General features: G+C 71.7%; 225 protein-coding genes, 4 tRNA genes, 1 other RNA gene, 1 pseudogene and 1 riboswitch (2 of these 232 only partly in view). Of the genes and pseudogenes, 118 read left to right on the top strand and 113 right to left on the bottom strand.

Annotation, left to right across the window (positions count from 1 at the left end; translation table 11 throughout):
* Together G7063_RS02100 and G7063_RS02095 are read left to right on the top strand one after the other, a co-directional pair.
* Positions 1-300, top strand: the 3' portion of a protein-coding gene (locus G7063_RS02100; RefSeq protein ID WP_166412873.1) for a phosphoenolpyruvate carboxykinase (GTP). Its footprint begins 1,605 nt before the window's first position; only the last 300 of its 1,905 coding nucleotides appear in the window; its start codon lies off the left edge, out of view; its stop codon occupies positions 298-300.
* A gap of 235 nt (positions 301-535) precedes the next feature.
* The gene (locus tag G7063_RS02095; protein WP_166412872.1) at positions 536-1,906 is read left to right on the top strand and encodes a helix-turn-helix domain-containing protein; all 1,371 of its coding nucleotides are present in this window, start codon (positions 536-538) and stop codon (positions 1,904-1,906) included.
* Positions 1,907-1,952: 46 nt separating this feature from the next.
* Here the strand turns inward: G7063_RS02095 and G7063_RS02090 are convergent, their stop codons facing one another.
* Together G7063_RS02090 and G7063_RS02085 are read right to left on the bottom strand one after the other, a co-directional pair.
* Positions 1,953-3,209, bottom strand: coding sequence for a hypothetical protein (locus G7063_RS02090; protein WP_166412871.1), 1,257 nt, complete (start codon positions 3,207-3,209; stop codon positions 1,953-1,955).
* Positions 3,209-4,561: a hypothetical protein gene (locus G7063_RS02085; RefSeq protein ID WP_166412870.1), complete on the bottom strand. Its 1,353-nt coding sequence runs from the start codon at positions 4,559-4,561 to the stop codon at positions 3,209-3,211. The genes G7063_RS02090 and G7063_RS02085 overlap by 1 nt, the downstream gene beginning before the upstream one ends.
* Positions 4,562-4,760: 199 nt before the next feature.
* Here G7063_RS02085 and G7063_RS02080 point away from each other — a divergent pair, with 199 nt between their 5' ends.
* The 4 genes from G7063_RS02080 to surE all read left to right on the top strand — a co-directional run bounded on the left by G7063_RS02080 (position 4,761) and on the right by surE (position 8,755).
* The gene (locus G7063_RS02080; RefSeq protein WP_166412869.1) at positions 4,761-6,284 is read left to right on the top strand and encodes an aldehyde dehydrogenase family protein; all 1,524 of its coding nucleotides are present in this window, start codon (positions 4,761-4,763) and stop codon (positions 6,282-6,284) included.
* A 165-nt stretch (positions 6,285-6,449) separates the two neighbouring features.
* Positions 6,450-6,857 (top strand): DUF779 domain-containing protein, encoded by a 408-nt coding sequence (locus G7063_RS02075; protein ID WP_166412868.1) that lies wholly within the window; start codon positions 6,450-6,452, stop codon positions 6,855-6,857.
* 36 nt (positions 6,858-6,893) lie between these two features.
* Complete coding sequence (locus G7063_RS02070; protein WP_166412867.1) at positions 6,894-7,826, top strand: PfkB family carbohydrate kinase; 933 nt, start codon at positions 6,894-6,896, stop codon at positions 7,824-7,826.
* Between the two features lie 95 nt (positions 7,827-7,921).
* Complete coding sequence (gene surE, locus G7063_RS02065; RefSeq protein WP_166412866.1) at positions 7,922-8,755, top strand: 5'/3'-nucleotidase SurE; 834 nt, start codon at positions 7,922-7,924, stop codon at positions 8,753-8,755.
* Between the two features lie 120 nt (positions 8,756-8,875).
* Here the strand turns inward: surE and G7063_RS02060 are convergent, their stop codons facing one another.
* The 4 genes from G7063_RS02060 to trpS form a co-directional block, all read right to left on the bottom strand.
* On the bottom strand, positions 8,876-10,138 hold the full coding sequence (locus G7063_RS02060; RefSeq protein WP_166412865.1) for a hypothetical protein: 1,263 nt from the start codon (positions 10,136-10,138) through the stop codon (positions 8,876-8,878).
* Positions 10,139-10,224: 86 nt separating this feature from the next.
* Positions 10,225-10,347 carry a hypothetical protein gene (locus tag G7063_RS15390; RefSeq protein ID WP_255454228.1) on the bottom strand — a complete coding sequence of 41 codons (123 nt, stop codon included), beginning with the start codon at positions 10,345-10,347 and terminating at the stop codon, positions 10,225-10,227.
* A 19-nt stretch (positions 10,348-10,366) separates the two neighbouring features.
* Entirely contained in the window at positions 10,367-10,981 is a 615-nt protein-coding gene (locus G7063_RS02055; protein WP_166412864.1) for a hypothetical protein, read from the bottom strand.
* Positions 10,981-12,042: a tryptophan--tRNA ligase gene (trpS, locus tag G7063_RS02050; RefSeq protein WP_166412863.1), complete on the bottom strand. Its 1,062-nt coding sequence runs from the start codon at positions 12,040-12,042 to the stop codon at positions 10,981-10,983. Before trpS ends, G7063_RS02055 begins: the two co-directional genes overlap by 1 nt.
* Before the next feature lie 182 nt (positions 12,043-12,224).
* Here trpS and G7063_RS02045 point away from each other — a divergent pair, with 182 nt between their 5' ends.
* Positions 12,225-14,156, top strand: coding sequence for a bifunctional 3'-5' exonuclease/DNA polymerase (locus G7063_RS02045; RefSeq protein WP_166412862.1), 1,932 nt, complete (start codon positions 12,225-12,227; stop codon positions 14,154-14,156).
* 306 nt (positions 14,157-14,462) lie between these two features.
* On the opposite strand, the gene G7063_RS02040 is transcribed toward G7063_RS02045, so the two are convergent.
* Together G7063_RS02040 and G7063_RS02035 are read right to left on the bottom strand one after the other, a co-directional pair.
* On the bottom strand, positions 14,463-15,104 hold the full coding sequence (locus G7063_RS02040; RefSeq protein ID WP_166412861.1) for an NAD(P)H-dependent oxidoreductase: 642 nt from the start codon (positions 15,102-15,104) through the stop codon (positions 14,463-14,465).
* An 8-nt stretch (positions 15,105-15,112) separates the two neighbouring features.
* Positions 15,113-15,607 carry a MarR family winged helix-turn-helix transcriptional regulator gene (locus G7063_RS02035; protein WP_166412860.1) on the bottom strand — a complete coding sequence of 165 codons (495 nt, stop codon included), beginning with the start codon at positions 15,605-15,607 and terminating at the stop codon, positions 15,113-15,115.
* A gap of 207 nt (positions 15,608-15,814) precedes the next feature.
* On the opposite strand from G7063_RS02035, the gene glsA reads away from it, so the two are divergent.
* Entirely contained in the window at positions 15,815-16,834 is a 1,020-nt protein-coding gene (glsA, locus tag G7063_RS02030; protein WP_166412859.1) for a glutaminase A, read from the top strand.
* A complete protein-coding gene (locus G7063_RS02025; protein WP_240916157.1) occupies positions 16,831-18,480 on the top strand; it encodes an MFS transporter in 1,650 nt (549 codons plus the stop codon). The genes glsA and G7063_RS02025 overlap by 4 nt, the downstream gene beginning before the upstream one ends.
* Before the next feature lie 231 nt (positions 18,481-18,711).
* On the opposite strand, the gene G7063_RS02020 is transcribed toward G7063_RS02025, so the two are convergent.
* Positions 18,712-19,794, bottom strand: coding sequence for an aldo/keto reductase (locus G7063_RS02020; protein WP_166412858.1), 1,083 nt, complete (start codon positions 19,792-19,794; stop codon positions 18,712-18,714).
* A 56-nt stretch (positions 19,795-19,850) separates the two neighbouring features.
* Here G7063_RS02020 and G7063_RS02015 point away from each other — a divergent pair, with 56 nt between their 5' ends.
* Together G7063_RS02015 and G7063_RS02010 are read left to right on the top strand one after the other, a co-directional pair.
* Positions 19,851-20,315, top strand: a complete 465-nt coding sequence (locus G7063_RS02015; RefSeq protein WP_166412857.1) for a tRNA (cytidine(34)-2'-O)-methyltransferase — start codon at positions 19,851-19,853, stop codon at positions 20,313-20,315.
* The gene (locus G7063_RS02010) at positions 20,315-20,935 is read left to right on the top strand and encodes a histidine phosphatase family protein (protein ID WP_166412856.1); all 621 of its coding nucleotides are present in this window, start codon (positions 20,315-20,317) and stop codon (positions 20,933-20,935) included. Before G7063_RS02015 ends, G7063_RS02010 begins: the two co-directional genes overlap by 1 nt.
* 112 nt (positions 20,936-21,047) lie before the next feature.
* Here the strand turns inward: G7063_RS02010 and G7063_RS02005 are convergent, their stop codons facing one another.
* From G7063_RS02005 to G7063_RS01975, 7 genes are all read right to left on the bottom strand, one after another.
* A complete protein-coding gene (locus G7063_RS02005) occupies positions 21,048-22,169 on the bottom strand; it encodes a VanZ family protein (protein WP_166412855.1) in 1,122 nt (373 codons plus the stop codon).
* Between the two features lie 96 nt (positions 22,170-22,265).
* Positions 22,266-23,048 carry an SDR family NAD(P)-dependent oxidoreductase gene (locus G7063_RS02000; RefSeq protein WP_166412854.1) on the bottom strand — a complete coding sequence of 261 codons (783 nt, stop codon included), beginning with the start codon at positions 23,046-23,048 and terminating at the stop codon, positions 22,266-22,268.
* 288 nt (positions 23,049-23,336) lie between these two features.
* Positions 23,337-24,461, bottom strand: a complete 1,125-nt coding sequence (locus tag G7063_RS01995; protein ID WP_166412853.1) for a sugar kinase — start codon at positions 24,459-24,461, stop codon at positions 23,337-23,339.
* Positions 24,462-24,502: 41 nt separating this feature from the next.
* Entirely contained in the window at positions 24,503-25,144 is a 642-nt protein-coding gene (gene eda / locus G7063_RS01990; protein WP_166412852.1) for a bifunctional 4-hydroxy-2-oxoglutarate aldolase/2-dehydro-3-deoxy-phosphogluconate aldolase, read from the bottom strand.
* A 148-nt stretch (positions 25,145-25,292) separates the two neighbouring features.
* Positions 25,293-26,774 (bottom strand): hypothetical protein, encoded by a 1,482-nt coding sequence (locus tag G7063_RS01985; RefSeq protein ID WP_166412851.1) that lies wholly within the window; start codon positions 26,772-26,774, stop codon positions 25,293-25,295.
* A 72-nt stretch (positions 26,775-26,846) separates the two neighbouring features.
* Entirely contained in the window at positions 26,847-27,608 is a 762-nt protein-coding gene (locus G7063_RS01980) for an IclR family transcriptional regulator (protein ID WP_166412850.1), read from the bottom strand.
* A 70-nt stretch (positions 27,609-27,678) separates the two neighbouring features.
* On the bottom strand, positions 27,679-28,710 hold the full coding sequence (locus G7063_RS01975; protein ID WP_166412849.1) for a 2-hydroxyacid dehydrogenase: 1,032 nt from the start codon (positions 28,708-28,710) through the stop codon (positions 27,679-27,681).
* Between the two features lie 195 nt (positions 28,711-28,905).
* On the opposite strand from G7063_RS01975, the gene G7063_RS01970 reads away from it, so the two are divergent.
* The 3 genes from G7063_RS01970 to G7063_RS01960 all read left to right on the top strand — a co-directional run bounded on the left by G7063_RS01970 (position 28,906) and on the right by G7063_RS01960 (position 32,688).
* Positions 28,906-30,291 carry an enolase C-terminal domain-like protein gene (locus G7063_RS01970; protein WP_166412848.1) on the top strand — a complete coding sequence of 462 codons (1,386 nt, stop codon included), beginning with the start codon at positions 28,906-28,908 and terminating at the stop codon, positions 30,289-30,291.
* A 174-nt stretch (positions 30,292-30,465) separates the two neighbouring features.
* Positions 30,466-31,173 (top strand): FadR/GntR family transcriptional regulator, encoded by a 708-nt coding sequence (locus G7063_RS01965; RefSeq protein WP_166412847.1) that lies wholly within the window; start codon positions 30,466-30,468, stop codon positions 31,171-31,173.
* 399 nt (positions 31,174-31,572) lie between these two features.
* Positions 31,573-32,688 (top strand): hypothetical protein, encoded by a 1,116-nt coding sequence (locus G7063_RS01960; protein WP_166412846.1) that lies wholly within the window; start codon positions 31,573-31,575, stop codon positions 32,686-32,688.
* A 15-nt stretch (positions 32,689-32,703) separates the two neighbouring features.
* Here G7063_RS01960 and G7063_RS01955 read toward each other — a convergent pair whose 3' ends face one another.
* The 10 genes from G7063_RS01955 to dctP all read right to left on the bottom strand — a co-directional run bounded on the left by G7063_RS01955 (position 32,704) and on the right by dctP (position 41,523).
* Complete coding sequence (locus tag G7063_RS01955; RefSeq protein ID WP_166412845.1) at positions 32,704-33,111, bottom strand: hypothetical protein; 408 nt, start codon at positions 33,109-33,111, stop codon at positions 32,704-32,706.
* 191 nt (positions 33,112-33,302) lie between these two features.
* Positions 33,303-34,058 (bottom strand): SDR family oxidoreductase, encoded by a 756-nt coding sequence (locus tag G7063_RS01950; protein ID WP_166412844.1) that lies wholly within the window; start codon positions 34,056-34,058, stop codon positions 33,303-33,305.
* The gene (locus tag G7063_RS01945) at positions 34,055-35,089 is read right to left on the bottom strand and encodes a zinc-binding dehydrogenase (RefSeq protein ID WP_166412843.1); all 1,035 of its coding nucleotides are present in this window, start codon (positions 35,087-35,089) and stop codon (positions 34,055-34,057) included. Before G7063_RS01945 ends, G7063_RS01950 begins: the two co-directional genes overlap by 4 nt.
* On the bottom strand, positions 35,086-36,099 hold the full coding sequence (locus G7063_RS01940; protein WP_166412842.1) for a C-terminal binding protein: 1,014 nt from the start codon (positions 36,097-36,099) through the stop codon (positions 35,086-35,088). Before G7063_RS01940 ends, G7063_RS01945 begins: the two co-directional genes overlap by 4 nt.
* A gap of 20 nt (positions 36,100-36,119) precedes the next feature.
* Positions 36,120-36,908: a 2-dehydro-3-deoxy-D-gluconate 5-dehydrogenase KduD gene (kduD, locus tag G7063_RS01935; RefSeq protein ID WP_166412841.1), complete on the bottom strand. Its 789-nt coding sequence runs from the start codon at positions 36,906-36,908 to the stop codon at positions 36,120-36,122.
* A 43-nt stretch (positions 36,909-36,951) separates the two neighbouring features.
* Complete coding sequence (locus G7063_RS01930) at positions 36,952-37,722, bottom strand: IclR family transcriptional regulator (RefSeq protein ID WP_166412840.1); 771 nt, start codon at positions 37,720-37,722, stop codon at positions 36,952-36,954.
* Between the two features lie 29 nt (positions 37,723-37,751).
* Positions 37,752-38,591, bottom strand: a complete 840-nt coding sequence (gene kduI, locus G7063_RS01925; RefSeq protein ID WP_166412839.1) for a 5-dehydro-4-deoxy-D-glucuronate isomerase — start codon at positions 38,589-38,591, stop codon at positions 37,752-37,754.
* A gap of 31 nt (positions 38,592-38,622) precedes the next feature.
* Positions 38,623-39,933 carry a TRAP transporter large permease gene (locus G7063_RS01920; RefSeq protein ID WP_240916156.1) on the bottom strand — a complete coding sequence of 437 codons (1,311 nt, stop codon included), beginning with the start codon at positions 39,931-39,933 and terminating at the stop codon, positions 38,623-38,625.
* Positions 39,930-40,442, bottom strand: coding sequence for a TRAP transporter small permease (locus G7063_RS01915; RefSeq protein ID WP_166412838.1), 513 nt, complete (start codon positions 40,440-40,442; stop codon positions 39,930-39,932). The genes G7063_RS01920 and G7063_RS01915 overlap by 4 nt, the downstream gene beginning before the upstream one ends.
* 70 nt (positions 40,443-40,512) lie before the next feature.
* Entirely contained in the window at positions 40,513-41,523 is a 1,011-nt protein-coding gene (dctP, locus tag G7063_RS01910; RefSeq protein ID WP_166412837.1) for a TRAP transporter substrate-binding protein, read from the bottom strand.
* A gap of 300 nt (positions 41,524-41,823) precedes the next feature.
* Here dctP and G7063_RS01905 point away from each other — a divergent pair, with 300 nt between their 5' ends.
* From G7063_RS01905 to nhaA, 3 genes are all read left to right on the top strand, one after another.
* Positions 41,824-42,807 (top strand): DUF4862 family protein, encoded by a 984-nt coding sequence (locus G7063_RS01905; RefSeq protein WP_166412836.1) that lies wholly within the window; start codon positions 41,824-41,826, stop codon positions 42,805-42,807.
* Positions 42,804-43,694: an NAD(P)-dependent oxidoreductase gene (locus tag G7063_RS01900; protein ID WP_166412835.1), complete on the top strand. Its 891-nt coding sequence runs from the start codon at positions 42,804-42,806 to the stop codon at positions 43,692-43,694. The genes G7063_RS01905 and G7063_RS01900 overlap by 4 nt, the downstream gene beginning before the upstream one ends.
* Before the next feature lie 130 nt (positions 43,695-43,824).
* Positions 43,825-45,123 (top strand): Na+/H+ antiporter NhaA, encoded by a 1,299-nt coding sequence (gene nhaA / locus G7063_RS01895; protein WP_166412834.1) that lies wholly within the window; start codon positions 43,825-43,827, stop codon positions 45,121-45,123.
* Between the two features lie 244 nt (positions 45,124-45,367).
* On the opposite strand, the gene galK is transcribed toward nhaA, so the two are convergent.
* From galK to G7063_RS01880, 3 genes are read right to left on the bottom strand one after another with little or no spacing between them, the layout of a single operon-like run.
* Positions 45,368-46,579: a galactokinase gene (gene galK / locus G7063_RS01890; RefSeq protein WP_166412833.1), complete on the bottom strand. Its 1,212-nt coding sequence runs from the start codon at positions 46,577-46,579 to the stop codon at positions 45,368-45,370.
* Positions 46,576-47,781: a galactose-1-phosphate uridylyltransferase gene (gene galT / locus G7063_RS01885; RefSeq protein ID WP_166412832.1), complete on the bottom strand. Its 1,206-nt coding sequence runs from the start codon at positions 47,779-47,781 to the stop codon at positions 46,576-46,578. The genes galK and galT overlap by 4 nt, the downstream gene beginning before the upstream one ends.
* The gene (locus G7063_RS01880) at positions 47,778-48,566 is read right to left on the bottom strand and encodes a DeoR/GlpR family DNA-binding transcription regulator (RefSeq protein ID WP_166412831.1); all 789 of its coding nucleotides are present in this window, start codon (positions 48,564-48,566) and stop codon (positions 47,778-47,780) included. Before G7063_RS01880 ends, galT begins: the two co-directional genes overlap by 4 nt.
* A gap of 120 nt (positions 48,567-48,686) precedes the next feature.
* On the opposite strand from G7063_RS01880, the gene G7063_RS01875 reads away from it, so the two are divergent.
* Positions 48,687-49,520 (top strand): alpha/beta fold hydrolase, encoded by an 834-nt coding sequence (locus tag G7063_RS01875; protein ID WP_166412830.1) that lies wholly within the window; start codon positions 48,687-48,689, stop codon positions 49,518-49,520.
* A 79-nt stretch (positions 49,521-49,599) separates the two neighbouring features.
* On the opposite strand, the gene G7063_RS01870 is transcribed toward G7063_RS01875, so the two are convergent.
* The 5 genes from G7063_RS01870 to G7063_RS01850 form a co-directional block, all read right to left on the bottom strand.
* Positions 49,600-52,167, bottom strand: coding sequence for an ATP-dependent Clp protease ATP-binding subunit (locus G7063_RS01870; protein ID WP_240916155.1), 2,568 nt, complete (start codon positions 52,165-52,167; stop codon positions 49,600-49,602).
* A 179-nt stretch (positions 52,168-52,346) separates the two neighbouring features.
* Positions 52,347-54,470: a beta-galactosidase gene (locus G7063_RS01865; RefSeq protein ID WP_166412829.1), complete on the bottom strand. Its 2,124-nt coding sequence runs from the start codon at positions 54,468-54,470 to the stop codon at positions 52,347-52,349.
* A gap of 113 nt (positions 54,471-54,583) precedes the next feature.
* Positions 54,584-55,912, bottom strand: a complete 1,329-nt coding sequence (locus G7063_RS01860; protein WP_206188189.1) for an ABC transporter substrate-binding protein — start codon at positions 55,910-55,912, stop codon at positions 54,584-54,586.
* Positions 55,913-55,980: 68 nt separating this feature from the next.
* Positions 55,981-56,898, bottom strand: a complete 918-nt coding sequence (locus tag G7063_RS01855) for a carbohydrate ABC transporter permease (protein ID WP_166412827.1) — start codon at positions 56,896-56,898, stop codon at positions 55,981-55,983.
* 2 nt (positions 56,899-56,900) lie between these two features.
* Positions 56,901-57,821 carry a carbohydrate ABC transporter permease gene (locus G7063_RS01850; protein WP_166412826.1) on the bottom strand — a complete coding sequence of 307 codons (921 nt, stop codon included), beginning with the start codon at positions 57,819-57,821 and terminating at the stop codon, positions 56,901-56,903.
* Between the two features lie 287 nt (positions 57,822-58,108).
* Here G7063_RS01850 and G7063_RS01845 point away from each other — a divergent pair, with 287 nt between their 5' ends.
* A complete protein-coding gene (locus G7063_RS01845) occupies positions 58,109-59,146 on the top strand; it encodes a LacI family DNA-binding transcriptional regulator (protein WP_240916154.1) in 1,038 nt (345 codons plus the stop codon).
* A 58-nt stretch (positions 59,147-59,204) separates the two neighbouring features.
* On the opposite strand, the gene G7063_RS01840 is transcribed toward G7063_RS01845, so the two are convergent.
* Together G7063_RS01840 and G7063_RS01835 are read right to left on the bottom strand one after the other, a co-directional pair.
* Positions 59,205-59,969, bottom strand: a complete 765-nt coding sequence (locus G7063_RS01840; protein ID WP_166412825.1) for an ABC transporter permease — start codon at positions 59,967-59,969, stop codon at positions 59,205-59,207.
* Complete coding sequence (locus tag G7063_RS01835) at positions 59,966-60,928, bottom strand: ABC transporter ATP-binding protein (RefSeq protein ID WP_166412824.1); 963 nt, start codon at positions 60,926-60,928, stop codon at positions 59,966-59,968. The genes G7063_RS01840 and G7063_RS01835 overlap by 4 nt, the downstream gene beginning before the upstream one ends.
* A gap of 112 nt (positions 60,929-61,040) precedes the next feature.
* Here G7063_RS01835 and G7063_RS01830 point away from each other — a divergent pair, with 112 nt between their 5' ends.
* From G7063_RS01830 to G7063_RS01820, 3 genes are all read left to right on the top strand, one after another.
* Positions 61,041-61,823, top strand: a complete 783-nt coding sequence (locus G7063_RS01830) for a TetR/AcrR family transcriptional regulator (RefSeq protein ID WP_166412823.1) — start codon at positions 61,041-61,043, stop codon at positions 61,821-61,823.
* A gap of 69 nt (positions 61,824-61,892) precedes the next feature.
* The gene (locus G7063_RS01825; protein ID WP_166412822.1) at positions 61,893-62,477 is read left to right on the top strand and encodes a hypothetical protein; all 585 of its coding nucleotides are present in this window, start codon (positions 61,893-61,895) and stop codon (positions 62,475-62,477) included.
* Positions 62,478-62,659: 182 nt separating this feature from the next.
* Entirely contained in the window at positions 62,660-64,795 is a 2,136-nt protein-coding gene (locus G7063_RS01820) for an alpha-galactosidase (protein WP_166412821.1), read from the top strand.
* A gap of 202 nt (positions 64,796-64,997) precedes the next feature.
* Here G7063_RS01820 and G7063_RS01815 read toward each other — a convergent pair whose 3' ends face one another.
* A complete protein-coding gene (locus G7063_RS01815; protein WP_166412820.1) occupies positions 64,998-66,158 on the bottom strand; it encodes a hypothetical protein in 1,161 nt (386 codons plus the stop codon).
* A 195-nt stretch (positions 66,159-66,353) separates the two neighbouring features.
* Here G7063_RS01815 and G7063_RS01810 point away from each other — a divergent pair, with 195 nt between their 5' ends.
* The 3 genes from G7063_RS01810 to dtd are packed head-to-tail and all read left to right on the top strand — an operon-like array spanning position 66,354 to position 67,923.
* Complete coding sequence (locus G7063_RS01810) at positions 66,354-67,124, top strand: ABC transporter ATP-binding protein (RefSeq protein ID WP_166412819.1); 771 nt, start codon at positions 66,354-66,356, stop codon at positions 67,122-67,124.
* Positions 67,125-67,148: 24 nt separating this feature from the next.
* The gene (locus tag G7063_RS01805; RefSeq protein ID WP_166412818.1) at positions 67,149-67,472 is read left to right on the top strand and encodes a DUF2516 family protein; all 324 of its coding nucleotides are present in this window, start codon (positions 67,149-67,151) and stop codon (positions 67,470-67,472) included.
* Position 67,473: 1 nt separating this feature from the next.
* Positions 67,474-67,923 carry a D-aminoacyl-tRNA deacylase gene (gene dtd / locus G7063_RS01800; RefSeq protein WP_166412817.1) on the top strand — a complete coding sequence of 150 codons (450 nt, stop codon included), beginning with the start codon at positions 67,474-67,476 and terminating at the stop codon, positions 67,921-67,923.
* A gap of 10 nt (positions 67,924-67,933) precedes the next feature.
* Here dtd and G7063_RS01795 read toward each other — a convergent pair whose 3' ends face one another.
* The 4 genes from G7063_RS01795 to G7063_RS01780 all read right to left on the bottom strand — a co-directional run bounded on the left by G7063_RS01795 (position 67,934) and on the right by G7063_RS01780 (position 71,711).
* Positions 67,934-69,025, bottom strand: coding sequence for an aromatic acid exporter family protein (locus G7063_RS01795; RefSeq protein ID WP_166412816.1), 1,092 nt, complete (start codon positions 69,023-69,025; stop codon positions 67,934-67,936).
* A complete protein-coding gene (locus G7063_RS01790) occupies positions 69,025-70,167 on the bottom strand; it encodes a folate-binding protein (RefSeq protein WP_240916153.1) in 1,143 nt (380 codons plus the stop codon). The genes G7063_RS01795 and G7063_RS01790 overlap by 1 nt, the downstream gene beginning before the upstream one ends.
* A gap of 4 nt (positions 70,168-70,171) precedes the next feature.
* The gene (locus G7063_RS01785) at positions 70,172-70,702 is read right to left on the bottom strand and encodes an FABP family protein (protein WP_166412815.1); all 531 of its coding nucleotides are present in this window, start codon (positions 70,700-70,702) and stop codon (positions 70,172-70,174) included.
* A gap of 274 nt (positions 70,703-70,976) precedes the next feature.
* Positions 70,977-71,711, bottom strand: coding sequence for a hypothetical protein (locus G7063_RS01780; protein WP_166412814.1), 735 nt, complete (start codon positions 71,709-71,711; stop codon positions 70,977-70,979).
* Between the two features lie 185 nt (positions 71,712-71,896).
* Here G7063_RS01780 and G7063_RS01775 point away from each other — a divergent pair, with 185 nt between their 5' ends.
* Both G7063_RS01775 and G7063_RS01770 read left to right on the top strand, forming a co-directional pair.
* Positions 71,897-72,619 (top strand): response regulator transcription factor, encoded by a 723-nt coding sequence (locus G7063_RS01775; protein WP_166412813.1) that lies wholly within the window; start codon positions 71,897-71,899, stop codon positions 72,617-72,619.
* Complete coding sequence (locus G7063_RS01770) at positions 72,616-73,512, top strand: alpha/beta fold hydrolase (RefSeq protein WP_166412812.1); 897 nt, start codon at positions 72,616-72,618, stop codon at positions 73,510-73,512. The genes G7063_RS01775 and G7063_RS01770 overlap by 4 nt, the downstream gene beginning before the upstream one ends.
* 40 nt (positions 73,513-73,552) lie before the next feature.
* Here the strand turns inward: G7063_RS01770 and nth are convergent, their stop codons facing one another.
* The gene (gene nth, locus G7063_RS01765; protein WP_166412811.1) at positions 73,553-74,281 is read right to left on the bottom strand and encodes an endonuclease III; all 729 of its coding nucleotides are present in this window, start codon (positions 74,279-74,281) and stop codon (positions 73,553-73,555) included.
* A 104-nt stretch (positions 74,282-74,385) separates the two neighbouring features.
* Here nth and G7063_RS01760 point away from each other — a divergent pair, with 104 nt between their 5' ends.
* Complete coding sequence (locus G7063_RS01760) at positions 74,386-74,787, top strand: hypothetical protein (protein WP_166412810.1); 402 nt, start codon at positions 74,386-74,388, stop codon at positions 74,785-74,787.
* Between the two features lie 52 nt (positions 74,788-74,839).
* Positions 74,840-75,517, top strand: coding sequence for a Crp/Fnr family transcriptional regulator (locus G7063_RS01755; RefSeq protein WP_166412809.1), 678 nt, complete (start codon positions 74,840-74,842; stop codon positions 75,515-75,517).
* Between the two features lie 180 nt (positions 75,518-75,697).
* Here the strand turns inward: G7063_RS01755 and G7063_RS01750 are convergent, their stop codons facing one another.
* Together G7063_RS01750 and G7063_RS01745 are read right to left on the bottom strand one after the other, a co-directional pair.
* Positions 75,698-76,171 (bottom strand): RidA family protein, encoded by a 474-nt coding sequence (locus G7063_RS01750; protein ID WP_166412808.1) that lies wholly within the window; start codon positions 76,169-76,171, stop codon positions 75,698-75,700.
* On the bottom strand, positions 76,168-76,335 hold the full coding sequence (locus G7063_RS01745) for a DUF4177 domain-containing protein (protein ID WP_166412807.1): 168 nt from the start codon (positions 76,333-76,335) through the stop codon (positions 76,168-76,170). Before G7063_RS01745 ends, G7063_RS01750 begins: the two co-directional genes overlap by 4 nt.
* A 132-nt stretch (positions 76,336-76,467) precedes the next feature.
* Between G7063_RS01745 and G7063_RS01740 the strand changes: the two genes are divergently transcribed.
* The 3 genes from G7063_RS01740 to G7063_RS01730 all read left to right on the top strand — a co-directional run bounded on the left by G7063_RS01740 (position 76,468) and on the right by G7063_RS01730 (position 80,018).
* Positions 76,468-78,930 (top strand): penicillin-binding protein, encoded by a 2,463-nt coding sequence (locus tag G7063_RS01740; protein ID WP_166412806.1) that lies wholly within the window; start codon positions 76,468-76,470, stop codon positions 78,928-78,930.
* The gene (locus G7063_RS01735) at positions 78,923-79,849 is read left to right on the top strand and encodes a metallophosphoesterase (RefSeq protein ID WP_166412805.1); all 927 of its coding nucleotides are present in this window, start codon (positions 78,923-78,925) and stop codon (positions 79,847-79,849) included. The genes G7063_RS01740 and G7063_RS01735 overlap by 8 nt, the downstream gene beginning before the upstream one ends.
* Positions 79,850-79,944: 95 nt before the next feature.
* Positions 79,945-80,018, top strand: a tRNA-Pro gene (locus G7063_RS01730).
* A gap of 213 nt (positions 80,019-80,231) precedes the next feature.
* Here the strand turns inward: G7063_RS01730 and G7063_RS01725 are convergent.
* The 6 genes from G7063_RS01725 to G7063_RS01700 all read right to left on the bottom strand — a co-directional run bounded on the left by G7063_RS01725 (position 80,232) and on the right by G7063_RS01700 (position 87,913).
* The gene (locus tag G7063_RS01725; protein WP_166415145.1) at positions 80,232-82,460 is read right to left on the bottom strand and encodes a glycoside hydrolase family 3 N-terminal domain-containing protein; all 2,229 of its coding nucleotides are present in this window, start codon (positions 82,458-82,460) and stop codon (positions 80,232-80,234) included.
* 2 nt (positions 82,461-82,462) lie between these two features.
* Positions 82,463-83,437, bottom strand: a complete 975-nt coding sequence (locus tag G7063_RS01720) for an ABC transporter permease (protein ID WP_166412804.1) — start codon at positions 83,435-83,437, stop codon at positions 82,463-82,465.
* A 3-nt stretch (positions 83,438-83,440) separates the two neighbouring features.
* Entirely contained in the window at positions 83,441-84,502 is a 1,062-nt protein-coding gene (locus G7063_RS01715; protein WP_166412803.1) for an ABC transporter permease, read from the bottom strand.
* Positions 84,499-85,299, bottom strand: a complete 801-nt coding sequence (locus G7063_RS01710) for an ABC transporter ATP-binding protein (RefSeq protein ID WP_166412802.1) — start codon at positions 85,297-85,299, stop codon at positions 84,499-84,501. The genes G7063_RS01715 and G7063_RS01710 overlap by 4 nt, the downstream gene beginning before the upstream one ends.
* On the bottom strand, positions 85,299-86,117 hold the full coding sequence (locus tag G7063_RS01705) for an ABC transporter ATP-binding protein (RefSeq protein ID WP_166412801.1): 819 nt from the start codon (positions 86,115-86,117) through the stop codon (positions 85,299-85,301). Before G7063_RS01705 ends, G7063_RS01710 begins: the two co-directional genes overlap by 1 nt.
* A 92-nt stretch (positions 86,118-86,209) precedes the next feature.
* Positions 86,210-87,913 (bottom strand): ABC transporter substrate-binding protein, encoded by a 1,704-nt coding sequence (locus G7063_RS01700; protein ID WP_166412800.1) that lies wholly within the window; start codon positions 87,911-87,913, stop codon positions 86,210-86,212.
* 193 nt (positions 87,914-88,106) lie between these two features.
* On the opposite strand from G7063_RS01700, the gene G7063_RS01695 reads away from it, so the two are divergent.
* Both G7063_RS01695 and G7063_RS01690 read left to right on the top strand, forming a co-directional pair.
* Positions 88,107-88,769: a TetR/AcrR family transcriptional regulator gene (locus tag G7063_RS01695; RefSeq protein WP_166412799.1), complete on the top strand. Its 663-nt coding sequence runs from the start codon at positions 88,107-88,109 to the stop codon at positions 88,767-88,769.
* A 111-nt stretch (positions 88,770-88,880) separates the two neighbouring features.
* Positions 88,881-90,539, top strand: coding sequence for a SulP family inorganic anion transporter (locus G7063_RS01690; protein WP_166412798.1), 1,659 nt, complete (start codon positions 88,881-88,883; stop codon positions 90,537-90,539).
* Between the two features lie 283 nt (positions 90,540-90,822).
* Here G7063_RS01690 and G7063_RS01685 read toward each other — a convergent pair whose 3' ends face one another.
* From G7063_RS01685 to G7063_RS01655, 7 genes are all read right to left on the bottom strand, one after another.
* Positions 90,823-91,896 (bottom strand): 3-deoxy-7-phosphoheptulonate synthase, encoded by a 1,074-nt coding sequence (locus G7063_RS01685; protein ID WP_166412797.1) that lies wholly within the window; start codon positions 91,894-91,896, stop codon positions 90,823-90,825.
* A 303-nt stretch (positions 91,897-92,199) separates the two neighbouring features.
* A complete protein-coding gene (locus G7063_RS01680; RefSeq protein ID WP_166412796.1) occupies positions 92,200-92,859 on the bottom strand; it encodes a hypothetical protein in 660 nt (219 codons plus the stop codon).
* A 117-nt stretch (positions 92,860-92,976) separates the two neighbouring features.
* Positions 92,977-93,714, bottom strand: coding sequence for a hypothetical protein (locus tag G7063_RS01675; protein ID WP_166412795.1), 738 nt, complete (start codon positions 93,712-93,714; stop codon positions 92,977-92,979).
* A complete protein-coding gene (locus G7063_RS01670) occupies positions 93,711-94,640 on the bottom strand; it encodes an ABC transporter ATP-binding protein (protein ID WP_166412794.1) in 930 nt (309 codons plus the stop codon). The genes G7063_RS01675 and G7063_RS01670 overlap by 4 nt, the downstream gene beginning before the upstream one ends.
* Positions 94,637-95,005, bottom strand: coding sequence for a GntR family transcriptional regulator (locus G7063_RS01665; RefSeq protein WP_166412793.1), 369 nt, complete (start codon positions 95,003-95,005; stop codon positions 94,637-94,639). The genes G7063_RS01670 and G7063_RS01665 overlap by 4 nt, the downstream gene beginning before the upstream one ends.
* A gap of 72 nt (positions 95,006-95,077) precedes the next feature.
* The gene (locus G7063_RS01660) at positions 95,078-95,737 is read right to left on the bottom strand and encodes a hypothetical protein (RefSeq protein ID WP_166412792.1); all 660 of its coding nucleotides are present in this window, start codon (positions 95,735-95,737) and stop codon (positions 95,078-95,080) included.
* A gap of 45 nt (positions 95,738-95,782) precedes the next feature.
* The gene (locus G7063_RS01655; protein WP_166412791.1) at positions 95,783-96,352 is read right to left on the bottom strand and encodes a hypothetical protein; all 570 of its coding nucleotides are present in this window, start codon (positions 96,350-96,352) and stop codon (positions 95,783-95,785) included.
* Positions 96,353-96,559: 207 nt separating this feature from the next.
* On the opposite strand from G7063_RS01655, the gene nrdD reads away from it, so the two are divergent.
* Entirely contained in the window at positions 96,560-98,788 is a 2,229-nt protein-coding gene (gene nrdD, locus G7063_RS01650; protein WP_166412790.1) for an anaerobic ribonucleoside-triphosphate reductase, read from the top strand.
* Between the two features lie 5 nt (positions 98,789-98,793).
* Positions 98,794-99,408 (top strand): anaerobic ribonucleoside-triphosphate reductase activating protein, encoded by a 615-nt coding sequence (nrdG, locus tag G7063_RS01645; RefSeq protein ID WP_166412789.1) that lies wholly within the window; start codon positions 98,794-98,796, stop codon positions 99,406-99,408.
* Positions 99,409-99,424: 16 nt separating this feature from the next.
* Here the strand turns inward: nrdG and G7063_RS01640 are convergent, their stop codons facing one another.
* Positions 99,425-100,576: a Fic family protein gene (locus G7063_RS01640; protein ID WP_166412788.1), complete on the bottom strand. Its 1,152-nt coding sequence runs from the start codon at positions 100,574-100,576 to the stop codon at positions 99,425-99,427.
* 637 nt (positions 100,577-101,213) lie between these two features.
* Between G7063_RS01640 and G7063_RS01635 the strand changes: the two genes are divergently transcribed.
* From G7063_RS01635 to G7063_RS01595, 9 genes are all read left to right on the top strand, one after another.
* Positions 101,214-101,636 carry a M15 family metallopeptidase gene (locus G7063_RS01635; protein WP_240916152.1) on the top strand — a complete coding sequence of 141 codons (423 nt, stop codon included), beginning with the start codon at positions 101,214-101,216 and terminating at the stop codon, positions 101,634-101,636.
* Positions 101,637-101,755: 119 nt separating this feature from the next.
* Positions 101,756-102,637 carry a hypothetical protein gene (locus G7063_RS01630; protein ID WP_166412787.1) on the top strand — a complete coding sequence of 294 codons (882 nt, stop codon included), beginning with the start codon at positions 101,756-101,758 and terminating at the stop codon, positions 102,635-102,637.
* Between the two features lie 254 nt (positions 102,638-102,891).
* Positions 102,892-103,293: a hypothetical protein gene (locus G7063_RS01625; protein ID WP_166412786.1), complete on the top strand. Its 402-nt coding sequence runs from the start codon at positions 102,892-102,894 to the stop codon at positions 103,291-103,293.
* 22 nt (positions 103,294-103,315) lie between these two features.
* Positions 103,316-104,539, top strand: a complete 1,224-nt coding sequence (locus G7063_RS01620; protein WP_166412785.1) for an AI-2E family transporter — start codon at positions 103,316-103,318, stop codon at positions 104,537-104,539.
* The gene (locus tag G7063_RS01615) at positions 104,536-106,191 is read left to right on the top strand and encodes an AbgT family transporter (RefSeq protein WP_166412784.1); all 1,656 of its coding nucleotides are present in this window, start codon (positions 104,536-104,538) and stop codon (positions 106,189-106,191) included. The genes G7063_RS01620 and G7063_RS01615 overlap by 4 nt, the downstream gene beginning before the upstream one ends.
* A gap of 74 nt (positions 106,192-106,265) precedes the next feature.
* On the top strand, positions 106,266-107,771 hold the full coding sequence (locus tag G7063_RS01610) for a M17 family metallopeptidase (RefSeq protein ID WP_166412783.1): 1,506 nt from the start codon (positions 106,266-106,268) through the stop codon (positions 107,769-107,771).
* Positions 107,772-107,802: 31 nt separating this feature from the next.
* Positions 107,803-108,213, top strand: coding sequence for a hypothetical protein (locus tag G7063_RS01605; protein ID WP_166412782.1), 411 nt, complete (start codon positions 107,803-107,805; stop codon positions 108,211-108,213).
* Positions 108,210-108,515 carry an SHOCT domain-containing protein gene (locus tag G7063_RS01600; protein ID WP_166412781.1) on the top strand — a complete coding sequence of 102 codons (306 nt, stop codon included), beginning with the start codon at positions 108,210-108,212 and terminating at the stop codon, positions 108,513-108,515. Before G7063_RS01605 ends, G7063_RS01600 begins: the two co-directional genes overlap by 4 nt.
* 14 nt (positions 108,516-108,529) lie before the next feature.
* A complete protein-coding gene (locus G7063_RS01595; protein ID WP_166412780.1) occupies positions 108,530-110,092 on the top strand; it encodes an SLC13 family permease in 1,563 nt (520 codons plus the stop codon).
* Here the strand turns inward: G7063_RS01595 and G7063_RS01590 are convergent.
* From G7063_RS01590 to G7063_RS01580, 3 genes are all read right to left on the bottom strand, one after another.
* Positions 110,065-111,105 (bottom strand): hypothetical protein, encoded by a 1,041-nt coding sequence (locus G7063_RS01590; RefSeq protein WP_166412779.1) that lies wholly within the window; start codon positions 111,103-111,105, stop codon positions 110,065-110,067. The genes G7063_RS01595 and G7063_RS01590 overlap by 28 nt on opposite strands.
* An 8-nt stretch (positions 111,106-111,113) precedes the next feature.
* Positions 111,114-112,052, bottom strand: coding sequence for a hypothetical protein (locus tag G7063_RS01585; RefSeq protein WP_166412778.1), 939 nt, complete (start codon positions 112,050-112,052; stop codon positions 111,114-111,116).
* 248 nt (positions 112,053-112,300) lie between these two features.
* Positions 112,301-112,942 (bottom strand): LuxR C-terminal-related transcriptional regulator, encoded by a 642-nt coding sequence (locus tag G7063_RS01580; protein ID WP_206188188.1) that lies wholly within the window; start codon positions 112,940-112,942, stop codon positions 112,301-112,303.
* Between the two features lie 291 nt (positions 112,943-113,233).
* On the opposite strand from G7063_RS01580, the gene G7063_RS01575 reads away from it, so the two are divergent.
* A complete protein-coding gene (locus G7063_RS01575) occupies positions 113,234-113,638 on the top strand; it encodes an SHOCT domain-containing protein (protein ID WP_166412776.1) in 405 nt (134 codons plus the stop codon).
* Between the two features lie 96 nt (positions 113,639-113,734).
* On the opposite strand, the gene G7063_RS01570 is transcribed toward G7063_RS01575, so the two are convergent.
* The 11 genes from G7063_RS01570 to ffs form a co-directional block, all read right to left on the bottom strand.
* The gene (locus G7063_RS01570; RefSeq protein WP_166412775.1) at positions 113,735-114,811 is read right to left on the bottom strand and encodes an aspartate-semialdehyde dehydrogenase; all 1,077 of its coding nucleotides are present in this window, start codon (positions 114,809-114,811) and stop codon (positions 113,735-113,737) included.
* A 2-nt stretch (positions 114,812-114,813) separates the two neighbouring features.
* Positions 114,814-116,097 (bottom strand): aspartate kinase, encoded by a 1,284-nt coding sequence (locus tag G7063_RS01565; RefSeq protein WP_166412774.1) that lies wholly within the window; start codon positions 116,095-116,097, stop codon positions 114,814-114,816.
* Between the two features lie 244 nt (positions 116,098-116,341).
* Positions 116,342-116,527 carry an antitoxin gene (locus tag G7063_RS01560; RefSeq protein ID WP_166412773.1) on the bottom strand — a complete coding sequence of 62 codons (186 nt, stop codon included), beginning with the start codon at positions 116,525-116,527 and terminating at the stop codon, positions 116,342-116,344.
* A 146-nt stretch (positions 116,528-116,673) separates the two neighbouring features.
* Positions 116,674-117,459, bottom strand: coding sequence for a TSUP family transporter (locus tag G7063_RS01555; protein ID WP_166412772.1), 786 nt, complete (start codon positions 117,457-117,459; stop codon positions 116,674-116,676).
* Complete coding sequence (locus G7063_RS01550; RefSeq protein WP_240916151.1) at positions 117,456-118,046, bottom strand: DUF5063 domain-containing protein; 591 nt, start codon at positions 118,044-118,046, stop codon at positions 117,456-117,458. Before G7063_RS01550 ends, G7063_RS01555 begins: the two co-directional genes overlap by 4 nt.
* The gene (recR, locus tag G7063_RS01545) at positions 118,039-118,638 is read right to left on the bottom strand and encodes a recombination mediator RecR (RefSeq protein WP_166412771.1); all 600 of its coding nucleotides are present in this window, start codon (positions 118,636-118,638) and stop codon (positions 118,039-118,041) included. The genes G7063_RS01550 and recR overlap by 8 nt, the downstream gene beginning before the upstream one ends.
* A 56-nt stretch (positions 118,639-118,694) precedes the next feature.
* Positions 118,695-121,886: a DNA polymerase III subunit gamma and tau gene (locus G7063_RS01540; RefSeq protein ID WP_166412770.1), complete on the bottom strand. Its 3,192-nt coding sequence runs from the start codon at positions 121,884-121,886 to the stop codon at positions 118,695-118,697.
* A gap of 89 nt (positions 121,887-121,975) precedes the next feature.
* On the bottom strand, positions 121,976-122,659 hold the full coding sequence (locus G7063_RS01535; protein WP_166412769.1) for a methionine ABC transporter permease: 684 nt from the start codon (positions 122,657-122,659) through the stop codon (positions 121,976-121,978).
* A complete protein-coding gene (locus tag G7063_RS01530) occupies positions 122,656-123,753 on the bottom strand; it encodes a methionine ABC transporter ATP-binding protein (RefSeq protein ID WP_166412768.1) in 1,098 nt (365 codons plus the stop codon). Before G7063_RS01530 ends, G7063_RS01535 begins: the two co-directional genes overlap by 4 nt.
* 137 nt (positions 123,754-123,890) lie before the next feature.
* Entirely contained in the window at positions 123,891-124,790 is a 900-nt protein-coding gene (locus tag G7063_RS01525) for a MetQ/NlpA family ABC transporter substrate-binding protein (RefSeq protein ID WP_166412767.1), read from the bottom strand.
* A gap of 512 nt (positions 124,791-125,302) precedes the next feature.
* An RNA gene (ffs, locus tag G7063_RS01520) (signal recognition particle sRNA small type) lies at positions 125,303-125,399 on the bottom strand.
* A gap of 123 nt (positions 125,400-125,522) precedes the next feature.
* Between ffs and G7063_RS01515 the strand changes: the two genes are divergently transcribed.
* A tRNA-Ser gene (locus G7063_RS01515) sits at positions 125,523-125,607 on the top strand.
* Between the two features lie 152 nt (positions 125,608-125,759).
* Here the strand turns inward: G7063_RS01515 and G7063_RS01510 are convergent.
* Positions 125,760-126,158: an ImmA/IrrE family metallo-endopeptidase gene (locus tag G7063_RS01510; RefSeq protein WP_166412766.1), complete on the bottom strand. Its 399-nt coding sequence runs from the start codon at positions 126,156-126,158 to the stop codon at positions 125,760-125,762.
* Positions 126,155-126,556: a helix-turn-helix transcriptional regulator gene (locus G7063_RS01505; protein ID WP_166412765.1), complete on the bottom strand. Its 402-nt coding sequence runs from the start codon at positions 126,554-126,556 to the stop codon at positions 126,155-126,157. The genes G7063_RS01510 and G7063_RS01505 overlap by 4 nt, the downstream gene beginning before the upstream one ends.
* Before the next feature lie 96 nt (positions 126,557-126,652).
* Between G7063_RS01505 and G7063_RS01500 the strand changes: the two genes are divergently transcribed.
* The 28 genes from G7063_RS01500 to G7063_RS01370 all read left to right on the top strand — a co-directional run bounded on the left by G7063_RS01500 (position 126,653) and on the right by G7063_RS01370 (position 140,062).
* Complete coding sequence (locus G7063_RS01500) at positions 126,653-126,907, top strand: helix-turn-helix transcriptional regulator (RefSeq protein WP_166412764.1); 255 nt, start codon at positions 126,653-126,655, stop codon at positions 126,905-126,907.
* Between the two features lie 2 nt (positions 126,908-126,909).
* Complete coding sequence (locus G7063_RS01495; protein WP_166412763.1) at positions 126,910-127,143, top strand: helix-turn-helix domain-containing protein; 234 nt, start codon at positions 126,910-126,912, stop codon at positions 127,141-127,143.
* A 97-nt stretch (positions 127,144-127,240) separates the two neighbouring features.
* Positions 127,241-127,483, top strand: a complete 243-nt coding sequence (locus G7063_RS01490; protein WP_166412762.1) for a hypothetical protein — start codon at positions 127,241-127,243, stop codon at positions 127,481-127,483.
* A gap of 112 nt (positions 127,484-127,595) precedes the next feature.
* On the top strand, positions 127,596-127,757 hold the full coding sequence (locus G7063_RS01485; protein WP_166412761.1) for a hypothetical protein: 162 nt from the start codon (positions 127,596-127,598) through the stop codon (positions 127,755-127,757).
* 163 nt (positions 127,758-127,920) lie between these two features.
* Entirely contained in the window at positions 127,921-128,676 is a 756-nt protein-coding gene (locus G7063_RS01480) for a phage antirepressor KilAC domain-containing protein (RefSeq protein WP_166412760.1), read from the top strand.
* Positions 128,673-128,855 (top strand): helix-turn-helix domain-containing protein, encoded by a 183-nt coding sequence (locus G7063_RS01475; protein WP_102508180.1) that lies wholly within the window; start codon positions 128,673-128,675, stop codon positions 128,853-128,855. The genes G7063_RS01480 and G7063_RS01475 overlap by 4 nt, the downstream gene beginning before the upstream one ends.
* Before the next feature lie 3 nt (positions 128,856-128,858).
* Positions 128,859-129,149, top strand: a complete 291-nt coding sequence (locus G7063_RS01470; RefSeq protein ID WP_166412759.1) for a hypothetical protein — start codon at positions 128,859-128,861, stop codon at positions 129,147-129,149.
* The gene (locus G7063_RS01465; RefSeq protein WP_166412758.1) at positions 129,146-129,985 is read left to right on the top strand and encodes an LPXTG cell wall anchor domain-containing protein; all 840 of its coding nucleotides are present in this window, start codon (positions 129,146-129,148) and stop codon (positions 129,983-129,985) included. Before G7063_RS01470 ends, G7063_RS01465 begins: the two co-directional genes overlap by 4 nt.
* Positions 129,982-130,239, top strand: a complete 258-nt coding sequence (locus G7063_RS01460; protein ID WP_166412757.1) for a hypothetical protein — start codon at positions 129,982-129,984, stop codon at positions 130,237-130,239. Before G7063_RS01465 ends, G7063_RS01460 begins: the two co-directional genes overlap by 4 nt.
* 100 nt (positions 130,240-130,339) lie before the next feature.
* A complete protein-coding gene (locus G7063_RS01455) occupies positions 130,340-131,179 on the top strand; it encodes a PD-(D/E)XK nuclease-like domain-containing protein (RefSeq protein WP_166412756.1) in 840 nt (279 codons plus the stop codon).
* Position 131,180: 1 nt separating this feature from the next.
* Complete coding sequence (locus G7063_RS01450; protein WP_166412755.1) at positions 131,181-131,720, top strand: hypothetical protein; 540 nt, start codon at positions 131,181-131,183, stop codon at positions 131,718-131,720.
* A gap of 2 nt (positions 131,721-131,722) precedes the next feature.
* Positions 131,723-132,265 (top strand): hypothetical protein, encoded by a 543-nt coding sequence (locus tag G7063_RS01445; protein ID WP_166415142.1) that lies wholly within the window; start codon positions 131,723-131,725, stop codon positions 132,263-132,265.
* The gene (locus tag G7063_RS15385) at positions 132,262-132,390 is read left to right on the top strand and encodes a hypothetical protein (protein ID WP_255454227.1); all 129 of its coding nucleotides are present in this window, start codon (positions 132,262-132,264) and stop codon (positions 132,388-132,390) included. Before G7063_RS01445 ends, G7063_RS15385 begins: the two co-directional genes overlap by 4 nt.
* Before the next feature lie 61 nt (positions 132,391-132,451).
* Positions 132,452-133,303, top strand: a complete 852-nt coding sequence (locus G7063_RS01440; protein ID WP_166412754.1) for a hypothetical protein — start codon at positions 132,452-132,454, stop codon at positions 133,301-133,303.
* Between the two features lie 72 nt (positions 133,304-133,375).
* Complete coding sequence (locus tag G7063_RS01435) at positions 133,376-133,708, top strand: restriction endonuclease (protein ID WP_166412753.1); 333 nt, start codon at positions 133,376-133,378, stop codon at positions 133,706-133,708.
* Positions 133,709-134,421: 713 nt separating this feature from the next.
* Positions 134,422-134,832 (top strand): hypothetical protein, encoded by a 411-nt coding sequence (locus G7063_RS01430; protein WP_166412752.1) that lies wholly within the window; start codon positions 134,422-134,424, stop codon positions 134,830-134,832.
* Complete coding sequence (locus tag G7063_RS01425) at positions 134,829-135,374, top strand: hypothetical protein (RefSeq protein WP_166412751.1); 546 nt, start codon at positions 134,829-134,831, stop codon at positions 135,372-135,374. The genes G7063_RS01430 and G7063_RS01425 overlap by 4 nt, the downstream gene beginning before the upstream one ends.
* Entirely contained in the window at positions 135,371-135,556 is a 186-nt protein-coding gene (locus G7063_RS01420; RefSeq protein WP_166412750.1) for a hypothetical protein, read from the top strand. Before G7063_RS01425 ends, G7063_RS01420 begins: the two co-directional genes overlap by 4 nt.
* On the top strand, positions 135,553-135,966 hold the full coding sequence (locus tag G7063_RS01415) for a hypothetical protein (RefSeq protein ID WP_166412749.1): 414 nt from the start codon (positions 135,553-135,555) through the stop codon (positions 135,964-135,966). The genes G7063_RS01420 and G7063_RS01415 overlap by 4 nt, the downstream gene beginning before the upstream one ends.
* Entirely contained in the window at positions 135,963-136,415 is a 453-nt protein-coding gene (locus G7063_RS01410; protein ID WP_166412748.1) for a DUF4326 domain-containing protein, read from the top strand. Before G7063_RS01415 ends, G7063_RS01410 begins: the two co-directional genes overlap by 4 nt.
* A complete protein-coding gene (locus tag G7063_RS01405) occupies positions 136,412-136,600 on the top strand; it encodes a hypothetical protein (protein WP_166412747.1) in 189 nt (62 codons plus the stop codon). Before G7063_RS01410 ends, G7063_RS01405 begins: the two co-directional genes overlap by 4 nt.
* A complete protein-coding gene (locus G7063_RS01400; RefSeq protein ID WP_166412746.1) occupies positions 136,597-136,881 on the top strand; it encodes a hypothetical protein in 285 nt (94 codons plus the stop codon). The genes G7063_RS01405 and G7063_RS01400 overlap by 4 nt, the downstream gene beginning before the upstream one ends.
* Positions 136,878-137,270: a hypothetical protein gene (locus G7063_RS01395; protein ID WP_166412745.1), complete on the top strand. Its 393-nt coding sequence runs from the start codon at positions 136,878-136,880 to the stop codon at positions 137,268-137,270. Before G7063_RS01400 ends, G7063_RS01395 begins: the two co-directional genes overlap by 4 nt.
* Positions 137,271-137,390: 120 nt before the next feature.
* Positions 137,391-138,278, top strand: a complete 888-nt coding sequence (locus tag G7063_RS01390) for a hypothetical protein (RefSeq protein WP_166412744.1) — start codon at positions 137,391-137,393, stop codon at positions 138,276-138,278.
* A complete protein-coding gene (locus G7063_RS01385) occupies positions 138,271-138,429 on the top strand; it encodes a hypothetical protein (RefSeq protein ID WP_166412743.1) in 159 nt (52 codons plus the stop codon). Before G7063_RS01390 ends, G7063_RS01385 begins: the two co-directional genes overlap by 8 nt.
* Positions 138,422-138,814: a hypothetical protein gene (locus G7063_RS01380; RefSeq protein ID WP_166412742.1), complete on the top strand. Its 393-nt coding sequence runs from the start codon at positions 138,422-138,424 to the stop codon at positions 138,812-138,814. Before G7063_RS01385 ends, G7063_RS01380 begins: the two co-directional genes overlap by 8 nt.
* Before the next feature lie 194 nt (positions 138,815-139,008).
* Positions 139,009-139,722: an IBR domain-containing protein gene (locus G7063_RS01375; protein WP_166412741.1), complete on the top strand. Its 714-nt coding sequence runs from the start codon at positions 139,009-139,011 to the stop codon at positions 139,720-139,722.
* A 267-nt stretch (positions 139,723-139,989) separates the two neighbouring features.
* Positions 139,990-140,062, top strand: a tRNA-Met gene (locus G7063_RS01370).
* A 119-nt stretch (positions 140,063-140,181) separates the two neighbouring features.
* On the opposite strand, the gene G7063_RS01365 is transcribed toward G7063_RS01370, so the two are convergent.
* Complete coding sequence (locus tag G7063_RS01365) at positions 140,182-140,508, bottom strand: hypothetical protein (RefSeq protein ID WP_166412740.1); 327 nt, start codon at positions 140,506-140,508, stop codon at positions 140,182-140,184.
* Between the two features lie 592 nt (positions 140,509-141,100).
* Here G7063_RS01365 and G7063_RS01360 point away from each other — a divergent pair.
* The 17 genes from G7063_RS01360 to G7063_RS01280 all read left to right on the top strand — a co-directional run bounded on the left by G7063_RS01360 (position 141,101) and on the right by G7063_RS01280 (position 152,136).
* Positions 141,101-141,640, top strand: coding sequence for a hypothetical protein (locus tag G7063_RS01360; RefSeq protein WP_166412739.1), 540 nt, complete (start codon positions 141,101-141,103; stop codon positions 141,638-141,640).
* Positions 141,640-143,301, top strand: coding sequence for a large terminase (locus G7063_RS01355; RefSeq protein ID WP_166412738.1), 1,662 nt, complete (start codon positions 141,640-141,642; stop codon positions 143,299-143,301). The genes G7063_RS01360 and G7063_RS01355 overlap by 1 nt, the downstream gene beginning before the upstream one ends.
* A 13-nt stretch (positions 143,302-143,314) precedes the next feature.
* Positions 143,315-144,733, top strand: a complete 1,419-nt coding sequence (locus G7063_RS01350) for a phage portal protein (RefSeq protein ID WP_166412737.1) — start codon at positions 143,315-143,317, stop codon at positions 144,731-144,733.
* Positions 144,730-145,740 carry a hypothetical protein gene (locus G7063_RS01345; RefSeq protein ID WP_166412736.1) on the top strand — a complete coding sequence of 337 codons (1,011 nt, stop codon included), beginning with the start codon at positions 144,730-144,732 and terminating at the stop codon, positions 145,738-145,740. The genes G7063_RS01350 and G7063_RS01345 overlap by 4 nt, the downstream gene beginning before the upstream one ends.
* Before the next feature lie 57 nt (positions 145,741-145,797).
* On the top strand, positions 145,798-146,499 hold the full coding sequence (locus G7063_RS01340; RefSeq protein WP_166412735.1) for a hypothetical protein: 702 nt from the start codon (positions 145,798-145,800) through the stop codon (positions 146,497-146,499).
* Positions 146,500-146,532: 33 nt separating this feature from the next.
* Positions 146,533-146,919, top strand: a complete 387-nt coding sequence (locus tag G7063_RS01335) for a potassium transporter (RefSeq protein WP_166412734.1) — start codon at positions 146,533-146,535, stop codon at positions 146,917-146,919.
* An 11-nt stretch (positions 146,920-146,930) separates the two neighbouring features.
* A complete protein-coding gene (locus G7063_RS01330; RefSeq protein WP_166412733.1) occupies positions 146,931-147,950 on the top strand; it encodes a major capsid protein in 1,020 nt (339 codons plus the stop codon).
* A 63-nt stretch (positions 147,951-148,013) separates the two neighbouring features.
* The gene (locus G7063_RS01325; RefSeq protein WP_166412732.1) at positions 148,014-148,310 is read left to right on the top strand and encodes a hypothetical protein; all 297 of its coding nucleotides are present in this window, start codon (positions 148,014-148,016) and stop codon (positions 148,308-148,310) included.
* A 14-nt stretch (positions 148,311-148,324) separates the two neighbouring features.
* Positions 148,325-148,729 (top strand): hypothetical protein, encoded by a 405-nt coding sequence (locus G7063_RS01320; protein ID WP_166412731.1) that lies wholly within the window; start codon positions 148,325-148,327, stop codon positions 148,727-148,729.
* Complete coding sequence (locus G7063_RS01315; protein ID WP_166412730.1) at positions 148,722-149,111, top strand: DUF6093 family protein; 390 nt, start codon at positions 148,722-148,724, stop codon at positions 149,109-149,111. The genes G7063_RS01320 and G7063_RS01315 overlap by 8 nt, the downstream gene beginning before the upstream one ends.
* Complete coding sequence (locus tag G7063_RS01310) at positions 149,108-149,503, top strand: hypothetical protein (protein ID WP_166412729.1); 396 nt, start codon at positions 149,108-149,110, stop codon at positions 149,501-149,503. Before G7063_RS01315 ends, G7063_RS01310 begins: the two co-directional genes overlap by 4 nt.
* Positions 149,503-149,919: a hypothetical protein gene (locus G7063_RS01305; protein WP_166412728.1), complete on the top strand. Its 417-nt coding sequence runs from the start codon at positions 149,503-149,505 to the stop codon at positions 149,917-149,919. The genes G7063_RS01310 and G7063_RS01305 overlap by 1 nt, the downstream gene beginning before the upstream one ends.
* Positions 149,920-149,988: 69 nt before the next feature.
* Complete coding sequence (locus tag G7063_RS01300; protein ID WP_166412727.1) at positions 149,989-150,177, top strand: hypothetical protein; 189 nt, start codon at positions 149,989-149,991, stop codon at positions 150,175-150,177.
* Positions 150,174-150,695, top strand: a complete 522-nt coding sequence (locus tag G7063_RS01295) for a hypothetical protein (protein WP_166412726.1) — start codon at positions 150,174-150,176, stop codon at positions 150,693-150,695. The genes G7063_RS01300 and G7063_RS01295 overlap by 4 nt, the downstream gene beginning before the upstream one ends.
* A gap of 110 nt (positions 150,696-150,805) precedes the next feature.
* Positions 150,806-151,075 carry a hypothetical protein gene (locus G7063_RS01290; protein ID WP_166412725.1) on the top strand — a complete coding sequence of 90 codons (270 nt, stop codon included), beginning with the start codon at positions 150,806-150,808 and terminating at the stop codon, positions 151,073-151,075.
* A 15-nt stretch (positions 151,076-151,090) separates the two neighbouring features.
* Entirely contained in the window at positions 151,091-151,816 is a 726-nt protein-coding gene (locus tag G7063_RS01285; protein WP_166412724.1) for a hypothetical protein, read from the top strand.
* An 80-nt stretch (positions 151,817-151,896) separates the two neighbouring features.
* Positions 151,897-152,136, top strand: a complete 240-nt coding sequence (locus G7063_RS01280; protein ID WP_166412723.1) for a hypothetical protein — start codon at positions 151,897-151,899, stop codon at positions 152,134-152,136.
* Here G7063_RS01280 and G7063_RS01275 read toward each other — a convergent pair.
* Complete coding sequence (locus G7063_RS01275) at positions 152,133-152,423, bottom strand: hypothetical protein (RefSeq protein WP_166412722.1); 291 nt, start codon at positions 152,421-152,423, stop codon at positions 152,133-152,135. The genes G7063_RS01280 and G7063_RS01275 overlap by 4 nt on opposite strands.
* A gap of 40 nt (positions 152,424-152,463) precedes the next feature.
* Between G7063_RS01275 and G7063_RS01270 the strand changes: the two genes are divergently transcribed.
* The 9 genes from G7063_RS01270 to G7063_RS01230 all read left to right on the top strand — a co-directional run bounded on the left by G7063_RS01270 (position 152,464) and on the right by G7063_RS01230 (position 161,864).
* Positions 152,464-156,648 (top strand): tape measure protein, encoded by a 4,185-nt coding sequence (locus tag G7063_RS01270; protein ID WP_166412721.1) that lies wholly within the window; start codon positions 152,464-152,466, stop codon positions 156,646-156,648.
* Between the two features lies 1 nt (position 156,649).
* Positions 156,650-157,456, top strand: coding sequence for a hypothetical protein (locus G7063_RS01265; protein ID WP_166412720.1), 807 nt, complete (start codon positions 156,650-156,652; stop codon positions 157,454-157,456).
* Positions 157,457-157,578: 122 nt separating this feature from the next.
* Positions 157,579-158,601: a DUF5047 domain-containing protein gene (locus G7063_RS01260; protein ID WP_166412719.1), complete on the top strand. Its 1,023-nt coding sequence runs from the start codon at positions 157,579-157,581 to the stop codon at positions 158,599-158,601.
* Entirely contained in the window at positions 158,601-159,413 is an 813-nt protein-coding gene (locus tag G7063_RS01255) for a hypothetical protein (protein WP_166412718.1), read from the top strand. Before G7063_RS01260 ends, G7063_RS01255 begins: the two co-directional genes overlap by 1 nt.
* Positions 159,414-159,424: 11 nt before the next feature.
* Complete coding sequence (locus G7063_RS01250) at positions 159,425-159,631, top strand: hypothetical protein (protein WP_166412717.1); 207 nt, start codon at positions 159,425-159,427, stop codon at positions 159,629-159,631.
* 2 nt (positions 159,632-159,633) lie between these two features.
* Positions 159,634-160,209 carry a hypothetical protein gene (locus tag G7063_RS01245; RefSeq protein WP_166412716.1) on the top strand — a complete coding sequence of 192 codons (576 nt, stop codon included), beginning with the start codon at positions 159,634-159,636 and terminating at the stop codon, positions 160,207-160,209.
* A gap of 70 nt (positions 160,210-160,279) precedes the next feature.
* Positions 160,280-160,645 (top strand): hypothetical protein, encoded by a 366-nt coding sequence (locus G7063_RS01240; protein WP_166412715.1) that lies wholly within the window; start codon positions 160,280-160,282, stop codon positions 160,643-160,645.
* Positions 160,646-160,724: 79 nt separating this feature from the next.
* Positions 160,725-161,576, top strand: coding sequence for a M15 family metallopeptidase (locus tag G7063_RS01235; RefSeq protein ID WP_166412714.1), 852 nt, complete (start codon positions 160,725-160,727; stop codon positions 161,574-161,576).
* Positions 161,577-161,588: 12 nt separating this feature from the next.
* Entirely contained in the window at positions 161,589-161,864 is a 276-nt protein-coding gene (locus G7063_RS01230; protein ID WP_166412713.1) for a holin, read from the top strand.
* Positions 161,865-162,083: 219 nt separating this feature from the next.
* Here the strand turns inward: G7063_RS01230 and G7063_RS01225 are convergent, their stop codons facing one another.
* The 11 genes from G7063_RS01225 to G7063_RS01175 all read right to left on the bottom strand — a co-directional run bounded on the left by G7063_RS01225 (position 162,084) and on the right by G7063_RS01175 (position 177,548).
* Complete coding sequence (locus tag G7063_RS01225) at positions 162,084-162,455, bottom strand: hypothetical protein (protein ID WP_166412712.1); 372 nt, start codon at positions 162,453-162,455, stop codon at positions 162,084-162,086.
* 13 nt (positions 162,456-162,468) lie between these two features.
* Positions 162,469-162,813, bottom strand: a complete 345-nt coding sequence (locus G7063_RS01220) for a hypothetical protein (protein ID WP_166412711.1) — start codon at positions 162,811-162,813, stop codon at positions 162,469-162,471.
* 102 nt (positions 162,814-162,915) lie between these two features.
* Positions 162,916-164,133 carry a tyrosine-type recombinase/integrase gene (locus tag G7063_RS01215; RefSeq protein WP_166412710.1) on the bottom strand — a complete coding sequence of 406 codons (1,218 nt, stop codon included), beginning with the start codon at positions 164,131-164,133 and terminating at the stop codon, positions 162,916-162,918.
* A gap of 757 nt (positions 164,134-164,890) precedes the next feature.
* Positions 164,891-165,913: a glycosyltransferase family 2 protein gene (locus G7063_RS01210; protein ID WP_166412709.1), complete on the bottom strand. Its 1,023-nt coding sequence runs from the start codon at positions 165,911-165,913 to the stop codon at positions 164,891-164,893.
* Positions 165,910-166,533, bottom strand: coding sequence for a hypothetical protein (locus G7063_RS01205; protein WP_166412708.1), 624 nt, complete (start codon positions 166,531-166,533; stop codon positions 165,910-165,912). The genes G7063_RS01210 and G7063_RS01205 overlap by 4 nt, the downstream gene beginning before the upstream one ends.
* Before the next feature lie 29 nt (positions 166,534-166,562).
* Positions 166,563-168,962: a glycoside hydrolase family 3 C-terminal domain-containing protein gene (locus G7063_RS01200; protein ID WP_166412707.1), complete on the bottom strand. Its 2,400-nt coding sequence runs from the start codon at positions 168,960-168,962 to the stop codon at positions 166,563-166,565.
* A 188-nt stretch (positions 168,963-169,150) separates the two neighbouring features.
* Positions 169,151-172,099, bottom strand: coding sequence for a glycoside hydrolase family 3 protein (locus tag G7063_RS01195; protein WP_240916150.1), 2,949 nt, complete (start codon positions 172,097-172,099; stop codon positions 169,151-169,153).
* Between the two features lie 79 nt (positions 172,100-172,178).
* Positions 172,179-172,592, bottom strand: a complete 414-nt coding sequence (locus G7063_RS01190) for a hypothetical protein (RefSeq protein WP_166412706.1) — start codon at positions 172,590-172,592, stop codon at positions 172,179-172,181.
* 139 nt (positions 172,593-172,731) lie between these two features.
* A complete protein-coding gene (locus tag G7063_RS01185) occupies positions 172,732-175,131 on the bottom strand; it encodes a glycoside hydrolase family 3 N-terminal domain-containing protein (RefSeq protein ID WP_166412705.1) in 2,400 nt (799 codons plus the stop codon).
* Between the two features lie 324 nt (positions 175,132-175,455).
* Entirely contained in the window at positions 175,456-176,838 is a 1,383-nt protein-coding gene (locus tag G7063_RS01180) for an ATP-binding protein (RefSeq protein WP_166412704.1), read from the bottom strand.
* A complete protein-coding gene (locus G7063_RS01175; protein ID WP_206188187.1) occupies positions 176,835-177,548 on the bottom strand; it encodes a LytTR family DNA-binding domain-containing protein in 714 nt (237 codons plus the stop codon). Before G7063_RS01175 ends, G7063_RS01180 begins: the two co-directional genes overlap by 4 nt.
* 174 nt (positions 177,549-177,722) lie before the next feature.
* Here G7063_RS01175 and G7063_RS01170 point away from each other — a divergent pair, with 174 nt between their 5' ends.
* The 4 genes and pseudogenes from G7063_RS01170 to G7063_RS01155 all read left to right on the top strand — a co-directional run bounded on the left by G7063_RS01170 (position 177,723) and on the right by G7063_RS01155 (position 180,268).
* Positions 177,723-178,316: a copper resistance CopC family protein gene (locus G7063_RS01170; protein WP_166412703.1), complete on the top strand. Its 594-nt coding sequence runs from the start codon at positions 177,723-177,725 to the stop codon at positions 178,314-178,316.
* A 134-nt stretch (positions 178,317-178,450) separates the two neighbouring features.
* A pseudogene (locus tag G7063_RS01165) lies at positions 178,451-178,741 on the top strand (type II toxin-antitoxin system VapB family antitoxin); the annotation flags it as partial.
* Positions 178,742-178,926: 185 nt separating this feature from the next.
* Positions 178,927-179,661: a LytR C-terminal domain-containing protein gene (locus G7063_RS01160; protein WP_166412702.1), complete on the top strand. Its 735-nt coding sequence runs from the start codon at positions 178,927-178,929 to the stop codon at positions 179,659-179,661.
* Position 179,662: 1 nt separating this feature from the next.
* Complete coding sequence (locus G7063_RS01155; RefSeq protein ID WP_240916149.1) at positions 179,663-180,268, top strand: GNAT family N-acetyltransferase; 606 nt, start codon at positions 179,663-179,665, stop codon at positions 180,266-180,268.
* Between the two features lie 72 nt (positions 180,269-180,340).
* Here G7063_RS01155 and G7063_RS01150 read toward each other — a convergent pair whose 3' ends face one another.
* Positions 180,341-181,651, bottom strand: coding sequence for a uracil-xanthine permease family protein (locus tag G7063_RS01150; RefSeq protein ID WP_166412701.1), 1,311 nt, complete (start codon positions 181,649-181,651; stop codon positions 180,341-180,343).
* Between the two features lie 161 nt (positions 181,652-181,812).
* On the opposite strand from G7063_RS01150, the gene G7063_RS01145 reads away from it, so the two are divergent.
* Both G7063_RS01145 and G7063_RS01140 read left to right on the top strand, forming a co-directional pair.
* Complete coding sequence (locus tag G7063_RS01145) at positions 181,813-183,231, top strand: MFS transporter (RefSeq protein WP_166412700.1); 1,419 nt, start codon at positions 181,813-181,815, stop codon at positions 183,229-183,231.
* Positions 183,228-185,045 carry a glycoside hydrolase family 2 protein gene (locus tag G7063_RS01140; RefSeq protein WP_166412699.1) on the top strand — a complete coding sequence of 606 codons (1,818 nt, stop codon included), beginning with the start codon at positions 183,228-183,230 and terminating at the stop codon, positions 185,043-185,045. Before G7063_RS01145 ends, G7063_RS01140 begins: the two co-directional genes overlap by 4 nt.
* Positions 185,046-185,084: 39 nt before the next feature.
* Here G7063_RS01140 and G7063_RS01135 read toward each other — a convergent pair whose 3' ends face one another.
* Positions 185,085-185,885: a tetratricopeptide repeat protein gene (locus G7063_RS01135; protein WP_166412698.1), complete on the bottom strand. Its 801-nt coding sequence runs from the start codon at positions 185,883-185,885 to the stop codon at positions 185,085-185,087.
* 220 nt (positions 185,886-186,105) lie between these two features.
* The gene (locus G7063_RS01130) at positions 186,106-187,770 is read right to left on the bottom strand and encodes a glycoside hydrolase family 13 protein (RefSeq protein WP_166412697.1); all 1,665 of its coding nucleotides are present in this window, start codon (positions 187,768-187,770) and stop codon (positions 186,106-186,108) included.
* Positions 187,771-187,897: 127 nt separating this feature from the next.
* Between G7063_RS01130 and G7063_RS01125 the strand changes: the two genes are divergently transcribed.
* Positions 187,898-188,512, top strand: coding sequence for a CueP family metal-binding protein (locus tag G7063_RS01125; protein WP_166412696.1), 615 nt, complete (start codon positions 187,898-187,900; stop codon positions 188,510-188,512).
* 169 nt (positions 188,513-188,681) lie between these two features.
* A complete protein-coding gene (locus tag G7063_RS01120; RefSeq protein WP_166412695.1) occupies positions 188,682-190,016 on the top strand; it encodes a hypothetical protein in 1,335 nt (444 codons plus the stop codon).
* A gap of 81 nt (positions 190,017-190,097) precedes the next feature.
* Here the strand turns inward: G7063_RS01120 and G7063_RS01115 are convergent.
* Both G7063_RS01115 and G7063_RS01110 read right to left on the bottom strand, forming a co-directional pair.
* Positions 190,098-190,186 (bottom strand) — tRNA-Ser (locus tag G7063_RS01115).
* A gap of 52 nt (positions 190,187-190,238) precedes the next feature.
* Positions 190,239-191,792 carry a peptide MFS transporter gene (locus tag G7063_RS01110; protein WP_166412694.1) on the bottom strand — a complete coding sequence of 518 codons (1,554 nt, stop codon included), beginning with the start codon at positions 191,790-191,792 and terminating at the stop codon, positions 190,239-190,241.
* A 186-nt stretch (positions 191,793-191,978) separates the two neighbouring features.
* Between G7063_RS01110 and G7063_RS01105 the strand changes: the two genes are divergently transcribed.
* A complete protein-coding gene (locus G7063_RS01105; RefSeq protein ID WP_166415138.1) occupies positions 191,979-192,824 on the top strand; it encodes an NAD-dependent protein deacetylase in 846 nt (281 codons plus the stop codon).
* A complete protein-coding gene (locus G7063_RS01100; protein WP_166412693.1) occupies positions 192,821-193,621 on the top strand; it encodes a tyrosine-protein phosphatase in 801 nt (266 codons plus the stop codon). The genes G7063_RS01105 and G7063_RS01100 overlap by 4 nt, the downstream gene beginning before the upstream one ends.
* Before the next feature lie 81 nt (positions 193,622-193,702).
* Here G7063_RS01100 and G7063_RS01095 read toward each other — a convergent pair whose 3' ends face one another.
* Positions 193,703-194,134, bottom strand: a complete 432-nt coding sequence (locus tag G7063_RS01095; RefSeq protein WP_166415137.1) for a nucleoside deaminase — start codon at positions 194,132-194,134, stop codon at positions 193,703-193,705.
* A gap of 182 nt (positions 194,135-194,316) precedes the next feature.
* On the opposite strand from G7063_RS01095, the gene upp reads away from it, so the two are divergent.
* Positions 194,317-194,955: a uracil phosphoribosyltransferase gene (gene upp / locus G7063_RS01090; protein WP_166412692.1), complete on the top strand. Its 639-nt coding sequence runs from the start codon at positions 194,317-194,319 to the stop codon at positions 194,953-194,955.
* Between the two features lie 67 nt (positions 194,956-195,022).
* On the opposite strand, the gene G7063_RS01085 is transcribed toward upp, so the two are convergent.
* Positions 195,023-198,445 (bottom strand): sigma-70 family RNA polymerase sigma factor, encoded by a 3,423-nt coding sequence (locus G7063_RS01085; protein ID WP_166412691.1) that lies wholly within the window; start codon positions 198,443-198,445, stop codon positions 195,023-195,025.
* An 87-nt stretch (positions 198,446-198,532) separates the two neighbouring features.
* Here G7063_RS01085 and G7063_RS01080 point away from each other — a divergent pair, with 87 nt between their 5' ends.
* Positions 198,533-199,300, top strand: a complete 768-nt coding sequence (locus G7063_RS01080; RefSeq protein WP_166412690.1) for a hypothetical protein — start codon at positions 198,533-198,535, stop codon at positions 199,298-199,300.
* Positions 199,301-199,478: 178 nt separating this feature from the next.
* On the opposite strand, the gene G7063_RS01075 is transcribed toward G7063_RS01080, so the two are convergent.
* The 16 genes from G7063_RS01075 to G7063_RS01000 all read right to left on the bottom strand — a co-directional run bounded on the left by G7063_RS01075 (position 199,479) and on the right by G7063_RS01000 (position 215,552).
* Positions 199,479-199,778 carry a DUF1540 domain-containing protein gene (locus G7063_RS01075; protein ID WP_166412689.1) on the bottom strand — a complete coding sequence of 100 codons (300 nt, stop codon included), beginning with the start codon at positions 199,776-199,778 and terminating at the stop codon, positions 199,479-199,481.
* A gap of 153 nt (positions 199,779-199,931) precedes the next feature.
* On the bottom strand, positions 199,932-200,336 hold the full coding sequence (locus G7063_RS01070; RefSeq protein WP_166412688.1) for a heat shock protein transcriptional repressor HspR: 405 nt from the start codon (positions 200,334-200,336) through the stop codon (positions 199,932-199,934).
* A 6-nt stretch (positions 200,337-200,342) separates the two neighbouring features.
* Positions 200,343-201,326: a DnaJ C-terminal domain-containing protein gene (locus G7063_RS01065; protein ID WP_166412687.1), complete on the bottom strand. Its 984-nt coding sequence runs from the start codon at positions 201,324-201,326 to the stop codon at positions 200,343-200,345.
* A gap of 74 nt (positions 201,327-201,400) precedes the next feature.
* Positions 201,401-201,997, bottom strand: coding sequence for a nucleotide exchange factor GrpE (gene grpE, locus G7063_RS01060; protein WP_166412686.1), 597 nt, complete (start codon positions 201,995-201,997; stop codon positions 201,401-201,403).
* Positions 201,994-203,841: a molecular chaperone DnaK gene (dnaK, locus tag G7063_RS01055; RefSeq protein ID WP_166412685.1), complete on the bottom strand. Its 1,848-nt coding sequence runs from the start codon at positions 203,839-203,841 to the stop codon at positions 201,994-201,996. The genes grpE and dnaK overlap by 4 nt, the downstream gene beginning before the upstream one ends.
* A 392-nt stretch (positions 203,842-204,233) precedes the next feature.
* Positions 204,234-205,229: a cold-shock protein gene (locus G7063_RS01050; RefSeq protein ID WP_166412684.1), complete on the bottom strand. Its 996-nt coding sequence runs from the start codon at positions 205,227-205,229 to the stop codon at positions 204,234-204,236.
* Positions 205,230-205,486: 257 nt separating this feature from the next.
* Positions 205,487-205,951 carry an ATP-binding protein gene (locus G7063_RS01045; protein WP_166412683.1) on the bottom strand — a complete coding sequence of 155 codons (465 nt, stop codon included), beginning with the start codon at positions 205,949-205,951 and terminating at the stop codon, positions 205,487-205,489.
* 242 nt (positions 205,952-206,193) lie between these two features.
* Positions 206,194-207,435, bottom strand: a complete 1,242-nt coding sequence (locus tag G7063_RS01040; protein ID WP_166412682.1) for an MFS transporter — start codon at positions 207,433-207,435, stop codon at positions 206,194-206,196.
* Positions 207,432-208,424: a MerR family transcriptional regulator gene (locus G7063_RS01035; RefSeq protein ID WP_166412681.1), complete on the bottom strand. Its 993-nt coding sequence runs from the start codon at positions 208,422-208,424 to the stop codon at positions 207,432-207,434. Before G7063_RS01035 ends, G7063_RS01040 begins: the two co-directional genes overlap by 4 nt.
* A gap of 61 nt (positions 208,425-208,485) precedes the next feature.
* Positions 208,486-208,854 (bottom strand): CrcB family protein, encoded by a 369-nt coding sequence (locus tag G7063_RS01030; protein ID WP_166412680.1) that lies wholly within the window; start codon positions 208,852-208,854, stop codon positions 208,486-208,488.
* Positions 208,851-209,291: a CrcB family protein gene (locus G7063_RS01025; RefSeq protein WP_240916148.1), complete on the bottom strand. Its 441-nt coding sequence runs from the start codon at positions 209,289-209,291 to the stop codon at positions 208,851-208,853. The genes G7063_RS01030 and G7063_RS01025 overlap by 4 nt, the downstream gene beginning before the upstream one ends.
* A gap of 31 nt (positions 209,292-209,322) precedes the next feature.
* Positions 209,323-210,294: an HtaA domain-containing protein gene (locus G7063_RS01020; RefSeq protein WP_166412678.1), complete on the bottom strand. Its 972-nt coding sequence runs from the start codon at positions 210,292-210,294 to the stop codon at positions 209,323-209,325.
* 193 nt (positions 210,295-210,487) lie between these two features.
* Complete coding sequence (locus G7063_RS01015; protein ID WP_166412677.1) at positions 210,488-211,396, bottom strand: hypothetical protein; 909 nt, start codon at positions 211,394-211,396, stop codon at positions 210,488-210,490.
* Between the two features lie 131 nt (positions 211,397-211,527).
* Positions 211,528-212,625 carry an ABC transporter ATP-binding protein gene (locus G7063_RS01010; protein WP_166412676.1) on the bottom strand — a complete coding sequence of 366 codons (1,098 nt, stop codon included), beginning with the start codon at positions 212,623-212,625 and terminating at the stop codon, positions 211,528-211,530.
* Between the two features lie 26 nt (positions 212,626-212,651).
* The gene (locus tag G7063_RS01005; protein ID WP_166412675.1) at positions 212,652-214,436 is read right to left on the bottom strand and encodes an iron ABC transporter permease; all 1,785 of its coding nucleotides are present in this window, start codon (positions 214,434-214,436) and stop codon (positions 212,652-212,654) included.
* Positions 214,437-214,442: 6 nt separating this feature from the next.
* Positions 214,443-215,552, bottom strand: a complete 1,110-nt coding sequence (locus tag G7063_RS01000) for a thiamine ABC transporter substrate-binding protein (protein WP_240916147.1) — start codon at positions 215,550-215,552, stop codon at positions 214,443-214,445.
* 67 nt (positions 215,553-215,619) lie between these two features.
* Positions 215,620-215,733: riboswitch (TPP riboswitch) on the bottom strand.
* Positions 215,734-215,822: 89 nt separating this feature from the next.
* Between G7063_RS01000 and G7063_RS00995 the strand changes: the two genes are divergently transcribed.
* Positions 215,823-216,116 (top strand): DUF4235 domain-containing protein, encoded by a 294-nt coding sequence (locus tag G7063_RS00995; protein WP_166412674.1) that lies wholly within the window; start codon positions 215,823-215,825, stop codon positions 216,114-216,116.
* Positions 216,117-216,429: 313 nt separating this feature from the next.
* Here G7063_RS00995 and G7063_RS00990 read toward each other — a convergent pair whose 3' ends face one another.
* The 3 genes from G7063_RS00990 to G7063_RS00980 all read right to left on the bottom strand — a co-directional run bounded on the left by G7063_RS00990 (position 216,430) and on the right by G7063_RS00980 (position 218,595).
* Entirely contained in the window at positions 216,430-217,383 is a 954-nt protein-coding gene (locus G7063_RS00990) for a VOC family protein (protein ID WP_370520728.1), read from the bottom strand.
* Positions 217,384-217,644: 261 nt separating this feature from the next.
* Positions 217,645-217,875, bottom strand: coding sequence for a hypothetical protein (locus G7063_RS00985; RefSeq protein ID WP_166412673.1), 231 nt, complete (start codon positions 217,873-217,875; stop codon positions 217,645-217,647).
* 30 nt (positions 217,876-217,905) lie between these two features.
* Positions 217,906-218,595 (bottom strand): DsbA family protein, encoded by a 690-nt coding sequence (locus G7063_RS00980; RefSeq protein ID WP_166412672.1) that lies wholly within the window; start codon positions 218,593-218,595, stop codon positions 217,906-217,908.
* A gap of 105 nt (positions 218,596-218,700) precedes the next feature.
* Between G7063_RS00980 and G7063_RS00975 the strand changes: the two genes are divergently transcribed.
* The 4 genes from G7063_RS00975 to G7063_RS00960 all read left to right on the top strand — a co-directional run.
* Positions 218,701-219,663: a hypothetical protein gene (locus G7063_RS00975; RefSeq protein ID WP_166412671.1), complete on the top strand. Its 963-nt coding sequence runs from the start codon at positions 218,701-218,703 to the stop codon at positions 219,661-219,663.
* Between the two features lie 132 nt (positions 219,664-219,795).
* The gene (locus tag G7063_RS00970) at positions 219,796-220,596 is read left to right on the top strand and encodes an ATP-binding cassette domain-containing protein (protein ID WP_166412670.1); all 801 of its coding nucleotides are present in this window, start codon (positions 219,796-219,798) and stop codon (positions 220,594-220,596) included.
* Positions 220,593-222,926: a YhgE/Pip domain-containing protein gene (locus G7063_RS00965; protein WP_166412669.1), complete on the top strand. Its 2,334-nt coding sequence runs from the start codon at positions 220,593-220,595 to the stop codon at positions 222,924-222,926. Before G7063_RS00970 ends, G7063_RS00965 begins: the two co-directional genes overlap by 4 nt.
* Positions 222,927-223,113: 187 nt before the next feature.
* Positions 223,114-223,345, top strand: partial view of a TetR/AcrR family transcriptional regulator gene (locus G7063_RS00960; RefSeq protein WP_166412668.1) — the 5' portion only. 368 nt of this gene lie beyond the right edge of the window; 232 of the gene's 600 nt are visible here — the first part of the coding sequence; it begins with the start codon at positions 223,114-223,116; its stop codon lies off the right edge, out of view.

Here is a 223,345-nt window from a genome sequence, read left to right as displayed (position 1 = left end):
TCGCGGCCCGAGGGGGCGAGCGCGGAGCGTCCCGGCGTCGAGGACGACGTCCGCCCGTGGGGCGGCCCCGTGCCGGGTGCGCGGGACACTGCCGTCGGGCGGGTCCCGGCGGACGGGTCGCTCGACGTCACTGGTCTTGACCTCGCCGCGGGTGCGCTCGACGAGCTGTTCCGCGTCGACCGTGACGCGTGGCTGCACGAGGCGACGCTCACGGAGGAGTTCTTCGCGCAGTTCGGCGACCGCGTCCCCACCGCGCTCCGCACGGAGCTGTCGACGCTTCGCGCCCGCCTGACCCGCTGACGACGACCGGTTCTCCCTCGGGCAGCCGGAGAGCGTCGCAGCGCGTCGGCCACCTAGTCCTCCTGGTGCGACCTAGGACGTCTCCCGTTCTAGGTCGCACCAGGAGGACTAGGTCGCGCGGTCCCGGAGGGCACGGACGGGAGGGCGCGAACGGGGCGGTGTGCTCTGGTTGGGACCTTCGTCCCAGGGTAGGTTGGGGACGCGCGGGGGTGCGACCACGACGGAGGGGTGTGCGATGCGCGGGTCTGCGCCCGGTCAGCCACGGCGGCTCGTCGCCGAGTCGTGGCGCCGCTCCGCCGCGCTCGACCCCGACGCCGTGCCCGGCATGCTCGACGTGCCCGACGACCTCCTGCGCGCCTACCGCGCCGAGCACCCCCTGTCGCTCGCCTGGCCCGTCGTCGAGCGGCTGCTCGTGCGGTACGCGACCGACGCAGGCCTCGTCGTCGCGCTCGGCGACCGCGCCGGCCGCCTCCTCTGGGTCGACGGTGACCGCACGGCACGCCGCCGCGCCGAGAACATGGCCTTCCTCGAGGGCGCGGACTGGTCCGAGGCCGTCGCCGGCACGAGCGCACCGGGCACCGCCCTCGCGCTCGGCCGCGCCGTGCAGATCCGCCGCGACGAGCACTTCGCGCGGATGGTCCACCCGTGGTCGTGCAGCGCTGTCCCCCTGCGCGACCGCGCGACCGGCACGCTCCTCGGTGTCCTCGACGTCACGGGAGGTGACGCCGCCGTCGCTGCGGGCGTCCTGCCGCTCCTCGAGGCCACGGCCGCCGCCGCGGAGGCCGAGCTCGCCCTCGCGTCGCCCGGCGACCGCCCGACGTCGCTCCCCCCACCGACGGCGCTCGCGTCCGTCGGGCACGGGCAGGCACCCCTCCCGGACGCGCCCCATGCGCCCGGCCACCGACCGCACGACGCGGAGCTCGGCGTGGCCGTCCCCCACGCCGAGCCCGCGGGTGCGCCCTCCCGCCCCGTCGTCGTCGCGTCCAGGAGTCAGGGCCCCGCGTCGGCGCGTCCGGCCCTGTGCGTGCTCGGCCGCGACGACGCCGCCCTGCGCACGCCCGACGGCACGACGACGCTCTCCGCACGCCACGCCGAGATCCTCACCGTGCTCGCCGACCGGCCCGCGGGCCTCAGCGCCGCAGAGCTCGCCGAGGCCGTCTACGGCCGCGACGATGCCGTCGTCACGCTCCGCGCCGAGATGGTGCGCCTGCGCAAGATCCTCGAGGATGCAGCCCCGGACCTCGTCCCGCTCGCGCGCCCCTACCGCCTGCCCGCACCGCTCGACCTCGACGCGCACCGCGTCCTCGCGTTCCTCGAGCGGGGCGCTCACCGCGTCGCGCTCGCCGCCTACCCCGGCCCGGTCCTGCCGTCGTCGACCGCGCCGAGCGTCGTCGTGCTCCGCGACCTCGTCCGCGAGCGCCTGCGGGAGGCGCTCGTCACCGACGGCTCGGTCGAGGCGCTCCTCGAGTTCGCGCGCACGCCCGACGGAACTGACGACGTCGACGTGTGGCGCACCGCCCTGCGCCTCCTGCCGGCGCGCTCACCGCGCCGGGCGGGCGTCGTCCTCCACCTCGAGCGGCTCGAGGCCGAGCTCGTCGCGGACTGAGCCCGGGGCGCTCGCGGCCGTCCTGCGGCGTGCGGCCCCCGACACGTCAGCCCGCGAGGAGCTTTGCCGGGAGGTCGACGACGACACCGTGGGTCACGGGGTCCTCCTGCGACTCCCCGACGAGGGTCCACGCGAGGTGCGTCCCACGAGCGAACACCTGGTAGGCCGGGGCCTGCAGCGGGATGCGCACGAGGGCACCGGTGGCGAGGTCGAGCACATGGACGTCGCTGGCCCGCCCCCCGCCCTCGCCGGAGTTCCACACGAGCGGGTCGATGCCCGACCACGCGAGCCTGCCATCGTCGAAGTCCGCGACCCCGACGTGGGCGACCGTCCTCGCGGTCCGTGCGGCGACGTCGAGGATCACGAGCCTCCACCCGACCTCGTCAGCCACGTAGTAGTGCAGGACGACGGTGTCCCCGTCGGCCCCGATGAGCAGGGCGTTCGCGGGGATGTGCGCGACGACCTCGGCGGAGCCGTCGACGGTCCGCACGAGCGCACCCGACTGCTCGAACGCCTCGACCGACTCGTCATAGCGGGTGCTCCAGAAGCAGTCGCCCGTGCTGCACTCCGTGGCGAAGACGTCGGCGGTATCGGGAGTGGTCGTGAACCCCGTCGGGCGCTCCTTCCCGTCCCACGTCGTGAGGGAGCCGTCCACGCCGAGCACCCCCGCGTCGAGGACTCGCCCGCCCTGAAGGTCAATGCGCTCGGACCGGTTCTCACCGGCGCGGAAGTGAAGGACATCGCCGTCGAAGTTCCCCTCCGAGCTGTAGCGGAACCCGAGCGCGCCACCGTCATCGAGGACGCGCCCGCCGTAGAACAGGCCGTCACCAGGCCGCGGGTCGAGCTCGCGCGCGCCACCCGGTCCTTCGAACCGCAGCCGCGTCGTGCGGGATTCCGCCTCGTCGATGTTCGTGGCCTGCGTCGCGTCGGCGACGAGCGCGGAACCGTCGTCACCGAGGCCGAGCAGCACGAGCTCGTTTCCGTCCGCGGCCTGCGGTCGAGCGACGGTCCGGAGGCTCGCCGCGTCGAGCCGCCGGGCGAGGCCCGGGTCGAGGGGCACGAGGTCGACGAGCGTTCCGTCGGCCCACGTCATCGGTTGCGCCCCCACGGTCGCGAGGTCGTCCGGCACCGTCGGGTCCGGGTCGGACGGCGGTTCGGGCGTCGTGGTCGACGACGGCGCGGGCGTCACGGTCGGCGGCGACGTCGGCGGCGGAGTCGGGTCGGTGCTCGACGGCGTGCAGGCCGCGAGCGCGAGCAGCGCCGCGGCAGCGACTCCCGCGCACAGGGCGCGCAGGGCGCGCATCACGGGACGTCCTTGCCGAAGCGCGCGACGGCGCCGGTGCGGCCCAGGCTGCCATCCGCAGCCTGGCGGGTCCATGCGACGATGTCGCCGGCGACTCTCGGCCAGCCCACGGCCTCGTCGACGACGATGCGCGCGAGGTCCCCGGTCCGCACGTCGAGCACGTGGACGTCACCCCCCTCGTCGTCGAGCTCACCGTTGTACTGGTACGTCCCCCACACGAGTCGTGGGCCCGCGAGCGCGAAGCTCGGCAGGTCGGCGAGGTAGCGGGCCGTGCGGTTCGACGTGTCGAGTATCCACGTCCGGTGGCCCGACTCGGGGCTGAAGTTCGCGACGACGATCCACTGCTCGTACGCGCCGACGACCGAGCCACCGCCCCCGTACGTCAGCACAGGGGTCGACGCACCGTCCTCGAGGAACGACACCGTCGTGTGCGCGGGGCGCAGGTACCCCGTCGCGTCGCCTTCGGCGGCGTCGTCGTCGAACGTCACGTCCTCCCGGATGAGCGGGCACTCCTCGCGCGCGCACCCGGCGCGCTGGACGCCGGAGCCCTCGCCGAGCGGATCGATGAACGTGCGCGTCGTGCCGTCCCAGGCGCGGAGCCTGCCGTCGCGCAGCACGATGCCGTCGTCGAGGTAGCCCGCGAAGCCGTCGGGCCCGTCATCCTTGCCTCCGGTGACCTCGGCGCCCTTCGTGCTCCCCGCCGGCGCGCGGTACACGTGGTTCTCGGCGCTCTCCTCGAGCAGGGAACCGAACCACACGGCCGAGCCGTCAGGCAGGAGGAGACCCGAGTAGGTCTCCTCGGGCTCCTTCGACGGCGAGGTGAGGACCTTCTCACCCCTGGGCCCGACGACCCTCACGACTGAGCCCTCGGTGGCCTCGACGGTGACGCTGCCGTCCTCGCGCTCGACGTAGCGCTGCTCGCCGACGTCCGAGACGAGGACCGTGCCGTCGACGGCGACGTCCAGGAGGTTGAGGCTGAGCCCCTCGGGGGACTCGAGCTCCCGCAGGACGGTGAGGGCGTCCGGGCCGAGGCGCCGGGCAGTACCCGTGTCGAGGAGGGTTCCTTCGATCTCGGAGCCGTCGGCCCACCGGAGCGGCTCCTCCGGCTCGACGGTGGGCTCGTCGGTCGGAAACCCCGGGAAGACGCCCCCGGGGATCTCTGTCTCGGGATCGGTCGAGGGCTCGTCCGTCGTCACCGTCGGTGCGGGCGTCGTCGAGACGGGCGTCGGAGCCGTGGGCGTCGGAGCCGGCGTGCACGCGGCGAGGCCACCCGCGGCGAGCGCGAGCAACGCCGCGGCGCCGACGGCACGGCTGCGCGCACCCGTCGTGCCCCTGCGTCCGACGTTCCGCACCTCGCCCCCTCCCCGCCTGCCATGTCACCGACCTCGTCGCCGGTGACGGCTCGACGCTAGCGGACCCGCGGCGCCGGCGTCGACGGCGGCCGCATGGCGTCCCGACCTGCGGTGCAACGTCGTGCAACCCCTACCGCTCTAGCGTGTGTGACGTGGCTCACACGAGCCAGACCGCCGACAACGACGTCGAAGGAGCACCATGACCGTCTACGCGCCGCCCGGGACCGCCGGCTCGCTCGTCACCTTCAAGCCCCGCTACGAGCACTGGATCGGCGGCGAGTGGGTCGCCCCCGTCCAGGGCCGCTACTTCGAGGACATCTCCCCCGTCAACGGCAAGCCGTTCGCCGAGGTCGGCCGCGGCACCGCCGAAGACATCGAGGCGGCCCTCGACGCCGCCCACAAGGCCGCACCCGCCTGGGGCCGCACGACCGCGACCGAGCGCGCCGCAGTTCTCAACGCGATCGCCGACCGCATCGACGCCAACCGCGAGATGCTCGCCATCGCCGAGACCTGGGACAACGGCAAGCCCGTCCGCGAGACCCTCGGCGCCGACATCCCCCTCGCCGCCGACCACTTCCGCTACTTCGCCTCTCTCATCCGCGCCCAGGAGGGTGAGTTCACCGAGCTCAACGGCGACACCGTCGCCTACCACTACGCCGAGCCCCTCGGCGTCGTCGGGCAGATCATCCCCTGGAACTTCCCGATCCTCATGGCCACGTGGAAGCTCGCGCCCGCGCTCGCCGGCGGCAACGCGATCGTCCTCAAGCCCGCCGAGCAGACCCCCGTCTCGATCCTCGTCCTCATGGAGCTGCTCGCCGACATCCTGCCGCCCGGCGTCGTCAACGTCGTCAACGGCTTCGGCCTCGAGGCCGGCAAGCCCCTCGCGAGCTCGACCCGCATCCGCAAGATCGCGTTCACGGGCGAGACCACTACCGGCCGCCTCATCCTCCAGTACGCGTCCGCGAACCTCATCCCGTCGACCGTCGAGCTCGGCGGCAAGAGCCCCAACATCTTCTTCGAGGACGTCTCCCAGCAGCGCGACGCCTACTACGACAAGGCGCAGGAAGGCTTCGTGCTCTTCGCGTTCAACCAGGGCGAGGTCTGCACCTGCCCGTCACGCTCGCTCATCCAGGCGTCGATCTACGACGACTTCCTCGGCGACGCCGTCATCCGCACGCAGAAGATCGTCCAGGGCAACCCGCTCGACACCGGGACGCAGGTCGGCGCGCAGGCGTCGAACGACCAGCTCGAGAAGATCCTCAGCTATATCGACATCGGCCAGAAGGAGGGCGCCAAGCTCCTCACGGGCGGCGAGCGCGTCGACCTCGGCGGCGACCTCACCGACGGGTACTACGTCGCGCCGACGATCTTCGAGGGCCAGAACTCCATGCGGATCTTCCAGGAGGAGATCTTCGGCCCCGTCGTCGCCGTGACGAGCTTCTCCGACTACGACGACGCGATCGCCCTCGCCAACGACACCCTCTACGGGCTCGGCGCGGGCGTGTGGACCCGCAACGGCACGCTCGCCTACCGGGCCGGGCGCGCCATCCAGGCCGGACGTGTCTGGGTGAACAACTACCACGCCTACCCCGCAGGCGCGGCGTTCGGCGGCTACAAGTCCTCCGGCATCGGCCGCGAGAACTCCAAGCTCGCCCTCTCGCACTACCAGCAGACGAAGAACCTGCTCGTGTCGTTCTCCGACGACGCGCTCGGCTTCTTCTAGACCCGGCCCGGCCGCGACCCGGCACGGCACCGCCCCACCTGCCCACCCCTCAGACCGACTCGTAGCGTCTGTGCACACTCCCCCGGTGTGCACAGGCGCTACGGGTCGGGGTCGAGGGAGCGGGAGGGGACGCCGGACGCCCTGCCCCCACACGAAGGACACCTCATGCTCGACGCCGACGTGACGATCCCCGGCGAGACCCGCTCACGCGTCGCGCTCGCCGACGACTCCCTCGACCTGCTGCGCCGCCTGTGGGTCCAGCACGGGCCGCTCATGTTTCACCAGTCCGGCGGCTGCTGCGACGGGTCGAGCCCCATGTGCTTCCCCGCGGGGGAGCTCCTCACGACTGAGCGCGACGTGCTGCTCGGCCGCTTCGACCTCGCCCCGGACGGGGACGAGGCACAGCCCCTCGAGTTCTGGATGTCGTCCGAGCAGTTCGCCTACTGGTCCCACACCCACCTCACGGTCGACGTCGTGCCCGGCCGCGGCGCCGGCTTCTCCGTTGAGGCTCCCGAGGGCGTGCGCTTCGTCATCCGCTCCCGCCTCATGGACGAGTCGGAGCCGTTCGCCTAGGGAGCGCGGCGCACCGACCCGTGCCTATGCTCGGGGATGGAAACCACCTCGCCCCACGTCGTCGTCCTCGCTCCCGACCCGCTGCTCACCGTGACCGTCGAGGTCTCGACCGAGCTCGACTCGCCCGAGATCCACGTCCACGCCGGCGGGCAGGGGCTGTGGCTCGCGCGCATGGCGCGCTCCCTCGGGGCGACCGTCACGGCGTGCGCCTCCGTCGGCGGGGAGACCGGGACCGTCGTCGCGCACCTCGCCCGCGAGGAGGGCATCGACCTGCGCACGACTCCCGGCCCACCGACCGGCGCGTACGTCCACGACCGACGGGGCGGCGAGCGGCTCGAGCTCGCTCGGCAGCCGTCGCGGACGCTCGACCGCCACGTCGTCGACGACCTCTACGGGACGTTCCTCGTCGCGTCGCTCGACTCCGACGCGTGCGTGCTCACGGGCACGCGGGACCCGACGCTCGCCCCCGACGTCCTCGGACGCCTAGCCCGCGACCTGCGGGCCGCGGACCGCACGGTCGTCGCGGACCTCTCCGGCACGCAGGCCCGCGCCGTGGCCGACGTCGAGGGCATCGTCCTCAAGATGAGCCACGAGGAGCTCGTCGACGGCGGGTTCGCCGCAGACCCGAGCCTTCCCGCGCTCGCCGCCGCCGCACGGGGGCTCGTCGCCGACGGCCTCGGAGCGCTCGTCGTCTCACGGGCGGGCGAGCCCGCGCTCCTCGTCGCCGCCGACACGTCGTTCCTCGTGACGACGCCTCCTATGACGACCGTCGACCACCGGGGCGCAGGCGACTCGATGACGGCCGGGATCGCCGTCGGCCTCGCGCGCGGCGAGCCGCTCGTCGAGGCCGTGCGGCTCGGCGCGGCCGCGGGCGCGCTCAACGTCACCCGCCACGGCCTCGGCACGGGTCGCCGCGAGCAGGTCGAGCGGTGGGCGAGCGAGATCCGCATCGACCCCCTCACCGACTGAACCGGGCATCCGGGCCGACGAACCGGGAGCTGCCACCCTGCGGGATCAGGCCGTCCGGTGCAGGGTGGAGGAAGGACGAGACGAGGAGGTCTCACGTGCGCACGCTCATCACGAACGACGACGGCATCGACTCCCCCGGGCTCACGGTGCTCGCACGCGTCGCGCTCGCCGCCGGTCACGACGTCGTCGTCGCGGCACCGCGACGCGAGTCCTCGGGCGCGAGCGCGTCCCTCATGGGGGCGGAGGACGACGGGCGGCTCGTCGTCGAACGTCGCTCCCCACCGGGGCTCCCCGACGGCGTCGAGTCGTTCGGCGTCCGGGCGACGCCCGCGCTCATCACGATGGTCGCCGCCCACGGCGGCTTCGGGCCCGCGCCCGACCTCGTGCTCTCGGGCGTCAACCGCGGCGCCAACACAGGGCACGCGACCCTGCACTCGGGGACGGTCGGCGCCGCGCACGCCGCGAGCACCCACAAGATCCTCGGCATGGCGGTGTCGCTCAACTCCGCGGACCCGCAGCACTGGGACACCGCCGAGCACTTCACGGCCCGTGTGCTCGCGTGGCTGCTCGAGCACCCCGACCCGAGCGGCGTCGTCAACCTCAACGTGCCCGACCGGCCGCTCGCCGACGTCATCGGGCTGCGTCGTGCACCGCTCGCGAGCTTCGGCATGGTCCACGCTCGCATCCGCGAGCTCGACCAGGGTCACCTCACGCTCACGTACACGGGCACGGACGCGTCGAGCGAGCCCCGCTCGGACGCGGGGCTGCTCTCGCGCGGGTGGGCGACGGTGTCGCTGCTGCGTGCGCCCGTCGCCGACGACGACGCTCCGTTGCCGTCCGACGAGCCCGGGCCGACGCGCAAGGACGCGCCCGTCGACCTCGTCGACGCAGGCGTGCTCACCGGACAGGACCTCCCGGTCGACAGGTGACCGCCCTGGCTGGTCAGCCAAGGCCTGGCGACCTCGGTCCCGCGGTCGCTCCCGGCCGGGCGCGAAAGCTCCTCGGCGCACCGAGCCCCGTCGCATCGAACGTCGTCGACGCGAGCGCCCCTACCGTGCAGGATCCGCCGCTCGACGCGCGGCCCCGTGCGGCCAGCGCAGCACGTCTCCGCCGTCGCCGTCGGCCCCCGCTCCCTCGCTGTAGCCGGTCGTCACCGCGATGAGGTCGCCCGCGATCTCATAGCCATGGGCCCCGGTCTCGACGCGGAGCTGCTCGACAGTCCCGGCCGCCAGATCGACGACGACAACGCGGGCGTCCGGGTCGTCGAACGCGAGGATCCGCCCCTCGCTCATGGCGCTGCCCCACAGCTCGCCGACGATGCGCACCGCCGTGCGTTCGCGGGTGTCGACACCCCAGGTCGTCGACGTCCCGTCCTCACGATCGACGACGGCAACGACGTAGCGGCCGTCCGCGACCAAGACCCACATCCCGAGCGGGCCGCGCAGCAGCGGCTCCCGTCGACCGCCCTCGGTGATGAGCACGATCTCGCACGCCTCGAGGTCGCACCGCGTCTCGACGACGTCGTCGCCGGCCTCGACGTGACGCAGCCCAAGCGCCGGCTCCGCCGGCTCCCCCGTCACCGTGCCGTCCCAGGCGAGGACGCGACCGTCAAGGAGCACCGCTCCCCAGCGTGCGAGCGCAGCCGGCGCATCACCGTCGCTCGCAGCCTTCCGGACCGCCCTTCCCTGCGAGGACCCGTCCGGCGCGAGCACGAGCCGTCGCGGCGCGCCGCCGTCGAGCACCTCGATCCACGCGATGCCACCGTCGACGCGTCGCATCGAGGCGATCGACGTGAGCCGGTCGAGGTCGGTGTCGGGCGGCGGCCGCAGCGTGCGTTCGCCCGTCGCCGTCACCTCGCGCAGCGCGCCGATCGCGGTCCCGCCACCGGTCCCGCCCGCGTCCGCGGCGAGCGTGAGGAACGAGCCGTCCGGGCGCAGGTCGTCGAGCAGGGAGAAGCGGCCGGGCTCCGCGGGGACGTCCCGCACGTGCGTGACGTCCGTGCCGAGCCGCACGCGGGAGGCGGCACCGAGATCGAGCTGCGCACCCTCGACGGGTGTGCCGTCGGCCCATCGGAGCATCGCCTCTGCCGGGGTGCCGCTCGGGGTTGCGCTCGGGCCGTCGCCCGTGGCGCCGGGGGTCGTCGCGCCGTCGCCTGTCGGTCCGGGCGTGCCCGACGGATCTGTCGCGCGGTCCACCGTCGACGACGGCGCGTCCGCGGTCGGCGGCGACGCCGGGTCTGCGGGGCCCTGCCCCGTGCACGCAGCGAGCACGACGCAGGCCGCCGCACCCCACAACACCGTTGTCCGTCGCACAGCGCCCCCGCTCCCTGGCCACCCTCTCTAGAAGGAGAGTAGCGCGCCCTGTCCGCCCAGGAAGCGACTTTCGTCCGGGACGGTCCTCAGCAGAGAACCTGGAGCCCGTGCTCCCAGATCGCGTCGACGATGCGCGCGAGACTGCGCTCCTCGAGCTGGGCCGACGGCGCGAACACCCAGCCGCGCAGGCGGTGCGCCAGATCGCTCACCGACGCGCGAACGCCCAGGTCAGCCCAGCAGGTGCGGCGCGTGCTCCCTCACCGCGGACAGCACCTCCGCGTACGCGCCGTCCTCGACCTGCGCCTCGGGCGCGAACGCCCAGCCGCGCCGTCGCGCCGCCGGATCCGTGGCAACCTGCCGTGCCCAGCGGGCCGGCGCACGCGACGCGAGCGCCGCGACGTCGTCGACGTACACGTGGAGGATCCGCACCGACCGCACGCCGAGCCACGCCTGGAAGCGCGGCACGACGCCGGACGCCTCGTCGTCGACGACTCGCACGCCCGTCACCTGCTCCCACGGCACGAACCCGAAGCGCGGAAGCACGAGCCCGTCGGCCCGCACCGCGAGCGCGAACCCCTCGTCGAGTCCCCACACGTCCCCGGCGCGCACGACGACCGCGGCAGCCGCGACCGCAGCCGGCGCAAGCAGCACGACCGTGAGGACCGCCGGCACCCGCAGCTGCTCGACAACGAGCCCGACGACCAGCACGGCCAGGACGACCCCGACGACGAGCAGGGCCCGCGCGCGGAACCGCAGCACGGACCGCTCGCGGTACCAGACGTGCACCGCGCCCTCGAGGAGCGCGAGGTCGACGGCCGCCGAGTGACGAGGATGATCAGGCATCAGTAGTCGGTCCCCATGAGTCGTCGGACGTCGGCGAGCGTCGCGTCCGCGAGCTCGTTCGCGCGCGCGTTGCCGCGGCGCAGGATCTCGAGCACGTCGTCGCCCGACGACGCCGCGGCGGCACGCCGCTCCCGCAGGGGGCGGAGGTGCTCGACGAGCGCCTCCGTGAGCTCACGCTTGAGGACGCCCGCGCCGCCGTCGCCGATGCGCTCGGCGGCCGCGGCCGCGTCCTCGCCCGTCGCGAGCGCCAGCAGGTCGAGGAGGTTCGCGACCTCCGGACGCCTCGCGGGGTCGTACGTGATGCGTCGCTCCGTGTCGGTCTTCGCACGCTTGACCCAGCGCGCCGTCTCGTCCTCCGTCGCCGAGAGCATGAGCGCGTTGCCGCGCGACTTGCTCATCTTCGTGCCGTCCGTGCCGAGCACGGTCGGCGACGGGGCGAGCAGCGCGGCGGGCTCGGGGAAGTACGGCGCGTCCGGCGAGTACCGCTGGTTGAAGCGGCGGGCGACGACGCGCGTCATCTCGAGGTGCGGCAGTTGGTCCTGCCCGACGGGCACGACGTTGCCGTGGCAGAAGAGGATGTCCGCCGCCTGGTGCACGGGGTACGTGAGCATGAGGCCGCTCATCGCACGGCCGCCCGTCGCGGCCGTCTCCGCCTTGACCGTCGGGTTGCGGTCGAGCTCCGCGACGGAGACGAGCGAGAGGAACGGCAGGAGCAGCTGGTTGAGCGCGGGGACCGACGAGTGCGTGAAGATCGTCGCCTTCTCGACGTCGATGCCGACGGCGACGTAGTCGAGGAGGATCTCGCGGATCGTCGCGCGCAGGTCGCCGATCTCGTCACGGTCCGTGATGACCTGGTAGTCCGCGAGGATGAGCATGAGCTCGACCCCCGCCTCCTGCAGACGCACCCGGTTGGCGAGCGTGCCGACGAGGTGGCCGAGGTGCAGCGGCCCCGTCGGGCGCTCACCCGTGAGGACGCGGAACTGGCCGGGGTTCTGGGCGATCTGCTGCTCGAGGCGGGCGCTGCGGGCGCGCGCAGCGTCGAGGGTCGCGGTCTCGGACATGGTGCATCTCCAGGATTCTCGAGGGAGCGTCCCGTCGCACCGGTCGTCTGCCGAGGCTGCACGGGGCAGCTCGGTGGACACGTCGGGTCACGGCTGCAGCTGCAGCCACCACCACGCGTGCGAAGTCATGGGGCAAGGCTACCCCTGCGCCGGATGTCGGTGGCTCGTCGGAGAATGACGGCATGTACGTCGTCGTCGTCCCCATGCCCGGGGGCCGCACCGCGCTCACGACCGTGAGCGCGGACGGTCCGCCGCGCATCCTGCGCACGGTCGACGACGACGCGCTCGCAGCGAGCGTCGTCGAGCTCGAGCGCACGCTCCACCCACGATGGACCTGGGCGGACACCGAGCACGCCTACCCGCCGCTGCTCGCGGCCGGCGTGCGCGTCGACCGCTGCCACGACCTGCGCCTGTGCAGAGCCATCCTCCGGCACAGCCTGTGGACAGCCATGTCGGTGCTCGGCCGCAGCGCCCCCGACGCGTGGGACGCACCACGCCGCCCTGCCCCCGCACCGGGCGCCCCCGCGACCGCCGAGCCGCTCTTCGAGCTCGGCCGCGCAGCCCCTCCGCCCGACCCTGTCGTCGAGCTCCGTGCCCAGCTCATGGCGCTGCAGACCGCGGGACGTCACGCCGCACGACTCGGTACGTTGCTCGCCGCCGAGTCCGTCGGCGCGCTCGTCGCCGCCGAGATGCACGCCGCCGGCCTGCCCTGGCGCGCCGACGTCCACGACCAGATCCTCGCGCGCGAGCTCGGCGCCCGCGTGCCCGACGGCTACCGGCCCGCCCTCATGGAGGCCAAGGCCGCCGAGGTCCGCGACGCGCTCGGCGTCGGCCCCGTCAACCCCGACTCCCCCGTCGACCTCCTCGCCGCGCTGCGCCGCGCGGGCCTGCCCGTCACCTCGACGTCGAAGTGGGAGCTGCAGGCGGTCGCGCATCCCGTCGTCGCGCCCCTGCTCGAGTACAAGACGATGTCACGCCTGTTCACCGCGAACGGCTGGACGTGGCTCGACACCTGGGTGCACGACGGCCGGTTCCGACCCGTCTACGTCGTCGGCGGCGTCGTCACGGGCCGCTGGGCGTCCGACGGCGGCGGCGCCCTCCAGCTCCCGCACGTCGTGCGCGACGCGGTGCGCGCCGACGACGGGTGGCGTTTCGTCGTCGCCGACGCGGCCCAGCTCGAGCCCCGCGTGCTCGCCGCGATGAGCGGCGACGGCGCGATGGCGCGTGCGGGCCGCGCGACGGACATGTACGAGGGCATCGTCGCCTCGGGCGCCGTCGTCGACCGGCAGCACGCGAAGTACGGGATGCTCGGCGCGATGTACGGCGGCACGCAGGGTGTCTCCGGGCAGGTGCTGCCGCAGCTCCGACGCGCGTTCCCCGCCGCGATCGGCCTCGTCGAGCGCGCCGCGGAGGCCGGGGAGCGCGGCGAGCAGGTCATGACGTGGCTCGGGCGGACGTCGCCGCTGCCGGAGTCCGGTGGCGTCAGCCCTGGTGGCGGCGCGTGGGGACGTCCCGGGACCGGATCACAGGACGACGGCGGCGGGGCCGGTGCGGGGCTCGCGGGGCCGCCCGGCGAGGGCGGCGGTGAGGGCCCCTCCGACGAACGCGCGGTCGAGCGCGCCGAACGGTCCTCGGCCTCCGCGAGCCAGTCGCGCGCCCGAGCCTGGGGACGGTTCACCCGGAACTTCATCGTTCAGGGGACCGCCGCCGAGTGGGCCCTGTGCTGGATGGCCGTGCTCCGGCAACGGCTCCACGCGCTCGCGGTCGCGGACACCGAGTCGTCCGACGCAGGGTCGTCCGACGCAGGACCGTCGGACGCAGGACCGTCGGACGCAGGACCATTGGGCGCGGGATCGCCCGACACGGGATCGCCCGACACGGGCGACGACGCCTCCCGAGGCATCCTCGGGGCGACCGCCGGGCCGCACCTCGTCTTCTTCCTCCACGACGAGGTCGTCATCCACACGCCCGCGCATCTCGCGGACGAGGTCGTACGGATCGTCGAGGAGTCGGCGGTCGAGGCTGGGCGCATCCTCTTCGGCCCCGCGGGCGAGAACGGCGTGGAGTTCCGCCTCAGCGTCGCCGCGGTGACGAGCTACGCGGACGCGAAGTAGCCCCCGCGGGACCCGCCCGCGACGGGGCCCAGCGTGCCGTCACCTAGTCCCGTGTGCCGTCACCTAGTCCTGTCGACGCGAGGTAGTCGCTGCGGCGCACTATCTCGCGTCGAGAGGACTAGGTCGGCGCGACGGGCCGTCCGGCTGCCGTCGAGAGGACCAGGTCGGCGCGACGGGCCGACGGTGGGACACGACCGCAGACGTCACCGCGGACGCACCGCGCTTCGGAGCCGCTGCAGCGGGTGCCCGCCCGCGAACGTCGTCAGCTACGGGGACGCGAAGTAGCCTCCGTGCGCAGGGTGGGCGTCAGCGACGCGCGAGATCGAGGACCGGACCCGGAGCGACGCCCCGCGTCGCGTCGCGTCGTCCGCGCGACGCGACGCGCGCGAGCCAGGCCTCGCGCCGTGCGGGCGTCGAGGTCTTGACGACGGTGAGCCGGTCGACGCCGACGGTCCGGACGCCCGTGTACCAGAAGGTCGCGCGGCTCAGCTGGGTGACGGCCGAGTCGCGGTAGACGAGCTGGTTCCACCAGCGCGGGGAGTCCATCGTCATGACGATCCGCGCGGTGCGGCCGCGCAGAAGCTTCTCGGGGAGCGCGGCGCCGCCTCCCCGGTAGGCCACGCCGGAGAGCACGACGCGGTCGGCCCACGCCTTGAGGACGGCGGGCGGCCCGCCCCACCACATCGGGAAGAGGACCACGACGTGCTCGGCCTCCTCGAGCGCGTCGACCATCGCGGCGACGCCCGGCTCGAGATGGTCGGTCGCGCCGTCGGGCGCACGGAGCGCGGCGCGTGCGGGTGGATCGTGGGGCAGGTCCGCCGTCGCGAGCTCGAGCACCGTGACGCGGTCCTCACCCCCGGCCCGCAGACCGGCGACGTAGGCGTCGGCGAGGGCGCGGGTGAACGAGCCGGGCAGGGGGTGTCCGACGACGACGAGCGTGCGGGGCATCAGGGCTCCTAGGGGGCGAGCGCGGCGATGGCCGCGGTGAGTGCGGCGTGGAGGGCGGGGAGGTCGAGGCGGCCGGCGAGGTCGCCGGCGAGCCAGGCGTCGAGCCTCGCGGTCGCGTCGGCGACGACCGCGGCGCCCGTGACGGTGAGCGCGAGCCGGACGCGGCGCGCGTGGCGGGGGTCGGCGGAGGTGAGGACGAGGCCCTGCTCGACGAGCGTGGGCACGCGCTTGGAGACGGCTGCGCGGGTGACGCCGAGGCAGTCGGCGAGGGTCGTGAGGTCGCGGACCCACGGGCCCGTCGGGGCGAGGTCCGTGGGATCGGTGGCGCCGTCGAGGGCTGCGGTCCGCTGCGCGTCGGCCAGGATCGAGAGGAAGGTCACAGTGGCGAGGGAGTGCCCGGAGGAGGCGCGCAGAAGCCGCTCGGAGCCGGCGTCGACGGCCGCGAGGAGCTCGTGGAGGGCGACGACGACCCGGCCGGACTCGGTCATGGAGGGGCTGGTCACAGCAGATATCGGACCATCCGTGCACGCAAGTTGTCAACTGGTTGACACACTGTCGCCTCGACGGCCATCGGCGGCGCGCGGCGACCCGGGGACACGGGGACACGGGGGTGGTGAAACATCCCAGGACTTCTGGCCCAGGTCAAGGAAAACGATATCGATTTTCCTAGTAGAGCCACAAGCACCCCGCACAACAGTCAAGGAACCACCATGACCTTGCTCGCCACGCCACCGCTCCACGCCCCGCCTACCCCCGTCTCGACCGGTCACCTCCCCGACCACGGGACCGTTGCCGCCGTCCTCGCCGACGCGTATCAGCGTCACGTCGACACGACGGCCGGCACCGTCGCCGACTACATCCCCGCCCTCGCCACCGCCGACCCCGACGCCTTCGGGCTCGCGCTCGCAGGCGTCGACGGCCACGTCACCGCCGTCGGCCACGCCTACGAGACCTTCTCCATCCAGTCCGTCTCCAAGGCCTTCGTCTACGCCCTCGCCTGCGAGACCCACGGGCACCGCGCCGTCCGCGACCTCATCGGCGTCAACGCCACCGGCCTCGGCTTCTCCTCCGTCATGGCCATCGAGCTCCACGACGGCCACCCGATGAACCCGCTCGTCAACGCGGGCGCCCTCGCCACCACCGCGCTCATGCCCGGCGCGAGCCCCGTCGCCCGCTGGCTCGCCCTGCAGAACGGCCTCGCCGCCTTCGCCGGGCGCCCCCTCGCCCTCGACATCGACGTGTACGAGTCCGAGGCCGCGACCAACCAGCGCAACCGCGCGCTCGCCCACCTCCTCGCCTCCTACGGCCACCTCGACGCCGACCCCGAGGAGACCCTCGACCTCTACACCAAGCAGTGCTCGATCCTCGTCACCGCCCGCGACCTCGCCGTCATGGGCGCAACCCTCGCCGACGGCGGCGTCAACCCCGTGACCGGCCAGCAGGTCGTCCACCCCGCCGTCGCCCGCGACACCCTTGCCGTCCTCGCCTCTGCAGGCATGTACGAGCACTCGGGCGAGTGGCTCTTCGAGATCGGCCTGCCCGCCAAGTCCGGCGTCTCCGGCGCCGTCCTGTCCGTCGCGCCCGGCAAGGGCGCCCTCGCCGCCTGGTCACCACCCCTCGACCATGTCGGCACGTCCGTCCGCGCGCGCCGCGCGACCGAGCACGTCACCCGCCCCCTCGGCCTCGACATCTTCGCGTCCGCCCCCTGCACCCCGGAGGCCCACCGATGAGCACGACCACCCCCACCGTGCCCACACCCACGGTCCCAGCACCGCCCGACGAACGACGCTCGTGGCGCCCCATGATCGCCCTGGCCCTCGGCCAGGTCCTCATGTCCTTCAACGTCGCCGCCCTGCCCGTCTCCCTCGGCGGCATGGTCTCCGAGTTCGGCGCACCGCCGACGACCGTCGCGATGGGCGTCGTCATGTATGGCCTCGCTGTCGCCGCGCTCGTCATGGCCGGCGCCAAGATCGGCCAGCGCGTCGGCTGGCTGCGCATGTTCCGCATCGCCGTCGCCGTGTTTGCCGTCGCCCAGGCTGCGATGCTCCTCGCGCCGACGATCACCTGGGTCATCGCCGCCCAGACCCTTGCCGGCGCGACCGCCGCGATCATCGTCCCGGCCCTCGTCGCGCTCATCGCCGAGAACTACCGCGGCCGCCAGCAGGCCACCGCGATCGGCTCGCTCGGTTCCGCCCGCGCCGCCTCCGGCGTCACCGCGTTCTTCGTCGGAGGCCTGCTCGGCACGCTCGTCGGCTGGCGTCCCGTCTTCGGGATCCTCCTCGTCCTCGCCGTCGTCGTCCTCGTCATGTCGAAGGACTTGCGCGCCGACCGCGGCGACCGCACCGTGAAGATCGATCTCGTCGGCGCCGTCCTCGTCGGGTCCGCCGTCGTGGGTCTCACGCTCGGCGTCAACAACCTCAACGCCTGGGGCATCCTCAAGGTCGCCGAGAGCGCCCCCTTCAGCATCGTCGGGCTCTCCCCCGCGATCGGTCTCGTCGTCGTCGGCGTCGTCCTCCTGCAGGCCTTCGTCGTCTGGACCCGGCGCCGCACCGCCCGGGGCGAGGTTCCCCTCCTCGACCTGCACGTCCTGCGCTCGGGCCGCGAGCGCGCAGCCATGTACGCGATGTTCGTCATCGTCGCGCTCGAGGCCGCGCTGAACTTCACCGTGCCGCTCTACACGCAGATCGTCCAGGGACGCACACCGTTCGACACCGCGCTCGCGATGATGCCGTTCAACCTCACGGTCTTCGTCGCCGCGCTCCTCGTCGTGAAGTTCTACACGCGCCACAACCCGCGCCAGATCGCCGTGTTCGGCTTCACGCTCTCGACCGTCGCGCTCGTGTGGCTCTCGGTCGTCGTGACGAACAACTGGGAGACCTTCCCGACGATCCTCGGCCTCGTCGTCTTCGGCATCGGGCAGGGAGCACTCGTCACGCTCGTCTTCAACGTCCTCGTCACGGCCTCGCCCAAGGAGCTCGCGGGCGACGTCGGCTCGCTGCGCGGCACGACGCAGAACCTCGCGTCCGCCGTCGGCACCGCGCTCGCCAGCGCGATCCTCGTCGCGCTCCTCGGCATGGGCGTCACCCGGGCGGTCGCCGACCACCCCGTCCTGCCCGACTCGATCGTCGCGGAGGCAGGGCTCGACTCGCTCGACTTCGTCTCGAACGCCGAGCTCGAGCAGGTCCTCACGGACGCCGGGCTCGACCCCGACCAGGTCGTCGTGACGGTCGACACCGTCGCCGACGCACGCCTCGGAGCGCTGCGCTCAGGCCTGCTCGTCCTCGCCGGGTTCTCGGCCCTCGCGATCTTCCCGGCCTCGCGGCTGCCGCGCTACCGCCCGCACGAGATCCCCGACCCCTGCCCGAGCGAGGGCTGAGGTCGCACGACGCCCGGCCGACGCGGGGGCGAACGCCCCCGCGGACCGTCCGGGACCACCTCCGACCGTCGTCACGGCAGTCGGAACCCGGTCCGCGCCACGGCGCAGGACCGTCCGCCCGACATGCGTGGACCACGCCGGGTGGACGCCGGACGCGGCGTGGCAGGCCGCGACGGCACCGCGCGGTGCCGGGCAAGGGGGCCCGGCACCGTGCGTCACAGACCTTCCGGCTCAGAACGCGCCGTGCTCCGCGAGCGCGTCGATGGCCGCGAGCTCCTCGGACGTGAGCGGAGGTGCCGCGAGCGCCCCGACGTTGTCCTCGAGCTGCGCGACCGAGCTCGCGCCGATGATCGCCGACGTCACCCGTCGGTCCCGCAGCACCCACGCGAGCGCGAGCTGCGCGACCGACTGCCCGCGCGCCTCGGCGATCTCCGCAAGGCCGCGGATCCGGCGCACGTAGTCGTCCGTCAGGCGCTCCGGCCGCAGGAAGTGGGCGACCGCCGCGCGCGACCCCTCGGGCACGCCCTCGAGGTACCGCCCCGTGAGCAGGCCCTGGTGCAGCGGCGAGAAGACAACGGTGCCCATGCCGAGCTCGTCGACGACGTCGAGCAGGCTGCGACCCACGGGGGCGGGCGCGAAGAGCGCACCGTCGCGCACCGCGTCGGCGTCCTGCGTCGAGCCCGCGTCAGGGAGCTCGACGTGACGGTTGACGATCGAGTAGCTCGGCTGGTGGACGAGCAGCGGCGTGCCCATCTCCGCGAGCACGCGATGTGCCTCGAGGGTCTGCGCCGGGGTGTAGTTCGAGAGGCCGACGTAGGTCGCACGCCCCGAGGTCACGGCGGTGTGGAGCGCGCTCATGGTCTCGGCGACGGGCACCGACGGGTCGGGGCGGTGGGAGTAGAAGATGTCGACGTGGTCGAGGCCCATGCGGGCGAGCGAGCGGTCGAGGCTGCCGAGCAGGTACTTGCGCGACCCACCGTCGCCGTACGGCCCCGGCCACATGTCGTAGCCGGCCTTCGTCGTCACGACGATCTCGTCCCGGTACGGCGTGAGGTCCTTCGCATAGATGCGCCCGAAGTTCTCCTCCGCGGAGCCGTACGGCGGGCCGTAGTTGTTCGCGAGGTCGAAGTGCGTGATGCCGAGGTCGAACGCGCGCCGCACGACCGCGCGCTGCTCGTCGAACGGCTTGGTGTCACCGAAGTTGTGCCACAGTCCGAGCGAGAGCGCGGGGAGGTCGAGGCCCGAGCGGCCGCAGCGGCGGTAGGTGGCGTGCTCGTAACGGGTGGGGTCAGCGATCCAGGACGACGTCGTCATGACCCTGACACTAGCCCCGGCCACCGACACTCCCGCGACGCGTGGGACGATAGGGCGTGCCCGTCATCGCCTTCTTCGAGCCCCGCATCCCCCAGAACACCGGCAACGCGATCCGCCTCGCGGCCGTGACCGGCGCCGAGCTCCACCTCGTCGAGCCCCTCGGCTTCGACCTCTCCGAGCCCAAGCTGCGCCGCGCCGGCCTCGACTACCACGACCTCGCGCTCGTCACGGTCCACCAGGACCTCGAGACCGCGATCGCCGCCTGGGGCGACGCCCGGATCCTCGCGTTCACGACGCACACGACCGACCGGTACAGCGACGTCGCCTACCGCGACGACGACGTCCTGCTCTTCGGCCCCGAGCCGACCGGGCTGCCGCCCGAGGTCCTCGCGCACCCCCGCATCAGCGCGCAGGTCCGCATCCCCATGCTGCCGCAACGCCGCTCGCTCAACATCACGAGCTCCGCGTCCATCGCGATCTACGAGGCGTGGCGCCAGCTCGGCTTCCCGGGAGGCGAGTGATGACGACGCTCCTGCTCGTCCGCCACGGCCAGACCGTATGGCACGAGGGTCCGCGCTACGCGGGCTCCTCCGACGTCGCGCTCACCGACCTCGGCCGCGCCCAGGCGCAGCAGCTCGCGGCGTGGGCGCCGTCGGCCGGGCTCGACGCGATCGTGTCGTCGCAGCTCACGCGTGCCGTCGAGACCGCCCGGCCCGCGGCCGACGCGTGCGGGCTCGACCTGCGCGTCGACGCGCGGCTCGCCGAGGTCGACTTCGGTGTCGCCGAGGGGCGCACCCGCGCGGAGATGGCGGTCGACATGCAGGCCGAGCTCGCCGCGCACCTCGCCGACCCCATGCAGCGCGGGTTCCCGGGCGGGGAGAGCGGGCTCGAGGTCGTCGGGCGCGCGGCCGCCGCGTTCCGTGACGTCTGCGCGGCGCACCCGGACGGACGCGTGCTCGTCGTCGGGCACTCAACGACGACGCGGCTCGTGCTGTGCGTCCTGCTCGGCATCGACCCGGCGACGTTCCGGACGGTCATGCCGTACCTCGGCAACGGCACTGTGACGACGCTCGACCTGGCCGACGACGGCACCGCGGCGCTGCACGGCTACAACGTCCCGCTGGGCGCGCTCCCGATCTGACCACCTCGCGCGACTCGTAGGTGTGGAGCACCGTCGGACGGTGCTCAGGACCTACGAGTCGACGACGCGACGCTTCGAGCCGGAAGGACGGCGTCGGCGGCTGGGCGTCCGCTCAACGGGAGCGGGCGTCGACGTAGGTGACTCCCGCGATCGAGCCCGAGAGACTCCGGTGGTCCTTCGTCGTCAGCACGCCGAGGACCGACACGATCGCGAGCAGCGCCGCGACGAGCTCGAAGGGCGCGGTCGCGACCCAGCCGGGCAGGTGGGGATCGTCGGGCAGCGCAGGCAGCACGAGGAGCACACCCCACAGCCCGCCCGGCAGGAACGACCGCACCGCACGACGTCCGAACGAGGGCCTCGCACCGTCGCGCACCGGCACGAGCCACAGCGCACGCTGCCCGAGCGACGCACCCGAGCCGAGCACCGGCAGGACGAAGACGAGAAGGAACGGCACTGCCGAACCTGCGAGCCACTCGCCCCACGTCGGGTCGCCGAGTTCCCGGCCCGTCACCGCCAGACCCAGCCGCCACGCGAGCGACCCGAGCGCCGCGAGCCCCGAGAACAGCAGCGCATCGAGCAGCATCGAGCCCCACCGCCGCCGCGCACGTACCGGCCGCGGCAGACCGCGCTCACGCGCGAGATCGCGCGACTGCGGCATCCAGTGGAGCAGCAGCGGCGCGAGGACTGCGCCGAGGAACGCGCCGACGGTGTTCGTCAGCAGGTCGTCGACGTCCCCGACGCGGTACGAGCAGCCGACGAGCCCGAAGATGCCCGTGTACTGGGTCGTCTCGATCGCGAGCGACACGAGCAGGCCCGAGAGTGTCGCCGTGAGGATGCCGCGCCCGAGGAACCGGCGCCACAGCACGCCCCACGGCACGAAGAGCGCGACGTTGAGGACCACCTGGAGGACGGTCGTGTGCAGGACCGTCGCACGCAGTCCGAGGCCCGCCGTGTCGCGGCGGATGTCGTCGACGAACTGGAGGAGGTGCGTCTGCGCGCCGTCGACGCCGTACTCCGCGCACCACCTCGCGAGGTCGCCCGACGGGATCGGCAGCAGCGTGTACGCGGCGAGGCTCACGCCGTAGACGGCGACGGCCGCGGCGCCGAGGAAGCGGCGCACGCTGAGGCGTCCGTAGCGGCGCGACTGCCAGATCGTGAGCGGGATGAGCAGCCCGGCGAAGAGCAAGGTGCCGAAGAGCACTCCGATGTATGCCGGCCAGGTCCACGCTCCCATGCGTCGATCCTCGCACCCGACGGGCGGCGTCCGCGTCGGCCCGCCGGACCACGGACGTCGGCCGGCTGTCCGACCCCGGTCGGACCGCGCTCCGGGTCAGAACCAGGCGCCGCCGTTGACGTGGGTCATCGTGCCCGTGACGAACGACGCCGCGGGCGAGACGAGCCAGCGCACGGCTGCCGCGACGTCGTCGGGGTGCCCGGCGCGGCCGAGCGGGATACCCTCGACGGTCGCGGCCCGCTTGGCGGGCGTCGAGAACGTCTCGTGGAACGGCGTGTCCGTGATGTACCCGGGCGCGACGAGGTTGACGGTCGTGCCGCGCGGTGCGAGCTCCCGCGCGAGTCCGCGCGTGAGGCCCTCGAGCGCGGTCTTCGACGCTGCGTACGCCGCCGAGCCCGTCGAGCCGCCGGTCTCCCCCGCGATCGAGCCGAGCATGACGATCCGCCCGCCGTCGGGCATCGTCGTCATGATCTCGCGCGTCACGAGGAACGCCGAGGTGACGTTGGCGTCGAGGACGGTGCGCCAGTGCTCGAGGCTCATGTCGCCGATCGCGACGCGGCCGACGAGCCCGCCCGCGTTGTTGACGAGCGTGTCGACGGGCCCGTCGAGGGCGTCGGCCGCGCGGGCGACGACGTCGCGCACCGCGTCCTCGTCGGTCGCGTCGAGCGCGAACGCGGCGGACCTGCGGCCCAGCTCCCGGATCTCGTCGGCGACGACCTCGCCGTCGTGCGTCCGGAACGTCACGGCGACGTCCGCGCCCGCGCGGGCGAGCGCCAGCGCGACGGTCCGGCCGATGCCGGTGCCGCCGCCCGTGACGAGGGCGCGCCGCCCGCCGAGCTCGAAGGAGAGGTGGCCGTCGGATCCGGGCGTCGTCGTCATGCCTCCACGCTAGCCAGTGTGCAGGGGTGCTACGAGCCGGGGAGGAGGGGTGCGGGAACGACGACGGCGCCCCCGCGCGTACTCGGGGGGCGCCGTCCGGGCCGAACGGTCTCGGGTCCGTCGGCCACGGGAGGGGCCGTGTCAGCGGCCCGACGTTCCGGCCTCGCCATGACCACCACAGCGAGGCCGCTCCTCCTGCCGGGTGCGCGCCCGGCAGGAGGGGTCCTGCCGGGCGTGAGACCGCCGTCGGCAGGGGTGCCGTCCCGGCGGGGCCGGGACGAGGTCGTGTCAGCGGTCGACGCGCGCGGATCCGCCGCCTGCGAGCTTGAGGATCTCGGCCTTGGTGACCATGGTCGTGTCGCCCGGGGTCGTCATGGCGAGGGCGCCGTGCGCGGCACCGTACTCGACGGCCGTCTGCAGCGGCTGGCCGTCGAGCATGCCGTAGACGAGGCCCGACGCGAACGAGTCGCCGCCGCCGACGCGGTCGAAGATCTCGAGGTGCTCGCGCATCGTCGCGTGGACGATGCCCGTGTCGCGGGACCAGGCGAGCGCGCCCCAGTCGTTGTCGGACGCGGAGTGGACGGTGCGCAGCGTGTTGCCGACGACCTTGAAGTTCGGGAACGCCGCGGCCGCGGTCTCGACCATCTTCGCGAAGGAGTCGACCTCGATCTCGGAGATGTTCTCGTCGACGCCCTCGATCTCGAAGCCGAGGGAGGCGGTGAAGTCCTCCTCGTTGCCGATCATCACGTCGACGTGCTTGGCGATCTCGCGGTTGACCTCGCGCGCCTTGTCGATGCCGCCGATGGACTTCCACAGCGACGGGCGGTAGTTGAGGTCGTAGGAGATGACCGTGCCGTGCTTCTTCGCGGCCGTGACGGCGGCGATGACGGTCTGCGCGGACGTCTCGGAGAGCGCGGCGTAGATACCGCCCGTGTGGAGCCAGCGAACACCGAGCTCACCGAAGAGGTGGTCCCAGTCGACGTCGTCGGGGCCGAGCTGGCTCGCGGCGGTGAGGCCGCGGTCGGAGACGCCGACGGCGCCGCGGACGCCGAAGCCGCGCTCGGTGAAGTTCAGGCCGTTGCGGACGGTGCGGCCGATGCCGTCATAGTCGCGCCACTGGATGAACTGCGTGTCGACGCCGCCCTGGAGGATGAGGTCCTCGACGAGCCGGCCGACCTCGTTGTCCGCGAGCGCGGTGACGACCGCGGTGCGCAGGCCGAAGGCGCGGCGCAGGCCACGGGTGACGTTGTACTCGCCGCCGCCCTCCCAGGCGGCGAACTGGCGGGTCGTGCGGATGCGGCCGGCGCCGGGGTCGAGGCGGAGCATGACCTCGCCGAGGGAGACGGCGTCGTAGCGGCACTCGGACGCCGGGCGGATGTTCAGCGCGGCGATCTCGGGGGGAAGGGTGGACATCGGTGTCACTCTTTCGTCGGGTGCGTGCGTGTGGGTGGGCGTCAGGCGGCGGCGAGGGCGACGGCCTCGGCCGTGAGGCGCGCGACCTCGTCGAACTTGCCGGCGCGGACGAGGTCGGCGGGGACCATCCACGAGCCGCCGACGGCGGCGACGGCGGGGATCGAGAGGTAGTCGGCGAGGTTCGCGGGACCGATGCCGCCCGTGGGGACGAAGCGCACGCCGCCGAAGGGCGCGGCGAGCGCCTTGATGGCGGGGGCGCCGCCCGAGGTGCCGGCGGGGAAGAACTTCACGGTGGTGAGGCCGAGCTCGAGGGCGGCCTGGATCTCGGTCGCGGTGACGGCGCCGGGCAGGGCGAGGATGCCGTGCTCCTGGCAGCGCTCGACGACGGCGCGGGAGAGGCCGGGGCTCACGACGTACGAGGCGCCGGCGGCGACGGCGGTGTCGACCTGCGCGGGGGTGAGGACGGTTCCCGCGCCGAGGACGATGTCGCCGCGGTCGGCCATCGCGCGGATCGAGTCCGCGGCGGCGGCGGTGCGGAAGGTGACCTCGGCGACCGGGAGGCCGCCGGCGACGAGCGCTGCGGCGAGCGGGTCGGCGTGGGCTGCGTCGTCGAGGACGACGACGGGCACGAGGCGGCCGGCGCTCAGGGTGTCGAGAACCTGCTGGGGCGTGGGGGAGGTCATGTCCCGTCCTTCCGGCAACGGCTTCGTTGCCATTTCGCTCTCCGAAACGGAGGTGTCGCTGAATGAAACAAGGGTGACATGGAACGACCCCGGGAGCAAGCCCTCCCGGGGTCGTCCACGTCACCCTGTCAGTCAGGGGATCGGTCGTTCACGCCGTCGGCGCCACCAGACGCGCGATGGTCGTCAGCGCCCCGAGGCCGAAGTCCTCCTCGACGACCTCGTCGTCGCCCTCGACCGGCTCGCCGTCCTCGACGACGTCGACGTCGCCGTCGACGACCTCGATCCCGTCGTCGGTCGCGCCGTCGGTCGCGTCGTCAGCGGTCTCACCGTCGGCGGCGACGTCGCCGCCCCCGGCCTCGCCGCCGGTGACGTCCGACGCCTCGCCATCGGGGACGACCGGAGTCTCGACCGCGCCGCCGAACGCGATGACACCCGGACGCAGGAGCAGCAGCTGGGACTCGGACGCGCCGAGCGAGAAGACCTTGCCCGTCGGGCGGTGGACGACGAGCTGCTCGCCGAGCGCGCTGTCGAGGTCGCCGACCCACACGGCCGCCCACTCCTTCGTCAGCGCGACGACCTGGAGGTCGGCCACGCCGTCGGACTGCAGCACGATGTCACGGCCCTCGCCACGCAGGACGGCCTGGGCGACCACCGCACCGTCGGCGGAGAGCGTCTCGACGACGCCGCCCGCGCCGCAGAACAGCCACGCGTCCTCACCGTCGGTCGTAGCGACCGGCGCGAGCACCGCGCCGAGCGCCCCCTCGGCCGTCACGGTGCGTCGCTCGAAGTTCTCCTCGACGAGGACCTGCACCGTCGCGGGCGAGCCCTCGAGGCAGTCGTCTCGCGTGAGCCCGCCGGCCTCGGTCGCGACGGCCAGGACGTCCGTGCTCGCGTCGAGCGCGCGGGCGAACACCGACGACGTCGCGAGCGGCCCCTCCTCGCCGGCGAGCGGAAGCTCCTCCCCTTCGAGCGGGAGCTCCTCGCCGTCGTCCGTCGCCGTCCCGCCGCCTGTGCCACCCTCCGTGCCGGCGGGCGCGTCCTCGACCGGGACGGCCCCCTCCCACACTGCGAGGTCGCCGACGATGAGCACCCGGCCGCCGTTCGTGCCGGGGGCGAAGCCGCCACCGTCCTTGCCGTCGGCAAGGACGTGGGTCTTCTTCGACGCGCGGTCGAACGCGAAGACGTACGGGACAGCGTCGTCCGGGCCGACGCCCTCCTCGGTCTCGATGCTCCAGGTCACCCACTTCTCGGTGACGTCGCCGGGCAGGACGAAGGAGCCGTCCTCGACGTCCGCGGTGACGACCCAGTCGATCTCGCCAGTCGTCGGGTCGAGCACGCCGACCGAGTCGTCGACGCGGCCGTCGCTCGAACCGGCCATGAGAATCGACCCGTCGTCGAGCATGACCGGCGAGTACGCCGTGTCGAGGTCCTCGCCGAGGATCTCGAGGATGCCGGCCTCACGGGCGTCGGGGAACGAGCCCTTCGCGACGTCGATCGTCAGCGGCTCGGGCGCCTCCTGCTTGCTCGACGTGCAGCCCACGAGCGCAAGGGCTGCGACCGTCGCACCCGCGCCGAGGGCGAGCAGGCGCACGCGCCGGGCAGGGACTGTGGGGCGGTGTGCGGCGGGCATGCGGGCTCCGAGGTCGAGGCGTCGGCGGATCGCGCCGAACATACCAGCCGCGCCTGGGAGAATGCGGGCAGCTCAGCCCGCGAGCGCGACCCCCGCGGGCAGAAGCGGCGGGAGGACCCGGGACATCTCTGCGAAGAGCTCGGCAGCACGCTCGTCGCCCATGCGGGCGGCGGGTGCGGTGACGCTCACGGCCGCGACGGGCGTGCCCGCGCGGACGAGCGCGACGGCGACGCACGCGATGTCTGGCTCGTTCTCGCGGTCCTCGACCGCGTAGCCCCGGGCGCGTGCGCCGCGCACCTCGGACCAGGCGCGCTCGGCGACGCTCTCGTGCCCGACGGCGTACGCGCCGAACGCGTCGCGGTCGACGCCGCGGGCGGCGAGCAGCGCACGCCCGAGCGCGGTCGTCACGGCGGGGTTGCGGCGACCGATCGCGGAGACGACGCGGACGGAGCGCTCGGGCTCGACCTTGTCGAGGTAGACGATGCTCGTCCCGACGAGCACCCCGAGGTGGACGAGCTCGCCCGCTGCGCGGGACAGCGCGAGCAGCGCGGGGTGAAGGAGGCCGGGCAGGTTGTCCTCGCGGAGGAAGGCGTCGCCGAGGCCGACGGCCGCGGCGCCGAGCGCGTAGGTGCCCGACGACGGGTCCTGGTCGGCGAAGCCGCGGTGGCGCAGCGCGGCGAGCGCGCGGTGCGCGGTCGTCTTGTTGAGGCCCGTGCCCGCGGCGAGGTCTGCGAGGGTGAGCCCGCCCGGGCCGGCGCTCGCGAGCGTCTCGAGGAGGACGAGGGCGCGGTCGATGGCCTCGACGGGCGGGGCGGCCGCGGGGGTGTCGGGCACGGTCTCTCCAGGGGTGTCGGGCTGCTGACGGGCGGGCGCCCCCACGATACGCGGGGACGCCCGTGCGGGGTCAGCGGCCCGTGCCGAACGCCTGCCGCGGCGCGAGGTCGTAGACGTCGGGGTTGACGGTCGTGGCGGGGCGGCGACCGTGGGCGACGTCGATGATCGCCTCGATCGCGGAGGTGGCGACGCCGTCGACGAAGTCGCGCGTCCAGAACAGCGCGTGCGGGGTGACGAGGACGTTCTCCATGGTGAGCAGGGGGTCGTCGGCGGCGGGCGGCTCGGGGTCGAGGACGTCGAGGCCGGCGGCGGAGACGTGTCCGGTGGCGAGGGCGGCGCGCAGGGCGTCGTGGTCGACGAGGCCGCCGCGGGAGACGTTGGTGAGGGTGACACCGGGCTTCGTGCGGGCGAGGAGACTCGCGTCGACCATGCGGTGCGAGCCCTCGGTGAGGGCGGCGAGGAGGACGAGGTGGTCGGCCTCGGCGAGCAGGTCGTCGAGCTCGACGAGCTCGGCGTCGAGCACGCTCGCGGCGTCCGCGAGCGCAGGCACGTCGTGGACGAGGAGTCGTGCGCCGAAGGGCGCGAGGAGGCGCGCGAGCTCCTGCCCGGCGCGTCCGAAGCCGACGATGCCGACAGTCGCGCCGTCGAGGCCGCGGCCGATGTAGCGGCCACGCTCGTCCCAGCGTCCGCCGCGGGCGGCGAAGAGGTTCTGCGGGAGGTTGTGGGCGACGGCGAGGAGCATGGTCATCGCGGAGGCGGCCAGGGGCTTGGTCGTCGCGCCCGGCGTCGTCGTGAGGACGACGCCCTCGGCGGCGACGGCGGCGGGGTCGATGCCGTCGAAGCCTGCGCCGAAGCGGGCGAGGTGCTTGAGGCGGGGGCTTGCGGCGAGGAGCTCGCGGGGCCAGCCCCAGTGTCCGAAGGAGAGGACGGCGTCGAGGCCGTCGAGGTGGGCGGGCGTGGCCTCGTGCCCGTCGACCGGGGGCATGGTGCGCCAGGTGAGGCCTGCGGCCTCGAGCCGTTCGAGGCCGACGTCGCCGAAGATCGTGCGTCCGTCCGCGTCGGCGTTGTCCGACGTGAGTCCGACGACGTAGTCCTGTGCCATCCCGTGCCTCCTCGCGCGGTCCGCTGCCCGGAACGTCCAGGGCGGTGAGCGGAACATGGGCGAGCCTACGCGAGAAGTCATCAGATCTATAGACCCTCTCCACGCCGGAACGCCGCATCACGGCGAGCCTCTTCCCTTAATCATCAGATGATTGCTACGCTCGCCTCAGCCCACTTCACCGACGAAGGACACCCCATGGCTCGCATCACCGACGTCGAGGTCCACGACGTCCGCTTCCCCACCTCCCTCACCGCCGACGGCTCCGACGCCATGAACAAGGACGGCGACTACTCCGCCGCCTACGTCGTCCTGCGCACCGACGGCACCGACGCCGCCGGCAACCCCCTCGCCGGCTACGGCCTCACCTTCACGACCGGCCGCGGCAACGACATCGTCGCCTCCGCCGCACGACAGCAGGCCGCGCACCTCCTCGGCCGCGACGTCGCCGAGATGGTCGCCGACATGGGCGGCACCTACCGCTACCTCACGTCCGACGCCCAGATGCGCTGGCTCGGCCCGGAGAAGGGCGTCGTCCACCTCTCCCTCTCCGCCGTCATGAACGCCGCATGGGACCTCGCCGGCCGCCTCGCCGGCAAGCCCGTCTGGCGCCTCCTCGCCGACATGACCCCCGAGCAGCTCGTCGACATCGCCGACATGCGCTACCTCTCCGACGCCCTCACGCGCGAGGAGGCCATCGAGCTCCTCCGCGCCCAGGAGTCCGGCAAGGCCGAGCGCATCGCCCACCTCGAGGAGGTCGGCTACCCCTGCTACACGACGTCCGCGGGCTGGCTCGGCTACTCCGACGAGAAGATGGCCCGCCTCGCCCAGGAGGCCGTCGACGAGGGCTACCAGCACGTCAAGCTCAAGTGCGGCCTCGACCTCGAGCACGACATCCGCCGCGCCCGCATCGCCCGCGAGATCCTCGGCCCCGACCGCCACCTCATGATCGACGCCAACCAGGTGTGGGACGTCCAGCAGTCGATCGACTGGGTCAACGCCATGCAGGAGCTCGACCTCCTGTGGATCGAGGAGCCCACGAGCCCCGACGACGTCCTCGGCCACGCCGCCATCAAGAAGGGCGTCGGCCCCGTCGGCGTCGCCACCGGCGAGCACTGCCACAACCGCGTGATGTTCAAGCAGTTCTTCCAGGCCGACGCGATCGACTTCGTCCAGCTCGACGCAGGCCGCCTCGCCTCGATGAACGAGATCGTCGCCGTCATGCTCCTCGCCGCGAAGTTCGGCAAGCCCGTCTGCCCGCACGCGGGCGGGGTCGGCCTGTGCGAGATGGTCCAGCACGCCTCGATGCTCGACTACGTCGCGATCTCCGGCTCCATGGAGGGGCGCGTCACCGAGTTCGTCGACCACCTGCACGAGCACTTCACCGACCCCGTCGTCGTCGAGCGGGCCCGCTACCGCCTGCCGTCGAAGCCCGGCTACTCGACCGAGATGTACCCCGCGTCGGTCGCCGACTACAGCTACCCCGACGGCACGTACTGGAGCGAGCGTCACGCCGACGCCGCGCGCGCCGCGGTCGCGGCGGGCACCGCCGCAGAGTCCGTCGCGGCGACGCTCGTCGACTGACCCGCACGACCCGCCGACGGATCCCTGCCGTCGGCTCCCCCGCCGCCGTCCCTGCGCACGGTGGCCCCGCGCCGTCGGCCACGGTCCGTCCACCGTGGCCGGCGGCGCACCCGTTCCCGTGCCCGTGCCCGGACGGCCCACCCCGGAGAGGAGCCCGTCGTGGATGATCGACCCATGTCACGCACCGACCGCGTCGTCGACTCGATCACGCGCATGATCCTCGACGGCGAGCTCTCCGCGGGTGACCGCCTGCCCGTCGAGGCCGAGCTCGCCGATCGCCTCGAGGTCTCGCGCGGGTCGCTGCGCGAGGGCGTGCGCGCGCTCGCGGTCCTCGGCGTGCTTGACGTCCGGCAGGGCGACGGCACCTACGTCTCGAGCCTCGCACCCGAGCGGCTGCTCGGACCCGTCGGGCTGCTCGTCGCGCTCCAGGGCGCGGGGCACGCGCGCGACACCCACGCGGTGCGGCGCCTGCTCGAGGGTGAGGCCGCCGCAGCGGCCGCGCGCAGGTCCGACGACGACGCCGCGGCGGCCGCGCAGGCGGCGCTCTCACGCGCCGCCGAGGCCCTGGCCGACGACGACCACGAGGCGTTCCTCGACGCCGACATGGCGTTCCACGGGGCGCTCGCACGCTGGTCGGGCAACCCCGTGCTCTCTGCCCTGCTCGACGCCCTCGCGGGCCGCACGACGCGCCACCGCAGGTGGCGCGGCCAGGCGGTGCCGGATGCCGACGCGCGGGCGCACGCGTGGCACGGGTCGGTCTTCGACGCGGTGTCGCGAGGGAACCAGGACGAGGCCCGCACCCTCACCCAGGCCCACCTCCTGGAGACGGAGCGCGAGCTCCCCGCGCACCCCGACACTGCGCCGACGCGCTGCGACGACTGACGAAGCCCGGCGCCGGGGAGAGCCGGAGCGGACCACAGGACCATCAGCCCGTGGTCGACGAGCACGGTGCACCACTACTCTGAAGCCACTTCAGCACAAAGGAGTGGCAATGCATCACTCTGCGCGAATGATCGCTCGCGGCACTCGCCGCCCGCTCGTCACGACGAAGGGATCCGTCTCGTGACCTGTGGGCGAGACGCACGCCCCTCGCGGGCGGCGGCGGTCGTCGCTCTCGCGCTCGGTGCCCTCGCCGCGTGCACAGGCACTCCGCCAGACGTCACCCCCGGGCATGGTCCGACCACCGTCGAACCGTCACGCACCCTGTCCTCGCCGCCGACGACCCCCGCGCCCGAGGTATCTGGTTCAGCGCAGGGGATCCTGCGTCCCGACGGAACTCCCGTGACACTCAAGAGGGTCGACGTCGCCGACGCCCGGACGCCGACCATCGGCGAGGTCGAGCTCGTCGAGACGATGGAAAGAGACGGCACGTACGTCGACCTCAAGTCCCTCGGCAGCGACGGGACGCATGTCGTCGCGCTGCATGACGCACGCGCTGCGGGAAGCGCGGCCACCACACTCGCGCGGTGGACCCGCGGGACCGTCACCCCCCTCGACAACGCGCTGAGCACTGGCGGAGCGTGGACGTCGGCCACGGCACACACCGAGGGCGACATCGTCTGGGCCGAGGACACCGCCGAGGACTACTTCGCCAATGCATGGCGGATCTTCGCATCGCCCTTCCCGAAGGGCTGGTCCCCACGACTCCTCGCAGACTCCGCGGGGGTCGTTCCTGAGGGCGCACCCGCTGCCGTCGGGACCGCGGTCCCCGTGATCTCCGCAGAGCGGGTCTGGTGGCACGCCGCGTACGAGCGCGAGGACGGGCAGCTCCGGACTCGCGTCGTCTCCGTCCCTCTCGCGGGAGGTGACCTCCGTGAGGAGCTCGTCCAGGCAGCGCTCCCGACCGCTGTCGACGGCGGTGTCGTCGTTGCTGTCATGGCAGATGTCACGGCGGACGACGGATCGCGTCAGCATCCACGCGCCGTGACGGGGCTCGCCAAGATCGACGCCTCCGGCGGCGTCTCCGAGATCGTGCGTTTCGATCCCGTCGGCGGTGACGACAGGCTCATCCATCCCGTGCTCGGCGCGGCGCAGTCGCTCGTCGTCGGGCTCGCGGACCGGCTGACAGTGATTCCTGTCGACGGCACCGGCCCCGGTCTCGAGATCCAGGGCCCCGAGGGCACGACGCTCGCGGGAGTTGCGGCGTGCGGCAACGTCGCGACGTGGACCTACACCACGGACGCATCGTCGGTGAGCACGGACCAGTACCTTCTCGATCTCGTGACGCACGACCTCGTCCGTGTGCCCGTCGAGCACGGCAACTCGCGCTCCCACTGCGCCGGAGACCTTGTCGCGTGGGACGAGTTCCCACGCGGCGCGGATCTCGACGACGTCGACACGCGGACCGTGACGAAGGTGTTCCGTTGGACACCATCACCGTCCGCCCGCGCCCGCTGAGCGGGCGCGGGCCGCTCAGCGGCTCGTGAGCCTCCGGTACGCCTCGCCGAGGGTCTCGGACGCGTAGGTCGAGCGGGCCTCCTGGAGGCCCACGCGGACCGACGGGCATGCGCCGCGGTCGGCGCAGTAGACGTCGATCGACTCCGGGCTGTGCTCCGTGACCGGCAGCGGCTCCTTGAGCTCGGCCGGCGCCTCGGGCCGCAGCGCGACGACGTCGACGAGGTCGGGCTCGGCCTCGACGAGCTCGACGAGGACGTCGCGCGGGACGTCGTCGTTCTCGGCGAGCACGTGGCGGACGAGGGCGGAGCGGTCGTGGGCGAGCTCCTCGTAGACGTGCGCGTCGAGGGCGGGGGCGGAGGCGAGTGCGATGCGGTCGTCGAGCAGGCCGGAGGTCGTCCGGCGGTTCAGTGTCGTGAGGTCCACGTCTCCACACCATCATCGCGACAGCCTCGATGCATGGGACCTCCGGGCACGGTCTCGCCGTGCCCCGGCGACCTGTGCCCCAGGATGCCGGTGGCGCGTTCGCTGACCTAGTCCCCCTGGCGCGAGATAGTCGCTGTGCGGTCCTATCTCGCGTCGGGAGGACTAGGTGAGCGGGGTCGTGCCGGGTCCGCTCAGCGGGCTAGCCAGCCGCCGTCGACCGCCAGGGTCTGGCCGTGGATGTAGTCCGACGCGCGCGACGACAGGAAGACGACAGCGCCGCCCATGTCCTCGGGCGTGCCCCAGCGGCCCGCGGGGATGCGCACCGAGAGCTGCTCGAGGCGGACGGGGTCCGCGAGGAGCGCCTCGTTCATGTCCGTGGCCATGTAGCCCGGCGCGACCGCGTTGACGTTGACGCCCTTGCCCGACCACTCGTTGCACAGGGCCTTCGTGATCTGACCGACGGCACCCTTCGACGCCGCGTACGCGACGACGTTGAGCCCGCCCTGGAAGGTGAGCAGCGACGCGGCGTTGACGATCTTGCCATAGCCGCGCTCGAGCATCGGCCGGCCGAAGAGCTGGCAGAGGCGGAAGACAGCGCGCATGTTGACGTCGAGCACCGCGTCGAAGGCGTCGATCGGGAAGTCGACCGCCGGGTAGCGGTCCTGCGTGCCGGCGTTGTTGACGAGGATGTCGACCTGGTGGTCCGCGAGGACGGCCGCCGCGACGGACTCGATCGCGGACATGTCGCCGAGGTCGACCGCGTAGTGGTGGACCGCGCGACCCACGGACGCCGCGTGCGCCGCGAGCTCGTCGGGCACTGCCCCGCGCGACAGGACGACGACGTCGGCCCCCGCGTCGAGCAGCGCCTTCGAGATGCCGAGGCCCAGGCCCCGGCCGCCGCCCGTGACGACCGCGGTGCGGCCCTCGAGGGAGAAGATGCTGGTCATCGGTCGGCTCCGTCCTGCAGCGGGGTGACGAGCACCTTGAGCGCGTCCGCGCCCGAGGTCGCGGCGTCGAACGCCGCCGAGACGTCCGCGAGGTCGTACGCGGCCGTCGGGAACTTCTCGAGGCCGAGGACGCCCGACGCGAGCAGCTCGATCGCCCGCGTGATGTCGGGCGTCGTGTAGACGCGCACGCCCACCATCGACTGCTCCTTGAAGCACACGTCGCGCAGGTTGATCGCCGTCGGCTCCTTGTAGACGCCGACGATGACGATGCGACCCAGGACGCGCGTCGCGTCCGTGAGCTCGGCAGCGACCGACGGGTGCGCCGCGGAGTCGAACGTCGTGTCCGCCCCCTCGCCGCCCGTGAGCGCGTGGAGCGTCTCGGTCATCGTCGCGCCCTCGGGCACGACGTCGAGGCCGAACGACTCCGCGACGGAGCGGCGCCACGGCGACGGCTCCGTGATGACGACGCGGCCCGCGCCCTCGGCGCGCGCGACGAGCGCCGTGAGGACGCCGATCGGGCCCGCGCCGAACACGGCGACCGTGTCGCCCTGCTCCATGCCGGACAGCGCGACCGCGTGGACGGCGACCGCGAGCGGCTCGACGAGCGCCGCGAGGCGCGCGTCGACGCCCTCGGGAACCGCGTGGAGCGTGTGGGCCGGCAGCGCGACGTACTCCGCCATGCCACCGGGGGTGTCGATGCCGTAGAGGCCCAGCCGGTTGCAGACGTGCGCGGCGCCCGAGCGGCACGCGCGGCACTCGCCGCACGTGATGAGCGGCTCGACGACGACGAGCGTGCCCTCCGCGAGGCCCGACGCGCCCGGCTCGACGATCCAGCCCGACATCTCGTGGCCCGGTACGAGCCCGTGCTGCGCGCGCGGGTGCTTGCCGTGGTAGATCGCGAGGTCGGTGCCGCAGATGCCGTTGTAGGCCATCTTCACGAGGGCCCAGCCCTCGGGGACCTCGGGCAGCGGGATCTCGCGGACCTCGGCGGTGTCGGTGGCCGTCCACACGGCCGCCCTCATGGTGCTCATCGAACTGCTCCTTCAGGGGTCGTGCCGAACGCGGCGTTGCGGCCCGGGGCCCCGAGGACCTCGGGGTTGAGGATGTCGCGCGGGTACGTGCCCGCGACGACGTCCGCGACGTTGGCGATGGTGCGGCGCTTGAGCTCCTCGTAGGACTCCTCGGAGTACCAGGCGAGGTGCGGGGTGAGGACGACGTTGTCGAACGTCGTCAGCGGGTCCTCCGCCGGGATCGGCTCGGTCGTGTGGCAGTCGATGCCCGCACCCGCGAGGCGTCCCTCGCGGAGCGCCGCGACGAGCGCGTCGTTGTCGACGATGCCGCCGCGCGCGGTGTTGACGATGATCGCGTCGGCCCGCATGGTCGCGATCTCGGCCTCGCCGACAAGACCACGGGTCTCCTCGGTGAGCGGCGTGTGCACGGAGAGCACCTGCGAGCGGCGGAGCAGCTCGTCGAGGCTCACGACGCGCACGCCGTGGTGCTCGGTCGCGCCGGCGGGCACGGCCGAGTCGTAGCCGATGACCTCGTAGCCGAGGCCGGCCGCCTTGCGGGCGGTCGCGGAACCGATGCGGCCGAGGCCGAGGACGCCGAAGACGCGCTCGCGCGTCTGGTAGAGCGGGCGGACGGCGACGAGGTCGAACGACCCCGCACGCACGCCGCGGTCGAGACGCGGGATGCCCCGGGCGACGGACAGCGCCATCGCGATCGCGTGGTCGGAGACGGCTTCCGTGCCGTAGTCGGGCACGTTGCAGACGGCGATGCCCCGCTCGGTCGCGGCGGCGACGTCGACCGAGTCGACGCCCACGCCGTACCGGCCGATCGCCTTGAGACGCGGCAGGCGGTCCATGACCTCGCCCGTGATCTGCGCGTACTGGACGAGGATCGCGTCGGCGTCGAGGCAGTTGGCGACGAGCGTGTCGTCGTCGAAGGCCTGGGCGACGACGAGCTCGGCACCCGCGGCGTCGGCGACGGCCTGCTCGGCGTCGAACGTGTCGTGGTCGCACTCGGTCGTGATGATGCGCATGACGGAGGTTCCTGCCGGGCTCAGCGGGCGAGCCAGCCGCCGTCCACGGGCACGATCGCGCCGTGGACGTAGGAGGCGGCGCCGGAGCACAGGTAGTGGATCGCGCCCGCGATGTCCTCGGGGGTCGCCCAGCGGCCCGCCGGGATGCGGTCGAGGATCGCGGCCGAACGGTCCGCGTCGGCGCGCAGCTGCGCCGTGTTGTCCGTCGCGACGTAGCCGGGGGCGACGGCGTTGACGTTGACGCCGCGGCCGGCCCACTCGTTCGCGAGGGCCTTCGTGAGGCCGGCGACGGCCGACTTCGCCGACGTGTAGCCGGGGACGTTGATGCCGCCCTGGAAGGAGAGCATCGAGGCGATGTTGACGATGCGGCCCGAGCCGCGCTCGAGCATCGACGCGCCGACCTCGCGGCACAGGACCCACGTCGCGCGCAGGTTGATGTCCATGACGTCGTCGAAGTCGGCGTCGGAGTGCTCGGCGGCGGGCGTGCGCTTGATGATGCCCGCGTTGTTGACGAGGATGTCGACCCCGCGTGCGCGCAGGTCGGCGGCGAGGGCCGTGAGCGCCTCGCGGTCGCCCAGGTCGCACTCGATCGGCGTGAACGTGCGCCCCGCCGCCTCGACGGCCGTGCGGGCGTCGGACTCCCCGTCGGGCATCTCGACCGAGACGCCGACGATGTCGGCGCCGGCCTGCGCGAGCGCGGTCGCGATGCCGAGGCCGATGCCGCGGTTCGCGCCCGTGACGACGGCCGTGCGGCCCTCGAGCGAGAAGAGGTCGGCGAGGTGGGACGAGAGTGCGGGGGAGGTGCTCATGCTGGGGTGCTTCTTCCTGTGGGTGCGCGCTCGACGCGCAGGGCTACCGGCCCTGGAAGCCCAGTGCCGCGGAGATCGCGTCCGCGGTCGCGATGGCCTGCGGGGCCATCGCGGTGATCTGGGCGTCGGAGTGCTCGAGCGCGAGGGTGGAGATGGACAGTCCGTAGCGGACCGTCCCGGTGTGGTCACGGATGGGTGCGGCGACGCAGGAGACGCCGGGGACGTTCTCCTCACGGTCGCGGGCGTACCCGAGGGCGCGGACGTCGGCGATCTCGGCACGCAGGCCCTCGAGCGTCGTGATCGAGTGCTCCGTGCGACGGGCGAGCCCCGCACGGGCGACGAAACGCTCGAGCTCCTCGTCGGAGTGGTCGGCGAGGATGACCTTGCCGATGCCCGAGGAGTGCATGGGGATGGCGTGCCCGACGCGCGAGGGCATCTGGTACGGCTTGTCGGAGTCCGAACGGATGAGGTAGACGACCTCGTCGCCGGCTGCGACGCCGACGTGCACCGTGCAGTGCACGTCGGCGACGAGCCGCTCGACGTGGGGTCGTGCGATGGCCGAGATGTCGAGGTTCTCCAGGGCCCTGCCCGCGAGGGAGAGGATCGTGGGACCGGGTTGGAAGCGCCCGTCACCGTCGACGAGGATGAACTGCCGCCCCTGCAGCGTGCCGAGGATGCGGTGGACGGTGGCCTTGGCCAGCCCGGTCGCCTCGACGACGTCCGTGAACCGGGAGTGCGAGAGCGCAGCCTCGAGAACGAGGAGGGTCTTCTCGCTCGCGCTCGCAGCGACCGTCGTGCTCGTCTGCTCGGTCATGGTCGTCTCCTGAAGGGTGTCGGGGCAGGTCAGCGCATCTCGGTGACGGGGAACCCGTCCATGTCGTCGAACGACTGATTCTCCCCGGCCATCGCCCACACGAACGAGTACGCGGAGGTCCCGACCCCGGAGTGCACCGACCAGCTCGGCGCGATCGTCGCCTGCTTGTCGGCGACGACGAGGTGACGGGTCTCGTCAGGACGACCCATGAGGTGGATGACGCGCGCGTCCGCCGGGACGTCGAAGTAGAGGTACGCCTCCATGCGACGGTCGTGGGTGTGCGCGGGCATCGTGTTCCACATCGAGCCCGGGTGCAGCTGCGTGACACCCATGACGATCTGGCAGGACTTCACGCCGTTCTCGTGGATGTACTGGTTGAGCGTGCGACGGTTGCTCGTCAGCTGGTCGCCCAGCTCACGCACCGTGCCCTGGCCGGGCTCGACGAGCGTCGTCGGGTAGGCCGTGTGGGCCGGTGCCGAGACGACGTAGAACGCGGCGGGGCCCGCCTCGCCCTGGGCGTCGACGGACGCGAACGTCACGTTCTCGACGCCACGACCGAGGTAGAGGCACGCGCCCTTGGCGAGCGTGTACGTCTCGCCGTCGGCCGTCACGGTGCCCGCGCCCCCGACGTTGACGACCCCCGCCTCGCGGTGCTCGAGGAAGTACGTCGATCGGATCTCGTCGTACGTCGGCAGGTCGATCTCCCGGGTGACCGGCGTGATGCCGAGCAGGACGACACGGTCGTGGTGGGTGTAGACCGACCCGACCTCGTCGTCGCGGAAGAGGTCCTCGACGAGGTAGCGCGAGCGCAGCTCGTCGGTGTCCATGCCCGGGACGTGCTCGGGGCTCGTGGCGTACCGCTGTTCCATGGGGTTCTCCTTGTAGGTCTTGGCGGCTGTTCTAGATCATCCCGGTGAGCCGCGGCAGCCACAGCGACAGCTCGGGGACGAACACGATGATGAAGAGCATCGCGATGAGCGTGAGGAAGAAGGGCATGAGTCGCACGATGACCGCCTCGAGCTTCGCCCCCGCGACCTGCGACCCGACGAAGAGCACAGGCGCTGATGGTGGTGATATCACCGCGATCGAGAGGTTGAAGACGAGCATGATGCCGAAGTGCACGGGGTGGATGCCGTAGCTCATGGCGATCGGCAGGAAGATCGGCGTGAAGATGAGGATCGCCGGCGTGGGGTCGAGCGGGATGCCGATGATGAGCAGGAGCACCATCATGATGAGCAGGACGATGACCTTGGAGTCCGTCCAGCCGAAGAGCGACTCGGCCATGAGCTGCGGGATCTTCGTGAAGCTCATGATCCAGCCCATGATCGAGCTGACGCCGATGAGGAAGATGACGACGGAGCTCGTGCGGCAGGCCGAGTAGAGGATGCCGGCCAGGTCCTTGATCTTCACCGCGCGGTAGCAGAACGCGAGGAAGAGGGAGTAGACGACGGCGATGGCCGCGCCCTCGGTCGGAGTGAACTTGCCCCAGACGATGCCGCCGATGACGACGATGACGAGGGTGAGCGACGGCAGCGCCTGGACGAAGGCGACGAGGATCTCCTTCGGGCGGGGCCAGCGTGCCGCGCGCAGCCCGGGGTGCTTGCGGGCGTAGAACGCGACGACGACCGCACAGGCGAGGCCCCAGAGGATGCCGGGCACGTAGCCGGCCATAAAGAGCGCGCCGATCGACGTCCCGCCGGAGGCGAGCGCGTAGATGATGAGCGTGTTCGACGGCGGGATGAGCATGCCGGCGGGTGCGGAGGCGACGTTGGCAGCGGCGGAGAACGCCTTGTCGTAGCCCTCCTTCTTCTGCATGGGGGCCATGGTCGTGCCGACGGCGGCGGCGGCCGCGACCGCGGAGCCGGAGATCGCGCCGAAGAGCATGTTGGCGACGACGTTGGTCTGCGTGAGGGGCGCGGGGGTGCGCCCGACGAGGACCTTGGCGAAGTTGATGAGTCTCACGGCGATGCCGCCGTTGTTCATGATCTGCCCGGCCAGCACGAAGAAGGGGATCGCGAGCAACGGGAAGGAGTCGACGCCCTTGAACATGCGCTGGGCGGACGTGAGGACGCCGTTCTCCCAGCCGAGCACGAGGATCATGCAGATCGCGGACGGCAGTGCGATCGAGATGGAGACGGGCGCGCCGATGGCGAGCAGGAGGATCATGCCGCCGAGCAGCACGAGTCCGATGAGTGCGGGGTCGACGTTCACAGCTCCACCTCGTCGTCGGGGTCGATCTCTTCGACACCTGCGTAGCTCGGCGAGAGCGTGCGGACCAGGTGGTAGATGAGGTACAGGGAGAGCAGCACCCCGGAGACGGGCACCGCGAGGTAGAGGACGCCGGCGTTGACGGGGAGGACCGGGTTGAGCTGGTCCCACGTCATCATCGCGTTGGTCCAGCCGCCCCAGATCATGATGATGACGGCGAAGGAGAGCGTGGAGAGGTACGCGAGGACCTCGATCCAGCGCTGGGCGGCGACCGGGAACTTCCTCACGAGGAAGTCGATCGCGACGTCGGCCTTCTCGCCGGTGGCGATGGAGATGCCGATGAGGCTCAGCCAGATGAACACGTAGCGGGCTGCCTCCTCGGTCCAGATGCTCGGGGAGTTGAGCACGAGGCGGGTGATGACCTGCCACGTGACGAGGAGGACGAGGATCGCGAAGAGCGCGACGCAGATGGTCCTCAGGACCGTGTCGAGCACGGCTTTCGTACGGGTCATGGGGTGCCTTCTTCCGGGCGGGTCGGCCGTCGACGTCCTGCGTCGACGGCCGACCGCTGGGTCCGACGCGTCAGCGAGCGGCCTGGATCTGCTCGTAGATCTTCTTGGTGACGTCCGTCGTCAGACGCTCCTGGTGGAGCGGGAGGACGGCGTTGCGGAACGCATCGAAGTCGACGTCGTTGAACTTCGCGCCGGCGGCCTCGGCCTTGGCCTTGCGGTCGGTGACGGCCTCGGCGAAGAGCTTGACCTCGGTGTCGACGGACGCGTTGACGAGCTCGAGGAGCTTCGCGCGGGAGGTCTCGTCCATGTCGGCGAGCACCTTGGGGTTGATGACGAGGGTGTCGGGCATCATGAGGTGCTTGGTGTACGCGTAGTACGGGGCGATCTCGGCGTGGGCGAGGTCGGAGTAGATGAGCTCGTTGTTCTCGCCGCCGTCGAGGACGCCGGACTGGATCGCGGTGTAGACCTCGCCCTGGGCCATCGGGGTGCCGACGCCGCCCATGAGCTCCATCATGCGGACGTTGGTGTCGGAGCCGATGACGCGGATCTTCATGCCCTTGAGGTCCTCGGGCTTCGTGATCGGGCCGGTCTTGGTGTAGACGTTACGGACACCCGCGTGGTACGAGACGAGGACCTTGATGCCCTTGTCCTCGATGGAGCTGTAGAGCTCGCCGGTGATGGCGGGGTCGTTGAGGACCTTCATCTGGTGCTCGATCGAGTCGAACAGGTAGGGAAGGTTGACGACCGAGAAGTCGGGGTTGAAGTTCTCGAGGAGGGACCCGCCGACGATGGCCATCTGGACCGTGCCGGTCTGGACCATCTCGAGGGTCTCGGCCTGGGAGCCGAGGAGCTCGTCGTGGAAGACCTCGAGGGCGTACTTGCCGTCCGTGGCCTCCTTGAGCTTGTCGCTGATCTCGGCGAGCGCCTTGGCCTGGGGGTGGGCGGCGTTCTGGTTGAAGGCCACCTTGAAGGTGGTGGTGCCGGCGCCGCCGTCCGCGGCCTTGTCGTCAGAGGAGCAGGCGGCGAGGCCGAGCGCGAGTGCGCCGACCGCGAAGAGCGAAACGACCTTGTTCCGTCGCATGAGGGGTGTCTCCTTGCTGGGCCCGCCGGGGCGGGCGCGGGGTGCGGGTGACGAGGCCTGCCCGTGGACGGGGTGGGCCGTCGTCGTCTCGTGTGGGACGAACGTCGATGTTCTGGTGCGCCGGCGTCCCTGCCGGTGCCACACTGTTGTCTATATGGAACTGAGTTCCGGGTGACGGAACCAAGTAAGTCAGACGGTCCGCAGTCCGTCAACACAGAACCCGGGCACGCGCCAAGTCGTGACCGGAACGAGACACCACCGCACACCCCCGTCGAAGCCGACGGACAGAAGGAGACGACGATGTCCATGCAGCCCGCACGCCCCGCCCTCACGCTCGGCGCCTACGCGCTCACGCCCGCGGACCCCGACGACGCCGTGACCTTCGTCACGGCGCTCGACAGCCTGGGCATCGATGCCGTCGAGCACCCTCTCGCCGCCCCGGGCGACCCCGCGTGCGACCCCGCGCACGTCGCCGCGACCCTTCCGCCCGCCATCGACCTCGTCGTCACCTGCATCCCCCGGACCATGCAGCGGCTCGCCGTCGACGGCCGCTACGGGCTCTCCTCCTCCGACCCCGAGGGCCGCGCCGCAGCCCTCGCCGACCTCGCCGAGGTCGCGGAGTTCGCGCGCCGCCTCGCCGACCTCTCGGGCCGGCGCCGCGTCCGCGGTGTCGAGATCCACACCGCCCCCGCGCCGGCCCAGGCCTCCGCACGCGGCACGACCGGCTCGCTCGACGCGATGCGCGCCTCGCTCGCGACCCTCGCCGACCTCGACCTCGCGGGCGCGACGCTCACCCTCGAGCACAGCGACGCGCTCGTCGCCGGCCAGGCCCCCGCGAAGGGCTTCTGGTCGATCGACGACGAGATCGCCCTCGCCGCCGAGGCCGGCATCGGCATCACCCTCAACTGGGGCCGCTCGGCGATCGAGGCGCGCGACGCCGCCGCCCCCGCCCGCCACGCGGCGGCGGCCGCCGCGGCCGGCGTCCTGCGCGGCCTCATCTTCTCGGGCGCCACCGACGTGGCGAGCCCGTGGGGAGAGCCCTGGGACGACTCCCACATCGCCCCGCGCGGCTCGGACCCCGCGCTGGCCGCGAGCGCCGCGAGCCTGCTCGACGGCGACCAGGTCCTCGCGACGCTGCGCGCCGCCGGGGACGGCCTCGAGCACGTGGGCGCCAAGGTCACCGCTGCGCCCGGGACGGACGTCGCCGGCCGGCTCGCGGTCGCCCGCGCAAGCCTCGCCCTCGTGCGCGCCTCCCTCGACACCGTCGCGGCGGAGCGGGCATGACCGCACCGGTCGTCGGGGTCCTCGGCCTCGGCGTCATGGGCGCGCCGATGGCGCACCACCTGCTCGCCGCTCGCGGCGCCCTCCACGTCTGGGCACGTCGGCCCGCGTCCGCCACCGAGCTCGTCGCGGCGGGCGCCACCTGGCACGGGTCCCCGCGCGAGCTGGCCGCCGCGGTCGACGTCCTCGTCGTCGTGCTGCCGGACCTCCCCGACCTCGAGGCGCTCCTCGACGGCGAGGACGGCGTGCTCGCCGGCGTCACGGGGCGGCTGCTCGTCGTCGTGTGCTCGACCGTCTCCCCCGACGGCATACGCAACCTCGACGCGCGCCTGCGCGCGAGCACCGACGATGCCGTCCGCGTCGTGGACGCTCCCGTCTCGGGAGGCGAGGAGGGAGCCGTCGCCGGGACGCTGTCGATCATGGTCGGCGGGTCGACCGACGACGCCCGGACCGCCCTCGACGTCCTCGCGGCGTGCGGTCGCGCGGAGCATCTCGGGCCGCTCGGCGCCGGCCAGGTCGCCAAGGCGTGCAACCAGATGATCGTCGCCGCGACGGTCCAGGCCCTCGGCGAGGCCTCGGTCCTCGCGGAGCGGTCGGGCCTCGACGTCGGTCGGCTCCTCGACCTGCTCGGGGCCGGATACGCGGGCAGCCGCGTGCTCGACGTCAAGGCGCACCGCTTCGCGACGCACGACCACTCCCCCTCGGGCGCGGCGCGTTTCATGGTGAAGGATCTCGGGTTCGCGGCGGCCGAGGCCGAGCGCACGGGCACGTCCACGCCCCAGCTCGACGTCCTGCGCGCGACGTTCACCGCCCTCACCGACGCCGGGCTGGGCGACGCCGACACCTCGGTCGTCCAGCGCTATCTCGCCGAGCTGCCACGCACGGTGTGATCCTGGTCACACGGAAGGGTCGAGTTGGATGCCGCGCGCCCGTGCGCGCGATACACCGTCCCGCCCCTCCCGTCGAGCCCCGTCACCGCGCTAGCGTTCCGACGCACACCCCACCACCGAACGAGGACGCATGACCGACCACCGCCCCGTCGTGCTCGACGAGCCCGTCCCGGGCAGCCGACGCAACCTTGCCGACACCCTCCGCGACGAGAGCACCGGTGCGGTCCTGCTCCTCGCCGGGGCGGTCGTCGCTCTCGTGTGGGCGAACTCCCCCTGGCGCGAGAGCTATGCCGCGCTGTCCGGTGTCCGCGTCGGGCCCGCCGCGCTCCACCTCGACCTCACGCTCGCCGGGTGGGCGACCGACGGGCTGCTCGCGATCTTCTTCCTCGTCGTCGGTCTCGAGCTCAAGCGGGAGATCGTCACGGGCCAGCTCCGCCGCCCCGCGACCGCGATCGTCCCCATCCTCGCCGCCGTCGGCGGCATGGCCGTGCCCGCGCTCGTCTACGCCCTCACGAACCTCCAGCCGGGCGGCGAGGCGCACGGCTGGGCGATCCCGGCCGCGACCGACATCGCGTTCGCCGTCGCCGTCCTCACGGTGTGCGGCCGCGGCCTGCCCGCCGCGCTGCGCGTCTTCCTCCTCACCCTCGCGGTGGTCGACGACCTGCTCGGCATCGTCGTCATCGCGATCTTCTACGCCGGCGATCTCTCGCTGCCGAAGCTCGGTGCGGCGCTCGCGGCGGTCGTCGTGTTCGGCGTCCTCGTCCGACGACGGGGTGGCGCCCCGTGGTGGCTGCTCGTCCCTCTGGGCGTCGCGGCCTGGGCGCTCATGCACGCCTCGGGCGTCCACGCGACCATCGCGGGCGTCCTGCTCGGACTCACCGTCCCCGCGGTCGCGCGCACCGGGGACGGGACAGGCCAACGACGGCCGCGCGCCGACGACGCCCCGGTCGAGGACGTCTCCCTTGCCGAGCGGTACGAGCACCGGTGGCGTCCCGTCTCAGCGGGCTTCGCCGTGCCGGTGTTCGCACTGTTCGCGGCGGGGGTCGCCGTCGACCCCGCGGCCATCGCGTCGGCGGCGTCGACGCCCGCCGCGCAGGGAGTGTTCCTCGGGCTCGTCGTCGGCAAGCCACTCGGCATCGTCGCCGCGACGTGGCTGCTCGTCACGCTCACCCGTGCGCGGCTGGACGAGTCGCTGCGCTGGGCCGACGTCATTGCCGTGGCGTGCGTCGGCGGCATCGGCTTCACGGTCGCCCTGCTCATCGCCGAGCTCTCGTTCCCTGCGGGCTCGGCGTCGACGGACGCGGCGAAGGCCGCGGTGCTCCTCGGCTCGCTCACGGCGGCCGTGATCGGCGGCCTGCTGCTGTGGTTCCGCAGCCGCGCCCACGCCCGCCGCCCCTCCCCGGCCACCCCGTCCACCCCCGCGGCCTGACCCGCGCACCCGCGCACCCGCAAGTCTGTGCGCTACCCGCAAGTCTGAACCTGCGGGTAGCGCACAAACTTGCGGGTAGACGGGCACCCCCGGGGCCCGACCTGACGGCCGACGCGGCACGACGGCCCGCGCGGTACGACGGCCGGCCCGCCTCACAGCGAGAGCGCGCATCTGCGCCGAGGTCGCGCGTCTGACGACGCGGTCTCGGCGCGGATGCGCGCTCTCGCAGACTCCTGGTTGGCGCTCAGCCTGCCGGGGCGCTCGGCGGCGCCGTGAGGAACGCCGGGGCGGCGAAGCCTCGGAGCGCGAACGCGTCGGCGATCGCCTGCGCGACCGCGTCGGCCTCGTCCGCGCGGACGAGCGCGATCGCCGAGCCGCCGAAGCCGCCACCGGTCATGCGCGCGCCGAGCGCGCCCGCGGCGAGTGCGGCGTCGACGGCTGTGTCGAGCTCGGGCACGGTGACCTCGAAGTCGTCACGCAGCGACACGTGCGACGCCGTCATGAGCGGCCCGAGCCCCGCGACGTCACCCCCGTCGAGCACGGCGACGGCCTCACGGACCCGCTCGATCTCGGTGACGCAGTGACGCGCCCGGCGCCGGATGACGCGGTCGCCGATGCGGGCGAGCGCGGCGTCCAGCTCGTCGAACGGGACGGCGCGCAGGTCGGGCACGCCGAGGAGCTCGGCGGCCGTCTCGGTCGCCACCCGACGCGCGGAGTACTCACCGTCGACGTGGGAGTGCGGCGCGCGCGTGTCGATGACGAGCAGGTCGAGGCCGACGGCGAGCGGGTCGAACGGCACAGGGCGGACGGCGCCGTCGCGGCAGTCGAGGAGGATCGCGGCGCCCTCGACGCAGCGCAGCGACGACGCCTGGTCGAGCCCGCCCGTGTTGGCGCCGGCGATCTCGTTCTCGGCGCGCACGCACGCGGTCGCGAGGATCGCGCGCGCCGCGTCGTCGAGGTTCCGGACGCCCGGTCCGGAGCCGAGGTCGAGGTCGAACGCGTCGACGAGCGCGACGGCCGTCGCGGCCTCGAGCGCGGCCGAGCTCGACAGGCCCGCCCCGAAGGGCACGCACGAGTCGACCGCGGCGTCGAAGCCGCCGACCGTGAAACCGGCCTGGCGCAGCGCCCAGGCGACGCCGGCGACGTAGACGCCCCAGCCGCTGAGAGCGCCGGGCGCGAGGTCACCGAGCTCCGCCGTCCAGGTCTCGTCGGTCTGCGCGGAGACGAGGCGGACGACGTCGTCGTCCCGGCGTCGCAGCGCGACGTGCGTACGGTGCGGGAGCGCGGTCGGCAGGCAGAGCCCGCCCGTGTAGTCGACGTGCTCGCCGATGACGTTGACGCGGCCGGGCGCGGAACGGACGACGTCCGCGGCGACGCCGAGCCTGTCGGTGAGGACGGCGACCGCGCGGGCGTCGCCATCCTCGCGGGTCCAGGAGCCGAGGCGCTCGACGCTCATCGGTGGTCCCCCGGGTTCTCGAGGCCTGCGGGGACGTAGCCGGTCGCGACCTCGCGGAGGCGGTCGGCGACCTTCTCGGGGGTCGTGTCGGAGATCCACGCGGCCATGCCGGACTCGGAGCCGGCGAGGTACTTGAGCTTGCCGGGCGCGCGACGGATCGAGAAGAGCTCGAGGTGCAGGCGCAGGTCCTCGCGACCGTCGCCGACGGGAGCCTGGTGCCAGCCGGCGATGTACGGCAGGCGCGTCGGGGTGCCGTCGTCGTCGGGGAAGAACATGTCGCAGCGCGCGAGGATCTCGAGGTAGAAGCCTGCGAGGTCGTCCTTCTCGGCGTCCGTGAGCGCGGCGAGGTCGGGGATGGCGCGGCTCGTGTCGAGCGGCGCGACGTGGATCTCGACGGGCCAGCGGCCGGCCGCGGGCACGTAGGCGACCCAGTGCTCGGACTGCGCGATGACGCGGCGGCCCGAGCGGATCTCGGCGTTCATGACGTCGGCGAGAAGGTTGCCGCCCGTCGCGGCGCGGTGCTCGCGGGCGCGCTCGAGCATCACCGTGGTCTTCGGCGTGAGGTACGGGTAGGCGTAGATCTGTCCGTGCGGGTGGTGGAGCGTCACCCCGATCTCCTCGCCGCGGTTCTCGAACGCGAAGACCTGCTGGATGCCGTCGATCTGCGAGAGGGCCTCGGTGCGCTGCGCCCAGGCCTCGATGATCGTGCGCATGCGGCGCGGGCCGACCTCGCGCAGCGAGCGGGTCGAGTCGGGCGAGAAGCAGATGACCTCGCAGCGGCCGTCGGCGGGACGCACCTCCCACAGGGGCTCGCCCTCGAGCTCGCCCGGGCCGGGCGTGCCGTCGACGCGCGCGAGCGACGGGAAGCGGTTCTCGAAGACGACGACGTCGTAGTCGGTGTCGGGGATCTCACCGTCGGAGTAGGCGGCGCCGGGGCGGGCGGGCGCGAGCGGGTTGGCGTCGGCCGGCGGCAGGAACGTGCGGTTCATGCGGTGCGTGGCCATGGGGATCCAGTCCCCCGTGAGCGGGTCGCGACGCATCTGCGGGCCCTGGGCGCCGTCGGCGAACTGGGGCGGCAGGGGGCGCGGGTCGTCGAGGCGCCGGGTCGCAGCGCCCGAGACGTACGGCTCGGAGTCGTCGTAGTAGAAGAGCTCGCGGCCGTCCGCGAGATGGGTGGCGGTGAGCCGGACGTCGGTCATCATGACTCCTGGGTCGTGGGGACGAGCGTGAGGTGGACGCCCGCGTCGTGGACGGCGGCGCGGGCTGCTGCGGGGAGGGACTCGTCGGTGACGAGGACGTCGATGTCGTCGAGGCCGCCGAAGCGTCCGAGGCCGACGGTCCCCCAGGAGGAGGAGTCGGTGACGACGACGACGCGGCCGGCGGACCTCAGGAGCGCGCGGTTGGTCTCGGCCTCGAGGAGGTTGGGGGTCGTGAGGCCTGCGTCGGCGTCGAGGCCGTGGACGCCGAGGAGGAGGACGTCGACGCGGAGCGTCGCGAGGGCGGCGACGGCGAGCGGGCCGACGAGCGCGCGGGAGGGGGTGAGGCTGCCTCCCGTGAGGACGACCTCGGGGCGCTCGCCGGGGGCGCTGCCGAAGGCCTCGGCGACGGGGGCGGAGTTCGTGACGACGGTGAGGTCGGTGCGGTGACGGGCGACGAGCTCGAGGGCGCAGAGGTGGGTCGTCGTGCCGGCGGAGAGTGCGACGGAGGCGCCGGGGCCGACGATGTCGGCGGCGGCGCGGGCGATCGCGGTCTTGGCCTCGCGGGCGAGCTCGGTCTTCGCGGTGAAGGTGGGCTCGAGGGCCGTCGGGCGGGCGAGGACGGCCCCGCCGTGGACGCGGCGCAGAAGACCGGTCTCGGCGAGCGCAGCGATGTCGCGCCGGACGGTCATCTCGGAGACGTCGAGCTCGGCGGCGACGTCGGCGACCCGGACGGCTCCGTCGGCCGTGACGCGGCTCAGCAGGTGCTCCTGCCTCTGGTGCGCAAGCATGCACTCAGAATCTCACAGAAGCGAACATCAAACAACACCCCCGCGCGGGCCTCCCCGCACCCGCGAGCCGATAGGCTGGCCTGGGCCCGAGGACGGGTCCCAAGACATGCAGAGGCACAGGTGGCAGCACTCAACTACGGCGTCGTCGAGGCCGGCTCGGGGCACCTCGGGCACGTGACCTGGGCCGCCTACGGACCCCCGACGTCCCCCCTCACCCCCGTCGTCCTCCTCCACGGCCTCGCCGACTCGGCCGCCTGCTGGCCCGGAGTCGTCGAGCACCTCGCCACCGACCGCCTGACGATCGTCACGGACCTCCGCGGCCACGGCGAGTCCCCCCTGCCCGACGCCCTCTTCACGATCAAGGCCGCGGCCGACGACCTCGCCGTCGTCGTCCGCCAGGTCGCGCAGCGCCCCACGCTCGTCGTCGGGCACTCCCTCGGCGGGCTCGTCGCGCAGGACCTCGCCGTCCGCGCCCCCGCCCTCCTGCGCGGCCTCGTCCTCGAGGACCCCGCGTGGGCCATCGAGGCCGGCACGCACGGCGAGCTCGCCGCCTGGGTCCGCACGCTGCGGTCGAGCTCCTACGCACAGCTCGTCCGCCAGGCGCTCACGGAGAACCCCGGCTGGCCCGCCGACGAGGTCGCACCCTGGGCCGAGTCGAAGCTCCAGGTCGACCCGCGCGTCATCGACCTCGCCCAGGGCTGGGACGAGGGCGACCGCGTCGCCGAGCTCGCCCACCTCGCCCCCACGGGCGAGTTCACGACGACCGTCGTGCTCGGCACCCCCGAGCACGGCTCGGTCGTGCCTGCCGAGCTCGCCGAGCGCGCCGAGGAGACGATCGCCGGCCGCGGCGAGGTCCTCGTCGTCGAGGGCGCAGGCCACTGCGTGCGCCGCGATCGTCGAGCGCAGTTCCTCGCGATCCTCGACGAGGCCCTCGCGGTGGCCGACGCGCGCTGACGACGCACCCGCACGCACGAACGGCTGAGGCCTCCCACCCCGCGGGGTGGGAGGCCTCAGCCGTTGCTGTGCGGTGGCGTCAGGCGCCGGCCTGCCGCAGGCCGCCATCGCCGCCGCCCGTCGACGACGGGAGCGTCGTCGCGCGCGACGTGAGCGGCTCGATCGTCACCACGGCGTCGACCGCCGGGAGCGAACCGCGGTCCGTGCCCGTGAACGTGAACTCCCCGAGCGGCCCCTCGCCCGCGGCGTCGACGAGGATCGTCTGACCCGCGTGCACGTCGCCGAAGAGGATCTTCTCGGACAGGACGTCCTCGATGTCGCGCTGGATCGCGCGGCGCAGCGGACGCGCACCGAGCACCGGGTCGTAGCCGCGCTCCGCGAGGAGCGCCTTGGCCGCGTCGGTGAGCTCGATCGACATGTCCTTGGCACGCAGGCGCTTGTCGAGACGGGCGACCATGAGGTCGACGATCCTGACGATCTCCTCCTGCGAGAGCTGCGGGAACACGACGATGTCGTCGACGCGGTTGAGGAACTCGGGACGGAAGTGCTGCTTGAGCTCGTCGTTGACCTTGCTCTTCATGCGCTCGTAGTCGGTCGAGAGCGCACCGGTCGCGGAGAAGCCCGTGAGGACGCCCTTCGCGATGTCCCGCGTGCCGAGGTTGGTCGTCATGATGATGATCGTGTTCTTGAAGTCGACCACGCGACCCTGGGAGTCGGTGAGGCGACCGTCCTCGAGGATCTGCAGCAGCGAGTTGAAGATGTCGGCGTGCGCCTTCTCGACCTCGTCGAAGAGGACGACGGAGAACGGACGGCGACGGACCTTCTCGGTGAGCTGGCCGCCCTCGTCGTAGCCGACGTACCCGGGGGGCGAACCGAAGAGGCGCGAGACGGTGTGCTTCTCGCTGAACTCCGACATGTCGAGCTGGATGAGCGCGTCCTCGTCGCCGAAGAGGAACTCGGCGAGCGCCTTGGCGAGCTCGGTCTTGCCGACGCCCGTGGGCCCGGCGAAGATGAACGACCCGCCGGGACGCTTGGGGTCCTTGAGGCCGGCACGCGTGCGGCGGATGGCCTGCGAGATCGCCTTGATGGCGGTGTTCTGGCCGACGACGCGCTTGTGGAGCTCGTCCTCCATGTTGAGGAGGCGCGCGGACTCGGTCTCGGTGAGCTTGAACACCGGGATGCCGGTGGACTGCGCGAGCACCTCGGCGATGAGGTCCTCGTCCACCTCAGCAACGGTGTCGAGGTCGCCCGACTTCCACTGCTTCTCGCGCTCGACGCGGCGTCCCTGGAGCTGCTTCTCGGTGTCGCGCAGGGCGGCGGCCTTCTCGAAGTCCTGCTCGTCGATCGCGGACTCCTTGTCGCGACGCGCCTGGGCGATCTCCTCGTCCAGCTCACGCAGCTCCGGCGGCGCCGTCATGCGACGGATGCGCAGGCGCGCGCCGGCCTCGTCGACGAGGTCGATGGCCTTGTCCGGGAGGAAGCGGTCGTTGACGTAGCGGTCCGCGAGGGTCGCGGCGGCGACCAGCGCGCCGTCCGTGATGGACACGCGGTGGTGCGCCTCGTAGCGGTCGCGCAGGCCCTTGAGGATCTCGATCGCGTGCTCGAGCGTCGGCTCGGCGACCTGGATCGGCTGGAAGCGGCGCTCGAGCGCGGCGTCCTTCTCGATGTGCTTGCGGTACTCGTCGAGGGTCGTCGCGCCGATCGTCTGGAGCTCGCCGCGGGCGAGCATCGGCTTGAGGATCGAGGCCGCGTCGATCGCACCCTCGGCGGCACCCGCGCCGACGAGCGTGTGGATCTCGTCGATGAAGAGAATGATGTCGCCGCGCGTGCGGATCTCCTTGAGGACCTTCTTGAGGCGCTCCTCGAAGTCGCCGCGGTAGCGCGAGCCGGCGACGAGCGCGCCGAGGTCGAGCGTGTAGAGCTGCTTGTCCTTGAGCGTCTCGGGGACGTCGCCACGGACGATGTCCTGCGAGAGGCCCTCGACGACGGCGGTCTTGCCGACGCCGGGCTCGCCGATGAGGACGGGGTTGTTCTTGGTGCGGCGCGACAGGACCTGCATGACGCGCTCGATCTCCTTCGAGCGGCCGATGACGGGGTCGAGCTTGCCCTCGCGGGCCGCCTGCGTGAGGTTGCGGCCGAACTGGTCGAGCACGGCCGAGCCGGCAGGGGTGGCCTCGGCGGGGGCGCCGGACGCGACGGGCTCCTTGCCCTGGTAGCCCGAGAGCAGCTGGATGACCTGCTGGCGCACGCGGTTGAGGTCCGCGCCGAGCTTCGTGAGGACCTGGGCGGCGACGCCCTCGCCCTCGCGGATGAGGCCGAGCAGGATGTGCTCGGTGCCGATGTAGTTGTGGCCGAGCTGGAGGGCCTCGCGCAGCGAGAGCTCGAGGACCTTCTTGGCGCGGGGGGTGAACGGGATGTGCCCGCTCGGCGCCTGCTGGCCCTCGCCGATGATCTCGGTGACCTGGGAGCGCACCGCATCGAGCGAGATGTTGAGGGACTCGAGCGCCTTCGCGGCGACACCCTCACCCTCGTGGATGAGCCCGAGCAGGATGTGCTCGGTCCCGATGTAGTTGTGGTTGAGCATCCGCGCCTCTTCCTGGGCGAGGACGACCACCCGGCGGGCCCGGTCGGTAAATCTCTCGAACATCAGCTGCTCCTCACGAGCGGCGTACACCCGCGCCGGGTTCGGCGCGCAGGTCTGACCGCTTCGACTCTAACCAGCCGGGCGGCCCCCGGATGCCCGTGTTCGCCACAGGCGTGACGTGCGTGCGTCCCCTCGGACGCGAGGTCGCTGCCGGGTCCCCGGCAGCGACCTCGCGCGGAGCCTCAGCTTCGGCGGGGGCGGCGCAGGACCGTCACCGCGCGCGGCGCGAGGTGCGTCGGTCGGGCTCCGGTCGTCGGGTCGCTCGAGCCGTCGAGCAGGTGCTCCCCCTCGACCAGCGGCGAACCGTCGGCGTCGAGCGCGACGTCGTCGTCGGTGAGGTTGACGAGGAACCACAGCTCGACGTCGTCGTGCGCACGGACCACGAGCTCGACACGGCCACGCAGGGACGCAGGGAGCTCGCTCGTCACGTCGAGGAGCGGCAGCAGCCGCCCGAGCAGGCTGACGACGCCCGCCTGGCCGAGCCGCGTCGAGACGTACGTCGCAGAGCCGCCCCCCGCGTGGGTGCGCCGCGTGACCGCGGGCCCTCCCGCGACGTCGCCCGACGTGTAGGTGACGAGAACGTCGACGTCCGGGCCGACGACGTCGACCGGCTCGGACCACAGCGTGCCCGTGCCGCCGTCGGAGAGCGTCACCACGCTGCCGTCGAGCAGGGGCGAGAACTCCTCGACGCGCACGCCGAGCAGGTCCCGCAGGGCGCCCGGGTAGCCGCCCGCGAGCACGTGGTCGTCGGCGTCGACGATGCCCGAGAAGTAGGTCGCGACGAGGTGACCGCCGCGCGCGACGACCGCCTCGAGCCGGGTGCGCAGGGCGTCCGGCACGACGTGGAGGACGGGTGCGACGACGACGTCGTAGGGGTCGAGGTCGGTCCCGGCGGGCACGACGTCGGCGCGGACCCCGAGGTCACGCAGCGCGGCGAACCAGTCGAGCGCCTCCTGCCGGTAGCGCAGGAGCTGCGTCGGGTGGGAGTCGAGCTCGCTCGTCCACCACGAGTCGTGGTCCTGGAGGATCGCGACGCGCGCCGGCAGCTGCGTGCTGCCCGCGACGGGCGCGAGCGCCTCGAGCGTGCGCCCGAGCCGCACGACCTCGCGGAAGAGCCGGGAGTCGCGTCCCGCGTGCGGCACCATGCCCGAGTGGTACTTCTCGGCGCCCGCGACGGACTGCCGCCACTGGAAGTAGCAGACGGCGTCGGCGCCGTGGGCGACGTGCGTGAGGGAGTCCCGGACCATCTCGCCCGCACGCTTGGCGACGTTGACGGGCTGCCAGTTGACGGCGCTCGTCGAGTGCTCCATGAGGTACCACGGGCGCCGGCCCGCGATCTTGCCCGTGAAGGACGCGGAGAAGCTCAGCTCGGCGTGCGCCTGCGGGCCGGGGTGGACGTAGTGGTCGTTGGAGACGAAGTCGACGTCGGACGCCCAGGCGGGGTAGTCCTGCGCCGAGGTCTCGCCCATGACCATGAAGTTCGTCGTCACGGGGATGCCCGGCGTGATCCGCGCGAGGATCTCGCGCTCGGCCCGCAGGTATCCCTGGAGCGCGTCGGACGAGAAGCGCTTGAAGTCGAGCTGCTGCGTCGGGTTGGGGTAGGACGCGGCGAGGCGCGGCGGCAGGACCTCGTCGAGGCTCGTGTACCGCTGCGACCAGAAGGCGGTCCCCCAGGCGGCGTTGAGCGCGTCGACGTCGCCGTAGCGGTCGGCGAGCCAGGTCCGGAACGACGCCGCGGCATCGTCGGAGAAGTCGTAGGCGTTGTGGCAGCCGAGCTCGTTGGACACGTGCCACGCGACGAGCGCGGGGTGGTCCTTGTAGCGCTCGGCGATGACCTCGACGAGCCGGAGCGCGTGCTCGCGGAAGACCGGCGACGTGGGGCGCCAGTGCTGGCGGGCGCCCGGCCACAGGGTCTCCCCCGTGCGCGTCACGGGCAGGATCTCGGGGTGAAGCGTCGTGAGCCACGGCGGCGGGGAGGCCGTCGCGGTCGCGAGGTCGACCTGGATGCCGCCCGCGTGGAGCAGGTCCATGACCTCGTCGAGCCACGCGAGGTCCCACGTGTCCGGGCCCGTCTGGATCCGTGCCCACGAGAAGATCGCGAGCGACACGATCGTCACGCCGGCCTCACGCATGAGCTCGACGTCCTCGGCCCAGACCTCGCTCGGCCACTGGTCGGGGTTGTAGTCGGCTCCGAAGGAGATGTGGGGCGTCGGGTGAGCCGGGGTTGGCAGCAGCCAGCGGTGCGGTGCGGCGCCGGGAGCGGCCGCGTGCGCACGGGCCTCGGGGACGGTGATGGTGGACGACATCGGTGACGACGCCTCTCTGGGTCTGCGTGCCGCGGGGCGCGGCGGGTCGATCAGGGTGCGCGCCGTGCGCGGCCGACGGTCGTCGGCCGCGCACGGCTGGGGGCTCGGGGCCGTCACTTCATGCTGAAGCCCTGGTCGTTGCCGTAGGCGACAAGCTGCTCGGACCACGCCGCGAGGCCGTCGTCGAGCGTCGTGCCGGAGATGTAGGCCTTGCCGACGGTGTCGTTGAAGATCGAGTTCGCGTACACCTGGAACGGCAGGTACGACCATCCCTGGACGACGTTCGCCGCGGAGTCCGCGAGGACCTCGTTGATCTTCTGGCCGCCGAAGTACTCGGACTCGTAGCCACGGAAGTCGGCCGACTCGAGGTGCGCGACGGTGGCAGGGAAGTTGCCCTGGTCGACGCGGGTCTGGACGCCGTCGCCGGCGAGCGCGTACTCGAGGAACGCGTACGCGAGGGCCTTGTCCTTGCTGGCCTCCATGACCGCGAGCGAGGAGCCGCCGTTCTCGGCGCTCGCCTTCGCGCCCGCCTCCCACTGCGGCATCGGCGCGACGCGCCACTTGCCCTTGCCGCCCGGGACCCCGGACTCGAGGTTGGCCGGCATCCAGGCGCCGATCGTCAGGGTCGCGATGCTGCCGTCGCCGAGGCCCTGGTACCACTCGTCGGACCAGCTCGAGACGGGAGCGAGGAGGTCCTCGGAGATGAGCTGCTGCCACACGCCCGTGAACTTCTTCGTGCCGGCGTCGGCGAGGTCGAGCGTGACGTTCGTGCCGTCGACCTGGAACGGCTTGCCGCCGGCCTGCCAGATCATCGAGGTCGTGAAGCCTGCGTCACCGGTGTCGTTGGCGATGCGGATCTTGGGGTCGGCCTTCTTGAGCGCACGAGCTGCCTCGAGGTACTCCGTCCACGTCGTCGGGACGGCGATGTCGTGCTTCTCGAACACCTCGGTGTTGTAGAAGAGCGCCATGGGGCCCGAGTCCATGGGGAGGGCGTAGATGCCGTCGCCCTGCTTGACGGTGCTCCACGGGCCGGGGGTGAACGTGCCGTCGAGCTTCGAGGCGCCGAGGCCGGAGACGTCGGCGAGCGACTTGCCGAGCGCGAACTGCGGGATGGCGTAGTACTCGACCTGGGCGATGTCGGGGACGCCCGAGCCTGCGGCGATCGCGTTCTGGAGCGCCGTGTACTGGTCGTTGCCCGTGCCGGCGTTGACGAGGTCGATCTTCACGTTGGGGTTCTTGGCCGTGAACTCCTCGACGACCTTCGCGAGGGTCGGCTCCCAGGCCCAGACGGTGAGCGAGCCGCCCGCCGCGACGGCGCTCGTCGGGTCGCCCGTCGCTGCGGGCGGGGCGTCGGTCCCGCTCGAGCAGGCCGCGAGGCCGAGCGCGAGCGCGCTCGTCGCGGCGATCGTCGCGAGGAGGCGACGAGGGGTACGTGCGGTCATGAGGGTCCTCACTTCATCGTGGTGGAGGTGGTGGAGGTGGTGGTGATGGGTCGTGCTCGGGCGGCGGGTCACTCCTTGACGGATCCCGCTGCCAGACCTGACTGCCAGTAGCGCTGCAGGAGCAGGAACGCGGCGATCAGGGGGAGGATGGTCAGCACCGAGCCGGTGATGACGAGGTGGAAGATGGCTTCGCCGCCGGCGGTGGCCGCCTGGGCGTTCCATGCGTTGAGCCCGAGGGTGAGCGGGTACCAGTCGGGGTCCTTGAGCATGATGAGCGGCAGGAAGTAGTTGTTCCAGGTCGCGACCATGGTGAAGAGCAGGACCGTGACGATGCCGGGCGCGAGCAGCGGCATGCACACCTGGAAGAGCGTGCGCGCCTCGCTCGCCCCGTCGACGCGCGCGGCTTCCATGAGCTCGGTGGGGATCGCCTCGGCGGCGAAGGTCCACATGAGGTAGAGGCCGAACGGGCTGATGAGCGACGGGATGATGACTGCCCAGGGCGTGTTCGTCAGGCCCATGGACGAGAACATGAGGAACGTCGGGACGGCGAGCGCGGTGCCGGGGACCGCGACCGCTCCGATGACGACGGCGAAGACGCCACGCTTGCCGGGGAAGCTGAACTTGGCGAGCGCGTAGCCGCCGAGGATCGCGAGGAAGGTCGCGCCGCCGGCGCCGACGACGACGTAGAGCACCGTGTTGGCGAACCAGCGGACGAAGACGCCGCCGTCGTACGTGAGCGTCGTGCGGATGTTGTCCCACAGCGCGAAGTCGTCGGCGAACCAGAGCCCGAAGGACGACAGGAGGCCGGTCTGGCTCTTCGTCGCGTTGATGAGGAGCCAGAACAGGGGCACGAGCGAGTAGAGGAGCACGAGGCTCGTGAGCAGCGTGAGCGTCAGCGAGCGGCGGGGCCGCGCGCTCCGTGCGGGCCGGGTGACGCTGGTCCGCAGGCGGGGGCGCGGGCGGGCGGGTGCGGTCGTCGTCGTCATGGTCAGGACTCCTTGCGCATGCCGCGCAGCTGGACCGCGTAGGCGACCGCCATGGTGAGCAGGCCCATGATGATGGCGACCGTCGCGGAGTAGTTGTACTGCTGGCCGGAGAACGACAGCGAGTAGGCGTAGAGGTTGGGCGTGTAGTACGTCGTGATGACGTTGGGTGCGAGCGACTGGAGGATGCTCGGCTCGTTGAAGAGCTGGAACGAGCCGATGATCGAGAAGATCGTCGCGATGACGAGGGCGCCGCGGATCGCGGGGAGCTTGATCGCGGTGATGACGCGCCAGGGGCCGGCGCCGTCGATCTCGGCCGCCTCGTAGAGCGAGGCGGGGACCGTGCGGAGCGCGGAGAAGAAGATCAGCATGTTGTAGCCGACGAACTCCCAGGTGACGATGTTGCCGATCGCGGCGAGCATCCACTCGGCCCCGAGGGGGTCGGGGAGCGTCCAGCCGGTGAGCTCGTTGATGTTGCCGACGAGGCCGAAGCGGGTGCCGTACATGAAGCCCCACATGAGGGCTGCGACGACGGCGGGGACGGCGTAGGGCATGAAGATCGAGATGCGGAACATGTCGCGGCCGTAGAGGCGCCCGGAGTCGATCGCGAGGGCGACGAGGAGGGCGATGCCGAGCATGATCGGCACCTGCACCGCGAGGAAGAGCGCGACGCGCCCTGCGGCCTCCCACAGGCGGGGGTCCTGAAAGGCGCGGACGTAGTTGTCGAGCCCGACGAAGCTCGTGCCGCCGACGAGCTGGGTGCGGAAGACGGAGAGGTAGACGGCGTAGCCGATGGGCGCGAGGAAGACGAGCGTGAAGACGGCCATGAAGGGCGCCATGAAGCCCCAGCCGACCCAGCGCCTGCTGGTGCGGGGTCGCGCGGGCCGAGCGGCGCGCGTCCGGGGTGGTGCTGTCGTCGTCGACATCCTGAGTCCTTGCTGTCGGTCCGGGCAGCGGCGCCCGGGAACTCGTGAGCTCCGGATGTTGACGTCAACATCTGTCATTGCAGATCTGATGTTGACGTAAACATCGGTGGGTCGATCGTGACACCCGTCGCCCGAGGGGTCAACTCTCGAACCCCCTCGTTACGCGATCGTGACCGCCGGAGGGCAGTTCGCTCAGCCCCGACATCATGCGGATGTTTTCGTCAACATCCGCTACCCTGATCCCCGTGCGCGGGAACGCCCGCGCCACCCAGCGACTGGAGGCCACCGTGAGCGAGAGCCCCGGCACCGAGCGCCGCGCCCGACGTGTCCCCATGGGCGACGTCGCACGCCTCGCGGGCGTCTCGACGCAGACCGTCTCACGCGTCGCCAACGGCCACCCCTCCGTCCTGCCCGAGACCCGCGACCGCGTCCTCGCCGCCATGGCAGAGCTCGGCTACCGGCCCAACGCGGCCGCCCGCGCCCTGCGCTCGGGCGAGTTCCACGCGATCGGCATCGTCCTGTTCACCCTCTCGACGACCGGCAACGTCCGCACGGTCGAGGCGATCACCGACTGGGCGTCGGCCGAGGACTACGCGATCACCCTCGTCCCCGTACGTTCACGCTCGCGCGAGGACGTCCTGTCCGCCGTGAGGCGCCTCGGCGAGCTCGCGGTCGACGCCGTCGTCCTCCTGCTGTCCGCGCACCTGCTCGACGACGCCGCGATCCACCTGCCGGCCGACGTCCACGTCGTCATCGTCGACTCCGACGCCGGCGACGGCTACACCGTCGTCGACACCGACCAGGTCGCGGGCGCGCACGCCGCCGTCGAGCACCTCCTCGACCTCGGCCACGCGACCGTCCACCACCTCGCCGGCCCCGAGGGGTCGTACGCCGCCACGAGCCGCGCGACCGAGTGGCGCGCCGCCCTCGAGTCCGCAGGCAGACCCGTGCCGACGCTCGTCCGCGGCGACTGGTCCGCCGCGTCCGGCTACGCCGCAGGCCGCACGCTCGCCCAGGACCCGACCTGCACCGCGGTGTTCGCCGCGAACGACGAGATGGCCGCGGGCCTGCTCCGCGCGTTCGCCGAGGCCGGACGCCGCGTGCCCGAGGACGTCTCGGTCGTCGGTTTCGACGACATCGATCTCGCGAGCCAGCTCCAGCCTCCCCTCACGACCATCCACCAGGACTTCGGCGAGGTCGGACGTCGCTGCGTCGCGGCCGCGCTCGCGCAGGTCCGGGCCGGGACGTCGACGGGCGGCACGGACCTCGTGCCGACGCACCTCGTGGTCCGCAGCAGCACGGGGCCCGCACCGGTCCTCGCCTGACACCGCGCGGGTCGGCCGCGCCGACCCGCGCGTCGGCGTCCGACCCGCGCGTCGGTGCCTAGACCCGACGTCGGAGAGCGAGCCCCGCCCCGACGAGCGACAGCGCGCACCATGCGACGAGCAGCACGACGCTGCGCGTGGGCACGTCGAACGTCGAGCTCGCGAGCCCTGCACGCACTGCCTGCGCCATGGGTTCGATCGGCAGCCAGTCGTGGACGCCCGTGAGCCACCCCGGCATGCGGTCGCGCGGGAAGGAGATCGGCGAGAACAGCAGGACGAAGAACACGAGCACCTGCGAGAGGAGCATCGCGATGGCGGGCGGCGTCGTGAGCGCGATCGCGTAGCCGACGGCTGCGGACGTCATCGAGACGACGATGACGGCGAGCGGCAGCCACCAGGCGAGGTCGAGCGTCACGTCGAAGCGGACCGCGCCGGCGACGACGCCGAGCACGACGCCGGGCAGCGCGAGCACGGTCCACAGGGCGAGGTCGGCGACGAGGAACAGCGTGCGCGGCACGGGCAGCGACCGCATCCAGTCGTGCGAGCCCTCGGTGCGGGAGGTCGCGACGGACTGGGGCGTCATGACGAGCCCGACGACGATGAGCGTGATCGTCGGGGCGCCGGTCGCGAGGTAGAGAGCGGCGGCGGGCTCGGGGTTTCCGACGAGCAGGCCGTAGCCGACGACGGTCGCGACGGCCATGAGCACCTGGACGACGACGAGCAGCGGCAGGTACATCGACTGACGGCCGAGCTGCCAGCGGACGAGCAGGGCGACGGTCCGCAGGTGATCGCGGGGTCCGGCAGGGGCGGTGAGCGCGCTCATGCGGCGGCCTCCTCGGTGGTGGCGGTGGCGTCGCCGACGAGGGCGACGTAGACGTCCTCGAGCGAGGCGGGCGTGAGCGCGTAGCGCTCGAGGGTCCCCGCGACGGTCGCGGCGTGGGCCCAGTCGACGACGGCGGTCGCGTCGTCCGCGGCGAGGGTCGCGGCGAGGCGTCCGGGTGTGCGGACGACACCGGCGAGGGCGGGGTGGGGCGTGAGGTCCTCGCGGGCGAGGTCCGCCTCGAGCGTGAGGGTGCCGCGCAGGTGCGACGTGAGCGCGGAGGGGGTGCCGGCGGCCACGACGCGTCCGTGGTCGAGGACGACGAGGTCGTCGACGACGCGCTCGGCCTCGCGGACGTTGTGGGTGACGAGGAGGACGCCGGCGCCACTGTCGGCGAGGCGGCGGATCTCGGCCCACAGGAGGCGCCTGCGGACGGGGTCGACGTCGTTGGTGGGCTCGTCGAGGATGACGAGCGGCGCGGGGGTGACGACGGTCATGGCGAACGCGGTGAGGCGGGCGACGCCGCCGGAGAGTTTCTCGGCCTTGGTGTCGGCCCACTCGCCGAGGTCGAGGGCGTCGATGACGCGGTCGGTCGCGGCGGCGACGTCGGCGGTGCGTCCGCCGCGGAGGCGGCCGACGATCTGGATGGCGGTGCGCGGCGTGAGCCCGGCGATGGGGACGGCGGCCTGGGGCTGTGCGGCGGCGCTGGCACGGGCGAGGGCGGGGTGCGCGACCGCGTCGACGGCACCGGGGCCGTCGCCGAGCACGACGGAGCCGTCGTCGGGCCGGGCGAGGCCGAGGACCTGGTTGACGAGCGTGGTCTTGCCGGCGCCGTTGTGGCCAAGGAGGCCGACGACGCGGCCGGCGGCGACGTCGAGGTCGATGCCGTCGTTGGCGGTGACGCCGCGGCGGCCGCGGTAGGTCTTGCGGAGCCCGCGGACGGTGAGGACGGGGGTGGTCATGTCTGCCCTTTCGTGAAGCCGTACCGTTCGGTATGTGAAAGGAACGTAGTGAGATACCCGTCGGTAGTCAAGAGTGTTGTACCGATCGGTATATCCGGCCTAGGATCGGTGCATGAGCGAGAACGAGAACCCCCGGAACGACGACCTCGGCGCAGCGACCCGCGCGCTCAAGGATGCGACCGCGGCACTCACGCGCCTCCTCAAGGAGGAGGTCGCCGCCGTCGCGCCCCAGGCCAAGCAGGCCATCGGCGTCGCCCTGCGCGAGACGGCGCAGGGTCTCAACGAGGCGACGCAGGCCTTCGCCCGCGAGACGGCCGCCTCCGAGAACCGCCGCGCCCGCGCCGCCGTCACGCGCGAGCAGCTCCTCGACGCCGCCGCCCGGCTCGTCGCGGAGCGCGGCTACGAGGGCGCCTCCGTCGGCGACATCGCCGAGGCCGCCGGCTATACCAAGGGCGCGCTCTACTCGCAGTTCGGCTCGAAGAACGGCCTCTTCGTCGCGCTCGCACGACGCTGGTTCGACGAGCCCTCCGAGGGCGCGCGCCTCGACGTCGTCCCCGAGGGGCCCGACGCCGTCACCCGGTGGTGCGAGGCTGCCCAGCAGGACCCCCAGCTCCTCCTGCCCCTCGAGTTCGCGGCCTTCGCCCTGCGACACCCCGAGTCCCGCACCGAGCTCGCCGACGTCCTCACTGGCGCGCTCGAGCGCGTCGCCGCGCAGCTCGCCGCATACCGGACCGACGACGACACGGCCGAGCCGACCGAGCACGACCGCGACACCGCGCTCGCCGTGACGTCGGTCTACCTCACCGCGAACCTCCTCGGAGCAGCGACCGGGTCACCGCATGCGGGACCTCAGGCCGTCGCACGGGTCGTCGAGAGGATCCTCGGGCGCTCGTAGCCCCGGAAGTTGTCCACAGCACACATATTCATGGGATGTACCCGCCGGTCGTCTGGGATGATGAAGTACGTGCGAAACACCAACTCGACCACCCGTCCCACCCGCATCCGACTCGCTGCTACCTTCCTCGCAGGCGCCGCTGCGCTCGCGCTCTCCGCGTGCGCAGCCGACGCCGAGGTCGGTGACGGCGCAACCCAGACGCCCGCGGTCGGCGCAACCCTCACCGATGCCCAGGCCACAAGCCTCCAGGCCACAGAGGGCGACTACGCCTACGCCCTGCCCGACGGCACCAAGGTCCGCGTCAACGCGCGCCAGGACCTCCCCGCGGCCGTCGTGACCGACGTCGCGCGCCTCACCACCGAGACGATCATCGTCCCGACCACCGAGGCCCCCGACGGCGCCTACGACGCCGCGGTCACCCTCGCGACCGAGGTCGGCCGCACCACCGGCAAGTACGTCGCCGTGGTCTTCGAGGACTTCGGCGACGCCTGCGGCACGCTCGACACCCCCGAGGTCGTCTGGACGTCGAACGTCAACCTCGGCGACGGCTGCTCGTCCGTCAAGACGCGCGCCGAGGCCCGCGAGCGCGTCGAGGCCTACACGGCGGCTGCCGTCGGCGGCCCCGCCGCGTGGCTCGTCCTCGGCGGCGAGTGACCCGGTAGCCCACAGCTCCGAACGACCCGTCCCACCCCTGAGGGTGGGGCGGGTCGTGCGCTTCTTCCGGACTCTCCCTCAAGCACACGCCGCGGCGATCGCATCGCCCCAGGCCACCGTGATAGGCCTTCCTCAACGCACCTGTGCGCAGCCATCGCCATGAGCGATCCGAAGGGACACCGATGACCACCGTCCACCTCCGCCGCGGCGGGACGTCCGTCGTCGTCTCGCTCACCGAGGGCCGCCTGCCCCGGATCCTCCACTGGGGTCGAGACCTCGGCTCGATCCCAGCCGAGCACCTCGCGGACCTCGAGCTCGCGACGCGACCGAAGATCGGCGACTCCGCCGTGACGTACCCGCAGCCGCTGCCGCTCCTGCCGCAGGTCGCCGACGGCTGGCTCGGCGCGCCGGGACTCGCCGGCTCGCGTGACGGCCGGGCGTGGGCGCCGCTCTTCCTCGTCACCGAGCACGCTCTCACCGACGACGCGGAGACCAAGGCTGCGGTCCTCGTCGTCGATGCCGAGGACACGGCGAGCGAGCTCGGCCTGTCCCTCGAGCTCCGCCTCGAACCGTCGGGGCTCCTGCGGACACGGGCGACGCTGCGCAACCACGGCGACGCGTACCGCGTCGACCGCCTCGAGCTCGCGCTGCCCGTGCCGGACCGCGCGACGGAGCTCCTCGACCTCACGGGGAGGTGGGCGTTCGAGCGTCAGCCGCAGCGCCACCCGTTCCCGCTGGGACGGTGGGAGCGCGAGTCGCGCGGCGGCAAGTCCGGCCTCGACGCCCCCCTCGTCATGCTGGCCGGCGAGGATGGTTTTGGGTGGCGCACGGGCGACGTCTGGGGCGTCCACCTCGGCTGGAGCGGCAACCAGGTGCTCGCTGCCGAGCGCGCTCCGGCGGGATCGCGGCTCCTGCGCGGCGGGGAGCTCGTGCTGCCGTCCGAGGTCGTCGTCGAACGTGGCGGCGAGCTCGTCTCGCCGTGGCTGTACGGCTCGTGGGGCGCCGGGCTCGACGAGCTCTCGGGCCGCTTCCACGCGTTCCTGCGTGCCCGCGAGAGCCACCCTTCCTCTCCGCGGCCCGTGCTCGTCAACACGTGGGAGGCCGTGTACTTCTCGCTCGACCTCGACAAGCTCCTCGCGTTCGCGCAGAGCGCGGCCAACCTCGGCGCGGAGCGTTTCGTCGTCGACGACGGCTGGTTCGTCGGCCGCAAGGACGACTCGACGTCCCTCGGCGACTGGATCGTCGACCTCGACAGGCTGCCGTCGGGCCTCGAGCCTCTTGCGGAGCGGGTCCACGAGCTCGGTATGGAGCTCGGGCTGTGGTTCGAGCCCGAGATGGTCAACCTCGACTCGGACCTCGCCCGCGAGCACCCCGAGTGGATCTTCGACGCCGGCCACGGCCCGGGCCTCCCGTCGCGCTACCAGCACGTCCTCGACCTCGGTCACGAGGGGGCGTACACGCTTGTGCGGGACCGAATCAGTGCGCTCGTCGAGCGTCTCGGCATCGACTACATCAAGTGGGACCACAACCGGGTCCTCACGGACGCGGGCCACAGCCCGACAGGCGCACCGGGCGTGCGGCGCCAGACGCTTCAGGCCTACCGGATGATGGACGAGCTGCGCGCAGCCCACCCCGGGCTCGAGATCGAGTCGTGCTCGTCGGGCGGCGGCCGCGTCGACCTCGGAGTGCTCGAGCGCACCGACCGCGTGTGGGACTCCGACTGCAACGACCCGCACGACCGCGTCGACATGCAGCGCTGGACGACGCTCCTGCTCCCGCCGGAGCTCCAGGGCATGCACATCGGCTCCGAGGAGTCACACACGACCCATCGCGTCGCACCGCTCGAGATGCGCGGCGCGACCGCACTCTGGGGACACCTCGGCATCGAGCTCGACCTCACGCTCCTCAGCGACATCGAGCTCGCGCAGACACGACGCTGGGTCGACACGCACAAGGAGCTGCGGCCGCTGCTGCACTCCGGCGTCACCGTCCACGCCGACACTCAGCCCGAGGTGCGCCTCGAAGGTGTCGTCGCACAGGACGGCTCCGCGGCCGTGTTCCAGTACGTCATGCTCGACCGCCCCACGACATGGCCGCCTGCGAAGATGCGGCTCCCCGGGCTCGACCCCGACCGTCTCTACCGGGTCGAGGAGTTCGCCGTCACGGCTCCGCTCCCCGACAGCCAGCGGCCGCCGTGGCTCGAGGCCGGCGTCACGCTCACGGGCCGCATGCTCGCCGAGCGCGGGCTCGAGGCGCCCTCGCTCCACCCCGACCGGTCGGTCCTGCTCTCGGTGCGGGCGGTCGACCTGGAGGGGTGAGCGGGTGACCCTCCTCGTCATCCTCTCGGCTCTCGCGGCCATCGGTGCTCCCCGCGCTCGCGGGCACAACCCAAGGCGCATCGCGGCGGCCGCGTCGCCGTCCGCGTGCTCCCCGAGCCCCCGGCTTCTCGCACGCCCCCGACGCACCGACGGCCGCCTCCCCACGCGGGGAAGGCGGCCGTCGGTCTCTCAGGGCACAGGGTCAGCGACGCACGGTGACCTTGATGCTGCGGGACGTCGCGGACTTCGTGCTGCTGGTCTGCTTGATGTACGTCCGGTAGGTCGCCGTCGAGGTGGCCTTGATCTTGAGCTTCCAGGTGCCGGACTTGCTGGCGGTGACGGTCTTGACCGTCTTCCACTTCGTGCCGACCTTCTTCTGGACGGTGACCTTGGCCTTGGCGTAGCCCTTGTACTTCGAGCCGGACTTCACGTACGCCTTGCCGGAGAGCGTCGTGTACGCGCCCTTCTTCACCGTCGAGAGCGATGCCTTCGGGGCGGACAGCTTCGTGGCGGCGGGCGTCGTCACACGAATGATCGGGGAGGGCGAGGTCTTCGCGCCCAGGTAGATCGAGCTGCCCGGGTAGACGACGCGGTAGGACGCGGAGCGGCTCGGCTTGAGACGCACGTTCCAGGCACCGGTGGACGCGGTCTTGATGGTTGCGACCTGGCGCCACTTTGCGGCTGGGTTCGTCGGGCTGCTCGTGGTCTCCTCGACGTGGAGCGGAGCGCCACCGAGGACAGACGCGCTCCGGAGGCCGTAGGCGTCGTCGTACTTGAGGATGCCGGACATCGTGACGATCCCGCCCTTGGTGACGGACGTCCGCGACGTCTTGACGTCGGTGAAGAAAGCCTGGGCGACGTACTTCAGCGGGACCTGGACGCGGATGTTGGCGTCGTAGCTCGCGGCGGGGTGGCCCTCGACGCGGCGGGTGGCCCAGACGTCCACGGTGACGGTGCAGCTGCCGGGGTCGGTGTCCTTGTAGAGGACGTCGGTCCAGTTGGCGCCGCCGTTACCCTCACCCAACGAGTCCCGGGAGGCGAGGACGCACCCCGGGTCACCCGCGGAGGACGCGGTGGCGATCCACTCGACCTCGGCGGTCCTCGGGGCGCCGTATGCCGAGTAGTAGCGGTATGCGGCCGGCACCGCGACGGAGACCGAGATGACGCTCGGGAAGAGGTCTTCGTGGGTCGAACCTGTCAGCTGGTCGTAGGTGGACACGGTGACGGTCGTCCCGTTGGACGACGCGGACTTGACCGAGGTGGCCGTCACGCCTGCGGCGGTCGCGGCGGGCGCCGTGGCGGCGAGCCCGGCGGCACCGAGCGCGACCGTGATCACGGCAGCGGAAAATGAACGAAGCTCCATGTCATCCCCTGGCTTTCGTCTGGTGCGGCTCAACCTTGCCCCTTGCTCGGTTCAAACCCGCAGGAGGATCCTCACATCCGTCCGATGGCACCGCAACCGGAACAGTGTGCCGCATCTCACCGGACGGAACCCGTGGTCCTCCCCACCCGTTACCGTGGGACAGGCCTTGCCGGCACCAGCAACGAACGGACCCCCATGCCCTCCGCATCTGCCCTCGTCGTCACCGATCTCTTCGCGGGCTACGAGCGCTCGTTCGTCCTCGAGGGCGTGAGCCTCACGGTGACGCCGGGCGACGCCCCGCTGGGTGTGGTCGGCGAGTCGGGGGCCGGAAAGACGACGCTCCTGCGCGCGATGCAGGGCGTCGTCAAGCCCGACCGTGGCTCGGTGACGTGGAACGGCCGCGCGGTGCACCGCGTGGGCCGCGACAAGAAGCTCTTCGCGTCGTCGGTCCGCCGCGTCCTCCAGGGCGATCTCACGGAGCCGGAGCGCGCGCGCACGGTGACGAAGCTCGTCGAGGAGGGCCTCAAGGACGCACGCAAGGCCGGCCGGACGGTCAACCGGACGGTCGAGGAGCTGCTCGACGTCGTCGCGCTCCCCCGCAGCGTCGCGCAGCGTCAGGGCTACACGCTCTCGGGAGGCGAGCGTCAGCGTGTCATCCTTGCGCGCGCGATCGCGGGCCGGCCCGACATCCTGCTGCTCGACGAGCCGCTCACGGCGCTCGATCCGGCGATGCGCGGCGACATCGCGGCGAGCATCTCGGAGGTCGCGCAGGATCTCGGCACGGCTGTCGTCCTCGTCTCGCACGACCTCGAGCTCGTGTCTCGCATGACGCAGGACGCGATCTTCCTCGCAGGTGGCAAGATCGTGGCGCGCGGCCCCGTGTTCCCGACGCTCGCGTCGACCGAGCATCCGGCGCTGCGCGAGCTCGCGGCGGCGGCTCCGCTCGCTGTCCAGCGCATCCCCTGATCCTTCGGCACGAACGGTTCCCCTGTGATCTCCGACCTGCAGTACCTCGTCGTCCTCGTCCTCGCGATCGGCGCGTTCGCGATCGAGGTGTTCGCCCTCGTCGAAGCGATCCGCACGCCCGCGCAGGCGTTCAAGAACGCGGGCAAGCTCTCGCGCGAGGTGTGGCTCACGATCGTCGGGGTCGGGGCCGCGGTCGGCTTCCTCGCGCTGCCGTTCCCCGGGTTCATCAGCCCGATGAACTTCCTCGCGATCATCGCGGCGGTCGCGGCGATCATCTTCGTCGTCGACGTGCGGCCCGCGGTCGCGCCGTACCGGCGCCGCCCGCCGCGCAAGCCGCAGGGGTGGTGACGTGAGGGTCGTCGTCCAGCGCGCCTCACGTTGCTCCGTGTCGGTCGACGGCGAGGTCCTCGCGGCGTTCGACGGCCCGAGCCTCGTCGTCCTCGTGGGTGTCACGCACACGGACACGACCGCGCAGGCGCGCGCGGTCGCGTCGAAGGTCGCGGGCCTGCGGATCCTCGACGGGGAGCGGTCGGTGCTCGACGAGTCCGCGCCGGTCCTCGTCATCAGCCAGTTCACGCTCTACGGCGACGTCCGCAAGGGTCGCCGTCCGTCGTGGACGGCGGCCGCGCCCGGATCGGTCGCCGAGCCCCTCGTCGATGCGGTCGCGGCCGAGCTGCGGGCGCTCGGCGTCACGGTCGGCACGGGCCGGTTCGGTGCGAACATGCAGGTCGAGCTCGTCAACGATGGTCCGGTGACGATCGTGTACGACGCGGACGCGCCTGCGCCCACCGACGCGTAGGCCGCACAGCTCAGAGCGTCGGCAGCGCGTCCCGTGCGGCCTCGGGCGGCTCCCCGGCGGCCTCGAGCAGGTCGACGAGCGGCGACCGCATGAGCATGACGAGCGACTGCACCTGCCACCCGGCCTCCCCGAGCGCGCCCGGGTCGGCGAGGGACGCGGCGTCGCGCAGGGCGTTGCGGGCGGGCGTCGGGTCGGACCCGGCACCGATGACGGCCGCGAGCACCTGGGTCGCCCGCGCGGAACGTCCGATGAGCTCGCCCGCACCGTCGAGCTCCGCGTCGACGGGCACCGAGATCGCACGTCGGGCGAGGACGCGCACGGACCGCACGGCACGGTCGAGCATCTCGGCCTGCCGGACGAGCACCTGGAAGTCCTCCCGGTAGCGGCGCGAGGCCGCGTCGAGCCGCGTGTTGTGCAGACCGGCCTGCGCGGACGCCGCCCAGTCCTCGAGCAGCCCCTGCGTGCCGCGGCCGCGGTCGAGGGCCGCACGGACGCGATCGACGTCGTGCGTGCGCAGCCCTGCGGCGAGCTCGCGCAGCATCTCGGCGAGCGCCGTCGTCGCCTCGGCCCCGAGGGCGCGCGCGTGCCGGCGCGGGTCGCCGGGCGTCAGGGTGGCGACGAGCAGCGCGGCGATGGCGCCTACGGCCGCGTCCGTCCAGCGCCCGACGGGCCCCGACTGGATCTGCGGCATGCCGATGATGACGATCGCCTGGACGCCGGCCTGCGTCGTGAGCATCTGCCCGCGGTCGAGGAAGCGTGCGAGGAGCGCCGCCGCGAGCAGGGTGAGCCCGATCTGCCACCAGCCCGAGCCGATCCCGTGCGCGACGAGGTCCCCGAACCCGACGCCGAGCGCGACGCCCACGCCGAGCTCGGCGACGCGCCGCAGCTCACGGTCGGCGGAGAACCCGAGGCACACCCACGCGGAGATGGGCGCGAAGAACGGCATCTCGTGCCCGAGGACGTAGAACGCGAACGCGAACGCGGCGCTCGCCGCGACGGCAGCCTGCAGAACGGGAAGGAACGCGCGGCGCACGCGCGAGCGCCCCTGGAGGACGCGCAGCTGCAGGGCCCGGCGACGGACTGTCCGGACCGGGCCCGGCATCAGTCGCGCCGCTGACGCGGTGCGAGCCCCCGGGCGACAGGCGCTCGCGCCGCCGGACGGTCGGGCGTCACACCGTCGGCCGCGACGACGACCTCCTGGCCGGCGGCGACCGTGCCGCCCTCGGCTGCGACGACGAGGTCGGCGGCGGGGTCGACGTTGCGCTTGAGGACGACGAGCGCGATCGGCCCGAGCTCGTGGTGCATCGCGACGGACGTCGCACGACCGACGACCTTCTCGCCGACGCTCACCTCGGCACCCGTGACAGGCAGGAGGTTCTCCGAGCCGTCGAGGTGCGCGAACGCAAGCCGGCGGGGCGGACGGCCGAGGTTGTGGACGCGCGCGATCGTCTCCTGACCCCGGTAGCAGCCCTTGGCGAGGTGCACCGCGGTGCGCAGCCAGTCGAGCTCGTGCGGGATCGTGCGGTCGTCGACGTCGAGGTCGACGCGCGGGCGCAGCGCCGCGACTCGCGCGGCCTCGGTCGCCCACGTGCCGACGAGCGTCCAGCCCGCGCCCTCGCGCGCCCGCACCTCGTCGACGAGCGACGTGCGCGGCACGAGGACGAGCCGCCACGCGCGGTCGGCGCCCGGGTGCTCGTCGGCGGCGGGACCGTAGCGGGTCGAGCCGGGCGCGACCGTCGGCCACGGGTCGAGCCAGGTGACGGGCTCGCCCTCCTGGCCCTCGGCGCGCACGTTCTCGCCGAGGACCGCCCACTCCTCGGTGACGTCGGCGACCTCGACGCGCATCATGAAGCGCATCCGGTCGAGCCACGCGGCGAGCGGGGCGGCGTGGTCGCCGTCCGTGAGCAGCCACGTCGTGGTGCCGTCGTCGACGACGCCCGCGGCGTGCTCGACGTGCCCGTGGGGGTCGAGGACGAGCAGCTCGGTCGACGTGCGCGGCGCAAGCCCGGTGAGCTGCTGGGACGTGATGGAGTGCAGCCACGTGAGCCGGTCCGGACCCGTCACGGTGACGACGCCCGTGTGCGAGAGGTCTGCGAACGCGTTGCGGCGCTCGAGCGCGCGCTGCTCGCCGAAGGGATCGCCGTAGTGCCAGGCGACGCCCTCGTCGGGCGCGAGCGCGGGCACCGCGCCGTGGCGCGCGAGCAGGGGGCTCCAGCGCACGGGGGTCGCGTCCTGGCCCGTCACCGCGTCACTCCGTGACGCGGTCGAGCTCGGCCGAGGCGTAGTTCTGCAGCGGCTTGCCGAACGCGGCGAGCTCCCACGCCCACAGCAGACGACCCTCGACGAGGCCGTAGATGCGCTTGGACGCCGTGACGTCCGCGCCGGTGCCGGTCCGCGCGATGAAGTCGGAGCCCAGGTCGACGCGACCGTTGCCGATGGCGCCGAGGTAGACGCTCACGCGCCCCGCCGGGTCGGCGAGCAGGACCTCGAGCGACGTCTGCCCCTCGCCGATGCCCTCGAAGGGCTCGGGCGAGATGCGCCAGTAGCCGGTCTCCGTGGACCACACGGTGGGCTCGGCCTCGTCGTCCTCCGCGGGCAGGCGGATCGTCGACTCGTAGCGCAGGTAGGGGCCACCGTCGTGGTCGAACGTCACGTCCTGGACGAACGGCGTCTCCGGGATGTCCGGGTACTTGATGACGCCGGCGCCGGTCCAGCGTCCGACGAGCCAGGCGAGAGGATAGGCCTCGGGGGCGAGACCGTCAGGGAAGGCGAAGGCCACGGTATGACTCCGGTGCAGGTGGAACGGCGGACGGCGAGCTGCTGGTCAGGGCGCCGGCGGCGTCGCCGGCGCCCCGCTCAGCGCTGTCCCTTGTAGAGCCGGACGACGACGAAGCCCGCGAACCAGGTGATGGTCGCGGTCGCGGCGACCAGCAGGCCGATGAACACACCCTCGAGCAGCTCGATATTCATGACCCGATCCTAGCCGTCGTCGGAGCACCGCGCGGGGCCCGTCCACGCGGCCTCGGTCACGTCCGCGCGCGGACGCGACGCGCCTACAGCGCGCCGAGGAGGTCGCCGACGACGTACGCGACGACGCCGAGGACGAGGACGGGCACGACGGCGCTCGCGAGCCCGCCGAGGCGTGATGTCGAGGTGGGGAGCTTCTCGAGGAGCACGTGGAGCGAGGCGGCGAGCACGCCCGCAGCCGCACCGACGACCGCGCCCTCACCGAGCGTCGTCGCGGGCACCGCCGCAGCGATCCCCGTGCCGACGGCCGCGCCGGCAGCGACCGCGATGCCCACGCTCACCCAGCCCTTCCACGGGGCGAGCACGGCGGCGACGCTCGCAGCGGCGAGCGCACCGGCGCTCACGACGACGAGGTCGGGCCCGCCGTCGTGCTCGACGACCGCGACCCAGCCGACGCCGCAGACAGCGACGGCGAGACCAGCGACGGTGCCGGTGAGCGACTCGACGAGCCGGGGCCGCCCGTCCGTGCGCAGCATCTCGACGAGGAAGGCGAGCACGAGCCCGCACGCGACGACGAACGGCAGCGTGCCGAGCTTGCCGTCGCTGAGCTCGACGGCCGCGACCCCTCCGACGCCCACGAGCCCGAGGACGGTCGCGGACCCCGCCGCCCACGGCAGCGAGAGCAGCCGCGGCCAGCCGATCGCGAGGACGAGGACGAGGAGCGTGACGGCCGCCGAGCCGCCGAAGGGCCCGAGGAACGAGGCAGCAGCGAGGAGGGACGCCGCCACGGCCGTCGCGACGGCGCGGGTCGATCTGCTCACTGCACGTCCTGGATGGTCTCGGGCGAGGGGCGTCGGTCGGCGTCCCACGGCCACGGTGTCGTCCGTCGGGACGATCCTGGCCTGGTCGATCTTCCCAGAGATCGGTCGAGCACGACGAATCCGCCGCACCTGCCTGTAATCTCAGCCACGGACCCGCAGGTACGGCAGGCAGGAGGGAGACGGACATGGATCTCCTGCTGCTCACCTCGTCCGCCGAGGCCTCCGCGCAGGTGCTCCCCGCGCTCGGCCTGCTCGGTCACCGCGTGCACGTCGCGCCCGCCGAGCCGTCGGCCCTCCTCGGCACGCAGGACGCGGACGTCGTGCTCCTCGACGCGCGTCGCGACCTCGCAGGCGCCCGCAGCATGTGCCGCGTCATCGCGGCCGCCGGGATCGAGGTCCCGCTCGTCCTCGTCCTCTCCGAGGGTGGCCTCACGGTCGTCACCGCAGAGTGGGGCGCGACCGACCTCCTGCTCGAGCACGCGTCGCCCGCCGAGGTCGAGGCGCGGCTGCGCCTCGCGCTCGAGCGTGCGCGCGTACGCAGCGGGGCGCGCGCCGACGCCGAGGAGATCTCCTCGGGCGACCTCGTCATCGACCCGTCGGGCTACACGGTCAAGGTGCGGGGCGAGCCGGTCGACCTCACGTACAAGGAGTTCGAGCTCCTCAAGTGCCTCGGCGCCCACCCTGGTCGTGTCTTCACGCGCGCCCAGCTGCTCCAGGAGGTCTGGGGCTACGACTACTACGGTGGGACGCGGACGGTCGACGTCCACGTGCGGCGGCTGCGCGCCAAGCTCGGTCCCGAGCACGAGCAGCTCATCGGGACCGTGCGCAACGTCGGCTACCGCTTCGACCCTCCGGCCGCGCGCCGCACCCCGGCAGAGGCCCCCTCCTCGCACGAAGGACAGCAGTGACCGCCGACTTCTCCACCGTCCTCGTCGACGGGCCGTGGCGCCACGGCTTCGTCCCCGCGAACGGCACCCGCTTCCACGTCGCCGAGGCAGGACCTGAGGACGGTCCGCTCGTCCTCCTGCTCCACTCGTTCCCGCAGTTCTGGTGGACGTGGCGCCACCAGCTCGAGGCGCTCGGCGCAGCGGGCTACCGGGCGGTCGCGATGGACCTGCGCGGCACGGGCGCGTCGGACAAGCCGCCGCTCGGCTACGACGTCCTCACACGCTCGCGCGACGTCGCGGGCGTCGTGCGGTCGCTCGGCGCATCGTCGGCGACGATCGTCGGGCACGGGCTCGGCGCGCACGTCGCGTGGTCGATGCCGAGCCTGCAGCCCGCGGTGACCGAGTCTGTCGTCGCGGTCGCGTGCCCGCACCCTGCGCGCATGCACCGGCGCCTGCGCGCGGTGCTCACGCCGCGCGTCGCGCGCTACCTCGCGCTCGTCCAGCTGCCGTCCGTGCCGGAGCGGCAGCTGCGCGACGGCCTCGCGGGACGGATCGTCGCGGACGGGTCGGTCGCACCGCGCCCGGACGACGAGCTCGCGATGTACAACACCGCGATGCAGGTGCCGTTCGCCGCGCACAACGCGCTCGAGCCGCTCCGCTGGATCGTGCGCTCGGCGCCCCGGGTCGACGGCCGACGCTTCCTCTCGGTCGTGCGGAGGCCCGTCGCCGTACCGACGATGCTCGTCCACGGCGCGCAGGACCCGTTCCTGCGCGCGGACGGTATCGAGCTCGACGCGGCAGCGCTCTGCCGCGACTTCCGCTTCGAGATGATCGACGGCGTCGGACACTTCCCGCACGAAGAGGCGCCCGAGCGTGTGTCGGGGCTCCTGCTCGAGCACCTCGGTCGCCTCTAGGTGCGGCGCGCACCTTCCGGGTGCGCATGCGAACCCGGGCTCAGGCCTCCGGGTCGACGATCTCGCCGCGGACGAGCGTCCGCGCGACGTCCGGGTCCTGCTCGCCTACGCCTGACGACGGGCACCAGCGCGCGACCGCGCACGCCCCGCACGCGGGCCGGCGCGCGTGGCACACGCGACGTCCGTGAAAGATGAGCCGGTGCGAGACGAGCGTGAGGTCCTTGCGCTCGAAGAGCGCGCCGATCTCCGTCTCGGCCCGGACCGGGTCCTCCTCGGCAGTCCAGCCGAGCCGCCGCGCCAGGCGCCCGAGGTGCGTGTCGACCGTGAGGCCCGGGACCCCGAACGCGTCGCCCAGCACGACGTTCGCGGTCTTGCGGCCCACGCCCGGCAGCCGCACGAGGTCCTCGAGGCGCGCCGGCACGTCGCCGTCGTGCCTCTCGACGAGCGCCTGCCCGATCCCGACGAGCGAGCGCGCCTTGGCGCGCTGGAAGCCCTTGGGCCGGATGATCTCCTCGACCTCCGCGGCGTCCGCCCGCGCGTACGCGAGCGCGTCCGGGTACGCCGCGAACAGCGAGGGCGTCACCTGGTTGACGCGCACGTCCGTCGACTGCGCCGAGAGGACCGTCGCGACGAGCAGCTCGAGCGGGGTCGTGAAGTCGAGCTCGCAGCGGGCGTCGGGGTGCACGACGCCCAGGACGCGCACGACCTTGCGTGCTCGACGGACGAGAGCGGTCCGCGAGACGTCCGTCCCGAGCCCGGTGGTCTTCATGCCGTGATCCTAGGCGTCGACCAGGTCCAACCCTCAAGATCAGGGCGACGACGGCCGATAGACGATCAGACGTGCACCACGACCATGAAGCTGGAGGCCGCCCGGTGAGCACTCGACCGCTCCTGGACGACACGGAAGCCCTCCGTGCACATCGTCGTGCCCTGCGCGCCGAGATGAACAGGGTCCAGCACTGGCGTCGGCTCCTGCGCGCGCGCATCGACCTCTCGGTGTCCGCGGCCCTCATGCCGGACCGCCTCGGGCTCGTCTCCTCGGGCTCGCTCGCAGACGTCGCGCCACCCGACCACGTGCGCATGACGACGCTCGTGCGCGGCGACCTTCCGGCCTCCGCGGTCCTCGACATCGAGCAGCTGCGGGACCTCGAGGGCGAGGTCCAGGAGTACGGTCGCCGGGTGCGTTCGGAGCTCGAGCGGGTGACCGAGGAGCTCGTCCAGCGCCTCACGGACGATCTCGACACGGTGCCTGCGCGTCTGTCGCCGCTGTTCTGAGGCATGATGGTGTGCGTTGGGGCACACACAACCGACCCGATGGGACAGAACCGTGGACGACTCCGTCATCCTCTCCGCTCCCCTCTTTGCCGGGCTCGACCCGCAGGAGGCGCAGCCACTTCTCGATGCACTCACCCCTGTCCACCTCGCACGCGGTGAGACGCTCTTCAACGAGGGCGAGCGTGGCGACAGGCTCTACGTCATCTCCGACGGCAAGGTGAAGCTCGGCCGCCGATCCTCGGACGGCCGCGAGAACCTCATGGCGGTCCTCGGCCCGGGCGAGATGTTCGGCGAGCTCTCGCTGTTCGACCCGGGGCCACGCACGCTCACGGCGACGGCAGTCGCGGACACGACGCTCCAGGAGCTCTCGCACGCGGACCTCGTCCGCTGGTTGCAGACGCACCCGGGCATGTCGAAGTTCCTGCTCGGCGCGCTCGCACGTCGCCTGCGCCGCACGAACGAGAACCTCGCAGACCTCGTCTTCTCGGACGTCCCGGGTCGTGTCGCCAAGGCGCTGCTCGACCTCTCGACGCGCTTCGGTCACCCGACCGACGACGGCATCCGGGTCGCGCACGACCTCACGCAGGAGGAGCTCGCGCAGCTCGTCGGCGCGTCGCGCGAGACCGTCAACAAGGCGCTCGCCGACTTCGCGGCGCGCGGCTGGGTCCGCCGTGAGGGCCGTGCGGTCGTGCTGCTCGACATCGCGCGTCTCGAGCGCCGCGCTCGCTGAGCCTCGCTCCTCGCTCGCCGGCTCTGCCGGGAGCGCGTACGTCCGGAAGGGCGCCCACCACGAGGTGGGCGCCCTCGATCGTCCTTCCTCGGCGTTGCTCTCCCCCGCGCGCGCCGACGGCTTGCGACCGTCGGACGGTCGCAAGCCGTCGGCGCGTGCAGGGAACGTGTGCAGCGAGGGTCAGGCGACCTCGACGACGATCTCGACCTCGACCGGCGAGTCGAGCGGCAGCACCGCGACACCGACGGCCGAGCGGGCGTGGACGCCCGCGTCGCCGAGCAGCTCGCCGAGGAACGTGCTCGCCCCGTTGATGACCGCGGGCTGGCCCGTGAAGTCGGGGCGCGAGGCGACGAACCCGACGACCTTGACGACGCGCACGATGCGGTCGAGGTCCCCGACGAGGTCCGCGACCGCAGCGAGGGCGTTGAGCACGGCGGTGCGGGCCAGGTCCGCGGCGACGTCGGGCGCGACGTCACCCTCGCCCGTGCCGACCTTGCCCGTGACGGGCAGCGCGCCGTCGACGAACGGCAGCTGCCCCGAGGTGTGGACGAGGTCGCCCGTGCGCACCGCCGGCACGTACGCCGCGACGGGCGCGGCGACGGGCGGCAGGCTGAGGCCGAGCTCGGAGAGGCGCGTGAGGACGCGCCCGCTCACTTCTCGCCCGTCGGGCGCTTGAAGTACGCGACGACGTTCTCGTTGCCCGCGGGCCCGGGGACGACCTGGACGAGCTCCCAGCCGTCCGAGCCCCAGTTGTCGAGGATCGCCTTCGTCGCGTGGATGAGGACAGGAACGGTTGCGTACTCCCACGTGGTGACCATGCCAGGAGCGTAGCCCTCGACCCGCCGTCGGACACCAGGGTCTCGGTCCGCGAGGCCGCACGCGTGCGTCGTGCACACGATCCTCACCCTCCCGGGCCCTCCCTCCCAGGTGCGCCCACTACCCTGGGAACCATGTCTGCCCAGCGCCCTGCCACCCGTCAGGTCACCGTCCTCCAGGCACTCGGCCTGCTCGCGACGTTCATCCTCCTCGCCGGGGTCGGTGGTCTGCTCACCGCGGGCCTCATCCTGCCCGCGGCCGCGGGGGCGAGCGCAGCGACGAAGACGGCGACGCAGGTGTTCGACGAGCTCCCGACGGAGCTCGAGCCGGGCGAGCCGTCGCAGGCGTCCCACATCTACGCGGCGAACGGCAGGCTTCTCGCGACGTTCTACTCGGAGAACCGCACGGTCGTGGGTCTCGACAAGATCTCGATGGCGATGCAGAACGCGGTCATCGCGATCGAGGACAAGCGCTTCTTCGCGCACGGCGGCGTCGACGTCGAGGGCATGGCGCGCGCGCTCGTCCTCAACGCGGCGACGGGCAGCCAGCAGGGCGCCTCGACGCTCACGCAGCAGTACGTGAAGAACGTGCTCATCGAGGACGCGAACCGTCGGGGCGACAAGCTCGGCGTCGCCGCGGCGCGCGAACCCACGAGCGAGCGCAAGCTCCGTGAGGCCAAGCTCGCGATCGCGATCGAGGACCGCATGACGAAGCTCGAGATCCTCGGGTCCTACCTCAACATCGCCCAGTTCGGCATCTCCGTCTACGGCGTCGAGGCTGCCGCGGGCTACTACTTCGGCACGACGGCGGCGAAGCTCACGCCCGTCCAGGCCGCGACGATCGCGGGCATCACGAAGTCGCCGGGCAAGTACGACCCCGAGCGCAACCCGGAGAACGCGGAGGCGCGCCGCAACATCGTGCTGCGCGAGATGTACACGCAGGGCTACATCTCCAAGGCCGAGTACGACGACGCGCGCGGCCAGAAGATCGCCGACACGCTGAAGATCACGCCGACGAAGCGCAACTGCGAGGCCGCCGGCGGCGCCGCGTACTTCTGCGACTACGTCACGAAGGTCATCCTCAGCGACGAGGCGTTCGGCAAGACGAAGAAGGAGCGCGACGACCTCCTCTACCGCGGCGGCCTCGAGATCCACACGACGATCGACCTCGACATGCAGAAGATCGCGAACAAGGAGCTCCGCAGCTCGATCCCGACGAAGGACGACTCGGGCCTCGGCACCGCGATGTCGGTCGTCGAGCCCGGCACGGGCAAGATCCTCGTCATGGCGCAGAACCGCACGTACGTCGCGGACCCCGAGGGCGCCGGCAAGGGCGCGACGTCCGTCAACTACAACACCGACCAGAACCACGGCGGGTCCCGCGGCTTCCAGGCGGGATCGACGTACAAGGCGTTCACGCTCGCGGAGTGGCTGCGTGAGGGCAAGCCGCTCAACGCGAGCGTGAGCGCGACGCAGAAGAAGTGGCCGGCCGCCACGTGGCGCGCCTCGTGCATCGACAACTACCGGTTCACGAGCGGCGAGTACGGCCCTGGCAACTCCGACGGCCGCGCGAGCGGCCAGACGTCGGTCCTGCGCGCGACCGCGTTCTCCGTGAACACGGCGTACGTCGCCATGGAGTCCCAGCTCGACCTGTGCGGCGTCGCCGAGTCCGCCTACCTCGCCGGCTTCCGTCCGTCGCTCGCGCTCGAGCGTGACGACCCGCCGTCGGACGACAACGGCGTCGAGATCACGCCGTCGATGACGCTCGGCACGCAGAACACCTCGCCCCTCGCCATGGCGAGCGCCTACGCGACGTTCGCGTCGGGCGGCACGTACTGCGAGCCGGTCGCGATCACGAAGATCACGACGGCCGCGGGCGAGGAGCTGCCCGTGCCGCAGGCCAACTGCCGCACGACGCTCGACGCCGAGGTCGCCAACGGCGTCACCTACGCGCTGCAGAAGGTCCTCACGGAGGGCGGCGCGACGCGTGCCCGCCTCGCAGGCGGCCGTATCGCCGCCGGCAAGACCGGCACGGCCCAGCTCAACCGTCACACGTGGTTCATCGGCTACACGCCGCAGCTCGCGACCGCCGTGTGGATCGGCAACCCGGACCGCGACACGTCGATGCAGAACATCCGCATCAACGGCATCCCGTACTCGTACGTCTACGGCTCGACGCTCGCCGCCCCGACGTGGAAGAGGTTCATGGACCAGGCGCTCGAGGGCGAGCCGAACAAGGGCTTCACGGACCCGACGACGAAGACGATCTTCGGCGAGCGTGTCTCCGTCCCGTGGGTCGGCGGCCGTTCGATCGAGGAGGCCACGAAGATCCTCACGGAGGCCGGCTTCTCCGTCTCGGTGAGCCCGGAGCAGGTCAACTCGTCGTACCCGCGCGGCGTCGTGGCGTACACGAACCCGTCGGGAACGACGACGGCCGGCTCGCTGGTCACCCTCCACATCTCCAACGGCGAGCCCGAGGTCGTGGAGGAGCCCGAAGACGACGGGGAGAGCGGTGTCGACGACGGCCGTCCCGACCGTCCCGGGCGCCCCGACCGTCCGGGACGGCCCGACAACGGAGACAGCGGCTCCGGTGACTGACCTGCGCAAGGCCCTCGGCCTCGCTGCCCTCGCGGGTGCCGGGGCCCTCGTCTGGGCGCGGGTCGAGGCCGAGGCCTTCACCGTCCGGCACGTCACCGTCCCCGTCCTGCCGTCGGGGGCCGCTCCGCTACGGGTCCTGCACGTCTCCGACCTCCACCTCACGCCGTCCCAGCACCGCAAGATCGCCTGGGTACGGTCGCTCGCGGAGCTCGCTCCGGACCTCGTCGTCACGACGGGCGACAACTTCGCCCACCTCGACGCGCTCGAGCCGCTCATGGTGGCCCTCGGCCCGCTCACGGCGTTCCCGGGCGTCTTCGTCATGGGGTCCAACGACTACTTCTCGCCGCTCGCGAAGAACCCCGCGCGGTACCTCATGCCGTCGTCGCGGCGCCCGCAGACGTCGGTCACGCGGGAGCCCGACCTGCCGACCGCGGCGTTCGCTGACCGGCTCACGGGTGCGGGCTGGCTCGATCTCGACAACGCGCGGGCGCGCCTGCGGCTCGGTGACCTCGAGGTCGCGTTCGCGGGACTCGACGACCCGCACATCGCACGTGACCGTCTGCCCGCGCCCAACGCCTCGGTGACCGACGGCGCCGACCTGCGCCTCGGCATCGTCCACGCGCCCTACGTGCGCGCGCTCGACGCGCTCACGGAGGACGGCGCCGACGCGGTCATCGCGGGCCACACCCACGGCGGCCAGCTGTGCATCCCGGGCTTCGGGGCGCTCGTGACGAACTGCGACCTCGACCGGGGGCGCGCGAGCGGGCTCCACGGGTGGCCGGGACCGCGGCCCGACGAGTTCGGCGGGCACGGCTCGGCGTGGCTGCACGTGTCGAACGGCGCGGGAACCAGCCCGTACACGCCGTTCCGGATCGCGTGCCGGCCGTCGGCGACGCTCCTGACGTTCGTCGCGCGCTGACGCGGCTTTCCTGCGCGAGCCGCAGAACTCCGCCGGTTTCGTGTTGGGGCCGCCCGTCGGCTAACATAGGCGAGGTTCGTTCGTGGACGGACCACCGGGGTGTGGCGCAGCTTGGTAGCGCGCTTCGTTCGGGACGAAGAGGTCGCAGGTTCAAATCCTGTCACCCCGACCGGTAGAGAAGGCCCTCCCACCCGCAGAGATGCGGGAGGGAGGGCCTTTCTCGTCACCTGGCGCGCGGGGTCTGACCCGCGCTTCCCCGACTCGTAGCGCCCCAGCACACACCCGCGGTGTGAAGCGACGCCACGAGTCGGGCACAGCACGGCCCTCCTGCCAGCGGGGGTCTGGCAGGAGGGCCGTGGGCTGTGCGTCGTTCTTCGCGCGACTACTTCACCGTGAAGCCGGCACGCAGCAGCGCCTCGTCGCGCGAGGAAGGCCCGACGAGCAGCTCGAACGCGCCCTGCTCGACGATGCGGCGGCCTTCGGCGTCGACGATCGTGCACGCCGACGCGGGGATCGCGACGTCGACCACGACGGTCTCGCCCGGGGCGACGTGCACCTGACGGCTGCCCTTGAGCTCCTTGTCCGCCCAGCTCACCGACGTCACGACGTCGGAGACGTACACCTGGACCGTCTCGAGAGCCGGCCGAGCGCCGGTGTTGCTGAGCGTCACGTGCGCACGCACGACGTCGTCAGCGGTCACGACGCCCGTCTCGACGACGAGGTCGGAGTACTCGACCGTCGTGTACGAGCGTCCCTCGCCGAACGCCCACGCAGGCGACTGCGTGAGGTCGGCGTACCGGTCACCGTGCTGGCCACGGATCTGGTTGTAGTACGTCGGCTGCTGGCCCACGTGACGCGCGAACGAGATCGGCAGTCGGCCAGACGGTTCCGTCGCGCCGAAGACGATCTCGGCGAGCGCACGGCCGCCCTGCATGCCCGGGCTCGCCGCCCAGACCACCGCGGCAGCGTCAGCGACCGACGGCGGGAGGACGAGCGGCTTGCTGGCGAGCAGAACGACGACGACGGGCTTGCCCGTCGCGATGACCGCGTCGATCAGCGCGACCTGTCCGCCGATGAGCTCGAGCGTGGCCGTCGACCGACCCTCGCCGACGAGCTCGATGCGGTCGCCGACGACGGCGACGACGACGTCCGAGGCCTCTGCGGCTGCCACGGCCGCAGCAAGCTGCTCCTCGTCGATCGGCGCCGGGGCGACGACCGGCGGGCGAGGCTGCCCGTCCGGGAAGGTGTCTCCCGCGGGGTTCGGGATGAGCTCGAGGATGTCCGCCCCGCGGGCGTGGACCACCTCGGAGCCCTCGGGGGCGAGCGAGCGCAGGCCGTCGAGGACGGTCGTGATCATCTCGCGCGGGTGGCCGTCGGGCAGCCAGTCGACCTGCCCGGACGAGCCGGCCCAGTCGCCGAGCTGCGTCTGCGCGTCGTCGGCGAGCGGCCCGACGACCGCGATGCGGGCGGGCGCGTCCGCGGCGAGCGGGAGCGTCCCGTCGTTCTCGAGGAGCACGAGCGACCTGCGTGCGACCTCGAGGTTGAGGTCGGCGTGCGAGCCGATGACCTCGGAGATCCGCTCGTCGGACGGACGGCGCGGGTTCTCGAACAGCCCCAGCTCGAACTTCAGCGTGAGGATGCGGACGACCGCGGCGTCGAGGTCCGACGCGTCGAGCAGCCCCTGGGCGATGGCGTCGAGCGCGCCCTCGTAGAAGCCCGGCGTCGTCATGACCATGTCGTTGCCGGCCTTGACGGCGGCTGCGGCGGCGTGCGTGATGTCCGGCTGGACCTTCTGCTCCCACACCATTCGGCCGACGTTGTCCCAGTCGGTGATGAGCGTGCCGGTGTAGCCCCACTCGCCGCGCAGCACGTCGGTGAGCAGCCAGTCGTTGACCGTGATCGGGACACCGTCGGTCGTCTGGTAGCCGAGCATGAAGGTGCGGCAGCCCTCGCGGGCGACGCGCTCGAACGGCGGCAGGAACCACGAGCGGAGCTTGCGGCGGGAGATGTCGGCCTCGGACGCGTCGCGTCCGCCCTGCGTCTCGGAGTAGCCGGCGAAGTGCTTCGCCGTCGCGAGGATCGCGGTCTCGTCGGTGAGGCCCTCACCCTGGTAGCCGCGGACCATCGCGGAGGCGAGCTCGCCGATGAGGAACGGGTCCTCGCCGAACGTCTCGTCGACGCGGCCCCAGCGCAGGTCGCGTGCGATGCACAGCACGGGCGAGAAGGTCCAGTGCATGCCGGTGGCCGACGCCTCGACGGCGGTCGCGCGGGCCATGCGCTCGATGAGCTCCGGGTCCCACGACGCGGCCATGCCGAGCTGCGTGGGGAAGATCGTCGAGCCCTCGTAGAACGAGTGCCCGTGGATGACGTCCTCGCCGACGAGCAGCGGGATCTGCAGCCGGGTCTGCGCGGTGAGGTCGTGCGCCTCGCGGACACGCGCGGGAGACGTGTGGAGGATCGACCCGGCGTGCTTGTCGAGGATGTGCTCGCGGACGCCGTCGCGGGCGTCGAGCTGCATCATCTGGCCGACCTTCTCCTCGAGCGTCATGCGGCCGAGGAGGTCTGCGACACGGTCGGCGACCGGCAGATCGGGGTTGAGGTAGGGATCCATGGTCACGAAATCTCCGTCGGGTTCTGGTGGGCGCGGACGACGGTGACTGCGTTCCGCACGTCGAGCCCCTTCTTCTTCATGGCGCGGGCGCGCTCGCCCGCCGACCGCAGGCGCGGGTTGATGTACTCGTCGATGCCGAAGTTGAGCAGCGCGAGGGCGACGCCGATCGCGGCGATGCACAGGCCCGGGGGCAGGTACCACCACCACTGGTTCTGGATGAACGCCCCCTGGGCGGACGCCCAGTTGAGGATCGTTCCCCAGTTGTAGGCGTTGACCGGGATGACGCCGATGTACGAGAGCGTCGTCAGGCCGAGGATCGCGGCGGTGACGGAGCCGACGAACGACGAGGCGATGATCGCCATGAGGTTCGGCAGCATCTCGACGCCGATGATCCGGTGGAGCCGCTCGCCGTTGAGCTTCGCCGCCTGGACGAAGTCACGGTTGCGCAGCGACATCGTCTGCGCGCGCAGGACGCGCGCGCCCCAGCCCCAGCCCAGGAGGCCGAGGACCGTGGCGATCAACCACAACGGCGGGTTGGTGAAGCGCGAGGCGATGATGATGAGGATCGGGATGCCGGGGATGACGAGGAAGACGTTCGCGAGGGCTGACAGCGCCTCGGACCGCCAGCCGGGCAGGTAGCCCGCCAGGACGCCGACGATGATGGCGATCGTCATCGTGATGACCGCCGTGAGCGCGCCGACGATGACGACGCCGCGCGTGCCGTAGATGACCTGGCTGAGGACGTCCTCACCGAGGTGCGTCGTGCCCAGCCAGTGCTCGGCCGACGGGGCCTGGAGACGTGCCCTCGGGTTGATCTGCGTCGGGGAGAACGGGGCGAGCTGCTCCGCGAAGACCGCGACGAGGACGAAGAACGCGAGGATCGAGAGACCCGTGATCGACTTGGCGTTGCGGAACATCGCGAAGGCCTGGCCGATCTTGGCCGTGCGCTGCCGTGCGTTGAGGTGCGTGCTGGACATCGGTCATGCCTCCGACTGACGGGTACGAGGGTCGAGGACCGCGTAGACGAGGTCTGCGACGATGTTCGCGACGAGGACGGCGAGCACGATGACGAGGAAGCCGCCCTGCATGAGGGCGTAGTCCTTCGCGTTCGTCGCGTCGAGGAGCATCTTGCCGACGCCCGGGTAGGAGAAGACCTGCTCGACGATGATCGCGCCGCCGACGATGAAGCCGATCGACAGGGCGAACGACTGGATCTGCGGGAGGACGGCGTTCCGTGCCGCGTAGCGCCACATGACGCGGCGGTTCGGCATGCCCTTGGCCTGCGCGACGGTGATGTAGTCCTCGTCGAGGACGGTGAGCATCATGTTGCGCATGCCGAGCATCCAGCCGCCGAGCGACGCGATGACGATCGTCGCGAGCGGGAGGACGCCGTGCTTGATGACGTCTCCGATGAACTCCATGTTGAAGCCCGGCACCTGCCCGACGCCGTACGCCTTGCCGATGGGGAACCAGCCGAGGCCGACGGAGAAGACCGAGATCGCCATGAGGCCGATCCAGAAGTACGGGACGGTCGAGAGGAACGTCGTGATGGGGATGAGGGCGTCGAGGCTCGAGCCGCGCCTCCACCCGACGTACGCACCGCCGACGGTGCCGATGACGACCGCGGCGAGGGTGGCCATGCCGATGAGCCCGATGGTCCAGGGCAGTGCGGAGGCGACGACGCCGCTCACCGGCTGCAGGCCGTGGGTGATCGCGACGCCGAGGTCACCGCGGGCGAGCATCCCGAAGTAGTCGAGGTACTGCTGCCACATCGACTTGTCGGAGTCCAGGCCGAGGAGCGCACGCAGCGCGTCCGCGGCCTCGGGCGAGATCTCCCGGTTGCGCGCGAGGTAGTTGTCGACGGCGTCGCCCTTCATCATGCGCGGCACGAAGAAGTTGATGGTGAGCGCGGCCCACAGGGTGAAGAGGTAGAACGCGGCGCGCTGCCCCAGGAAGCGCCACGGGACACGCGCCCGGGCCTTGGTCGCCCGCGTGGCGGTGGTGCCCTCGGCGACGACCTCCACTGCATCGGTCGTGGTCATGAAGCACCTCCAGCGCGCTCGGCGAAGAAGCGCTCCGGGTCGGGCGAGGCCCCACGGAGAGCACGGGTGTAGGGGTCCTGCGGGCGCAGGATGACCTCGTCGGCCGGACCGTGCTCCACGATGCGCCCCTGGTTGAGGACGATGATCTCGTCGGAGAAGTACCGCGCCGTGGCGAGGTCGTGGGTGATGTAGAGGACGCCGAGGCCGTCAGCCTGCCGGATCTCGGCGAGCAGGTTGAGGACGCCCATGCGCAGCGAGACGTCGAGCATCGAGACGGGCTCGTCGGCGACGAGGAGCGTCGGGCGCGGGGCGAGCGCGCGAGCGATGGCGACGCGCTGACGCTGGCCGCCCGAGAGCTCGTGCGGCCGGCGGTCGATGACGACCTTCGGGTCGAGGTGGACCTTCTCGAGCAGGCGATGCACCTCCGCCTCGATCTCGTCGTCGGGGACGACGCCGGACAGTGCCAGGGGCCGCTCCACGTGGTGGCGGATCGTGTGGTACGGGTTGAGGGAGGCGAACGGGTCCTGGAAGATCATCCGCAGCTGCTGCCGGTAGGCACGCAGGGCCGCGCCGCGCGTGGGGACGGGCTTGCCGTCGAGGAGCACGGAGCCCTGGGTGGGCCGCTCCATCTGGGTGAGGATCTTCGCGACGGTCGACTTGCCGGAGCCGGACTGCCCGACCATGCCGATGCACTGTCCGGTCGTCAGCGTGAAGGAGACGTCGGACAGCGCGTTGATCGCGCCGGCTCCGCGCACGCGGTACGTCTTGGTGACGTTGCGGATCTCGAGGGTGGTCATCAGCGCACCTTCTTCTCGGCGGTGAGGCGCGGGAACGACGACAGAAGCTTCTTCGTGTAGTCGTGCTGGGGGCGGAACCAGATGTTCTCCGCGGTGTCCTGCTCGACGATCTCGCCGTCCTTCATGATCGCGATCCGGTCGGAGATCTCGAGGAGCAGCGGCAGGTCGTGGGTGATGAAGACGACCGAGAACCCGAAGGCCTCGCGGAGGTTGGTGATCTCGCGGAGGATCTCCCGCTGGACGAGCACGTCGAGCGCCGTCGTCGGCTCGTCCATGACGACGAGCTGGGGGCGCAGCGCGAGCGCCATCGCGATCATGATGCGCTGACGCATGCCGCCGGAGAGCTCGTGCGGGTAGCTCTTGATGCGCTGGCCGCCGACCTTGACGATGTCGAGCAGCTCGACGACGGCGGCCGTGCGCTGGGCCCGCGTCATCTGCGGGCGGTGCACCTCGAAGACGTCGGCGAGCTGGGAACCGATCGTGGCCACGGGGTTGAGGGCGTTCATCGCGCCCTGGAACACCATGGAGATCTTGTCCCAGCGGAACGACATCATCGCGTCGGCCGACAGACCCAGGACGTCGGTGTCGGTGCCGTCCGCGTCGTGCCAGACGACGGACCCGCCAGGGATCGTCGCCGGGGGACGCAGGAGCCGCTGGATGCCGTAGGCGAGTGTCGTCTTGCCGCACCCGGACTCGCCGGCGAGTCCGAGGATCTCACCGCGGTGGAGGGTGAGGGAGACGTTCTTCACCGCCTCCACGGGCGGGTCGACCTCGTACACGACCGAGAAGTCGCGTATCGAGAGCAGGGGATCTTTCACGAGGGGAACCTTCCAGGGGTCGTCAGCCGTGCGACGGACAGCGGGCCGGGGTGGCCGGTGGGCCACTCCGACCCGCTGCGTGATGTGGTCCGTCAGGAGACGGGCTTGAGGTTCTGCAGGACCATGGTGATCTCGGCCTGCGTCGGGTCGGCCGAGGCGTACATGTTGTCCGTCGTCGGCCAGCCCGTGTAGGCACGCTCGTTGAACAGGCCGATGAGCGGGTGCGCGCCGAGCGGGATCGCCGGGACGTCCTTGACGAACGCCTGCTGGATCGTCGTCATGGCCGCGAGTCGGGCGTCGTCGTTGTCGGCGGTGGCGTAGGCAGCGAGCGCCTCGTCGACGGCCGGGTTGTTGTAGCGACCGAAGTTGAACTGCGCGGTGTCCTTCTTCGTGTCGATCCAGCGGGTGCCCATCATCGAGTCGTAGACGCCCCAGGCGCCCTCACCGTCGAGCCAGTGGATGATCGCGTCGAACGTGGCCTTCTGACGGGCCTCGTCCCAGCCGCCCCAGTCGGGCTGGTCGATGGTGACCTCGATGCCGAGCTGCTTGAGCTCCTCGGCGAGGAGCGCCTGCTCGGTGTTCCAGTCGGACCAGCCGGCGGGGACAGAGACGGAGAAGGTGACCTTCTCGCCGTCGGGGTCCACGAGCGCCGTGCCGACACCGGTGTAGCCGGCGTCCGTGAGGATCGTCTTGGCCTTCTCGACGTCGACCGTGTAGACCTGCCCGGCGAACTCGCCGATGACGTCCTTCTGGAGCGACGGGCCGAGGCCCGTGACGGAGTCGACGACCGCGGAGGCACCCTCACGGGCGACATCGACGTACCCGGAGCGGTCGACCGTCCACGCGAGGGCCTGGCGGAGCGCCGGGTTGTTGAACGGCTTGCGGGTCATGTTGAGGAAGAGCGTCCCGGCGCCGGCCGTGGGGGTGATGAGCTGGCGGTTCGCCTTGTCGACGCCGAGGAACGACGCCTGGATCTGCGGGAGGAACGCCTGGGCCCAGTCGGCGTCGCCGGTGGCGAGGGCGGTCGTGAGGGCCGCGTTGTCGCCGTAGGAGACGTAGTGGAGCTCGGGGACGGCGAGCGCGCCGCCCCACCAGTCGGGGTTGGCCTTGAGCGTGACGGCCTGCGTGGTCCACGACTCGAGCGTGTACGGGCCGGTACCGACCGCCTCGCCCTCGCCGGTGAGCGGGGCCGTCGACGGGTCAGCGAGGTTGTCCCAGACGTGCTTGGGAACGATCGGGACGTGGAGGACAGAGGCGCGCTTGACGAACTTCGAGTCCTTGAACTTCAGGGTGGCGGAGGTGCCGTTGACCTCGGCACCGAGGTAGTTGAGGGCGGCCGAGTCGGTGAGGCGGCCGCTGAGGTACATGTCGAAGGTGCCGACGATGTCCGCGATGGTGAACGGCTTGCCGTCGTGCCACTTGACGCCGTCGCGCGCCGTGACGGTGAGCGCGGTGTAGTCGGCGTTCCACTCGACCTTCGAGGCGAGGCGCGGGGTGACGACCGTGCTGTCGGCCGTGTTGACGAGAGCCATCGTCTCGAACATCACCTGGCGGTAGCCGTACTTCGAGGCCGAGGTGTCGCCGAGGAAGGGGTTGTGGGACTCGGTGGTGATCGCGCCGTCGGGCTTGGCGATCGTGAGCGCCACGGTGCCGGTGCCCTTGGTGCCGGTGTCCGTGCCGCCGGGGGTCGCGCTACCGGTGGTGGGGGTGCCGTCGGTGGCGGCACCCCCACAGCCGGCGAGGAGGAGAGCTGCGGCCGTGGCAAATGCCGCCGCGGCCTTCTTGGGTGACTTCATCGTCGCTCCTGTGTCGGTTCGAGCCCCGTCGTCGGGGTCGTTGCCAGGTTGGGTGACTACAACTTACTGTCGAGAAAGTAAGATGGGAAGTCGACAGGGTCACAGTTCCGCAACGACAATGGGACCCACCCCCGCGCGCAGCCCCTGACCCGCGGTCCGCCGCCCCTGCACCACAACGAGATGAGTTCTCACCTTGGCCGCCTCGCCCGCCCGCAAGTCGCTCGCACCCCGACCCGAGACGGCGCAGCGCCGCGAGGAGATCCTCCGAGCAGCTATCGCGACGTTCGGCGCCAAGGGTTACAAGGGGCCGCTCAGCGACATCGCCGAGCAGGTCGGCATGACCCACGCCGGCGTGCTCCACTACTTCGGCTCGAAGAGCGCGCTGCTCCTCGAGGTCCTCAAGTTCCGCGACGACGAGGATGTCGAGGACCTCCCCACCCGACACATCCCCGGCGGCGTCGGCCTGTTCCGCCACCTCGTCAAGACGGCGTTCCTCAACGCGCAGCGCGCCGGCATCGTCCAGGCCTTCACAGTGCTCTCCAGCGAAGCCGTCACGGACGGCCACCCGGCCCGGAGCTTCTTCGAGGAGCGCTACGCCAACCTGCGCGTCGAGGTCGCCGCAGCGTTCCGCTCCATGTGCGCCGACGAGGGCGTCGACGCTCCCGAGACGGTGGACCAGGCCGCCGCATCGATCCTCGCCGTCATGGACGGCCTCCAGATCCAGTGGCTCCTCGACCCCACCGCCGTCGAGCTCGGAGCAGCCTCCGAGTTCGCCATCGAGGCGATCGTCGCGCAGGTGCTCGACCCGCGGACGACGCCCGTGTCCGCCGTCGCCACGAGCGAGAGCGCGGGCTGACCCCGGCCCGTCGGGGTACCAGACGTCCCACGAATCAGCGTCGGCCGCGACCTAGCCTGGGGCAGAAGGAGTGACCCCGTGCGTCACTGACCCACGCACGCAGCCCACCCGATGACCCGCACCTCCGCGCCAGAGCGCGCACCCCGCAGCACACCCACCACCAGCCCCGGCCGCTGGTCGCACGTCCCCGCCGACCTCCTCGCCGGTGTGACCGTCGGCGTCGTCGCGCTCCCCCTCGCCCTCGCGTTCGGCGTGAGCTCGGGCGTCGGCCCCGCCGCAGGCCTCGTCACCGCGGTCGTCGCGGGCATCGTCGCCGCCGTCTTCGGCGGCTCACGCGTGCAGGTCTCCGGGCCGACGGGCGCCATGGCGGTCGTCCTCGCACCTCTCGTCGCCGTCCACGGCGCCGGAGCCGTCCCGCTCGTCGCCGTCATGGCCGGCCTCATGGTCCTCGGGCTCGGCCTCGCACGGCTCGGCCGCGTCGTGACCTTCATCCCGTGGCCCGTCGTCGAGGGCTTCACGCTCGGCATCGCGACGATCATCTTCCTCCAGCAGGTGCCGGCGGCCGTCGGCGTCGGCGCGACCGCCGGGCAGAACCCGCTCGTCGCGGCGATCGACGTCGCGGGCCGCGCCGGCCCCGAGGCCCTGTGGACGCTCGGCACCGTCGCCGTCGTCGTCGCGCTCATGCTCGTCCTGCCGCGCATCTGGGCGGCGCTGCCCGCGTCGCTCGTCGCGATCATCGTCGTCACCGTCACCGCCGAGCTGCTCGACGCCCCCGTCGCGCGCATCGGCGCGCTGCCCGACTCCCTGCCCGCGCCGTCGATCCCCGGGGTGACCCCCGCGCTGCTCACCGAGCTCGCCGGTCCCGCGGTCGCCGTCGCTGCGCTCGCCGCGATCGAGTCGCTGCTCTCCGCACGCGTGGCCGCGACCATGCCGTCCGACACCCTCACCGACGAGGCCCGCCGCTACGACCCGGACCGCGAGCTCGTCGGCCAGGGCCTCGCGAGCGTCGCCGCCGGGCTCTTCGGCGGCATGCCCGCGACCGGCGCGATCGCGCGCACCGCCGTCAACGTGCGCGCCGGCGCACGCACACGCCTCGCCGCCGTCGTCCACGGCCTCATCATCCTGCTCGTCATCTACGCCGCGACCGGCCCCGTCGGGCAGATCCCGCTCGCTGCGCTCTCGGGCGTGCTCATGGTCACCGCGGTGCGGATGGTCGACGTCCGCGCCGTGCGGACAGTCCTGCGCTCGACGCGTGGCAGCGCCCTCGTCCTCGTCGTCACGGCCGTCGTGACGATCGCGGTCGACCTCGTCCAGGCGATCGTCGTCGGCCTCGCGGTCGCCGCCCTGCTCGCGCTGCGCGCGCTCTCGCGTGCGGCCGTCGTCCACCGGCAGCCGCTGCCCGGGCCTGCGGTCGACGGCGACGACCACATCGCGCTGTTCCGGCTCGACGGCTCGATGTTCTTCGGCGCGGCCGACCGCATCGCGGAGACCGTGCAGCGCGACCACGCCGCGCGCGTCGTCGTCCTGCGGCTCTCGGGGCTGCGGCTCGTCGATGCGACGGGCGCGCACGCGCTCGCCGAGCTCGTCGCGACGCTCGAGCGAGCCGGCGTCACGGTGCTCGTCAAGGGCGTGCAGGAGCAGCACAGGCCCGTGCTCACGCGGGTGGGGGTGCTCGACGAGCTCGCGAGCGAGAGTCACCTCTTCGACGATCTCGACGCGGCGATCGAGCACGCCCGCGACCACGTCGCCCGCCCCCGGACCGACTCGTAGCGCTCCTGCACACTCCCGGAGCGTGCAACGACGCGACGAGTCGCGGGTGGGAGCCGGCGCAGCGGGCCAGGAAGCGTGAAGGCCCGCCTCGCGCCGGAGCGCGAGACGGGCCTCAGGGGGTGGTGCACGGCGAGCCGTGTCCCTCTCGAGACGGCACCGCGAGCGGTGCCGCTGTCCCGGTCGACCCGCCCCCTGCGTCGGGTCGTACACGCGACGTCCCCATCATGCCGTATGGATGGTCTTCTGACGACACGGGTCCACGATCAGGACGACCGCCGCGCGATCAGGCGTCGCGACGCGCCCGCACGTCCGCGGCAAGGCCGCGGAGCAGCTCGGCGGTCGTGCCCCAGTCGAGGCACTCGTCGGTGACGGACCGGCCGTAGACGAGGCCCGACGGCGCGGGCTTCTGCGCTCCGGCGACGATGAACGACTCCATCATGACGGCGGCGATCTCGCGGTTGCCGGCGGCGACGGACGCGCCGATCTCGCGGACGACCTCCGCCTGGCGCTCCCAGGACTTGCCCGAGTTGCCGTGCGACGCGTCGATCATGAGGCGTCGGCCGAGGCCCGAGGCCTCCGAGACGTCGAGCGCGGCCGACACCGAGGCGTCGTCGTAGTTGGGGCCGCTGCGGCCGCCGCGCAGGATGACGTGGCAGTCGGGGTTGCCCGCGGTCGCGACCGCGGCCGCGCGCCCCTGGGAGTCGATGCCGAAGAACGTGTGCTCGGCGGCCGCGGTGATGCAGCCGTCGACCGCGATCTTCACGTCGCCGTCGGTCGCGTTCTTGAAGCCCACGGGCATCGAGAGGCCGGACGCGAGCTGGCGGTGCACCTGCGACTCCGCGTTGCGGGCGCCGATCGCGCCCCACGTCACGGCGTCCGCGATGAACTGCGGGCTCGTCGGCTCGAGGAACTCGCACGCCGCCGGGACGCCCTCGTCGAGGACGCCGAGCAGCACCTCGCGCGCGAGGCGCAGGCCGCGGCGGATATCGTGCGTGCCGTCGAGGTCGGGGTCGTTGATGAGCCCCTTCCAGCCGACGGTCGTGCGCGGCTTCTCGAAGTACACGCGCATGACGACGCACAGGTCGGCCTCGAGCTCGGGCACGAGCGCCGCGAGGCGCTGCGCGTAGTCGAGCGCGGCGTCCGCGTCGTGGATGGAGCACGGGCCGACGACGACGACGAGCCGGTCGTCCTCGCCTGCGAGCACGCGACGCACCTCGTCGCGCGAGCGTGCGACGAGCTCGGCCGCGGTCCCCGTGAGGGGGAGATCGGCGAGCATCTCGGCGGGCGCGGGCAGCGGGTCGAGCTCGCGGACACGCAGGTCGCTCGTCGCGGGGGCGAGCGGGGTGGTGGCGGTCATCGGTCGTGCTCCTCGGTCGTCGTGGGGTGTCGGTGCCTCGTCATGGGCCGAGTCCCGTCGCCGCGGAAGCCGTCCGTCTCATGACGAAGGGCCCGGACGCGATGCGTCCAAGGCCCTGTGCTGGCTCCGGTGGGGAAGTTGTCGGTCAGGCGCACGCCCGCGAGGCCCCACCAGGAGCCTGCGTAAAGCGCCAATACCGACGGATCTGCATGTGAGCGAGGCTAGCACGCGCGTCTTGCCTGCCGAAAAGGGCGTCCACGTGCTGGTCCGCACGTTCCCGGATCGCGGCCGGAGGCGCGGCGATCAGCAGCCCCACGCCGCGCCGGGCGAGAGGTCCGCCGTCGTCATGAGGAAGAGCGTCTGCGGGATCTGCAGCGTCTGCGTGCGCGTGACGCCGAGCGTCGTCACGTCGACATCGATCGTGCTGATGCCCTCTGCGACGCCCGCGCTGTACATCACGGAGCCGTCCGACGACCCGCACGCCCACATCGGCCGCGCCTCGATCTTCACGCGCTCGCCCGGCTCGAGGCGCAGCGACCGCACCGGCTCGCCGGTCGTCACCGTGCCCCCCTCGGGCGCGACCCGCGTGAGGAGGACTCCTGCGCGGCGCAGGTCATGGATCTCCCCGGCCGCCACCTTCGAGGCGACGGTCACCGGAAACGGCCCGTCGTTGCGGATGTCCCACGCGTACGCGGTGTCGTCCGGACCCGTCGGGTCCGTGACGACGACGGCGAGGTTCTCCGCGGGGAAGCGCGCCGTGTCCTCGTAGAGACTGCCCCAGACGGAGCCGCTGTGATCGAGGCGCGGCGTCGTCGCCCACACGCCTGCGGCCGCGAGAGCAGCCACGGCCACCATCGCGACGACGACGATCACGACGCGGCGGACCGGCGACCGGCGACGTCCGGGATCCGCAGGCGACGCACCGGTCTCGTCATCGACCCTCACCTCGTTCGAGATGCTCATACCGGGATGCTCCCGGAGGTTCGGACCGGGGTCAAGGTCTGCCGCGGCGACGAGGCAGCGGCACGGGCCGCCCGCAGGCGCCCCGTGCCGCACACCCGTCGGAGGCTCGGCTCCACGTCACCGCACGGGGGCGTCCCGCCCCACGAGCCACGCGCCCCACCAGGCGGCGAGCGTCGCGGCGACCCCTCCGACGAGGACGACGAGCCAGGCGCGGGCGTCGGGCGCCGTCGAGCCGTCGACCGCAGCCCGCTCGAACGCCCAGAGGGCGAGCCCGCCGGGCAGGAGCGTGAGCGGGAGCGCGAGCGTCCCGAACCACCCTCCGAGCCTGCGGAACGCGAGCCCGACGAGCGCGCCGGTGGCGAAGAGCGCGACCGAGGCGACGACGTGGACGAGGAGCGCGAGCCACAGTCCGCTCCCCGCGGCGTCGAGCACGCCGTCGACCGGGGCGACCTCATGGCCGAGCAGCCGCACGACGGTGTCGCGCAGGACGAGCAGCGCCCAGCTGGCGATGCCGAAGGTCACGCCGACGCCGACCGCGGACCACCGTCCGCCTCGCAGGAACGTGCGCCGGGTGCCGCCGGCGACCAGGTGGAGCGTCGCCGTCTGGCTCGTGAGGACGATGCCCATGACGAAGACGAACACCCACGGGGCGCCGAAGCTCCCGGAGGCCGACCGTGCACCAGCCTCGTCGACAGCGACGAACACCACCGTGAGCACCGCGAGGACGAGGACGTAGATCACCCAGAACCACCCGCCGACCCACCAGGCGGAGGCGACGGTGTTGACGGTGACGGCGCGGGTGGCGCGCCGCTCGGCGGCGGCGACGAAGGTCGCGCGGTCGAGGGTCGCGGTCATCGCTGCTCCTCGGGGTCGACGGTGGCGCCCGTGGCGCCGCCGGTGAGGTGGACGAAGAGGTCCTGGACGGAGACGCCCCCGACCTCGAGGCCCGCGGCGCGTGCGGCGTCGCGCTCGGCCGCGGTGAGGGCGCCGTCGAGCGTCACGCGAGTCGTGGCGCCGAGGCTCTGCCGTGCGAGCACGGGGCGGTCCCCCGCGGCGCGGTGGACCTCGGCCGTCGGGCCGGTGAGGGTGACGCCGCGGGCGCGGACGTCGTCGGCGCTCTCGGCGAGCAGGACCTTGCCGCGGTCGAGCACGACGACGTCCTCGAAGAGACGTTCGGCCTCGCCGATGAGGTGGGTCGACAGGACGATGGTGCGGGGGTGCTCGGCGTAGTCGGCGAGCAGCGCGTCGTAGAAGGCGTAGCGGTGGGCGGCGTCGAGGCCGAGGTAGGACTCGTCGAGCAGCGTGAGGGGCGCTCGGGAGGCGAGGCCGACGACGATGCCGAGGGCAGAGCGCTGACCGCGGGAGAGGTTCTCGGGATGCGTGCCGAGATCGAGGCCGAAGAGACCGGCGAGATGGTCGGCGAGGTCGCCGTCCCAGCCGGGGCGGACCTCGGAGTGGTAGGCGAGGGTGTCGCGGGCGGCGGTCCCCTCCCAGTGGTCGCCGCTCTCGCGGACGAGCTGGGTCCCGGTCGCGGTCCAGGTGTTCTCGAACGGGTTCTCGAGGGCTCCGTCGGGCCCGACGAGGACGCGGCCGGCCGAGGGGCGGCGCCACCCGGCGAGCAGCGCCCCGAGCGTGGACTTGCCTGCGCCGTTTCGGCCGAGGAGGCCGGTGATGACGCCGGGGCGGATCGTGAGGTCGAGGTCGTCGAGCGCTGGGGCCTCGCCGCGGCGGTAGCGCAGCGCGACGCCCTCGAGCCGGGCGCCGAAGGGCTGGGTGGTCATCGGGGTTCACCTCCGAGGGTGGTGCGGACGTGGTCGACGAGGTCGTCGACGGGGATGTCGAGGAGCGCGGCCCGTGCGAGCGCGGGATCGAGGACGTCGACGTAGAACGTGCGTCGGTGCTCGGCCAGCAGGGCGGCACGGGCTCCGTCGGCGACGAACATGCCGATGCCGCGTCGTTTGACGAGGAGCCCTTCGTCGACGAGCCCCGCGTAGGCCTTCGCGGCGGTCGCGGGGTTGAGCCGGAAGGTCGTCGAGAGCTGGGTCGTCGACATGACCTGGTCGCCGTCGGCGAGGTCGCCGGCGAGGATCTGCGTGCGCACCCATGTCGCGATCTGCACGTAGATCGGTTCGGGTCCGTCGAACATCACGACCTCCCTGTTCGCTAGTTCATTACTTGAGTAATGAACCATGGAACCGAGGCGGACGTCAAGTGTGGGTCAGCAGCCCCACTCCGGACCAGGGTCGAGGTCGACCGTCGTCCTCAGGAACAGTCCCACCGGCAGCGCGATCGTCTGCGTCCGCGTGACCCCCTGCGCCGTCACGTCGACGTCGACGCTGTCGATCCCGAGGAGCGTCCCCGCCACGAACGGGGCACACTCCCACAGCGGCCGCAGCTCGAGCTTCGCGGCCTCCCCCGGCTCGAGGCGGATCGTGGGACCCGGCTCGCCGGCAGCGTCCGTCCCGCCGGCCGCGTCGAGGGGCGTGAGGACGACGCCCGCACGCCGGGCATCGCGAGGTCTGTCGACCGTCGGGTGCGAGGCGACCGTCACCGCCGACGACCCGTCGTTGACGATGTCGAACACGTACGCCGTGCCGTCCGGACCCGGATCCGTGAGGACGTACCGCAGCTCGCCGTCGATCGGATCCTCCGTCTCGACGTACGCGCTCGGCCAGGTCGTCCCGGCGACAGCGACGTGCGGCGTGGCACGAGGCCGCGCCTGCCACCACACGCTCGCGGCCAGAGCCGCGACCAGGAGGAGCACGCCGGCGACGGCCAACCATCTGGCGCGGCGGCCTGGCAGCGCCGTCGTCACGACGCCCGCCCCGGCCACGTCAGGCACGGCTGCCTCAGGCGCGGCACCATCGTCGCTCGTCATGCCCGCATCGTCGCGGACCCGCGCACCGCCGTCAACGATCGATCATCACGCGCAGGGCAGCGAGCGGTCCTGCACGAAATGGGCCTCGTAGGCGGCCGGGAGGTCGACCGTCACCGTGCGCGGCAGGCCGAGCGTGCGGACATGGAGCGCGATGCGCCCGATCGCGTCGGACGGCGCACCGTCGACGGGGCCCGCAGGGAGGCCCGGGCAGCCTTCGGGGAACACGACCTCGAGGGCGACGTCGCCGCCCCCAGGGATCTTCACGGCGCGCGCCCCCGAACCGACGTCGCCCACGAGCGCGCCCGTCGCATCGACGACGAGCGGGCGGAGGCGGACGTCGACGTCGCGGGGCGTCGCGTCGTCGCCGGCAGTGACGGTGACCGTCGCCATCGTTCCGTTGTGCAGCCGCACCCAGACCGAGCTCACGGGACCGTCGGCCTCGTCGACGGGGACGGCGCCGTGGAGCGCGCCGGCGGTGACGATCGGCGTGAGGCCGACGAAGAGCCACACGGCGGCGCACAGGCCGGCGACGATGGCCCAGTGGACCCAACGTCGGCGGGACGCGGCGGCAGGGGTCTTGTCGGCGGAGGCGTCGTCGGGAGCGTCGTCGGTCATGGGGCGAGCGTAACGACACGTCGGGCGCGGGAAATGACACGCGTGAGGTTCCGCGGCGGTTTCCCGCCGCCGCAACGGCATCACGACGACCGGGTGGGACCTAGGTCCCACTCCGCCATAACCACAAGATCTAGTCTTGCAACCGCGCTCCACCACTAGATGTAGTGCTCGGCCAACGGAGACAGGGCGGAAGACATCGTGACGATCATGCTGGACGGAACCGAGCAGGACGCACAGCCCGACGCACCCGAGGGCACCCTCACGGTGCGCAAGCGCGACGGGCGCGCCCTCCCCTTCGACACGAGCCGCATCACCGCGGCCGTCACCAAGGCCTTCGTCGAGGTCCACGGCGACATCACCGCGCTCCACCAGCTCACCATCGCCGACATCGTCGAGCGCGCCCTCGCCGAGCTCCACAGCCGCTACGCGGGCACGGTGCAGATCTACGAGATCCAGAACGTCGTCGAGCACACCCTCCTGTCCTCCCACGAGTACGACGTCACCAAGGCGTACATCGACTACCGCGTGCAGCGCGACCTCGCGCGCTCGCAGGCCCTCGACGTGAACCACTCGATCGACCAGCTCGTCGGCAAGGACTCGACGGTCGTCCACGAGAACGCCAACAAGGACGCCGACGTCTTCAACACCCAGCGCGACCTCACCGCCGGCGCGGTCGGCAAGGCCATCGGCCTGCGCATGCTCCCCGCGCACGTCGCCAACGCCCACGCCAAGGGCGACATCCACTACCACGACCTCGACTACCACCCCTACGCGCCGATGACGAACTGCTGCCTCATCGACTTCCACGCGATGCTCTCCGAGGGCTTCCGCATCGGCAACGCCCAGGTGTCCCCGCCGCGCTCCATCCAGACGGCCACCGCGCAGATCACGCAGATCATCGCGAACGTCTCCTCGAGCCAGTACGGCGGCTGCTCCGTCAACCGCATCGACGAGCTCCTCGCGCCCTACGCCGAGCGCAACTACGCCAAGCACCTCGAGGAGGCCGAGCAGTGGATCGACGACCCGTCCCGGCGTGAGGACTACGCGCGCGCCAAGACGAGCAAGGACATCTACGACTCGATGCAGTCCCTCGAGTACGAGATCAACACCCTCTTCACGTCCAACGGGCAGACGCCGTTCACGTCGGTCGGCTTCGGCCTCGGCACGAGCTGGTTCTCGCGCGAGATCCAGCGGGCCATCCTCGAGGTCCGCATCCTCGGCCTCGGCAAGGAGCGCCGCACCGCGATCTTCCCCAAGCTCATCTTCACGCTGCGCCGCGGCACGAACCTCGAGGCGTCGGACCCGAACTACGACCTCAAGCAGCTCGCCGTCGAGTGCTCGACGAAGCGCATGTACCCGGACATCCTCAGCTACGACAAGATCGTCGAGCTCACCGGCTCGTTCAAGGCACCCATGGGCTGCCGCTCGTTCCTCCAGGGCTGGACGGACGAGAACGGCGACGACGTCGTCGAGGGGCGCATGAACCTCGGCGTCGTCACGCTCAACGTGCCGCGCATCGCGCTCGAGACGCGCGGCGACCTCGACGCGTTCTGGGCGCTGCTCGACGAGCGGCTCGACACCGTGCACGACGCTCTCCTCTACCGCGTCGAGCGGTGCAAGGAGGCCGTGCCGGCGAACGCGCCGATCCTCTACCGCCACGGCGCGTTCGGCAAGCGTCTCGTGCCGTCCGACAACGTCGACTCGCTCTTCCGCGACGGCCGCGCGACGGTGTCGCTCGGGTACATCGGCCTCTACGAGGCCGCCGCCGCATTCTTCGGCGGCGAGTGGGAGTCTTCGCCCGAGGCGAAGGAGTTCACGCTCCGCGTCCTGCGGACCCTCGCCGACCACGCGAAGGCCTGGACGAAGGAGCACCACTACCAGTTCTCCGTCTACGCGACGCCGAGCGAGTCCCTCACCGACCGCTTCGCGCGGCTCGACGCGAAGAAGTTCGGCGACGTCGAGAACATCACCGACAAGGGCTACTACACGAACTCCTTCCACTACGACGTCCGCAAGGCGCCGACCCCCTTCGAGAAGCTCGACTTCGAGATGGAGTACGCACCGCTGACGTCGGGCGGGTTCATCCACTACTGCGAGTACCCGGTCCTCCAGCAGAACCCCAAGGCCCTCGAGGCCGTGTGGGACTACGCGTACGACCGCGTCGGCTACCTCGGCACGAACACGCCGATCGACCACTGCCTCGAGTGCGACTACAAGGGCGACTTCACGCCGACGGCCCGCGGCTTCGCATGCCCCGCGTGCGGCAACGACGACCCGCGCACGTGCGACGTCGTCAAGCGCACCTGCGGCTACCTCGGCAACCCGCAGCAGCGCCCGATGGTCAAGGGCCGGCACGTCGAGATCTCCTCGCGCGTCAAGCACATGGCAGGGTCGACGGGCTCGCTGCCCGACGGGTCCGCACCGGCCGCAGGCTGACCCTCGTGTCGCGCGACCCCCTGCCCGACTGGCAGTCCGACCGCCTGAGCCAGGACCGGGTCGCGGACTACAAGCCGTTCGTCATGGTCGACGGCGAGGGCGTGCGCTGCTCGCTCTACGTGAGCGGCTGCCCGTTCGCGTGCGAGGGCTGCTTCAACGAGGCGGCGTGGTCCTTCCGGTACGGGCAGGTGTTCGACGACGCCCTCGCCGAGCGCATCGCCGCGGATCTCGCGCACCCCGCCGTGCAGGGCCTCACCCTGCTCGGCGGGGAGCCGTTCCTCAACACTTCTGTGTGCTTGCGGGTCGTGCGCCGGCTGCGGGCGGAGCACGGGCGGGCCAAGGACGTGTGGGCGTGGAGCGGCTACACGTTCGAGGAGCTGCTCGCGTGGAGCAGGGCCGGGCACGACGACAAGGCGGAGCTGCTCGCGGAGGTCGACGTGCTCGTCGACGGCCGCTTCGACCTCGCGCAGCGGGACCTGCGCCTGGCGTTCCGCGGCTCGCGCAACCAGCGGGTGCTCGACGCGCGGGCGTCGCTCGCGGCCGGGGTCGCGGTGCCGTGGGCAGGCGTGGCCGACGCGTCGTCGGCGGCGGAGCAGGTCGACCGACGGGCGCTCATCTAGGCGCCGGAGGGGCGGGTCAGCGCCAGTCGACCGGCTGCGCGAGTCGCGACCGCATCCACGGGTAGGGGTCACGCATGCGTTCGGCGGGGGCCAGCGAGTCGACGATCTCGTCGAGCCGCGCCCCACGGACGTAGTGACGTCCACGGGTCTCCCCGACGGCGTCCAGGAGGCCCGCGTCGACCAGCGCACGCAGGTCGCGCGTCGCGGTCCTCTCGTCGACATCCGCCTGTGCGATGTAGGTCGACCTCCGGACCCGGAACTTCAGGGCTGCGGAGTAGAGGACGTCGAGCATGCGTTCCGGAAGGCGGCGGGCCTCGAGCTCGTCGACGAGCCGCCCATAGAGCTCGTCGGTCCGAGCGATACGCCGGAGCACCGTCTGCGCCTGCATGTGGTGCGCCCGCAGGCAGAACGACAGCCAGAGCCCCGCGTCGGCCGTGGGGTCCCACTGCCCGCGCGCGGTGTGGGCGAGAACCGCGTAGTAGTCGTCCGTGTTGGCTCCGAGCCACTCCTCGATGCTCGCAAGCTCAGGGTGCGCGAGGCCGGAACGCGCGAGCACCAGGGTCTGCAGCGCGCGCGACATGCGTCCGTTGCCGTCCCGGAACGGATGGATGAGCACGAGACCGAGATGCGCCATCGCCGCGCGCACCAACGCATCGGCTTCGGCGTGCGCCTCGAGCCCCCGCACGAGATCGTCGACGAGCCCGGCCACCTCGTCCGCGTCGGGCCCGGTGTAGACGGTTGCGCCGTCGCGCTCGTCGACGACGTGGATGTCGCCCGGACGGTAGCGGCCGGGCCCCTTGCTGAGGTCGTGGGAGAGCATCATGAAGTGCATGCTCCTCAGCGCCGTGGCGTCGAGCTGGAAGGCGGGATCTTCCGCCATCTCGAGCACGTAGCCGAGAGCCTGGCGGTATCCGCGGATCTCTGCGTAGGTGCGCTCGTCGGCGCTCAGTGGCGCTTCGTCGTCGATCGACGCGTCCGCGTCGTCGAGGTCGACGACGATGCCCTCGATCGAGTTCGAGCCCCTGATCGCGCGCGCGACGGCGGTGCGTCGGAGCCGACCGGTCCAGCGCCGCGGCGCCCGCAGCCGGTCGACAATGACGGCGCGCGCGTCGGCGATCTCGTCGAGGACGACGAGATCGTCGAGCGTGAGGGCAGGAAGCGGCAGCATGTCTCTATTTTAGAGACATCGCTACACCATGGCTAGAGAATAGAGACATCTGCAGCGTCTCCGCTCCCAGTCGATCGTGTGACGCGGCTGCACTTCGCGTGCACTCTGGCGCTCAGGGTGCCAAGGTGCACGCCGACGCAGGTCTTCCCTCGCCACATCCCTCCGCGCCATCATCGGGGCATGCAGGGGAGGCTGCGGAGAGTCGTCGTCGGGAGCGTCGTGGCGCTCGCGCTCGTCGTGGGCCCGGGCGCCGTGGCGACCGCGGCTGATGCCTCGCCGTCCGAACCGACCGTCGTCGCGGCGGCGGCGGCGAGACCCAAGCCGATCGTCACCGGAGGGTTCCGCACCCTGTGGCTGGACCTGCGCGGCGCGAAGGGCTTCCTCGGGGAGCCGCGCGCCGACCGCCGCTGCGACGCGGCCCGCACCCGGTGCGCGCAGCGCTTCGAGGGCGGCACTCTCACCTGGCGCAAGGGTTCGCGCGTCGAGGTCCTCGGGACGAGAGACGCGTCGTCGACGATCGTCGTCGTCAACAAGCGGCGACCGCTGTCGCCGCGCGCGTACGCGCCCGCGCCTCCGGACCGTCAAGGGCTCGAACCAGCGGCTGCGGCTCGAGGCCGCGACCGCGCTCGAGAAGCTCATGCGCGCGGCGGCGGCCGACGGCGTGCCGCTCGGCGTGCGCAGCGGCTACCGCTCGTACGCGACCCAGAAGGTCGTCTACGCGCGGTGGGTGCGGACCCTCGGGAAGGCGCGCGCCGACCGCGTCTCCGCACGGGCGGGGCACTCCGAGCACCAGACCGGGCTCGCGGTCGACGTCCTCGCGCGCGGGTCCACCTTCGGGAGCTTCGGCCGGACGCCGCAGGCCCGCTGGGTCGCCCGAAACGCGTGGCGCTACGGGTTCGTCGTGCGCTACCGGGCCGGGCAGGAGAAGGTCACCGGCTACTCGCCCGAGCCGTGGCACCTGCGCTACGTGGGCGTCGCGCTCGCGACCGACATGCGGCGCAGCGGGTCCACGAGCCTCGAGGCGCACCTGCGGATCGCGGCGGCGCCGGACTACCGGTGACGGGTCTCAGGTCCGCTGAGCCCGTCCGCCCTGTCCACAGCCATTCCCCCGGGAGCCGTCGTCCACAGATCGCCCCATCTCCCGTGCGCCGCCACGACGACGCGCCTAGCGTCCCCGCCATGACTTCGATCTCCAGCGCACGCACGTGCAGCACCCACCGTCCCGCCGGCGCCCGCCACGACCGTACGGGCCGTGTCCGACCCTCGGGTGCCGAGGCGCTCGTCGCGTCGTTCGACATGGCGCTCGCCTCGCCGCTCCCGGCCGACTTCTTCGGTCAGGTCTCCAAGATGCTCAGCCCGTTCGAGCCCGCCGCGCGGCTCACGTCGGCGACCATGCAGCATCTCGACGCCGCCCGCCTCACCATCGAGGCGCTCCTCGCGATCGACACCCCCGGCTCGACGGCTGCCCTGCACCTCATGACGCTCATGGCGTGCGACCGCGGGACCGTGCGCCGTTCCCAGGACGAGCTGGCGGCCCGTCGCACCCCGGTCCCGCCGTGGGTCGAGCGCTTCGTCGAGATGAGCGCAGCCTCACCCGTCCGGCTCGTCGTCGACCCTGTCCGGCGCACGGAGACTCTTGTCGTCGGCGCGCACCTCGCAGGCATCGACCTCGCGGCGGTGCACATGTCGCTCGCCGACCTCGGCCTCGACCCGGCAGACCTCGACTCGGTCGACGCACCCGACGCCGGGCAGGACGACGACCTCGCGCTGCCGCCCCTACCCGTCTTCGACGCGTTCACGTTCGTCGTGACGCTCGACGCCAGCGCGAGCAGGAGCGTGCCGCTCGAGGTGCTGCTCGTGCAGCACCGCCACGACAGCCTCGCGGCACGGCTCTGCGAGATGGACGGCCCCGCCTCGAAGCTCCACGAAGTCACTGCCGACGACGCCCACGAGGTCCTCGAGTCCGTGCTCGACGGCACTGACCAGGTCGTCGCGCTCGACGAGGACTCCACGGCCGTCCTGCCGCTCCTGCGTTGCCTCACCGAGCGCCTCGTGAGTTGATGAGGCCGGCACGAGTCGTCCTTCGGCCGGCTGCGCGAACCGCCGCTCTCCGGTCCCCGAGCACACCACACAGTGACGGACGGGGCGCTATCGTCGAAGCCCTGGCTCCAGACCGAACGTCCATGACAGAGACTCGATCTCCCTCAGAGGCGCCGGTGTCAATCCCTACTTCCAGGGGCAGCGCGACGCACGACGCAATGCGAGCATGTTGTGGACCGAATTCGCAGGTCATCAGCCCCTTCCCCGGGAGAGTCATGATCCGGCTTCTCATCCGCATGGTCGTCTTCCTCGGCGCGACCGCGATCGGGCTCCTCATCGCCAACCTCACCGTCTCCGACATGCGCGTCGGGTGGCGGGGGTGCGTCATCGCCGTCGTGATCGTCGCCGTCCTCCAGTCCGTGCTCGCAGCATGGTTCACGAAGATCGCGCGCGACAAGGCCCCCGTCCTCACAGGCGCGGCGGGCCTCCTGTCCACCTTCCTCGGCCTGCTCACCGCCAGCCTCCTCGTTGACGACCTCACGATCTCGGGGGTGAACACGTGGTTCCTCGCGACCGTCGTCACCTGGCTCGGCACCCTGCTCGGTGCTCTTCTCCTCCCGACGCTCCTCGCCAGGCGAGCGGTCAAGCGGGTACGCGCCGGGCGCGACCAGGGCTGAGGCGTTGAGCACCGCACCACGCGTGCCTCTCCACCCGTTCCTCCCGAGCTGGGTCGTGCTCCTCGGGGCGTGGTCAGGACGCCTCCTGCTCGGGGCCGCGGCCATGTCGATCGCCATCTGGCTCGGGTCCCGCATCACGCTCGTGCTCGTCGCGCTCTTCCTCGGCATCATCCTCACAGCAGTCCTGCGACCCGTCGCCGTCGCGCTCCGCAAGCACGTACCTCCCGCCGTGGCGACCGTCCTCGCACTGCTCGTCGGTCTCCTAGCCGTCCTCGCACTCCTCACCCTGACTCTCATAGGGCTCACGGGGGACTGGAACGGCATCGCCGACGGCGCCGAGGACGGGCTTTCCGCGGTCCTCGACCTGTTCGCACGGCTCGGGCTGCCCACCGAGAACCTCGCCGACGGCACCGAGAACCTCGGTGACGTCGTGATCGGCTGGGTGACCTCGCAGGCCGGCGTCATCGCGAGCTCCGCGCTGAGTATCGCGGGAGCCCTCGCCAAGGTCGGGATGACGATCGCGCTCGGTGTCTTCGCAGCCGTCTGCTTCCTCACCTCGGGCGAACAGATGTGGACGTGGTTCCTCGCGCAGCTCCCCCAGGGTTCGCGTCACGCATGGCGCACAGCCGGGGACATCGCCTGGTCCCGTTTCAAGGGCTACACCCTCGGCTCGGTCCTCGCCGCCGTCATCGTCGGGTCGCTCGCGTACGTCGTCCTACTCGTCCTCGGCGTGCCGTTCGCGCTGCCGCTCGCAGCGCTCGTCTTCGTCGGCACGTTCGTGCCGCTCATCGGCGCGCCCGCAGCGATGCTCGTCGCCGCGCTCGTCGCACTGTCCGCTAATGGACTCTGGAACGGCGTCGCGGTGTGCATCGCGATCGCGCTCGTCGGGCAGGTCGAGGGCAACCTCGTCCAGCCGCTCGTCCTCGGCAAGCACGTCTCGCTCCATCCGCTCGTCGTCGGCGCAGGCGTCTCCGCCGGGACCCTGCTCGCGGGACTCCTCGGTGCTGTCGTCGCGGTCCCGCTCATGTCGGTGACGTGGGCAGTGTTCTCCGCGCTGAGGACACCACCCGTCCCCGACGGGAGCCCGGGCGCCGACGCTCCCTCCGCCCGGCCGCCCGACGACGACTCCGTCACCACGCCCGACGACCGCCCCGGCGACTCTGGCAGCGGTCCCGCCGCAGCGGGCAGCACGCCCGACAGCCCCCGCACGTCCACACCGTCACCCGCTTCGAGGAGCACCACATGAGCGACGACGTCGCCACCGCAGCCGCCCCAGAGAAGGGCGGGATGCTCGCCTGGATCGAGAAGGTCGGCAACAAGGTCCCCGACCCGACGATCATGTTCGTCTACCTCATCGGGATCATCGCGCTGCTCTCGGCGGCGCTCTCGCTCGCGAACGTCTCAGTGACCGACGACGTCGTCGTGCCCGTCCCGCGCGACGAGTTCTCGCAGATCAACGAACACCTCGGCGGCACGTGGTCGATCTACGACTCCGTGACGGGCGAGCCCGCAGAGGTCCCCGACTACATCGTCGAGGAGCGCACGTTCGAGGTGCGCAACCTGCTGTCCGTCGAGGGCGCGAGGTTCTTCTTCACCTCGTTCGTCGACAACTTCGCGGGCTTCGGCGTAGTCGCCGTCGTGCTCATCGCCATGGCAGGCGTCGGCGTCTCCGAACATGCGGGCATGATGGGCGCACTCATCCGCTCTGTCGTGAGAACGGCCCCGCGTAAGTGGCTCGCGACGATCCTCATCGCCGTCGGCGTCATCTCGTCGGTCGCGACCGACGCCGGCTACCTCATCCTCGTGCCGCTCGCCGCCGCCGCGTTCCTCACCGTCGGCCGCCATCCGCTCGCGGGCCTGGCCGCGGCGTTCGCAGCCGTCGGTGCCGTCTTCGGCGTCAACGTCCTCATCACACCGAGCGACTCGATGCTCACTGAAGTCACCAACGGCGTGCTCTCCGCCGCAGGTATGGAGACGATCGAGGTCACCCAGAACTACTACTTCGCGATCGTGTCCTCGATCGTCCTCACGGTCGTCGTACTGCTCGTGACGGTCTTCGTCACAGAGAGGCGGCTCGGCACCTACGACCGCTCCGAGCTCGCGGCCGACGGCGTCGAGGAGCAGGTCGACGCCGCGGCCGAGGCCCGCGGGCTGAAGTTCGCCGCGTGGGCGCTCCTCGGCTTCGTCGTTGTCGTCGCGGCTCTCACGCTTCCGCCCGGAGCGCCGCTCCGCGACCCCGAGACCGGCGCGATCATCGGCACGACGCCGTTCATGTCGAGCCTCGTCTTCCTCATCTCGCTCGCGTTCCTCGTGTGCGGCATCGCCTACGGCCGCGGCGCTCGCACGCTCGTCGGCGGCTCGCCGGTCGTCGGCGCGATTGCCAAGACGTTCGGCAGCCTCGGCGGCCTGCTCGTCATGTTCCTCATGATCGCCCAGTTCATCGCGCTGTTCAGCTGGACGAACCTGCCGACGGTCGCCGCGGTCTCTGCGGCCGAGCTGCTCCAGCAGGCCGACGTTCCCGCGATCGTCCTGCTGCTCGCGTTCATCCTCGTCATCGTGGTGCTCGACTTCATCCTGCCGGGCCTCGTGCCCAAGTGGGTGATCTTCGCGCCCGTCTTCATCCCGATCTTCGCGTCGCTCGACGTCGCGCCGCAGACCCTCCTCGCGGCCTACCGCGTGGGTGACTCCCCCGTGAACGTTCTCACCCCGCTCATGGTCTACCTGCCGTTCATGGTCACGGTCGCGCGCCGCTACAAGAAGGACACGGGCATCGGCACGATCATCGCGCTCATGCTGCCCTACGCCCTGTGGATCCTCGCGACGTGGACCGTGCTCTTCGCGGCCTGGTTCGCTCTCGGTATCCCGTGGGGGCCCGGCTCACCCGTCGGGATGAGCTGACCCCTCGCCGCACAGGTCCCGCCCCGACCTCCGCACCTACCCCGAGCCAGAAGCCCGGACCGAAGGAGCACAGCATGACCCGCATCCGTCCCACCCTGCCAGGACTCGACGCGCTCGACTCGATCCGCGTCTGGTCCGGCCCCGCGACGACCGACACCGACGTCGTCGGGTTCGCAACGACGCCCGATGGAGACCTCCCCGCCGAGCTTGGCCTCGACCACGACGCCCTGGCCCGCGCAGGCTACGAGTCGAAGCCCTCGACGACCCTGCGCGTGCCCCGCACAGGTGGGCCCGACCTCGTCGCCGTCGGCGTCGGCGCGCCCACCGAACTCACTCTCGACCTGCTGCGCGACGCTGCCGCGGCACTCGTGCGCGCCGCTGGTCGGGGAACGAACCTTGGGCTGCGCGTCGACCCGACGACTCTTGACGCCGCGGGGCTCGACCGGGCTGACGCGTTGTGCGTCCTCGCCGAGGGCGCACTGCTCGCGACGTACAGCTACACGGGGCTCGTACGCGAGCCCCGCACCTCGACGGTCGAGTCCGTGACGTTCGACCTCGGCCGCACGGACGACGCCGACGCAGAGGTTCTTGCCGACGTCAAGATCGCTGTCCGCGCCACCGTCGTCGCGCGTGACCTCACCAACACGCCGCCCGGACACCTCACCGCGACCGGCATCGCTGACATCGCCGTCGAGCTCGGCACCCGCTTCGGCTTCGACGTCGAGATCGCCGATCGTGCCCAACTCGTCGAACTCGGCTGCGGCGGCCTCCTCGGGGTCAACCAGGGTTCCGCGCAAGAGCCACGCATGGTGACGCTCCGCTATCGTCCAGACGGCACACCCTCCGGCAGGCTCGGGCTCGTCGGCAAGGGCATCATGTACGACTCCGGCGGTATCAGCCTCAAGCCGTCCGATCCCATGCACCTGCTCATGAAGATGGACATGGGCGGCGCCGCGGCCGTGCTCGGCGCGTTCACCGGGCTTCGGGATGCAGGCGTGCGCGCCGAGGTCGTCGGGCGCCTCATGTGCACGGACAACATGCCGTCCGGCACCGCGTACAAGCTCGGCGACGTGCTCACCGCCCGTGACGGCACCACGATCGAGGTCCGCAACACGGACGCCGAGGGCCGGCTCGTCATGTGCGACGGCTTTGCCCTCGCTGTCGAGGACGAGGTCGATGCGATCGTCGACGTCGCGACCCTCACCGGAGCCGCCCTCATCTCCCTCGGCACCGAGGTCGCCGCGCTCCTCGGAAACGACGACCGCGTGGTCGCCCTCGCCGAGGACGCCGCACGCACGACGGGCGAGAAGGCCTGGCGGCTTCCTCTCGAACGCGCCTACCGGCCGCAGCTCGACTCGCAGGTCGCCGACATCTCCAACCTCGGTGGACCCTTCGCGGGGACGATCACAGCGGCACTGTTCCTCGACCACTTCACCGCCGGGACACCGTGGGCGCACCTCGACATCGCGGGCACCATGCAGGTCGAGAAGGACACTGCATGGCGTTCGAGGGGCGCGACCGGCTACGGCGCGCGCCTCCTCCTCGACCTCGCGAAGCGCTTCACGGCCCCCCGCGCCTGACCAACCGCACCCCCCGAGACAAGGACACGACATGGCCACCGACACCTACGTAGGACCGCTCGGGTACGCGGTGTTCGCGCTGCCCGCCGACCACCCGCTCGACGCAGTCGCCGCCGAGCTCAGCTCCCTCACCGCCCAGGGGCGCGCCGTCATCCTCGACGTCGAGCTCGTGAGCCGTCAGGCCGACGGCACCGCCGCACGACGCCGCCTCAGCGCGTCGCCCGCCCTGGCAGCGGTCGAGACCGACCTCCTGCTCGACACCGACCTCGAGCGAATCGCCTCGGAGCTCCGCGACGGCGAGGACGGCCTCGTCGTCGTCTACGAGGACCGCACGCTCGCGGGCCTCGCCGACGTCGTCTCGCGGGATGCCGGCCGCGAGCTGCTCCTCGGCGGGATCGACCCGACCGACCTCGACACCCTCCAGGAAGGGGAAGACCGATGAGTCTCCTACGCACCGCCGCCCGCGCGTCCGTCGCCACCCGCGTCATCGGGAACACCCAGCGTCGTCAGCAGGCCCAGTGGGCCGCGCAGGACGCAGCCGCTGCGCAGGCCGCGTCTGCCACCGTTCCCGTCACTGCGGGCCCCGTCGCGGGAGCGCCCGTCGCTGCGGCACCCGTCGCGGGAGCGTCCGGGCACGACGCCATCACGCTCCTCACCCAGATCGCGAGCCTTCACGGCGCGGGCATCCTTACCGACTCCGAGGTCGAGCTCGCCAAGCAACGCGTCATCGCGCACGGGATCTAGGAGGACCGGCCCCGATGGACCCGGCCGTCGCCACCTTCGTCATCCTCGGGGTCGCCGTCCTGGCGTTCGTCTCGGGCCGGATCCCGCTCGGGATCGTCGCCATCGGCGTCTCGGTCGCCCTCTATGTCACGGGCGTCCTCACGCTCGGCGAGGCCCTCGCGGGGTTCGGCGACCCGACAGTCATCTTCATCGCCGCGCTCTTCGTCGTCTCGGAGGCCCTCGAAGCCACCGGCGTGACGGCATGGCTCGGCCAGCTCGTCGTCAGCAGGGCCGGGACCCGCCGCGTCCCGCTCCTGCTGACGCTCTGCCTGCTCGTCGCCGGCGTGACGGCTCTCATCAGCGTCAACGGCGCCGTCGCAGCATTCCTGCCGCTCGTCGTCGTCGTCGCAAGCCGCGCCGGCATCGCGCCGTCCCAGATGCTCCTGCCGATCGCGTTCTCCGCGCACGCCGGAAGCCTGCTCGCGCTCACCGGTACCCCCGTGAACATCATCGTGAGCGAGGCCGCGGTCGACGCCGGCGCACGGCCGTTCGGGTTCTTCGAGTTCGCGCTCGTCGGCCTCCCGCTGCTCGTCGGGACAATGCTCATCCTCACCGCATTCGGTCCACGGCTGCTGCCGGAGCGCCACGCGACGACCGCGCCGGTCGACGTCCAGGAGCTCGCACGCACCCTGCGCCGTGAGTACGACCTCGACCCTGCGCACGAGCTGCTCACCGCGACCCACGGCGTCACCGAGGTCGTCGTCCCCCCACGCTCCCCGCTCATCGGTACGCACGTATTCCCCGGCATGCTCACCCCGAGCGGCGACCTCGTCATCCTCGCCGCCCGTCGCGGCGAGGATGAGATCCACGGAGTCGACTCGACCCTCCGGGCTGGCGACGTCCTGCTTCTCGACGGCTCGTGGGCCGACCTCGACCGCCACACCTCGAACGGCTCCGAGGTGCTCGTCGTCGACCCGCCTGAGCGCCTGCGCAGGTCCGTACCGCTCGCCACCGGAGCACGACGCACCCTCGTCGTCCTCGCCGCGACCGTCATCCTTCTCGTCACCGGGTTCCTCCCCGCATCGATCGTCGCGCTCGGAGCGGCGAGCGCCCTCGTGCTCCTGCGGGTCCTCACGCCCTCTCAGGCCTACCGGGGCATCTCATGGACGACAGTCGTCCTCGTCGCCGGCATGATCCCGCTCTCGACCGCCTTCGCGACGACGGGCGCCGCCCAGACGGTCGCCGATGCCCTGCTCGACATCGTCGGGGACGCAGGATCGCGCGCGGCGCTCGCCGCGATCGTCGTCCTCACGCTCATCCTCGGCCAGCTCATCTCGAACACGGCGACCGTGCTCATCGTCGTGCCCATCGCGGTCGCGCTCGCCGACGCGTCGGGCGCTTCGGTGCTGCCGTTCCTCATGGCACTCACTGTCGCGGGCGCAGCATCGTTCCTCACACCGGTAGCGACCCCCGCGAACCTCATGGTCATGGAGCCTGGCCGCTACCGTTTCGGCGACTACGCCCGTTGCGGGCTACCTCTCGCGCTGCTCTACCTCGTCGTTGCAGTGTTCTACGTCCCGCTCATCTGGCCGCTGTAGCCGTGCCGCGACTCGTCGACCACCGTGCCGTCGATCGAGACGGCGGTCCGCGACACCGTCGCACCGTCGTCGACGACGACAGTCATCGCGACGCCCCGCCCGGGCGGAAGCGTCCGCACGGTGACGCGACCGGTGCGCACAGGCGCGACGATCGCCACGAGACGGTCCGCGAGCGCGGACGGCATGGCTGCGCGCGGTCCGGTCCGCTCGCCGATCTGCACGACGACGATCCCGGCACGTCGGCGATCCTCGACGCACAGGTCGAGCGCCCCGCCAGGCTCCCACGGCGAACGGATACGGTCGCGCACGGTCGCCTCCGCGACGGCGGCGTCGAGCCGTGACGCGGCGTCCGGCACCCCTCCGTCGAGGATCCGGCGGAGCACCGGCGCGACGACGTCGTTGATCGCCGCGATCTCCAGCCTGTCGGCATCTACGGCGCGCCGCGCAATCCGGGCGTCGGACGCTGCCCGTGCAGCCTCCGACCGGTGCGCACGCTCGCGCGTGACAGCCCTCCGCAGCACCAGGTGCCAGACCACGCCGCCGGCGAGCGCGAGCACGGGGGCTCCGAGCACCTCGCCGAGCGGCGCCTGGGACCCGCCCTGCGCGACCCAGACCATGAGGATCGCCGAGAAGGCGACGAAACCCGCGGCGCCAGTCCGCCCATTTCCGCGCGCGACGAGCAGCGCGAGCAGGTACCCGGACAGGTCGACGAGCCACGTCCGGCCCTGAGCCGGACCTGTCGTCGCGACGACCGTCACCGTCGCGAGCGCTCCGGCGATGACGAGCAAGGCACGCCCGCGACCAAGGACGTCAGTACCCGGCGTCGAGATCGCCCACACCCCACCGAGCAAGGTCGCGAACGCGAGCGGACTCGCGACACTCGGCCGTCCGAGACGTGCGTCGATCACCGCCGTGAGGATCCCGAGCCCCCAGACCGCGCACAGCACCCAGCGCGTGGACGTGATCCCCATTCCGGCCCCGGCACTGCCCGCCGCGACAGTCGCGGCGTCCACGCTCCGACTCATGCGGACCACCCCAGCAGCACCGTTGTCCCGGCTCCGGGAGCGGAACGCAGCTCGGCGGTCCCGCCGGGCATCGCGCGCACGCGCGCGAGAATGCCCTCACGCACCCCGAGTCTGCCGTCGCGTCCCTCGAGGTCTGTGAACCCGCAGCCGTCGTCCCGGACGACGACGCCGACCGACAGCCCACCCACCCGCACGGCGACGCGCCGCGTCACGCCCTCGCCGGCATGGCGCAGGCTGTTGCGGACCGCCTCCGCAGCGGCCCGTGCAAGCACGTCGACGACGTCCGGCGGCGGGGGTGACGCGTCGAGCGTCTCGACGTCGAGCACGATCGTCGGGTCGATGCGGCGCAGTGACGCGGAGAGCGACGCGGCGACCTGACCAGAGGATCCCGCAACTGCTGTGCGCCCCGCGGGAGCTCCGCCGAGCAGTCCGAGCCCATGACGCGCCTCGACGCGCAGGGCGTCGGACACCGCATCCCCGCCGTCGCGCCCAGTTGTCGCAGCAACCGCGAGCACGGTAAGCACCTCGTCGTGCACGAGCAGCCCGAGAGCCGCGAGCCGCCGCACCTCAGACTCGGCGCGGGCGTGCTCCTCAGCGCCGCGACGTGCGGCTTCCTCGCTCTCCCCGAACGCCCTCAGACGCACGCGGATCCCGGCGAAGATGACGACGAACGCGACGTTCGCGAGGTGCCAGGGCGTGAGCACGAGGACCGCTTCCGGCACGTGCCCGAGCACGAGGAGACCCGAGGCCGTCGGCAGCAGCGCGGCTCCGAGCGCCGCGCTGACGGCCCACACGACCGGAACACGCAGCGCAAGCAAGCTCACGGCGATCGGCTCGAGCGCCCAGACCCACGGCACCGCCGCATCGGCGTCCGGCCCCTCGAAGGCCACAAAGGTCGCAGCGTTGAGAACCGCACTGAGAATCGGGATGCCCACGCACAGCGCCGTAAAGGTCCACGTACCGAGTTGTCGGGGAACCACAGCGACAACGAGTGTCGCGGCGACGAGCACGGCGCCCAGCACGTTCCACCACGCCGCGTATCGATCCGGCGCCAGGTACCCCGGAAGCGCCTCCCCGACGACGAGCACGACGCCCCCTCCCGCGACAAGGCGCGCCACCGTCCGGTCAACCCGGTCCGTGAGACGCGCGCGAGCCGCGTCCTCGGTAGTGGCAGACCGTGTGCTCACCCGCCGGGCGGGACGAGCCCGTCCTCGACAGCGCGGTGGAACAGGTCGATCTTCGTCGGCGCCGTGCGATCAACCGCCGCATACTTCGCGCGGATACGCCGCAGATGGTCAAGAACCGTCTGCCGGGAGATGAACAAGGTGCGCGCGACACGCTCTGCGGTCTCGCCCGACGCGTACAGTGCGAGCACCTCAGCCTCACGGTCGGACAGGCGCGCCGTGACGAAGTCGGTGTCGTGATCGAGCGCCGCGGCCCAGTCAGAGGTCGCCACAACCTCACCGCGCAAAGCTCCCCTCACCGCGGCGAGGACGGCCGTCGGTGTCTCCGACTTCCTCACCATACCGACGGCCCCGGCTCGGCCCGCCTCACGGATCGTCGACGGACGGTCACCGCTCGTGAACGCGAGCACCGGAACACCCGCCGCACGCAGCTGCGCCACGTTGAGCGTCGGGGTCGATCCGTCGCCGAGGACAAGATCGAGCAGGACAAGATCGAGACCTTCGTCCTGCACGAGAACCGAGTCGACCGTCGGTCCCCACGCTGAGACGACGAGATCGGCGCTGACGTTGAGGATCGCGCTCACGCCGAGGATGACGGACGGGTGGTCGTCGACCACCCCGATCCGCGCTCGAGCCACCACGGCAACCTCCTCGATGTCATTCGTCTGCGCCCCATTGTGACGGGTCGGCGGCATGCGAGGAAGCCACTCGCCGACCGTCTCGCTGCCAGGGCGTCCACAGCCCCTGGATCGAGGGGTTTCGACCGCCCCATGGGCCGTTCCGGTCGGGGCCCGCCCCTCGTTCTCGGGGTGTTGCGGCAACTGCGGTTCCTATCATGATCGAGGCCCGTGGACCGTCGTCAGCACGAGCCCGCATGCACCCGCGCACTGCGGGCGCTCACACCACCGCCCACAGGCTGCAAGGAGCACCACATGAACATCCCGTCCTTCTGGAGCACGATCGGCACCACGATCTGGTGGTTCCTCGCCGTGTTCCTCCTGATCTCGTACCTCATGGTGATCTTCTCGATCATCGGAGACGTCTTCCGCGACCGGGAGCTCGGCGGACTCGCGAAGGCCATCTGGGTCTTCTTCCTCGTCACGACACCCGTCCTCACCGCGCTCGTCTACCTCGTCGTTCGCGGCCGCGGCATGGGCGAGCGCGCTGTCGTCCATGCATCCGAGGCCAGGACCTCGACGGAAGAGTACATCCGGTCCGTCGCCGGCGGTGGCGCGATCGACGAGATCTCGCGTGCGAAGAACCTCCTCGACGCGGGCGCCATCACCGCGGACGAGTACGCGACCCTCAAGGCCGTCGCTCTCCGAACCACCTCCTGAGCCCGGGCGACCCTGACTACCACCGTCCCGGTCACCCGCAGGCGCGCGTCGGCCCCCGTTCCGCATCCCGGAACGGGGGCCGATCGATGTGCGGGCTCAGACGCGCGCGGCGCGCACCTCGGCAAGGCGCGGCGCGACGACCTCCGCGACCTGCACCGCGTTGAGCGCGGCACCCTTGCGAAGGTTGTCGTTGCTGATGAACAGCGCGAGGCCCTTGCCGCCCGGCACGGACTGGTCGACGCGGATGCGGCCGACGAACGACGGGTCGGCGCCCGCCGCCTGCAGCGGGTTCGGCACGTCCGTCACCTCGACGCCCGGTGCCTGCTCGAGCAGCGCCGTGGCCTGCTCGGGCGAGATCGGCTCACCGAACTCGGCGTTGACGACGAGCGAGTGCCCCGAGAACACGGGCACGCGCACGCACGTGCCCGAGACCGCGAGGTCAGGCAGGCCGAGGATCTTGCGCGACTCGTTGCGGAGCTTCTGCTCCTCGTCTGTCTCGAGCGAGCCGTCATCGACGATCCCGCCCGCGATCGCGACGACGTTGAACGCGATGTTCCGCACGTACTTGCTCGGCTCGGGGAGCGTGACGGCGGAGCCGTCCGTGACGAGCTCCTCGAGCGCGACGTCACCCGCGACGGCCGCGCGCACCTGGTCGGCGAGCTCGGTCGCGCCCGCGAGGCCCGAGCCCGAGACCGCCTGGTACGTCGAGACGATGAGGCGCTGCAGGCCGCCGGCCGCGTCAGACAGCGGCTTGAGGACGGGCATCGCGGCCATTGTCGTGCAGTTGGGGTTCGCGATGATGCCCTTACGGGCCTCCGTCACGGCGTCCGGGTTGACCTCGGAGACGACGAGCGGCACGTCGACGTCGAGACGCCATGCGGAGGAGTTGTCGATGACGACGGCACCCGCCGCGGCGAAACGCGGCGCGTGCTCCTTCGACGTGCTGCCGCCCGCCGAGAAGATCGCGATGTCGATGCCCTCGAGGTCGGCGGTCGCGACGTCCTCGACGACGACGTCCGTGCCCTTCCAGTCGAGCACCTTGCCGGCCGAGCGGGCCGACGCGAAGTAGCGGATCGTGCCGACCGGGAAGTCCCGCTCGACGAGGAGGCGGCGCATGACGCCGCCGACCTGGCCGGTCGCGCCGACGACGGCGACGGTGAGGTTCTCGGTCATGGTCAGCGCCCCGTTCCTGCGTAGACGACGGCCTCTGCCTCGCCGTCGAGCCCGAAGGCCGTGTGGACAGCGCGCACGGCGTCGTCGAGCGAGTCCTCGCGCGTGACGACCGAGATGCGGATCTCCGACGTCGAGATCATCTCGATGTTGATGCCAGCGTCACGCAGCGCGCCGAAGAGCTTCGCGGAGACGCCCGGGCTCGACTTCATGCCCGCGCCGACGAGCGAGAGCTTGCCGATCTGGTCGTCGAACTGCAGCGACTCGAACTTGATCTCCTCCTGCGCGACGCGCAGCGCGGCGAGCGTCGCGGGGACGTCGCCCTCGGGCAGCGAGAACGAGATGTCCGTGAGGCCCGTCTGCGCGGCCGAGATGTTCTGGACGATCATGTCGATGTTCGCGCCCGCGGTGGCGACGACCTCGAAGATGCGCGCGGCGGTGCCGGGCACGTCGGGCACGCCGACGACGGTGATCTTGGCCTCGGACCGGTCGTGGGCCACGCCGGTGATGATCGGTTCTTCCATCGGGAGCTCCTCGCCGTTCTCGGCGGTCAGGGGTCGGTTGGTCACGAGGGTGCCCTCCTTGCCGGAGAAGGAGGACCGCACGTGGATCGGCACGTCGTAGCGCCGGCCGTACTCGACGCAGCGCAGGTGCAGGATCTTCGCCCCGCTCGCCGCCATCTCGAGCATCTCTTCGTACGTGAGGCGGTCGACCTTGCGGGCCGCCGGCACGATGCGAGGGTCGGCGGTGAACACGCCGTCGACGTCGGAGTAGATCTCGCAGACATCCGCGCCGAGGCCCGCCGCGAGCGCGACGGCCGTCGTGTCGGAGCCGCCGCGGCCGAGCGTCGTCACGTCGTTCGTGTCGCGCGTGACGCCCTGGAACCCGGCGACGATCGCGACCGAGCCCTTCTCGATCGTCTCGCGCACCCGCGAGGGCACGACGTCGACGATGTGCGCCTTGCCGTGCACCGCGTCCGTGATGACGCCGGCCTGCTGGCCGGTGAAGGACTTGGCCTTGACGCCGAGGTTGTTGATCGCCATGGCGAGGAGCGACATCGAGATGCGCTCGCCGGCGGTGAGGAGGATGTCCATCTCTCGCTGCGGAGGGGCGGGCGTGACCTGCTGGGCGAGGTCGATGAGCTCGTCCGTCATGTCGCCCATGGCCGAGACCACGACGACGACGTCGTTCCCGGCCCGCTTGGACTCCGCGATGCGCTTGGCGACGCGCTTGATGCTCTCGGCGTCGGACACCGAGGAGCCGCCGTACTTCTGCACGATGAGTGCCATGTGTGCTCTTTTCGTCCCTGGTCCCGTTGATCTAAACGTCCACCAGATGCTTGTTCGAACGCCCCGATCGTAGCGGCGGACCCGACCGTCCCGCACGCTCCGTCCGCCCCCCGGACCCCACCTCACTTCCACCCCGTAGGTCTCCAGCACCATCGAACGGCGCTCCGGACCTACGAGTCGCACGAAGGGGACAGCACGACGCCCGCACCGCCGTCATCGGGGGTGCGGGCGTCTGGGCTGGATCTCAGGCCTGCTGCTGCTTGGCGATGAAGCCCTGGGCGGCGTCGACCGCAGAGTCGATCTTGGCGTCGACGTCGTCGGACGTCTTCGACTTCACGAACTCGGCTGCCTTCTCGAGGCCGTCCGAGACCTTGTCGCCGTGCTCCGCCAGTGCATCCTTCGCCTTTGCGGCGAGGTCATCGATGCCCATGCGGCACCTCCTTCCACCCGACGCACGCCCGTCGCGCGCGACCTGCGACCCACGGTACTCCGCGACCGTCCACAGGTCAGCCCCCGTCGGACGACCGAAGGGTGAAGCAGTTACGCCCACGGCATAGCGCTCGACACCCCCGCAGGTCAGCCCGCGAGCACCTGCCAGCCGAGGCGTACGACGAGCACGGACACGACGACGATGAAGGCCCCGCGCACGAACCCGGAACCCTTGGCGACGGCCATGCGCGCACCGAGGTAGCCGCCGCAGAGGTTCGCGGCGCCGACGACGAGACCCAGTCCCCACAGGACGGCGCCGTGCGGCACGAAGAAGACGAGAGCGCCCGCGTTGGTCGCGAAGTTGACGATCTTCGCGATCGCGGACGCGGGCAGGAACGCGTACCCGAGAAGTCCGACGAGGCTGATGACGAGGAACGTCCCCGTGCCGGGCCCGAGCAGCCCGTCATACGCGCCGATCGCGAGACCGACGGCCGCCGCGGTGAGGACGTGCCGGTTGCCCTCCCACCGCAGCGCCGAGGAGCTGCCGAGCGAGGGCCGGGCGATGGTCCAGGCGGCGACGCCGATGAGCACGACGAGGATGATCGGTGTGAAGAGCTCGGCGGGGATGCGGCTCGCGAGGGCCGCCCCGCCGACCGCTCCGCCGAACGCGCACACCGCCATGGGCGCGGCCGTCCGCAGGTCGGGCCCCACCCGCCGGTAGAAGGTCACGGCGGCGACGGACGTGCCCATGATGCCCGCAAGCTTGTTGGTCGCCAGCGCCTGCACGGGACTGATGCCCGGCACGAGCAGGAGCGCGGGCAGCTGGACGAGCCCGCCCCCGCCGACGACGGCATCGATCCAGCCGGCGGCGAAGCCGGCGACGACGAGGAGCAGGACCGTCGTCGTCGAGAGATCGAGGCCGCCCGTCGTCATCCGGTCGTGTGTCGCTGCAACGCGTCGTACTCGGCCTCGGCAGCGACGTCGTCGTCGACGTCGAGCCGCAGGTGACCGAGGATCGACGCGAGGACGCGCGCCGCCGACGCGGCGGTCGCGCCCCAGCCGGACAGGTAGGAGAACTGCCACCACCACAGGGCCTCGGCCGGGTGGCCGGCCTCGTGGTGGGCGAGGCCCTGCGTGAGGGCGAGAGTGATCTCGGCGAGGCCGTCGGAGAGGCTCGTCGTGTCGAGCTCCGCACCGAGGACCGGATCGACGACCTCCGGGTACGAGTCGAGCCCGTCGAGGATGAGCGCGAGCGCGACACGGAGCGGCTCGACGTCGGTGTCGGGCCCCGAGTCTGGCTCGAACTCCTCGGCCGGCACGACGTCGACCATCGCGCCGAGGCGTGAGCCGGACGCGAGGACGTCGGTCGTCGCGAGGAGCAGCACGGGGATCGCGGCCTCGGGAGTCGCGCCCGACGCGACGTGCGTGACCGTCGCGACGAAGTTCGACGCCTGCTCGGCGAAGGCCGCCCCGACCTCGGTGACACCGCCCGGGAGCGTCATGCGTACGTCGTCAGCCATGGACGACCCTCCGTCCTTCGAACGCTCGGCCGAGGGTGACCTCGTCGGCGTACTCCAAGTCTCCCCCGACCGGCAGCCCGGACGCGAGGCGAGTGACCCTCAGGCCCATGGGGCCGAGGAGGCGCGCGAGGTACGTGGCCGTCGCCTCGCCCTCGACGTTGGGGTCGGTCGCGAGGATGACCTCGGTGACCTGCCCGTCCGCGAGGCGCGACATGAGCTGAGAGATCCGCAGGTCGTCAGGGCCGACGTTGTCGATCGGGTTGATGGCCCCGCCGAGCACGTGGTAGGTCCCGCGGAACTCGCGCGTGCGCTCGATCGCGACGACGTCCTTGGGCTCCTCGACGACGCAGATGACCGACGGGCTGCGCCGCGGGTCGCGGCACACGCGGCAGCGTTCCTCCTCCGCGACGTTGCCGCACACCTCGCAGAACTTCACGCGGGCCTTGACCTGCGTGAGGGCGTCGACAAGACGACGCACGTCGTCCGCGTCCGCCGCGAGGAGGTGGAACGCGATGCGCTGCGCGCTCTTGGGGCCGACCCCGGGCAGACGCCCGAGCTCGTCGATGAGGTCCTGGACCGCTCCTTCGTACACGCCCCGAGCCTATCCGGAGCCCCGGACATCGCCCGTCCGCCGCTCGGCGGCGCAGGTCAGGCGTCGGTGTCGTTCGTCTCCTCGAGGACCGTCGCGCCGAGGATCTGCACGACGAGCGGCACACCCATGAGCGTCGTCTCAGTGAACGGCACCGAGTCCTCGTAGTCGTCGTACGACGGCTCCTCGGGCGGCGGCGCGTCGTCGTGAGGCGGCTCGTCGGCGCTCGACGTGCGCGGGTGGGCGGCGGCGCCGCGGCCAGCGAGGGCGGCGGCACGCGCGGCAGCGGCGCCCGTGAGCGGTGCGGACGAGGTCGACGAAGAGGCCGGACGGGCCGCGACCGGCGCCGAGGGAGCGGGCTCGTGGCGCGTCTGGGGCTCGGCGACGATGCGCTCGACGACGCTCGCCCACGGGTCCGCAGCGGGGGCCGGCGACGGTGCCGCCTCGGTGGTCGCGGTCGGCTCGGCAGCCGACGAGCCGACGGGCACGACGTCCCACGTGACGTCCGTGGGCGCAGGGTTCACGGGCGCGGGCGCTGCGGGCTCGTCGCGCGTCCAGGTACCGACGGGCACGACGTCCCACGAGTCGACGACCTGCGGCTCGGCCGGGGGGGCCGGGACGGCCGACGCCTGGGCGGGAGCCGGTGCCCGGACCGCCGTGGCGGGCTGCTGGGCAGGCTCCGCCGACGGCGTGGCAGACGACGCAGCCGTCCGCTCTCCGTCAGGAATGTGTCCACCGGCTTCGGACGAGTCGTGGGACAGGTCCGGGCCGCCGAACGGGTCGGTGTCACCGGTCGGATCGGTGGCGCCGAACGGGTCGGGGTCCGCGGGGGGCTCGGGAAGGTCCTGCGGCGCATGGCTCGCCTGACCGTGGTCGTCGCCGGGGCCCTGGGACCGAGGTGCGCGGGCGTCGTCGTGGCGGGCGGGGACCTCGTCGACGGGTGCGTGCGCGCGTGTCACGGGCGCCGCGACCGCGGCGGCCTGCGGACGCGCGGCGGACGCCGGCCCGTCGCCCTGGACCTCGCCCTCGACGCGGACGTCGTAGCCGAGGGTCTCCTTGACCGCCTGCTGGACGAGCGCGGAGTGCGGGCCGTTGCGGAACGCCGCGACGAGCCCAGGAGCCGTGAAGGCGAGACGCAGGGTCGTCGGCGTGAGCTCGGCGACGCGCGAGTTGTCCTTGACGAGCACCCACGTCGCCTTCTTGAGGTCGGACAGGGTCGCGAGAACCTCGTCCCACCGGCGGCGCAGGGTCTCCGAGTCCTCGCCGGCCCCCGTCGCGGGGGCACGGTTCTCCTCGGCCGCCGGAGCTGCGGGCTCCGGCATGGGCTCGGGAGCCTGCGACGGTGCCGGAGCCAGAGCCAGAGCAGCGGCAGGCTCGGCTGCAGGCACGACGACGGGCTCGGGCACCGGCACGGGCACGGGCGCAGCGGGCTCGTGCGCGGCAGGCGCGGCGGGCTCGTGCACCGGCTCGGGGGTGGAGTCCACCACCGGCGTGGGAGCGGGCTCGGGAGCTGCAGGCGTTGCAGGCTCGGGCGCAGCATCCACGACGGCTGCGGGCTCCGCCGCCGCCGGCCCGGGCTCCCGCGCAGCGACAGGTGCGTGAGCAGCTTCAGGCTCGGGCTCGTCCCACGGCGGCGGCGCGTCGTCGTCGTGCACAGCGGGTGCGGGCGCGGCCGCGTCTGCGGACGCGGCCGACGGCGTAGACGCCACGTCGGGCGCGACAGCCGTCGCAGGTGCGACCGCAGGCGCAGACGACGGCACGTCGGCAGGCGCCCCCTCTGCCACCGGCACGTCCCACGGCGGGGGCGCGTCGTCCTCGCGCGCAGCAGGCGCGGGCGCAGCAGCGGGTGCAGGCGCAGCGGCCACCGGCGCGGGCGACGCCGCAGGCGCAGCAGGCCCACGCCCCGTCGCCGCCGCGAGCGCGGCACGCGCGGCCGAGGCACCACGTCCGGCGTCCCCGCGCGAGGCAGCCGGAGCAAACTCCTCACGCGGCGCGGCAGAGACACCGGGCGCACCAGCGACAGCAGGCGCTGCGACGGCGCCGGCCGAGGACCCGTCGGCCACCGCAGCGGCAGCAGCCGGCCCAAGTCCCCGCTCGAGCCGGTCGAGGCGCGACGCGAGCGACTGCTCGCCTCCCGCAGCGGCGGGCAGCAGGAGACGTGCGCAGAGCAGCTCGAGGTGCATGCGCGGCGACGTCGCGCCGCTCATCGACGTGAGCGCGTCGTTCGTGAGGTCGGCGGCGCGCGACAGCTCCGCGACACCCATCGCGGCGGCCTGGGAACGCATGCGATCGAGCTGGTCGGCGGGCACGTCGCGCAGGACGGCCGCGGCGTCGTCGCCCGAGACTGCGATGACGACGAGGTCGCGCAGGCGCTCGAGGACGTCCTCGACGAAGCGTCGGGGCTCGTGGCCCGATCCGACGACGCGGTCGACGACACGGAACAGTGCGGCGCCGTCGCGCGAGGCGACCGACTCCACGGCGTCGTCGAGCAGCGTCGCGTGCGTGTAGCCGAGCAGGGCGACGGCAAGCTCGTAGTCGACGCCCTCGGGCCCGGATCCCGCGATGAGCTGGTCCATGACGGAGAGCGTGTCGCGCACGGACCCGCCGCCCGCGCGCACGACGAGCGGCAGGACTCCGGAGCCCACGGGCGCGCCCTCGGCTGCGCAGAGCTTCTCGAGGAGCGGCACCATGACGTCCGGCGGCACGAGGCGGAACGGGTAGTGGTGCGTGCGCGAGCGGATGGTGCCGATGACCTTGTCGGGCTCCGTCGTCGCGAAGATGAACTTCAGGTATGCCGGCGGCTCCTCGACGATCTTCAGCAGCGCGTTGAAGCCCTGGGGCGTCACCATGTGCGCCTCGTCGAGGATGAAGATCTTGAAGCGGTCGCGCGTCGGGGAGAAGGTCGCGCGCTCGCGCAGCTCACGGGCGTCGTCGACGCCGCCGTGGCTTGCCGCGTCGATCTCGACGACGTCGAGGCTGCCGGGGCCGCCCGTCGCGAGGTCGACGCACGACGGGCACACGCCGCACGGGGTGTCCGTGGGCGTCGCGTCAGTGTTCTCGTGGCAGTTGAGGATGCGCGCGAGGATGCGCGCGGACGTCGTCTTGCCGCAGCCGCGCGGGCCCGAGAAGAGATACGCGTGGTTGACGCGGTTGGACCGCAGCGCCTGCCGCAGGGGTGCCGTGACGTGCTCCTGGCCGACGACGTCGGCAAAGGAGTCCGGGCGGTAGCGGCGGTACAGGGCAGTGGTCACGGCCCCACCCTATGCGGAACCACCGACACTCGACCGGGGCCTCCCGGCCCCGTGGACGGAGCCGCGCCGGCCCCGTCCACCGCTGCACGTCAACGCCGCAGCACCTTGCGCGCCAGGAGGTTGCCGACGCCCTGCGCGATCTGGACGAGCACCACGATGACGAGCACCGCGACGAACGTCACCTCCCAGTTGAAGCGCTGGTAGCCGAACCGGATCGCGAAGTCGCCGAGCCCGCCGCCGCCGATCATCCCGGCCATCGCCGACATGTCGACGACCCCGATGAAGAGGAACGTGTAGCCGAGGATGAGCGGCCCGAGCGCCTCGGGCACGAGCACGCTCCACACGACGCGGAAGCGTGACGCCCCCATCGCGCGCGCCGCCTCGACGACGCCCGGGTCGACGGCGACGAGGTTCTGCTCGACGAGCCGCGAGAACGCGAACGACGCCATGATCGACATCGGCAGGATGACGGCCTCCGTGCCGACCGTCGTCCCGACGACCGAGAGGGTCAGCGGGCCTATCGCCGTGAGGAAGATGATGAACGGGATGGGCCGCACGATGTTGACGACGACGTTGAGCACGATGTTCACCGCGCGGTTGCCGTAGAGGTTGCCGGCGCGCGTCACGTAAAGCGCGAGCCCGAGCGCGAGCCCCGCGACGAGCGCGACGAGCAGCGAGACGCTCACCATGTAGAGGGTCTCGCCGAGCGACCTCCACAACGCGGGCAGCATCTTGTCCCAGTCGGTGGGCCGGGCGGCAGCGACGAGGTTCATGCGGACGCTCCCTTCGAGGCGCGCGGCCCGACGGCGTCGGGGTCCGAGAGCGGGTGGGCGGCGGTGCCGAGGTCGAGGACCGTCGTCGAGCGCCCGAGGTCGGTGAGGAACGCCGCGATCGCGACGTCGTCGCCCGCGATCTCCAGCGTGAGCGACCCGTAGGGGCGCTCCGCGATCTCGGTGATGCCGCCGTAGATGACGGTCCCGTCGACCGGGTGGTCGCGCAGCGCGCGCGTGAGCTCGCCCGTCGCGCCGCCGTCCTCGCGGACGCCGACGGTGACGATGCGCCCCGGGTGCCGTCGTCGTAGCCGTTCGAGGGCGGCGGGGCTCGGCCTGTCGCGCAGTGCCGTCCCGACGAAGCGTCGGGTCGCCGCATGCTGCGGCCGCGCGAAGACGTCGTACACGTCGCCGTGCTCGACGACCTTGCCGCCCTCCATGACCGCGACGCGGTCGCACACGTACTTGACGACCTCCATCTCGTGCGTGATGACGACGACGGTGACGCCGAGCTCGACGTTGACGCGCTTGACGATGTCGAGGACGTCCTGGGTCGTCTCCGGGTCGAGCGCACTCGTCGACTCGTCGGCGAGGAGGATCGTCGGGTTCGTCGCGAGGGCGCGCGCGATGCCGACGCGCTGCTTCTGCCCGCCCGAGAGCTGGGAGGGGAACGCGCGCGCCTTGTCGGTGAGGCCGACGAAGTCGAGGAGCTCGGCGACGCGGGCGTCGCGCTTCGCGCGCGGCCAGCCCGCAACCTTGAGCGGGTAGGCGACGTTGCCCGCGACCGTGCGCGAGGAGAGCAGGTTGAACTGCTGGAAGATCATGCCGATGTCCGCGCGGGCCGCACGCAGCGCGGACTCCTTGAGGGAGTGGACGTCGCGCCCGTCGACGAGCACGCGACCGCTCGTCACAGGCTCGAGCGCGTTGATGAGTCGCACGAGCGTCGACTTGCCGGCGCCCGAGTACCCGATGACGCCGTACACCTCGCCCGCCCTGATGGTGAGGTTGACGCCGTCGACCGCGCGCACCTCACCCTTCGTGGTGCGGAACACCTTCGTGGCGGCCTCGAAGACGATCTTCGGCTCGCGCTCGCTCATCGCTCGCTCTTCCTGTCGGTGGGCACCGTAGGTCCCATCGTGCCCGGTGGGGACGCGTCACGCCCAGGGGCCCCCTGCACCCCTGGGCGTCGTGCACGCTCCGGGCGGGGACGCGTGGTGCGTCCCCGCCCGTGGGCTCACTTGCCCGCGCGGATGTTGTCCTCGGTCGTCTTGAGGATCGTCGCGAGGGCGGCCGCGTCGTCCGCGCGGAGGACGGCGGTGCCCTTCGACTGCTCCTGGAGCGCGTCGGTGACGGCGGTGTCCTGGAAGATCTTCACGAGCTTGAGGTAGGTCGCGTTGTCCTTGTCAGCGGCGCGGGCCGTCCAGATGTTGATGTACGGCTGGGCGGCAGGCGACGCCGGGTCGTCCTGCGCGAGGGCGGCCTTGGGGTCGAGGCCCGCGTCGAGCACGAAGTCGTTGTTGACGACGGCACCGTCGAGCGACTCGAGGGACACGGCCGTCTGCTCCGCCGAGACCGGCGTGACCTTGACCTTCGACTCGGGCAGGACGTCGAGCTCGGTCGACGTGAGCGTGCCGCCGCCATCGAGCTTGATGAGGCCAGCGGCCTGCAGGACGAAGAGCGCACGGTTGAGGTTCGTCTGGTCGTTGGGGACCGCGATCTCCGCACCGTCGGGGATGTCGGTGAGCGCGGTGTGCTTCTTCGAGTAGAGCGCGAGCGGGTAGATCGCGGTGGCGCCGATCGCGACGAGGTCGTCGTCCGCGTTGACGTTGTAGTCCGCGAGGTACTGGATGTGCTGGAACTGGTTGAGCTCGATCTGGCCCTGGCTCAGTGCGGGGTTGGGCAGCGCGTAGTCGGAGAAGTTGACGATCTCGACGTCGATGCCGGCCGCCTTGGCCTTCTCCGCGAAGATGGGCCACTGGTCGTCCTGCGAGCCGACGACGCCGATGCGGACGGCCTTGGGGGCGGCCGAGCCACCCGTGGTGCCGCTGGCGGCGGGCGTCTCGTCGGAGGCGCACGCGGCGAGGCCGAGGAGGAGCGCGGTCGCGGCGGCGATGGCGGTGAGCTTGCGGTTCATGGGAGTTCTCGCTTCTGGGAGGCGCGGGCACGGGTGCTCGCTGCGGCGCGTGAGCGCCAGGAGGCGTGGGGATCCGGGGTCTGCTCCGAGGCACGACCGTCCGGGGCGTGCTTCTGGGGTGAGGCGGGGATCAGGGCACCTGGGGTGCCCGGCAGGAGGCCTTCCGACTGACGACCGCGGTGCGCGGTCGGGTCCCTCTGGACGCGGCTCGGTGGCTCAGGCCTGCGCAGCCCGCTGCGACATTCGCCCACGCATCATGTCGCGACGACAGGTCGCGACAGAGCGGGTCGTGGTGCAGCAGGTGGCGGTCATGGGACAACCATGCGACGACGACGACGGTCGGGGCCAGCCCGTCGGGGTGGAATCTCGGATGTTGGACCGACGGATCTCGCGGCGCCACCTCATCGCGGCAGCCGCGCAGCGTCTTTCCGCCAATCGCACGATGGGACGACTGTCCACATGGTGACTGCGCTCACAAGGTGGCGGCAGTGGCCGGACGGGCGCCCGGGGTATGCAAGGACCCCCCGTGCACCCGCCAGAGCTCACCTACCCTTGCTGCCTTCCGGCCCTGGGGGAGTTCAGCGAGATGACGCCGCACGAGGGGTCTGCTGGGAAGTCTAGCGGAGCCAGGGGCGGCGTCCGAATCGGGTCGGCGCGGGCTCTCAGCCCGCGTCCGAGGCTCGGATTCGGTCTGCGCGCCATCCTCGGGTATCCTCGAACACGCTGCTGCCAGGAGGATTCGCCTAGTGGCCTATGGCGCCGTCTTGGAAAGGCGGTTGGGTGAAAGCCCTCGGGGGTTCGAATCCCCCATCCTCCGCAAGGTGTTGTTGCAGGTCAGGGCCGGGAATCCGGCCCGACCCGCAGCGCATGTCAACAAACCTCATCAACGCCCGACCGCACCAAGGCGGACGTCAACAGCACAACGAAGGCCCCCGACCACTCCGGTCGGGGGCCTTTCGTCGTCTCCGGCTACGCGATCAGCCCGCACCGGGTGCTCGGCTGAGGCTGCTCGAGCCACAGGGTGACCAGGTGCGTAGTGACGCCGAGCTCGCGGGCGATCGCGCCAGGGTGGCATCCGACGACGGCGGCGGCACGCTCCATCGCGTGCGGGTCGATGAGTAGGCGTGCGGCGTACAGGTCGGCCTGGCGCTCGTCGCGCTCGACGTCGTGCGCACGCGTCCAGTCGTGCCCGTGCCAGTGGTGGCCGACCTCGTGCGCGATCGTGATGCGCTGCGTCAGGGTCGACTTCCGGTGGTTGACCACGACGAGCCCTGCGCGGGTGAGTTCACCCGAGCGGCGGCCAAGGTCCCGCCACACCACGCGGAGGCCCTGCTCCTCCGCGTGGGCGACGAGTTCATCAAGCGTCATGCATCCTCCGTCTGCGCCTCAGCCTCCGCGTCATCGTCGACGTCGCGCGCAGCGAGCATGACATCAGCCGGGGACATTGCTCGCAGCGCATCGTTCGCGGACTTCGCGTGCTCGATCTCATCGGCGTCATAGATGAAGCCCGTCCGCTCGCCGTGGCGGACAACAAGCCGGTCGTAGGCGTGGCCGACGATCTCCTGCGGGTCCACGTCGATGACCTCCGCGGCCGCGCATAGGACTGCGAGCGGGATGTCGACCTTCCCGTTGAGCCAGCGGTTGAAGGCGGCCGGCGATCGTCCGATGCGGGTCGCGACGTCGAGCGCGGTGAAGCCGCGGCTGACGATCTTGCCCTTGAGCTCGAGCCCGACGTAGGCGGGGAACTCTTCCGATCGAATGTTCATGCGAGCAGCCTACCGCTCAGATCGAGCAATCGCAATGCTCGAACTGGTAAGCGTGTCGGTTTGACGATTGCTCAATCGAGCAACTACGTTTACGGCATGAACAACCACGCAGCCTCCACCACCATCGAGTGGAGCGCCCGAGCGGTCCGAGAGGCGATCGCAGACACCGGGCGCTCCAAGGTCTCCATCTCTGACGAGACCGGCATCCCCTACGCAACCCTCAACCGCAAGCTCGCAGCCAAGGGCGAGTTCTCCTTCCGCGAGCTTCTTCTCATCGCGGAGGCGCTCGGCGTCTCCCCCTCGACGTTCACGCCCCCGGCGTTCGCTCGTGTCGAGCGGACCGCCGCTTAACCATGACCGCCGAGACGTTCGACGCCACGGAGGCCGGCCGCAGGCTCGGGCTCACTGCGCGCACCGTGCTCGACATGGCCCGTCGCCGCGACATCGGCCACGTGAAGGTGGGGCGTCGCGTGCGCTTCACGGAGGCGATCGTCGCCGAGTACATCGCGACCCGGACCGTGGGAGTGGGCCTGGCCCGCACCGCCCGATCCCAGGCCGCACACCGCAGGCGCAAGCCCGCCGCGTAGACCCACCCCATCCCCTGGCCGTCTCGCATCGCGCGAGCACGGCACCCTGCCCTACCCACCTCCCTGGTTCGCCGGGGAGAGATCGAGAGGCACAGCCATGCCCACTCTCACCGCCTACGAGAACCGCATCGCCACCTACGCCGCCGAGAACAACCACTCGGTGTCGCGCGGTCAGGTGAAGCGCATCGCCCGCGACCTGTACGAGCGTCAGGCGCGGATGAGCGACGTCGACCTCGAGCGCGTGTTCATGGTGGCCGACCCGACGCCGCCCACTGCGTTCCGCGAGATCGCCCGCAACGACCGTGCTGCGGCCCGTCGTCTTGGTCTGGTGCCCGCGTGACGCTCACCCTGCGTGGCCGCGTCGTCGTCGCCGTGCTCCTCGTCCTGGCCGCCGTCCTGGTCGGCTACCTCACCGCACACCTGGGTGTGCCCGTCTACATGGAGACGATCCGATGAACTCGTGCAAGTGCGGCTCCCCCGTCGAGCTCGGCAACCCCGACCTCGGCATCTTCCAGTGCGAGCGCTGCTGGGAGGCGTGGTCCCGCTGGGCCGACGCCCACCGCGACCAGCCGCTCGACGCCTGGCCCGGCATCGCCGAGGCGGCGGCCGCATGACCGCCGGGCTGGTCCTGTCAATGATCTCGCTGTTCCTCTCGGGCATCACGATCGGCATCACCATCGGCATCGCGATCTTCACCCGACGCCACTGACCTCGCCCCACACGAAAGCCCCCGTCTCGCCTGACGGGGGCTTCGCCGTTCCCCCGAAGGAGGAACCCTTGACCAGCAACATCGTACCGTTCGAATTCGACGGCGCGCAGGTGCGCGTCGTCACCATCGACGGCGACCCTTGGTTCGTCGGTACCGACGTCACCCGCATCCTCGGCTACGCCAACCCCTCCGACGCGCTCCAGCGGATCGACGACGACGACCTCCGGTTCGCAACCCTCGCCCTGAGCGAGGGTTCACGCGAGGTCAGCCGACTCCGCCCGCTCGTCAACGAGTCCGGCGTCTACGCACTCGCGTTCGGGTCGACGCTCCCCCGCGCGGTCGACTTCCGCCGCTGGGTGACCCGCGAAGTCCTGCCGAGCATCCGTCGCACCGGCTCCTACGGCACCCCGGCACTCACGGGGCCGGCGCTCATGGCCGCCGCACTCATCGAAGCGCAGGCCGTCCTCGAGGCGCGCGAGGCGCAGGTCGCCGAGCTGACGCCGCGCGCTGAGGCATGGGACGCGCTCGCGGCCACCGATGGCGACTACTCGATGCGTGACGCCGCGCAGATCCTCTGCCGCGACCACGGCATCGACATCGGGCAGAACCGCCTGTCCAAGCGGTTGCGGGAGATCGGCTGGGTCGACCCGGCGGGCATCCCGTACCAGCGGCACGTCGACCTCGGCCGCCTGCGGTCCCGCGCCCGCTACTACACGCACGCGCGCACGCAGGAGCGTGTGCTCGCCGACCCGCAAATCCGCGTCACGCCGAAGGGCATCGCGGACCTGCGCACCATCCTCGCCACGAAGGAGAACGTCGCATGACTGCATCGAAGCTCTCGTACACCTACGCGGAGGCGTCGGCAGCGACGGGTATCCCGGTGCGGACGCTGCAGGCGCGCATCACTGCGGGCGACCTGGTCGCTCGTCGCCTTGGCACGAAGCCGATCATCCTCGCCGCTGACCTTGAGGCGTTTCTGGCGTCTCTGCCTGAGAAGGAGTGACTGATGTTCAAGTTCTGGAAGCGCAAGCCCGCCGTGGTGCCGGATTCGGTGGCGGAGGCGACGTCGGATGTCGACCTGTTCGCGGTGGCTCGTGGTGCGGGTGTGCTCACGGAGTACCCCGACGACCACCCTGGGTGGGCGCGGCTGTCGGCGGCGCTGATCGACGCGGTCGAGGGTGACCTGCGGGCGCGTGCGATCGCGCAGGAGCAGCGGACGAGTGAGGCGCTGATCGCGTACCAGGCGGACGGCGACGCAGACGCGGCTATGCGCGTGTGGCGGGGGGATGCGGCATGAGACGCGCACTCGCAACCTTGACGGCCGCCCTCGTGGCGGCCGTTGTCGTTTCCGGGCCTGCTGTCGCGGGCGGGTCGGACAGTGTGACGCCGTACGCGGTGACGCCGGCTGGCATCGAGTTTCCGACGCCGCTCGTCGCTCACGGTCACGTGAACGTGCGCCTGGTCGACGGCACCGCGCGGGGCCTGCACTTCGATCCGAACAACGGTCACCCCGGCGCGCAGTGGATCGGCGCGTCGTTCCTGCCGTGGTCGGCGCTCGGCATCACCGGCGGGTGCATCGCCTGGGTGCAGTGGTCCGACACCAACGAGCACTACGGCGAGGGCGGACAGGCCCCCGTGTGCATCGACGCCCCCACCACCCCGCCCGCCACACCTGAACCGACTGAGGAGCCCACGTGGACCGCCGATCCCGAGCCGAGCGTCGAGCCGTCGCAGTCGACGCCGTCCGATCAGCCTTCGCAGCCGAGCGAGCCCTCGCCGACGCTCTCCGAGACGCCCACCGAGTCGACGCCGAGCGTCGAGCCGACCTTCGAGCCCGAGTCGCAGCCGTCCGCGTCGTCGACGTCGCCGACTTCGACGCCGACGCCCTCCTCGACTCCCTCGATTGAGCCGACGCCGGACCTCGACGTCGACCACCCGACCGTCGAGCCGGACCTGCCGACCGACGAGCCGACCACCACGGCGACCGACGAGCCCGCCGACGACCCCACGGACCCGACTGAGGTGGACGTGCTCCCGCAGACCGGCGCGCACACGCTCGCCGCCACCACCCTCGCAGCCGCACTCGCCGTCGCTGGCGTCGCACTGCTCACCGCACGAAGGAGGACCTCATGAGCATGGAGGATCGCGCGCTGGCCGCGCGTCAGGAGGCGCAGGACGAGCAGCGGGAGCGAGCGCACGAGCTCGACCGGCTGCGGGATGAGGAGGTGCTCGCGGCGACGCTCGTCGCGACCGCGTCCGAGACCCTGCGCCGCGAGTGGCGCGACGTCGACCCGCCCGAGTTCGTCTACCAGTGGCGGGACCGCGTCGACCAGTACGTCACCGCCCGCGACACCGCCGACGCCTACCAGAGAGAGCACGGACTGTGACCGCGTCCGAGTGGCTCGGCCTCGCCATCACCCTCGCCCTCCTCATCGGCGCGGCATGGCTCACCGACTACACCGACCCACACCGAAAGGACGACAACCAGTGACGCTCACCCCGCAGATCGTCTACGACATGGACGAGACGACCTACCACGCCCGCCCCGAGCTCTCATCGACCGGTGTGCGGCGGCTGCTCGACTCCCCCGCACGCTTCCAGTGGGACATGACGCACCGCGTCGAGTCCGTCGCGTACGACGTCGGCCACGCCACGCACTCACGCATCCTCGGCGTCGGCTCCCCCATCATCGACATCCCCGACGAGCACCTCACCCCGTCGGGCAACGTGTCGACGAAGGCAGCTACCGTCGCGTGGCTCGCCGAGCAGCGCGACGCGGGGCTCGTGCCCATCGGCGCTGCCGACCGGGCGCTCATCGACGGCATGGCCGAGGCCGTCCTCGCACACCCCGCGGCGCGCGCTCTGCTCGAGCGCCCCGGCCAGCCGGAGGTGTCGGCGTTCGCGACCGACCCCGAGACCGGCGTCGCCCTGCGGGCACGCTTCGACCGCCTGTGCGACGACGTCGCGATCGACGTCAAGACGACCGCGGGCAGCGCTGGACCGATCGGCTTCGCACGCGAGGCGGCCCGCTACGGCTACCCGATCCAGGAAGCGCACTACGCCGACGTCCTCGAGCGCATCACGGGCGAGCGGCACCCGATGGCGTTCGTCGTCGTCGAGAAGCGCCGCCCTCACCTCGTCGCCGTGCACTACTTCGACGAGATCACACGCATGACCGCACGCGACCTCACGGCGCGCGCACGTCAGACCTACGCCGAGTGCATCGCCACGGACGCGTGGCCGGGGTACTCGGGCGAGCCGTACACAACGCAAGTCCCCGGCTGGTGGTTGGACCAGGCCGACGAACAGGAAGAGCTGGTGATCTGAGATGCACATCTTTACGTCCCACCGAGACGGCGCGAGGCGCTACTTCGCGAACTTCGACCTCCCCACGCATCCGCTGTGCTGGCTTCGCGGGCATCGAGCGAAGGCCGAGGTCATCGAGTCACGGTTCAACGCGCCATGGATCCTCGTCACGTGCCGAACATGCGGCATTCGCCACGGCGACCCCTACATGCTTCGCGGACGGGTTGATCGAGAGTCCGCCGAGGCGTCCATCGCCCGGCAGGTCGACGCGGCGCGACACAACACTCGGGAGTACGCGGCCGTGCGCGATGGCCGAGACGGCTATGGGCACCACCGCCTCGAGCTGTCGCTCGAACTCACGCGAAACGGACTCCGCGGGAGGGGGGCGCGTCTCCACATCGGGGATCGCTGGTCCGAGACCCCCCTCGATGGATCGATCCACGGCGACTCCTGGTCGGCCTACTTCTCTGTCGGGGGCGTCGGCAATCGCCTGGCTCACCGACTCTCCGGGGGCAAGAAGCGTGACGTCTCGATCGGCGCAGCATTCAAGGAGCGTGCGTGAGCATGGACCTCACCGCCACCATCGTCACCAAGTCCGACCAGATCAACGCCGAGGACCTCCTTGCGGGTCCGCTCACCGTCACCGTCGAGTCCGTCTCCGCGGGCAACGCCGAGCAGCCGGTCGACGTGCACCTCGTCGAGTTCCCCGGCCGCGCATACCGCCCGTCCAAGACCATGCGCCGCGTCCTCGTGCGCGTGTGGGGCAAGGAGTCCGACGCCTTCGCCGGACGCCGCATGACGCTCTACCGCGACCCCGAGGTGAAGTTCGGCGGGCAGCGCATCGGCGGCATCAAGATCAGCCACATGAGCGGCCTCGACAAGCCGGTGTCGCTGGCGCTGACGGAGACGCGCGGCAAGCGAGCCCTGCACACGGTCGAGCCGCTGCCGGATGCTGCGCCGTCGACAGTCGCACCGGAGCCGCCCGCCGAGACCGTCGCCGAGTGCACGGACACAGACGCGCTCAAGGAGATGTGGCGCGTGTCGGGGCCGGAGCGTCGAGCGCAGATCGAGGCACGCGTCGCCGAGCTCAAAGCCGCCGAGTCATGACCGACCCGCTCGAGCGTTGGATCGCCCGGCAGTTGTTCCTCGACCGGGCACGCGAGTCCGCCCTCGCAGCCGCAGCGTTCTTCTACGGCGCCAACGCAGGACGGGTCACCGCACGCCTGCAGTAACACCCAGACAGCACGGCCCCCGCACACCAGAGTGCGGGGGCCTTCGTGATGAGAGAGACCGATGGCCCTCAACGACGCCTGCACACACCCGCGGGCGCGGCACCAGCACGGCACCTACGCCTGCTACACCATCTGCCGCTGCCGATGCGACGACTGCCGCAACGCCAACCGCACCTACGAGAACAACCGCGCCCGCCGCGTCGCCTACGGCCGCGAACGACTCACCGACGCCACACCCGCCCACAACCACCTCGACCACCTACGCGCCGCCGGCATGAGCTGGCTGCAGATCGCGCGCGCACTCGGGTGGAGCACCGCCGCGACGAAGCGCGCCCGGACTCTCGGCCGCATGGAGCGCGACCGGGCCGCGGCGATCCTCGCGCTCAAGGTGACGGTGTCGCTCGATGATCTGCCCGACGGTCGCATGGTGCCCGCGGTCGGTACCCGCCGCCGTCTGCAGGCGCTGGCGTGCCTGGGCTGGTCTGTGAAGGCGCTCGCTGAGGCGTACCGCGTGCACTACTCCCTGCTGGATCGGGCGATGCGCGGGGACCTCACCACTGCTCGCACGGCGCGCACCGTCCGTGGCATGTACGACGACCTGTCGATGCGTCGCCGTGCCGGTGGGCGTCCGTCCGCTGTGGCGCGCACGCTCAACGACGCTGCGCGCCGCGGGTGGGCGCCCCCGCTGGCGTGGGATGACATCGACGACCCGACCGAGACTCCGGACGTCGGCGAGAAGGCACGCGGTCTGGACCTCGACGAGTGGCTGCACCTCGTGCTCGGCGCATCCATCCCCTGGTGGGCGTACACGCTCGCCGCACTCGCGCCCGGCATGTTCGCCGCCCTGACCGTCCTCGGCATGGTCGTCGTCGTCGGCATCCTCGCCGTCCTCGGCGACACCACCAGCCGCTAACCCCGCGCGTGAGGCCCGCCTGCCAGTCCACGGCAGGCGGGCCTCACCCGTGTCCTAAGAATCGAGACATCCGTGCCCCCCAACCACTACCGCGCCGGAGCAGACTTCGAGCGCGAGGTCCGCGCCCACCTCATCCGCCACGGCTACGAGGTCATCCGATCCGCAGGGTCCAAGACGAAGGTCGACCTCCTCGCGTTCAAGACCGGACAGGTGCTCGTCATTCAGTGCAAGCGCAACGGCTCACTACCCCCGGCCGAGCGAGTCGAGGTCCGCCGCATCGCAGCGCTCATCCCCACCGCCCTGCCGCTGCTCGCCGCGCGCCCAGGCATCACGTTCAACATGCTCACTGGCGACGGCCCCCACGACCGCACGCCCTGGGCGCCCGACCCCAAGGAGACCCCATGACCGTCCTCTGCCGATGCGGCGCAGAGTTCGACCCGCACGACCCCAACAGCATCCGCCGACACCAACTCATCCACGGACACCGCCCCGTGGCACGAGCACGGAAGGAGTAACCGTGGCCTGGGGCAAAGTCGACGACCGACTGCACTCCCACCCCAAGTGGCGACGCGCATCCAAGGGCGCCCGAGCACTCTGGGCCACCGCCCTCTCCTGGTGCTCATCGTTCCCATCTGACGGCATCGTGCCCAGCCACATGCTCGCCGCACTCGACGGCACACCAGCCGAAGCACGGTCCCTCGTCGACGCAGGCCTGTGGGTCAAACGCGACGACGGTTGGGCGTTCCACGAGTGGTCCGAACGCAACCCTGACGCGAGCTCAGTCATCGCGAAGAAGGCGGCGATGAGCGAGGGAAGCGGCCGTGGGCTGCACACGAGGTGGCATGTGAAGCGCAACCTGAAGGTGCCCGACTGTGAGTGGTGCGCCCGCTCATAGCCCATAGCCCTCGGATAGCCCCACCCTATGCGGACCCTATCCAGAGGCTATTGCCCTCCGTAATAGCCCCCGAATACTCCGTACCCGTACCCATACCCATACCCAGGGGCTATCGCTATCAGGTTCTGTTCCGTACAGAGATAGATCCAGTCAGACGTCAATCGTCACCTACGTAACGCGCGAGACCGTCACGGATTGACCCCTGACATGAAGGAGATTCCTCATGCCCACACGCGACGAGATCGAACGGATCGCCGCAGCCATGAACGCCATCCGACCCGCCTGGGCCGTCCGCTCCCTCGTCACCTACCTCGAACGCAACCACGCCACGCGCCCCTACCGGGACCTGGCCGTCGCAGGTGTCATCGTCGCGCTCGACGAGCGCACCCAGACGCCGAAGCTGCTCGAGCAGCACGGCGTGTGGTGGACGGCGTGCGCGCCACCGGGTGAGGTGAGCGGACCGCCTGCACCTAAGTGTCCGAAGCCGGGACACACGTCCTATCCGGCTCACAACTGCGGCGCGTGTCGCAGCGAAGGCCTCGAAGCCACTGCCCCTCGTGACATCCGTCCGGGGGGCGTTCCTATGCCCGACACCGTGCGGGCGCACATCGACAACTTGAGGAGATCACGATGACCAGAACGATCACGACCGTGTCCGAGCTCGACGCGCTGCCCGTGGGGAGCGTGGTGATGTGGCACGACGAGGACGGGTGGGCGCGCGCTGCCGTGCGGTGGCCCGGCTCTTCTGGCTGGCTCGTGACCGGCAGCGAGGAGACCGCCGAGGAGGGCTCGTGGGTCCTCGCTTGGGCGCAGGGCGACGGGTCCCCGCTGACGGTCCTGCACGACCCGTCCGCGCCTGTGGTCCCGGTGGTGTCGGACGCCGCCGTCGAGGTGGGCGTCGCTGCGGGCAAGGAGCGCCTCACGTGGCTGTCGCTGCACTGGAGCGCATCGCGACTCGATCCCGAGGCGTGGCCGCATGTCGTGCGCGCTGTCCTCGACGCTGCTCTCCCGCTCCTGGGTGCGGCCCCGTCCGCGACCCGCGAGGACGTCGCTCGGACCATCGACGAGGACTCGTTCGACTTCCCGGAGGAGTGCGCAGGAGAGATCGAGCAGGCGTTCCAGGCCGCCGACGCTCTCCTCGCGCGGTTCACGATCACCCCGAGGACCGACCGATGAGCGGGTACCAGGTCCGCGGGATGTGGCACGTCTTCGCGCTCGTCGCCGTCATTGTCGGGGTCGTCGAGTACGGCGATCGGACGGAGTCCCGGCGCTTCGAGACGTGCAGGGAGAGCGGTGTTCCGCTCGATGAATGCCGCGCGTTCTTCTTCGGCCCGCCACGGACGGAGGCCGACCGATGAGCGCCGACGACAAGCTTCGCCGCGCCGCCACCCTCATCCGGGACACGGCCAACGCCGCGTACCCCGGCACGTGGGCTGTCGTCCGATGCGACGGCCACGCGCGGGGTGGCATCGACGTGCACGAGGCGCACGTGGAGGTCCGGGCGAACGAGGGTGAGCCGGACTGGATCGAGTGCGGCCCTCTCGTCGCCGACCTCGGGCCGACACTCGGGCACCTCGACGACTCCGGGCCGCACATCGCCCTGTGGGACCCGGCGACGGCCCTGTACGTCGCGGACTGGCTCGACGCCACCGCGGACGCCTACCCGCGCGAGATCGACCGCATCGTCGACATCCAGGACTGGCACTCGGCCGCGACGTACCGGGCTGCGCTCGCCCTCGCCAACGACATCCTCAAGGAGACCCCATGACCGCCCCGCGTCGCATCCAGATGACCCGTCAGCGTCCGTGGAGGAATAAGCACCCGGACGCCGTGATCGTCGCCCGCCCGTCGAAGTGGGGCAACCCGTTCCGGGTCGGTTCGCACTACGAGACCCACCGGGACGCCGACATGACCCGCACCCCTGAGCGCGCTGTCCGGGACTACCGCGTGTGGCTCACTGCTCACCACCCCACGGTCGACGCTGCACTGGTCCTCGAGCACTTGCCTGAGCTTGCGGGTCGTGACCTCGCCTGCTGGTGCCCGCTCGACTCCCCGTGTCACGCCGACGTCCTGCTCGACCTCGCCAACGCCGCCCCCGTCCACGACTACGACCCGGTGCATGGCGGCTGCCGACGCTGCGGGGCACTCCCGTTCGACGGCGTGCCGTGCGAGCCGCCTGAGCCCATGACCACGACCCCGCAGGAGGGCGTCCGATGACGCGTCCCTGCTCGCGCTGCGGGTACACGCACACCCTGTACGGCTCGACGTCCGCGATCGGCCTGTTCTCGTCGCAGACCCCGCGATACCGGGCCGACTACGCCGGGTCGCCGCTGCGTGCGACCCGAGCTGAAGCGCACACCGACATGTGCGACCACTACGCCACGAAGGAGAACGACCGATGAGCGTCCGTGAGGTGACGTACTACCAGGTCGTGTGCGACCACCCCGGCTGCACGGTCGCGACCGGTGACGACGGTGGCCCGCACTCTGCATGGTCCAGCCGGGATGGCGCGGTCTGGGACTGGACGTGCGGCGACGGGCAGACGGTCGACGATCGCCACTACTGCGAGGCGCACCGCGTCCCGGAGTGCTGCGACTGCGGCGCGACCGACAGCCTCGTCAAGCACGACGACGGCGACCACTACTGCCCGACGCACATCCTGACCGTGAGGAGCACCCCGTGACTCGTCCGAAGCTTGCTGACATCGAGCAGCGCGCCGACGCCGCCACCGAAGGGCCGTGGGAGGCGGACGGCTCCGAGGTGTCGCAGCACTGGTCGCTTCCCGAGCCGTGGCTCACCGTCGCATCGAACGAGGTCTCGTGCATGTCCTACTGCTACGGCGGCAGCGCACGCGGCATCGAGCAGGACGAGGACGCGGAGTTCATCGCGCACGCTCGCACCGACGTCCCGGCCATGTCCGCCGCGATCCGCGACGTGCTCGCCGTGCACGTCGAGGCGACCTGCTCCCGCGGGTACCCGCAGGCGTACTGCGTCGACTGCGACCAGGCGTGGCCCTGCGCCACCGTCCGCGCGGTCACCGCGCACATCGACGTCACCCCGAAGGAGAACTGACATGCACCGCATCCTCAACGCCCTGACCACCCGCCGCTGCCACGGCTGCTCGGACCCGTCTCCGCACTCTCACCACCTGACCGCGTGGGGCCGCAAGCGCTACACGGGCCGGTGGTCCCGATGAGCAGCCCGATCACCGCGGACGAGCGCGCCGCCCTGCGCGAAACGGTCGCCACGCTCAATGCCGCGTGCGAGGTAGGCGACCCCACCCGACCACTCCTGGACGAGCGCACCACGCTGGCGCTGCTCGTCCAGGTGGCGACGCAGGTCCCGCGCCTGCTCGACGCGCTCGACACCGCCGAAGCCGAGCGTGACGAGGCTCGCGCCGAGCTCGCCGTCGCAAGGCAGCACCAGCGGGAGGCGTCCCTCACGATCCGGTCCGTCGAGGGCCTGCGCAAGGAGCGCGACGACGCCCTCGCCGAGAGCGACCAGACCCTCGCCCGTCAGCGTGAGTGTCTGAGGTCCCGTGAGGAGCAGGTGCGGCGTCTCCGAGCCGAGGTGACCCGCCTGCACGCACTCGTCGCAGACCTGCGCGCCGCCACCTCGCCCGCGTGGGACGAGGACACCGTGACCGAGGTCGTCGCAGGCATCCTCCGCGACTCCCCCAGCGGGTACGCAGCCGACAGGTGCGCGTGCGGGTGGGTCTACACCGGCCTCGACGGTGACCTCGACCAGCACGTCGCGACTCACATCCTCGCCGTCGTCCGCCGTCACCTGCCCGTCCGACCCGGCCGGGAGACCATCGCGCGGGCGATTCTCGCCCGGTACTCGTCGTTCGACCCGCTCTCCGCGTACGGCATCGCTGACGCCGTGCTCGACCTGTTGCCGGGTGAGTCCCGCGCCACCGTGCAAGCCGAAGCACTCCGCGAGTTCGCGGACACGCGAGGCGTGAACGTGGGCGATGACGACGACGAGTGGTGGCGCGGCTACCGGCAGGCGCAGCGCGAGTGCCTGCACGACGCCTCCGCCCGCGCCGACCGACTCGAGAACGGAGCCGAACGTGGCTGACACCGAGCCGACCGAGTGCGAGTGCGGACGCCTCTTCCCCACCTGGGCCGAGTGGCAGCGACACTCCCAGCGCCCCAACGGCTACAACCCACCAGGACCCGGCACCCACCGCCGCGTCCTCCGCATCCCGAGGGAGACCCGCCGTGACTGACCGCCCCCGCATGCCCGAGAGCATGGCGAGCCGCAACCTCGCCCACCTCGACGCGCTCACCCTCGCCGTCTGCCACCTCCGAGACCGCACCTACTCGCGACGGCGCTTCCTCGACGAGGCCGCACGCCTCGCCGACTGGTACAACATCGACCACATCAACGAACGCCGAGCCGCCGCGAAGGCCACCGCCGATACTGCCGACAGGCCTCGCCTCGCGTCCCCTGAGCACGCGGCCACGTACCCCCTCCGCCTCGTCGTCATCCGCGACCTGAACGCCGAGGGCTGGCCCGAGTGGACCGTCTGCCTCGGGACACAGGACATCAGCACGCACGCCACCCACGCTGAGGCGATCACCGCCGCCGACAAGCTCGCACGCCAGCACTGACCGCCCCCCTCGCGGCCCCGCACCACACCAGGTGCGGGGCCGCTGTCACGCACGAAAGGAACGCACCCCGTGATCGTCACCTGCGACCGATGCGGCCGCGAGTTCTGGGCGCCAACTCCCCACGCCTCAGAAGCCGTCCGCGCCCGCCACCGACGCACCTGCACCCGACGCCGCAAGACCACCAAGGAGACGCCGTGACCGACGCCAAGACCGCGCTCGAAGCCAGCCGCAACCTCGCATGGATCGCCAACCACTGGCCCGACCTCGAAGCCGCCCTCACCCCCGGCGGCGGCAACGCACTCACCGGCATGCCCCGCACCGACAGCACCGGCATCCCCATCAACATCCACGTCTCCGACCTCATGCGCGAAATCGACGACCACGCCCGGCACCTCTGCCTCCAACTCATCGACGAAACCCACGACATCACCGACATGCCCCCCACACCCGCAGCACGCCTCCACCTCGCCGCCCAGCGCTACGGCCACTGGTGCGCCGCCGACCCCACCACCGCACACACCTACACCGACACCGCCCACGACTACCGCGAGAAAACCCGCCGCGTCCTCGAAAAGCCCCTCGCACCCACCTACCTCGGCCCCTGCCCCACCCCCGACTGCGACGGCGAGCTCTACCAGCGCGGAGCCACAACACGCCTCACCTGCCCCGCCTGCCACCACGAAACCGACGTCACCACCCAACGCGCCTACCTCGCCGAGCAGATGGAAGAACGCCTCATGACCCTCAGCGAGATCACCTCCGCCCTCGTCGTCGCAGGCCACCCCGTCCCCCACTCCACCGTCCGCCGCTGGGCATCCAGCCGACGCCTCCGCCACATCACCGACGGCCTCTACAAGTTCACCGACGCACTCACCCTCGCCGAGCACCGAGCCGCCCGAACCGCTTGACGCCAACCCCAGTGAGCACTACGGTGTGCCATAGTGGGTTTCACCCATCGAAAGAACCAGGCCCGGACATCACCAGATGCCGGGCCTCAGTCGTCCCACCAGACGACACGGCGTCAACGCGGGCCGGGCAACGTCATTGACCCGCGAAGGCCGCTTGGGGAGTCTTACCGCCCGGAGCATCTCCTCCCCCCAACAGCGCGACCTGCGCCACCCACGGCAGCCCCTGACTGCCACCGCTCGCCCCGGTCAAGACACGGGGCGAGCCCACGCCGAGTAGAGCAACGGCAGCTCGCAGGGCTCATACCCCTTGAGGTAGCGGGTTCGACTCCCGCCTCGGCAACGAGACCCCCACGTTCTAGGCCGTGGGGCGTCGACCAGCCTCCTCGTCACGGCAAGAGCCGTCGACCAACACTCGCCGCCACGCGCGACCGACGCGAGCCACCGCGACGAGGAGACCAACTAGAACTGCTCGAGCGCAGAACCCAGAATCTCGTCCGTCGAGAACTCCGACATGTTGCGCACCGACGCGAGCAAGAACACGCCAATCGACGCAAGAGCGCCCGAGTAGGCCGTCATGAAGTGAACCAACTCGTTCCACGCCGCGATCATCCCCTCACGGCTATGAGCCAGCGCTGCGTTCTCAAACCTCTCCGTGATCGCATCAAGTTCGGCCTGAGTCGACGCTGCCATCGCAACGCCCGGGTCCCTCCCATCATTCAAGGCATCCGACACGTTGCGGATCGTCGCTGCTGCTGCGGGGGCCTTCTCGGCCAGCGGGTTCGTCATGAGACGAGCCTCCCACGCACCACCGACACCGGGCCACCACCCCCTCCCCCGCCACCCTCCGAGACCGCGGGGTTCTGCTCTTTCTGGGGCCTACGGGTTCGGGGCCTTTCTGGTGGTGGTCATTCCCCTGGGCGGAGGTGTCTGGTGCCTCGTGCTCCGAAGGCGTGTGCCCGGCTTGGCTGTGAGGTTCGCGTGTCGGGCCGGACGTACTGCGATGAGCATGCGCGGCGGCCGTTGTCGGCGTCGTCGCTTGCGGCGCGGGACCCGGAGGAGAGGGCTCGTCGCGCTGAGGTCGTGGCTGCGTGGGTCGTGGTGCACGGCTGGGTCTGTCCCGGCTGGGAGCGCCCGTCTCATGAGTCGCGGGATCTGACGGCGGCTCACTCGACGGCTGTCGCTCGTGGCGGTGTCGGGTCTCGTCTCACTGTCCTGTGTCGCAGCTGTAACAGCCGCCAGGGCACGTCTCCGTCCTGATCTCCGGCATGGCGTCGGGACGTTTCGTCTCCGACATGGAGGTCTCATCATGGCTGGTCCTGCTCCGAAGCATCCGAGTGTGCGCGCTCGGAAGAACAACCCGAAGGCTGGGTTTCGTGTCTTGCCGGCTGATGGCCGTGAGGGTGCGGCGGTCCCTCCGTGGCCGCTGCAGCCTGACGTCGAGAAGCAGGCGGCGTTCGAGCTCGCTCGTGACCGTGTGGCTGCTCTGCAGGTCGAGGTCGAGGAGGCGGAGGACGGTCGGACGAAGGGCCGTCTGCGTCGGGATCTGAACAAGAACGAGATGCTTGTGGCGACGCTGGGTCTGCAGATCGAGCAGGCGCGTGACGCTGAGGTCGCGCTGTGGGCTGATCTGTGGGCGATGCCGCAGGCTGCGATCTGGGAGGAGTCCCACTCGGGCCGTGAGGTTGCTCAGTACGTGCGCTGGAAGATCCGCGCCGAGCAGGGCGACCTCAAGGCTGCCACTGAGGCGCGGATGCTGTCTGACCGGCTGGGCCTGAACCCGAAGGCGCTGATGTCGCTGCGTGCGGAGATCGAGCGCGCGGAGGAGGCGGAGGACCGCGGGGAGCGTCGTCGTGAGACGCGCAAGCCGAAGCCGAAGTCGGGTGAGGACCCGCGCGGCGGCCTGTACGCGGTGGGCTGATGGGTCTCCTCGTCGTTCCGGGTGCGGACGCTGAGCCGTGGCCGACGATCGGCGGTGAGGTCTGCGACTTCATCGAGGAGCGTGCGGTCTACGGTCCGGGGTCGCTGCAGGGGCAGCCGTATGTGATCGACCCGGAGTTCCGGGCGTTCATCTACAGGCTGTTCGAGGTGTACCCGCAGGGCCATCCGTGGGCTGGCCGTCGTCGGTTCAAGCGTGGCGGGCTGTCGGTCCGCAAGGGCCTGGCCAAGACGGAGAAGGAAGCGCTGCTCGTCTACGCGCACATCCACCCTGAGGGGCCTGGGAAGTGCGACGGGTTCGACGCCGACGGGCACCCTGTGGCTGCGCCGGTCATGTCGCCCTACGTGCCGATGCTCGCGTTCTCGCTCGACCAGGTCGAAGAGCTCGCCTATGGGGCGCTCAAGTACGTCATCGAGAACGGCCCGGACTCGGATCTGTTCGACGTGTCGCTCGAGCGTGCGCTGCGGCTCGACGACTGGGGGCGTTCGGACGGTGGCGCATGGCCGCTGGCGAACGCGCCGGACTCGCGTGACGGTGGCCGCACGACGCTGAACGCGTTCGACGAGCCGCACCGTCTGCATCTGCCTCGGCACATCAAGGCGCACGAAACGATGGCTGCGAACCTTGCGAAGCGCCCGCTCGAGGACCCGTGGTCGCTGTACGTGGGGACGGCGGGCGAGCTCGGGCAGGGGTCGGTCGCGGAGAACCTGCACGCTGAGGCTGAGGCGATCCGGGACGGCAAGATCGAGCGCCCTGACTTGTTCTACCTGTACCGCACGGACGACGGCGGGCACGACCTCGAGGTGAAGGCCGAGAGGACCAAGGCGGTTGCTGAGGCGACCGGTCCCGCCGGCGAGTGGGGTCCGGGTCAGTTCGACGACATCGCGTCGCAGTGGGACCGGCCTGGCGTGGACAAGGCGTACCTCGAGCGGGTGTGGCTGAACCGCTGGGTGAAGTCGGGGCAGCAGGCGTTCGATGTGAAGCGCTGGTCGGATCTCAAGCACGAGGGCGGTGACGTCGACAAGCCGCTGCGTGGTCGTATCCCTGCGGGGGCGCCGGTCGCGGTGGGGTTCGACGGTGCGCGCCGTCGTGACTCGACGGCGTTCGTCATCACGGACCTGCTCACGGGCACGCAGGAGATCGCTGGCCTGTGGGAGAAGGACCTCGACGACGACGAGTGGGAAGTCCCCGAGGCTGAGGTCGATCAGACGGTCGAGCACATCTTCTCTCGCTACAACGTGTGGCGCCTGTACGGCGACCCGCCGTACTGGGTGACCGAGATGGGCGTGTGGGCCGGGAGGCACAAGGGGCTCGTCGAGGAGTGGTGGACGAACCACTACAAGAAGGCGGCCTACGCGATACGCGCGTACCAGGAGGCGATCGCGTCCGGCGCGGTCGGCTGGACTGCGTCGGACCCGCACGCTCCCGAGCTCGCGCGGCACATCGCGGCGGCGGGGCAGGTCAAGCTCAAGAACATCGTCGACGACGAGGGTAAGCCGCTGTACATCCTCGGGAAGATCCACCCCGACCGGAAGTTCGATGCCGCGATGGCGGCCATGCTCTCGTGGCAGGCGTACCTCGACGGCGTGAAGGCCGGCCAGGCTAAGCCGCACGTTCCCGCTCGCCCACGACGCATCAGGTGACAGGAGGCGACGCGTGAGCATCGACGTCAAGACTGTGCAGAGCCCCGGTTGGTGGCTGCAGCGACTGTCGCGGAAGATGGACGACCGTCAGAAGATGGTCAGCGACCTGTTCGCTCGCTACGAGGGCGACGCCCCGGTGCCGTCGTCGCTGCGTGACGCTCCGGAGTCGGCGAAGCGATTCTTCAAGGCGGCGCGTACCGCGTTCGCTGAGATGATCGTGAAGTCGGTGAAGTACCCCCTGCGGCTGCAGGGTGTTGCGACCGGGGTCGACACGGGCGAGGGCGGCGACCCGGCGGCGTGGCGGATGGTCGTCCGCTCGGGCATGCGCACGGAGGGCGACGACGCGATCCGTCTCGCGCTCACGGCGGGCAACGGCTACGCGATCGTCGGCATGCACGGCGATGAGCCTCGGTACACGTCGGAGGACCCGCGGCAGGTCGTGACGATCCACGACCCCGTGGTGCAGTCCGAGGTGCTCGCCGCCGCAAAGTTCTTCCACCACGACGTCGACGAACGCGCCTACGCGTACCTCTACCGGCCCGGCCGGGTGTGGCGCGCATTCACGGACCGCAAGCGACCGAACGGCGCACGGTTCGCGTCGTCGTGGAAATGGGACCCCGAGTTCGGCGGCGAAGAGGGGCAGGCGCTCCCCGAGGGCTGCGAGAAGCTCGTGCCTGTGTTCCGGTACCGGAACGAGGAGGGCGTGGGCGAGTTTCAGCGCCACCGGGACCTGCTTGACCGCCTGGATCACATGGTGCTGCAGGGTATGTCGATCGCGACCTACCAGGCGTTCCGTCAGCGCGCGCTCAAGATCGACCCGAAGGATATGCCCGCCGAGGACCCTGAGACCGGCGCTGAGATCGACTACAACGACGTGTTCTCCGCCGACCCAGGGTCGCTGTGGACCCTGCCCCCGACGGCTGACCTCTGGGAGTCGGGGAACGTCGATCTGACGCCCGTATGGACCGGCATGGAGAAGTTCACCCAGCAGCTGTCGGCGGTGACGTTCACGCCGCTGGCGATGTTCTCGCCTGAGGGGCAGAACCAGTCGGCTGCTGGCTCGGCGTTCGCTCGTGAGGGTCGGACGTTCAAGATCGAGGACCGGCAGGACCGGTTCGGGGAGACGCACGCTCGTGCGCTCGCCGCGCTGTTCCTCATGACGGGCGACACGGAGCGGTCGCGATTCGAGGATCTCGACATCATCTGGCGGCCGGCGGAGCGCTACTCGCTCGCGGAGAAGGCCGATGCGGCAGTGAAGGCGAAGGCTTCCAACGTGCCGTGGCACACGATCATGCGTGACGTGTGGCAGTACTCGCCCGAGCAGATCGCGCGCATGGAGTCCGAGCGGGTGGACGATCTCTTCCTGACCGGTGCGGCGGCGAGCACGGCACTGCCTGCTGACGATGCTGCTGGGGACGCGGTGCAGCCGTGAGCGTCGCGCGTGCGCGGTCGCTCGTCGATATGGAGACGGCCGCGCAGGCCAAGGTCGAGCGCGAGGCGGTCGCTCGCGCCGTAGCCGCGGTGGGTGCCGTCGAGTCCTGGTATATGCCTGCCGACGTGCAGGCGCTGTCACGGCAGATCGGCGCGACCGCACGGTCAGCGTCGCGCGCCGCGGCAGGGACCACGGATGCGTACCTGACGCGCATGCTGTCGATGATGCTCGACGCGCCCGCGAAGAGCGTCGGCGTGCTCGACCTGTCGACTCCGCTGCGCGCCGGTGTCGAGTCCTACGAGCAGGTATACGCGCGCGTCGCCGAGCACGTGCGCTACCTCGAGTCCACAGGGATGTCCCGGTGGGAGGCCGTCGAACGGGCGCAGACCCGCGTCGACGCGATGGTCCGCACAGACCTCGCGCTCGCACGGCGAGGGCAGTCGCGGGCCGTGTACGCGGGGACGCCGCGTGTCACGGGGTACAGGCGCATCATCCGCCCTGAACTGTCGACGACGGGGACGTGCGGGCTGTGCGCTGCGGCGTCGGGGCGGGTGTATTCGCGCGACACGCTGCTGCCGATCCACTACCGGTGCAAGTGCACGACCATGCCGATCCTCGGCGAGAACGACCCCGGTCGCGAGATCGACGACGAGACGCTCGCGCAGATCTACGACGCGGCCGGGTCGACAGGCGCGGCCGACCTCAAGCAGGTGCGGTTCACCGTCGTGCAGCACGCCGAGCTCGGGCCGACGCTCGTCGACCCGAAGCACCGTTCGACACACCCCGGTACGCGGCCCAGTGCGGCGCCACGGAGTGCGCGTGGCCCGCAGCGCCCGTCGATGCCCGTAGACCCGGCCCGGATGCTCGCCGCTGAGATCCGCGCGCTCGAGTCGCGGCTCCCGATGCTCGAGGCCCGCGCCGCAACCGGTGAGCCGGGACTCGACCAGGCGATCGCGTACCAGCGTGAGCGCATCGCACTGCTCGGCACGCGGCTCCGCGCGCTCTGACCACGGCATGCCCGTCACGGGCTGCTGACACATCCGACCTCCGACAGGGAGACCAGCATGAGCAAGAGCCTGTACCGTCCCGCGACCGACTCGATCGACCCCACGGCGCCCGGTGGCGTCGAGGCGATGCTCGCGTTCCACCGCCTCACGTTCGGTGACGCCCGCATGGAAGCCGAGGGAGACGGCGGCGAGGGTGAGGGCGAGGCTGCTGCCTCGTTCAAGGACCCCGACACGGGCGACACCTACGCGTTCCCGCCGAACACGCCGGTGAAGGACATGACCGAGGGGCAGAAGAGCGAGTACTGGCGCCACAAGGCGCGCAAGCACGAGGACCGCGTCAAGACGATGAGCGACTACGAGACGCTCAAGGCCGAGCGCGACGCCCTCAAGTCGAAGCACCTCACCGACGACGAGAAGGCGCTCGACGCCGCGACGACCAGCGCCGCCGAGAAGGCCCGCGCCGAGGTCCGCAGCGAGTACGCCGCACGCCTCGTCACCGCCGAGTTCCGCGCCGCCAACTCCGGCCGCATCCCGGCCGACAAGCTCACCGCCGTCCTCGACGGCATCGAGCCCACCAAGTTCCTCACCGCAGACGGTGAGGTCGACACCGACAAGGTGCAGACGTTCGTCGACGGCATCGCGCCGGCGAAGAGCGAGAAGTGGCCCGACATGGGCCAGGGACGACGCTCGCAGGGCGACTCGAAGAGCGTGGCCGCCGGCCGCGACCTCTACAGCAGTCGCCACGCGAAGAAGTCCTGACCCACACCCCCATCCGCACGGAAGGAAACCACCATGCCCCGTCTCACGACTGAGACCTTCGGCGGCGGCGACCAGTCCTGGCTCGGGTCCACGCACGGCATCGCCAACGCGCGCACCGAGGTCCTCGACATCTCCGCCTTCACCGCCGGAACGCACTACCCCAACGGCTACATCCCGTCCGGTACGCCGGTCGCGAAGGTCGGGGGCGTTCTCGTCCCCTACGACAAGACCGAGGCCACCACGACGGCCGCTGGCGTTCTCGCCGGGTTCATCCTCACGGACCAGCGCGTCGTCGGCACCGCCGACTTCGCGGTCCCGCTGCTCGACCACGGTCGCGTCCGCGCGTCCAAGGTGCCCAACTCCTTCGTCGCTCCCGTGGCCGCTGAGAAGCGCGCCGCCACGACGATCGTCTACGTCTGAGAGGGGGAGCAATGGCTCTCTGGACCGACATCATCACCCCGGCCGAGCTGACCGGGTACATCCGCGAGGACCTCTCGGCCGTCGAGCAGCGTCGCGGTTCGCTCGCGCGCTTCCTCCCGAACCGAGTCGTGCCCGACATCGTCGTGCGCTTCATCGCTGGCCAGGCAGGGCTCGTCCCCGAGGCTGAGTTCCGCGCCTACGACGCCGAGCCGACGGTCGGCAAGCGCCCCTCGGGTAAGCGCACCGTCCTCGAGCTCCCCGCGATCGGGCAGAACATCCCGGTCTCGGAGTACGACCAGCTCCGCACGCGCAACGCGTCGGACGACGTCCTGCTCGAGCAGATCCTCTCGACGGCGCGCCGGGTCGTTCTCGCGGTCGCTGACCGCATGGAGCGGCTCCGTGGCGTCGTGCTGTCGACGGGTGTCGCGACGATCCCCGAGATCGGTGCGGCGGACGCCTTCGGGCGGTCGGCGTCGCACACGGTCACGGCGTCCGCGCTGTGGGACTCGGCGACGTCGGTCTCGCGTCTCGCGGACCTGCAGACGTGGTCGGACGCCTACGAGGCGACGAACGGCGTCGCGCCGGGTGCCATCCTCATGTCGCGCAAGGCGCTCCGCGTCCTCGCGCAGGGCGACGAGTTCAAGACGTCGCTCGTCGGCGGCGGCTCGCGTCCCGCCACGGTCGCGGACGTCAACTCGATCATCGAGGGCGCCGGTCTCCCCCCGGTCGAGGTCTACACGCGCCGCTCGGCGTCGGGCCTCATCCTCCCCGAGAAGGAGGTTCTCCTCCTCCCGGCTCCGGTCGAGCCGGACGCGTGGGAGGACACGCAGCTCGGTGCGTCGTTCTGGGGGCAGACGCTGTCCTCGTCCGAGGCGGGCTGGGGCATCGAGGAGTCGGAGCAGCCCGGCATCGTCGCGGGCGTGTACCGCAACGAGAAGCCGCCGATGATCGCGGAGGTCGTGTCCGACGCGATCGGCATGCCGGTCCTCGCGAACGCCGACCTCTCCTTCAAGGCGACCGTCCTCGCGTGACCGATCCCCGTGGGGCGCAGCATCATCGTTGCGCCCCACGGGACGCCCAGAAAGGGGCTGAGCATGGCGAAGATCCGTCACGACCTCGTCGGGGTCGTGCACCCGTACACCGCCGACGGCATCCCCGCCGGCTTCCACCTCTCCGCGGGTGACGACGTGCCGGACGGCATCGTGGTCGGCCCGCACCTCCTCGACGGTGACGTCCCGGAGGAGCCCGCCGAGCCCGCGGGTGACGACGCGCCGGACGGTCGCGCATCACGTGACACGTGGGCGGCCTACGCCGACAAGATCGGCGCGGCCTACCCCGAGGACGCGTCCAAGGCCGACATCCGCGCTGCCGTCGAGGCTCACACGGCCTGACCTGAGGAGGGCGCATGAGCACGCTTGGCGTCACCCCCAGCGACATCAGGGACGCAGGTTTCGGCCTCGCGATCCCCGGAGGTACGACCGTCGATGCGCAGATCCAGAAGCTCATCGACAAGGCCGAGGAGCGGCTGCTCGCAGCCGTACCGTCCATCCCCCGCCGTATCGCGGCGGGCACTCTCCCGGCGGCTCTCGCCAAGGGTGTCGTCGAGGACATGGTGCTGCGGGTCATCAAGAACCCGCGGGCGCTGCGTCAGATGGGCGTGGATGACTTCCAGGCGACGATCGACACGGCGGTGTCCTCCGGGGCGCTGTACGTGACGGGCGACGAGAGGGCGCTGCTCGCTCCCCCACTGCGGGGGGCGGTCGGTAGCGTCCGGATCGGCCTGCCAGGGTGGAGGCTGCCCGGTGCGTGACGTGATGCTGTACGCCCGGCAGGTCGGTGCGACGCTCGCGGAGTCGCTGTTCATCGACTCGGCTCGCGTCGAGCGTGCGGGCGCGAAGGACCCACTCACGGGTCTCCCGGTGCTGTCGCTCGTCTATCGCGGCGAGTGCAAGGTGCAGGAGTCCCGCGTCCCGACCGGTACCGAGCTGGAGGCGGGTGGGCACGAGTACGTGGTGCACACGCGCCAGGTGCACTTCCCCGTCGCGGCATTCACGCCGGAGCCGGGGATGCTCGTCACGGTCGAGTCGGCGGGCGTCGACGAGACGCTCGTCGGCCGCACGTTCCGTGTCTCGCGGCGGCCCGGCAAGACGACGGCTACCGCGATGCGGCTCACCGTCGAGGACCCGTCATGACGTCGCTTGAGTCGTCGGGTTTCGCTGAGGCGATCGAGGCGTTTGCTGCGGCTGAGTCTGCGGTGGAGTCGCAGGCTCGTGCGGTGGTTGAGCGTGGCGCGGTGAACATCAAGAAGCAGCTGCAGCGCGAACTCAGCGGGTCGAAGCACTTCAAGGGCATCGCTCGTGACGTGTCCTACGACATCCGTACGGCGGGTGCGTTCGGTGGCGGTGTCATCGAGGCGGAGATCGGGCCGGAGTCGGTGCCGGGTAGTGCTGGCAATCTCGCGAACGTCGCGTACTTCGGGACGTCGCGGGGTGGTGGCACGGTCCCTGACCCGTCGCTGGCTCTCGCGGCTGAGGTGCCGAAGTTTGAGCGCGAGCTGGCTCGGCTCGTCGGGGAGGGGCTGTGATGCTCGCTCACATCGAGTCGATCAAGGCCGCGCTGGTCCCGCTCGGTTGGCAGGTGCACTACGTGAACGTGCCAGAGCCGCCGACGTTCCCATACGTGCTGCTGTGGTCGGGGACGGGCGATCCGGGGTCGGAGCCGCCGCTGTGCGGCCCGATGGATGATCTCGAGGCGGTCGTCGGCGTGACGGTCGTGGCGGGGTCGCCGGAGGGCGTGCTGATGGTGCAGTCGGCTGTCCGCGCGGTCCTCTCGCCCGGTGACGCTCGCACGCGGCTGACTGTCGCTGGCCGGGCGGCGTCGCTCAAGCGCACTGGCGGCCAGACGGTGCAGGTGGATCGGGACGTGAAGATCCCCGGCACGAACACGAGCCCGGCGTTCTCGGTCGACCTGTACGACCTGCACTCCACCCCCGCCACCTAACCCACCCATCCCTCTGTAGCCCCCCACGCGCCGCGTGCTGGGGCTGCTCGTCATGCCCAGGAGGCACTCATGGCGTTCGTCGAGGTCTACCGGAAGGACACCGGGGAGAAGGTCCGGGTGCCTGAGTCGCACCTGCGGATCTTCCCGGAGTCGTTCACCCGCACTCCCCGCCGTCCGGCGGAGGTCAAGGCCGCTCCGGCGGCATCCACCACCAAGCCCGCGGACAAGCCCGCGGTGAACCCGAAGGAGGACGCATGAGCGTCAAGACTCTCGCGGACGGCAACGTCAAGGTCACGCTTCTCGCTGCCAAGCCCGCCGACAAGAACGCGATCGTCCTGACCGCGCTCACGGACGTGGGCGCGAAGGACATCAGCTGCAACATCCTCTCGAACGACTTCGACTACGGGCCGACGGGCTCGGAGACGGTCGACGAGAAGCCGCTGTGCGCGGAGGGCAACGGGCAGACGCCCGGCCTCTCCAACTACTCCGGCGGCATGACGGTGTTCCGGTACTGGGACCCGGCGACGGGCCTGGCGGACAGCACCGACGACTTCCTGTGGGAGGCCGTCAAGGAGAAGGGCACGACCCTCTACCTCGCGGTGCGTGACTCGCACAAGAAGTCGAAGGAGGCGTGGACGGCGGGTGACGAGTACCGCTACTTCGAGGTCGTGACGGACGACCCGCAGCGTGGTGACCGGGCGGGCTTCATCAAGTACCGCGTGACGCTCCTGCACCAGGACGCGGCGCTCGACAAGCTCGTCGTCGCCGGGCCGTGATCTTCCCGGCTCTCTAGACCCCGCGCGGCCCCGTTCTTCCACGGGTCCGGGGCCGCGCGGACCACCCCGTTCTACCTGACCCGTGACGAGACCCGCGGAGGCGGTTCCCCATGAGCATCACCATCCCTGGCGTGCCCGAGTTCCTGACGCGCGAGCAGTACCTCGCTCTGCTGCGCGCTATCGGCTTCGAGCCCGACGACATCCGCGAGATCCGCTACGCGCACGACGGCGTGCACGCGCTCCTGTTCGCGCGCGATGAGCACGGACGCAAGCGGATCGATCCGAGCACCTCGAGCTACTACAAGCATCGCGTGTTCATCCCCATCCGCGACGAGGACGGCGACGAGCGCACCACCCGCATTACCCCCGCGAAGAACTGACCCGTGGAGAGACCCGTGACTGACATCAACGTGAGCGCCGAGAGCGCGCAGACGATCGACCTCGAGGCGTGGCTGGGCGGCGCGACCGTCGCCGAAGCATCCGTCGAGGTGTACCAGCGGCCCGACCTGCTCGCTCGCATCGAGGAGTGGCAGCGCCGCTACGAGCGCGCCGAGCAGTCGGACATCGGCGAGCGTTCGGCTGGCGAGGAGGACCCGCTGGCTGCGCTCGAGGCTGAGGGGGAGGCGCTGGTCGCCGAGCTCGAGGCATCCAAGAGCGTGTGGTTCCTGCGGGCGCTGTCGTCTGCGGATGAGAAGGCTATCGACGAGGCGCACCCGTTCCCGGAGCGCCCGGAGGTGTTCGCGGAGAAGCCGCCGTTCATGCAGGCGCGTCCGACGGAAGCGCAGGCGCGCGCGTTCTCGCAGGCATACGAGGCGTGGGGTGTGCGGAAGAAGATGTTCGACGCCGAGCACGCCGCGGAGACGGACGCCTACGTGCAGGGGGCGACGGCGGCTCTCATCGCGCGTGGCGTGGAGAAGATCGTGCGTGCGCTCTCGCGGATCGAGGTGGGCGGTGAGGTCATCGCCTCGTCGATCACGCTCGAGCAGGCGCAGGGTCTCCCGGCGCGGCTGGGTGAGGTGCAGGTCGGGAAGATCATCACCGCGATCGACACGGCGACGAACCTCGAGCCTGCGGTGCCCGCGGGTTTTGGGCGTCGCGGCTCGGGGACGACCCAGGACTGATCCGCGCTCTCCGGACGGCGCGCGCCTGGGGTGCGCGCCCGACGGAGTTCCTGGGGTCCTGGTCCGGCCGGGACCGGGAGATGGCCCTCGCGCTGTCGATCTACGAGGACGGCATGACCGCTGACGGCCTGCCCGCATCCGTGGTCTACGGCGACGAGCGCGGCACGTGGCTCGAGGCCAAGCCGCGCATCAACTACGCCGAGGCCGCCCGGCAGCAGTGGCACAAGGACAACCCGAACCCTGAGCCGGGAACCGTCCTCGAGATCGTCGACACGTGGCCCGGCGAGCCAGCGGAAGGCGACGACAACGAGGCGGGCTAGCCGCGTTCGAAGATCAGCCGCTTCACGTCAAGGCTCTCAACGACCGTCGACTCGTGCACGAGCCGGTAGCCACGATCCATCGCGCCGAGGACCACCGTTTCGTATGAGGGCGTGCGCATGTTGATCGTGACGATCACATCCGGCCGCCCGTCGAACGTCTCCGCGAAGAACGTGTCGGCGTTCTTCTCGGCTTTATCTCGGGCGCGCTCGCCTTCGGCAAACGAGAAGTAGCCGATCACTCCCGCGAAGAGCAGGAAGCCGACGACGACGGCAATCAAGAAACCCATGTGCACATCCAATCGCATATCGACCCGACGGGGGTAGTTCATGGCTGAGCGCAACATCTCGGTTCGCCTCCGGGCAGAGGTCGGCGAGTTTCGTCGGGCGCTCGGCCAGGGCGTGCTCTCCCTCAAGGAGATGCAGGCCGCTGCGACCAAGACCGAGTCCGTCATGGACAAGGCCAAGTCCGAGATGGCGACTGCAGCGAAGCGTGTCGAGGCTGCGGAGAAGCAGCTCGCGCGCACGCAGAAGGACTCGACCAAGACGGCCAGCCAGAAGGCTGCCGCCGAGGTGAAGCTGCAGCACGCGCTCGACAAGCACAAGAAGGCTACTGACGCGGCGGTGCAGGCTGAGGCGAAGCATCGTGTCTCGCTGCAGCAGGTGGCGAAGGCGCAGGAGACGGCGGCGACGGCGGCTGGTCGGACGGCGCAGCGGATCAAGGACAACACCGACGCGTACCAGAAGGCTGGCGGTGTGCTCGCGGCTGCGGGTGCGGCGACGACGGGCCTTGTGGTCGCGACGGTCAAGACGGGTGTGGCGTACAACAGCCTGCAGCAGTCGTCGCGGGCGGCGCTCAAGACGATGCTTGGCGGCGCTGAGGCTGTCAACGCGCAGATGGGCGAGCTCGACAAGTTCGCCAAGACGTCGCCGTTCTCGAAGCAGACGTTCATCTCGGCGCAGCAGCAGATGCTCGCGTTCGGCATCGAGTCGAAGAAGGTCATCCCGTACCTGTCGGCGATCAACGACGCGACCGCGGCGGCAGGCGGCAACAGCCAGATGCTCGGCGAGCTCGCGTTCGTCATGGCGCAGATCAGTGCGGCCGGGAAGATCACCGGGCAGGATCTGATCCAGTTCGGGCAGCGCGGTGTCAACGCCGCCGAACTCATCGGCTCGCAGATGGGCCTGACGGGCGCCGAGATCAAGGCGCACATCACGAAGGGCACGCTGGGCGCTGATGTGGCGCTGGATGCTCTCGCGGCTGGCATGTCGGAGAAGTTCGCGGGCGCGTCGGCGAACGTGAAGCAGACGTGGGACGGCGCGACGGACCGCGTGCGATCGGCGATCCGTGACATCTCGGCGCTGCTCGCCGCCCCGCTCGTGGACCCCGAGTCCGGCGGCGCGGCAGTCGGCTGGGCGAACGGTCTCGCGGACGCGCTGCGCAACGTCGAGGGCACACTCAAGGACCTGCCCGGCCCGGTGCGCGTCGTCGCGTCCGCGCTCGTCGCGGCCGGTGGTGGCGCGACCACGCTCGCGGGCGGTCTCCTCATCGCGCTGCCCCGCATCATCGCCACGCGGGAGGCAATGCAGGCGCTCGCCGCATCCGGGTCGAAGATCCCCGGCGTACTCAAGGGCGCCGGCAAGGCCTCCCTCATCCTCGGCGGTCTCGCCATCGGCACCGCTGCGGCCAACGCGCTTGGCAACTGGGTGACGAGCGTCGGTGTCGCGGCGCCCGCGGTCGACGCTCTCACTGACGCTCTGCTCGGCCTCGAGAAGGCTGGTGACGGACGCTTCGTCCAGTCGCTCATCAGTGGTGACACCGGCAACGCCTCGTGGACCGACTGGGCGACGCCCGCGATTGCCCAGGCGGATGCCATCCGTGGGATCGCTGACGCGATGCGGGAGCTCAAGGGCGCGTCCGAAGAGGGCTGGTGGGAGAAGTGGGGCGCGGGAGCGCGCAAGTCCGGCAAGGGCAACGTGTTCTCGCTCTTCGTCGACACCGCGGCGTTCAAGCAGGCTGAGGAGTCGATCAAGAACCTCGACTCGGCGATGGCGCAGGTCGTCGCGAGTGGCGATGCGGAGGCGCTGGCGTCGGCTCAGGCGCTGATCGAGGCTGAGGCAGCGACGCTCGGGCTGACCCTCGATGAGGCTGCTACGCGGTGGATGCCGCAGTACACCGAGGCTCTGGCCGGTGTGGGTGCGGAGTCGGCAACGGCTGGTGCGGCGACGCTGCAGGCTGCGCTCGACGCGGAGGAGGCGGCGAAGGCCGCGAAGGCTGCGCAGGAGGAGTTGCAGCGCGCGTTCGATGACTTCTCGTCGCTGTACGGCGACGCGGCGGGCGCGTTCATCGACCTGGGGGGCGCCTATGACGCGGTGGTCGAGAAGAACAAGGCGCTCGCGGAGTCGACGGCTGCTGCGACGAAGGACTCGAAGGACTCGTGGGAGGACTTCTACGACGGCGTGTCCGTTTCCGCGTCGGACTACATCGCCGAGCTCGAGTCGCAGGTCAAGGCGCAGGGTGAGTGGAAGGCCAACATGGTCACGCTCGCAGGCAAGGTCTCCGAGGAGACGCTGGCCGAACTCGCGAACCTCGGCCCGGCTGGTGCGCCGCTCGTCGCGGAACTCGTCAACGCGACGGACAAGGAACTCTCCCGGCTTGACCTCGCGACGGTCGCGAAGAACGAGACCGACGCTTTCGTGCAGGCGATCGCCGGGGCGCAGGAGAACATCCCCATGCTCAAGGTCCTCGCGGACATGGGCCTCGCGCGAACCGCACTCGATCACTTCGTGGATGAGGCACAGCGCCGTCAGATCAAGATCAACATCACGGCCAACGGGGGCGGTGGCGGCGGTAAGGGCGCGGCGACGGCGAAGGCCGACGGTGGTTCGGTCGTCGGCCCGGGTACGGGGACGTCGGACAGCATCCCGGCGTGGCTGTCGAACGGCGAGCACGTCCTGACGGCGAGCGACGTCGCGAAGGCGGGTGGTCAGGGCGCGGTCTACCGCATGCGTGGGCTGATCCAGGCGGGTGCGCTGCGTTTCGCGTCGGGTGGCTCGGTGGGTATCGCCGGGTCTGGTGCGTCGGCGGTGGAGCGTGCGGCGGCTGCGGTGCGTCGTGAGCGTGCGCAGGTGAAGTCGGCGGAGAAGGCTGTCGAGCGTGCACAGTCGGCGTCGACGCGTGCGTCTCGGGCGTCGGCGGATACGTCGTCGAAGGACAAGTCGGCGAAGAAGCGGGCGCAGCAGGCGGCGCGTGACGCTCAGGACGCGGTCAAGGCTGCGCGGAAGGCTCTCGCGAAGGAGAAGGCCGACCTCAAGGCCGCGGAGAAGGCCTACGAGCAGGCGAAGGCCGCCCGCAAGGCGGAGAACGATCGCCGCGCGGACGTCCGGGATCGGCGTGCGGATCATGCGACGGATGAGCGTCGGGGTACGACCCGCGACCAGGTGAACTCGGGCTTGACCGGTGGCCTGTCCGCAGTGGACTCGGCTCTCGATCTGGCCAGCTCGGGCACGCTGTCGAAGGAGAAGTCGGCCGCGCTGCGGAAGGCTGCGCAGCAGGCCGAGAAGGATCTGACGAAGCAGTACGCGCTGCTCGAGAAGCAGAACGCCGAGATCGAGAAGTCGAAGGCGCTCCTGTCGGACGTGAAGGGGATGCACGACCAGGTCGCTCAGTCGATCATGGGCGAGGTCAAGCTCACGGACACGCTGTCGGCGGCGACGTCGAAGGTCGAGCAGCACTCCAATGGGCGCGGTGACATCTGGTACTCGGAGTCGACCTCGGGTGGTGGCACGAGCGCCGGAGCGATCCGTGCCTACGTGCAGGACAAGTTGACGAAGGTCCGGGCGTTCAACGGGCGGTTGAACGCCCTGCGGCTGCGGGGTGCGCCGAACGCGCTGCTGCAGGAGGTGCTGTCCGCTGGCATCGAGGGTGGCACGCAGCTGGCGAACGCTCTGCTGTCGGCCTCGGGCTCGGACTGGCAGGCGATCACGTCGACGTGGGCGGCGCTCGAGAGTGAGTCGTCGCGCACGGGTGACATCGCGACGCAATCGGCTTTCGGCACGACGACGGACGTGGTCCAGAAGCAGCTCGAGCGGCAGACGGCGGCTGCGGAGGATACGAAGGCGGCGATCGACCGGGTCGCGCAGATCCTCTCGGAGGCGACGGGGATCGCGCTGACGGGGTACGCGACGGGTGGCTGGATCACGGGCGGCGTCCGGGGCAGGGACTCGGTGCCGATCATGACGATGCCGGGTGAGCACGTGACGAACGCCGTGTCGGCGCGCTACAACGCGAACCTGCTCGAGCGGATCAACGCGACGCCGGGACCGGTCGCGGCTCCGCTCGTGGCGGTGCCCGTCGCGGCTGGTGTGGGGGCGTCGTCGGCGCCCGTGTACGTGACGATCCCTGACATCTACGTGCGCAACCCGATCACGGGTGAGGACGTGCGTGCGGTGGCTCGTCAGACGGTCCGGGCTGAGATCTCCTCGGCGGCGAACGCGATGCAGAGGGGGTACTGACATGCCGACTGGTGCTGATGGTGTGCTGACTGCGACGTGGCGTCCGGAGGCGGCGGCTGTGTCGCTCGAGGTGCTCGGGTCGGCGTGGTCGTCGGCGGTCGTCGAGGTGCGTGTCATGCGTCTGGTCGCGGGCGAGTCGGACGTGCCGGTGCGTGGCGCGGACCGTGTGCCTGCCGTCGGCGGGTACTGGGCGGGCTCGGATCACGAGCAGCCGCTCGGGTCGTCGGTCACGTATCAGGCGATCGGCTACACCGCGGCGGGCGTGGCTGTGCTCTCGAGCATGGTCACGGTCTCCACCGAGGGCGCCCCGCACGGCATCTGGCTCAAGGCAGCCGGACGCCCGAACCTCACGGTGCGGGGGACGGGGCGCGCGTCGGACGGCCCGGTGTCACAGACGCAGGGCGGCGTGTACGACGTCATCGGCGGCACGGGCGTCGCGGTCGCGTCGGTCGCTGGTGTCAACGCCTCGACCTACTCGCTGGTCGTGTCGTCGGAGGACGCGGGCGTGGAGGCGTCGATCCGTGCGCTGCTGTCGACGACGCGTGTCGTGCTCGTGCAGGACTGCGGGCACGACGTCATCGAGTCCGGCTGGTACTACGTCTCGCAGGTGTCCCGTGCGCCGCGTGACCCGCAGTACCTCCTGCCCGGACGCGTGCACACGCTGTCGCTGACGCGCACCGGAGTCCCCGCTGGCGGCGGCCAGGGTGTCATCGGCTGGTCGTGGGCTGCGGTGACGGCGACGTACCCGACGTGGAGCGCCGCGATGGCGGCGCATCCGACGTGGTTCGACCTGACGAGGGGCGCGTGATGCAGCAGGTCTCGGATCGTTTCCTGCCTGCGCTGGCGGGTCCTCACCGGGTGCAGATCATGGTGGAGGCTCGTCGGGGCACGCAGATCCTGTACTCAGGCGTGCCGGTGGTGGATGGGTCGGTGACGGTGGACGGGACGGCTGCGTGCCGTCGGTCGCTGTCGCTGACGGTGCCGCCGCGTCTGTCGACGGGCCTGTACACGGACCGCCCCGCGCTGCCGGACTCGCCTGCGCATCCGCTCGCGGCCTACGGGGCTGAGCTGCACGTGTCCTACGGGATCGTGTACACGGACGACAGCGTGGAGTGGATCAGGGCGGGCGTGTTCCGGGTCGACTCGGCGTCGGGGTCGCTGATGGGTGACGGCACGGTGCAGGTGACGGGGCGCTCGCGGGAGGCATGGCTGATCGACGCTCGCTTCGTCGCGCCGCGTACGGTGTCGGGACCGTCGACCACGAGCATCATGGCGGCGCTCATCCACGAGGTGCTGCCGAGCGTGGAGGTCGTCGTGTCCGCGCGCCGTGACGCGCGCGTGCCCACGACGACGTTCGAGGAGGACCGCGCGGGCGCGCTGACGTCACTCGCGGAGGCGATCGGCGCGGTCTGGTACGCCGACGCGTGGGGTCGCATCGTCATCGCGGACGCGCCATCGACGACCGGGACGCCGGCGTGGACGGTGCATGCCGGTGAGGGCGGTGTGCTCGTGTCGGCGTCGTCGTCGAGCTCGCGTGACGGCGTGTACAACGCGGTCATCGTGCGCGGCGAGTCGCCGTCTGGTGATTTTCCGCCGATGCAGGCGACTGTGTATGACGAGGACCCGACGTCGCCGACCAGGTGGGGCGACCCGATGACGGGCCGCTACGGCATGGTGCCGCGCTTCGAGTCGTATCCGACGGTGTCGACGCTCGAGCAGGCGCGCGCGGTCGGTCGCGGGCTGCTCGCGCAGTCTGTCGGGGCGGCGACCACCCTCGAGGCGTCGAGCGTGCCGAACCCTGCGCTTGAGCCGGGCGACCTCATCCACGTCATCACCGACCCCGCCGATCCGGCCGGGTCCGTGCGGGCGCACGTGGTCGACGGCTACACCCTCGGGCTCACCGCGGGGGCTGAGTTCGCTATCCGGACCCGTGACGTGAGGCAGGTGGCCTAGTGGATCTCGCTCAGGGTGTGCGCGCGGCGGTCGCGCGCGGACGGCAGTCGGGGTCCTACCTCGGCACCGTGACAGCGATCGACGCGACGGCGCTCGCGCTGACGATCGACATCGGCACCGGCACGCCCCTGACCGGGGTGCGCTGGGTCGGCTCCTACGCTCCCGTCGTCGGCGATTTCGTCACCGTGCTCCGCGCGGGCACGTCGTGGGTCGTCCTCGGCAAGCTCAGCAAGGATCTCACCGGGCCTGGGTTCGTCGAGCAGACGATGTACGTCGCCCCGGCCACGTGGGCGCTCGGCGGGGCATGGACCGACCAGGCACCCCCGGATGACTCCTGGGACTGGGGCGGCGCGCACGACTACATCCAGCAGGGCTCCGAGTGGGCCGACGAAGCCTACGGCTGGCGTGAGTACGCCGGGATCGCCTACTACCAGTCGCTGGCCGCGCAGGTCCCGGTGGGCGCGACGATCACTGCCGCTCGCGTGCGCATGGCTCGCATCGAGGCGATCTGGGAAGGCTCCTCAGGTGCGGCGCTCGTCGCGCCGGTGATCTCCGGGCACGCGCAGGCCACGCTCCCGCCGGCAGGCCGCACGCCCGCGGCGATGAAGCTCGCCGCGTACACGGACTGGCGGCCGGGTCGGCTCGCGGTCGGGCAGGCGTCGTCGTGGGCGCTGCCGTCCACGTGGCTGACGGCGCTCATGTCCGGGGCGATGACGGGCCTGATCTTTCACTCCGCGCGCGTCGACGACTTCGCCTGGTTCCAGACGGACCTCTCGGGCGTGCTCGAGATCACCTACCGACTGCCTGCCTGAGGAGGCTGCCCGTGTCTGATCTGCCCCCGGACGAGACCGTGCCGGACGAGACGCCTCCCGAGGTCGTCGAGCCCGTCGAGCCGCCGTCGCTCGCTGACGTCCTGGCGCTCCTCGGCCTACCCGCCGACGCGCGCGCACTCATCTGGACTCCCGAGACCGTCGTGGCGATCGCCGCCGACTACCCCGAGCCCTACACCCCGCCCACCGAGGAGGCCTGACCATGGCTACCACGACCATCCAGCCACTGCCGTACCCCCTGCCGGGCGACCCCGCGGACGGCCCGGCGCAGATCAAGGCGCTCGCCGAGGCCGTCGAGGGCCGAACGGTCATGCGTTTCGCGTCGCTCGCGGCCCGTGACGCCGCCCTCCCCACGGGCAAGCTCGTCGACGGGATGATGTGCCACGTCGCCTCCGAGAATGGCGTTTATGTCCGCGCAGCTGGGGCCTGGCGGCTCATGTACGGCTACGGCGAGGAAGCGTTCACCGGGACCTCGCCCGGCTTCTCGATCAGCTCGCTGCGCTCGGCACGCACAGGGCCGCTCGTCACGCTGCGCGGCACCGCACTCGCCGTCTCCGCCGGGTACACGCTCGCCTCCGGAGCGGCGGGCGTCGCGCTCGGCACGACGCCCCACCCCCCGGCAGCCCAGCAGATCCAGCGTGTCACCTCACAGGTCGGCGATCTCGAGCTCGTCGTGACGGCCGCAGGCGTCTGCACGCTGCGCAACCTCAACGCGTCGATGACGTTCGCGTCCGGCAACTACGTCTCGATCGACGGCGTGACCTACGTCGGCGCGTAGACACACTCGCGCGCCCCGCCGCGCACCCCCGCCTGCCACCACCCGTCGGACGCCCCATGGAGGCACCCGCATGACCTACGACCCCGGACTCGGCGCGCTCGAGGACACCCTGAGCCCCGGCACCCGCGCCCACACGAGCGCCGAGCCGGTGCCCGTCACGCTCGCCCGCCTCGAGGGCAAGGTCGACACGGCCTTGGCTACCCAGACGGGCCGCCTCGACGGGCACGAGCAGCGCATCGGCACCGCCGAGACCCGCCTTAACGCACACTCCGAGCAGCTCGCCGAGCAGGCCCAGCGCCTCGCCGCGATCCCGGCCGCCCCGCCGCGCACCAGCCCGTGGACGATCGTCGCCACGATCATCTCCGCGGTCGTCGGCCTCGGCTCGCTCCTCGGCGTCGGCATCGTCCTCATCAAGGTCGTCGCACAGATCCCCTGACCCCCGCCCCTGTAGGCCCCGCACCGCGTGTCGGTTCGGGGCCTCACCCATGCCCGAGGAGGCCCCCACCATGCGTCAGGTGACGATCGCACCCGGCCACTGGCTCGCCCCAGACCCCGCAGCGTCCTACGCGCGGATGATCCGCGACGGCTGCCCGCCCGGCGTCACTTCCGCAGGCCGCACCCACGCCCAGCAGCGCTCGATCTTCCTGTCCCGGTACACCCCGCAGGCGACCGGCACGGGACGGTACGGCGACGTCCAGTGGTGGGACGGCGTCCGCTACGTCCGCACGTCCGGTCCCTCGTCGGCGTCCGCGCCCGGCTCCGCGCGATCCCTGCACGAGCGCGGCGACGCGATCGACGTCCCCGAGCCCGCCCGCACCTGGGTCCGCACCCACGGCGCGGCCTACGGCTGGCTCCGCGACACCGTGCCCGGCGAGCCCTGGCACATGGTCTACCAGCCCGACCGCGACACCCACCCCGGCAGCATCGTCCCGCTGCCGACCGACCTCCCGGAGGACCGCATGCGCCGCACCATCCACACCCGAACGAAGGATCTCGCGCTCCCGCTCGGGTGGAAGACACTCCCCGTCAACGACAAGGGCCACACGTCCGCGTGCACGACCGTGGGCCGGGGCACGCTCGTCGCCGACCTCACCCTCACCGGCGTCCCCCGCGGCAGGGAGGTGCAGGTCCGCGCGATCGTCGTCGAGTCCGACGCCGACGGCAAGAACGCCAAGATCGTCTCGCGCGGCAGCATCGTCGAGATCATCGGCACAGGCGGGCAGACGTTCGGCCAGATCGTCGCCCCGTTCGAGCTCGCCAAGATCACCGGCAAGCGTCAGCGCCGCGTGCGCATCCAGGCGCTCACCCTCGACAAGGGCATCCGCCTCACCCACCTCACGACCACCGTCGACTACATCCCCGCCTGAGAGGACCACCCCGTGACCACCTGGACCCGCGCGGCACTCGTCCGCGCCATCAAGACCGCCGCCCAGACCGCCGTCTCCCTGCTCACCGTCGGCGCGGTCGGCATCCTCGACGTCGACTGGCTCGCCGTCCTCTCCGCATCCGCACTCGCCGGCATCGTCTCCGTGCTCACGTCCCTCACCGGGCTGCCCGAGGTCGAGCCGACCGTCACCCGCCTCGACCCGGCAGACGCGCCCGACCCGGACACGCTCCCCGACGAGCCCGACGTCGACGAGCCGACCGATGAGTGACCTCCCCTGCCCCGCCTGCGTCACCGCCTGCGGGCGCTGCACCTACGAGTGCGAGCGCTGCGGCACACGCTACGGCTCGTACCACGCAGCCCGCGAGTGCGCACACTTCGACGACGCCGACTGACGTACCTCGGTGTGCCGGTATGAAATCCGGTATGAAATCACCCCGGATGTCACACGACAGCGCCCCCACCCTCATCGAGGGCGGGGGCGCTTTCGTCATGCCCGCGCGGGGCGCTCTCCGAGGTCCCTGAGCAGCACCATGCGGTCGAAGCCCGCGACCCGCGCCGCGGTGGCCTTGGGCATGCCGTCGAGCGCAGCCATGCGTGCGACCTGCCGGGCTGCGGCGAGCGCGAGCATCTCCGCGCGCTGGGTGCGCCGACGCTCGACGCCCGCAGCCTCGACGGTCGTCTCCCCAAGGAGGTACTGCACGCACGCGGACAGCGCCGCGTTGGCCTCCTCGTCGTCGTCGCGGTCGGCGTAGCGGGCCGTGATCGCGTCCCACTCGTCGGCGAACCGCTCGAGCCGCTCGGGGCTGAGGTCGTCGGCTGCGTCGCCGAGCCACGCGCCGTGCGTGTCGATATCGTACATGGGGGGTCTCCGATCAGGCGTAGTTGTTGGTGACGACGTCGAGGTCGAGGCCGAGGATCTCGCAGGCGCGCTCGTCGTCCATCGTGTCGCCGCCCATTGCGTCGGCGAAGATCTCGCCCTCGGGGGTGCGGCCCCAGGTGGGGACGTGGTAGAGGCCGAGGTCGGCGTCGGCGTGGTCGAAGAGGCGGCGGGCGTGGCCCTCGCCGCGACGGTCGTCGTCGACCTCCACGTTGAGGATGAGGCCGGAGGTGTGGGCGTCGAGGTGGGCGATCTCGACGCCGTCCTCGATGAGCGTCCAGACGATGGCGGCGAGGCCGTCGATGGTCTGCTCGGTGCGGGTGATCTCCGTGGTCTCCATGTAGATAAGACTACACCCGACCTGTAGTTGTGTCTACACCTTAGCGCTACGAAGTTGCGTGACCCACACCCGCTTATCCCCGCCCCGATATAAGCGGAACGGTTATGGCTCGATCTGCGGCAGCGCCACGCCCAGCGCAACAGTCATCGCCGCCGCCACAGCCTCACGCCGCCCCGGCAACAGGTGCCCATACCGATCCGACGTCGTCTGGATCGACTCATGCCCCAGCGTGTACTGCACGTCCTGCAGCGTCGCCCCCGCCGCGATCAGCCACGACGCCGCAGAGTGCCGCGCGTCATGGATGCGCGGGAACTTCCCCAGCGACCCGCCCGAGGACGCCCGCTCGATCCCGTGCCACATCGACCGCGGCGACGGCCGATAGCCGGCACCCTTCTCCGGCCACCCCGGTAGCCCGTTCGCCAGCCGCACCGCAGGCACCCACACGTCCGGGTGGAACGTCGAGTGACGGATGCGCCCGCCCTGCGCCGACGTGAACAGCAGGTCGCCCGGCGGCCGCGACTCAGAGGCCCGCTCGCAGTAGCCCACCAACTGCTCCGGGACACCGACCGTGCGTCGCCCGCGCCGAGTCTTGGGCGGGCCGACCTTCCACCCGACGTCGAGCTTCTTCCACGCGCGCGAGATCCGCAGGGATCGCGTAGCGGGGTCGTAGTCGCCGACCTGTACCGCGGTCGCCTCGCCGTAGCGCATGCCCGTGCCGAACAGCGCCGTGACGAACGGCTGGTAGGGGCGCGGGACGTGGGCGAGGAGCGCCGCGAACTCTGCGTGCGTCAGGTAGGTCATCTCTACGGACACGTCGTCCTTGCGGAGGTCGGTGTGCTCGCACGGGTTCGCGGCTAGGTCGATGCTCTTGTCGGCGACGGCGCGCGCGAGGACGGACGACAGCAGACCGTGCTTGTTGCGGATCGTCTTGGCGGACGCGCCTGCGAGCTCGAGGTCGCGGACCCATCGCTCAACGTGCTTCGCGGTGACGAGGTTGATGGGCAGCCCAGCCAGGCCCTTCCAGTCGCGTTCGACCTCGCGCCGGTAGCGGTGCCTGGTCCCTTCGCCGATGCCGGTCCGTACCGCGATGGCTTCGAGTGCGTAGTCGCCGAGAGTGACGACGCTCGCGCGCCCGCCGGCCTCGAGGTCCTCGAGCACCTGGACGGCAGCGTCGAGTCCTAGGTCGTCGATCATGCGGAGCCACTGTGCTCGCTCGCGTTCGGTGTCGAACGTGGTGGATCGTTGGATGCCTCCGTGCCGGTAGAGCACCTGCCAGGCGATGGTTCCGTCGGCGCGGGTGCGCTGTCTGGTGGATGCCACGGGTGCTCCTAGCGTGTTGACGCCGTCAACACTTTGACGGTCGAGGAGGGGATATCAACAGCCCTCAACGCTTCCTTGGGGTCGCGTCTCCGGCTTGATATCTAGCGTATCCCCTATGTTGACGAGCGACAGTGGGCGGGGGTTCGAATCCCCCATCCTCCGCAGAACGACGAAGACCCTCGGACCACGCTTTTCGGTCCGAGGGTCTTCGTCGTTCTGCGCACGAACTGAGCGGATTCGGGAGGGCCCGCAGCGAAGCGAGGAGCCCGGCTCCCCCATCCTCCGCCTCGGCGAAGCCGAGGCCCGCCCCTCCTCGCGGCCCAGCCCCACCGCGCCCCAGCCCTGCCCCTGCCCCTGCCCCTGCCCCTGCCCCTGCCCCTGCCCCTGCCCAACTCGATAGCAGATCCGTTCCCCTCACGTGTCGCAACCCGCAATCGGCGCCCCGCGACCCGTAGGTCTGCAGCACCGTTCGATGGTGCTGCAGACCTTCGAGTCACGAGGGGAGGGGAGTTCCCGGAGCCGCCCGAGTGTGCAGGAGCGCTACGAGTCGCGAGGGGAGGCGCCGTTCCAGGGCGCGACCGAGCGTGCAGGAGCGCGACGAGTCGCGCAGGAGGATCACCTCTGCGGCACCGGCTTCCCGACGCGTGCCCCGACCGTCGGACACGGCCAGGGGCCAGCGAGTCGCTTGACGCGGCTGGAGCAGTTCCGGGCCCGACGGGCGGACCGGACGGCGCCGACGCCCGTCGGGCGCGAAGACTCAGCTGAACCCGATAGCACGCTGCGCGACGCGGTACGCCATGACGGTCGCGCGCCGGCCGACCGGCCCGGGCAGGTTGGTGATCTGGCCGAACGCGGACCACCGCATGCGCCGGTAGAGCCAGGGATCGGCGGCACGGAGCTCGCTCCAGAGCCGGTCGCGCTCGGCGAGGGCCCCTCGGGTGCCCTCGCGGACGAGGAGCACGGAGGAGACGCCGCAGATGATGCCGACGTAGTGGAGGAGATAGCGGCGCAGCCGCCGGTTCGTGACGGTGGTGGTGAGGACGTGGTCGAGCATGAGCTGGTTGACCCGCAGCTGCTGGTCGAGCCTGCGGAGCATGACGGCCTCGTGGACGGACTGGTCGGGCCGACCGATGAAGTAACGGTAGAGGTCGACGTCCAGGTAGTGGAGCGTGCGGACCCGGTGGAGCGGCACGGTCGCGTAGAGACTGTCGACGTAGAAGGTGTGCTCTGGCAGCCTGAGGCCGGCGTCACGCAGCACCTGGGTGCGGTAGAGCAGCGCGTGCATCATGAGGTACTGGCGGTTGCCGAAGCGCCTCGTCCGGTCCCACGTGAACGTGCGTCCGACGGGCAGAGCGCCTTCGTATCGGACGGTGGTCTTGGTGCGCTTGCCGACCTTCTCGTAGACGAAGTTCGTCACGACGAGGTCGACCTCATGTTCGTCGGCGACGAAGCCGGCAAGCTTCGCGAGGAGCTCGCCGAAGGCGGCGCGGTCGACCCAGTCGTCCGCGTCGACGACCTTGAGGTAGAGGCCTGTGGCATGAGCCAGCCCGGTGTTGATGGCGGACCCGTGGCCGCCGTTGGGCTTGCTGATGACCTGCACCTCGCCGGGGTGGCGCTGCGCGTACGTCTGGGCGAGCGCCGCGGTGCCGTCCGTCGAACCGTCGTCGACGACGAGGATCTCGACCGACGGCCCGAACCCGACGAGGGAGTCGAGCGCGCGCGCGAGGTACGGCTCGGCGTTGTAGGCCGGGACGACGACAGAGACGAGCGTGGTGGTCACGCCACGACCTCCTCCGGTGTGACGGTCTCCTCCTCGGGGACCCGCTTGAAGATGACCTTGAAGATCGGGAAGAAGACCCAGAACGAGATCGCGGAGTTGATGATCATCGTCACGAAGTCGGCGAGGGTCTCGCCTGTGCCGCCGAAGCCCCACGTGGTGATGAAGAGCTCGTAGATCGGGGCCTTGTAGAGGCCCTGGGCCGCGGCCGCGAAGATCGTGATGAGGACGTACGCGATCGTGTACCAAGCGGCAGCCTTCCAGATCGACGAGTTTGACCTGAACGTGATCTTGCGCTGCGCGAAGAAGTTGATGACCTGCGCGACGAGCAGTGTGATCTGGACGGCGAGGAAGTACGCGAGGCCGCCGCCACCGCCGGGCAGCGCGCCCGCAGCGTAGTCGAAGATGAAGTACTGGGACCCGTCGACGTTGGACCCGACGGGCCACACCTGGAACGCGGTGTCGACGAGCGACGTCATGCCGAACAGCCACTTGATGAGCGGCATCATCGCGAGCTGGAGGGCTGTGACGCCGTTGCTCAGGAGGAAGAACACGAGGAACTGGGCGATGCCGGGTCTCTTGTCGGCGAAACCGCGCCACGCGGCGCTCAGGCGGGAGATCATGCTGGTGTCCTTCGGGGTGGTGGCGGGGTTCAGGCGTCGCCGCGCAGGGCGCGGGCGGTCGCACGGTTGGCTCGACGGTTGCGGACGAAGGCGCCGATGGCGGCGCCGAATCCTGCGAGGTGGCGGCCGTTGACGATGCGCACGAGCGCGTCGACGGTGGCGGCGTCGACCATGCCGCCGGTCATCTTCCCGATCGCTCGGAACGGCATGTTGACGAGGAAGAGCAGGTTGAGGTCGGGCTTGCCGCGACGTTCGGCGGCGGCAAGCCGGCTGCGGAGGATGCGGTGCGCGAACCGCGCGAGCGGCGAGCGCGCGTCGCGCATGCGGCCCAGGGCGTCGTTCGCCCCGATCTCGCCGTGCTCGGCTGCAGCGGGCGGCTCGTGGCCCAGCAGGGCGACGAGGTCGGCGTGCGAGGCGTCGGTGACCCTGCCGGTGCGGTAGACGTCGGGAACGTCGTCGACCTTCGCGGGGACGGAGCCGCTGACCTCGACGGCCGCCTCGAGCGGGAGGTCGTCGACGTGCGAGCCGACGAGCACGGTCCACGCGGCGTCCTCGACCTGCCAGGCGCGGCTGTCGACGTCCCAGTGCCGGAACGCCGCGGGGTCGAGCGGCACCTCGACCGTCGTGGTCTCGCCGGGGGCGAGCTCGACGCGCGCGAAGCCGGCAAGAGTGCGGACCGGACGGTGCACACCCGACGTCTCGCGGCGGACGTAGACCTGGACGACGTCGGCACCCGTGACGGCACCCGTGTTCGTCACTGTGACGGTCGCGGACGACGAGGTCGCCACGAGGTCGCGACGTTCGAACGTCGTGTAGGAGAGGCCGTACCCGAAGGGGAAGGCGACGGGCACGTCGGCCGTCGTGTAGTAGCGGTAGCCGACGTAGAGACCCTCGCGGTACTCGGCGGTCCGCGCGGGCGACGGGAAGGCGCCAGCGGTCGGGGTGTCGGCGAGCGTGACCGGCACGGTCTCGGCGAGGTGGCCCGATGGGTTGACGGCCCCCGTGAGCACGTCGAGAAGGCCACCGGCACCGGCCTGACCCGCAAGATGCCCGTGGACGAGGGCACGAGCGGAGCCGAGCCACGGCACCTCGATGACCCCACCTCCCGCGAGAACGACGACGGTGGCAGGATTGACCGCCGCGACGGCTTCGAGAACGTCGACCTGGGCCGCGTGGAGGTCGAGGCGGGAGCGGTCGAGGCCTTCCGACTCGGCGATCTCGTCGAGCCCGAGGAACAGCACCGCCACGTCAGCACCACGCGCAGCCTCGACGGCCTCGGCGAGCAGCGCGCCGTCGGGCGTGCCGTCGCGGCGGAAGCCCGCGGCGAACGACGTCATCTCGAGGCCAGAGCTGGAGACGACGTCGAGGACCGAGTCGAGACGTGTCGGGTTGACGGCAGACGAGCCGGAGCCCTGGTAGCGCGGGGTGCGCGCGAAGTCGCCGATGATCGCGACGCGGGTCCCGGCCGCGAGCGGCAGGAGAGCGTCGTCGTTCTTGAGAAGGACCGCAGAGCGTGCCGCGACGCGTCGTGCGAGGACGTGGTGCGCGTCAGCGTCGACCGCCGGTGCGGTTCCGGGCGTACGAGCGTCGGCGACGAGCCGCAGCATCTCGGAGGCTCGCTCGTCGAGGTCAGCCTCGTCGAGCACACCCTGCTCGACGGCAGCGACGAGCTCGCGCACGGAGGCGAGACCCGCCGCGGGCATCTCGAGCGTGCCGCCGGCCGCTGCGGCAGCGACGATGTCGTTCGAGCCGCCCCAGTCCGAGACGACAGCCCCCGCGAAGCCCCACTCGTCGCGGAGGATCGTCGTGAGCAGCTCGTGGTGCTCGTGGGCGTACGTGCCGTTGACGCGGTTGTACGCGGACATGAGGGTCCGCGGGTGCGCCTCGGTGACGACGATCTCGAAGCCGCGCAGGTAGACCTCACGCATCGTGCGCTCGTCGACGACCGAGTCCGAGACCATGCGGAGAAGCTCCTGGGAGTTCACCGCGAAGTGCTTGGGGCACGCGGCGACACCGCGCGACTGGACACCCCGCACGAAGCCTGCCGCGAGGCGGCCGCTGAGGAAGGGGTCCTCGGAGAAATACTCGAAGCTGCGGCCCCCGAGCGGGGACCGCTTGACGTTGAGGCCCGGGCCGAGGAGGACGTCGACGTCCTGGCTGGCGGCCTCGGCACCGATGGCAGCGCCGACCTGCTCGACGAGCGCGGGATCCCACGTGGACGCGAGCCCGACAGCCGTCGGGAAGCACGTCGCCGGCTCGGACGCGTTGAGCCCGAGGTGGTCGGCCGAACCGACCTGCTTGCGCACGCCGTGCGGGCCGTCGGCGAACCACAGCGAACGCACGCCGTGGCGCGGCAGGTCGTGGGACTCCCACACGGACTTGCCGGTGAGGAGCGCCGCCTTCTCGAGGCGGGACAGGTTCTCGATCATCGTGACCTCGTCGTTGCGGGGACGTCATGGACGGACGTCCTGTCGGGATCTGGGCATGGCGAGGCGGAGGCGCCGCCGTCAGACCGGTCGGTGGTGGGCGCCGCCGGTCTGACGGTGGGCCCTGCCCCGGTCCGGGTCGGTCCTACGACGAGCGCAGGACCGACCCGGCCGGGCATCGTGGTGTCGGGCTACGCGGTCTTCTCGGCTGCGCGGTGCCGGAGGACGCGTCGGGTCACGAAGAACCCTCCGACGAGGACGAACAGCCCGAGGGCCGTCGAGACGCCGACCTGGATCCAGAACCACGCCGGCGGCGTGTAGCTCACGGTCGCGCCAGGGGCGAGGCCGTTCATCGCGTTGGAGTTGGCAACCGTGTAGAGGATGTTGTGCGTCGCCTCGCGGATGTCGGTGACGGCCTTGGCCGAACGCGTGTCGTTGAACGACTTCGACGGCTGGAACGTCAGCGTGAGATCCGTACCTGCCGAGATCGACTGGTTCGGGTTCATGTACCGGTAGAGGTTGAAGTCCGAGATCGCGAAGCCCTCGAAGCCCCACTCGCCGCGCAGAACGTTCGTCATGAGGGCCTCGGAGCCGCCGGCCCAGGTCGAACCGATGCGGTTGAACGAGCTCATGATGCCCGCGGCGCCTGTCTGTGCCTCGGCGATCGTGCCCTTGTCGTCAGCGAGGTAGCTCACGGCGATCGACACGTCCTTGACGGACATCTCGAACGGCTTGAGGTAGATCTCGCGGATCGTCTGCTCGGTCGCCCAGGTCGCGGGGCCGTTGTTGACGCGCTCGGTCTCCTGCTCGTTGAGCGCGAAGTGCTTGAGCATCGTGTAGAGGCCCTTCTCGGCCGCACCGGCCGAGGCGGACGTCATCATGGCGCCGGAGAGGAACGGGTCCTCCGAGTAGTACTCGAAGTTGCGTCCGCCGAACGGCGAACGGTGAAGGTTGGCCGCGGGGCCGTACCAGCCGCTGACGTCCTTCTGGAGCGCCTCCTCGCCGAGCATGCGGCCCATGGCCTTCGGCATCTCGACGTCCCACGTCTGGCCGATGAGGTACTCCGACGGGTAGGCGGTGCCGTTGATCGACGAGTTGATGAACGACGAGAAGCCGGCGGGGCCGTCGAGCTCGACCGTCGGCGGCTTGGCGATCGAGGCGATCGCGGCCGTCTGGTAGGCGCCGTTGAGCAGCATGGCGGTCATGTCGTCGACCGTGAGCGAGTCGAGCAGCTCGTTCCAGCGCGGGTCGTCCTTCGCGAGGCCCCGGAGGTCGACGAGCGTGAGGTCGGTGCTGGCTCCCGTCGTCGGCTTCTTGCCGTCGAACGCGTCGGCCTTGGCCTCGAAGTCCCACGCGGCGAAGCCGGCGGCGATCTCGTCGTCGGCGACGAAGAGGTCGGGGGTCGGTGCCGTGGGGAACGTCCCGGCGAAGTCGGCGCGCGACATCGTGAGGATCTTGCCCTCGGTGGGCGTCGTGGCGAACTCGGCGGAGACGTCGTCGAACTGGTTCGTCACGGCAGCCGCGTCGCTCGCGCGGTGGTTCTCGCCCGTGTAGACGACGTCGTTCTCGACCGTGTACGTCACGGGCTCGACACCCTGCGCAGACGTGTGCGAGTCGGTGCGGAGGCTGAGGACGTAGTCGCCCTTCTCGAGGACGTACGCCTTGTGGCCAAGGTGGTCGTAGGACGCCATGTCCTCCACCGCGAGCTCGAGCGTCACCGTCTCCGTCGCGCCGGGCGCGAGCGAGCCGGTCTTGGCGAACGCGCCGAGGACGACCTCGGACTTCTCGATGCCGCCGCGCGTGTAGGGCGCGGTGTAGTAGAGCTCGACGACGTCACGGCCCTCGACGTCACCGGTGTTGGTCACCTCGACGTCGATCGCGACGGTCCCGTCGACGCCCCCGGCACGGCGGTCCGTGACCTTCCAGGCGAAGTCTGTGTAGCTGAGGCCGTGCCCGAACGGGTAGACGACGGCCTTGTCGTAGTCGATGAAGCCTTCGGCGGCCGCAGTCTCGTAGTACCGGTAGCCGACGTAGATGCCCTCGGCGTAGTTGACGAAGGGGGCGTCCTCGGTGACGTTCGCGTTCGACGTCGCGTTCTCGATGACGGACGACGGGTACGACACCTTGATGTTGTCGTAGATGAACGAGCCAAAGTTCACGTACGTCGGGTCGGCGGTGAAGTCCGAGGCCCACACGTCGACGGTGCGGCCCGAAGGGTTGACGTCGCCGGAGAGGATGCCGCCGAGCGCGTTGAAGCCGGTCGCGCCGGGCGAGCCGGCGAGAAGGACGGCGTCGACGTCGGGGTTCTGCTGGACGGGGCCGAGCTCGAGCGACGTCGAGGCGTTGACGACGACGACGACGGTCTCGAAGTTCTTCGCGGCGAGGTCGAGCAGGTCGAGCTCGTCCTTGTTGAGCTCGAGCTGGTGCTGCCCGGGCTGCGCGTTGTCGTCCCAGCCGGTCATGTCGCGGGCGAGGTCGCCGCCCTCGCCACCGGGCCGGCCGATGACGACGATCGCGGCGTCGTTGTAGCCCGCGAACGACGAGGAGAGCGACTCGTACTGCGCGACGGGCATCTCACCGATCGTGTAGCTCGACTTGTCGGGCAGGTCCATCTCGATGTGCCCGCGCTTGTTCTCGTCGGCGAAGGACTCGATCGCGGAGTAGACCTCGTCGTTGACGACGAAGCCCGCGTTCTCGAGGCCGACGCGTGTGGTCACGGCGGAGCGCGTGTCGACCGAGCCCGAGCCTGCGCCGCCGAAGACGGGGTCGGCCGCGGCGCGGCCGAGCATGGTGACCTTGGCGCCGCCCGCGAGCGGGAGCGCGTCACCGGTGTTCTTGGCGAGGACGATGCCGCCTGCGGCGATCTCCTCGACGAGCTTCTTCGCGGCGGCGTCGACCTCGTCCAGGTTCGCGAACTCGGACTTCACGTACTGGGTGTCCCAGGCGTCAGCGGCCGCGGGGTTCGTGAACTCGTACGTACCGGAACCGAGCTGGGAGGTGACCCAGCCACCCGCGACGCTGACCGCGACGTTCGCGACGATCGTCACGGTCGCGACCCCGGCGAGCACGGGTGCCCAGATCCAGAGGAACTTCTTGTTGGACATCGGCTTCTTCGAGCGTGCCCTCGTCGTGGAACTCAACTTCTCTCCTTCGTGGGACCGACCGGGTCGGGTCCTCGTGCGTCTGCGACGGCCGAGGCCCCGACCCTGTGGGAACGTCCTACTTCTTGGCCTGCGTGATGGCGCCGTCCTGGTCGATCTGCCAGGTCTCGCCGGTCGCAGCCGACTCGGCCTCGATGACGAACTTGCCACCGTCGATGTTCACGGTGCCGGTGACGCGCGCGGCGGCATCGGTCGGGTGGAACGGCATGACCATGAGGCCGTACTTGACGGTCGGGCCCTCGACGTCGCTCGCGAGCATGACCTGAGCCCAGTCGTCGTCCTTGAGCGCCTCGAGGACGGTGTCGCGGGCGGTCTGGAGGTCGGCCGCGACGTCGGTCTCGGCGGTCACGGGCGCGGAGCTGCTCGAGCCGCCGCCCGCGGGGGCGTCGTCGTTGCTGCACGCGGTGAGGCCGAACGCGCCGAAGCCGGCGAGTGCGAGGCCGAGGCCGACGGAGAGAACCTTGCGCTTCATGTTGTGCTCCTTGACGTGATTCTGACGGCGGGCCCACCCCGCCGTCCTGCGGACGCGCCCACCGTCGCCGCGCGAGCGGCCAGGTAGGTGTCCTGTGCGGCCGGCCGGCCCAGGGAGGGCCGGCCGGCCACGTCGGTTGTCAGCCAGCGATGACGCCCGACCAGTTGAGACCGAAGCCGTAGTCGTACGCGTTGCCTGCAGCGTCCTTGTACGGGGTCATGTCCTTCGCAACGTCCTCGAACTGCTTCTCGACCGTGTCCATGTCCAGGGGGAACTGGATGGGCAGGCGGCCGACGGGCTCGTGGATGCCGGTGGCGATCTCGATGAGCGCCTGGTCGCTCGTGCCGAAGCCGATGACGATCGCGTCGGACCTCGCCTCGAACTCGGCGGGGACGATCGGGTTGATGGCCTTGAGGACCGTCACCACGGGGATGTCCTTGCCGGTCTTCTCGACGGCTGCGACGGCACGTTCGAACGCGTCGAGGTCGGCCTCGTTCGCGATCTTCGACGTGTTGCCGAAGTACGAGCGGTTCTCCTGCGTGCCGTCCGCCTTGAGGTCGCCGGCGATGGACGTCTTGCGGACGTTCTTGCCGTCAGCGGTGTACGGGCGGTACTGGAGCGAGATGGGGTACCACTCGTCCTTCTCCATGTCGTGGCCGACGTTGGAGAAGTTGCCGCCGTTGTCCGGGCTCGACATGCCGACGAGGACGAGGTCGACGTCGGAGAGGTCGGGAGCCGTGTAGGACTTCACCTGCTTGTCGTCGTCGAGGACGACCTCGTCGGTGAGGACCTTGCCGAAGATCTTCTCGGCGACCTCGAGGTCGAGGCCGGCTGCCTCGGTGTACGTCGCCGGGCCCCACGCACTGGCAAAGCCGGTGTTGAAGGAGCGCGGGATGTAGACCGTCTTGTCGGACCAGTCGGTGGCCTCGGTCTTGGCGATCGTCGAGCCGTCGTTCTTCACCATGACGACCGAGTCGAGCTGGGCCTGGTAGCCGGCAGCGACCTTGTCCTCGCTCGCGAGGATCTTCGCGGAGACCTCGGGGTCGAGGTAGGCGTTCTCGTAGAGGCCCGGGTTGAAGAACATCGTGAGGATGCGCTCGCCGGACTGGCGGAAGCGGGTCTCGGCGTCGATCTCGACGTCGCCCTTCTCGTACGCCTTCTGCCACAGGTCGGCGGCCTCGAGGATGAACGTGGCGTCGTTGACACCACCGAACATGTCGTGGTCGGTGCCGAGGACAGCGAGGTAGCGCTCGGCGTCCGTCAGCTCCTCGGCGCCCCAGGCCTGGTTCGTCATGACACCCCAGTCGGTGACGACGACGCCCTCGTACTTGCTCTCCTTGCGGAGCAGGTCCATGCGGCCCTTGTCATACGCGGCGCCGGTGCGGTCCTCGAAGAGGGGCTTGCCGTCGGCGCCGATCGCGATCGAGTACGCCGTCATGACGGCGGCCGAGTCGAGCGAGCCGAGGAACGCCTGCGTGTGCTCGGCGAGGTTGTCGCCCGGGTACACGCCGTACTTGCCGGCGTTGGTGTGACCCTCACGACCACTTTCGCCCGGACCGTCGCCGGCCCAGTGCTTGATCATGGCGTTGACGGAGTCCGCGCCCCAGACGTCGGCGCCGCCCGTGCCCTGGAAGCCGTCGACGTACGCCGCGGTGAGCTCGGTGTTCTGGTCGGCGTCCTCGCCGAACGTGCCACCGACACGGAGCCAGCGCGGCTCGGTCGCGAGGTCGATCTGCGGGGAGAGCGCCGTCGTGATGCCGAGGGCGCGGTACTCGGCCGACGCCATCTCGCCGAAGTTCTTCGTGTGCTCCGTGTTGAACGTCGCGGCAAGCCCGAGGTTCGAAGGCCAGCGCGAGATGTCTGCACCCTCGGCGTTGTAGCCGCCCGAGCCAGCGGTGGAGCGCGGGTCGGAGCTGAAGTTCACGGGAATGTACGGGGAGTCGGCAGTGACGAGGGACTCGACGTACGCCTGCATGGAGTTGACCCACGGGACGGTCGTCTTCGCGTCCGAGCCCGCCGCGTTGAGGACGTTGCGGAGGCTGGACTCGTCGAGGTACTTCTTCTGCGCGTCCGTGAGGCCGTCGGCGGGCGAGCGCTCGTGCGAGCTCCACAGCATGAGGCCGGCGATCTGCTCGACCGAGAGACTCTTGACGAGGTCGGCGGCGCGGTCGGTGGACTTGGCGCGCCAGTCCTCCCAGACGTCGAGCTTGCCGTTGGCGTTCATGTCCTTGAACGCGTACGTCGTGCCGGAGTCCTCGACGTCGAGGATCTTGACGGGGCCTTCCTTGGAGTAGGAGAGGGTCGCGCCGTCCTTGGGGTTGTCGACGACGACGAAGGCGGTGTCGCCGTCCGTCACCTCACGGGTCGTGTAGGTCTCGGCCGCGGCGCTGCCGGTGCCGGTGCCGGTCGTCGGGTCAGGGGTCGCAGCGTCGGGCGTGCACGCGCTGAGCACGACGAGGGCGAGCCCGGTGAGGGCGGCCGTTCCCTTGAGGGAGGTGGAGCGGCGGAAGGACGCGCCTCCCGTAGTGGTTGTCTTCATTGACCTTCCCTTGTTGTCGAAGCTGCCGGCGAAGCGTCCGTCGGGCACCCAGGTGAGAGGTGCTGAGGCGGGACGCGCGCGACATCGCGCACCGAGCGGAGGTTCGCGGTACCGAGTGGTGGGACCGCTCTCCGAGGCTAGGAACGTTGCAAGGCCTGTCGGCGAGGTCGGACACAGTCGGTCGGTTTTCATGCACGAACGGTTCGCGGTGTCACGAAGAGGTCACGACGGGATCACGGCGCGGTTGCGTCCGCACGTACGTCGGGCGAACCTCCGGGCACGACGGCGGCCCGGACCGCCATGGTCCGGGCCGCCGTCGGTGCGTCAGCGTGCCGCGTCGGGCAGGGGCACGAGCACGCGCAGGACGAACCACTGGTCCTCGACGTTGACGGTCATCGACCCGCCGTACTTCTCCGCCGACCGGCGGATCGACTTGAGACCGAAACCATGCCGGTTGCGGTCCTGGCGCCGGGTGACGATGTCACCGTTCTCGGTGCGCAGCTCACCCGTGAACCAGTTCTCGACGCTCACGAGCGCGAGACCGTCGCGCGCGTAGACCGCGACCTTGATGAGGCGCTTCTCGGGGTCGGCGACGGCGAGGACGCCGTCGACCGCATTGTTGAGGGCGTTGCCGAAGATCGCCGCGAGGTCCATGGCCGACATGAAGTCGAGGGCCTGCCCGTCGACGACGGCCGTGAGGTCGATCCCCCGCTCGGCGCACTCCGCACGCTTCGTCGTGAGGATGACGTCGAGGACGCCGTTGCCCGTGTCGACCTGCGCCGAGTACCCGGCGACGCTCGCCTCGAGGTCGTCGAGATAGGCGGCCCGCCGGCCCGCGTCACCCTCCGCACGGATGACCTCGATCTGGTGCTTGAGGTCGTGATACGTGCGGTTGACGGTCTCGATGTTGCGCTTCGAGAGCAGGTAGTGCTCGTGCTGTCGGCGCAGCATCTCGTCGATCGCCCGGACCTCGGACTTCGCCCGGTTCTGGAGGCGCTGGCCCTGCTGCGTGTAGAGCGCGACGAACCCGCAGAGGTCGACGAGCGTGCGGATGTAGAAGATCTCCGCGCCGAACCGTCCGCTGAACGGCGTGTTGGCGCTGAGGAAGCTGATGTTGCTCATGAAGAACGTCGCGAGCGCGATCGCGACGGCGGACGCGAGCTCGCCCGGGGTGACGTCGAGTGCCCGGTGGCTGCGGAAGTGCCGCGTCTCGGCGGCGAACGCGATGCCGAACGTCGCGGCGTACGTGACGACGAGGAACGCGACCGGCATCGGCGCGATGGGCAGCCCGGTGGGCACGAAGAGGAAGCAGTGCACCTGCCAGTGGAACGCCGCGACAAGCTCGGCAAGGACGAGCGCCCGCGCGGTGAAGTATCCCGCGTCCCGGACGCTCACCCTTGTCGCGACGAAGATGAACCCGTACATCGCCGCGACGGCCGTCGCCATGCCGACCGGCCACATGCCGCGAGGCCACGTCCCGACGAGGACCTGGACCCCGACGAGGACGCCGAGCCCGCCGCCGGCGAGCAGCACGAACCTCGCCCCTCGGACCCGTCGGGGCCGCAGGAGCACGTAGACGAGACATCCGAGCCACTCCGCGATACCCGTGAGAACACGCGGGATGTCGGGCAGGCGGTCGTCGATGAAGGGACCAGCGAGGTCGATGACCCCGCCGAGCCCGAGCCCGGTCGCGAGGTCGACGATCACGGGTGACGTTCCCCGAGGTAGTCGGTGAGCGCCGCGAGGAAGTCCTTCTTGCGCGCGCGGCTCACGAGGAGGTCGTGCCCGCCGACGTGCAGCGAGCTGTTGCCGCTCACCCCGAGTACGTGGCGGAGGTTGACGACGTAGCCGCTGTTGCTGCGGAAGAAGTGCCGCGGGTCGAGCTGCGCCTCGAGCGACTTCAGCGGGGCGACGACGGAGTGGATCCCGTCGACGGTGTGGACGAGCGTGCGGTGCTTCGCCGACTCGAGGAAGACGATGTCGGTCGTCGGGACGCGGACGATGCCGCCGTCGATCTGGAGCATGAGGTAGTCGACGGAGCGTCGACGAAGCCGGGCGATCGACCGCTTGATCTCCTGCGCGAACGCGAAGTAGGGCACGGGCTTGACGACGTAGCTGAGCGCGTCGACCTCGTAGCCCTTGAGGGCGTACTGGGTCATGTTCGTGATGAAGATGATGACGACGTCGGGGTCGGCCGCGCGGATCTGCTCGGCGGCGCTGAAGCCGTCGAGCCGAGGCATCTCGATGTCGAGCAGGAGGATGTCGAAGTCGGGGCGGTAGCCCTCGACGACCGCGGCGCCGTCGACGAAGCGGGTGACGGCGAAGCTCTCGTCGTGCTCGTCCTCGTACCGTCGCAGGTGCCCGGCGAGCAGCGACGCGCTCGCGTCGTCATCCTCGACGATCCCGATGCGGATCACAGGTCCTGACCTCCTTGACGTCCCACGGCCGCGCCTGACCCCGTGCCGCACGCTGCGGTTCCAGCCGCGCGTGCCCCAGATCCTACAAGCCGTCCCTGGGCCCATCGGCGGGGGGTGGCGCATCTCCTACCAGGGGCCGATTCACTGCGGTCGAAACGGTGGGACGATGGGCCCATGCGTCTTGTCCGTCGTGGCTCCTGCCTGCTCGCTGCCCTCCTGCTCGCGGTGTCTCCGCTGCTCGCGACGCCTGCAGCCGCTCACAACCCGCCGCCCGTCCCGACGCCCGCGGACGGCGCGACGCTCGAGTCCGCGCCGGCGGAGGTGCGGCTCGACTACAGCGCCCCGATCCTCTCGGTCGGCTCGGTGCTCGAGGTCACGGGCCCGGACGGCGCGAAGGTGTCGGACGGTCCGAGCGTGATCGGCGAGAAGGACGTCGTGCAGGCGATCACCGACGGCGGTCCGGGCACGTACACGGTCGTGTGGCGCGTGACGTCGGAGGACGGTCACCCGGTCGACGGCACGAGCTCGTTCACGGTCGAGCCGGCGACGGAGGAGCCGACGACGACGCCCGCAGGGACGACGCCCCCTGCCGAGGCGACGACGACACCCGCGCCGACGACCCAGGCACCGACGACGCCCGCGCCGACCGCCACCGCGACGCCCGCCCCGGAGGACGGCTCGAACCTGCTCGTCCGCGGCGGTGCGGTCGTCCTGGGTCTCGCGGCGCTCGCTGCCGTCGTGCTCGTCGTCCGTCGGATGCGCGCATGACGGCTGGACAGATCCGCCGCACGAGCGTCCGCGAGGTCTATGTGCGCCGCGCGCAGGCTGCGGCCGGTGAAGGTCGTGCGCAGGACGGGCGGCAGGCCCGGTCCGAGGGCGACGAGCGCCCTAGACTCGCAGGCGTGATCTTCCGTGGCGTCGGCGAGGGCCGTCCGTACCCCGACCACGGCCTCGTCACGCCCAAGGACTGGTCTGCGGTGCCGCCGCGCCAGGTGCGGCTCGACGAGCTCGTCACCACGAAGAAGACGCTGAGCCTCGACTCGTTGCTCTCGGACGACTCGACGTTCTACGGGGATCTCTTCGCGCACGTCGTGCAGCACAAGGGCGTCATGTACCTCGAGGACGGCCTGCACCGTGCGGTGCGCGCGGCGCTCCAGCAGCGCGCGGTGCTGCACGCGCGCGTGCTCGTCGTCGCGGACGACGCGGCGCCTGCGACCTCGCCCGCAGCGGGCAGGGATGACGTCGCCCCCGTCGATGCCGTGCCGGTGACGCCTGCGTCCCCGTCGAGCACCGCAGCGCCCGACGCCGACGTTGCCGCGCCGACCCCCCGGACCCCTGCCCTGCCCGCCGACGACGACACCACGCCGAGGACTGCCCCGTGACCTCTCGCTTCACCCCCGAGCAGGCGCGCGCCCTGCGCCGTCGCCGCGAGCACGAGCGGCAGACGGTGGTCTTCGGTGTGCTCATCGCGGCGCTCGCCGTCGCGGGGCTCGCGGGTGTCGCAGCGTTCACGGGCAACTTCTCGCTGCCGGGCTCCTCGGACTTCCTCTCGAAGGAGCCCCCGGGCACGCCCGTCACGTGGGACCAGCCGTGCGTCGCCAAGGACAAGAAGCCTGCGGGCCGCGCGAAGATCAAGATCACGGTGCTCAACGGCACCGAGCGCGCAGCGCTCGCGACGACGGTCGCGGAGGAGCTTGCTGACCGCGGCTTCGGGATCGACGGCACGGGCAACGACAGCCGCACGCCGCGGCAGACGCTCGTGACGTCGGGCCCGTCAGGCGTCGTCCAGGCGTACACGGTTCTCGCCCGGTTCCCGGGTGCGCGGCTCGTGCTCGACGACCGGCCGGGCAAGTCGGTCGACGTGACGATCGGCGCGGAGTTCACGCTCGTCACACCCGAGGAGCAGGTGCTGCTCGATCCGAAGCAGCCGCTGACGTCGGTCGCGGGCTGCGTCGAGGCGTCGCAGATCACGCCGCAGGCCGCACCGCCCCGCTTCGACGACGCGAAGAAGAAGGCCGCGGAGAAGGCTGCCAAGGACGCCGAGGAGGAGAAGGCCGCGTCGAAGGACGAAGCCTCCTCCGCGGCGACGGACGACGCGACGAAGGACAAGTGACGTGACGACGATCCGTTCCGCACGGACGACCGACGCCGACGAGGTCGCGCGGCTCTACGACATCTGCGTCCGCACGGGTGCAGCGGGCGGTGACGCCACGGACCTCTACGCGAACCCGCGGCTGCTGCCCGAGGTATATCTGGGCGCGTACCTCGCGCTCGAGCCGGGGCTCGCGTTCGTGCTCGCGGACGACGACGACCGCCCGGTCGGCTACGTCGTCGGGACCACCGACACGCGTGCGTTCGCGGAGCGGTGCGAGCGCGAGTGGTGGCCGGCCCTGCGCGAGCAGCACCCGCTCGGCTCGGCGGAGCAGGGCACGCCGGACGCAAAGCTCGTCGAGCTCATCCACACGCCCGGCCTCATGCCCGACGCCGTCGTCGACCGCTTCCCCGCGCACCTGCACGTCGACCTGCTGCCCGAGGGCCAGGGCGGCGGCAACGGCCGGCGCATGCTCGAGACGCTGTTCGACGCGCTGCGGGCACGTGGTGTCAGCGGGCTGCACCTGGGTGTCGACACGACGAACACGCGCGCGGTCGGCTTCTACGAGCACCTGGGCTTCCGCCCGGCGCTGCCGGACTCGGACTGGCTGTACGGCATCGACCTCTGACGAGGTCCCCCGGAAGAACGACGGCGCCCCGCCGACCTGCTGGTCGGCGGGGCGCCGTCGTCATGACCGAGGTCAGGCGTCGACGTTGCCGACAGCCGTGTCAGGCACCGAGCTCGGGCTCGCCGGCTCGGCCGACGTCCCGCGCCACCGGGCGATGGCCCGCATGCCGTGGTAGAGCACGAGCGCCGCGATCGTGCCGGTCGCGATGCCGCCGAGCGTGATCGAGCCGATCTTGAACTCGTAGTCGCCGATGCCCATGATGAGCGCGACGGCGGCCGAGGTGAGGACGACGGGGTCGGAGAAGTTCACCTTGTTCTGCACCCAGATGCGGGCGCCGAGCAGGCCGATCATCCCGTAGAGAATCGTGCCCGCGCCGCCGAGGACGCCCGCGGGCATCGCCTGGATGATCGCGCCGACCTTGGGCGAGAAGGCGAGGAGGAGGGCGGTCGAGCCGGCGACCCAGTAGACGGCCGTCGAGTAGACACGGGTCGCGGCCATGACGCCGATGTTCTCGGCGTAGGTCGTCGTGCCGGAGCCGCCGCCGACGCCCGCGAGCATCGTTGAGACGCCGTCGGCGACGAGCGAGCGGCCGACGCGGTCGTCGAGGTTCTCCCCCGTCATCGCGGCGACGGACTTCACGTGGCCGATGTTCTCGGCGACGAGGACGAGCACGACGGGCACGAACATGAGGAGCAGACCCGGGTCGGTGAACGTCGGGGTGTGGAAGTCGGGCAGGCCGAAGAGGTGCGCGTCCCGGATCTCCTTCGACCCGAAGTTGATCTCACCACGGACCGCGGCGACGACGTAGCCGACGACGATGCCGACGAGGATCGAGAGACGGCCGAGGATGCCCTTGAAGAGCACCGAGACGATCGCGACCGTGAGGATCGTGACGAAGCCCGTCACCTCGTGGCCACTGAAGTTCTTCCAGGCGGCGGGGGCGAGGTTGAGACCGATGAGCGCGACGATCGTGCCGTTGACGGCCGGCGGCATGAGCCTGTCGATCCAGCCGACGCCGGCATAGTGACCGAGCGCGCCGACGACGACGAGGCACGCGCCCGCGAAGAGGATGCCGCCGGAGGCGTCACCCATCGTCGCCGCAGCACCGATGGGCGCGAGGAACGCGAAGCTCGACCCGAGGTAGCTGGGGAGCCGGTTCTGGTTGACGAGCAGGAAGATGAACGTACCGATCGCGCTGAAGAACAGCGTCGCGGTCGCCGGGAAGCCGGTGATCGCGGGGACGAGCAGCGTCGCGCCGGACATGGCGACGACATGCTGCATGCCCATGCCGATGGTGCGGGGCCAGGAGAGTCGTTCGAGGGGGGCGACGGCCTCCCCGGGTCGGACGGTCTTGCCGTCGCCGTGCACGGTCCACAGAGCCATGTGGGATCCCATCAGGTGTCTGGTGCGAGGGAGAGGTCGGCACGGGGGCGCCGCGCCGCGGAGCAGCCTACTCCGCATCCCACCTGTCGAGAGGGTGTTCTCACGGCGCGCCGTGGGCGTCCAGCTGGGGTAACGGCCCTGGTCGCGGTTAGCGTTCATCCGTGACGACGACGACACCTGCGCACGACGGCCTGCGCCCCCGCCTCTGGCTCGCCCTCGTGCTCCTCGGCCTCGTCGGCCAGCTCGCCTGGACCGTCGAGAACATGTACCTCAACGTCTTCGTCTACGAGACGATCTCCGACGATCCGCAGGTCGTCGCGGCGCTCGTCGCCGCGAGCGCCGTCACAGCGACGGTGGCGACACTCGTCATGGGCGCGCTGTCGGACCGCCTCGGTCGCCGACGTGTGCTCATCGTCGGCGGGTACCTGCTGTGGGGCGCCTCGACGGCGGCGTTCGGGCTCCTGCCCCAGACCGCGACCGCGACGACCGCAGGGCTCGCGACGCAGTCGGTGACGGCCGCGGTGCTCGCGGTCGTCGTCCTCGACTGCATCATGACGTTCTTCGGCTCGACCGCGAACGACGCCGCCTACCAGGCGTGGGTCACCGACGTCACCACGCCGTCCGTGCGCGGCAGGGTCGACGCGGTGCTCGCCGCGATGCCGCTGCTCGCGATGCTCCTCGTGTTCGTCCTCCTCGACCCGCTCACGCAGGCCGGCGAGTGGCGCACGTTCTTCGGCGTCGTCGGGGCCGCGGTCACGGTCACCGGGCTCGTCGCGCTGTGGCTCGTCCGGGACACCGCGACGCCCCAGACGTCGACGCCCTACCTGCGGGCGCTCGTCGCGGGCCTGCGTCCGTCGGCCGTGCGCGGCAACCCGCTGCTCTACCTCACGCTGCTCGTGTGGTGCGTGTGGGGCGCTTCGACCCAGGTGTTCCTGCCGTACCTGCTCATCTACATGGACCACTCCCTGCGGCTCGACGCCTACGCGATCGTCCTCGGCGGCGTGCTGCTCACGGCGTCCGTGCTCTCGGTGCTCGGCGGTCGCGTCGTCGACCGCGTCGGCAAGGTCCACTCGCTGCTGCCGGCGACGCTCGTCTACCTCGTCGGGCTGCTCGCGATGGTGCCGGCCCGCTCGGCGCTCGCCGCAGGCGTCGCGGGGGCGGTGATGATGACGGGGTTCATGCTCACGGCCGGAGTCCTCACGGCCGTGTCCCGCGACCTCACCCCCGACGGGGCGGCCGGGCGCGTCCAGGGGCTGCGCATGATCTTCGCGATCCTCGTGCCGATGCTCGTCGGACCGTGGATCGGCGCTGCCGTCATCCGCGGCAACGACGCGCGCTACACCGACCTGGGCGTCGAGCGGGTCGTGCCGACCTCGGCGATCTTCGCTGCGGCCGCGGCCGTGCTCGTCGTCGCGATCGTGCTCGCGATCGTGCTCCGCGCACGCCTGCTCGCGCGCCCGACGCAGGTCGGAGCGCCGACGGCTCCCGGCGCAGAGGCCGCCGCACCGCACGACGACGCACCCGCAGCCACAGCACCCGCCACCACCCTGCCCGACCCGACCGAGGACCCCTCCCGATGACGCTCCGCACCCGGTGGGCCGACGACGTCGACCCGCTCTCCCCGCTCCCCGAGCACCCCCGGCCCCAGCTCGTCCGGGACCGCTGGGCTTCCCTCAACGGCCCGTGGCGCTACACGTTCGTCGACCTGGACGACGACGCCACGGCGCCGGCCGCGTGGGACGGCACGATCACAGTCCCGTTCTCGCCCGAGGCCGCGCTCTCGGGCGTCGGTCGCACGCTGCGTGCGGACCAGGCGCTCTGGTACGAGCGCGACGTCCCCGTCGCGTCGCTCCTGCCCGACGGGACCGACGGCGTGCGCGTCCTGCTCCACCTGGACGCCGTCGACCAGGACTGCCAGGTGTGGGCCGACGGAGCGCCCGTGGGCGAGCACGAGGGCGGCTTCCTGCCCGTGACGTGCGACGTCACCGACGCCTGCCGGGCCGCCCTCGCGCGCGACGGCGAGGCGGCGAGCGTCCGCCTCCACGTCCGGGTCACGGATGACACGGATGCGTCGTGGCGCTCGCGCGGCAAGCAGTCGAGCAAGCGAGGTGGCATCTGGTACACCCCGCAGTCGGGCATCTGGCAGAGCGTGTGGCTCGAGGTCGTGCCCGTCGACGGCGTCGGCCGACTCGTGCTCGTCCCGCACCTCACGGGCCACGCAGGTGCCTGGGAGGCGTCGGTCGACGTGAGCGTCGAGCCCCTCGCGGGACGCGAGGGCGCTCCGGTCGACGCGGCCGTCGAGATCCTCGACCGCGGTGCCGTCGTCGCGTCGGGCTCCGTGGCGCTCGGCGGCACCGTCCGCCTCGACGTGCCGGACCCGCGCCCGTGGAGCCCCGAGGACCCGCACCTGTACGACGTGCGCGTGCGCTGCGGCGACGACGACGTGACGTCGTACGTCGGCCTGCGCTCGTTCGGCGTCGGGCCGGACGCCGACGGGACGCCGCGACTGCTGCTCAACGGTGAGCCGTACTTCCACGCAGGCGTCCTCGACCAGGGCTACTGGCCCGACGGACTGCTCACCGCGCCGACGGACGAGGCGCTCCTCGCCGACGTGGTCGCGGCGAAGGAGCTCGGCTTCACCATGGTGCGCAAGCACATCAAGGTCGAGCCGATGCGCTGGTACCACCACTGCGACCGTACGGGGCTCCTCGTCTGGCAGGACATGGTCAACGGCGGCGGACGCTACCTCGACCTCACGATCAGGGTCCCTGTGGTCGCGCCGCTGCGGCTGCGCGACCACAGGTTCCGGCTCTTCGCGCGCAGCGCGGCCGAGGGGCGTGCCGCCTACCGGCGCGAGCTCGTCGAGATGATCGAGCACCTGCGCTCGGTCCCGTCGATCTGCGTGTGGGTGCCGTTCAACGAGGGCTGGGGACAGTTCGACGCCGCCGCCGTCGCGCGCGAGGTCGCGGCGCTCGACCCGACGCGGGTCGTCGACCACGCGTCGGGCTGGCACGACCAGCGGGCGGGGGACCTGCGCAGCCTCCACGTGTACTTCCGTCGTTTCCGGGTGCCGCGTCGGCTGCGCGGTGACCGTCGGGCGCTCGTGCTCTCGGAGTACGGCGGCTACAACCTGCGGGTCCCGGGTCGGACGTGGGGTGACGTCGACTGGGGGTACGCCCGTGCCACGGACGCCGCCGAGCTGCAGGCACGCTTCGAGAGCCTCCACGACGAGCAGATCGTGCCGGCGATCCCGCGGGGGTTGTCCGCCACCGTCTACACGCAGCTCACCGACGTCGAGGACGAGCTCAACGGTCTGCTCACGTACGACCGTGCCGACAAGCTCGACCGTGACGCGGTCCGTGCGGTCAACGCCCGTCTGACCCTGGGCCGCTAGGCACGCCGTCCCGCGCGGTCCTGGTGCTGGCCGCGCGGGTCAGAGCGGGTGCTGCTCGAGGAGCCGCCGCGCGAGGGCGTCACCCCGCTGCGCGGCGTCGTTCCACGCGCGCCGTGCGGCCTCGAGGTCACCGTGGTCGCACCAGTGCGTGCCGAGGTTCGTGAGCGCCTGGATGTCGCCGGCCTCGGCCGCGACGAGGAGGATGGCCTCGGCGTCGTCCTCGCGGCCGTCCTCCTCGAGGAGCAGCGCGAGCGTCACCGCGACGCGCGTCTCCCCGCGGGACCAGTGGGCGTCGAGAAGCGCGAGCCCCTCGGCGACCGGCGTCGCGTCGCTCAGCGCGTGCTCGACCGCCGACTCCCAGCTCGTCGTCACGGACTCCGCGACGATCTCCTCGGCCTCACGGACGAGCCCGATGCGCCGCAGCACACGGGCGAGGCGCACGGGGGTCTCAGGAAGCTCGAGGGCACGCGAGTAGTGGAGCGCTGCACGGTCGTCGTCCGCGCAGGCCTCGAAGATCTGGGCGGCCATGAACGCGCCCTTCGCGTCCCCGGCCTCCGACGCCGCGACGAACCCTGCGCGCGCAAGATCCGTGCGACCGCTCTCATGGTGCAGCAGCGCGAGGTTGTACGTGGCCTCGGGGACTCCCGCCTCGATGGCCTTCTCGTAGAACGGCACCGCCGCGTCGTCGCATCCGAGCGCCCGGAGGTCGTTCGCGATGTTGAAGAACTCCTCGGGGGCTGCCGAGGACAGGCGGTGGAGCGCGACGCGGATGTCCTCTGCGGCATCGCGCGGCTCAGACGTCGTCGTCTGGTGCGTGTGCGTCGTCGTGTCTGCGGCCATCGCAGGGCTCCTCGGTGTGAAAGGCGTCCGGATCGACCCGGACGCATCGCCAACCCTGCAGCGCTGCGTGCAGGAGCCTTCCACGCAGAAGTCTTGCAACGGCCCCAGGGCCGAGCAACCGGAGCGGCCTCTCTTCACCCGTCTGCGCGCACCCTCACCCCCGGCCCCGCCCGTGGCACCGTGCGCAGCCGCCCCGCGCCCGACGAGCGCTCGCCGGAGATCAGGCGAGGACCGCGGCCGACTCTCCCGCAAGCATCCCCGCATCGACGGGCGCGGTGGCGAGCACGAGCTCTCCCGCCGGGAGCGCACCCGGCTCCTCGCCGAGGTTGACGACGAGCGTGAGCGCCCGCCCGCCTGCGCCGGCCGCAGGGGTGCGTCGCAGCACGAGACGCGTCGGCGTCTGCTCCAGCCACTCGACGTCACCGCCGCGCAGCGCGGGCTCGGCCGCCCGGAGCGCGCCGAGCGCCCGGTAGAGCGTGAGCATCGAGGCGTCGTCGTCGGCCTGGGTCTCCGCAGTGAGCGACGCCCACCCCGCGGGCTGCGGGAGCCACGGCGTCGTCCCCTCGGGGGCGAAGCCGAAGGGCGCTCTCGTGCCCGACCACGGCAGCGGCACACGGCAGCCGTCGCGCCCGCGCGACGTGCCGCCCGAGCGCGCGACGATCGGGTCCTGGAGGACGTCCAGCGGCAGGTCGACCACCTCAGGCAGCCCGAGCTCCTGACCCGCGTACACGTAGGCGGCGCCCGGCAGGCCGAGCAGGAGGACCGCCATCGCGCGCGCCCGGCGCGTCCCGCGGTCGAGCGCGGCGTCGTCGAGCGGCCGCTCGGCCGTCGAGCCGGGCACGTACTCGCCCTCGAGGCGCACGTCCGCGCCGTAGCGCGTCACCGAGCGCGTCGTGTCGTGGTTGTCAGTCACCCACGTCGTCGGCGCACCGACCGCGCCGTACGCCGCGATCGACTCGTCGACGGCCGCGCGGATCGCGTCGGAGTCCCAGCCGGCCTTGACGAAGCGGAAGTTGAACGCGAGGTGCATCTCGTCGGGGCGCAGGAACAGCGCGACGATGTCGTCGGGTGCGCCCGTCTCGATGACGGCCATGCGGTCGCCGTCATAGGAGTCCATGACGGCGCGGAAGGCCCGATAGATCTCGTGGACGCCGCTCGCGTCGTCCTTGGGGATGTTCGGGAAGCCGCCGGCCGTGTCCTCCCACGCCGTGTCCTTGATGAGCGCGTCGGACACGTCGATGCGGAAGCCGTCGATGCCGCGGTCGAGCCAGAAGCGCAGGACGCGCTCGTACTCGGCGAGCACCTCGGGCCGGCCCCAGTCGAAGTCCGGCTGCTCGGGAGCGAAGAGGTGGTAGTACCACTGGCCCGGGGTGCCGTCGGGCTCCGTGACGCGTGTCCACGAGGGGCCGCCGAACGCCGAGCGCCAGTTGTTGGGCGGCAGCTCCCCGTGCTCGCCGCGTCCCTCGACGAAGTGGAAGAGGTCACGCTCGGGGCTGCCCGGGCCTGCCGCGAGCGCGGCCTGGAACCACGGGTGCTGGTCGGAGCAGTGGTTGGGGACGAGGTCGATCGTCACGCGCAGGCCGCGCTCGTGGGCGGCGGCGACGAGCGTGTCGAGGTCGTCGAGGGTGCCGAACATCGGGTCGACGTCGCAGTAGTCCGAGACGTCATAGCCGGCGTCGACCTGCGGCGACGGGTAGAACGGCGAGAGCCACAGGGCGTCGGCGCCGAGCGCGGCGACGTGGTCGAGGCGCGCGGTGATGCCGGCGAGGTCGCCGATGCCGTCGCCCGTCGTGTCCCCGAACGAGCGCGGGTACACCTGGTAGAAGACGGCCTCGCGCCACCAGGGCTGGGCGGCGGGCGTGGACTGGGCGCTCTGCGGGGTCACCCACCCAGCCTATGCAGCCTTGCAGCAACTCGCGAGGCCCTTGGGGGCACCACCCCACGGACACTCCGCACCACATACCCCGTCGGGGTATTGTGGAGGTTCCGACCCCGACCGGAGGAGACGCCCCGTGCGACGCCGCCCCGCCCTTGCCGCAGCCCCAGCCCTCGCCCTCGCCGCAGCCCTCGCGCTCGGCGCCTGCACCGGGGCGCCCGACACTGCGCCGACGAGCGCCCCCACGACGACCACGCCCGCCCAGGTCGACGCCGACACGCTGCTCGCCCCCTACGAGCTCGACGGCCTCGACGGACGCGAGATCGTCGACCGCCTCGAGAAGCTCGGCGGCGACGACCGCCCCGCCACCCTCATGGCGAGCGTCCGCACCGACCACCTGCTGCTGAGCACCGACGCCGGCGAGGCACAGGTCCCGCTCCCCGAGGACCTCTTCTACGTCTCCGTCGCCCCCTTCGCCGGACAGACCCACGAGTGCTTCTACCACTCGCTCACGACGTGCCAGGGCGAGCTCGCCGACACCGACCTCACCCTGACGATCACCGCCGACGACGGCACCGTCGTTCATACCGCCGAGACGCGGACCGGCCCCAACGGCTTCGTCGGGACGTGGGTGCCGCGCGGTACCACCGGCGTCGTCACGGTGACCACGCCCGACGGGCGCACCGGTCAGGTCAACCTCGGCACGGGCGACGACGACCCCACCTGCGTGACGACGCTGCGGATCGCCTGACCGCCTGCGTCCCAGCAGGTCACCCCCTCACGCCCCGCAAGCACTGGGGGCGCGGCCCACCCGCGCGGGCCGCGCCCCGGGGGTGGGGACACCCACGGCGTTCCACCATCCGGGACGGTCCAGGCGTTCCGGGAGACAGATCGAGTGCCTTCTGGCCACGATCGTTGGCATGCACCGCCCTCGCCCTCGCCACCTCCTGCTCGCCTCGGCCTTCGCCGCGGTCGCGATCGCCCTCGCGACCCCGGTCGGGATGACCGTCGTCGACCGCATGACGGCTGAGCCGCTGCCCGCGGACTTCTACGGTCCGACGGCCACGCTCACGGACGGGCACGGCGGCCCCGACGCAGCATCGCGCTCGATCGTGCGCGACCCCGTGGGGGCGACGATCACGCCGTTCGACGACCTCCCGGGCACGTCGGGGGCCCCCGGCGCGGCGACCCCGGACGGCGCACCACCGACGACCGCAGACCCGTCGGGCACCCCCAGCACCACGGGATCCCCCGGCACAGGCCCCACGACGTCGACCACGCCAGCCGCACCACCGACGACGCCCGCACCCGAGACGACCGAGCCCGGGGAGCCCGCCGCACCGACGACCTCCTCCGCGCCGAGTCCGGAGCCGAGCCGCGACCCCACCACCCAGGTGCCCACCGACGCTCCCACCCCCACGCCGGAACCGACCCGGGAGCCCGAGCCGACCACGGCTCCGCCGACCCTCGCGCCGCCCCGCACCCACCCCGGCCCGTCGACGACCGGCGTCCCCCGCGGCACCAAGCTCACGCGGCACGACGGAGACCTCACCATCACCAAGGACGGCACCGTCATCGACGCCCTCGACGTCCGCGGCCTCGTGAAGATCTACGCCGACGACGTGACGATCAAGCGCAGCATCATCCGCGGCCGGGTCGTCACCCAGCAGAGCTACCTCGTGCAGATCTCCGAGGACGCAGCCGGCACGAAGATCGTCGACACCGAGATCTACGCCGCGCACCCGACCCACCTCATCAAGGGCGTCGTCGGCTCGAACCTCACGATGCTGCGCACCGACGTCCACGACGTCATCGACCAGCTCTCGGCGACCGGAGGCGGCATCCGCGTCGAGGACTCGTGGTTCCACGACAACCTCCACTACGCGAGCGACCCCCTGCACGGCGGCGGACCGAGCCACGACGACAACATCCAGATCTCGCACGGCCGGGGCTTCCGGATCCTCGGCAACCGCTTCGAGGGGGCGAAGAGCGCCTCGGTGATGATCGTCCAGAACTCGAACCGGGTGAGTGACGTGCGCATCGAGGGCAACAGCATCGACGGCGGCTCGTGCTCGATCAACCTCGCCGAGGGCGGCCACGGAGCGATCGCGGGCGTCAACGTCGTCGACAACACGTTCGGCACCGCGACGGCGCACGCGCACTGCGCGGTCATCAGCCCACGGAGCACGTCCGTCACGCACTCGGGCAACGCGTTCACCGACGGGTTCCGGTTCGCCATCACGGACGGCGGGTAGTCGTCGTCCGTCGCTCGCGCGACGGCCACGCCTGGGAACGTCGAAGCCCCCCACGGTGAACCGTGGGGGGCTTCGTCACGCTGGCGGTAGCGGTGGGATTTGAACCCACGGTGGCTGTTAACCACACACGCTTTCGAGGCGTGCTCCTTAGGCCGCTCGGACACGCTACCTAGCCCGACGAGAATACAAGCCGATCGCTCGATTCCGAAATCGGGCCGCCGGTCAGTGCGCGGCCGGCTCCGGCGTCTCGTCCTCGCCCTCGGTGATGCGCCGCTGGATCCACGGCGCGACAAGGAAGAAGAGGCCCGCGAGGCCCAGCGTCACGCCGCCGACCGTGCCGAAGTACGGCACGTACGACTCCGCGAGGTTCTCCGTCGCCGAGACGAGCTGGGCCGTGATCGCCTGGCCAGCCGCAGGCGCGAGGAACCACAGCGCCATCGCCTGCGAGCGGAACGCGCGCGGCGCCAGGAGCGTCGTCGCCGCGAGGCCGACGGGCGAGAGGAACAGCTCGCCGACAGTCTGGACCGCATACGTGAGGACCAGCACCCACGCGGGCACCTTCGCGTCGCCGAACGACGCCGTGAGCACCGAGAGGAGCACGAACGACGACGCCGCGAGCGCGAGCCCGATGCCGAACTTGTGCGCAACCGTCGGGCCCCTGTCGCCGAGCCGCATCCACACGCCCGCCATGATGGGGGCTCCGACGATGATGATCGCCGGGTTGACCGACTGGAAGAACTCCGGCTGGATCGTGAAGCCCAGGAACGTGAGAACCGTGCGGTCCTCGGCGAACGCCGCGAGCGAGCTCGCCGCCTGCTCGTTGATCATCCAGAAGAGCATCGCCGCGATGAACAGCGGGATGTACGCGAGCACCCGCGAGCGCTCGGGCGCCGTGACCTTGGGCGAGCGGAGCATGACGAGGAAGTAGCCGATGGGCGCGGCGAACGCGAGGTAGGAGATCGCGTCGACGATGCCGCTCGTGCCGAACGCCGCCCCGTCCGCGCGCACGCTCTGCACGACGGCCGACGCCCCGACAGCGAGGAGGACGAGGCCCAGAATGGCGAGGCCCGCGCGGACCAGCGCGGGCCGCTCGTCGGCCGTGATCGGGTTCCCGACGACGTCCCCCGCGCCGTGGAGGACCTTGCGGCCGAGGATGAAGAACACCAGAGCGAACGCCATGCCGATCGCGGCGACGAGGAAGCCCGCGTGGTAGCCCGCCGCGCTGCGCACGGCGCCGACGATGATCGGCGAGAAGAACGAGCCGAGGTTGATGCCCATGTAGAAGATCGCGAAGCCACCGTCGCGACGGTTGTCGTCGCGTGCGTAGAGCTCGCCGACCATGCTCGAGACGTTGGGCTTGAGCAGGCCCGTACCGATCGCGACCGCGATGATGCCCGCGAACGCGGGACCCGCGCCGCCGGGCAGCGCGAGCAGCACGTGGCCGAGCGCGATGACGAGACCGCCGTAGAGGGTCGCACGCCGTGCGCCGATGACCCGGTCGGCGAGCCAGCCACCGACGACGGAGAGCAGGTAGACGCTCGCGCCGTAGATCGACGTGACCGCGACACCCGTCGAACGGTCGAGGCCGAGGCCGCCGTTCGCGAGCGTGTCGGTGATGAAGTACAGCAGGATGGCGCGCATCCCGTAGTAGCTGAACCGTTCCCACAGCTCCGTGCCGAACAGCGTCATGAGTCCGAGCGGGTGCCCGAAGAAGCGTGTGTCGGACCTCGATCCGGCGGTTGTCGCCATGGTGCGGCCTCCCTTGATGCTGGACATGGGCCTCTCGCAGCGTCCCACCGCGAAGAGCCCGCCTGTCAGGACGTTACGCCCCCAACGGACGAGGCGTTGGTCACGGAGGCCCGAACACTGCGTCGTGGGTCACTGCACCTGCGCACGGCCGCGCCGTAGCGTGGCAAGGTGCCTGCCCCGACCCTCACCCCCGCCGCCGACCTCGCCGCGCTCATGCGCGGCGCGCGCACGCTCGTCCTCACGGGCGCAGGGCTCTCGACGGACTCGGGCATCCCCGACTACCGCGGGCCGGGCTCGGCTCCCCGCAACCCCATGACGTACGAGCAGTTCGTCGGCGACGCGGGCTTCCGACGCCACTACTGGGCCCGCAACCACGTCGGCTGGCGACACATGGCCGCGACGCGCCCCAACGACGGGCACCGCGCGCTCACCGCGCTCGAGGCGTCGGGCCACGTCACGGGCGTCGTCACGCAGAACGTCGACACGCTCCACCAGCGGGCCGGCACACGCACCGTCGTCGACCTCCACGGGTCCTTCGACCGCGTGACGTGCCTGGCCTGCCAGGCCGTCGTTCCACGTGAAACGCTCGACGCCCGGCTCACCGCCCTCAACCCCGGCTTCCGCGAGTCCCACGGGCCCGTCGGCGACATCGAGATCGCACCCGACGCCGACGCGGTCATCGAGGCCACCGCCGGGTTCGTCGTCGCGCCGTGCGACTCGTGCGGCGGCATCCTCAAGCCCGACATCGTCTACTTCGGCGAGCAGGTGCCGCGGGAGCGCGTCGGACGCGCGTTCGCGCTCGTCGACGACGCCGACGTGCTGCTCGTCGCCGGCTCGTCCCTCACCGTCCACTCAGGCCTGCGGTTCGTGCGGCACGCCGCCCGGCGCGGCACGCCCGTCGCGATCGTCAACCGCGGCGCGACCCGCGGCGACGAGCTCGCGACGCTCCGGCTCGACGCCGGCACGAGCGAGACCCTCGTCGGGCTCCTGCCCCGTCTGCTGCCCGTGCCCGCACGGCCCACGACGTCCGCCGTGAGCGGTGGCAGGATCACGGCATGAGCACCCCCGACCTCTCGACCGTCCCCGGCTTCGCCAACCTCCGCGACGTCGGCGGGCTCGCCGCGGGCACCTCGACCGTACGGTCCGGCGTCCTGCTGCGCTCCGACGCCCCCGGGCCCCTCGACGACACCACGCTCGACGTGCTGCGCACCGCGGGCGTACGGCACGTGCTCGACCTGCGCGACCTCGAGGAGGCCGGCCACCAGCCGACGCCCTTCGCCGCCGCCGGCTTCGACGTGCGCAGCATGCCGATCTTCACCGGCTCGGCCCGCTCGTTCGCGACCGTCGGCACGTCGCTCCGCGCGATGTACGTGAGCATGGCCGCGGACTGCGGCACGACCCTCACCGAGGCTGTGCGGTACGTCGCGGTTCCGTCGTCGTCGGTGCCCGACGGTTCCGGGGCCGGCCTGCCCGGGTCCGGCGGGGCGCTGCCCGACGGCTCCGAGGGCGGTGTCCTCGTGCACTGCACGGCAGGCAAGGACCGCACGGGCCTCACGGTGGCGCTCGCGCTGCGCGCCGTCGGCGTCGCGCGCGGCGACGTCGTCGCCAACTACGCCGAGACCGAGGCGCGCCTGCGCGGGCCGTGGCTCGACGCGAAGCTCGAGCTGCTGCGACGCTTCGTCGGCGACGATGCCGAGTCCTACACCGAAGTGCTCGTCACGAGCCCTGCCGAGGTGCTCGAGGAGTTCCTCGACACGGTCGAGGACGGCTCGCGCGAGGCGACGCGCCCGTACCTGCGCGCGCACGGCATGACGGACGCAGAGCTCGAGACGCTCACCCGTCGCCTCCTGGCCTGACCATCATCCGCTTCGGCTCGAAGCCGTTCTGCACGCTCCGGCAGGGTGGACGGACGCTACGAGTCGGGTGGGGACGCGTTGCTAGCGGCGAGCGTCGAAGAAGTCCGTGAGGAGACGCTCGCACTCCGCCCGGCGCACGCCCGGGTGGACCTCGACGAAGTGGTTCTGCCGTGGGTCCCGCACGAGGTCCCACGCCGAGCCCGTCGCCCCGACCTTCGGGTCCCACGCCCCCAGCACGAGCCGCGGCACCCGCGCTGCGACGATCGCCCCCGCGCACATGACGCACGGCTCGAGCGTCACGACGAGCGTGCACCCCTCGAGCCGCCACTCCCCGCGCGTCCGCGCTGCCTCGCGCAGCGCGAGCACCTCGGCGTGCGCGGTCGGGTCGCCGCTCGCCTCCCGCTCGTTACGGCCACGCCCGACGACGACACCGTCGGCGTCGAGCACGACGGCCCCGACGGGCACGTCGCCCGTCACCAGGGCAGCCCGCGCCTCGTCGAGCGCGAGGCCCATCGCGTCGTCCCACCGCCCGTCGTCGTGCACGCCACCACCCTAACGAGCGTCGGCCACCGGACCCGGACGCCGCACCACCCGCACCTCCCAGCGCCCTCCCCGGAACGACGGACCCGCGTGAGATCCGCGACAGCGGACCTGCGGCCCCTGTGAAAGCGCGGGTCGGGCGGTAGCGTTGCCACATGCGCCTGCACGTAGCCGACCACCCGCTGGTGGCCCACAAGCTCTCCGTCCTCCGCGACGAGCGGACCGCCTCCCCCACCTTCAGGCTCCTGGTCGACGAGCTCGTCACGCTGCTCGCCTACGAGGCGACGCGCGACGTGCACACCGTCACGGTCCCGATCACGACGCCCGTCGCCCCGACGACCGGCACGAAGATCGCCGACCCGCAGCCCATCGTCATCCCGATCCTCCGCGCGGGCCTCGGCATGCTCGAGGGCATGACGCGCCTCCTGCCGACGGCCGAGGTCGGCTTCCTCGGCATGCAGCGCGACGAGACGACCCTCGAGGCCATCACGTACGCGAACCGCCTGCCCGACGACCTCACGGGCCGCCAGGTCTTCCTGCTCGACCCCATGCTCGCGACCGGCGCGACCCTCGTCGCCGCGATCAACTACGTGCTCGAGCGCGGCGCCCGCGACGTCACAGCCGTGTGCCTGCTCGCAGCGCCCGAGGGCATCGAGGTCCTCAAGGCCGCCGTCGGCGACCGCGCCGACGTGTCGATCGTCGTCGCCGCCGTCGACTCCCACCTCACCGAGAAGGCCTACATCTACCCGGGTCTCGGCGACGCGGGCGACCGCCTCTACGGCATCGTCGACTGACGACCACCATCGACGACGTCGGCCTCCGCCCCTGAGGGGCGGAGGCCGACGTCGTACGCGGGCGGGATCAGCCGCGCGGCGTGAGCGTCAGCGTGAAGGCCGCGAGCGCGAACGCGTCGCCCGACGTGCCGAACGTGAGCATGCGCGTGCCGGCCGCGACCGTCGCCGGGGCGAACCCGCGGACGTCGACGCCAAAGCTGTTGACCGGGCCTGCGACGCCGGGGACGGCGAAGCCGGTCGCGGTCGAGTCGAACGCGTTGTCGGGGTTCGCGAGCCCTCCCACGGGCAGGAGGGGCGCACCGTCGAGCGTCACCTTGTCGCCGGCGATCCCCCGGTCGCCCTCCCACACGGTGACGCCCAGGCGCACGTCGGACGCCTCGTCCACCACGAACGACACCTCGCTCGTCGTCGAGCCGGAGAGGATCTCGAGGGCGTCGTAGATCCGCACGTCCGCGTGCGGCGCACCGGGTTCCTCGACGACGACGGTGAGGCTCCAGCCGCCGAAGAGGGCGGCGTCCGTGCCCGGCGCGACCTTGGGCACGAACGACCAGCCGCCGTCGTGCGCGCCGGATGCGCGCACGAGAGCCTGACGCACACTGTCCGTGACGTCCGCCGTGGCCTGGAAGTAGTCTCGTCCGCCCAGGAGCAGGCCGCCCAGGGCGGTCGAGGCAAGCCGCGACTCCCCCGCGACGGGGACAGCGACGCCGTCCGGGACCGTGAGCACGCCCTGCCCACGCGACGTGGCGTCGCCCGGCACCACCGCAGGACGCCTCCCGTCGCCGTACGACGCCCCCCACGTGAGGTACGCGCCGACGACGCGGGCGCCCGCGGGGAGCGTGAGGCTCGAGGTCGAGAACGGTCGTTCTCCCTGTCCGTCGAGCACGACCCTGTTGCTCACCGCGTCGTTGTTCACATTGCCGGCGGCCTGCTGCAGGCACGTTCCCGCGCCCGCGGCGCAGTGGATCGTCGGCGCGCCGATCTCGTAGGCGCGATAGCTGCCCTGGAACCGGTCGCGCAGCGCGGCGCGATCCGTGTCGATCTGGACGTCGACGCCCGAGACGACCTCGTGCGACGTCGCCCCGACCGTCGCCGTGAGCGTCACCGGGAGCCGGGTCAGGGTGAGCGGCGCGCCCGCGACCGCCTGGACGGTGAGCTCGATGGGGCGCGACCCACCCTCCGCGAGCGTGGGGAACGTGCACCGGAGAGTCGTCGTCCCGTCGGCCTGGGCCGACCCGACGCAACCCTCGCCCACGACGGTGAGCGACTGCGGCACCTCGATCTCGACGACCACAGCGTCGAGGGCACGACCGGGGTTGGTGACGTCGAGAGTCGTCGTGGCTGCGGTGCCGGCGGTCTTCGTGGACCGCAGGACGAGGGTGCCCTGCCCCGTGTCAGCGTCGAGCTCCACCGCGAGCGCGCGCCCGAGCGACACCGTGTCCGCGACGGGGTCGGCGTCACCGTACGTCACCTCGACGTGCAGCGACCCGAGGTCGACGACGCCCGCCGCGAGCCTCACGGCGAAGGGGAGAGTGTCGGTGACCGTCGCGACGCGGGGCGCCGCCGCACGTTCGATCGACCGGAGCACACCGGACGGGAACACGACGGGCTCGGCGGCGCGCCGGGCGACGCCGTCAGGCATGAGGGTGCAGGTCGCGGTCCGCGGGGTGTCGGCCGCGCACACCCAGGCCGACGCCGCCCCGCCTGACGTGGCGAGCACGGCACCGTCCCACTCGGCAGCGGCCGGGAGCGTCACGCGCACGGACAGCGGCGCCGTGAGCACCGTCGGGCGCTGGACCCGGAGGTCGACGACGCCCGCACCACCCGAGACGAGCACCGTGCTCGTCCCGAGCGTCACGACCGCCGGCGGGTCGACGACGGGCGGGGTCGTCGGCGGTGCCGTCGTCGGCGGTGCCGTCGTCGGAGGAGCCGTCGTCGGCGGCGCGATCGGCGGAGTCGTGGGAGGTGCGGTGGTGGGAGGTGCCGTGGTCGGTTCGGCGGTGGGGCGCGACGTCGGGTCAGCCGTGGGTCGGTCCGTCGGACGCGACGTCGGGTCAGCCGTGGGTCGGTCCGTCGGACGCGACGTCGGTTCAGCAGTCGGCGCGGCGGTCGGCGGGCGTGTTGGCACCGCCGTCGGCCGTTGCGTGGGCGTCGTCGGGACGCTCGCGTCACCCGTCGGCGTCGTCGTCGGAGCGGTCGTCGTCGGGCCTGTCGTCGCCCCGGGCTCCGTCGTCCCCTCGCTCGGGAGCGTCGACGCGCCCGCGCCCCCGGGTACGGACGGCGCACCCGTCGTCGACGGGCCGGCCGCAGGAGGCGCGTCGTCGTCGAACCAACCGGCGCCGATCGCGAGGCCGCCGGCGACGAGCAGTCCCGCGACGCCCGCAGCCGCCCCGACGAGCCAGCGCGGCCCGAGGCGCGCGGCGCCCGCCGCGACGCCCGCGGCTACAGCGCCACCCGCAGCCGCGCCAGCACTCGCCCCCGCAGCCGCGCCAGCACCACCACCAACCGCTGCAGCGGCACCGCCCGCAACCCCGATCACGGCGCCGCCGCCCCGGGCGGAGCCCGCCGCCACAAGCCCGGCCCCCGCACCGACCGTCGTCTGGCGCGCGGTCGACCGTCCGTCGGTGCCAGAGCCACCGGCACTGCCCGCAGAACCCGCAGCAGACGCCCCGGCCCCCGCGAGCACGAGCGGCAGCCCGCCCAGCGCGGCCAGCCCCAGCAGACCCACGACGAGAGGCGCGACAGTCGCCCGCATGCCCGCCGCGAGGTCCCCGAGCTCGAGCGCGACCGCACGGCACCGTGCGCAGTCCTCGAGATGCTCCTCGACGCGCGTCGACTCACGTCGCGACAGACCTCCACGCACGTACGCGCCGAGCTGCGCGTTCGTGCGCGCGCACGCGTCGTCGTCCGCCACGTCCGCGAGGTGCGCCTGCAGGTACGCCTGCCGCAGCCCCTCGCGCGCCCGGTACGCGAGCGCCGACACGGCGTTCGGCGTCATGCCGAGCGCCGGCGCGACGTCGGCCGGCGCAAGCCCCTCGATGTCCGTGTACCAGAGGACCGAACGCCACCTCTCCGGCAACGCCTGGAACGCGCGCGCGACCGTCCTGTCCTCGAATCCCTTGAGCGCCGGGTCCTCCGACGACGCGAGCGGGCCGACAGCCGACTCGAAGACGTGATCGTCGTCCGTCGGCGCCGCACGCCGACCGCGCTCGAGCATCTCCACCGCGCGACGACGCACGACCGTGAAGAGATACGCGCGGAACGCGACGTCCGGGCCCTTGCCCGCCCGCAGGACGCCCAAGACCTTCTCGAAGGCTCCCGCGACCGCGTCGTCCGCGTCGGACGCCGGCAGATATCGTCGCGCAACAGCCGTCGCCGCGCCCGAGTGCCGCGCGAAGAGCACACCGAACGAGGCCGTGTCGCCCCTGCGCACGGCAGTGATGAGCTCTGCGTCGGACAGGACGTGGTCCTCGACCGCGACGTCGTCGCTCACGGCACCACCCCCCGGTATGTTCCGCTCTGACAAAAGCAGGCTACGGGTTTCGCGTCATGACCGCGAACCTCGCCCCTCTCATGGGGTATGACGCATCTGGATCCGCACGCGCACGCCGAGGAGCTCCACCTTCTCGACGCGTGGCGAGCCCGCGCCCTCGACACCGTCTGGCGCCACGCCGGCGACTGGACGCACCCCTCCACCGAGGCGGTCGTCGAGGCCTTCGTCAGCGGCGCCGACCCCACCGAGGCCGTCCGACGGCTCGGCGAGGCGCGCGCCACGGTCGGCGCCGGAATGTCCGAGACGATCGACGACCTCATGTGCCTCTTCCGCGCCCTCGGGCTCCCCGCCGAGCCCGAGCTCGTCCGCGAGGTCGCGATCGGCTGGGCCACCGGCACCGAGGTCGAGCCCCAGACGGGCTGCACGGACCCCGTCACGGGACTGCGCACGCGCGGCTACCTCGTCGCACGCATGCAGGAGCTCTACGACGCCCCCGACGGCGCCAGGCCGTGGGACGCGCACGCGCTGCTCGTCCTCGACCTGCGGCTCGACGGGTCGTCGACCACCACGAGGTTTCGTGCCGGAGCGATCGTCGGGTCCGTCCTCCTCGACGTCCTCGGCACGGGTCACCCCTCGGCGCAGCTGCGCCCAGGGCTCTTCGCGATGCTCGTCGATCGCGCGACCGGACCGGCGACGGTCGCGGCCGTGCGGACGCGCGTCGATCACGTGACGGCTGAACGGTTCACGGCCTCCGGGCAGGCGTCGCAGCTGCGGTCGCCCGCCCGGAGCTGGCTCGAGCAGCTGCCCGACAGTCCAGCGCTGTGCCCCTCCCTCGTGGAGAGTCTCAGCCTCTAGCCGTGGCGCGACGCGTGGACGCCGACCGGTCCGGGGGGACGGTCGGCGCACGCGGGTCGCGTCGGTGCTCGTGCGTCGCCAGGGGGCGCACGAGCGTCGGGGGACACGAGAGGCCCGGGAACCACAGGTTCCCGGGCCTCTCGTGGTGCAGCGTCCCCGCGTGGGGAGCGCAGTAGGTTCAGACGCGCTCGTACGTGAGGCAGTCGGCCTCGTGCGTCGAGCCCGCGCCGATGCGGACCGACGACGCCGTGCACTCGAGGTGGTCGTTGTGCGAGCACTCGGCGCGCTGGCAGGCGCCGACCGACGCCACGACGCGCGCGAGCCCGCCCTTCGTCGACAGCGGGATGAACGTCGCGCACGACGCGTCGCCCGGGGTGCCAGCGACCGTGATCGCGCCCGCGTGGCAGCCGTCGTGGTTGTACGAGCAGCCCTCGATCGTGCACGAGCTCACGTGGGGCAGGGTGGTGGTTCCGTCCATCGGGTCCTCCTTGGTCCGGCCCCGGATCGTCCGGGGGCTCTACCGAGGAGAGTAGGCACGTCCGGCCAGTTGCGTAAAGGAAGGTAAGGCTCATCAGAACCGCGGAATCCTGCGGTTTTTAAGGCACGGCGGTGTTGCGGAAATGGTCGGCGCTCAGCGCCGCGGCCGCCACACGACGAGCGTCCCGCCACGCTCCTGCGGCACGTGCTTGCCGCGCGGCACCGCGACGATGTCGCCCGACGCGTCCGCGGTGAAGATGCGGTGACCCGGGTCGAGGGCCGTCGCGAGCATCTCGACGCGCCCGCGGAGCAGCCGCACCTGGTCCTCGAGGTGGAGGATGCGGCGGATGCCCGCGAGGTTGATGCCCTCGTCCTGGCTGAGGTGCTGGATGGTCCGCAGCCGCTCGACGTCGCGCGCGCTGTAGCGGCGCCCCCGCCCGACGGTGCGGGAGGGGACGACGAGCCCGAGGCGGTCGTACTGACGCAGCGTCTGCGGGTGCATGCCGGCGAGCTCGGCGGCTCGCGAGATCGGCAGCACGGGAACGTCGGCGGCGTCCATGACGGGTCAGTCCCTCGCGCGCGAGATCAGGTCGGCGCGGACATCCGTGCCCGCGGTCGCGTCACGGAACGCCTCGACGGCCGCTCGCGCGTCCGCCGAGAGGTTCTGCGGGACGACGACCTGCACGGTGACGAGCAGGTCGCCCGTCGCCTTCGCCGTCTGGACGCCACGGCCCTTGACGCGCAGGACACGGCCCGAGGGCGTGCCGGGCGCGACCTTGACCTTGACCGTCGCCCCGTCGAGCGTCGGAACCTCGAGCTGTGCACCGAGGGCGGCCTCGTCAAACGTCACGGGCAGCGTGACGCGCAGGTTGTGGCCGTCGAGCGAGAACACCGGGTGGGGTGCGACCTTCACCGTGATGAGGAGGTCGCCCGCCGCGCCGCCGCCCGTGCCGGGGCGGCCCTTGCCGCGCAGACGGATCTTCTGGCCGTCGCGCACGCCTGCGGGGATGCGTGTCTTGATGGTGCGGTGCTCGATGTCGAGCGCGACCTCGTCGCCCGTGACGGCCTGCCGGAACGGCAGCGTCACTGACGTCGTGAGGTCCGCGCCCTGCTGGGGCCGGGGACCGGCGCGGAAGCCCGCGCCGCCGCCACCGCCGTTGAAGAGGCCGCCGAGGATGTCCTCGAAGCCGCCTCCGCCGCCGAAGCCCGCACGGCCACCGCCGCGACCGCCGGCGCCGCCGAACATCGAGCCGAACATGTCCTCGAAGCCGCCCGCACCCGCGCCGCCGGGGCCCGCGGCGAAGCGTGCTCCGCCACCCATCGCGCGGATCGCGTCGTACTTCTCGCGCTCCTCGGCGTCGGAGAGCACCGCGTAGGCCTCGCCGACCTCCTTGAAGCGCTCCTCCGCCTTGGGGTCGCCGGCGTTCTGGTCCGGGTGGTACTGGCGCGCGAGCTTGCGGTACGCCTTCTTGATCGCGGCGCCGTCAGCGTCCTTCGGGACGCCGAGCGCGGCGTAGAAGTCCTTCTCGAGCCAGTCCTGTCCGGTCAACGCGGTCCTTCCTTGCTGTTGTACGTGGGGTGCGGTCGCGGCGGGCCCGGGTGGGGCCCGCCGCGACCGAGAGGTTACTGCTGGGGTCCGACGACGGCGACGCGCGCCGCGCGGACGATCTTCTCGCCGATGCGGTAGCCGGGCTCGATGACGAACTTCACGGTCGTCGTCGTGGCCTCGGCCGAGTCCTCGTGCATGAGGGCGTCGTGCACCGTCGGGTCGAACTCCTCGCCGACGGCGCCGAAGCGCTCGATCTCGAACTTGCCGAGAACGCCGTCGAGCTTGTCCGAGATGGCCGCGAACGGCCCCTCGAGCTCGCCAGCCTGGCGGGCGCGGTCGACGTCGTCGAGCACGGGCAGGAGCGCCCCGAGGACGTCCTCCATGCCGCGCGTCCGAGCCGCCTCCTGGTCGCGCAGCGACCGGTTGCGGTAGTTCGTGAACGACGCGCGCTCACGCTGGAGGTCGTCGAGGCGCTCGGCCGCGAGCGCCTGCGCAGCGGCGAGCTCGTCGGACACGGGGGCGCCGGCGACGGAACCGTCGGTGAGCGAGGAGGCGTCGTCCGGGACGACGACCTCGGGCTCCCCGGCCGGGGCGGCCGCGTCCTCACGCGGCAGCCCCGTCGCGGGGTCGACCCGACGCTTGTCGGTGAACTCGAACGGGGAGTCGGTCACTTGGACTCGTCCTCGTCGACGATCTCGGCGTCGACGACGTCCTCGTCGGAGGACGTCGCGTCGGCGGCCGGAGCCTCGGCGCCGGCGGCCTGGTCGGACGCGTAGACAGCCTCGCCGATCTTCTGGGCGACGGTGGCAAGCCTCTCCGTCGTCGCCTTGACCTCGGCCACGTCCTCGCCCTCGAGCGCCTTCTTGGCCGCGGCGACGGCGTCGCCGACCTCGGACTTGATCTCCTCGGAGAGCTTGTCCTCGTTGTCCTTGAGGGCCTTCTCGGTCGAGTAGACGAGGCCTTCGGCCTGGTTGCGGGTCTCGGCGTCCTCGCGGCGCTGCTTGTCCTCCGCAGCGTGCTCCTCGGCCTCCTTGACCATGCGGTCGATGTCCTCCTTGGGGAGGGCCGAGCCGCCCGTGATCGTCATCGACTGCTCCTTGCCCGTGCCACGGTCCTTCGCGGAGACGTGGACGATGCCGTTGGCGTCGATGTCGAACGCGACCTCGATCTGCGGGACGCCGCGCGGCGCCGGCGCGATGCCGGTGAGCTCGAACGTGCCGAGCGGCTTGTTGTCGCGCGCGAACTCGCGCTCACCCTGGAAGACCTGGATGAGGACCGAGGGCTGGTTGTCCTCGGCCGTCGAGAAGACCTCGGAACGCTTCGTCGGGATGGCGGTGTTGCGCTCGATGAGCTTCGTCATGACGCCGCCCTTCGTCTCGATGCCGAGGCTCAGGGGGGTGACGTCGATGAGGAGGACGTCCTTGCGCTCGCCCTTGATGACGCCGGCCTGGAGGGCCGCGCCGACGGCGACGACCTCGTCCGGGTTGACGCCCTTGTTGGGCTCCTGGCCGCCCGTGAGCTCCTTGACGACCTCGGTGACCGCGGGCATGCGGGTCGAGCCGCCGACGAGGACGACGTGGTCGATCTCGTTCACGGAGATGCCGGCGTCACGGATGACCGAGTGGAACGGCGCCTTCGTGCGGTCGATGAGGTCCTGCGTCATCTGCTGGAACTGCGCGCGCGTGAGCTTGGAGTCGAGGTGGACGGGGCCGTTCTCGCTCTGGGAGAGGTACTGCATCGAGATGACGGTGCTCGTCGCGGACGAGAGCTCCTTCTTCGCCTGCTCGGCGGCCTCGCGCAGACGCTGGAGAGCGATCTTGTCCTTCGAGAGGTCGACGCCCGAGGAGTTCTTCACCTCCTTGATGAGGTGCTCGACGATGCGGTTGTCCCAGTCGTCGCCGCCGAGGCGGTTGTCGCCCGAGGTCGCGCGGACCTGGATCGTCGAGAAGTCGTCCTCGTCCTTGCCGACCTCGAGGAGCGAGACGTCGAACGTGCCGCCACCCAGGTCGAAGACGAGGATGAGCTCGTCCTCCTTGCCCTTCTCGAGGCCGTACGCGAGCGCGGCGGCCGTGGGCTCGTTGACGATGCGCAGGACGTTGAGGCCGGCGATCTGGCCGGCGTCCTTCGTCGCCTGACGCTCGGCGTCGTTGAAGTACGCGGGGACCGTGATGACGGCGTCAGTGACGGTCTCGCCGAGGTACTCCTCGGCGTCGCGCTTGAGCTTGCCGAGGACGCGCGCGGAGATCTCCTGCGCGGAGTACTTCTTGTCGTCGATCTCGACGGACCAGTCGGTGCCCATGTGGCGCTTGACCGAGCTGATCGTGCGGTCGACGTTCGTGACGGCCTGGCGCTTGGCGATCTCGCCGACGAGGACCTCGCCGGACTTGGAGAACGCCACGACCGAGGGCGTCGTGCGCATGCCCTCAGCGTTCGCGATGACCGTGGGCTCGCCGCCCTCGAGGACCGAGACGACGGAGTTGGTGGTGCCGAGGTCGATGCCGACTGCTCGTGCCATGTGTGCTGCCTCCATGCTGTGCTGCTGCGGTTGAGTCTGTTGCACTCAAGTCTGCGCTCTGACTGTCGGGGATGCAACCCCGTCTGCTCAAACTTGAGTCTGCCTCACTCAACCTTGCGGACCACGCATCTATTCCACCCCACCCACCCCTCTGTTCCGATAGCCCATCCGTGCACGTCAGGTGGCCCGATCGGCTATCGGAACGCTGGGCGCGCGGGGCGGGGGGCGCGGGGCGCGGGGTGCGGGGTGCGGGCGCTCGATAGCGGATCCGTACGTCACACGTGAACGGATCCGCTATCGAGTGGGGCGCGGCCGTCGGGCGCCGCCGGAACGTGCGAACGCCCGGGAGCGCACGTGGCGCTCCCGGGCGTTCGACCGGTCAGGAGTGAGGCTCAGGCGAGCTCGACGCGGTCCGCCTGCGGGCCGCGGTCGCTCTGACGCACCTGGTAGCGCACACGGTCGCCCTCGAAGAGATCGCCTCCGCGCACGACGGACACGTGGACGAAGAGGTCCTCGCCGCCGGCGTCCGGACGGATGAAGCCGAAGCCGCGGTCGGGGTCGAAGCGCACGACCTCGCCCGACCCACCACGCACCGGAGCACCCGAGCGGCCACGGTCACGGTCGCCGCCCCGCCCACGGTCGTTGCCGCGGTCGAAGCCACGGTCGTTGCCACGACCACGGTCGAAGCCGCCGCGACCCTGCGGGCGCCCGCCACCACGACGGCCACCGCCGACGACGTCGATGTGACGCGCCTGCGGACCCTTGTCGCCCTCGACGGTCTCGAACTTCACGCGGTCGCCCTCGCCGAGCTCCTCGACGTTCCGCGACAGCTCGCGCACGTGCGCGAACACGTCGGGCCCGCCGTCGTCGGGCGTGATGAAGCCGAAGCCCTTGCCGCCGTCGAACCAGGAGACGGTGCCGTTGGCATCGTCGCTGCCGGGGCCGCCGGCCGCGACAGGCTGGTCGCCGAGGGGGAGCAGGTGGTCCGCCTGCGGACCCTTCTCGCCGGGCACGACGAGGAACGCGACGCGCTGGCCCTCGCGGACGACGCCACCGCCGACGATCGACGAGCTGTGGACGAAGATCTCGTCGCTCGTGCCGTCGGGCGTCGCGAAGCCGTAGCCCTTCGCCGGCTCGTACCAGGCGACCGTGCCGAGCACGCCGAGCGACGCCGCCGGGGCCTCGCCCGTCACGCGGACGCTGCGGGCCTGCGGGCCGCGGTCACCCTCACCGGCCTCGAACTCGACCTCCTGGCCCTCGCGGAGCGCGCGCACGCCCTCGTCGACGAGCTCGGACGCGTGGACGTAGATGTCGTCCGACCCGTCCTCGGGCGCGATGAAGCCGAAGCCTCGGTCGGTGTCGAACCAACGAACGGTTCCCTGGGGCACGTGATCTCCTCGTCAAGGTGGGGGTTGCTCCCTCCAGTGTCCCGCACGATGCGCCGGACGTGTGCGGGTGCGGCAACCCGGAACTGTTCCGTCGGCCACGATCCGCGCTCTCATCCCCGACTCGCAGCGTCCGTGCACGCTCCGGAGCGCGCAGAACCGCCACGGCAGTCAGCGTTGGGCGACTCGTAAGGCCGGAGCACCGTTCGACGGAGCTGCAGACCTACGAGGCGCACGGCACGGCGTTCGGAGCAGGGACTTCAGGCCGTGGGGACAGGCACGACGGGCCCCTCGTCGGGCGTCGGCGGCTCGAAGCCTGCGAGGTAGCGATCCGCGAGCGCCGGCGGGACGACGACGTCGTGCGGCCCCGTGCCGCCACGCGCGGCGAGCCGCGCAAGCACGACCTCGCGCGGGGCGACGACGTGATGGACGACGGGCACGACCCCGACCTCCGCGAGCCACGCACGGTAGCGGTCGCGCGACGCCCGCGACCAGAACGACGTGTCGACGACGACATCCCTCCCGTCGGCGACGAGCTCGAGCATCCGCACGCGGAGCCGCTCATGGATCGAGCGCGCGGCCTCGTCGGGCAGCGGATGGTCACGGAACCCCGCGTCCCACGCGACCTCGTCGAAGGACAGCCTGGCGAAGCCGTCGGCCTCGAGGCCCCGCGCGTGCGTCGACTTCCCGGCCCCGGCCACCCCGCACACCAGCACGACCGTCATGCTCCACCCCGTTCCCGACCCGTCAGTCTGTGGCGAAGCTCGACGATATTGCAGCCCGTGGAGGCCGCACCATCCCGATTCGTCGCGTCCCTGCACACTTCCCCGGTGTGCAGAAGCGCTACGAGTCGCGCAGGGCGGACGACTCGTAGGGCCGGAGCACCGTTCGATGGTGCTGGAGACCTACGAGTCGACGGAGGCGGGCGGGGCTCGGTTCGGGGGGCGCGGGGCGCGGCGAGGTCAGGTCAAGACGGGAGGGGCGCGGCAGCGTCAGGCTCCGACGGGAGGGGCGCGGCCGCGTCGGGCTCCGTCGGGCGGAAGCCGCCGAGCGCCGCGGCCAGCCCCGCCAGGACGACGACGGCTCCCGCGACCGCGAGGCTCGGACCCGCGCCCCACGCGGACGCCGCCGCCGCGATCCCCGCGGAGCCCGCCGCGATCGCGAGCGACTGCATCGCCCCCTGCGTCGCCTGCACCCGCCCGAACACCTCGACGGGCACGCGCCGCACGAGCGGCGCGCCGTGCGTCGCGAACAGCCCCTGCCCGACACCGATGACGACCGCACCCGCGAGCCGCGCCGCGTCCGACGGTGCGAGGGCCAGCACGACCGCCCCGCACCCCGCGACCACGGCACCGCCGACGACGACGAGCCACGTCGTACGCCACCGGCCCCGGACGGCGACGACGAGCGCGACCGCCGCGACACCGCCCGCGACCGCGGCACCCAGCAGGCCGAGCGCGGCGACGTCCGCACGACGTTCGACGAGCAGCAGCGGCAGGCCGACACCCACCGCGGGGATGATCGTCCCCGCGACGACCGCCGTGAGCAGCACGAACGGACGCAGGACCGGGTCGACGACGATCGCGCGAGCACCGGCACCGATCATCGCGAGCGTCACGCGCTCGCGCGGCGCGTCCGTCGACCGTGGCGGGCGGGCGACTCCCGTGAGCACGAGCAGGACGACGAGCACGCACACGATCGCGGCGACGGCCGGGACCGCGGCCGCGAGAGCGAGCCCACCCGCCCCGACGACGATCCCGCCGAGCGCACGCCCTCCGACGAGAGCCGTCTGGCCGGCGACCTGCTCGGCGGCGAGCAGCCGCGGGAAGCTCGCGTCGGTCGACAGCAGTCGCGAGAACGTCACGGTTGCGGGCGAGCTGACAGCGGCGTGCACACCGAGCAGCACGGCCAGCACGACGAGGACCGTCGGACCGGAGGCGACGCCGACGGGCAGCATCGCGGTGCCGAGGCACAGCACCGCGAGCGCACCCGCCGAGCCAAGCACGGCGCGTCGGGGGTCGACGCGGTCGACGAGCGCCCCGCCCAGGAGCAGCAGCACGCCCGAGACGACCGCCGGCAGCGCCCCGACGATCCCTGCGACCTGCGGTCCCGCCGACGCGGCGGTCCAGGCCAGCCCGACGCCGAGCACCGCCGAGCCGAGGGACGTGAGCAGGAAGACGGCGACCCACACGGTCTCGCGGCGGCTCACGGCAGCACTCGGCCGCCTGCGGGCGGCAGACCTTCCGGGACGACGGGCATGAGAAGGATCCCGTGCTGCGGGGTGGCGGCCGAGCGGACGAGCACGGGTTCGAGGTTCGTGTCGGCCTCGAGCATGGCAGGGCCGTGCACGGTCGCGAGCGCCCCGTCGAGCAGCGCGCTGTCGAGAAGGACCTCGACGTCGCCGAGCGGGACGGCGACGTGGCGGGCGTCGGACGGCCCGTCCTCGGGAGCGACCCATGTGCGGTTCAGCCCGCGCGGGCGGCGCGCCTCCCAGACCGCGGCGAGATCCGGGGCTGCGCCCGAGGCGTCCGCCGCGACCGGGGCGAGGTGCGAGCCGTCGGCGAACGTCGCGCCGTGCTCGTCGGCCGTCACCGTGACCTTGGCGCGGTCGCGGGCCCAGCCCGCGAGCGCCGGGACGTCCGGGCCCGGGACCGTCACGACGACGCTACTCCCGCCCGACGTGGCCCGCACGGTCGCGTCGAGCGACCACCGCGCGAGCCGCACGCGGTCCGACGCGAGCAGCACGAGACCGTCGCCGACGACGACCTGAACCGCGTCGAGCTCGTCCGCCCCTGCCAGTGGGGCGACCGCCGCGAGCGCGACCGCGAGGTGCGCGCCGTCGACGGTGGCGACGGCGCGTCGCGGGACGGCGAGCTCACCGGCGAGCCGGCGCAGAGCCGCCGCCTCGGCCGCCGCGGACGTCGTCCGACGGGCGGCAAGCTCTTCGAGAAGCGCGCCCACAGCGCCGTCGTCGGCGTCGACGACGGCACGCATGGTCTCGACGGGGACGGACGCGTCGCGGAGCGCTGCGAGCATCCGCGCCGTACGCACCTGGGCGACGTCGTAGAACCGGTAGCCGCTCACGCCGTCGACGTGGGCGGGCGCGAGCAGGTCGACGTCGTCGTAGTGGCGCAGGGTCGTGGGGGAGAGCCCGACGGCTCGCGCGAACGACCCGATCGAGAGGAGCGGTTCCGGCATGCTGACGATCCTCGCCCCTCGGGCGACCCGAAGGTCAAGCGGGGCCCGGGGATGAGGCGGGTCAGGCGAGCGCAGCCGTCACTGCGACGCCGAGGGACGCCGCCGCGACCGACAGCACCAGCGTGAGCGCGACGCTCCCCCATGCGCGTCGGACGTCGCCGTCCTGCAGGAGCCGCACGGCCTCGACCATCGCCGTCGAGAACGTCGTGAAGCCGCCGCAGAAGCCCGTCGCGAGCATCGCGAAGCCGTCCGGGGCGAGCACGCCGCCGAGCTGCAGGCCCAGCAGCACCCCGATGAGCAGGGAACCGGCGACGTTGATCGACATCGTCGCGACGGGCATCGGGCCGGGGTGCCGGGCGCGGATCGCGCCGTCGACCCAGAAGCGCGCCGCGGCGCCCACGCCGCCGAGAAGGAAGAGGAGGACGATCACGACGCGTCACCGCCGTCCGGGTCCGGAGGGAGGAGGCCGACGCTCCCTCGCACGCGCACCGCGAGCGTCACGCCCGCCGTCGCCGCGACGACACCGAGGACGACCGACCCGAGCGCGTACCCGCTCCCGAGAAGCACGTCGCCCGCGGCAAGGAGGTTCCGCGTCTCGAGCGCGAGCGCCGAGAACGTCGTGAACCCGCCGAGCAGCCCCGTGCCGAGACCGAGCCGCAGGTACCGACGCCGCGCGTCCTCGCGCCCGGCGCGCACGAGCGACTCGAGCAGCAGGCCGAGGAGGAACGCGCCGACGACGTTCTCGAGCAGCGTCGCCCACGGCACGCCACCGACGTGAGGGACCAGCCGCCCGAGCCCGTAGCGCAGCGCCGTGCCGACGGTGCCGCCGAGCGCGACGACGGCGAGAAGACGAGGATCGGGGCGCACCGGACCAGTGTGGCGCACGTGCCGTCCTGGCTCAGAGGACCTTGAGCGTGGCGAGCGTCGTGCGTGCGGACGTCACCGTGGCCGAGCCCCCGTACGTCGTGCGGATCTTCCACGTCCCCTTCGCAAGATGCGGCAGCGTCACGGTCGCCCGTCCCGACCGCAGCACGGCCGTGCGGGTGACCTTGGCGCTCCCGCGCGTCGCGGTGACAGTGACCTTGCCCGACGCGACGAGCCCGGTCGACGTCACGCGGACGGCGACCTTGGCGCGGCTCGAGCTCGCGACCTTCGACGCGACCTTCTGCGTCGCACGCGCCTTCGACGTGAACGTCACGGTGAGGTCGTCCATGGGAGTGCCGACCGCGTAGAGGTCGCCGAACGCGCGGGCTCCTGCCGCCGTCATGGCGAGACCCGTCGCGCGGACGGTGACGCGCCCCTTGGCGGCGGTCCGGGTCGCCTTGGCGGCGGTCGCGAGCCTCACGTCACGGCGCGTCGTCGTGGTCCCGGCGGCGATCCCGCCGAACGCGGCGTGCGCGGTGAGGCGGACGTCGCCCACGACGCTCACGCGGCCGCGCTCCGAGCGAACCTCGACGCCGCTCACGCGCAGCGTGAAGTGGTCGCCCTGGTGGTACGTCACCGTGCCTGCGCTCGCGACGCGGAAGGTCGCGGCCGACGCACCCGACACAGCGCGGGTCGGGAACCTGTAAGCGCGCGACTCGCGCACGGAGTCGACCGCCTCGGTCGACGCCCCGGCGAACGTGGTGCCACCGGCGAGGACGATGCGGCTGCCCACGGCCTTCTGCGCGGCAGGCTTGACCGCGAGCTGCCGAGCGACGTACGAGCGCAGCGAGGACTTCACGCCCCAGCTGAGCGTCCCCGTCGTCGTGGCGGAGTCCTTGGCGGCGACCGCAGGTGCCGCCCCCGAGGCGAGCCCGCCCAGCCCGAGCCCCGCCGCGACGAACGCAGCGACAAGACGACGACGGACAGCAGGACGGGTCGTTCGCACGGGGCGGACCTCCAGGGTGAGGGTGCAGGGGCACCGGGTCGCGGCGGCGTCGGAGCAGCCGCGCAACGGGGCCGGCTCCTGCCTCCCCGATCCTGCCACGGGCGCGGGCGCGGCGCCGCGGGGGTCCGAGGAGTGTTCTTCCCGTGGACCCTCGACAGCCTCGCAAGGGTTCAGGGGCGGAGCACGGACCTGCTTACTCCCAGACGGCCGGCACGAGCTGGAAGGGCGTGAGGTCCACGATCTCGTCGGGGTCGACGACCATCTCGTAGACGCCCGCGTCGACCTTGATCATGCCGGCGGCCTCGGCCGCGTCGGCGTCGTGCCCGACGGCGCTGATGGTCGCGCGCCTGTCGCCGCCCTCGTCGATGCCGAGGTCGACGACGCGCACCTCGACGCCCTGCCAACGGCCGGTGAGGAAGATCTCGTAGAGCTTGTCGACGTCGGCGCGCGGAACCTCGCGGAACCAGCGGCCGGACGCGGCCTGCGCGAAGCCGAAGGCTGCGTGCGGCTCCCCCTCGGAGACGAGGACGACGCGGTCGCCGTGCACCTCGGCGTTGAGGTGCGTCGCCCTCCACTCGGCCATCGCGCCGACGAAGCGCGAGACGCCGGGGAACGTCGTGTGGTGGACGGTCGCGTCGGCGGACTCCCAGCATCGTGCGACGTCGACGTAGCGGGCGAGCACCTGCTCGGTGCCGTCGGCGTGGACGCGGACGAGCTCGGAGCCGGCGGGGACGCGCGAGTGGACGATCCACGTGACGGGCACCTGGTGGCCGTCGACGGGTGCGAAGCCCGTGCCCGTGAACGGCGCGCGGTCGATGAACGTGCCGCCCCTGATGTCGCGGGTCATGGCGTCGGTGCCGCCGACGGCGTCGGCCGTGCGGACCTGCGGGCCGGGCGTGAAGCGCAGGACGTCGACGAACGCGTCGTCGGGCGAGAAGGGGGACGCGGGGAACCCGAGCGCGTGCACCGCGTGGAGGTCGGCGGGGCTCGTCGCCCAGGCGACGTCGGCGACGGGCACCGCGAAGCCTGCGACGCGGTCGTAGCCGAGGCGCAGGTAGGCGTCGGACATGCCGGGGGTGATGGCCTTCTGGAAACGCGTCACGGGTCCTCCGTCGTCGAGGTGAACGTCCATCCTCCCGCATCGGCGGGGCCCGCGCGCAGGACCGTCGGCGGACGGACGGGGCGGCGGTCGGCTCCCGGCCGGGAGCCGGCCGACGCGCCCGGGCGCGGGTCTCAGCCGGGCAGGGGCGCCGTGCGCGCGGGGTCGAGACGCAGGTCGAGCACGCTGCCGGGCGCCGGTGCGGGCTCGTGGGGTCCGACGACGACGGTGACCTGGCCGACGCCCGTGACGTCGACGGTCGCCTCGACGACGCCGCGACGCACGTGCGTGGAGCGGACGGTGCCACTCAACCGTGCGTCGGGGGTGGCAACCGACGACGTGCCGGACGGGCCCTCGGCGACCCGCAGCGCCCCCGGCGCGAGCGCCACGCGACGCCCGTCGACGTCGATCTGCGCCTCGTACCCGAGGAACGACGCGACCTCCCACGACGCGGGCGCGGCCCACAGCTCCGCGGGCTTGCCGACCTGCGCGAGGCGGCCGGCGCGCATGACGGCGACGCGATCGGCGACAGTGAACGCCTCGTCCTGGTCGTGCGTGACGAAGACGGCGGTCGTGCCGGTCGCGAGGAGCGCGGAGCGCAGGTCGACGGCGAGGCGCTCGCGCAGCTCGCGGTCGAGCGCGGAGAGCGGCTCGTCGAGCAGGAGCAGGCGCGGGCGGGGTGCGAGCGAGCGGGCGAGGGCGACGCGCTGACGCTCGCCGCCCGAGAGGGTCGAGACGGCGCGACGACCATAGCCGGCGAGGCCGACGACGTCGAGGAGCTCGGCGACACGGTCGGCGCGCTCGGCGCGGCCGGGCCGGGGGGTGCGGCGGCCGTCGACGACGGTCCGTCCCTGGAGCCCGTAGGCGACGTTACCGGCGACGTCGCGGTGCGCGAAGAGCTGGCCGTCCTGGAACATGAGGCCGAACCCGCGCTCGTGGACAGGCGTCCGCGCGAGATCGTCGTCGTCCCAGGTCACGACGCCGGCCGCGAGCGGCTCGAGGCCCGCGACGGCGCGCAGGAGGCTCGACTTGCCGCAGCCCGACGGGCCGAGCAGAGCGAGGATCTCGCCGCGCGCGACCTCGAGGCTCACGCCGTCGACCGCGCGGACGGCGGTGGCGCCGCGGGCGTCGGGCGCGTACGTGACGACGACGTCCCGCACGGCAAGACCCGCAGCGGGGCCGGCGGCCGGGCCTGCGTCGCGACGGGCCGCGGAAGGTGCCGTCGTCGTCATGTCGCTCTCCCTCGTGAGGTCCACGTTCACAGCTCTCCTGCGGCGTCGCCGCGCATGCGCTCCGCGAGGAGCATGACGCCCGCCGTGACGACGGCGAGCACGGTCGCCGCAGCCATCGCGGTGCTGAAGTTGTCGGTCCCGGGCCGCCCGAGCAGGCGCACGATGATGACGGGCAGCGTCGGCGCGTCGGGCCGCGCGAGGAACGACGTCGCGCCGAACTCGCCGAGCGACGCGGCGAACGCGAAGCCCACGGCGAGCCCGAGCGGCCGCGCGACGAGCGGCAGGTCGACCGTCCGCACGACGCGCCCGGGCGGCGCTCCGAGCGTCGCGGCGGCCTCGTGCTGACGCGGGTCGACGGCGCGCAGCACCGGCAGGAGGAGCCGCACGACGACGGGCACGGCGACCAGCGCCTGCGCGATCGGCAGGAGCCAGCCCGTCGTGCGCAGGTCGACGCCGAGCACGGGCCGCGTCATGGTGACGAGCAGCCCGAAGCCGACGATGACCGCCGACACCCCGAGGGGCAGCATGACGACGGCATCGAGCACGGCGAGGCCGCGTCGGCCGGCGCGCGAGCGCGGGCGCCGCGAGACGACGAACGAGACGAGCCCGCCCACGAGCACCGCGAGCGCCGCAGCGACGGCCGCGGTGGTGAGCGACGTGAACGTCGCCTGCCACACGGTGACGGGCAGCCCCGTGCCCGGCCCCGCTTCGGCGAGGCGCCGGTAGGCGTCGAGCGACCAGGCTCCGTCGCGGTCGCGCAGCGACCGGGTGACGAGCGTCGCGAGCGGCCACGCGAGCAGCACGACGACGACCACGGCCGTCACCCCGACAGCGAGCACGTCGGTGCGCGAGCGCCACGTGAGCGGCCGCTCGCCGCGCGGCTCCGCGTGCAGCGGCAGGGCGCGCTCGCGAGCGGCGCGGGCGCGCGCGGAGACGAGCAGGGAGAGCGCGACGACGACCATCTGGAGGATCGAGAGGACCGCGGCCGTGCGCAGGTCGAGCAGCTGCGTCGTGCGCGTGTAGATCTCCGTCTCGATCGTCGCGTGCGCACGCGAGCCGAGGACGACGACGACGCCGAACGCCGTCGTGCAGAAGAGGAACACGAGCGCAGCCGCGCTCGCGATCGCCGGCACGAGCGCGGGCAGCGTCACCGTCCGCAGGACGCGGGCGGGGCTCGCGCCGAGAGCGCGGGCCGCCTCCTCGGCGCGCGGGTCGAGCCGCGACCAGAAGCCGCCGACGGTCCGCACGACGACCGAGTAGTTGAAGAACACGAGCGCCAGGACGATCGCCGTGAACGTGCCGTCGAGGCCGAGGCCGCCGAGCGGCCCGCCCGGCCCGAGCAGCGCCCGGAAAGCGACGCCCACGACGACGCTCGGCAGGACGAACGGCACCGTGACGAGCCCGCGCACGAGCGTGCGCCCCGGGAAGCGGCGCCGGTAGAGGACGTACGCGCCGGGCACGCCGAGGACGACGGCCACGGCCGTGCCGACGAGCGCCTGGACGACCGTCGTCGTGACGACCCGCCACGTGCGCGGCTTCGCGAGGACGTCGGCGACGCCCGCGAGGTCGAACGCCCCCGCCGCATCCGTGAGTCCGCGCGTGAGCATCGCGACGACGGGCCACGCGAAGAACAGGCCGAGGAACGCGAGCGGCACCGCGGCCGCGAGCGCGTAGGAGGCCCTGCGCCCCGCCGTCGCCCAGCCGGTGCCCGCGCGACGCTTCAGGGGAGCGACGCCGGGGACGGCAGGCGGACCGGCGGGGTCCGTGCGGGGGACACGGACCTCACCGGGGGCGGGACGCAGGGCGGTCATGGGATATCAGCCGAGGACCGTGTCGGTCCAGTCGGCGATCCAGGTGTCTCGATCGCGGGCGACGACGACGGGATCGACGGCGATCGGGTTCTCGGACAGCGTGCCGTGCTCCTGGAAGGCCTCGGGCAGCGCGACGTCCGGGTCGACCGGGTACATGTACGCGGCGTCCGGGAGGGTCTTCTGCAGCTCGGGGCTCAGCAGGTAGTCGACGACGGCGCGCGCCCCGGCAGGGTTCTTCGCGCCCGCGAGGACGCCCGCGTACTCGACCTGACGGGTGCACGTCGCGGGCAGCGACGCGGTCGTCGTGCCGCCGTCGTCCGTGAGCGTGAACGCAGGGCTCGACGAGTACGACAGGACGATCGGTCGGGTGCCGTTCTCACCCTGGCTCGTGAAGTCCGTGTAGTAGGCGTCGGACCACGACTCGGCGATGCGCACGCCGTTGGCCTTGAGCCGTGCCCAGTAGTCGAGGTAGCCGTCCGCGCCGTACTGCGTCACCGTGCCGGCGAGGAAGCTGAGGCCAGGGGTCGACGTCGCCGGGTTCGTGAGGACGACGAGGTCCTTGTAGGCGGGCTTCGTGAGGTCGTCGAGCGTCGCCGGGACCGGCACGTCCGTGTGCTTCTCGAACCACACGGAGTCGACGTTAATGCAGACGTCGCCCTGGTCGACCGGCGTCACGGCGTCGCCGCCCGCCACCTTGAGCGCGGCCGCGGCCTCCGGCAGCGCCGGGGACGCGTAGGGCTCGAAGACGCCCGCGTCGATCGCGCGCGACGCGAACGTGTTGTCGATGCCGAAGACGACGTCGCCGAGCGGCGCGTCCTTCGTGAGGATGAGCTGGTTGACGAGCGTGCCGCCGTCGCCGACCTGCACGACCTTGACGTCGAGGCCCTTCTTCTTGAGGTCCGCGATCTGCTCCTTGCTCAGCTCGTACGAGCTGTGCGTGAGGAGCGTGACGGGACCCGTCGCCGGGGCGGCGCTCGTCGACGCGGTCGCGCCGGGCGTCGTCGGCGTCGTGCTGCCGCTGTCGGACGCGCAGGCCGCGAGCAGCGTCGCCGACGCGAGCGCGAGGGCCGCGAGCCGGACCGGGGTCCGGCGAGTGGTGCTGGTGATGCTGTGCAACGTCGTTCCTCCTGGTGGTGCTAGGAGGGGTCCCGTCGTCCGTACGGGCAGGCCGCGGCGGACGACGTGGTGAGATGTCCCGACTTCCTCCACCGGTGCTAACCGGATCAGGTTCGAGGGTCTGCGGCGGTCCGCACTCTCAGCGCTCACGGTCTCCCGCAGCGCTCCCCTGTCGTATCCCCACCATCATAGGCCGTCGCGGGGACGGAGGGCGGGGCGGGGCGATAGCGTGGGACAGGGCTGCCGACGACGGCAGACCGACGATCCTGCATGGAGGTTCCGGTGGCGGACGAGAACAAGGAAGCCCTGCTCGAGAAGGTCATCCTCATCGGCGCGTCCGCGGGCGCTGCCTGGGTCGCCCAGAAGGGCCTGTCGTTCGCGTGGAAGAGGGCGACCGGGCACGACGCCCCGCGCAACCCGCTCGACACCGACTCGACGGTCGTCTCGATCATCGTCTTCGCGGCCGTCGCGGGCGCTGCCGCCGCCGCGGCGAAGCTCGTCGCGGACAAGGGCGCACGCCGCGTGACGACGCGCATCGCAGCAGGCCGCCAGCTCCGCGCCTGAGCGCGGGCGGCGGCGCTCCGTCTACCCGCAAGTTTGTGCGCTACCCGCAAGTTCAGACTTGCGGGTAGCGCACAGCTTTGCGGGTAGCCGCGCGAGTGCCGCCCGGAGGGCTCCAGCGGACCGCCTGCACGCGGCCCTCAGGGCTACGCGCGGGTTTGAACTCGCGCGTAGCCCTGAAAACCGCGCGTGCGCGGCTCCCGAGCGGCGGCGGGACGTCTACCCGCGGGTTTGTGCGCTACCCGCAAGTTCAGACTTGCGGGTAGCGCACAGACTTGCGGGTAGCCGCGCGCGGGTCGCCCGGAGGGCGCCCCGATCAGCCGACCGTGACGGCGATGCGGTTGTTCCAGGGGTCCGAGAAGCGCAGGACGGCGCCGTCGTCGGCGTGCTCGACACCGCCGTGGGCGAGCCGATCGGTGAGCGCGCCGATCTCGTCGCGCGTGGGGACGAGGATCGACACCTCGCCCAGCCCGAGCTGGACGGGCCGCGGACCGGCGCCCATCGAGCGCCAGGTGTTCATCGCCATGTGGTGGTGGTAGCCGCCGGCGGAGACGAAGAGGGCCGACGGGCCGAGGGTCGCCGTGGCCTCGAAGCCGAGGGTGTCGACGTAGAAGCGGTGCGCGGTCGGGACGTCGCCGACCTGCAGGTGGACGTGGCCGAGGGTTGCGGCGGAGTCCTCGGGCTTCTCGAGCGCGGTCTCGGTGAGGTGCTCGCTGAGGAACGCGTTGGGGTCGATGTAGAGGGTGTCCATCTTCACGTGCCCGCGGGTCCACTCCCACTGCTCACGCGGGCGGTCGACGTAGAGCTCGATGCCGTTGCCCTCGGGGTCGTCGAGGTAGAAGGCCTCGGAGACGAGATGGTCGCCCGCGCCCGTGTAGAGCTGGGGCGCGTACGTGGCGACGCGGGCGAGGGCGCCTGCGACGCCCGCGTGGTCGGCGAAGAGGATCGCGGTGTGGAAGAGGCCGGCCTCTCCGGGGCGGCGCTCGGGCAGGTCGCGGGCCTCGCGGAGGACGACGAGCGGCACGGAGCCACGGCCGAGGGTGACGACGCCGTCGCGGCCGTCGACGGCGGTGCGGTCCATGACCTGCAGGCCGATGACCTTCGCGTAGAACTCGGTCATCGCGTCGATGTCGCGGACGTAGAGCGTCACGGCGTCCATGTGGGTCGCGGCGGCGAGGCGGTCGGCCGGGGCGAGGGCCGACTGGGCGGCGCCTGCGGCGTGCGCGAGGCGGTCGTTCGCGGCGGGACCGGACGGGGTGGCGGTGCTCATGGGTGCTCCTCGGGTGGGCTGCTCACCAGTCTGCACCCATTTACTTGAAGCGTCAACTATTGAAGCAACAACCCGTGGACGACGACGGGGCCGGGCCGCGCTCTCGCGCAGCCCGGCCCCGTGAGCCGTCACCGTGACGGTGAGCCCGTCAACGACTGGGGCCCGAGGTAAACCCGTCCGACGCTCGTGCGTCCGGCACTCGCACGCCCGACGACACCACGCCCGACGATCTCCCGTCCGACGCTCGGACGCCGACGACGATCACACGCAGCCGTCGGGCCCGCACGCCTCACCGGCGTCGCCGACCATCGTGAACGCGGGCGCAGCCGGCGCGACGAAGAGCGCCGAGGACACCGGCGCGACGGGGCGCGGCGCCGCGTACGCGTCAAGCATCGCGGCGTCGACCTTGGGCGTGGGCGCCGAGACGGGCGCGACGCCGTCGAACATCAGCGAGCTCTCGGAGCCCCGCGGGGCGTTGCGAACGTCAGTCATGAATCCTCCTTGATCCGGAGCCGCAGTCTCTCAGGCGTCGGCGGCCGCGCGCTCGGCGACGATCTGGCCGAGGATCTGCGCGAACGCCTCCCCCGGCTGCGCGCCGGAGATCCCGTAGCGGCCATCGATGACGAAGAACGGCACGCCCGTGATGCCGAAGGCGCGGGCCTGCTCGATGTCCGCCTCGACGGCGTCGGCGTGACGCTCGTCCGCGAGCGCGGCGCGCACGTCGTCGCCGTCGAGCCCGACCTCGGTCGCGAGGCGCACGAGCGTGTCGACGTCGGCGACGTGCTCGCCCTGCGCGAAGTATGCCTCGTAGAGACGCTCGAGCATCTCGGGCTGGAGACCCGCGGCCTTGGCCGCGTGGAGCAGCTCGTGCGCACGGAGCGTCTTGGTGTGGCGCAGGCGCGCGAAGTCCATGGTGAGGCCCTCGGACGCCGCCATCTCGGTCATCTGGCCGAGCATCTGCTCGACCTTCGCGGCAGGCATGCCCTTGTGGTGGGAGAGGAAGTCGATCTCGGAGCCCTCGAAGTCCTCGGGGGTGTCGGGGGCGAGCTCGAAGGAGTGATACTCGATCTCGACGGGCACGGCGGCGTCGGTCGCGGCGAAGGCCTCGATCCCGGCGGCGAGCCGGTGCTTGCCCAGGTAGCACCAGGGGCAGGCGATGTCGGACCAGATGTCGATCTTCAGCGGCTCTGCGGCCGCGGGCTGGGTGCTCACGCTTGTTCAACGCCGTGGCACCCACGGTATTCCGCATGGCGTCGTGACCGCGCGCGGGTCCGACCCGCCGAACCTACAGTGAAAGCCTCAGCGAAAGGCACTGCGATGCACCTGCGATCACCCCTCGTCTCGGCTCTCGCGGCCGGCGCGCTCCTGCTGCCCGCCGCGGTCTCGGTGTCGGCGCCACCGGCGCCCCTGGCGACCACCACCGTCGCGGCCTCGGCCGCCACGTCCGGCAGCACAGGCGGCGCCGCCGCCGCAACCAGGTCCACGCTCGGGAAGCCGAGCGCGCGCAGCCTGCAGATGACCACGCAGCGCGAGCGGGTGAAGATCCGCGTCAACGCGCCGCGCGGCCAGAAGGTTCACCTCCAGCGGCTCGACGCGGGCAGGTGGCGCACCGTGTCGACGACGACGGCTCCTCGCTCGGGATCGTCGGCCCTCGTCCAGCTCGCCCTGCCCGCGAAGGCGGGCTACCGCAGCTATCGCGTCGTGCTCGCGAAGTCCGGGTCGAACCCGCAGCGGATCTCGACGACCGTCAAGATCTTCCAGTCGGACACCAAGAAGCACGCGGCGTACATCGCCAAGGCGCGCGCCTACATGAAGGCCTACTGCCCCTCGACGCCGATCTACATCAACTCTCCGCGCGTCACGCGCGGCAACACGATCGGCCAGGCGTGGACGACGTGGCGCTGGACGTCGGACGGCCGCACCGAGCGCTGGAGCTGGAACGCGACGATCGAGCTGCGCTCGGGGCTCGGGGCCGCCGAGCTGCGGCACACGGCGCTGCACGAGTGCGCGCACATCGTCCAGGCGCGGCCGATCCGCGCGGGCCAGAAGGCGTACGACGCGAGCGTCGCGCGGACGGAGAAGGCCTTCGCCGCGGGCCGGGCCGACCCCCAGGAGCAGCAGGCGGACTGCATGGCGACCGCGCGGACGGGGTCGACCCGGTTCAACTACTACACCAAGAGCTGCTCCGGCTCGCGCCTGAAGAACGCCAAGCAGCTGTGGTCCGCCTACGGGAAGAAGTACCAGGACCCGCGGCTCACCTGGACGCGGAAGGTCGCCTGAGCCCCGGGGCGTTCGGTGGTGTGATGCGACAGACGCGGCCGCACGTTGCGGCCGCGTCTGTCGCGTGCTTATTTTTGTACTGACCAGTCAGTCCAAAGAACCTCGCGGGTCAGACCCGCCGGAGAAGCACCCATGGACACCTCCCCCACGCCCCGCGCGGCGATCCTCGCCAAGGCGCTCCGTCTCGACGGCCCCCACGGCCTCGTCTACGGCCCCCTCGACATGCACGTCGCCGCGGGCGACCTCGTCGTCCTCCAAGGCCCGCAGGGCTCTGGACGCACGAGCCTCCTCCTCACTCTCGCGGGCCGCATGAAGCCCTCGGCCACAACCGTCCAGCTCACCGTCGGCGGCCACGACCTGCCCCGAGAGCGCCGCGCCGTCCAGCGCCTCAGCGCGATCGCCGGGTTCACGGGCATCGACGACCTCGAGCCGTCGGTCACCGTCGGCGACACCGTCCGCGAGCGCCTCGCCTGGCAGGCGCCCTGGTACGCCCGGACGCCGCGCGTCACCGACGCCCGCCTGCGGACGCTCGCCGCGCCGACCTTCGGCCCGCGCCCGGTGCCGTCGGCCACGACCCTCGTGAGTGACCTCGACGAGGTCGACGCGATGCTCCTGCGCATCGTCGTCGCGCTCACGGCGCGCCCGGACCTGCTCGTCGTCGACGACCTCGACCAGGTGCACGACACTGCGCGCCGCCAGATTGTCTGGGACCGCCTCGCGGCGCTCACGACGACGCACCCGACGTCAGCGGCGGGCCTCACGGTCGTCGCGTCGGTCGCGTCGGTCGGCGAGGTCGACGCGATGACGTGGGCTGTCGAGCCTCGCGTCGTGCGCCTCACGACAGGACCGCAGCTCAGCGAGGACGACGCCCCGCAGAAGGTCGCGGCGCACGCCGCGGCCACAGCCTCCACCGACGAGGAGCCCCTCGCATGATCTCCCTCACCTCGACGGGCACGGAGCTGCGGCGCTTCCGCCGCGGCACGCTGCCCAAGCTTGCGCTCGGCGCGCTCGTGCTCATCCCGCTGCTCTACGGCGCCCTGTACCTGTGGGCGTTCTGGGACCCGATGGGGCGCATGGACAACCTGCCGGTCGCGCTCGTCGTCGAGGACGCGGGCGCCACGGTCGGCGGCGAGCGTCTCGACGCCGGCGGACAGGTCGCGGACCGGCTCACGGACTCGGGCGACCTGCGCTGGGAGCGCACGGACGCGGCAGCCGCGCAGGCCGGCGTCGAGAGCGGCGACTACTACTTCGCGGTGACGATCCCCGCGGACTTCTCGCAGCGCATCGCGGACGTCGCGGGCGACGACCCGGAGGCCGCGAGCATCGCGGTGACGTACAACGACGCGAACTCGTTCCTCGCGACGACGCTCGGCCGCTCCGCGATGGAGCAGGTGCAGACGGCGGTGCGGGAGGAGATCGGCTCGCAGGCGGTCGACACGGTGCTCGTCGGGCTCGGCACGGCGCGTGACGGCTTCGCGACGGCGTCGGACGGTGCGATCCGGCTGGGGACGGCCGTGGGCCAGGTCGACGACGGCGCGCAGCAGCTTGCCGACGGTGCACGGAGCGCCGCGGACGGTGCGGGCACGCTCGCGTCGGGCCTCGGCAAGCTGCGCGACGGCGCAGGCAGCGCGGCCGCGGGCGTGACGAAGCTCGACAAGGGCGCGCACTCGCTCAGCGCCGGGTCGGCGACGCTCGCGCAGGGCGCGACGACGCTGGCGACGGGTGTCGGGCAGGCGCACGAGGGTGCGACGACTCTCGCTCAGGGCGCGGGCTCGCTCGCGAAGGGCGCAGCGACCCTGTCGCAGGGTGCGGACAGGCTCGCGTCGGGCTTCACCGCGGACGCAGGCCTCGTCGCCGGAGCCACGCAGGTGGCGGACGGCGCGGACGCGCTGGCCGACGGCCTCGAGGCCGCAGCCCCGACGCTCACGGCCCTGCCGGGGACGCTCACGGACCTCGGCCGGCTGCTGCAGGCGAACGTCGCGACGCTCGTGGCGCTCGACCCGACCGGTGCGAACCCGACCGTCCAGGCGGTCCTCGCGAAGGACAAGGCGTCGCTCGAACAGCTCGGCGGCGTCGACGGCGCGGCGCTCACGGAGCAGCTCGGCGCGGCCGTCACGGGCGCTCGCACGCTCGCCGACGGCGCTGCTGCGCTGAGCGACGGGGTCGGCACCGCGTCGGACGGCGCGCAGGCGCTCGCCGCCCAGCTGCGCCCGGGCGCACAGGGCACGACGACGCTGCACGACGGCATCACCCAGGTCGCGGCGGGCACGACGAGCCTCGAGAAGGGGCTCGCTCGGCTCGACACGGGTGCGGCCGACCTCGCGTCCGGCGCCGGCACGCTCAGGTCCGGGGCGGGCACGCTCGCCGACGGTACGACGACGCTCAAGGCCGGCACCGGAACGCTCCTTGCGGGCGCGGCCTCCGCGGCCGACGGCGCCTCGGCGCTCGCGACCGGAACGACGACGCTCTCGTCCGGGGCGTCGGCGTTGGCCGACGGCACGATGCAGCTCGCTGACGGCGCGGGCATCCTCGCCTCCGGGCTCGCCGACGGCACCGCACAGATCCCCGACGACTCCACGGCTCTGCGCACGCAGCGGGCCGACGTCATCGCGGCGCCCGTCGTCGTCACCGACTCCGACGTCGCGCAGGCCGAGGGCTTCGGGGAGGGCTTCGCACCCTTCTTCATCTCGCTGGCCCTCTTCGTCGGGGCGCTCATCACGTGGCTGCTGCTGCGGCCCGTGCCGTCGCGCGCCCTCGCCGCACCTGTCTCCGGCGGGCGCATCGCGTGGGCGGGGCTGTGGCCCGCGCTGCTCATCGGCGCAGGTCAGGTCGTCGTCATGCTGGGCGTCGTCAAGCTCGGCCTCGGCATGCACACGAGCAACCTCGTCGGGCTCGTCGCGTTCACGCTGCTCGTCTCGGCGACGTTCATCGCGATGCAGCAGGCGATCATCGCGCTCGCCGGGCCCGCCACGGGCAAGGTCGTCGTGCTGGCGATCCTCATGCTGCAGCTCGCGTCGTCGGGCGGCACGTACCCCGTGCCCGTCACCGCCGAATTCTTCCAGGCGATCCACCCGTGGCTGCCCATGAGCTACGCCGTGACCGGGCTGCGCCAGCTCATCACGGGCGGCGCTGACGGGCGGCTGCTGCTGGCGGTCGCGGTGCTCGGCGGGACGCTCGTCGCGTCGCTCGCGGTCACCGCGTGGCGGTCGGGGCGGATGCGCACGTGGACCGTGGACAGGCTGCACCCGGCGATCTCGCTCTGAGCGTCGCGGGCCGGGTCGGATCGGGCCCTGACCGGGCGGTCCGGACCGGCCCAGGGCCGGCTCCGGACCGAGCCAGCCCATCCGGTCCCGGCTACATTCCCTGGGCCGGGTGACTGTTGGGGCTGGTGCACAAGATCCGTGTGCACCAGCCCCAACAGACACCCCGAGAACTGAAAGGATGGCCCCCATGACCTCCCCCACGCCGCGGCCGACGCCTGCTCGCACCGACGGCCACGCCGCGCGCCGGGCCGGGACGCGCGCGGCCGTCATCGACGCCGCGGTGCGCCTCGTCGCCCGGCAGGGATTCTCGGCGACGAGCGTCGACGACATCGCGGCAGAGGCCGGCGTCGCGAAGGGCAGCGTCTACTACAACTTCGGGTCGAAGTCCGAGATCCTCGAGGCCGCCCTGGCCGAGGGCA

The organism is Sanguibacter sp. HDW7 (assembly GCF_011300875.1).
In the GTDB taxonomy this organism is placed as follows: Bacteria; Actinomycetota; Actinomycetes; order Actinomycetales; family Cellulomonadaceae; genus Flavimobilis.
This window is presented reverse-complemented; position numbering and strand designations above follow the sequence as displayed.

What these genes read in the sequence shown, in the direction of transcription:
- G7063_RS02095 (WP_166412872.1), top strand. Translation starts at nt 536, where the DNA reads ATGCGCGGGTCTGCGCCCGGTCAGCCACGGCGGCTCGTCGCCGAGTCG.
- G7063_RS02090 (WP_166412871.1), bottom strand. Translation starts at nt 3,209, where the DNA reads ATGCGCGCCCTGCGCGCCCTGTGCGCGGGAGTCGCTGCCGCGGCGCTG.
- G7063_RS02080 (WP_166412869.1), top strand. Translation starts at nt 4,761, where the DNA reads ATGACCGTCTACGCGCCGCCCGGGACCGCCGGCTCGCTCGTCACCTTC.
- G7063_RS02075 (WP_166412868.1), top strand. Translation starts at nt 6,450, where the DNA reads ATGCTCGACGCCGACGTGACGATCCCCGGCGAGACCCGCTCACGCGTC.
- G7063_RS02070 (WP_166412867.1), top strand. Translation starts at nt 6,894, where the DNA reads ATGGAAACCACCTCGCCCCACGTCGTCGTCCTCGCTCCCGACCCGCTG.
- G7063_RS02055 (WP_166412864.1), bottom strand. Translation starts at nt 10,981, where the DNA reads ATGCCTGATCATCCTCGTCACTCGGCGGCCGTCGACCTCGCGCTCCTC.
- trpS (WP_166412863.1), bottom strand. Translation starts at nt 12,042, where the DNA reads ATGTCCGAGACCGCGACCCTCGACGCTGCGCGCGCCCGCAGCGCCCGC.
- G7063_RS02045 (WP_166412862.1), top strand. Translation starts at nt 12,225, where the DNA reads ATGTACGTCGTCGTCGTCCCCATGCCCGGGGGCCGCACCGCGCTCACG.
- G7063_RS02040 (WP_166412861.1), bottom strand. Translation starts at nt 15,104, where the DNA reads ATGCCCCGCACGCTCGTCGTCGTCGGACACCCCCTGCCCGGCTCGTTC.
- glsA (WP_166412859.1), top strand. Translation starts at nt 15,815, where the DNA reads ATGACCTTGCTCGCCACGCCACCGCTCCACGCCCCGCCTACCCCCGTC.
- G7063_RS02025 (WP_240916157.1), top strand. Translation starts at nt 16,831, where the DNA reads ATGAGCACGACCACCCCCACCGTGCCCACACCCACGGTCCCAGCACCG.
- G7063_RS02020 (WP_166412858.1), bottom strand. Translation starts at nt 19,794, where the DNA reads ATGACGACGTCGTCCTGGATCGCTGACCCCACCCGTTACGAGCACGCC.
- G7063_RS02010 (WP_166412856.1), top strand. Translation starts at nt 20,315, where the DNA reads ATGACGACGCTCCTGCTCGTCCGCCACGGCCAGACCGTATGGCACGAG.
- G7063_RS02005 (WP_166412855.1), bottom strand. Translation starts at nt 22,169, where the DNA reads ATGGGAGCGTGGACCTGGCCGGCATACATCGGAGTGCTCTTCGGCACC.
- G7063_RS02000 (WP_166412854.1), bottom strand. Translation starts at nt 23,048, where the DNA reads ATGACGACGACGCCCGGATCCGACGGCCACCTCTCCTTCGAGCTCGGC.
- G7063_RS01995 (WP_166412853.1), bottom strand. Translation starts at nt 24,461, where the DNA reads ATGTCCACCCTTCCCCCCGAGATCGCCGCGCTGAACATCCGCCCGGCG.
- eda (WP_166412852.1), bottom strand. Translation starts at nt 25,144, where the DNA reads ATGACCTCCCCCACGCCCCAGCAGGTTCTCGACACCCTGAGCGCCGGC.
- G7063_RS01985 (WP_166412851.1), bottom strand. Translation starts at nt 26,774, where the DNA reads ATGCCCGCCGCACACCGCCCCACAGTCCCTGCCCGGCGCGTGCGCCTG.
- G7063_RS01975 (WP_166412849.1), bottom strand. Translation starts at nt 28,710, where the DNA reads ATGGCACAGGACTACGTCGTCGGACTCACGTCGGACAACGCCGACGCG.
- G7063_RS01970 (WP_166412848.1), top strand. Translation starts at nt 28,906, where the DNA reads ATGGCTCGCATCACCGACGTCGAGGTCCACGACGTCCGCTTCCCCACC.
- G7063_RS01965 (WP_166412847.1), top strand. Translation starts at nt 30,466, where the DNA reads ATGTCACGCACCGACCGCGTCGTCGACTCGATCACGCGCATGATCCTC.
- G7063_RS01950 (WP_166412844.1), bottom strand. Translation starts at nt 34,058, where the DNA reads ATGACCAGCATCTTCTCCCTCGAGGGCCGCACCGCGGTCGTCACGGGC.
- G7063_RS01945 (WP_166412843.1), bottom strand. Translation starts at nt 35,089, where the DNA reads ATGAGCACCATGAGGGCGGCCGTGTGGACGGCCACCGACACCGCCGAG.
- G7063_RS01940 (WP_166412842.1), bottom strand. Translation starts at nt 36,099, where the DNA reads ATGCGCATCATCACGACCGAGTGCGACCACGACACGTTCGACGCCGAG.
- kduD (WP_166412841.1), bottom strand. Translation starts at nt 36,908, where the DNA reads ATGAGCACCTCCCCCGCACTCTCGTCCCACCTCGCCGACCTCTTCTCG.
- G7063_RS01930 (WP_166412840.1), bottom strand. Translation starts at nt 37,722, where the DNA reads ATGACCGAGCAGACGAGCACGACGGTCGCTGCGAGCGCGAGCGAGAAG.
- kduI (WP_166412839.1), bottom strand. Translation starts at nt 38,591, where the DNA reads ATGGAACAGCGGTACGCCACGAGCCCCGAGCACGTCCCGGGCATGGAC.
- G7063_RS01915 (WP_166412838.1), bottom strand. Translation starts at nt 40,442, where the DNA reads ATGACCCGTACGAAAGCCGTGCTCGACACGGTCCTGAGGACCATCTGC.
- dctP (WP_166412837.1), bottom strand. Translation starts at nt 41,523, where the DNA reads ATGCGACGGAACAAGGTCGTTTCGCTCTTCGCGGTCGGCGCACTCGCG.
- G7063_RS01905 (WP_166412836.1), top strand. Translation starts at nt 41,824, where the DNA reads ATGTCCATGCAGCCCGCACGCCCCGCCCTCACGCTCGGCGCCTACGCG.
- G7063_RS01900 (WP_166412835.1), top strand. Translation starts at nt 42,804, where the DNA reads ATGACCGCACCGGTCGTCGGGGTCCTCGGCCTCGGCGTCATGGGCGCG.
- nhaA (WP_166412834.1), top strand. Translation starts at nt 43,825, where the DNA reads ATGACCGACCACCGCCCCGTCGTGCTCGACGAGCCCGTCCCGGGCAGC.
- galK (WP_166412833.1), bottom strand. Translation starts at nt 46,579, where the DNA reads ATGAGCGTCGAGCGCCTCGGCTCCTGGACCCGCGAGGATGGCGACGCC.
- galT (WP_166412832.1), bottom strand. Translation starts at nt 47,781, where the DNA reads ATGATGACCGACGTCCGGCTCACCGCCACCCATCTCGCGGACGGCCGC.
- G7063_RS01880 (WP_166412831.1), bottom strand. Translation starts at nt 48,566, where the DNA reads ATGCTTGCGCACCAGAGGCAGGAGCACCTGCTGAGCCGCGTCACGGCC.
- G7063_RS01870 (WP_240916155.1), bottom strand. Translation starts at nt 52,167, where the DNA reads ATGTTCGAGAGATTTACCGACCGGGCCCGCCGGGTGGTCGTCCTCGCC.
- G7063_RS01865 (WP_166412829.1), bottom strand. Translation starts at nt 54,470, where the DNA reads ATGTCGTCCACCATCACCGTCCCCGAGGCCCGTGCGCACGCGGCCGCT.
- G7063_RS01860 (WP_206188189.1), bottom strand. Translation starts at nt 55,912, where the DNA reads ATGACCGCACGTACCCCTCGTCGCCTCCTCGCGACGATCGCCGCGACG.
- G7063_RS01855 (WP_166412827.1), bottom strand. Translation starts at nt 56,898, where the DNA reads ATGACGACGACGACCGCACCCGCCCGCCCGCGCCCCCGCCTGCGGACC.
- G7063_RS01850 (WP_166412826.1), bottom strand. Translation starts at nt 57,821, where the DNA reads ATGTCGACGACGACAGCACCACCCCGGACGCGCGCCGCTCGGCCCGCG.
- G7063_RS01840 (WP_166412825.1), bottom strand. Translation starts at nt 59,969, where the DNA reads ATGAGCGCGCTCACCGCCCCTGCCGGACCCCGCGATCACCTGCGGACC.
- G7063_RS01835 (WP_166412824.1), bottom strand. Translation starts at nt 60,928, where the DNA reads ATGACCACCCCCGTCCTCACCGTCCGCGGGCTCCGCAAGACCTACCGC.
- G7063_RS01830 (WP_166412823.1), top strand. Translation starts at nt 61,041, where the DNA reads ATGAGCGAGAACGAGAACCCCCGGAACGACGACCTCGGCGCAGCGACC.
- G7063_RS01820 (WP_166412821.1), top strand. Translation starts at nt 62,660, where the DNA reads ATGACCACCGTCCACCTCCGCCGCGGCGGGACGTCCGTCGTCGTCTCG.
- G7063_RS01815 (WP_166412820.1), bottom strand. Translation starts at nt 66,158, where the DNA reads ATGGAGCTTCGTTCATTTTCCGCTGCCGTGATCACGGTCGCGCTCGGT.
- G7063_RS01810 (WP_166412819.1), top strand. Translation starts at nt 66,354, where the DNA reads ATGCCCTCCGCATCTGCCCTCGTCGTCACCGATCTCTTCGCGGGCTAC.
- G7063_RS01795 (WP_166412816.1), bottom strand. Translation starts at nt 69,025, where the DNA reads ATGCCGGGCCCGGTCCGGACAGTCCGTCGCCGGGCCCTGCAGCTGCGC.
- G7063_RS01775 (WP_166412813.1), top strand. Translation starts at nt 71,897, where the DNA reads ATGGATCTCCTGCTGCTCACCTCGTCCGCCGAGGCCTCCGCGCAGGTG.
- nth (WP_166412811.1), bottom strand. Translation starts at nt 74,281, where the DNA reads ATGAAGACCACCGGGCTCGGGACGGACGTCTCGCGGACCGCTCTCGTC.
- G7063_RS01745 (WP_166412807.1), bottom strand. Translation starts at nt 76,335, where the DNA reads ATGGTCACCACGTGGGAGTACGCAACCGTTCCTGTCCTCATCCACGCG.
- G7063_RS01740 (WP_166412806.1), top strand. Translation starts at nt 76,468, where the DNA reads ATGTCTGCCCAGCGCCCTGCCACCCGTCAGGTCACCGTCCTCCAGGCA.
- G7063_RS01725 (WP_166415145.1), bottom strand. Translation starts at nt 82,460, where the DNA reads ATGGATCCCTACCTCAACCCCGATCTGCCGGTCGCCGACCGTGTCGCA.
- G7063_RS01720 (WP_166412804.1), bottom strand. Translation starts at nt 83,437, where the DNA reads ATGTCCAGCACGCACCTCAACGCACGGCAGCGCACGGCCAAGATCGGC.
- G7063_RS01715 (WP_166412803.1), bottom strand. Translation starts at nt 84,502, where the DNA reads ATGACCACGACCGATGCAGTGGAGGTCGTCGCCGAGGGCACCACCGCC.
- G7063_RS01710 (WP_166412802.1), bottom strand. Translation starts at nt 85,299, where the DNA reads ATGACCACCCTCGAGATCCGCAACGTCACCAAGACGTACCGCGTGCGC.
- G7063_RS01700 (WP_166412800.1), bottom strand. Translation starts at nt 87,913, where the DNA reads ATGAAGTCACCCAAGAAGGCCGCGGCGGCATTTGCCACGGCCGCAGCT.
- G7063_RS01690 (WP_166412798.1), top strand. Translation starts at nt 88,881, where the DNA reads ATGACCCGCACCTCCGCGCCAGAGCGCGCACCCCGCAGCACACCCACC.
- G7063_RS01685 (WP_166412797.1), bottom strand. Translation starts at nt 91,896, where the DNA reads ATGACCGCCACCACCCCGCTCGCCCCCGCGACGAGCGACCTGCGTGTC.
- G7063_RS01680 (WP_166412796.1), bottom strand. Translation starts at nt 92,859, where the DNA reads ATGAGCATCTCGAACGAGGTGAGGGTCGATGACGAGACCGGTGCGTCG.
- G7063_RS01675 (WP_166412795.1), bottom strand. Translation starts at nt 93,714, where the DNA reads ATGACCGCGACCCTCGACCGCGCGACCTTCGTCGCCGCCGCCGAGCGG.
- G7063_RS01670 (WP_166412794.1), bottom strand. Translation starts at nt 94,640, where the DNA reads ATGACCACCCAGCCCTTCGGCGCCCGGCTCGAGGGCGTCGCGCTGCGC.
- G7063_RS01665 (WP_166412793.1), bottom strand. Translation starts at nt 95,005, where the DNA reads ATGTTCGACGGACCCGAACCGATCTACGTGCAGATCGCGACATGGGTG.
- G7063_RS01660 (WP_166412792.1), bottom strand. Translation starts at nt 95,737, where the DNA reads ATGACGAGCGACGATGGTGCCGCGCCTGAGGCAGCCGTGCCTGACGTG.
- G7063_RS01655 (WP_166412791.1), bottom strand. Translation starts at nt 96,352, where the DNA reads ATGACCGACGACGCTCCCGACGACGCCTCCGCCGACAAGACCCCTGCC.
- nrdD (WP_166412790.1), top strand. Translation starts at nt 96,560, where the DNA reads ATGCTGGACGGAACCGAGCAGGACGCACAGCCCGACGCACCCGAGGGC.
- G7063_RS01640 (WP_166412788.1), bottom strand. Translation starts at nt 100,576, where the DNA reads ATGCTGCCGCTTCCTGCCCTCACGCTCGACGATCTCGTCGTCCTCGAC.
- G7063_RS01635 (WP_240916152.1), top strand. Translation starts at nt 101,214, where the DNA reads ATGCGCGCGGCGGCGGCCGACGGCGTGCCGCTCGGCGTGCGCAGCGGC.
- G7063_RS01630 (WP_166412787.1), top strand. Translation starts at nt 101,756, where the DNA reads ATGACTTCGATCTCCAGCGCACGCACGTGCAGCACCCACCGTCCCGCC.
- G7063_RS01625 (WP_166412786.1), top strand. Translation starts at nt 102,892, where the DNA reads ATGATCCGGCTTCTCATCCGCATGGTCGTCTTCCTCGGCGCGACCGCG.
- G7063_RS01615 (WP_166412784.1), top strand. Translation starts at nt 104,536, where the DNA reads ATGAGCGACGACGTCGCCACCGCAGCCGCCCCAGAGAAGGGCGGGATG.
- G7063_RS01610 (WP_166412783.1), top strand. Translation starts at nt 106,266, where the DNA reads ATGACCCGCATCCGTCCCACCCTGCCAGGACTCGACGCGCTCGACTCG.
- G7063_RS01605 (WP_166412782.1), top strand. Translation starts at nt 107,803, where the DNA reads ATGGCCACCGACACCTACGTAGGACCGCTCGGGTACGCGGTGTTCGCG.
- G7063_RS01600 (WP_166412781.1), top strand. Translation starts at nt 108,210, where the DNA reads ATGAGTCTCCTACGCACCGCCGCCCGCGCGTCCGTCGCCACCCGCGTC.
- G7063_RS01595 (WP_166412780.1), top strand. Translation starts at nt 108,530, where the DNA reads ATGGACCCGGCCGTCGCCACCTTCGTCATCCTCGGGGTCGCCGTCCTG.
- G7063_RS01575 (WP_166412776.1), top strand. Translation starts at nt 113,234, where the DNA reads ATGAACATCCCGTCCTTCTGGAGCACGATCGGCACCACGATCTGGTGG.
- G7063_RS01570 (WP_166412775.1), bottom strand. Translation starts at nt 114,811, where the DNA reads ATGACCGAGAACCTCACCGTCGCCGTCGTCGGCGCGACCGGCCAGGTC.
- G7063_RS01565 (WP_166412774.1), bottom strand. Translation starts at nt 116,097, where the DNA reads ATGGCACTCATCGTGCAGAAGTACGGCGGCTCCTCGGTGTCCGACGCC.
- G7063_RS01560 (WP_166412773.1), bottom strand. Translation starts at nt 116,527, where the DNA reads ATGGGCATCGATGACCTCGCCGCAAAGGCGAAGGATGCACTGGCGGAG.
- G7063_RS01555 (WP_166412772.1), bottom strand. Translation starts at nt 117,459, where the DNA reads ATGACGACGGGCGGCCTCGATCTCTCGACGACGACGGTCCTGCTCCTC.
- G7063_RS01550 (WP_240916151.1), bottom strand. Translation starts at nt 118,046, where the DNA reads ATGGCTGACGACGTACGCATGACGCTCCCGGGCGGTGTCACCGAGGTC.
- G7063_RS01535 (WP_166412769.1), bottom strand. Translation starts at nt 122,659, where the DNA reads ATGAACCTCGTCGCTGCCGCCCGGCCCACCGACTGGGACAAGATGCTG.
- G7063_RS01530 (WP_166412768.1), bottom strand. Translation starts at nt 123,753, where the DNA reads ATGAGCGAGCGCGAGCCGAAGATCGTCTTCGAGGCCGCCACGAAGGTG.
- G7063_RS01525 (WP_166412767.1), bottom strand. Translation starts at nt 124,790, where the DNA reads ATGAACCGCAAGCTCACCGCCATCGCCGCCGCGACCGCGCTCCTCCTC.
- G7063_RS01510 (WP_166412766.1), bottom strand. Translation starts at nt 126,158, where the DNA reads ATGACGCTTGATGAACTCGTCGCCCACGCGGAGGAGCAGGGCCTCCGC.
- G7063_RS01505 (WP_166412765.1), bottom strand. Translation starts at nt 126,556, where the DNA reads ATGAACATTCGATCGGAAGAGTTCCCCGCCTACGTCGGGCTCGAGCTC.
- G7063_RS01500 (WP_166412764.1), top strand. Translation starts at nt 126,653, where the DNA reads ATGAACAACCACGCAGCCTCCACCACCATCGAGTGGAGCGCCCGAGCG.
- G7063_RS01495 (WP_166412763.1), top strand. Translation starts at nt 126,910, where the DNA reads ATGACCGCCGAGACGTTCGACGCCACGGAGGCCGGCCGCAGGCTCGGG.
- G7063_RS01490 (WP_166412762.1), top strand. Translation starts at nt 127,241, where the DNA reads ATGCCCACTCTCACCGCCTACGAGAACCGCATCGCCACCTACGCCGCC.
- G7063_RS01485 (WP_166412761.1), top strand. Translation starts at nt 127,596, where the DNA reads ATGAACTCGTGCAAGTGCGGCTCCCCCGTCGAGCTCGGCAACCCCGAC.
- G7063_RS01475 (WP_102508180.1), top strand. Translation starts at nt 128,673, where the DNA reads ATGACTGCATCGAAGCTCTCGTACACCTACGCGGAGGCGTCGGCAGCG.
- G7063_RS01470 (WP_166412759.1), top strand. Translation starts at nt 128,859, where the DNA reads ATGTTCAAGTTCTGGAAGCGCAAGCCCGCCGTGGTGCCGGATTCGGTG.
- G7063_RS01465 (WP_166412758.1), top strand. Translation starts at nt 129,146, where the DNA reads ATGAGACGCGCACTCGCAACCTTGACGGCCGCCCTCGTGGCGGCCGTT.
- G7063_RS01460 (WP_166412757.1), top strand. Translation starts at nt 129,982, where the DNA reads ATGAGCATGGAGGATCGCGCGCTGGCCGCGCGTCAGGAGGCGCAGGAC.
- G7063_RS01450 (WP_166412755.1), top strand. Translation starts at nt 131,181, where the DNA reads ATGCACATCTTTACGTCCCACCGAGACGGCGCGAGGCGCTACTTCGCG.
- G7063_RS01445 (WP_166415142.1), top strand. Translation starts at nt 131,723, where the DNA reads ATGGACCTCACCGCCACCATCGTCACCAAGTCCGACCAGATCAACGCC.
- G7063_RS15385 (WP_255454227.1), top strand. Translation starts at nt 132,262, where the DNA reads ATGACCGACCCGCTCGAGCGTTGGATCGCCCGGCAGTTGTTCCTCGAC.
- G7063_RS01440 (WP_166412754.1), top strand. Translation starts at nt 132,452, where the DNA reads ATGGCCCTCAACGACGCCTGCACACACCCGCGGGCGCGGCACCAGCAC.
- G7063_RS01430 (WP_166412752.1), top strand. Translation starts at nt 134,422, where the DNA reads ATGCCCACACGCGACGAGATCGAACGGATCGCCGCAGCCATGAACGCC.
- G7063_RS01425 (WP_166412751.1), top strand. Translation starts at nt 134,829, where the DNA reads ATGACCAGAACGATCACGACCGTGTCCGAGCTCGACGCGCTGCCCGTG.
- G7063_RS01420 (WP_166412750.1), top strand. Translation starts at nt 135,371, where the DNA reads ATGAGCGGGTACCAGGTCCGCGGGATGTGGCACGTCTTCGCGCTCGTC.
- G7063_RS01415 (WP_166412749.1), top strand. Translation starts at nt 135,553, where the DNA reads ATGAGCGCCGACGACAAGCTTCGCCGCGCCGCCACCCTCATCCGGGAC.
- G7063_RS01410 (WP_166412748.1), top strand. Translation starts at nt 135,963, where the DNA reads ATGACCGCCCCGCGTCGCATCCAGATGACCCGTCAGCGTCCGTGGAGG.
- G7063_RS01405 (WP_166412747.1), top strand. Translation starts at nt 136,412, where the DNA reads ATGACGCGTCCCTGCTCGCGCTGCGGGTACACGCACACCCTGTACGGC.
- G7063_RS01400 (WP_166412746.1), top strand. Translation starts at nt 136,597, where the DNA reads ATGAGCGTCCGTGAGGTGACGTACTACCAGGTCGTGTGCGACCACCCC.
- G7063_RS01390 (WP_166412744.1), top strand. Translation starts at nt 137,391, where the DNA reads ATGAGCAGCCCGATCACCGCGGACGAGCGCGCCGCCCTGCGCGAAACG.
- G7063_RS01365 (WP_166412740.1), bottom strand. Translation starts at nt 140,508, where the DNA reads ATGACGAACCCGCTGGCCGAGAAGGCCCCCGCAGCAGCAGCGACGATC.
- G7063_RS01355 (WP_166412738.1), top strand. Translation starts at nt 141,640, where the DNA reads ATGGGTCTCCTCGTCGTTCCGGGTGCGGACGCTGAGCCGTGGCCGACG.
- G7063_RS01340 (WP_166412735.1), top strand. Translation starts at nt 145,798, where the DNA reads ATGAGCAAGAGCCTGTACCGTCCCGCGACCGACTCGATCGACCCCACG.
- G7063_RS01335 (WP_166412734.1), top strand. Translation starts at nt 146,533, where the DNA reads ATGCCCCGTCTCACGACTGAGACCTTCGGCGGCGGCGACCAGTCCTGG.
- G7063_RS01330 (WP_166412733.1), top strand. Translation starts at nt 146,931, where the DNA reads ATGGCTCTCTGGACCGACATCATCACCCCGGCCGAGCTGACCGGGTAC.
- G7063_RS01325 (WP_166412732.1), top strand. Translation starts at nt 148,014, where the DNA reads ATGGCGAAGATCCGTCACGACCTCGTCGGGGTCGTGCACCCGTACACC.
- G7063_RS01320 (WP_166412731.1), top strand. Translation starts at nt 148,325, where the DNA reads ATGAGCACGCTTGGCGTCACCCCCAGCGACATCAGGGACGCAGGTTTC.
- G7063_RS01310 (WP_166412729.1), top strand. Translation starts at nt 149,108, where the DNA reads ATGACGTCGCTTGAGTCGTCGGGTTTCGCTGAGGCGATCGAGGCGTTT.
- G7063_RS01305 (WP_166412728.1), top strand. Translation starts at nt 149,503, where the DNA reads ATGCTCGCTCACATCGAGTCGATCAAGGCCGCGCTGGTCCCGCTCGGT.
- G7063_RS01300 (WP_166412727.1), top strand. Translation starts at nt 149,989, where the DNA reads ATGGCGTTCGTCGAGGTCTACCGGAAGGACACCGGGGAGAAGGTCCGG.
- G7063_RS01295 (WP_166412726.1), top strand. Translation starts at nt 150,174, where the DNA reads ATGAGCGTCAAGACTCTCGCGGACGGCAACGTCAAGGTCACGCTTCTC.
- G7063_RS01290 (WP_166412725.1), top strand. Translation starts at nt 150,806, where the DNA reads ATGAGCATCACCATCCCTGGCGTGCCCGAGTTCCTGACGCGCGAGCAG.
- G7063_RS01280 (WP_166412723.1), top strand. Translation starts at nt 151,897, where the DNA reads ATGGCCCTCGCGCTGTCGATCTACGAGGACGGCATGACCGCTGACGGC.
- G7063_RS01275 (WP_166412722.1), bottom strand. Translation starts at nt 152,423, where the DNA reads ATGGGTTTCTTGATTGCCGTCGTCGTCGGCTTCCTGCTCTTCGCGGGA.
- G7063_RS01270 (WP_166412721.1), top strand. Translation starts at nt 152,464, where the DNA reads ATGGCTGAGCGCAACATCTCGGTTCGCCTCCGGGCAGAGGTCGGCGAG.
- G7063_RS01265 (WP_166412720.1), top strand. Translation starts at nt 156,650, where the DNA reads ATGCCGACTGGTGCTGATGGTGTGCTGACTGCGACGTGGCGTCCGGAG.
- G7063_RS01245 (WP_166412716.1), top strand. Translation starts at nt 159,634, where the DNA reads ATGGCTACCACGACCATCCAGCCACTGCCGTACCCCCTGCCGGGCGAC.
- G7063_RS01240 (WP_166412715.1), top strand. Translation starts at nt 160,280, where the DNA reads ATGACCTACGACCCCGGACTCGGCGCGCTCGAGGACACCCTGAGCCCC.
- G7063_RS01225 (WP_166412712.1), bottom strand. Translation starts at nt 162,455, where the DNA reads ATGTACGATATCGACACGCACGGCGCGTGGCTCGGCGACGCAGCCGAC.
- G7063_RS01220 (WP_166412711.1), bottom strand. Translation starts at nt 162,813, where the DNA reads ATGGAGACCACGGAGATCACCCGCACCGAGCAGACCATCGACGGCCTC.
- G7063_RS01205 (WP_166412708.1), bottom strand. Translation starts at nt 166,533, where the DNA reads ATGATCTCCCGCCTGAGCGCCGCGTGGCGCGGTTTCGCCGACAAGAGA.
- G7063_RS01200 (WP_166412707.1), bottom strand. Translation starts at nt 168,962, where the DNA reads ATGATCGAGAACCTGTCCCGCCTCGAGAAGGCGGCGCTCCTCACCGGC.
- G7063_RS01190 (WP_166412706.1), bottom strand. Translation starts at nt 172,592, where the DNA reads ATGAAGCGCAAGGTTCTCTCCGTCGGCCTCGGCCTCGCACTCGCCGGC.
- G7063_RS01185 (WP_166412705.1), bottom strand. Translation starts at nt 175,131, where the DNA reads ATGAAGACAACCACTACGGGAGGCGCGTCCTTCCGCCGCTCCACCTCC.
- G7063_RS01170 (WP_166412703.1), top strand. Translation starts at nt 177,723, where the DNA reads ATGCGTCTTGTCCGTCGTGGCTCCTGCCTGCTCGCTGCCCTCCTGCTC.
- G7063_RS01150 (WP_166412701.1), bottom strand. Translation starts at nt 181,651, where the DNA reads ATGGCTCTGTGGACCGTGCACGGCGACGGCAAGACCGTCCGACCCGGG.
- G7063_RS01140 (WP_166412699.1), top strand. Translation starts at nt 183,228, where the DNA reads ATGACGCTCCGCACCCGGTGGGCCGACGACGTCGACCCGCTCTCCCCG.
- G7063_RS01135 (WP_166412698.1), bottom strand. Translation starts at nt 185,885, where the DNA reads ATGGCCGCAGACACGACGACGCACACGCACCAGACGACGACGTCTGAG.
- G7063_RS01120 (WP_166412695.1), top strand. Translation starts at nt 188,682, where the DNA reads ATGCACCGCCCTCGCCCTCGCCACCTCCTGCTCGCCTCGGCCTTCGCC.
- G7063_RS01110 (WP_166412694.1), bottom strand. Translation starts at nt 191,792, where the DNA reads ATGTCCAGCATCAAGGGAGGCCGCACCATGGCGACAACCGCCGGATCG.
- G7063_RS01105 (WP_166415138.1), top strand. Translation starts at nt 191,979, where the DNA reads ATGCGCGGCGCGCGCACGCTCGTCCTCACGGGCGCAGGGCTCTCGACG.
- G7063_RS01100 (WP_166412693.1), top strand. Translation starts at nt 192,821, where the DNA reads ATGAGCACCCCCGACCTCTCGACCGTCCCCGGCTTCGCCAACCTCCGC.
- G7063_RS01095 (WP_166415137.1), bottom strand. Translation starts at nt 194,134, where the DNA reads ATGGGCCTCGCGCTCGACGAGGCGCGGGCTGCCCTGGTGACGGGCGAC.
- upp (WP_166412692.1), top strand. Translation starts at nt 194,317, where the DNA reads ATGCGCCTGCACGTAGCCGACCACCCGCTGGTGGCCCACAAGCTCTCC.
- G7063_RS01080 (WP_166412690.1), top strand. Translation starts at nt 198,533, where the DNA reads ATGACGCATCTGGATCCGCACGCGCACGCCGAGGAGCTCCACCTTCTC.
- G7063_RS01075 (WP_166412689.1), bottom strand. Translation starts at nt 199,778, where the DNA reads ATGGACGGAACCACCACCCTGCCCCACGTGAGCTCGTGCACGATCGAG.
- G7063_RS01070 (WP_166412688.1), bottom strand. Translation starts at nt 200,336, where the DNA reads ATGGACGCCGCCGACGTTCCCGTGCTGCCGATCTCGCGAGCCGCCGAG.
- dnaK (WP_166412685.1), bottom strand. Translation starts at nt 203,841, where the DNA reads ATGGCACGAGCAGTCGGCATCGACCTCGGCACCACCAACTCCGTCGTC.
- G7063_RS01045 (WP_166412683.1), bottom strand. Translation starts at nt 205,951, where the DNA reads ATGACGGTCGTGCTGGTGTGCGGGGTGGCCGGGGCCGGGAAGTCGACG.
- G7063_RS01035 (WP_166412681.1), bottom strand. Translation starts at nt 208,424, where the DNA reads ATGCCGGAACCGCTCCTCTCGATCGGGTCGTTCGCGCGAGCCGTCGGG.
- G7063_RS01010 (WP_166412676.1), bottom strand. Translation starts at nt 212,625, where the DNA reads ATGACGACGACGGCACCTTCCGCGGCCCGTCGCGACGCAGGCCCGGCC.
- G7063_RS01005 (WP_166412675.1), bottom strand. Translation starts at nt 214,436, where the DNA reads ATGACCGCCCTGCGTCCCGCCCCCGGTGAGGTCCGTGTCCCCCGCACG.
- G7063_RS00995 (WP_166412674.1), top strand. Translation starts at nt 215,823, where the DNA reads ATGGAGGTTCCGGTGGCGGACGAGAACAAGGAAGCCCTGCTCGAGAAG.
- G7063_RS00990 (WP_370520728.1), bottom strand. Translation starts at nt 217,383, where the DNA reads ATGAGCACCGCCACCCCGTCCGGTCCCGCCGCGAACGACCGCCTCGCG.
- G7063_RS00985 (WP_166412673.1), bottom strand. Translation starts at nt 217,875, where the DNA reads ATGACTGACGTTCGCAACGCCCCGCGGGGCTCCGAGAGCTCGCTGATG.
- G7063_RS00975 (WP_166412671.1), top strand. Translation starts at nt 218,701, where the DNA reads ATGCACCTGCGATCACCCCTCGTCTCGGCTCTCGCGGCCGGCGCGCTC.
- G7063_RS00970 (WP_166412670.1), top strand. Translation starts at nt 219,796, where the DNA reads ATGGACACCTCCCCCACGCCCCGCGCGGCGATCCTCGCCAAGGCGCTC.
- G7063_RS00965 (WP_166412669.1), top strand. Translation starts at nt 220,593, where the DNA reads ATGATCTCCCTCACCTCGACGGGCACGGAGCTGCGGCGCTTCCGCCGC.